Genomic DNA, 227203 nt, shown 5'->3' on the forward strand with positions numbered 1-227203 from the left:
GTCGTGTGGTGATGGCCCCTGGGTTGTTGGTCATCGATGAAATCGGCTACCTGCCGTTTGGTCGTGATGAAGCCAACCTGTTCTTCAATGTTGTCGCCAAGCGCTACGAGCAAGGCAGCCTGATCCTCACGAGTAACTTGCCGTTTACCCAGTGGGCCGGAACCTTTGCGGATGATCAAACACTGACAGCGGCCATGCTGGACAGGCTGTTACATCATGCCCATATCGTGCAGATGACAGGTGAAAGCTATCGACTCAAGGACAAGCGCAAAGCAGGAACCAAATCTTCTCGGGCCGAACCGGCTCGAAAATATGAACCCGAGGGGGGTCAAAACTAAGTTGGCGATTTAGCACGGAAGGGGGTCACTTTTTAGTTGGCGTTGACAGATAGACCGTTTGGTAACTGTTTAATGCCAACCGTGCCGCCGCGTCTTTAGGCAGCATATTGAGGTTTGGCTGCGTTGCAACTGCAACAGGCTCTGCAAACATAGCCCCCATCTCCTGCCTAATGCCGGAGAGACGTTGATAAAATCCCCCCGCCATTGCCCAGCCGTCTTCTGTTACATCATCGACGTACTTAGCCATTATCTTTTGTAGTGTCGTATCGTTCGCCATTTGGGACGTTAGATTTTGAGTGAGCGTATTTTGGGCTTGATTGATAATGAGGTTAAAGCGATCACTCTTAACGGTATCCCATCCGTTCTTGTTTATATCCGTGGGCCAAGTTCTCACCCATGCATCAATATCAGCCATCACCTTGTTCATGGCAATGATTTTGGCGTTAAGCGTGGCAAGCCGTACCGCCTGCATCGCGGCCTTATTGCTAGTAATCGTAGCAGGATCAAAAATTGAACCCGTAGAGGTAGAGGTCGTTATCAGCTCCGCAGGAACACTAAAGCTATAGACCTTGATCGATCCACAAATTGGCGTTCCACCGCCAAGGTTGGTGGCCGTATTGCGATCTTTGATGAGATACGTTGCAGCCTGTCGTCCAATGCCGTCATCTACCTTGGAGTCAGGCGTTGAAAGCGCTTGTACAGCGGTATGCTGGTCAAGCGAGCCGTAAATTGCGTTGAGGGATCTGGCGCACCAGCTCGACGCCAAATAGGCTTGGCCAAACTGGCGAATGTCGTACAACGGATAGTTTGGGTTGGGCTTCGCGCCACTGCCAAATCCAAGCTGGCTACTAACGCTGCTGAGCGATCCGTTAACAATCCCGTTTTCAACACCGGCTTTGAATACGCCGTTGGCAAAACCAATGCCCCAAAGTCCAATTGTCAGTACGATGATCTGGATAATCGAATAGCCGCTTGAAGCGGGCAGTAAGGCTCCACCACCGAACACGATGCGCAGCGGAGTCCAAAGCGAACTCCATGCCTTGCCCATCGCTTCGCCCTCATTAGCCGTGTTAGCGACGCCGATAATGGCGATATACGAAACGAATAAGGACGCCAGTATCAGCAGACCAGAGTTGTACTGTACGAACATTGAGGCCAGCACGTTAGAGGTCGCAGTAACCGTTTCAGGGTCATTGCCTTGTGACAAAGCGTCAATGACCGGCCCAAAGACTGCTCTAAGTACTCCCACACTTGCATCTGAGCAACTGCTTGCGCCGTCCGTTGTGTCACACGGTGAAAAGGGCATTCCTGCCATCTGGATAGTCTCTCGGGGGGAATTCACGAGAAAGTCTATAGGCGTTCGGCATCCTTTAAAAGGTATGTAAAAACTAGGTTATGGACTATAGTCCATCTATTAAGAAAGTTTTGATTTAAACCATTGTTTTTATTATTAAAATATATTTTCATCTTGATGGGGGTGTATGTATACATCGCAACAATGATGTTTATTTAGAATGGTCCGTAACGTAGACTCCGGTCACTCAGCAAATTGCCAGCAGATAAGGTGAAAAGTGAGATTCAAGCTCAAGTATCAAGACAACAAAACTTTAGGTATTCAGTACGTTGGCAACTCTGTGACTTGCGTTCGCATGCTCGATGAGACGACCAAGGGCGGCAATCAAAAGCAAACCTATGTCTGTACGATCAGCCGATGGGATACCGAGCTGCCGCAACATGCAATCCAGTTACTAACAAAGGCTGAAGTAGAGGAGTGGAAGGCGTGGAAGACAGCCCACGATGCTGCGTTTAGACGTAAGCAGCTGGAAGCGTCACTGAATACTTTACCTCTTACGTTGAGTTATGCGGCCACTGCCTTGACCGAACTGGCGTGTACCGTCGGTGAGTCCCGGAAAGCTGCTATCTGGGCAGCTTTGGATGCATTCAATCGCGCCCTGTTGAACGCCGGAGTAGACCGCCCCTCACCAGCTCGCGGTCGGCTACCTTCGATAAAATTGGCGTCCCCAGAAATAGGATTGCCAATAATGCCGAACCTTGAACAGCTCGGCTCTCCGCTTGAATGTGCCTATCGCGGGATAGTGGAACGCTATAAGGCTTTACAGGCTCGCTATGCCGCCACAAAATCAGATACCGATTAGACGGCTCAAAATTTTTTGCCCCAGACAGCAAGCCGTTCTTTCATCAATTGGCCGTCGCGGCGCATTTCTGTACGCAGATCGTCCAGCTCCTCTGGGGTGAGCGAATAATACAGCGACCTCGTGGGTGGTTCTTCAGTTGTGCGCTGCCCATCGACCCCTTCCTGGTCGAACTGCTCTCTATCGAATGTCATACCGTATACCTCTACGTATTCAAAATTCGCATGGCACTCACGCCCCCAAGGATCATGCACCCACAAATCACCAAAACCGTCTCGAATGACGTAATACGCCCCAGGGTCGTTACGCACCATGAGCGGCAAAACATCGTCGAACTCTTGCGTTTCCGGGTTGAACCGCCACACGTACTTCATTGTATCGAGCATGATCCACCCTCACATATCCAAATCCGGCGAGTCCCGGTTCAATGAGTTCTGACGCTCACGCTCTCGTTCTTCCTGATGCTGCTGCAAACGCTGAGCTTCGGTCTGCCGTGCTGCTCGCTGAACGTCCTGATTCGGTACTGCTGGCTCACTATCAACGTGCGTATTCATCAACGTGAGCCTCGCATAATCGCACTTTTTTATCCAAGCATTTACTGATGAATCATGCGTTTTTAACGCCTGATTCCACGCATCATCTCTAAACTTAATAGCGTCGGGATGATGGCTGTTTAAGTGATCGCGCCGAGCCTCGGATGGTCGCTCTACGTTCTTGCCAAAATCATTGTCCCACTGCATGGCCTTGCCCTTCGCCATGTGTTGGCCAATGAAGCCGACTGCCTTCTCCGGGTCTGGCCGCTCACCCCACGACTCCCGGTATGTACAATCTAGCCTGGACCGATACTGAGCCACATCAGCCTCGACAGCATCCATCTCAACATAATCACGGACTGGCCGAACCGGTGCCGGTGCTGATAGCGCCTGCCGGGCCTCATCTCGCGCCATAGCAGCCTGCCGGTGCACTTTCTTGGCCTCGTGCTGACGGATACCATGGAGCTGCTTTTGATCCTCCACGAAGCGCTGACGCTTTTGATCAATGTCGGCCTTGATTGCTTCTTTGCGTTGCTGCTCTAGTTCAGGATCAGCAAACCGCACATCCAGCCGTCGCTCCACCGCCGTCGAAAGCACTCGATCCCTGAATTCCTGCCCACCGTGTACCGCTACAGCGTCGAATTTTTCTTTCGCCAGCAGCAACCCCATCTCGATACTATCTGCATCGTTTCGACTGTCCTTGTTGAAGGTGATGCGCCGTCCTTCATCACGGAACGCCAGCCGGTCATTGACCGTATAGTTCACCGCACCAGTCGAACGATCAACAGCCCACGTAACGCGCTCCGAAAGCCTCGCAGGTCTAGCCGGGTCAAGATCGCTATCCGAAGTAGCCGTGAAGTAGGGTCGCTGTACGTCCGCGACATCCGGCTCTTGCGGATGTTTGCCTTTGCGTTTGTCTGCGTAGGAAAAGCCCCGAAGCTGCGCTATAGCTGCTGGATCGCCGACCTCTGCACAATCTGCAACCCATTCCCGATAAGAAAGATGTTTCTCTTTTCGTAAACTGGCATTTTCAGCTTTAAATATGGCTTTTAGTTCGTCTCGTTTGGCCGCAGCAGTAAACGCTGCGACCGACAGAAGTGCTCTGCGATGGTTGCCGTCTAGCCCACTTCGCCGGATGCCTTCCCGTTCTGCCCTAAGTAGATCGGTGAGGGCTTTACGCCGCAACTTCTGAGTGTGAGCTAGCTCAGCCTTAGCCGGAGCTTTCATAGCCTTCCACTCAACGACAAAACCTTCATATTTGCCGCGCAACTCTGCGCGTTCTTTGGCGCGCTTCTCGCGGTTGTCGGCACGCTTGGTTGGATCGCGCAATGGGCGATGCTTGCTGTAGTTCTGATTCTCTAACGCTTCCCGGTCAAAATACCTGGTTTTAAGTGGCTCGTATGGGCCAAGCTGCTTTATGAGTTTTCCCCCACCCAACCCCATTTCAGATGCCTTGATCGGAGCCTGGGCGGTATCACTTACCGACGCCACGTAGAAAGCGTTGTTTCGGTCATTTGCTGGTCTCAACTCAAGTCCATGAGTGGCAAGTATCGTATGCAGCGCCTGCCACGAAGCTTTCGCGGATTCCATTAGCGCCTTGGCATCATCTTTGGGCGGTCCTTTGGCATAGCTCGCTAACGACTCATTACCACTGTGAACTTCAAACTGCCGGGCCTTCTCCGGCAAATCGGCGCGACTCCCTTCCCGTGCCTTGAGCCGGTGTGCCGCACTCGTATAAGTCCAATCTATAGACTTCTTACCGTCAACCTCTTTGACGGAAAAAGGCCCATTATCGTGTTTCCACCCTTGGTCAATTTCGATCTGCCGCATTGCCTTATCTAATGTGAATTTCGAATACGACATTTTCGGTACTCGGTGTCTATCTGGATGAACCTTATTCACCATGATATGCAAGTGCACATTGTCGGTATCACGGTGTATGGCCGACAGATACTCATGACCGTTAAGCCCAATAGCAGCGAGCGCAAATTTACCCGCATCAAAAGCTTGATCATCGGTTGGGCAGTCTCCTTTTGACCAGCTCAGAACGAGGTGCATTACCGGATCTTTCGTGCGCTTACTTCGAACCGAAGTACCCCACATTTCAATCCACGCGGTGTCCTCAGAAAGGCAGTTAGTTTGCACTGCGACAGCTCCTTCAGTGACCTCACCGGTCTCAGGATCAATACCATGTCGAAAACTATTTATGTACTTGGATAGACTACGGAAACTTGTCTTTCCATCGCTTCGTCGGCCAACGATCTTAGCGATCATCGCTATCCACTTCCTCGACGTCAGGCGCTATACGTTTGAGTGCTCTTGTCTCCTCGTCAACGGCATTCTTAAACGCAATCAATAACTCAGATGTTTGCTGTGAATACGCACCGCGGCTGCTATTAAATAAGTTTTTTTGCAATCCGCCTAAACTACGGAGCTGAGCTGCAAACGTCTTTATGTCTGCACAGATGATGCGATCTGATTGGTTCCTTATGCGGCGACTCAATCCAGCACAACGAATAAACATCGACAACGATATGCCTGCATCCTCAGCTTTAGCTTTCAATGCATCTGCCTCTTCGGGCAAACAGCGAGTGTGAACGACCACAGTTCGTTTCCTTGTATCCGAACCAGAACGACCATTGACCATAACAAACTCCGACTCTAATGGCCGCACGGCGGCAGGGGTCTCGGGGCGCAGCCCTGAGCAGGGCAGGTTAGGGGTGATGACGAGCGAAGCGAGGAAGAGCCCCGGTGAGATACCAGCACGAAGTGCGCGGTAGCTCAAACCACACCCTGTCCTCGATCATCATGATTTCCACGGAGAAGGTAGCTTGGAGTTTTTATATGGTCAAATACGGCTCGGCGCCTAGAGAAAGTACGTACTTACACAATGTTCGCACCATGATGCCACAGAGTTGCCACAGAGTTGCCACAGAGTTGCCGCAATATGTACACAATCTTACCATGCAGTTACCACATTGCTACCACAAAGCTACCACAATGGTTACACGCTATAGCCACAGAATTACCAGTTTGTTAGCACAGTCTTACCATACTAGTACCACTATCTTTGGAACGATATATGGGTCAAAATTTTTCGCTTTTTTCATAAAATGACTTGATGCGTTGAGGCGCTATACAAAAAAGCAAAGGGCTTTTTGAAGGGGAAGGTTGATCAGCCTTCAGAACTGGCCGTGGTTTCCGATGCGCCCCATAGGGGCTTTGCCCCTCTGGACTCCCCACACTCGCCCGCGTGGCGTCGGGAGCCTGGGATAGAAGCGCTCCCAGTCACCCTAGCGAAGGCTATTGGCCTCGAACGCGTCAAGGGGCCGAGTCCTCGCCCCTTCGGTGCTGCGGGCCGCACCAACCCCTTGACTCGACCATTAGACTTCAGACATTTTCAAGATATGATGAGCGACGCGTAATGAAAAAATCAGTATAAAAAATTAAGAGGGGGTTGCGGTGCAGATTTTGACAGTTTCAGATTTTGAAAAAGTGGCCGTTAGGTATTCAACTTTGTTCTATTCAAGATCTCTCAAGGATGGCCCGAAAAATATCGCGTATTGGATATCAGTTTTTTTCTTTGTGCTAACAATGTTTTTTATGTTCTACAGTTTGGTTGAGTTAGCGTTAGGGCGGGATGCGAACACAGGCCTAGCAATGATAGCTGTTCTTTTTGAATTCGTCGGTTTGGCAGTTTGGATTGCTTTTTATGAGCCCGCTTACAGATATGACAAGCTAAAAAGGTCAGGCTTAAATATTTCCGAAGTGCTTTGTAAAAAGCAAGATAGAGAAATTATCAAAAGCATTTGGCTTAAAAAGAATTTATCTGTCCCGCCTGATAAGTATTTTGAGTTGGCCAAGAATTTGTATGAAGTTCAGGGTATGCTCTCCGAGTCTAGAAAGAATAAGCAGCTGGGTGATCGTTTTTTGAGTAGCTTTTTCAGCCTTAAGCCGCTTCAGACCTTGCTTTCAATTCCAGTTATATTGGCTATGATAAATTTCGCATTTAAAATACCTGGCGTGGAATTTACAGTGTCGAATATTGACCTCTCGGTTTTCATGATAACCGCTGCGAAATATTCGCTCACCCTTTTTCTTATTTCATTGACTCTAGTTTTGATTGTTGGGTTGTTGTTGACGATGTCTATAGGTGTTTTCGAGCTGGTTAGTGAAACCTACAGAGGCAAATGCTCAGATTTGACTAAGAGAAGGTTTGTTAGAGCTTTGCTTGAACGAGCCGACTTGGTTGGGTGAGTGTGGCGTGCTGATGTGATCTATGCTCGTACTGTCCGAAAACTTACGATGTATGACTTCGCTCACTTTGGTTGATTTAATTTGGTTAATAACAATTAGTTTGTATTTTAGGTATCTGGATGGTGCATTTTTTATAGGTTTTCTGTGGGGTTTTCGAGAGCGCCTATCTAAGGTAGGACCCAAGGGGAAAACGCTCTCTGAATTATTTGTTAGGTGTTTAACTCTCTCCGAGTAGCCGATTTGTGAGTGAGTGCAAAAGCGGATTTTGGAGAATTAGCGATGGATGTGAACTGTTTGACTATCAGGTCGACTACCATCCGCGCATCATGAATCAGTGTTTTTTGCGCAATGGTCTGGGAGAGCGCGTTGTGGACGTCGATCCGTTTGCTAGGCGGGGTCTTCGACAAATCGAACGGCGTTGCCCCCCTAGTGTCGTGTTTTCTTTTACTAGTTTCTGTTTAGGTTGGTAGTTGGTGTTATCTACAACGCTTCCCGATACGGTATCCATCCCATATTCATCAGGTATCGCAGAGGTATCATCGTCCGAGCGCTGCATAGCCTTGTCTATCCAAGCTTGCTGCTCTCTGTTAGTTAATCGAGATTTCGAATTAGTGACGAAATCCTCTTTCCACTCGGGCGGAACGTTCATGTATAGGAATTTCAAAATGCCTATGGATGAACCATCCTCATGTTCTCTTTTTAAAGACTCTCCGGCTTGCGGCCCCTGCGGGACCGCAGATATCTGATGTACACCGGATTGCACACCCAGAGCGCGACTATTTGCAGCCTGGCTCGGAGTGGGTTGTGGGGAAGCTGAATAGATTTGGCCACGTGTCCCAGGCGCAGCCTTGGCAGACCTGAGAACTCTCACAGTGGCCGGTTGAGATATTTCCCTGAGAATGTGCTTGTAGCTGGCCACCGTTCTCACCGAAACGCCGGCGAGAGCCGCTATCGCAGAACGGACCAGTGCCTTGCCCTGGTCTTGAAGCTGCCTGCAAGCAGCGCGTATTTTGGATTCTGTGGCTTTGTGCCGCAGCTCATTAGTGCGCTGCGCAGCCAGACTCTGCCGCTCTTTGAGCGACAAGCTGCCATCGAGCTGCATTGCGCCTCGATGGCAGCGACGATCACCGGTGTACCGATCCCACGTCCAGCGACCTACGGATTTGACCGTGGAGCGTATCGACGACAGCGGCAGGTTTTCCGAAAAACCCTGTTTGAGAAAGCTGTTGTGGTTGTACGCATACGCATCGAGCGAGCGCATGAACTGTCACCGCCACTGTAAAAATGACCCCCTAACGCCAACCTAGAATTGACCCCCCTGGGTAAAACTGGCGGCTTTGAGCTGCCAATATGTTGACCCAGGAGCAGTCTGTGGAAATTAAAGTGTTGGCCCGTCAGGGCCATGGCATCAAATTCATCGCCCGTGAGCTGGGTATTTCGCGTAACACCGTGCGCAAGTACCTGCGAAAGGCCCGGTCGCTACCCAGTGACAAGGTGAGACCCGCACGTCCGTGCAAAATCGACCCCTTCAAGGACTACCTGCACGAGCGTATTGAGGCGGCGCGCCCACACTGGATTCCGGCGACCGTCCTGCTGCGTGAGATCACGGCATTGGGGTACAGCGGCGGCGTCAGTCGTCTGAAGGCTTATATTCGCCCCTTCAAACGTAAGGCAGAAGAGCCGGTGGTACGTTTCGAGACACTGCCCGGCAAGCAGATACAGGTGGACTTCACCACCATTCGACGAGGCCGTCAGCCGCTTAAGGCGTTCGTGGCGACACTTGGTTTTAGTCGAGCAAGCTTTGTCCGTTTCTCCGAGCGAGAGGACAGCGAAGCCTGGCTGACAGGGCTTCGGGAGGCGTTCGCTTACTTTGGCGGCGTGCCCGAGCAGGCATTGTTTGATAACGCCGGAACCATCATCACCGAGCGAGATGCTTTTGGGGAGGGCCAGCACCGTTGGCATCCCCGATTGGCTGCGCTGGCCGATGAGTTTGGTTTTATTCCCAAGGTCTGCCGCCCTTACCGTGCCCAGACCAAGGGCAAGGTTGAGCGCTTCAACGGGTATCTGAAGGGCAGTTTCATTACCCCGTTGGCCGCTACGCTCAAGAGTGCGGGTCTGACGCTGGATGTGGTGACGGCCAACGCACATATCGGCCAATGGCTCGACGAAGTCGCTCATCAGCGGATTCACGGCACGACGGGTGTTCAACCGGCGGTACGTCTGGCCCAAGAGCAGCAGGTACTATTACCACTGCCAACACAGAGCCTGCGCCCGCAACCCGCCCAAGGCCTACGCCTGGGACGGGTCCTGCCGTACGAGAGCTTGCAGCATCCGCTGTCGGTTTATGAGCAACTGCTGGAGGTGAGAGCATGAACCTTCAACATGCTCGCCTGACAGAACTATGCAAGGGGCTAAAGCTTGAGCGCGTCGGGGTGGACTGGCCGCACCTGGCCCAACAAGCAGCAAGCGGCGAAGACAGCTTTGCCGACTTCCTCGAAAAGCTGCTGGCTGCCGAGACCGATGCCCGAAGTGAACGCTCTCGACAGGCCCTGCTGAAAACTGCCGCGCTGCCCGCTGTGAAAACGCTGGAGCAATACGACTTCGCGTTTGCCACCGGCGTCCCCCGGGCACAGCTCCAGGAGCTGGCAGCACTGAGTTTTGTTGGACGTGCCGAGAACATCGTGTTCCTGGGGCCTAGTGGTGTAGGCAAGAGCCACCTGGCTATCGCCCTGGCCTACCGGGCAGTGATGGCCGGTATCAAAACCCGCTTCGTCACGGCGGCTGACTTGATGCTGCAACTGACCGCTGCGCACCGCCAGGAACGGCTCAAGGAATACTTCAGTCGTGTGGTGATGGCCCCTGGGTTGTTGGTCATCGATGAAATCGGCTACCTGCCGTTTGGTCGTGATGAAGCCAACCTGTTCTTCAATGTTGTCGCCAAGCGCTACGAGCAAGGCAGCCTGATCCTCACGAGTAACTTGCCGTTTACCCAGTGGGCCGGAACCTTTGCGGATGATCAAACACTGACAGCGGCCATGCTGGACAGGCTGTTACATCATGCCCATATCGTGCAGATGACAGGTGAAAGCTATCGACTCAAGGACAAGCGCAAAGCAGGAACCAAATCTTCTCGGGCCGAACCGGCTCGAAAATATGAACCCGAGGGGGGTCAAAACTAAGTTGGCGATTTAGCACGGAAGGGGGTCACTTTTTAGTTGGCGTTGACAATGAACGACTCGAACGACCCCAGCTCACGCTCGCGATTGACGATGCTGTACGCAAAATAGCGCAGTTGCTCGAACAGGATGCAGTGCCGCGAATGGCTGACCTGATCAAGCTTCGGACCTGTGGCCCAGGGTTTGACTGTCAGCTCCACCGCGTTCGCCAGTTCGCCCAGTTCATACACGTGGCTGTGAAATTCGGTCGTCTCCCACCAGGGGTGACCGGGTGTTTTGGCCACCGGGCCACCGTGGTAGTCCATGTCCGCGTCGAGGCGAGCGGCAAACGCGGTATAGATCGCTTTCATGTACTGAATCGGCTTGGCCCGTGCGTTCTCTGTAGTGCACACGGACGGCACGGCATAGAACAACTGGGAATGGCCGCTTTTGCGGTTACGCACCATCAGGTTCGGCGCAGGCAACGCGGCATCGTCCCAGGCCAAGGCGTTGGCATGGTCCAGGTCGAACACCAGCCAGGACACCATGCCGAGGCGATTGACCTGCATATAGGGATAACGCAGCGCGTATTCACGGGGACGAACGCGGGTCGCGGTTTTGTCGTCACTGCACCGCGCCATGTACGGCGCTTCCAGCAATAATCGGTTGAGCGCAGTGCCGTCTTCGAAAAAACGCGCCGGAGGCATGTGGGTGCTAGTGGCCAGCGGATCGACGTTGGCCTTGGGTGAGGTCGCGTGGGCAGGACTGATCGCGTTGTCGTGGATCATGCTTCACCGCCTTGGCCAGCAGGTTGGCCAACGGCGTGAAAGGGTGGGACACAAGGGGTCAACTGGCGGGGCAGGGTGCTGTCATTAAGGACGCACAGCCGCTGAAGAATCTTTTCCATAAGTCCACCGTTCAGCGGTGAACTGAAGACTTCACTTTTAATGGCTTAAAGATTTCCTGCCTTGTCCGTCGGCCCATTTCAGCTTCTCCCTTGTGTGGTTTTGCGGGCTGCTGCACGGGCCTCCAGCCAATGATCAATTTCGTGCTCGAGAAAACCGATCACACGTCCGCCGCCGATGCTGATGGGTTGTGGAAAGTCGTCTTGTTTGCACAGCCTCCACAAAGATGTTCGGCTGATAGCAATTTTTGAGCAGGTATCTTGGATACGAAGAACTCTCATGGCACGCCTCGAAACGTTATGGAATCGAGGGCATGGTCATTTCATCTACCGCCTGGAGCACGGACATCAATTGGTCGTTTTCTGAGGTGTTGGTGTCCGTGCACTAGGTTACGCACTAGCTTAAGGGAGGGGCAGAGAGATGATAGATCTACTGATTTGGTGGCTTGTGGGTAGGCGACGTCCAGCTTCAGAGGCATAGGCAGATGACAACCCATCAGCCCGAGCGCGAAGACTTCACGGCAAAATGGCGTACTGCCTTCGATCACGGTGTCTTGGTCGAACGCAAATGATTGGCCAAGTCGATGCAATTACTCAGTAGTGCTCAAATGGTGGACAGTTTGATGGCGAAGCGCTAGCGTGGCGAGAAAGAACTGCCAAAATGTAGGGATAAAAAATGAATATTGTCGGTGCTCGATGGTGGAAATTTGATTTTCACACACACTCTCCCGCTTCTTTTGATTACAGTCCTACAGATATAAACCTTAAGAATACTATTACACCGAAGCAGTGGCTATTGGACTACATAGAAAAGGGCGTTGAATGTGTTGCAATTACTGATCACAATACTGGTGCATGGGTCGACCAGCTGAAAATAGCCGCAGAAGAGCTTCGGCAGGAAAACAAAATCATCACGCTGTTTCCGGGCGTGGAAATAACTGCTAGTGGTAATGTCCATATATTGGCTATATTTGACCCCTCCAAGAGCAGCAGCGATATTCAAGCTGTCTTGGGTGCGGCAAAATTTCGTGGAACTTGGGGGGATAGCGATTCGGTAACTGAAGAAAGTCCTGAAAATGTGATCGAGGAGATTATAAAATACGGCGGCATTGCCATTCCTGCGCATATTGATATGAAGGCAGGAATGTGTACTCAAATTTCCTCAATGCTGACATTAAAGCAAATATGCAGAAAAGCGTCGGCTGTGGAAGTCATATTTCCAGATGCAGTGGCGGGAGATAAGTCTTTTGAAATATTAAAAGGATACAAGTCTCAGAATTTTGGACTCCCAGAGGTGATAGGTTCGGACTCCCATCACCCAAGTAAAATTGGCAGGGCATTTACTTGGGTTAAAATGTCTACGCCGTCTATCGATGGTGTAAGACTTGCCTTGCTAGATGGTTCCTCATCCATAAAGCGGTTCAACAAAGTTGAGCAGCCTAATGCAACCTCTGACAACTTGCTGATATCTATTTGCATCGGTAACGCCCAGTATTGCGCTCGAGACAAACCGTTAACAATACAATTCAACCCGTGGTTAAACTCGATAATAGGCAGTAGGGGGAGCGGAAAGTCTTCTATTTTGGAATTCATCCGAATTGGGATGGGGCGAGACAAGGATATTTACAAGCTGCCAGAAACAAATGAGATAAGGTCATCTTTTGAACGGTTCGCTCAGATTCCATTAAATCGAGAGGCGGAAGGTGTTCTTCATAAAGATATGACTATTTCATGTGTAGTATTCAAGCAGGGCGCTTATTACAATTTAAGCTGGGGGATGCAGCGTCCAAATATTGTTATATCAAAATGGGAAAATAATCAGTGGCAGGTTGAGGTGGGAGATGCATCTACTCGCTTTCCAATGAAAATATTCAGTCAGAAGCAGATATTTGACCTGGCGAAAAATCCATCTTCCCTTCTTTCTTTAATAGATGCCTCTAGTCAAGTAGATTATAGTTCTTGGGAGATGGAGTGGGCAGACAAAAAAAATCTATATGTTCGACTTAGTACTGAGGTAAGAGAGCTAACCGGTAGGCTTGAGAATAAAGATGTTTTTCTAGGGCAGCTAGCGGATTTAAATCAGAAGATATCTATCATCGAAAGCTCGCAACACTCGGTTGTCCTCTCTAACTTTCAGCAGGCTGGAGCTAAACGATCAGCTTTAGAGCGCTTTCATAAAGATACCGAATCCGCACTGTTGCAGCTAGATATAATGGCAAATCTAAACTTGCCTGATGTGGTCGAACATGTTTTTTCAGGAGAAGTCGAGGATGCAGAAGCTGTTCATGAAAGTCGCAGGTTGATCGCCGATTTAACTGTATATAAAAAACAAATGCATGAAATCTTACAGAAATCGATATCAAGGGTTAGTGAATATCGTCAGTGGATGTTAGGCTCGGCGTTAATGAACAAAGTTGCGGGCGCTGAGTTGCAATATGAGAATTTAGTTTCTCAGATGGCTCGGAGCGGTGTGACCAATCCTTCGGAATATAAAGACCTTACAGTCGCTCGGGATGTGTTAAGTCGAAAAATAGAAGAGCTCAATGCAGTAGAGCTTAAAATAACTGAAACCCGAGGTGAGCTGACTGGCGTATATAACCAGCTCTGGAATCTAAGGAAGGCGCTTACGGCCCGCCGTATTTCATTTATCGATCAAAATGTAAATAACAATCCTGCCTTGCACTTGAGTATTGATCCATTGGCGAATACAAGTGAAATGGAGGGGACCTTTAGAGCTGTAATTGGTAAGCAAGATAGTACTTTTTCGAGCGACATTTACGATTCGGAAAAAGGACAAGGTGTGCTTGTAAAACTTTCAGAAGGGATCGGTTTGATAGCGTTTGATCAGTCAAACATTGATTCCGTCGATCTAAGATTGCAAAAGGTTCACGACTTTAAATTGGATATATTGAATCTGAAAAACTCTGTCCTAGCAGTCTCTGTAGGTAAGAGGTTTTCAGACTACATTTCAGCGATGCCAGCCCAGAATCATGATTTATTAAACTGTTGGTTTCCAGAAGATAGATTGATTGTGCGGTATAATGACGGACATCGCTTCAAGGATATCTCGCAAGGGTCTGCGGGCCAAAAAGCTGCGACTATCTTGTCCTTCCTTCTCTCGTATGGAGATGAGCCATTGATTCTAGATCAGCCTGAGGACGACCTAGATAATGGTTTGATTTCAAGCCTAATTGTTACGCGGCTTCAGCAAAATAAGGCACGCAGGCAAATCATTGTCGTTACTCATAATCCCAATATCGTTGTTAATGGTGACTCTGAATATGTGATTGCTCTTGAGGATAAGGGGCAAATTAAACCCAGCGCTACTGGAGGATTGCAAGAGCTAGAAGTCAGGAGGCAGGTATGTGAAATCATGGAGGGGGGCGAGATAGCGCTTGCTCAACGCTACAAAAGAATGGTGAACATTCACTAGGCTTATTCTTGGTGGCACAGTACGTAGTGATCCTAGGTGCTCTGGGCGTTTCGTGATGGTAAGGGTCATTACACTGTGTAGAAGGATTTAAAAGATCCTGCACAGTGTACTGAGCACCCGGCTTAGTTGACCTAGCTCCTAAAGCTCCGTGTGTATGTGGGTTCCCTAAAACTCCTAAGTACGTTGGTTTTACTGAAATCTCCGCTTTTCAGTTTAGAGCCCAACAAGAAACACTGAACGAGGCTTGCTTAGAATAACGAGCGGTTGTCTGATTTCATATGCTCGACTGGTGAACATATTTCCGCGAAGGGGAGAGCTCAACCAAGGTTAGAAAGTCTCTAAATAGTAAGCTCGCCTTATTGAGCTGGCCTATTAAAATCTCCACTTCATGAGCTGGGTCGTGTGGGCGGATCTTTTCGCGGTGTGCAGCATCCAAATGGTTAAACTGCGACTTGAATACATCCTCTTCTTCTTCTTTAAGTGGGTGTAGATGAAGGCTGTGAATAAGAAGGTTTCGACGCTGGAGAAGAAATTGGAGCCCGTCTTCATTGTTGGAGTTCTGAAAATTCCGCAGTTGCTTCCAACTTATGCTTTTGCCCAAACTACTATTCATAGGGTAAGCGTTCCAATATATGCGGTTCATCACTGCATTGAAGCCGTTATGGTCAAATTTTCTAATATTGAAAAACGCGAAATCTAGAACCTGCCCGATTCGATCCCAGAATGAATAGAGTCTGATATATGCGGCTTCAGCGTGTTCCCAAAAGGCCGCTTGGGCGTTTTTGACCAAAAAGGCGGCAACTTCTGGGCTTTCGGGTTGCTCAATCATTTCCGGCTGTTCTATCAACATCTTGGAGCCTACCATGAATAGGTGGGCACGTATCACAGACTTTCGCGCACGTTTGAATACATCAAATACCTCTGCCATTGAAGTTTCCGGGTACAGGTCGCCAAGAGGTGCGGTCTCACCTGTTCGCAATAGGTAGTGCTCGGGAGGGCCTCCAAGGTGTCTCACGACGAGGTTCATTCGTTTGTCGAACTGCCCATCGTCATTAGGTGGCCAGAGCTGCGGAAATTGGTCTGTTTGGATTCGTTCATAGTTGCCGAGTACTACCGCCTCATTAGCCACGTAAGCTACGGCGTTCCGAATGACAGCCGCAAGGTGTTCTTGGGTGTAGGGTTCTTGTTCGTCAGTAGCCATTTTTGCCGCCTAAATTTATGAGGTGAGCTCTAGGGAGACTATATCGACGGTGGAGCCGTCCGGGTTAGCAGGGCTCAACGTACTGATTAAACAACCAAATCGCTTTTAAAGGCGTTGGTGCTCTTGTTTCACCTCAGGACTTGGTTTCTTCGTATCCGTCCGGGCATCCCACCTTGCGCGACCTCAGAGGATCAGGGGCAGCCGATACCTCACCTCTACCAGTGCTGCGCCTCCCCTTTCGAGATTGCGCTCACTCCCCGTTTCCTCAATACATCCTACGCTGCGATAAAATCGGATAGCTCGCTCATTTCCGGTCAAGACCCAAAGGGTTAAACGCTGATAACCTTGCTCTATCAAGTGCTGCAACCCGGCCTGCCACAAAGCAAAGCCGACTCCAGTTTTCCAGTGTTCAGCAAGAACGTAGAGAGCCATGACCTCAGCTGAATTTTCTGCGGCTATATCCTCATCTCGGCATACCCCGACCGATATCCAGCCGACCACCTCGTTGTTCAGCTCCGCGACGAATACGTTCGATTCGCCCGACTCAATCGAGCGAATCCAATAGGATTCCCGTTGTGGCATCGAAGCGCCCAATGACAGCAAGTATTCCGCAGGCATCAAGTCACAATACGCGTCCTGCCAACTGCTGATATGGACTTGCGCAATGGCTTTTGCGTCAGATGGTAATGCTTTCCGAATCATAGGTGCTCCTTTTCAGATTCTCGACGTTTTGCGTCCCAACATTTTCACACTCCTGTGATTGGCCATTCTGAACGGAGAATGAAAAGCCCCGACCATTCCTGGCGGGACTTTAGTCAATACATTAGTACCTACGGGCGCATCACCTTGTGGCCCGCCCAAGGCGGTCATCAAGGTGCGCATCATGTTCAGTCGGTAGGTAATATTCATTGATTTATAGTCTGGGGATTTATCTCAACTGTCAATGTAGCGCAGCGCCTGTGCAGCCCGCCAGATGCGGAAGCCGTCATGCATCAGAACTTTCATACGAGTGGCCCGGCGTCGCAGGGGCTGGAAATTTAAGGGCTGTAGAGCTTCTGGCTCGAAGGTCTTGCACCTCAGGCCTTTACGATCACATCCAGCAAATCAGTCGGTTGCTCGACTAGCTTGTCGGCACCGCACTTGATCAGCTCTGTGCGGGTGCCGTAGCCCCACAGGACGCCGATGGCAATTAGTCCGTTTTGATGAGCGGCGACAATATCATCACGCTTGTCGCCAATCATGCAGGCGGACCTAGGACAGATCGCCTCTGCCGCCAGCATTGTATCCAGCAGGCGGGATTTGTTGTCCAGTTTACCATCCGGTGAAGTGCCGAAAACGCTTCGGAAATGACCTCTCAGCGCTGTATCGCGCAGAATGCGCTCGGCAAACTCCTGACGCTTAGAGGTAGCGACATACAACGCGTACCCTTGTGAAGTCAGTGACTCAATAACTTGTCTAATTCCCGGATAAGCCACTGATCCAGATATACCGTAACGCCCATAATGAGTTCGGTACAACTCGACGCCTTGGTCGATGCGGTCATCTCCATAAGGCACTAGCAGTTGTGCCATTACCTGAGTCATCGGCGGCCCTAAAAGGTGCGTGATTCCGGCAGAGGGTGTGAAGTCGTGACCGAGAGCCCGAACGGCGTGTGTCAGACTGGCGACGATACCTGGCGCTGAATCAACGAGCGTGCCGTCTAGGTCGAAGATCAAAATTTTCATAGCTTTCCTTTGAAGGTCAGCGGATGGCAAACATGCGCTAGCTAGAATGGCCTAGTTTGCTTATTAATCGTGTAGGACACGCCACAATGTTTCTCGCGTTGTGGCATCCAGCGTAACCCGCTGGCGATCCATGACCTGTTTCAATCCCTCACCTATGTATGCACCCGGCATCGTAAGGAAGCCGTGCTTGCGGAACCAGGGGCCATTCCAAGGAGGCTCACGAAAAGTTGTCAAGCTCACCGCTCGAACCCCAAGGCTTTCAGCATGCTCTATGGCTGCCGAAAGCAGTTTTGCCCCAATCCCCATCCCTGAAGCACTTGGGCGAACCGAAATATCGTCTAAATACAAAAGCCCGTCCAGCGGTCGCATTGCCGCGAAGCCCATTATTTTATGGCTATTGCTATCGAGCGCCACCACGACACGACAGGCCTCAAATCTCAAAGGGGCCAGCGCAGGTGCTTCAGCGATATGGGCTAGAGATGGAAATGTCCTGTAACGCAGACGAGCCTCAGCCGAGATACGGCATAAATCTGGCACATCTTCGGCACAACTCAGCCGAAAATAGTAGTTACGCATGCCTTCCTATCCTTCAGGGTCACTGGATACGTCTTCCAATTTTACCTCGCACTACTCAGTTCAGCATCCACACATGTATCCGTAGCGTAAGCGGATGGCGAACACACCTTCTGAAATCCAGCATTAAGGGCGATGGTGTCCGCGTATTTTTAGCGGACGCGATCACCCTTATCGCCAGGATTTCCATGCGCCAACGAAGCTCTTACCCCAAACCCTTCAAGGCCCAGGTCGTGCAGGAATGCCTGCAACCAGGCGCCACGGTTTCCAGTGTTGCCATCAGCCACGGCATCAACGCCAACGTGATCCGCAAGTGGCTGCCGATTTACCGCGACAAGGCCCCCGCGCCACTGCCCGCGTTCGTGCCGCTACATCCGACGCCCAAGCGGTACGCTGATGAAACTGCGGTTATTGCACTGCCGCTGGGCGAGAAAACTATCACGGTCAAATGGCCCGTCTCCGACCCGGACGGCTGCGCGCGCTTCATCCGCAGCCTCTCGCAATGATCCGTATCGACACCATCTGGCTCGCCACCGAGCCCATGGACATGCGCGCCGGTACCGAAACTGCGTTGGCCCGTGTGGTTGCGGTATTCGGTGCGGCGAAGCCGCACTGTGCTTATCTGTTCGCCAATCGCCGTGCCAACCGGATCAAAGTGCTGGTGCATGATGGCGTGGGCATTTGGCTTGCCGCACGGCGGCTGAACCAGGGGAAGTTTCATTGGCCTGGCACTCATCGCGGCCTGAAAATCGAACTCGACGCTGAACAACTTCAAGCGCTGGTGCTCGGTTTACCATGGCAGCGGGTTGGCGCCAACGGCACAATTACATTGCTCTGAACCTCGCCTTTTAGCTGTGGCAGGAGGGTTGCTTTGGTAAAATCCATGGCATGACTTCCTCGCCCAATCTCGACCAAATGACACCCGATCAACTGCGTGCGCTCGCTGCACAGTTGCTGTCGAAGGTCGACACCATGGGCCGAAAGATCCTTCGTGACGAGACGATCATCGAGCAGCTCTCTCACGAGATTGCCATCCTCAAGCGCCACAAGTTCGCCAAGCGCAGCGAGCAAATCAGCCCGGCACAAGGCAGCTTGCTGGATGACTTGCTCAATACCGACCTCGAAGCCATCGACGCCGAGTTGAAAGCACTTCGTCCCGCCTCGGCGCCAGACGAACCACACCAGCAGCCTAAGCGTGCCCCGTTGCCGCCGCAGTTCCCACGTACCGTAATCCGTCACGAGCCGGAGAGCACTCAGTGCACCTGCGGCTGCCAACTTCAGCGCATCGGTGAGGACATCAGCGAGAAGCTGGATTACACCCCGGGCGTGTTTACCGTTGAGCAACATGTGCGTGGCAAGTGGGCCTGCCGCCAGTGCGAAACACTGATCCAGGCGCCGGTGCCGGCACAGGTCATCGACAAGGGTATCCCCACTGCCGGGCTGCTGGCCCATGTGATGGTGGCCAAGTTCGCTGACCACCTGCCGCTGTACCGGCAGGAAAAGATCTTTGGCCGAGCTGGCTTGGCCATCCCACGCTCGACATTGGCTCAGTGGGTGGGCCAAACCGGCGTGCAACTGCAACCGCTGGTGGATGCACTGCGCGAGGCGGTGCTCGCCCAGCGGGTCGTGCACGCCGATGAAACACCGGTGCAGATGCTGGCACCGGGTGAAAAGAAAACACATCGGGCTTACGTCTGGGCCTACTGCACAACACCGTTCTCGGCACTGAAGGCCGTGGTCTACGACTTCAGCCCAAGCCGTGCTGGCGAACACGCCCGCAACTTCCTGGGCACGTGGAACGGCAAGCTGGTCTGCGATGACTTCGCGGGCTACAAGGCCGGCTTCGAGCAGGGCATCACCGAAATTGGCTGCATGGCTCACGCCCGGCGCAAGTTCTTCGACCTGCATGTGACGAACAAAAGCCAGTTAGCCGAACAGGCGTTGCACTCAATCGGTGGCCTGTACGAGGTCGAACGGCAGGCCAAAGACATGAGCGATGAGGATCGCTGGCGATTACGCCGGGAAATAGCGGTGCCCATAGCAGGAAAGTTGCATGAGTGGATGCTGGCTCAGCGCGACCTTGTGCCCGAAGGCTCGGCCACGGCCAAGGCCCTGGATTACAGCCTGAAACGCTGGGTAGCGCTGACGCGCTACCTGGATGATGGTGCTGTGCCCATCGACAACAATCAAGTCGAGAACACGATTAGGCCGTGGGCACTTGGTCGCTCGAACTGGCTCTTCGCAGGATCGCTGCGCAGCGGTCAACGCGCGGCAGCGATCATGAGCCTGATCCAGTCGGCACGCATGAACGGGCATGATCCGTACGCGTATCTCAACGATGTGCTGAATCGCTTGCCGACGCAGAAGGCTAGTGAGATAGGGCAATTGCTACCGCATCAGTGGGTGCCGGCCTGGCTTACTCAACGAGAGTTTTGAATGGACGACATTTCGAGAATCCAATCGATTATTTCAAGTGATCCCGTTCGTTGGCGTTTACTTGAAATTGTGCACTCGCTCAAATTGCCAGATTGCTGGATCGGAGCAGGTTTCGTTCGAAACGCGGTTTGGGATTATTTGCACGGGCGCGTTTCGTCTCCAGTATCAACAGATGTTGATGTCATCTGGTTCAATGCTGAACGTTGCACTCCCGAGGAAGATGCAGCATTGGAGGCCGTCCTTAGCGGATTAGAACCGACCGTAAAGTGGTCTGTGAAAAATCAAGCACGAATGCATATTCAGAATGGTGACGAACCATACTTGTGTGCGATCGACGCAATGCGCTATTGGCCTGAAACCGCAACGGCGGTGGCTGTCAGGCTACGAGACGAAGGCTCATGCGAGATCGCTGCCCCGCTGGGAGTTGATGACCTTTTGGGGTTGGTCATCCGGCCAGCTGGTAGGTTTGTCACGGAAAAAAATACGATTTATCAAGACCGCTTCAAGTCCAAAAACTGGATGAAGATATGGCCGCAGCTCAGTCTTGCGCCCATAGCGGTACCTCCTACCCCTTCCGAAAAAGCAACTTAGCCGGACGCTGCCCTTTAGGAGAGAACCATCAAAGCCTTATCAATTGTACGGCCCAGCGGCGCTCGAATCGCTTCTGGGGAGAAAACCCTCGAAGTTCGTCGTTGGCATCCAGACTTAGATCCTTCCGAGGATCTCCTGATTGTTGAAAACGGGCGATTTCTCCATATCGATGGTGACGAAGACGATGACGGTATTGCTGTCGCAATCGTGCGCGTGAAAGCTGTGCGCCCATTCGCCCTCGTTGACATGCAAGCAGCCTGTGCAAGTTATTTTCAGGATGGCTGGCTCGCATGGGAGTTGAGTGACTTGAGGCCGGTCACTCACCCAGTGATCACCCGTGCGGCGCGTGGCATCTACGAGGTAGATTTCTTGTTTTCAGATGGAGGATGCTGATGATCATCAAGCGAGAAGTGGAAGTGGTAGGCGTGTAGCTAGATTAAATCTTAGAAATCCTAGAGCATCTTTGTAAATCTGATGCCATGCATCAGAGGGCTCGCTCACCAATGGATGCCAAAAGAATCTGAACTCATGCCCTCCGTCATCTTCAGCATGATGAACCCAGGTATCGGGGAGGTCTTGTGCGACGTGACACTCATGGAATGCCCATGTGTGCCCTGTTATATGGGAGCGCCACGTTCCCAGATGTCGCACTACCCTGCCTTGAATTCCTGCCTCTTCTACCAGTTCTCGCACAGCGGCCACATCAGTAGACTCACCGGGCTCGACACTTCCTTTGACCAATTGCAGACCTGCCAATGGATGCTCAAAAGCCAAGATTTCTAGCGCTTGACGGCTCCGTAGCACCACCGGGCAAGCTTTATCTACCATCATGACGTTTTCTCCTTGGCTGGTAATTTTGCGTGCTGAGCGGGTTGGAAAGCCTAGGTGAAGTCAGCCGGCAAGGGAATCAGATTCACGTGTGGCATCTTCAAGATCTATTAGCATCCGCTTACGACTCAGGCGGGTATGGGATATCTTGCTGACCTCGAAACCGACTTGTATTCATGGAGGAAAAATTGCGGATTTACATTACAGGTGCTTCGTGTGCGGGCGTGACCACTTTGGGTCAAAACCTCGCAACTCTGCGCGGTGTACGACATGTCGATGTCGATGATTTTTTCTGGATGCCCACGAACCCTCCTTTTACGACCAAGCGACCTGCCAGTGAGCGCGTGTCATTGATCCAGCAAGAATTCGGTGACGATGATTGGGTGTTGACCGGTTCTTGTATGGGTTGGGGCGATGCGCTGATTACCCATGTCGATCTTATTGTGTTCGTTGTAACGGCAACACCCGTTCGCCTTGACCGGCTGGCCGCACGTGAGAAGGAACGCTTTGGAAATCGGATTGCACCCGGTGGTGACATGCATGGGATACATGTGGCCTTTCGGGAATGGGCCTCGCAGTATGACAATCCGAACTTTTCAGGGCGCAACCGAGCGTGGCACGAGGCGTGGATATCAGAGCAAACAGCTCCGGTCTTACGGATTGACGGGGTGAACTGTGCTGAAAAGATGTAACCGTCCGGGCAAGTCATCTAGCGTAGCTGGCTCTATTGTTTTACGAGATTGCGCAACGATGAAGCTCAGCCCTCAATGTCGATCAGGGACTGCCGGGCATCATCACCCCAGTCAGACCCGATCAAAGCACTTTCTCGTGCTATCAACAATTGAAACGCTTGAGATTCCTTTCAAGCGTTGCTGGATAACTTAAACTTGCCGACTACGCTGCGAAGTTCATTAGCGAGCAATGAAAGCTCGTCAGCCGTTACGGCGTTGTCCTCTACGCCTTCCATGACGATTAAGCTGCTGTTTCGAATGCCGATGACGTTGCGATTGATATCCTCTGAGACCGAATGTTGCTGCACCGCCGCACTTGCAATCTGAGTGTTCATGCCCACAATTCCGTCTACTGCTTCATTGATCTGGTTCAGGCTGCCAGACGCTTGGCTCGCTGCCTGAATGCATTCCCTAGCTCGGGTTTGCCCAGCTTTCATCTGTTGAACAGCGGCATCAGTAGCGCCTTGCAACTGTTGGATGATCCGTCGAATTTCTTCTGTGGAGTTTTGTGTGCGCGAGGCCAGAGTCCGCACTTCGTCAGCCACGACCGCGAAACCACGGCCTTGCTCGCCAGCTCGCGCCGCCTCGATGGCCGCGTTGAGGGCCAGCAGGTTAGTCTGATCCGCGATGGTACTGATGACCTCGATGACACCACCGATTTCTTTGCTGTGTGTCGCTAACGCTTCGACTTTGCTTGCACTGAGCTCCACTTCGTTGGCCAACGCCTCAATAGCGGCACTTGTTTCAATCATAACTTTCAAGCCGTCGTTAGACGCACTGCTTGCAGATTCAGCGGCACGTGCTGCGCCCTCGGTATTCTGGGCCACGTCGGCAACGCTCGCGGTCATTTCGTTGATGGCAGTAGCAACCTGCTCGGTTTCAGCCTGTTGTGAGTTCATTGAGGCTTTGGCTTGGCCTATGGAGATCTCTAGTCGCTTTGCCGCATCTGAGACTGAATGCGAGCTACGCTCCACCTGGCTCAGTGAGCCAGAGAAGGCCGTTACCATGCGGTTAAGTCCCTCGCCTACATCACCGATTTCATCGTGGCTGTTGATTCGGACGCGCGCGCTCAGATCGCCTTGAGCAATACGTGCCGTCACAGCTAGGAGCTCATCAACCCCAATCCGCAGAGCCTTGTAGATGCCGACGAACGCATAGAGCAGCAGTATCGCAATGGCGATAAATAGCTCAGTGCCGAAAGTACGCTCATTACTCAGTGTATTCAGACGCTCATCAATTCGAATTCGCAGCGATTCCTGCATCTGATCCTGAGCTTTGTAAAACTGAGCAACGACGGCGTTTCCACGCTCGCCCAAGGTGTTGGCATTCACGTTTGAGCGCTTGCTCGGATCAAGGTAGTCCACCAGGTCTTTACGCAGATTTTCCAGGTCGGTAATGGCTGTTGTTACAGACGGCTGAACTACACCAGATAATTTCGGCTCTTCTCGGCGAAGCAGGGAAAGGCTCTGCTGCAACTCTTGACGCATTAGCAGCTCCTGTTTCAACAAAGTCTGGGCAAAAATACGAGTGGTGTCGTCCAGAGGACGGTCAGCGCTAAAACCGCTGGCCAGACCGCGAATCTGTCCGACCAGATTTATTTGCCGAGGCAGACGTATAGAGCTCAGATCGATGAGGTACAACGAACCTGCGTCTTCGTCCAAAATCATGCCGGAAGTGGCCGTAATGTAGTAAACGAAATTCATTAGGTCGGTTAACTGGTCGTTCCACGCGGAAAAGATCACCAAAGGTGCTTCGCCTGCTTTGGCGCGTTCAACCAGCTGCACACTAGCGGTACGCAACGTCTGAACTCGGTCTGTCGTTGCCAGTTGGGTGCTAAATTTTGCGTCCTGCGCAGCAAGAGTCGCATAGGCATCGTTAAGCTTTTCAGCATTGCGTGCTGCATTGGCTACTGCGTTGGTGTCACCGCTGAGCATGCCGTGTGTCAGCGCCCTCTGAATCATGGTTAGACGCAGGATAGGGGTGACGTCCAACAAGTATTGTTGACCCACCTGTTCATGCTTGATGCCCGTGATGCTCGTGTTCAGTGAAAGCATCGCCCGGGTGCCTAGCAGGAGCAGAGGAATCAGGACAATAAATCCCAAAATTGCGAATTTCATGGGGAATCGAACACGGTTGGTAACGAACAGGGCAGGCGCTAATAAATTCATCGGGTTCTCGATCACTCAAGGTCTGTGAGTGCTTTCTTAGGCGTTAAAAAGTGCCCATCTCTCATTTATGGTTATGAGGTAATGAAAGCATTCCAAGAGATCTTCCTCAAAAGCCGCTTACTCTCCTTTGTTACAGGATCGAATTGCCGCGCTTCTCTTGGTACGAAAACTATCGGCTGAACCGGGCGAAGCTGTAGGGAGGAATGCATGGATAACCAGCATAAAGGCTGAGTAGACCGGTAATGGCACCAGTTGGAGGTGCGTCCGGGCATCCCGTCTTGCGCAACTAAACCGGTCGCCACCTATGCGGTAGTAGCTCCGCAATCTCACTTGCCCGCTGCGTCGGCAGGCGCGTGAGGACGTCCTTCAAATAAGCATACGGATCATGGCCGTTGAGTCGCGCCGATTGGATCAAACTCATGATCGCCGCTGCACGTTTACCGCTGCGTAACGATCCCGCGAACAGCCAGTTCGAACGCCCAAGAGCCCACGGCCGGATTTGATTCTCGCACCAGTTATTATCGATGGGCACGGCACCGTCATCGAGATAGCGCGTCAGCGCTATCCAGCGTTTGAGACTGTAATCCAGCGCCTTGGCGATGGCCGAACCCTCAGGCACAAGCTGTCTTTGGGCGATCATCCAGGTATGAAGTGCGTCGGCGATTGGCGCTGCTTTTTCCTGCCGTATTCGCTGCCGATCACCCGGCTCCAGCTCTCGGACTTCTCGTTCAGCTTCGTACAAGGCCGCGATGTAGTTCAGCGCTTTTTCGGCGACCTGGCTCTTGTTGGTCACGTGCAAGTCGAAGAACTTCCGGCGGGCATGGGCCATGCAGCCGATCTCCGTAACGCCCAGTTCAAAGCCTGCCTTGTAGCCGGCAAAGTCATCGCAGACCAGCTTGCCGTTCCAACTGCCCAAGAAGGCTCGGGCATGTTCGCCAGCGCGGCTCGGGCTGAAGTCGTAAACGACCGCCGCCAGGTTGGAGAACTGACTGGTGGCATAGGCCCAGACGTAAGCGCGATGAGTTTTTTTCGCACCAGGCGTCAGCATTTGTACCGGCGTCTCGTCGGCGTGAACGACGTCGTGCGTCAGCACGGCTTCGCGCAGCGCATCAACCAGCGGCTGTAATTGCACGCCGCAGTTGCCCACCCACTGCGCCAAGGTCGAACGGGCGATGGGCAGCCCGGCGCGGCCGAAGATTTTCTCTTGGCGATACAGCGGCAGATGGTCGGCAAACTTGGCCACCATGATGTGGGCCAGCAGGCCTGCGGTCGGGACGCCTTTGTCGATGACGTGCGCCGGTACCGGCGCCTGGATCAGTGTTTCGCACTGTTCGCAGGCCCACTTTCCACGGATGTGGCGTTCGACTGTGAACACGCCGGGCGTGTAGTCGAGCTTTTCGCTGGCGTCTTCGCCGATGCGTTTGAGGGCACAGCCACATTGGCAGTGGCTGTTGTCCGGTTCGTGATGGATCAGTGTGCGAGGAAACTGCGGTGGCAGCGGTGCGCGCTTGGGTTGCTGGCGCACTTTGGCTTCGACAGGTGCCGGTTGCAGCGCCTCAAACTCGGCTTCGATAGCGGCGATATCCGTATCGATCAAGTCGTCGAGCAGGCTGGCTTGATCCGGGCTCAACTGCTCGCTGCGCTTGGCAAACTTGAAGCGTTTGAGCAGCGCGATCTCGTGGGCCAGCTTCTCGTTGACCGATTTGTGATGAGTGATTTGCTTGTCCATCGTCTCGACGCGCTGGATCAACTGCGCCGCCAAGGCACGCAGTTCTTCAGGGTTTAATTGATCGAGATTCGGATGCGAAGTCATGCCGCCGATTTTGCCAGAGAGGGCTAGTGGCGGCGATAGACTGATGGGCCAATTGCGCTGGCAAGCAGGCCATGGCAGGCGAATTAGAGCACCGTGATGGCTGCTCCGGAACCGACGCGTTGCCAAGGCAAGCCGAGCACCAAGGCTTGAAGTTGCTCTGCATCCAACTCGACTTCAGAGCCGTGCCGCACGCCCGGCCAAAAAAAACGTCCTTGATTCAAGCGCCGGGCAGCAAGCCAAATCCCCAAGCCATCATGCACCAGCACTTTCATGCGATTGGCACGACGGTTGGCAAACAGATAAGCACAGTGCGGCTTCGCCGCACCGAACACCGCCACGACCCGCGCCAGCGCAGTTTCAGTGCCTGCGCGCATGTCCATGGGCTCGGTGGCAAGCCAGATGGAGTCGATGCGGATCATCGCAGCAGGTCTCGCAGGAAAGCAGAACACGCCGCTGCATTTTCTGCCGGCCAACTCACCACGACTACGCCTTTTGAATGCGGCACTTCGATTCGGATCGTGGCAGGAAGGGCCTGATGCATCGGCACCGGCGGCGATGTCTTGACCGGGATGAAGGCGGTTTGAAGTGTCAGGTTTTTCTGTGCATGCACCCGAATCCATTTATGGACGAGGTTTGCATTGAGGTTGTGGGTCAAGGCGACATTGGCAATTGAAGTGTCAGGTTGGGCGCACTCAGCAATGACCTGGGCCTTGAAGGACTTGGAATAGGAACGGCGTTCTTGTGGCATGGGCGTCCGCTTAAAAAGGCTAAAAATGGTGTCCACCTATATTTGGGTGGACACCATCGCCTCAAGCGACGGTGTCAGGAAGGTGTGTTGCCCGGACGGTTACGAAAAGATGGCTGCGGATGTGATTCATGCGTTGTCGCAAGCATCGCGGTAGTTCGAAACCGGGACGGCCGACGCACGACTCTCAACGCGCTTTAGTGATGTCCGCTCTGGGCTCAGAGTGTGAAAAAACGCATATGGATTCTCGGTGACGGTTATGCAGCCGGTTCGAAGACACCTGCATCCACGAGCATCTCCACTAACGCCTCTGGCCATACCGTTTCTCCCGTAGATCTCAGCTCGTGAGCGGACCACCAGTGATGATCTGTCATGACCTGAGTCTCGTGTAAGGTCCATTCGGAGCTAGAAAGGGTATTGTTTTCCGCGTGCACAACGAAATACTGCTCAACTGCGAACACCGTCTCGCCGCTGGGCAGGAGCATCGAAAACCTCCGATCTGCCACAGGCCCTACAACTGTGTTGACCTGAATACCGGTCTCCTCACGCAGTTCACGTATTGCAGCGGCGTGGAATGTTTCTCCGTCTTCAAGGCTACCACCAGGGGTGGCCCAATAATTTCTACCAGCTAAAGCCCCGTCTTTATGGCGAAATTTGAAAAGAAGGACATTTAGAGAGAGGCTTATAACTAGTAATCGTGCAGCCTTTCGCTCACGCATTTGACGTATATCTTCCCTGAAATTTTGAAATGTAGAGTGCCGCACCTACAGTCGGATGTCACCCATGGCTCGTAGCGTTACGATAGGGTAATGATACTTCAGTAGGGCTGCCTATGAAGCGCTTCATCCAAGGCGAGCATCGTGGCCAGCTATCGGGCGACTGCTGCCGCATCAGGGGGGCGGCGGTAGAAGCCACGTAAGCCTCCGATGCTTTGGAACTCGCGAGGATGGTGCAATTAACGGAGTAGTCATAACGATGATTTTGGTTGTTGAAGGTATCAGCGCCAGCGGGAAAACCACTTGGTGCGCTAAGCATGGAGGGCAACATGTCATTCCTGAAAACGGCCGTTTTGAAAACGAGCCGGATCGGATAAAGGATCCGGTCGGAGCAGCAACTTTTTGGGCAGAGCGAAACGTGGATCGCTGGCAAGCGGCGCTGACCATGGAAGGCATTTCTTCGTGGGCTTTGTGTGACAGTGACCCTCTCAAGCTCCACTACATTTGGAGCCTTTGGCAGATCGGCGAGGCGAGTGAACACGACTGGCGAATAGAGTTGGACGCCACAAGAGAAACGATCGCACAAGAACGTATTGGCTTTGCTGACTGTTACATTGTTGGCCGCATAGATCCTCTGCTCGCGCGCGAACGAGCCAAAGCAGACACAACCCGCCGACGGAGTAAATTCGAGCTGCACGTGCGCCTCCAACAAGCTCTGCTGACCTGGTACTCAGCTATGGATGAAGTGCTTCCCGGCAGAGTGCGATTCGGGTTTCCCTCAGAAATGCCGACCTTGAAAAGCCTTGATGGAAGATATGCGGTGGCGGCCTTTGATCGAATGATCGCATCGCTCCCACAGCCTACTCATAGCTCTCAGCGAGACGGGTCTTATATAACAGTTGGAAGCGGATCGATGTGAGGGCGAAGTAAAGATGTGTTCGCCATCCGCTTACTCCGTAGCGATGTCTGTGAGCGAACGTGGTAGTGCAGTCGCTCGCGCCATCGTTAGGCAAAGCTCGGAGCAGGCGACGTCAGTACCTCGCCACTTCGGCGAGGCAGCAAGACGTAGTAGCTGTCCCTCCGACGCCTCTACAGTGCGGTTTTGGCAATACGCCGCTTCCAGATAGCGCTGTTCCCGCAGGTACCAGCTAATCTTCCTTTGGGATGAAATTGGGGAGCTCGGCAAGCAGCTTTTGCGAGTCACTCACGCTTGCTTTAAGCGAAATGTCGTAGTGTTCGCACTCTTCATAAGCGTTTTCCCCGGTGCCATAGGTATGGATGACTGCATGCGGAGCTATCTTGCGTAATGATCGAAGTGCAGTGTTCGCATGTGTGATTGAGCGTGCTGAGGGTGTTGCCGAAAACTCAAAAATAGCCGCCAAACAGATCACAGCGTCAGACGGCACCGGGAGCCGTTTATTTTTGCTTTCCGATCCACCATTCGCTACCTGTACGTTGGACCAGCCCTGCGAATGGCACAGGCGGACGAACTCCAATGATGTCCATCGTTCAGCGGTCTGAGGCTGGCGACCACGACCACGACTTCGGGTGCTGGAAGCGTCAACGGTAGCCTTTTGGACGGCTTCCAGCTTTTGGATTTGGAGCCGCTCGAGGAGAGATAACTGCGGTGAAGAGTTTGAAGGAGGCTGCCGAAGCCTGTCCTCATGCTCCATGCTGTAGCGATTAGTGGCATGTATTAACGCCTCAATTCCATCTGGATCCAGCGCTTGTAGTGCAATCTGAAGATCTGAGCATGCGCGTGCAATATTTTTAAGCGCAGGAGCTCTAGCCGCTTTCAGATCCTGGTGTTTTTTTTGTTGGGTGTAATCTGCTGCAAGTTTTAGTATTTCCATACAGAACGGCTGCAGCCGGTTTATAGTGGGTAATCCAGCCTCACGTCGTTTATATGCGATCCCGGCGACTGTATTGATTAACTTCGCTTCTGGCTTACTCAAGCTGCTGACAAAACCATAGGGTAGATATTGTGTCTGTCTCATTCCTCCCTCCAAACGTCAAGGTGGTCTGCCCAATCCTGCATCATCGAGCGTCGCTCGTCGAAGTATGTCGCATGGTTATAGGCTCGGCGGACGTTGTTTTGATCAGCGTGGGCTAGTTGGGCCTCGATGGCATCTGGACGGTATCCAAGCTCGTTTAGCCGAGTGCTGCCAGTTGTCCGTGTGCCATGGGGGCTGTATTTGCCGCTCCACCCTAACACCTTCAATGCCTGACGCATCGATGCCACAGCCATTGGCATTTGCCGATTATCTCGGCCGGGGAATAAATGCGTCCGGTTGCCCGTGATGCCTTGAAGTACGTTGAGCATTTGGATCGCTTGGCGGGGCAGGGGAACAATGTGTTCCTTTCGTGCTTTCATTCTCCGCGAAGGTACTCGCCAAATCGCTGCTTCAAGATCGAATTCCTCCCATTCGGCTTCGGCTACCTCGCTTGGTCGGCCTAGCGTCCACCACATCAGCTGGATGCAGTAATTGAGCTGGAAGCTACAGCGATGGTTGTCGAAATCACGTAATAGCTTGCCGATCTGATCCGTGGTTAGGGCTGTCTTATGCTGCGTTTTGTTGGTGGGCAGTGCTTTACGGACTGGCCAGACTGGATCGCTATCAGCTCGGAGCGTAGCGACGGCATACTCAAACACCGCAGACATGGTGCGACGAGCCTCTGCTGCTACGCTCGGAGCGCCGCGCTTGAATGTTGACTGGAGAATATTGAGTACCTGAGCTGAGGTAACCTCGCGGACAGGAAGTTTTCCTATGTTGGGAAACACCACTCGCTCCAACATATCGAGGCGTCGATTTTTGGTGATGTCCTCCCAGTCTTTGGTCTGCAACCACTCTTTGGCTATGACATCAAACGTATTGGCCGCCTCGTTTGCTTGCCTAACCCGGTCTAGCTGCCTTTGCTGGGCTGGATTCACGCCTTCCTTGACCAGCTTACGTGCCGCTTCGCTTCGTTCTCGTGCTTCTGACAGCTTTACGGCTGGGTAATCGCCTAGTCCGATCATGCTGGACTTGCCATTCAGCGCAAAGCGATACCGCCATGCTTTCACGCCTGTAGGTTTGACCTCAAGGTACAGACCACGTTGGTCATTGAGCCGGTATAGCCTTTCCCTCGGCTTGGCGCTGCGGCAGTGGGCATCTGTTAGCAATCTCAGGTCTCCATGGGCTGAGAACCCACTGTACTCACCACATTAGCGCTTGGCAAATTCATGTACTCAGAAACCTACTCACCTTTTGGATGGAAACAACAGAAACAAAATGGGACGTTCTGAAACAGAAAAACCGCGCAAAGGCGCGGTTTTACTGGGCTTGATTGGTTTCTCAGTGTTTCAAAAAACACCCTGAAACTTAATATGCCGATCAGACGTTAAACCGGAAATGCATCACATCACCGTCTTTAACGATGTATTCCTTGCCTTCCAGACGCCACTTGCCGGCTTCCTTGGCGCCTGACTCACCCTTGAACTGGATGAAGTCGTCATAGGCCACCACTTCGGCGCGGATGAAGCCTTTTTCGAAGTCGGTGTGGATCACGCCTGCGGCTTGTGGTGCGGTGGCGCCGACGCGGACGGTCCAGGCGCGGACTTCTTCGACGCCTGCGGTGAAGTAGGTCTGCAGGTGGAGCATTTCGTAGCCAGCGCGAATCACGCGGTTCAGGCCGGGTTCTTCGAGGCCCAAGGCTTCGAGGAACATGTCCTTCTCTTCGCCGTCATCGAGCTCGGCGATTTCGGCTTCGATCTTGTTGCAGACCGGCACCAGCATTGCGCCTTCTTCTTCGGCTATTGCGCGGACCACGTCCAGCAGCGGGTTGTTCTCGAAACCGTCTTCGGCGACGTTGGCGATGTACATGACCGGCTTGGTGGTCAGCAGGTGGAAGCCACGGATGGTGGCTTTCTCGTCGTTGCTCATGCTCTTCATCAGGCTGCGTGCAGGCTTGCCTTCGCTGAAGTGTGCAATCAACTGCTCCAGCAGGCCTTTCTGGACCACTGCTTCCTTGTCGCCGCCCTTGGCGTTGCGGGTGACCTTTTGCAGTTGCTTCTCGCAGCTGTCGAGGTCGGCGAAGATCAGTTCCAGATCGATGATCTCGATGTCGCGCTTGGGGTCGACGCTGTTGGAAACGTGAATCACGTTCTCGTCTTCAAAGCAGCGCACCACGTGGGCGATGGCGTCGGTCTCGCGGATGTTGGCGAGAAACTTGTTGCCCAGGCCTTCGCCCTTCGAAGCGCCTGCCACGAGGCCGGCGATGTCGACGAACTCCATGGTGGTCGGCAGTATGCGTTTCGGGTTGACGATGGCTGCCAGGGCCGCGAGGCGCGGGTCGGGCATCGGCACGATACCGCTGTTCGGCTCGATGGTGCAGAAGGGGAAGTTCTCGGCCGCGATACCAGATTTGGTCAGGGCGTTGAACAGGGTGGACTTGCCGACGTTAGGCAGGCCGACGATGCCGCAATTGAATCCCATGGTGTTTCCCCTCGAGTGATGTCAGGCCTTCTGGCTGTGCAGGTTTTTCATCGCCCGGTTCCATTCACCGGCGAAGATATCCGGCAGCACGCCGAGGGCAAAGTCGATACTGGCGTCCAGTTTTTCCTGTTCGGCGCGTGGCGCTCGACCCAGGACAAAGCCGGATACCTTGCTGGCATCGCCCGGGTGGCCAATGCCAAGCCGCAAGCGATGGAATGTGTTCTGGTTGCCGAGCTGCGCAATGATGTCGCGCAGACCGTTATGACCGCCATGGCCGCCGCCCACTTTGAGTTTGGCAACGCCCGGAGGCAGGTCAAGTTCGTCATGCGCCACCAGAATCGACTCGACCGGGATGCGATAAAAGCCGGCGAGTGCCGCGACAGCCTGGCCGCTGCGGTTCATGTACGTGGTGGGAATCAGCAGACGAACATCCTGACCCTGGTGCGTGAAGCGCCCGGTCAGGCCAAAGAATTTGCGCTCGGGAACGAGGTTGACTCGTTGCGCCGCAGCAATACGCTCAACAAAAAAAGCCCCTGCGTTATGCCGGGTCTGTTCGTATTCGGCGCCTGGATTTCCCAGGCCCACGATCAGTTGTATGGCGGTCACGACAGGGGCTCTTCCTTTGGAGTTGAGGGTTGAACCGCTGACGACAGCGGCAATGTGGACGAAAACTGCTCATTTACCATGATGTAAACTCAGCGATCTCGCCCGCTTTGCCTGCTATCGCTCGCGATGTTCCCTGAGCAACTCCGACGTTACCAAGTAATGAATTACTCGGCAGCGCCTTCTTCAGCTTCACCTTCTTCTTCGTCTTTGACGATACGCGGTGCGTGGACGTTGGCGATTGCCAGGTCAGTACCGTGTGCCAAAGCGATGAACTCAACGCCTTTAGGGGCTTTCAGTTCGGACAGGTGAACGTTGTCACCTACTTCCAGCGCGCCCAGATCAACTTCGATGAACTCAGGCAGGTCTTTCGGCAGGCAGGTCACTTCCAGTTCAGTGGTAGTGTGCGAGATCTCGCCGCCTTTCTTGACCGGAGCTTCTTCGTTCAGGAAGTGGATCGGCACGATTGCGGTCAGTTTCTGGCCGGCAATAACGCGCACGAAGTCAGCGTGCATCACGTGGCCTTTGGCCGGGTGACGTTGCAGCGCCTTGATGATGACGTTTTGCTTCTTGCCACCAACGTTCAGCTCGATGATGTGGCTGTAGGCCGCATCGTTTTCCAGCAGTTTGGCAACTTCTTTGGCCAGCATGCTGATGGACTCGGGGGCTTTGTCGCCACCGTAGACGACAGCTGGAACCAGGCTAGCGAGACGACGCAGGCGGCGGCTCGCACCTTTCCCCAGGTCGGAACGCTGTTCTGCATTCAGGGTAAATTCGTTCATGTTGTATCTCCAAATTAACCACATCCACCGTTGCGTTTGCGACCAGCGCTCGGATGGTATGGGCAAAAAAGCCCCGCCCTGACCGGATGTCAGGGCGGGGCGCTTTTCGTCTGCGTGATGTCAGTTAACGGAACATCGCGCTGATCGATTCTTCGTTGCTGATGCGGCGAACCGCTTCGGCGACTACCGGGGCAATATCCAGTTGACGGATACGGCCACAGGCTTGAGCAGCGGCGGACAGCGGGATGGTGTTGGTCACCACCAGTTCGTCCAGCACGGAATTTTCAATGTTTTCGATCGCCCGACCCGACAGCACAGGGTGTGTGCAGTAGGCGAAGACCTTGGCAGCACCATGCTCTTTCAGGGCCTTGGCCGCGTGGCACAGCGTGCCGGCGGTATCGACCATGTCATCGACCAGAATGCAGGTACGCCCTTCGACATCACCAATGATATGCATCACTTCGGAGTGATTGGCTTTCTCACGGCGTTTGTCGATGATACCGAGATCGACACCCAGGGATTTGGCGACAGCACGTGCACGCACGACACCGCCGATATCCGGGGAAACGATCATCAGGTTTTCAAAGCGCTGATCTTCGATGTCATCCACCAGAACGGGGGAGCCGTAGATGTTATCTACCGGAATGTCGAAGAAGCCCTGAATCTGGTCAGCATGAAGATCAACCGTGAGCACACGGTCGATTCCCACTACGGTCAGCATGTCAGCGACAACTTTTGCGCTGATGGCAACACGTGCGGAGCGCGGACGGCGATCCTGGCGGGCATAACCAAAGTAGGGAATCACAGCAGTGATTCGGGACGCTGAGGAGCGACGGAAGGCATCAGCCATCACGACGAGTTCCATCAGGTTGTCGTTCGTGGGTGCGCAGGTCGGCTGAATGATAAAGACGTCTTTACCGCGGACGTTTTCATTAATCTCAGTGCTGATTTCGCCGTCGGAGAATTTTCCAACAGAAACATCACCCAGTGGGATATGCAGCTGACGTACTACACGCCGAGCGAGATCGGGGTTGGCATTCCCCGTAAAGACCATCATCTTGGACACGCGCAGTACCTAGAGGCTGAGGGTAACCTGGATGAGTATAGAAAATGGCAGGGGCGGCTGGATTCGAACCAACGCATGGCAGGATCAAAACCTGCTGCCTTACCGCTTGGCGACGCCCCTGTATTGAATCAATCGAGTGCCTGGCACTCAATTCCTGCTACAGAATTTGCAGCTTGCGATGCAACATCGAGATGTTGCTTCCTTTCGCTACGAACCCCGTAAGAGTCTCTGTAAGAAGGGCCGAGACTTTATCAGCTTCAGCTTTGTTTGGGAAGGCCCCAAACACACAACTTCCAGTTCCGGTTAATTTTGCTTCGGTAAATTTACCTAACAAATTCAAAGCGTTACGTACTTCTGGGTAACGCCTCTCTACAACCGCCTTACAGTCATTTCGACTGTTTCCCTTGGGAACGGGGCGCACTTTAATGGGCGGCGTGTCGCGTGTCAACAACGGATCTGAAAAAATTTCTGCTGTACTTACAGATACTTGCGGAACGAGCACTAAATACCACGGTTCTTCCGGGTCAACCGGGGTGAGAATTTCGCCGACGCCCTCAGCAAAAGCGGCATGTCCACGCACGAAAACCGGTACATCGGCGCCCAGCGTCAGCCCCAGTTGCGCCAGACGATCCTCATCCCAGCCGAGCTGCCATAAATGATTCAGGGCGAGCAGGGTGGTCGCTGCGTCCGAGCTGCCGCCGCCGATACCGCCACCCATGGGCAGGCGTTTTTCCAGCCAGATGTCCATGCCCAGCGTGCAACCGGACTGTTGTTGCAAAGCGCGAGCGGCTTTGACGATCAGGTTGCTGTCATGCGGGACACCGGGAACGTCGGTCTGCAGGCGAATCTCGCCATCTTCGCGAACGGTAAAACCCAGTTCGTCGCCGTAATCGAGAAACTGAAACAGGGTCTGCAGTTCGTGATAACCGTCAGGACGACGTCCCAGAATGTGCAGCATGAGGTTTAGTTTTGCCGGGGCAGGCAAAACCAGTTGTGGCGTGCTCATGGTCATTGCCCCAGTTTGCGAGGCTGCCAGTCCTTGATGACCAGCGTGACATCAAGGTCCTGTCCGTGCAGCTTGACGCGCTCCGGCAGCCAATAGCCATTCTGTTCGACGTAGCTGAGGTATTCCACCTGCCAGCCATCCTGTTCAAGGCTGGCCAGCCGGCTGTCGCCATCGAGTGTCAGGTTGCTTTTGCTATCCGGCGCGGGCAGACCACGTACCCACCATACAAGGTGAGATACGGGCAGTTTCCAGCCCAGTTGATCCTGCAGCAGTGATTCTGGCGAGGTGGCTTCGTAACGGCCCTGATTGGCGACTTCCAGCACCACGGCGCCGGGCCTGCCGGTCAGCCGCGCTGCACCACGACCGAGCGGGCCGGACAGGCGGATATCGTAGTAATCCTGGCGCTGCAGCCAGAACAGGGTGCCGCTGCCGGAGTCTTTCGGCGCGCGGATACCGACCTTGCCGTTGATCTGCCAGCCATCGAGGCTGCTCAGTTGTTGTTTGTGCTCGCGCCATTGCGCGGGGTCACCCTTGCCCTGAACGGCTTCGCGGGAGGTGAGGCCGGCGCAGCCGGTGAGCAGGGCGATGAGGCTGAATACTAATACGTGGCGCAAAAACATAACGTCAAAGGGTCTCTGATCCGGTCAGGCGTCGCAGTGTGCTGCGCAGGACGGTGCTGTCGGGTTGTTGTTCCAGGGCCTTGGCCCAGACTTTTTTTGCTTCGCGCTGCTCGCCCTTGGCCCAGAGTACTTCGCCCAGGTGGGCGGCGACTTCGTGGTCGGGGAAGCGCTCGAGTGCCTGACGCAGGTAGCGCTCGGCATCGTCCAGATTGCCCAGGCGGTAGTTCACCCAGCCAAGGCTGTCGAGCACTGCCGGATCGTCAGGGCTGATCTTGTGGGCTTTTTCGATCAGTTCGCGGGCTTCGGTATAACGCGTGGTGCGATCGGAAAGGGTGTAGCCCAGCGCATTCAGCGCCATGGCGTTTTCCGGTTCGCGCTTGATGATGGTCCGCAGGTCTTTTTCCATCTGCGCCAGATCATTGCGTTTCTCAGCCAGCATAGCGCGGGTGTACAGCAGGTTGGCGTCGTCCGGGTATTGCTTGAGCGCCTGATTCAATACCTGCCAGCCACGATCCAGCTGATCATTGCTGGTCAGGGTTTCGGCTTCGATCAGGTACAACTGCACAGCATAATCGGGCTCTTCGGCGCGGGCTTCGGACAGCCGTTTGGCGGCTTCGGCACCGTTACCGTTGCTGACCAGAATATCGGCCTGGCGCAATTGCGCTGCCAGGAAGTCCGGGCCGGGGCCTACCTGAGCGTATTCGTTGAGCGCGCTTTGCGGGTCATCGCGCTCTTCGTGGATGCGGCCCAGATTCAAGTGCGCCGAATCGACATGCGCGCCACGGGCGATCAGTTCCTCCAGATAACCTGCCGCTTCGTCCCAGGCCTTGGCTTCAAGGCACACCAGGGCCAGCGAGAAGCGCAGTTCGTCATCATCCGGATACTGCTGCAAGAGCGCAGAAAACTGCACTTTGGCGTCTTCCATACGGTTCTGCTCGACGAGCATGCGCGCATAGGTCAGGCGCAGGCGTTTGTCGTCGGGGTATTTCTTGATGCTTTTTTCCAGCAGGGGCACCGCTTCCTTGCCTCGGTTCATGCTTTGCAGCAGACGGGCGTGGAGCAGGATCGGCGCGATTTCGCCTTCTTTCGGCGGGTTGTCTTCGAGCAGTTTCAGCGACTGTTCGGAATCGCCGTTCTGCTGCAGCAACAGCGCCTTGCCGAAAATCAGCTGGCCATTGTTCGGGTATTTGCCCAGCAGTCGGTCAAAGCTCTTGAGCAGACCATTGCGCGTGTCCGGATCTGTTTCGGCCGCCGACAGGGCCAGGAAATCGAAGTGCGTGTCGCCCTGGCCTTGCAGGACTCTCTCCATGTACACAAGGGAGTCGTCGTAACGCCCGGCGCGCGCCAGCTGGATGGCGGCGGCTCGTTGCGCTTCAAGATTGCCCGGTGCGTTCCTCGCCCAGATCAGCGCGGTATCCAGCGCCGACTGATCGGCACCCATGTACTCGGCAATCTGATAAGCGCGCTCCGAGACCCCCGGGTCCTGAGTCTTGATCGCCTGGGTCACGTAGTTGTCCAGGGCGATGTCGAAGCGGTTGCGCTGGCCAGCCAGCTCCGCACTCAACAGGCTGACCAGGGTGTCCTGAGTGAACGAGCCATAGACCTGCGGCTTGGCTTCAGGCGCGGGCGGGGCGTCCTTTTGAGCGGGCACAGGCTGTGACGAGGCGGGGGTCATGGACTGACAGCCGCCTAGAAAGGCAAGAGCAAGGAACAACGCGGAGGATCTATTCATATATAAGAAGGGCGGCTTACCTGCGGTGGGAGCATCATGACACAAGGCTGTTGGCAAAACCCACAGCCGTCGGAAAAACTGATGCAATGCGTGTGTTTGCAGTGTCGCGGACCCAAAAGCACGGTCTGCGACGAGCGATTGTAGTGGGACAATAATATGTGGTGGTTGTTCTGAGCTTATCGAAGTAGGACAATTACCGGCTTCACGTCACCACCTGCGACCCTGAATGGCCTTCCTTGCACTCGGTATCAACCATAAGACCGCCTCGGTCGACGTTCGCGAGCGTGTGGCATTTACCCCGGAACAGCTGGTCGAGGCATTGCAGCAGCTCTGCCAACTGACGGAAAGCCGCGAGGCTGCGATCCTTTCTACCTGCAACCGCAGCGAGTTGTACATCGAACACGAGCACCTCGGCGCGGACAGTATTCTTGCCTGGCTCGCCAATTATCATCACCTCAGCCTTGAAGAGCTGCGCGCCAGTGCTTACGTGCACGAAGATGACGCTGCCGTGCGGCACATGATGCGTGTCGCCTCGGGGCTCGATTCGCTGGTGCTCGGCGAGCCGCAGATTCTCGGTCAGATGAAGTCCGCCTACGCGGTTGCCCGCGAAGCCGGCACGGTCGGGCCGTTGCTGGGCCGTCTGTTCCAGGCGACGTTCAGCGCCGCCAAACAGGTGCGTACCGACACCGCCATCGGCGAAAACCCGGTCTCTGTGGCCTTTGCCGCAGTCAGCCTGGCGAAACAGATTTTCAGTGACTTGCAACGCAGCCAGGCCTTGTTGATCGGTGCAGGCGAGACCATTACGCTGGTCGCCCGGCATCTGCATGATCTGGGCGTCAAGCGTATCGTGGTCGCCAACCGCACGCTGGAACGCGCCAGCATGCTTGCCGCCGAGTTCGGTGCGCACGCGGTGCTGTTGTCGGACATCCCGGCGGAACTGGTCAACAGCGATATCGTGATCAGCTCGACGGCCAGCCAGTTGCCGATTCTGGGCAAGGGCGCCGTGGAAAGTGCGCTGAAGCTGCGCAAGCACAAACCGATTTTCATGGTCGATATCGCCGTACCGCGGGATATCGAGCCTGAAGTCGGCGAGCTGGACGATGTTTACCTGTACAGCGTCGATGACCTGCATGAAGTGGTGGCAGAGAATCTCAAGAGCCGTCAGGGCGCGGCGCTGGCCGCCGAGCAGCTGGTCAGCGTGGGTGCCGAGGACTTCATGTCGCGCCTGCGCGAACTGGCTGCAGTCGACGTGCTGCGTGCCTATCGTCAGCAAAGCGAACGGCTGCGTGACGAAGAGCTGAGCAAGGCGCAACGTATGCTGGCCAACGGCAGCAATGCCGAGGACGTACTGATCCAGCTGGCGCGTGGCCTGACCAACAAATTGCTGCATGCACCCAGCGTGCAGCTCAAGAAGCTGTCTGCCGAAGGCCGCGTCGATGCGCTGGCCATGGCCCAGGAACTATTTGCCCTCGGTGAGGGCTCGACGGATAAAACCCCGCAATGAAAGCTTCACTGCTCAATAAGCTGGATGTGCTCAGCGACCGTTTCGAGGAACTGACCGCGCTGCTTGGCGACGCGGAAGTCATCAGCGATCAGACACGCTTTCGCGCCTATTCCCGTGAATACGCCGAAGTGGAGCCGGTCGTTACGCTCTATGCGCAGTTGCTCAGGGTGCAGGGTGATCTGGAGGGCGCACAGGCGCTGCTCAAGGACAGTGATCCGGACATGCGCGAAATGGCCGTCGAGGAAGTTCGCGAAACCAGGCAGCAACTGGTCGAGCTGGAAGCGCAATTGCAGCGCATGCTGCTGCCCAAGGACCCGAATGACGGTCGTAACGTGTTTCTGGAAATCCGCGCGGGCACCGGCGGTGACGAAGCGGCGATCTTCTCCGGCGACCTGTTCCGCATGTATTCGCGTTACGCCGAGCGGCGTGGCTGGCGGGTCGAGATTCTTTCCGAAAACGAAGGCGAGCATGGCGGCTACAAGGAAGTCATTGCGCGCGTCGAGGGTGACAGCGTCTACGGCAAGCTGAAATTCGAGTCCGGCGCGCACCGTGTGCAGCGTGTTCCGGAGACCGAATCCCAGGGCCGCATCCATACCTCTGCCTGTACGGTGGCGGTGTTGCCGGAGCCTGACGAGCAGCAGGCGATCGAGATCAACCCAGCCGACCTGCGGGTCGATACCTATCGCTCTTCGGGCGCCGGTGGTCAGCACGTCAACAAGACCGACTCGGCGATCCGCATCACTCACTTGCCGTCAGGTATTGTCGTCGAGTGCCAGGAAGAGCGTTCGCAGCACAAGAACAGAGCCCGGGCAATGTCCTGGCTATCTGCCAAACTGAATGATCAGCAGACCAGCGCGGCGGCCAATGCCATCGCCAGCGAACGCAAGCTGCTGGTCGGCTCGGGCGACCGGTCCGAGCGCATACGTACGTATAATTTCCCTCAGGGGCGAGTGACGGATCACCGCGTGAACCTGACTTTGTATTCGCTGGATGAAGTTCTGGCGGGCGGGGTCGATGCAGTGATAGAGCCGCTACTCGCTGAATATCAGGCTGATCAACTTGCGGCACTGGGTGAGTAAATGACCATCATCGCAAGTGTACTCAGAAGCGCCGAGCTTCCCGATTCACCGACTGCACGCCTCGATGCCGAGTTGCTGCTCGCGGCAGCGCTGGGCAAACCGCGCAGTTTTCTGCACACCTGGCCCGAGCGCATCGTCAGCACCGAAGCCTCGGTGGCATTCGCTGGTTACATGGAGCGCCGCCGCAAGGGCGAGCCGGTCGCTTACATTCTCGGCCAGCAGGGCTTCTGGAAGCTTGATCTGGAAGTCGCGCCGCACACGTTGATCCCGCGTCCCGAGACCGAAATGCTGGTCGAGGCCGCTCTGGAACTGGTGCCTGCCTTCGCACCCGCTCAGGTGCTGGACCTCGGCACCGGCACCGGCGCGATTGCGCTGGCGCTGGCCAACGAACGCCAGCAATGGAAGGTCACCGCAGTTGACCGTGTGCCAGAGGCCGTCGCCCTGGCCGAACGCAACCGGCAGCGTTTGCAACTGAATAACGCCGAAGTCTTCGAAAGTCAATGGTTCAGTGGCCTGCAAGGTCGACAGTTCGACCTGATCATCAGCAATCCGCCGTACATCTCCGACGCCGATCCGCATCTGTCGGCTGGTGACGTGCGTTTTGAGCCGAGCAGTGCGCTGGTGGCCGGTTCCGACGGGCTGGATGACTTGCGCACGATCATCGAACAGGCGCCTGCACACCTCAATGCGGATGGCTGGCTGCTGCTGGAACACGGCTACGATCAGGGGCCTGCGGTGCGTGAGCTGCTGATTCGCCAGGGCTTCGAGCGTATTCAGACGCGCCGTGATCTGGGCGAGCATGAGCGCATCACGTTCGGATGCAAGCCGTGCTGAGTGACCAGGAGCTGCTGCGCTACAGTCGCCAGATTCTGCTGCAACACGTTGATATCGACGGCCAGCTAAGACTCAAGCAAAGTCGTGCGCTGATCGTGGGCGTCGGCGGGCTTGGCTCGCCGGTGGCCCTGTATCTGGCCGCCGCAGGGGTTGGTGAGCTGCATCTGGCGGATTTCGATCACGTCGACCTGACCAACCTGCAACGCCAGATCATCCACGACACTCAGAGCATCGGGCAGGCCAAGGTGAATTCGGCCATCGCCCGGCTCAGCGCGATCAATCCCGAGATCACCCTTGTCGCTCATCGCGCAGCGCTGGATACCGACTCACTGGACGCGGCGGTGCAGGCTGTCGATCTGGTGCTGGATTGCTCGGATAATTTCGCCACCCGCGAAGCGGTCAATGCCGCCTGTGTCGCTGCCGGCAAGCCGTTGGTCAGCGGAGCGGCGATCCGGCTCGAAGGGCAGTTGTCGGTGTTCGATCCGCGTCGTGCGGACAGCCCTTGTTACCATTGTCTGTACGGGCATGGCAGCGAAGCCGAGCTGACCTGCAGCGAGGCGGGTGTCATCGGGCCGCTGGTCGGTCTGGTTGGCAGCCTGCAGGCGCTGGAAGCATTGAAGCTGCTGGCCGGTTTTGGCGAACCCATGGTTGGTCGACTGTTATTGATCGACGCCTTGAGCACGCGTTTTCGTGAACTGAAGGTCAAGCGAGACCCGGCGTGCAGCGTCTGTGGTCCGGCCAGTGTAAAGGGCGAGCATGCTTGACGTTCATATGAGCCATGGCAGCGATGCGCCGGTCGGAATCTTTGATTCCGGGGTTGGCGGTCTGTCAGTGCTCAATGAAGTCCGTCAGCTGTTGCCCAGCGAGTCGCTGCTGTATCTGGCGGACTGCGGGCACATTCCCTACGGCGAAAAGACTCCCGAATTCATCATCGAGCGGTGCCTGACGATTGCCGGGTTTTTCCGCGAGCAGGGTGCCAAGGCGCTGGTCGTCGCCTGCAACACGGCCACAGCAGCAGGTGTGTCGCACATACGTCAGCGCTACCCGGACTGGCCGATTGTCGGCATGGAGCCAGCGGTCAAACCGGCTGCCGAGGCGACCCGCAGCGGTGTCGTCGGTGTGCTGGCGACCACCGGAACGCTACAAAGCGCCCGCTTTGCGGCCTTGCTGGACCGTTTTGCCAACGATGTGCGGGTCGTGACCCAGCCGTGCCCCGGGCTGGTCGAATTGATCGAAACCGGCGATCTGGTCAGCCCGCAAATCCGTCAGTTGCTGCAGCACTATGTAGAGCCGCTACTGGCAGCGCGCTGTGACACGATCATTCTGGGCTGCACGCACTACCCGTTCCTCAAGCCATTGCTGCGCCAAATGCTCCCCGAATCGGTCACCCTGATCGACACCGGAGCCGCAGTGGCGCGACAGCTGCAGCGTCTTTTGGCACGGTCCGGCCTGCTTGCCAGTGGTGTCGCACGCGACACTGTGTATTGGTCTAGTGACATACCGGACAATTTCAGAAAAATCCTACCTTTTTTGTCGCAAAACGTCGGCGATGTGAGAAGCTTCCGTTTGTAAAAAAACGTGAAAAAAGCCGCTTTTGGGGTGAACTAACGTCGCCTCCGCGGCTTCTATAAAGCGGCTGATGAATTCCAACACTTTTCGTACAATTTAATATATTTAGGACGTTTCTCATGAAGAGACTCTTTTGCCTGGCCGTGATTGCGGCCGCTTTGGCAGGGCAAGCTTCAATCGCGCAGGCTGATGGTGTTGAGTTTTCGGTCGGTCAGACCGGCGAGTCGACCATGACTTATCGTCTGGGCGTGCAGTTCGATTGGGATAAAACCTGGCTGCAAAGCGACATCGGCCGTTTGACCGGCTACTGGGATGGCGCTTACACCTATTGGGATGGTAAGGACTACAAGGATAACCACAGCCTGTCGTTCTCCCCGGTTCTGGTCTACGAATTCGGCAACGGCAACGTCAAGCCATACGTAGAAGCCGGTATCGGCGTCTCGGTGTTCTCCAACACCCAGGTTGAAGACCGCAAGTTCGGTTCTGCCTTCAACTTCGAAGACCGTATCGGTTTTGGTCTGCGCTTCGCGGGCGGGCATGAAGTCGGTATCCGTGCGACCCACTACTCCAACGCCGGCATCAAAGAGCCGAACGACGGTATAGAAAGCTACGCACTGCACTACAAGATGCCGTTCTGATTTGATCGACTCTGGTACGTGCCAACGTTATTGCCATCCAATGCTTTTTCCCACGTGATGGCACTGACGACGCAGAGTGCGACGTCAGTGACGGCTGAGTCCTGTCGCTGATCCGGGGGATGCTGTTCCGTTGAAGAACAGCAGGGAGCGCCCCCCGGATCAGTGACAGGGCGAAGGAACCCGACGAAGTCGGGCCGAAAACGGAGCTGCGGAATTTGCCTACTTTGGCCCCATCAAAGTAGGTCGCCGAGAGGCGAAAAGGTGACCTGAGTCGAACCTCAATCTACCTGACAAAGAAAAACCTCTGTGTGACGCTGAGCGCCACGAACTGCATTCCCACGCGGAGCGTGGGGACGATAATCATCAGAGTGTCAGCCCAGTTTCCGGGCTCTTCAAGGCTTGTGTATAAAGCCGAGTACGGAGCATGGGGACGATAGTCATCAGTCAAGTCAGCAACACTGATCAAAGATAAGCCGTCGCAATCCCTTTGCGTTCATTCAGGCAATCTTCCGCACCCGCTTCGAATTCACGACAGATCAACGGGCGTTTCTCGTAGATCGTGCACATCATGGTGTTGCGATCCAGTGCCGCACACCAGCCGTCATCCAGACGCAACATGACCTCGCCACCCCACTCATCGGTATCGATGTAACGCTCAGGCACGCCCGTATCGGTGATCAGCATCACTTCTAGTTGGCAGCAGCAGGCTGCGCAGGTCGAACACGTGACTGCGGGTTCTTCGCCGTGGATCTCTGCGAGCGGAATGAGTGTAGCGTTCAGAGCGGTTCTCCCGAGTGTCTGGCGGCGCGGGCTGCCAGCCATTGCAGCAGGGGAAATACACCCGCCCAGACCAGGCCCAGCACCAGCATGCCTGGCCACACTCCAAGGGGAAGATGGACCTGTGCCAGTTGCGAGCCGGCATAGTACGACATCGGGCCGCCAATAGCGCCCAGCACGACTGCGCGCCATAGTGGCTTCGCCGTCCAGGCCAGGCAATGATTGAGCGTGGTGCCCAGCACCGCCCACAACAGCGCCAGCCACAGCGGCAAGAGATAGCCGCCCGTGCCGAAATCAAAAACGCCGAGTGTCATCAAGGCACTGTCCAGCACGATACCGATCAAGGTCACGGTCAGAATCAGCCGGCCTTCGGCTGCCCATGAGCTGATCCACATAAAATGCACCGCCAGAACGCCGATGGCGATCAGCAGCCAGAAGCTGTTGCCGCCCAGTACGCAGGCGAACCAGCCGATCTGAAACAACAGCGCATTGGCGATGGATTTAAGCATTGAAGCGCCCAAGCAAGGGTTCGCGCAGCGCTTCGGGCTTGGCGAGCAGCAGTTGCGCGGTGCCAATGGTCCGCTCCAGGAAGCCGCCTTCGCAGTAGCACAGGTAAAACTCCCACAGGCGCAGGAAATGCTCGTCGTAACCCAGCTCAGCGAGTTTGCCGTGAGCGTTTTTGAAGTTGTCGTGCCACAGGCGCAGGGTGCGTGCGTAGTGCAAGCCGAAATCTTCCATGTGCAGCAGGTTCATGTCGGTATCGCTGCCGACGATGTCGAGCATCTTCGCCACCGAGGGCAGGGCGCCACCGGGGAAGATGTAGCGCTGGATGAAGTCCACATTGCGTTTGGCCTGTGCGTAACGCTGCTCGCGGATGGTGATCGCCTGCAACAGCATCATGCCGTTGCTTTTCAGCAGGTTCGCGCATTGCTTGAAGTACGTGGGCAGAAAGCGATGGCCGACCGCTTCGATCATCTCGATGGACACCAGCTTGTCATACTCACCGGTCAGGTCACGGTAGTCGGTCAGCAGCAGCGTCACGCGATCCTGCAGGCCCAGTTCGATCAGCCGTCGCTCGGTGTAGGCGAACTGTTCTTTGGACAGGGTCGTGGTGGTCACCTGGCAGCCGTAGTGCTGCGCAGCGTAAATAGCCATGCTGCCCCAGCCGGTGCCGATTTCCAGCAGGTGATCGGTGGGTTTCAAGGCAAGTTTCTGGCAGATACGCTCAAGCTTGTTCAACTGCGCCTGTTCCAGCGTGTCGTCTTCGCTGAGGAACTGCGCGGCCGAATACATCATCGTCGGGTCGAGAAACTGCTCGAACAGGGTGTTGCCCAGGTCGTAGTGGGCCGCGATGTTTTTCTGCGAGCCTTCGCGCGTGTTGCGGTTGAGCCAGTGCAGCGCATGAATCAGCGGGCGGGTCAGGCGTGCCATTCCGCCCTCCATCGCATCCAGCACATCCAGATTGCTGACAAACACCCGGACCACCGCCGTCAGGTCTGGTGTCGTCCAGTAGCCATGAATGAAGGCCTCACCCGCACCGATGGAACCGTTGCTGGCGACCATGCCCCAGGCTGCCGAATCGAGAATGTGGATTTCAGCCTGAATCAGTGCGCCGTTCTTGCCGAACACATGGCGCTCACCCCGTTCGATTACTACCAACTGGCCGTTACGCAGTCCTGCGAGTTGCCTCAGCACGCCTCGACGCAAGAGGTTGGCAGTCAAACCATTGGTGCCCAGATTGGCAGAAAAACTACTGCTACTGCTTTTCATGGAGTGAGTCCTTGGATTGCGCGGCGGCAGCACGGTACTCGCCGTCAGCGGCCTGATGGGAAAAGATGGGTATGCGTTTGACCAGCAGGCGCATGGCCTGCCAATAAATGGCCAGACAGGTTTTCGCGGTCATCCATGGATAAGCGATCAGATAGCGGTGCAGCGTCTTGCGGTTCAGATTCTGGCGGGTCAGATTGAGCGTGGCGTCGAACATCTTCAGCTCGCCTTGCCAGTCAGCCATGTGTACACCGATCCGTTCGGCGGGCTGGCTGAAGCTCATGCGGTATTCGAGATCACGTGGCAGGAACGGGGAAACATGAAAGGCCTTGGCCACGGCAAAATGCTGATGGCCTTCACCGGTGGCGGGCAGCACGTAGCTGTAGCGCTCGCCCCACGGGGTGTTGGTGACTTCACACAGAATGCCGGCCAGTGTGCCGTCGGCCTCATGGCAGTAGAAAAAACTCACCGGGTTGAACGACAGGCCCCAACTGCGTGCCTGGGTCAGCAGGCAGACGCGACCCGACGGAATGCGGCCCAACGCTTTGCCGACCCGCTCGCGGACCGCCTCGATGAGCGTCAGCCCTTGCCCGGTCAGCTCTGGCAGATAGTCTCGCTCACGAAACGAGAACGGCGCAAAACGCTCCCGACCTGCCAGTGGGGAAAGCCCCAGCACGCTGTCCTGCTCATCCAGATCCAGATAGAGCAGGCCTATCCGATAGGTGAACTCATGGGCGCGCGGTGCAAACCGCCGGTGGCTGATCCAGCCACTGTAGAGGGCGCTGTTCACAGCGTTTCACCAAAGGCCTGGGCGACACGCAGGCCGCTGACCACGCCGTCTTCGTGGAAGCCATTGGCCCAGTAGGCGCCGCAGTACCAGGTGTGATCGACCCCATTGATTTCCTCCCAGCGCGCCTGTGCAGCAATCGCACCGAGGCTGTATTGCGGATGGGCATAGCGGTAGCGGCCAAGGATTTTGGCCGGGTCGATGGCGGCAGTCTGGTTGAGGCTGACGCAGAACGTCGTGTCGCTCTCGATCCCTTGCAGAATGTTCATGTCATAGGTAACGGCGGCCGACTGCTGTTCGCCGCCGCCCAAGCGGTAGTTCCAGCTCGCCCAGGCCAGTTTGCGCTTGGGCAGCAGTCGCGTGTCGGTGTGCAGCACCACATCGTTTTCGGCATAGCGCAGGGCGCCGAGAATCGACTGCTCGGCACTCGATGGCTGCGCCAGCAGGGCCAGGGCCTGATCGCTGTGGCAGGCAAACACCACCTTGTCGAAACGTTCGCTGCCCATGGCGCTGTGCAGCGTCACACCTTCGCTGTCACGCTCGACACGTGTGACCGGGCACGACAGACGAATGCGCTCGCGGAACGAGGCTGTCAGCGGTTCCACATAACTTCTGGAACCGCCCTGAATCACACACCATTGCGGGCGGTGGGTGACCGAGAGCAGGCCGTGATTCTTGAAAAAACGCACGAAGAACTGCAACGGGAAGCCGAGCATGTCGGCCAGCGACATCGACCAGATCGCCGCGCCCATGGGCACGATGTAATGATCGATGAAGCGCTGGCCATAACCGCCGGTCTTCAGGTATTCGCCCAGCGTGGTGTCCGCCGCGATGCGCTGGTTTTCCAGATCATCGACCGATTGGCGATTGAAACGCAGGATATCGCGCAGCATGCCCCAGAACCGTGGCGACAGCAGATTGCTGCGCTGGGCGAACAGGCTGTTGAGGTTGTTGCCGTTATATTCCACACCGGTGCGCGGATCATGCACCGAAAAGCTCATTTCGGCGGGCTTGAAGCCGACACCCAGCTGGCTTAGCAGGCGAATGAAATTGGGGTAGGTCCAGTCGTTGAAGACAATGAAACCGGTGTCAATGGCGTAGGCGCGGCCCTCGACCTGCACGTCCACCGTGTGAGTGTGCCCGCCGATCCAGTCCGAAGACTCGAACACGGTCACCTCGTGCGCGCGGTTGAGCAGGTAGGCACTGGTCAGGCCAGCGATCCCGCTGCCAATGACTGCGATCTTCATTGCGCGTCCTTATTCGACGATTCGTTGCGCGCCATGCGTTTGCCGAGTGCCAGTCGGGCGCGTGCCGGGAGCAGGGCCAGCAAGCTCATGCTGAAGATGAACAACGCCGGAAAGGCGATATCCAAGGGGCGTTTGTTGCGCCCCAGTTTGCTGGCGATATGTTTGGCGGCCTTATCGACCGGCCAGCGCATCGGCATGGGGAAATCGTTTTTCTGCGTCAGCGGCGTGTCGACGAATCCAGGGCTGACCACCGTCACGTCGATGTTTTCGCTGGCCAGATCCAGACGCAGGGCTTCTAGCAGATAACGCAGGCCGGCCTTCGACGCGCCGTAGGCTTCGGCGCGGGGCAGCGCCAGGTAGGTCACCGCACTGGCGACGCCGACCAGATGCGGTTGATGACCTTTGCGCAGCAGCGGCAATGCGTGCTCGATGCAGTAACTGCTGGCCAGCAGGTTGGTGCGCACCACGCGTTCGACCATGGCCGCTTCAAACTGCCGGGCATCGATGTATTCGCAGGTGCCCGCGTTGAAGATGGCGGTGTCCAGGGCTCCCCATTGCTGCGCGATATCGCCGGCAATCGCCTTGACTTGCTCGGGGTCGGTGATGTCACCGGTCACCAGCAGCACCTGCGTGGGATAAACGTTCGCGAGGTTTTGCAATGGCTCAAGCGTGCGGGCGGTCAGCGCGAGCCGATGACCTGCGTTGAGCAGTTCTTTGGCCAGCGCCAGGCCAATGCCGCTGCTTGCCCCGGTCAACCAGATGCGTCGTGCAACAGGAGTGCTCATCCCAACCTCTTCTTCAACCAATGGATGACCCGACCCATGATGGGCAGATGTTCGTAGAGCAATGCACCGGCATCGAAGTAGTCCCGGTGCCGATAAACCTTGTCGCGCCACTTCAGGTGCGAACAGCCTTCTACCTGAATTGTCCGGCCGGCGGCTAGACGCGGATGCGAATAACTCATGGTCCAGACCAGATAGCCCTCGCCGGGGCGCACCTCGTCGAAGGCGTGGAAGTCGAAGTGCAGGTCCTGGACGTTGGCGTACAGTTCGCCGAAATAGCGGTGCATGGCGGCAAGGCCGTGGATATCGTGCATCGGGTCGCTGAACGACACGTCTTCGCTGTACAGCTCGGCAACCTGGTCAAGGTTGTCCTTGTTCAGCGCGGCAAAACCTTCGGCGAAGCGATGCAGGAAATCAGCCATGTTCGACTCCTGCGGCCGGCTGTCGAGCCGGTAGGGCCTTGAACGCTGCCAGGGCGCGGGCGCGGCTTTTGCTCAGGTCGACGATGGGTTTCGGGTAGTCAGCCGCGCCAAACAGGTCACCGATTAACGACGGGTCATGAATCTGCTTTTTATTCAGATCCGCCAGTTCCGGCAGCCAGCGTTTGATGAACACGCCTTCGGGGTCGAAGCGTTCCGACTGCGACAACGGATTGAAAATACGGAAGTAGGGCGCCGAGTCGGTGCCGGTGGACGAGCTCCACTGCCAGCCACCATTGTTCGACGCCAGGTCGCCATCGATCAGGTGGCGCATGAAAAAGCGCTCGCCCTCGCGCCAGTCGATCAGCAGGTTTTTGGTGAGAAACATCGCAACGACCATCCTTAGCCGATTGTGCATCCATCCGGTTTCCAGCAACTGGCGCATCGCTGCGTCAATGATCGGCAGCCCGGTGCGCGCTTCTTGCCAGGCGCGCAGCTCTTCGGGGGCATCGCGCCACTTCAACGCCTCGGTTTCCGGGCGAAAGGCGCGATGACGCGAGACGCGCGGGTAGCCGACCAGCGTGTGTTTATAGAACTCTCGCCATAATAGCTCGTTGATCCAGGTCACGGTGCCCACGTCGCCGGTCTCGAACTCGCCCTGATTGCTGGCCAGGGCCGCGTGCAGGCACTGGCGCGGCGAAATCACCCCGGCCGCCAGATAGGCCGACAGCTGGCTGGTGCCGGGCTTGGCCGGAAAATCCCGTTCGTCCTTGTAATAGCTGATCTGCTCGTCGGCGAACGCGTCCATGCGCCGTCTGGCTTCCGCCTCACCGGCTGGCCACAGGTCACGCAACGCTTTCGCTGGCGTGGCAAAGCCCTTGACCTGATCGGGAATCGGATCGCTTTTTATCGACTGTGCCGGCTGCGCTTTCGGGGTGCGCACCGGGTGTGGCATGGCCTCGTGCAGTCGGGTGTAGCAGACCTTCTTGAACTGGGTGAATACCTGAAAATAGTTGCCGGTCTTGGTCAGGATGCTGCCGGGCTTGAATAACAGCTGATCGAGATAGCTGTTGAAGTGCACACCGGCTTTTTCCATCGCCTTCTGCACTGCCTGGTCGCGACGGGTCTCGTTGATGCCGTATTCCTGATTGAGGTGCAGGCCCTCGACCTTGAACTGTGTGCACAGCTTTGCCAGCACTTCAGGCGCCTGGTCCCAGGTGTCCGCCTCGCGGATCAGCAAGGGAACATTCAACTCGCCCAGCGCTTTCTCGAGCTCGACCAGGTTGCGCAGCCAGAAGTCGACCTTGCAGTCGGCATCGTCATGGCTGCGCCACTGCGCGGGACTGAGCAGGTAAACCGCCAGCGTCGGACCGCGCTCCATGGCGGCGGTCAGGGCAGTGTTGTCTTGAGCGCGCAGGTCGCTGCGCAGCCAGATCAGTTGCATGAGAAGTCCTTAGATAAGTCCGAGCTTGCCCAGCTCGATCTGAGCGCTGAGTACGTCATGGGCAAGGGTCAGTCCAGATATCTCGTTGGCCTGTACGAGCAACTCGGCATTATGGATCTGCACCGTTGGTCCGCCCAGCACGACAGGGCAGGTGATATTGGCCAGCAATCGTGGCAACTGGGTCACGTTCAGCGACTTGCTGGAATACAGCAATATGCCGCGTGGCTTGAGGTATTCGGCTGCCAGCGCCAGCTCGCCGACCGGCAATGGCCAGTCGAACACCTCGACCGGGCAATCGGCGCTGCTCACCAGCCAGGCCGCGAGCCACAGATGCGGCTCCAGCGGCAGATCGGACTGATTGACCAGCAGCAACGGGCTGCCATTGAGCTGACGGTTGTTGTGATAGATGCGCGCGCCGAACTTGCTGCGCAGCCAGGAGTAGAAAAACGTGCGCTCCAGTTGTGCGCCGAACTTGCCTTGCCAGCGCCGTTCCAGTTCGGCCAGCAGCGGCAGCAGCAACTGCTCACACAGTGTGCGCGGCGGGTACAGCGACATCGCTTGATTGAACACGTCATCGACCCGGCGTTCGGCCAGCTCGCCGATCGCGACCAGCAAGGTCTGACGCAATGCGTCCCAGTCGTTGGTCGGCGGCAGAGCGTCCTGGCGATTGTCATCGATCAGGCCCTTGACCTGACTGACCGACACGCCACGGTTGAGCCAGGTCAGAATCTTCATGACGCGCTGCACATGCTCGTCTGAATACAGCCGATGACCTTTGGCGGTACGGTGCGGGACAATCAGTCCGTAACGCCGCTCCCAGGCGCGCAGGGTGACGGCGTTGACGCCTGTCTGTCGTGCGACCTCGCGGATCGGCAGCCAGTCGCCCGGCACCTCTGTGTCTGTTTCATTCATGAGTCAAATCGCATTGCGCAGGCTGAGGTTTTCCGGGTGGGGCTGCATGTACACCTGCAGTGCCACATATGGGTCCGGATGTTGGCGAAAATGATGCTTGAGCAGCGTCAGCGGCACGATCAGTGGCACGATGCCCTGGTGATACTGGGCGATGACCTGCTGGATTTCCTGCTTGTCCTCGCTGGTAATGGTTTGTTTCAAATAACCGCACAGGTGTTGCAGGACGTTGGTGTGCGTACTGCGCGTGGCGCACTTTTTCAAGGCCGCCATCAGCTGGCTGAAGTACAAAGGTGCGATTTCGTTCGGGTCGGTGCGGCCCATGCTGCCGAGCATCTTGCCCAGCGCCTTGTACTGCACCGGATCGTTGGCCATCAGCTGGTATTTATAGCGCGAGTGGAATTCGGTCAGGGCGCGCCGGGTGATGCCTTCTTTCAACAGCTGTTTCCAGGCGGCATAGGCAAACACGCGGGTGACGAAATTTTCGCGCAGCACCGCATCGTTGAGCCGGCCGTCTTCCTCAACGGGCAGATCGGGATGACGTTCGCAAAAGGCCTGCGCATAGATCCCGCGACCACCGCCGTCGACCGGAGCGCCGTTTTCGCGGTAGACCTTTACGCGCTCCAGACCGCAGGAAGGGGATTTCTGCATGAAGATGTAACCGCATATATCGCCCAGCTCATCGGCCATCTGTATGCCGTAATCCGCCAATGCCTCGGTAACGTCCAGGTCACGATTGACCGTGCCGAGCGCCTTTGGATTTTCTGCGTCGCCTACCAGCCTGATCGGCTCGCGGGGGATGCCCATGCCGATAGCGACTTCGGGGCACGCCTGGACGAAATCGAAATACTTGCTCAGCGCCTGCGTACACAGATGAGATTCCTTGTGTCCGCCATTGAAGCGAACCTCGGCACCCATCAGGCAGGCACTGATGCCGAGTTTGGGTTTTTCGATTACGGACGTCGCCATCAGTCACCTCTACAGAAGACTTGTACAGATAGTTCATGCTGTACAACTTGTCTTCATCATAGGGGTGTAACTGTACAAGTCAAATTCTTTGTAGAGGGCGGTAAAAGCTACTTCCAGCCCATTCGCCAGGTATCCGCCTGTTGCAACACCTGCCACGGCAGCCGCTCGCTGCGCTGGGTCAGCACAGCCTGCAGTTCGATTTCCAGCACAGTGCCTTCTTCGTCCTTGAACAGCTCGGTGACCAGGAAGTGCTTTTCCCGGTTGAGCGGGGTGGCGGCTGTCCATTTCGACAGCAGCAGCTTGCGCGGGTTGATCTGATTCATTGCACATGCTCCAGCAGTCGGCGCGCTGCTTCCTGGCCACTCAGCCATGCGCCTTCCACGCGCCCGGACAGGCACCAGTCGCCACAGACATAAATGCCCAGATCGGCGTCCGACAAGGCGCCCCATTCGTGAGAGCCGGCAGGCCGTGCGTACAGCCAGCGGTGGGCGAGGCTGAACACTGGCGGGGGCATGGTGCAATCGATCAATTCCGCGAATGCACCGTGCAACTGTTCGGTGACCTGTTCTCTGGAAGCGTCGAGATTCTGCCTGCTCCACTGGCTGGTGGCGTGCAGCACCCAGGTATCGAGCGTGGCGTCGCGACCAGGTTTGCTGCGGTCGCGGGCCAGCCAGTCCAGCGGGCTGTCCTGCACGAAGCAACCCTGCATGGGCGTCTGCAACGGGGTTTCGAAGGCCAGCGCCACGGCCCAGGTCGGGTCCATCTTCACGCCTGCCACGACGCTGGCCAGTTTCGGCGCAGCAGCCAGCAGGGCAGTGGCCTGAGGGGCCGGGGTGGCGATGATCACATGACTGAAAGGGCCGTGGCTTTCGCCTTCGGCATCCAGCAGGTTCCAGTGTTGTTCGCCACGGAACACTTCAGTGATGCGACACGAGAACGACACCGGCAGATCGCCGCGCATCGCCCGGGTAATGGCGCTCATGCCAGGCGTGCCGACCCAGCGCACCTGCTCGTCCGGAGAGGGGCTGAGCCTGCCGCCATGAAAGTTATAGAGCGAGGGTGTCCACTCGGCGACGTGACCCTGGGTTTGCCACTGCTTGACTGCGGTGGCAAAGCGTCGGTCACGGGCGGTGAAATACTGTGCCCCCATGTCCAGCGAACCTGCGTCGCTGCGCTTGCTGGACATACGACCGCCGCTGCCGCGGCTCTTGTCGAAAAGGTGCACTTGATGCCCGGCGGATGTCAGCGCCTGGGCTGCGGAGAGTCCGGCGATACCGGTACCGATGATTGCGATAGGGACAGTCATAGGGGCCTCGTTACCTTGTCTGTACAGACTACGCCGTAGTTAAAACCTGTACAATCTTCTTGTTTGGTATAACTTGCAGTGGTTTTAGAATTTAGCGGTTGAGTCACATTGCCACTGGCAAGGTCGAACGGTTCAGCGACTCGGGCAAAGGCCTCGAGGCTGCGTTTCATTCTGCTGTGGCCTATGGTTCAGCTGACAGTTTCGTTTTCCGGACCAGCGTCACTGGTAAAAATAAGACTACCCAATTGTCACCTACGCCACGCGAGGTTATCTGCCATGCACATATTGCTGACCGGTGGTACTGGTTTGATAGGACGAGCGCTCTGCCGTTTCTGGTCTGCTCAAGGCCATGAATTGACGGTATGGAGCCGAAAACCCGCCGACGTCGTCGAGCTGTGCGGCCCTTCGGTGCGTGGCATTGCCAGCCTTGATGAGCTGGGTACGCAGCCGGTGGATGCAATTATCAACCTGGCGGGCGCGCCCATTGCGGATCGTCCGTGGACCCGCAAGCGCCGCCTGTTGCTGTGGGACAGTCGCGTCGGCCTGACCGAGCAACTGCTGAAATGGCTGGGCACTCGCGAGCAAAAACCCGCGCTGATGATTTCCGGCTCTGCAGTCGGCTGGTATGGCGACAGTGGCGAGCGCGAAATCGACGAAACCTCGCTGCCTGCCAAGGAAGACTTTGCCAGCCAGCTGTGCAACGCCTGGGAAGAAACCGCACAACGCGCCGAGGCGCTGGGCGTGCGCGTGGTGCTGATACGCACAGGCCTGGTGCTGTCCGATCGTGCCGGCTTTCTGCAGCGTCTGTTACCTCCTTTCAAATTCGGCATGGGCGGGCCGATCGGCAATGGCAGGCAGTGGATGCCGTGGGTTCACATCCAGGATCAAATCGCCGCGATTGATTTTCTGTTGAATCTGAATGAAGCAAAGGGTCCTTATAATGTCTGTGCGCCGTCACCGGTGCGCAATCGTCAGTTTGCCAAGGCCCTGGCCGGCATTCTGCACCGGCCGGCATTTATGCCCATGCCGGCGCTGGCCCTGAAAGTATTGCTGGGCGAGCTTTCGGTATTGCTGCTCGGTGGCCAGCGTGCACGGCCGGAGCGTTTGCAGGAAGCTGGTTTTACATTCAAGTACACCGAACTCGACACCGCCCTGCAGGATTTGCTGGGTCGCCACTGAACGCTGTTGAAATGAATAGGATGTTGCATGACCGATCACGCTTTGTTGCTGGTCAATCTGGGTTCGCCTGCCTCTACTCAAGTGGCAGACGTGCGCAGCTATCTGAACCAGTTCCTGATGGATCCTTATGTGATCGACCTGCCATGGCCAGTGCGCAGGCTGCTGGTCTCGCTGATTCTGATCAAGCGGCCCGAGCAGTCCGCACACGCCTATGCGTCCATCTGGTGGGATGAAGGTTCGCCCCTGGTGGTGCTGAGCAAGCGTCTGCAGCAGGCGATGAAAAAGGAGTGGTCGCACGGGCCGGTCGAACTGGCCATGCGTTATGGCGAGCCGTCCATCGAAACCGTGCTGACGCGGCTGGCAGAGCAGGGCTTCAAGAAAGTCACCCTGGCGCCGCTGTACCCGCAGTTCGCCGACAGCACGGTGACCACGGTCATTGAAGAAGCCAAACGCGTGGTGCGCGCCAAATCGTTGAAGATGCAGTTCTCGGTTCTGCAGCCGTTCTACGATCAGCCCGAGCACCTGAGTGCACTGGTGGAAAGCGTGCGGCCGCATCTGGAGCAACCTTATGACCATTTGCTGCTGAGCTTCCACGGTCTGCCCGAGCGGCACCTGCACAAGCTCGACCCGACCGGCAAGCATTGCCTGAAGGACGACTGCTGCATGACCGCACCCGCCGAAGTGCTCGCCACCTGCTATCGCGCGCAGTGCATACAATCGGCGGCGGCGTTCGCCAAGCGTATGGGCATTCCTGACGGTAAGTGGTCGGTGTCGTTCCAGTCACGTCTGGGGCGCGCCAAGTGGATCGAACCCTACACCGAAGCGCATCTGGATGAACTGGCGGCGAAAGGTGTCAGGAAGCTGCTGGTCATGTGCCCGGCGTTCGTCGCTGATTGCATCGAGACACTGGAAGAGATCGGTGACCGCGGTGCCGAGCAGTTCAAGGAAGCGGGCGGAGACGAACTGATCCTGATCCCTTGCCTGAACGACGACCCCAACTGGGCGAAAGAGCTGAACAGGCTGTGCGAGCGTGCGCCGTTGATGTTGTGATGCGCTGAACCGCGGAGCATGGGCACGATAGTGTTCTTCCACTTATCGTTCCTCACGCTCCAGTGTGGGAATGCCCTGGGTGACGCTCCGCGTCACAAATCTGCGCGGCACCCCATGTTCAGGACAGGACGCAGAGCGTCCAGAACTGCATGCCAACGCGGAGCATTGGCACGATAGTCAAGAAGTGAAGCGTCAAGGCAACTGATCATCCAGTTGCTTGTTCTTCCAGCTGTCATTGCCCGGCAGGATCAGGTTCAGGGCGATGGCGGTCACGGCGCACAGGGCAATGCCTTTCAGGCCGAAATCGTTCGGTCCGTTGCCGGTGCCGATCAATACGCCGCCGATCCCGAACACCAGCGTGACCGAGACAATCACCAGATTGCGCGCTTCGGCCAGGTCGATCTTGTGGCGGATCAGGGTGTTCATGCCCACTGCGGCAATCGAACCGAACAGCAGGCACAGAATGCCGCCCATTACCGGGACTGGAATGCTCTGCAGCAGCGCCCCGAATTTGCCGATGAACGCCAGGATGATGGCAAAGAACGACGCCCAGATCATGATCTGCGGGTTGTAGTTCTTGGTCAGCATCACGGCGCCAGTCACTTCGGCGTAGGTGGTATTGGGCGGGCCGCCGAACAGGCCGGCAGCGGTGGTGGCGATGCCGTCGCCGAACAGCGTGCGGTGCAGGCCCGGCTTTTTCAGGTAGTCGCGTCCGGTCACGCTGCCGACTGCAATCACCCCGCCGATGTGTTCGATGGCCGGTGCCAGGGCGACCGGGACAATGAACAGAATCGCCTGCCAGTTGAATTCCGGTGCGGTGAAGTGCGGCAAGGCCAGCCAGGCGGCGTCAGCGATCTTTTTGGTATCGACCACACCAAAGTAGAACGACAGTGCGAAGCCCACCAGCACGCCGGAGATGATCGGCACCAGACGGAAAATGCCTTTGCCGAACACCGCCACAATCAGTGTGGTCAGCAAGGCCGGCATCGAAATCAGCATGGCGGTCTGATAAGGAATCAACTGCACGCCATCGCCGGACTTGCCCATCGCCATGTTGGCTGCAATCGGCGCCATCGCCAGACCGATCGAGATGATGACCGGCCCGATCACCACAGGAGGCAGCAGGCGGTCGATGAAACCGGTGCCCTTGATCTTCACGGCCAGACCGAGAAAGGTGTACACAAAGCCTGCCGCCATGACACCGCCCATGGTCGCGGCCAGACCGAACTGGCCCTTGGCGAGGATGATCGGGGTGATGAAGGCAAAGCTCGAGGCCAGAAAGACCGGCACCTGACGCCCGGTGACGATCTGGAACAACAGCGTGCCCAGGCCTGCGGTGAACAGTGCCACGTTCGGATCGAGCCCGGTGATCAGCGGCATCAGGACCAGCGCGCCAAAGGCCACGAACAGCATTTGCGCGCCGGATAGAATCGTGCGCCACAGTGGATCGTTGAACTCCTGATGCGTCATCGGGTTACGCGTCCTTCTGCTTGGTGCCGAAAATCTTGTCACCGGCATCGCCCAGGCCCGGAATGATGTAGCCGTGTTCGTTAAGACGCTCGTCGATGGAGGCGGTGTAGATCATCACATCCGGGTGCGCTTGCTCTACGGCAGCGATACCTTCGGGCGCCGCGACCAGAACCATGGCGCGGATTTCCTTGCAGCCAGCCTTCTTCAGCAGGTCAATGGTGGCGACCATCGAGCTGCCGGTGGCCAGCATCGGGTCGATGATCATCGCCAGGCGCTCGTCGATTTCCGGGACCAGTTTTTCCAGGTAAGTGTGTGCCTGCAGGGTTTCTTCGTTGCGGGCCACGCCGACCGCGCTGACCTTGGCACCCGGGATCAGGCTGAGCACGCCGTCCAGCATGCCGATACCGGCGCGCAGAATCGGCACGACGGTGATTTTCTTGCCTGCGATCTTCTCGACTGACACCGTACCGGCCCAGCCTTGAATGTCGTAATTTTCCAGGGTCAGGTCGGCCGTGGCTTCATAGGTCAGCAGCGCGCCGACTTCCTGAGCCAGCTCACGGAAGTTCTTGGTGCTGATGTCGGCGCGGCGCATAAGGCCGAGCTTGTGGCGGATCAGCGGGTGACGGATCTCACGAATGGGCATGGGGAAAGGCTCCAGCGGGGCAAAAATCGGTCTAGGTTAATCTATTCAGCTGTTACTGTCTTAAAGCACGTGCAGTATCGTTACGAAGCTTCGACGTTCGCGGCTTTTGCAAGACACACGCAACGTTAGTCCAGAATCACTTGCTCTGGCTTGAACGGATGCGTACCTTTGCCCGCTTTTCTCAAACTGCCTTACCTGGAGAGCGTCATGTCCGCTGATCTCGAGCATATCCGTCAAGTCATGCGCGAAGCTGACTGCCTGTACACCGAGGCCGAAGTGGATGCGGCCATTGCCCGCGTCGGCGCGCAGATCAATGCCGAGCTGGCCGAGCGCAATCCTGTCGTGTTCTGCGTCATGAATGGCGGCCTGATTTTCTCCGGCAAGCTGCTCACCCACCTGAACTTCCCGCTGGAAGCGTCCTACCTGCACGCAACGCGTTATCGCAACGAAACCACCGGTGGTGATCTGTTCTGGAAAGCCAAGCCGGAAGTCTCGTTCATGGACCGTGACGTGCTGATCATCGACGACATCCTCGATGAAGGTCACACCCTGGGTGCCATCATCGACTTCTGTCGACACGCCGGTGCCCGCGCCGTGCACACCGCCGTGCTGATCGACAAGGACCACGACCGCAAGGCCCGTCCGGACCTGAAAGCCGACTACGTCGGCCTGCCGTGCATCGACCGCTACATCTTCGGTTTCGGTATGGACTACAAAGGCTACTGGCGTAACGCTGCCGGTATCTATGCGGTCAAAGGGATGTAAGGCATTCTGACGGCCGCTTCTGCGAACAGGGGCGGTCGTCGATTCGCAATTATATGGAAACCCTCAATGAAGCTACTGATTCCCGGCGCCGTGGCGTTGGTGCTGTTGTCTGGTCTGGCAGTTGCCGCACCTGCTGCGCCGGTTTCGGCCAGCCCCATGCACGATCAATACCTGCCGCCTGACGACCTGAGCCTGCGCGAAGGTGTGCCCGAGCAGCAACAGTTGATGCGTGTCACCGAATACACCATCGTTGCCGGTAACCAGCGGCAGTCGAGTCAGCAGCCGATTCCGGTCACCTCGCCCTTGTCGCTGCGCCTCAAGGGCAAGTCGCTGAACAAGGGCGCGTCCATCTCTCAGGTGCTCGTGCACTTCGATGGCGGTGATAGCAAAAGCCTTAAAAAGCCGACCTATGATGAGCCGTCGCGCACGTTGACGCTTTATTACCCGCTGTCCCAATACCGTGTGCTGGTGGACTTGCTGCGCAACGAGAAGGTCTATTGCCAGTTCCTCAGTTATGCCAACGGGCACATCTGGGCTGATCTGCACACCACCTCTGCACGTGCGCGTTGAGCGCGGCGCTCGCCGGAGGGTAAACTGCCCGACCGTGAAAGTGTCTGCGACCTGCTGGAGCCTGTAATGCGTAAAGATAAGAAGCAGTTGATTGGCGATGAGATCGGCGATGAGCAGATTAAACTGTTCCTCGATTTCGAGCCGTATGATGCTACCTCGCCGTCGCTGCACAAGCTGATCAAGGCCTACCGTGGGCTGCGCATCAACGATTTCGAACGCTTTCTGGTGTTCTTCAAGGAAGCGGGCCATGACTTCGACGGCAAGGACGAGCACGGTAACGATTTCATTGCCCTGATCAAGGATCAGCGCAACGCCGATGAATACATCGAACTGATCGAAAAAGCCCGCGGTTGACTATCCTGCCAAGGCTCCGCATTGCCAGGGCTGGACGCAGAGCGTCCGGAACTGCATTCCCACGCGGAGCGTGAGGAACGAGAGGCGCACCAGAGAACACCTATCGTGCCAATGCTCCGCGTTGGCATGCATTTCGTGACGCTCTGCGTCACACGGCTACGCTGCACCGCACGCGGAGCGTAAGGACGAAAGCCGCAGTTATTTGCGCGCCTGATACGCCTTGCCGTAATGCCGCTCCAGTCGTGACTGCAACAACTCCAGCCCGATCGACATGATCCAGTACAGCACCGCTGCGGTGGTCAGCATTTCTATGTATCGATAGCTGGAGCGGCCGTAAGACTGGGCCAGAAACATCACTTCCCAGACGCCCATCACTGAAATCAGTGAGGAGTCCTTGAGCATGGAGATGAACTGGTTGGTGGTCGGCGGAATGATCGTGCGCATGGCCTGGGGCAGGGTAACGCGCCAGAAGATCTGCGCCGGGCGCAAGGCCAGGGCCAGCGCGGCTTCACGCTGTCCGGCAGAGACGCCGATGATGCCCGCACGGAAAATCTCGCTCAGGTAAGCCCCGTAGTTGAGCGACAGCGCGATCACCCCCGCCGTGATGGCTCCGGGCACGATGCCGAGTTGTGGCAGGCCGAGATAGATCAGCAGGATCTGGATCAACAGCGGCGTGCCGCGAAAGAACGAGGCGTAAAAGCTGGCGATGCCGAACGCCACCGCGCTGCTGGAAAGCCGCGCGAGTGCCGTGACAAAGCCGAGCGCCACCGAGACCACGATCGAGCACACTGACACGAACAATGTCAGCGCCGCGCCCTGCAGAAAGCCGTTGGGGGCCAGATGCAGCCCGATCAGATTCGGCAGTTTGTCGAGGATGATCGACAGCTTCAGATCGAAGCTCAGGAAGAAACCGGCGAACAGCACAAACATGACCAGCCAGGTCAGGTAAAGCCGTGTGCGGAAGCCGAAAACTCGCTTGAGCAGGCTCTGCTCGGCCTGCTCGGGTGGGCGCTGGGGCTGAAAGGAAGTCATTTGCTGATGTCAGCACCGATCCACTTTTGCGACAGCTTGCTCAGGGTGCCGTCGCTCTTGAGTTCGGCGAAGACTTGGCGAACCTTGGCGTCCCATTCCGGATCGTCTTTTTCGATGGCCACCGAGTTGGGTTCTTCATACAGCGAATCGCCCGCCAGCTTAAAGCGCTTGTCCTGATCCAGGCGCGGTTTTGCGGTCACCAGATTGGTGAGTATCGCGTCCAGCCGCTTTCCAGCACCCAGCCCGAGGTCTTGAAAGGCCACGTTGTCGTTGTCGTACGGGGCGATCTGTACGTCTTCGAAGGGGTACTGCAGTGGCTTGTCTTCGGCGCCATCAATGACCAGATTCTTGTTCAGATAGCTTTCATAGCTGGAGGCGCTGGTCAGACCGACCTTCTTGCCGCTCAGGTCCTTGGCCGAATGAATACGATCATCCGAGGCGTTGACTACGATCACCGCAGGCGAGGCGTAATACTCGACCGGGAAGTTGAACACTTCGGCGCGGGCCTTGCTCGGTGTCATCGAGCAGACGCAGATGTCATAACGGCCACTCCAGTGGCCTGCGGCGATCACGTCCCAGGACGGCGTTTCAAGGCGCAACTTGACGCCCAGTTTCTGCGCCACGGCCTTGGCGACGTCGACATCGAAGCCGTCCAGTTCATTCTTGTCATTCAGGAAAGAGAAGGGCGGGTAACTTTCCATGAGGACGTTGACCAGCTCTTTGTTTTTCTGCACGCGATCCAGCGTGGCGCCGGCCATAGCGTGTGTGGAGGCCGCCAGAGTGACCAGGCCGATGCCCAGCAGAGCGCGATAATTCACAGATTTCCCCTGAAAAAGTGTTTGTAGTTTGATGAAAGGGCCGTATTAAATACGTTATACAAGACTGACTCATAATGAGTTTTTTTCATATACATATAAGCAGATCACATATGACTCAAGGCACAACTGTAATTCTCGATGGCGGCATGGGCCGTGAACTGCAGCGTCGCGGAGCCCCGTTTCGCCAGCCGGAGTGGTCGGCTCTGGCTTTGAGTGAAGCACCCGAAGCTGTGAGTGCGGTACATGCCGCTTATATCGAAAGTGGTGCTCAGGTCATCACCAGTAACAGCTACGCCGTCGTGCCGTTTCATATTGGCGAAGAACGTTTTGCCCGCGAAGGTCAGGCACTGGCTGCGCTGGCCGGGCAACTGGCGCGTGAGTCGGCCGATGCCTCTGGCGGACGCGCCCGTGTGGCGGGCTCCATTCCGCCGCTGTTCGGCTCCTATCGCCCTGACCTGTATCAGCCGGAGCAGGCTGCCGATGTGCTGAAACCACTGGTTGCCGGGCTGTCGCCGTATGTCGACCTGTGGCTGGCCGAAACCCAGAGCTGCATTCTCGAAGCGCAGACCATCCGCGCCGGGCTGCCCAATGACGGAAAACCGTTCTGGCTGTCGTTCACCCTGCAGGATGAGGACACTGACGAAACTCCGCGTCTGCGCTCAGGCGAGCCGGTCGCCGACGCCGCCAGGGCCGCCGCAGCAATGGGGGTCGCCACGCTGCTGTTCAACTGCAGCCAGCCAGAGGTGATCGGCGGCGCAATCGACGCGGCGCGTGAGGTGTTCAAGTCGTTGAACGTCGACATAGCCATTGGTGCGTATGCCAACGCCTTCCCGCCGCAACCCAAGGACGCCACGGCCAACGACGGTCTGGATGAGCTGCGTGAAGACCTTGACCCGCAGGGCTATCAGCAGTGGGCGGCAGACTGGGTCAAGCGCGGCGCCACGCACATTGGCGGCTGCTGCGGAATTGGCCCGGAGCACATTGCCGTACTGTCCGGAAGCCTCTGACGGGCACCTGCAATAAACCCAATAAAAAGCCCCGTGGCTGGTAAAGGCTCACGGGGCTTTTTGTTACAGCACAGCAGCAGCGGTAGGGTCAGGCGAAGCTGTGTTCCTGGCTGCTTTTCTCGACCAGTTCCAGCGCCTCGTCGTTCTGCGCGCTGATGCGCTCGTAGAGCGGCGCATCGGTTTCGAGGATCTTTTCCCTGGCCGGGAAAATCTCTTCGAGCTTGGTCGCCCATTCCGTGCGGGTTTTCTCCGGGAAGCAGCGTTCGAGCAGCTCAAGCATGATCGACACGGTCACCGATGCACCCGGTGACGCACCGAGCAGGGCGGCCAATGAGCCGTCTTTTGCGGAGACCAGCTCGGTGCCGAATTGCAGCACGCCGCCTTTTTTCGCGTCTTTCTTGATGATCTGCACGCGCTGACCGGCGATTTCGAGACGCCAGTCTTCGGCTTTCGCTTCCGGATAGAAGCGGCGCAGCGATTCCAGGCGTTGCTCCATTGATTGCATCACTTCGCTGACCAGGTATTTGGTCAGGTCCATGTTGTCGCGCGCCACCGCCAGCATCGGTTTGATGTTGGCCACGCGGACCGAGAGCGGCAGGTCGAGTAACGAGCCGTGTTTCAGGAACTTGGTGGTGAAGCCGGCATACGGTCCGAACAGCAGGGATTTCTTGCCATCGACCACGCGGGTGTCCAGGTGCGGCACGGACATTGGCGGCGAACCCACGGCGGCCTGGCTGTAGACCTTGGCCTGGTGATGCTTGACCACTTCCTGGTTGTCGCAACGCAGCCACTGACCGCTGACCGGAAAGCCGCCAAAGCCCTTGCTTTCTTCGATGCCCGACAACTGCAACAGCGGCAACGCTGCGCCACCGGCACCGAGGAACACGAATTTGGCATCTATCTCACGCGTGCCGCCGCCATTCACGTCCTTGACGCTGACGGTCCAGCCAGCGCCGTTGCGGGTCAGGTCGGTCACCCGGCTGCGGTACTTGATCTGTGTGCCTGGAGCACTGGTCAGATGGCCGAGCAGTTGATTGGTCAGCGCGCCAAAGTTGACGTCGGTGCCGTTCATCATGCGTGTTGCGGCAATTTTTTCGTCCGCAGGCCGCCCCGGCATCATCAATGGCATCCATTCGGCCAGCTTTGCCTTGTCTTCGGTATATTCCATCGAAGAGAAGGCGTGATGCTTGCTCATGGCTTCAAAACGGGTCTTGAGGAACGAGATGCCTTTTTCGCCCTGCACGAAGCTCAGGTGCGGGACTGGGTTGATGAACGATCTGGCTGAACCAAAGGTGCCCTTGCGTGCCAGATAGGCCCAGAACTGTTTCGAGACTTCGAACTGGGTGTTGATGTGCACCGCTTTCTTGATGTCGATGGAGCCATCAGCCGCAGGCGGCGTGTAGTTCAGCTCGCACAGACCTGCGTGGCCGGTGCCGGCGTTGTTCCACGGGTTGGAACTCTCTGCAGCACCGGAATCCATCAGCTCAACGACTTCCAGCGTGATGCCGGGGTCGAGCTCTTTAAGCAATACCGCCAGAGTGGCACTCATGATGCCCGCTCCGACCAGTACTACATCGACTGCTTCTTTATGCGCCATTAACGCGTCTCCAAAATCTGCAGCACCAAATTGACGGCATACGATCCTGAGGCTGGTTGCCAGGTGTTCGTGGGCTGGATCAAATGTCTACCCTCGTGCGCCTTGCCAGGATCGCCTGACCGATTCTTCGCAATTTTTCGCATCCAAAGCGCAGGTCCCGGTCAGGTCCGGTCATGGTTCATCAATGCTTCATGAACGCATTTCCAGGCCTGCGAGGCCATTCGACCATCGTCAGGGAGCCCCTTGTGCAATTGGCTCCTGCCGATGGCGTCAGGCTCCGGTCATGGAGGCGCAGTCGCGGTCAGTCCTGTTCAAGAGAGTCGGTTCAGACGCTGATGGTGCATTTACAAACGCGTACCTATTCATTTGCTCGCCACACTCTTGTGAAGTAGTGAAACCCGTTTTTCACGTCCTTTTGGGAACGCGAACCAAACCTCGAAATGGCTGCGATGACAGCGCTGGCAGGTCAGGAGCATAAAGAGTGAGGCGCTGACGGGCGGGAAAGGTTCGATTCGATTCGAGCTTTCTTCACCTTTCATCGAGCACACTCGTGCGCAAATGACCTGTGTGGGCGGCTCTCTGTGGGCATTACGAAGGCGCTAATACGGCGATTAGCAGTGCTGCGAGGCCCGATCAGGAGACGTCCTTATAATCGGGGGGAGATTATAGCGATGAAATGGCAGGAATTGATCGCTTTAAATGACTTTTATTCGCTCTCCGGTCAGGCGGTGAGCAACTGGCCGCGCGTTGAGCGTTCGCTACGCTGCGTCACGCGTGCGCTGGCGGGCAGTGGTCGATTCAGCCAGCTGATCCGTTGCTCGGTCACTTCAACCCATTCCACGCCGGTCGGACGTTGCGCGCAGTGTTTGAATGCACGGCAGATACCTGCCTGATCGATACGCGCATAGTGGCGATGCTGGGGGCGTGCAGTGAACAGAGACCGGAACAGATTCATGGCGCAGCTCCTGTGACGTGAATGAGCGTCTGTGCGATGGAGGCGAGTCTGCCGCGTGGATGTGACGCCATGATTACACCGTGCCGGATGAATCTCGTCCTGCGTTGCTGCGTGAAACCCGATGCGTGTCGAATGTCCGAGGCTTAACGGTCAGTGGCCTCTGGTTAGCGGCTGTTACAGGCCGCTATACTGCGGCACATTCAGTGTCTGGCCCATGGAGAAATGAGCATGCTGCGTCGCATTTTGTTCGGTTTGCTTGCTGTAAGCAGTTTGACCCTGGTGGGTTGCGCCCACAGCCCACAACAACTCAGCCCCACGCCCAAGCTCAACGCGCAGCTGGCGCCGGTAGGGCGCGGGCAGCCTGTGGTGGTGCGTGTCGTCGACGGCCGTCCTGGCCCGACACTGGGCACGCGCGGCGGCATGTACCCGGAAACCAGTTCGATCAGCGTCAACGGTGCCGATATCGTTCCCAAGCTCCAGGCCCAGGCTGAAGCCGCCGTGCGCCTGTTGGGCTTTACGCCGACCCAGGGCGGCAGCGCTCCGCAGTTGACCGTGACCCTCGCTGACTTGAAGTACCAGTCGCCCAAGGAAGGTCTGTATGTGACTGAAGCCACCATCAGCTCGACGTTCCGCGCTGACGTGCGCAATAACGGTCGCTCCTACAGTGGTCGTTACGCCGCATCGCTGGATCAGCGTTTCGGTATGGCGCCGAATCAGGAAACCAACACCAAGCTGGTGAGCGACGTGCTGAGCGACGCACTGACCCGCGTGTTCCAGGACCCGACCATCGGTTCGACCCTGTCGCAGTAAGCCTCTAACCATCGCGATAAAAAAAGCCCGGCCCCTGTTGAGGGGGCCGGGCTTTTTGCTGTCCCGGGTTTGGTATCAGGCTGCTTGCTGGTAAAAGTCCAGAAAACTCAACCCCGTGTCCTGATCCAGATCCGGCAGATCATGATGAACATGCCCGCCCAGTGCGCAGTAGACCAACCAGTGGCGGTCCTGAACATTGAAGGCCAGGCCATCGATCAACTCCTGCTGCTCATCGCTTGGGGCAATGAGATAAAGGCGATCCTGATTTTTTGCATGCAGCATGACAAGCTCCAAAGAGAGGGAAGTCCGTTTCTCGAGGAGCCACACAATGCAGGCGAAGTATGACGCTGGGGTGACAGCGGCAGAGAATTGTCATGCAGAATATTTCGGGGGCGCATGATCACGCGGAGCATGGGCATGACACGTGTTCTCCCGCACACCTGTCGTTCCTCACGCTCCAGCATGGAAATGCCTTGGGTGACGCTCTGCATCACGGCGCGCTGAAGCGCTCAAGACCGGACGCAGAGCATCCAGAACGGCGTACCCACGCGGAGCATGGGCGCGATAGACGTTCCGATTCTTAAAGCGCCAGCCCTGCCTTGACGCGGTACTGGTTACGCACCGGTGTCGCGTATTGCTGAATCATGTAAGGGCGGTGCTCGATCGGCGTGCCAGCCAGGCGACTTTCCCACTCCTCCCTGGCGCGTTCGAGTTCATCGGCCGGGAACAGTGCGTCAGCCTTCGGCACTTCCAGCGCCGGATCGGCATCGCTCCACTGCGCGTAAGCCAGATAATGCACCGGGAACAGCCGATAGCCGCCGAGAATCTGCCGGTCCATCTCGATGGCCAGTTGCTTGGTGTCCTCGAAATACTCGGTGATCGGCGGTGCGAAGTTCACGTGCACGCGGCCTTTATAGCCGGTGATGCCGAGGGCAATGCTCACGTCGTCTTCGCCCGGCGTCTTGGTGTAGACGCCGGTTGTCGCACGAATGTACAGCTCGCGGGCCTTGGCGCTGTCGCACGGATCATATTCGTAGCTGATCGACACCGGGATCAGGTTCAGCGAACGAATCACGTCGCCAAACGGCTCATCCTTGCGGCTCATGTGGAACATCTTGAGGATCGCCGACTCGGTACGGTCGTCACCGTCCTTGGCGCGGCCCTCGGCCTGAGCGATCCAGATCGACTGGCAGTCCTTGGTGATCGAGTGATTGATGTACGCCGACAGCAATTGATAAGCCGCCATTTTTTCGCGTCGCCCGATGATCGAGCGATGCACGATGAAGCTCTTGTTCAGGCGCATCAGGTCGCTGACGAATGGCTTTTGCAGCAGGTTGTCGCCAATCGCGATGCGCGGAGTGGGCAGGCCTGCGTGGTACACGGCGTAGTTGACGAACGCCGGGTCCATGACGATATCGCGATGGTTGGCCAGAAACAGGTAGGCGCAACCGGACTTCAGCTGTTCGACGCCGGTGTAGGTGACCCCGTCCGTGGCGCGTTCGATCGTGTGGTCGACGTAATATTCGACCTTGTCCTGCAGCGTGGCGACCGAGTCGATACCGGCAAACTCGCGGCGCAGCTTGCGCGCCAGGGTAGGCTGCAGCAGCCAGCCGAATGCGCCCGCGAGGCGGGGAAAGCGGAATCGGGTCAGAATGGCGAGAAAGGCTTTGTCGCTCAGCAGACGTGCCAAGACGGCGGGGACTTCTGCATCGTTGTAAGGTCGGATGGCATCAAATTCGCCCATCATGCTCTCTTGTTTGAATCGAATAGGGTAAAAAGAAGACGGATTTGTTAAAACTGCCTTCTGAAGAATGGGTCAATTATACGCATAACTGATCCCGGAGACCGTGATGCAGGAATTACAGAGTTACGACTGCCCTTATTGCGGCGAACCTGTCGAAGCCGTACTGGACCTTTCCGGTGGCGATCAACAGTACATTGAAGACTGTCCGGTCTGTTGCCGCCCGATCATTTTCGACCTGCAGACCGACGGCGAAGACTGGAATCTGGACGTTCGCAGCGAGAACGAGTGATGCAGAAGATCTACGAGCCCGAGAACCTGATGGAGGCCGAGTTGCTGCTGGCAATGCTCGCCAGTGAAGGCATCAAGGCGCATCTGGCCGGTCGCGATCTGCTCGGGGCGATGGGCGAGCTGCCGGGGCTGGGGCTGCTGGCACTCAAGGTCGAAGATGCGCAGGTCGCTCGCGCACGAGCGTTGATCACTGCGTACAATAGCGCCTCGCCTCTGTCTGGCGATGAGCCGGACGACTTCCCCGATGTACTGGTGTGCTGAGCACCTTAAAAGAGTCTGATTAGCCCCCATGTGTGGACGCTACGCCCTGTTTCGCTGGACCCCTGCCTTTGCCGCCTTGCCCGGTTTTCCTGCCGATCAGCAGGCGCAATGGAATATTTCGCCAGCCGACTGGGTGTTGATCATGCGCGCCGCCGAAAACGCTGACGGTATCGAGCTGGTGCGCGCGCGCTGGGGCCTGACGCCGGCCTGGCTCACCGACCTGTCGAAAACACCCGCCCATGCCCGCGCCGAAACCTTGGCCGAGCAGCCGATGTTTCGCGATGCCTTCACCCATCGCCGCTGCCTGCTCCCCGCCAACGGCTTTTACGAATGGCGCGGCACGGTGCGCAAGCGTCCGTTCTGGTTGACGCCGGGGGAGGGCGCCGCGCTGTTTTTCGCCGCAATCTGGGAAGCCTATCCGGTGCAGGGGCATACGTACCTGAGCGTCGCGGTGGTCACCCAGGCGGCTGCGACCCAGCGTCGGCCATTGATTCTGGATGCCAAGGGCCAGAAAGACTGGCTGGCCGCCGACACGCCGCTGCCGACGTTGCAAGCGTTACTGGCTGCCCCGCAGACGGCGCTGCGCGAACGGCCTCTGGCCAATCTGGTCAACGATCCCAAGCTGAATGCGCCCGAGTGCCTCACGCCATTAAGCTAGGCGGGGACGGCAAAAAACACCGAATCGGACAAATCCGATATCCGCGTTGAAGTACATCTGATACAAACTGGACACACCTGCGGGAACCATCCACCCCTGTCAAAGACCAAGATGCCAGTTGGCCGGTATCTGGCGCAGAGGTCTGCCCCGGGACTGACCGTTTTACACACAAGGAGATACACCATGCGTCCTTCATTTGCCTTCTGTGCCTTGAGCGCTGCGTTGCTGCTCGGCGGGTGTCAGGCAGTCAATACCACGAGTGGCGACTCGGTCGGTGTGGAGCGCAAACAGTACATGTTCAGCATGCTCTCCACGGATGAAGTCAACAAAATGTACGCCCAGTCCTATCAGCAGACCGTTGGCGAGGCGACCAGCAAAGGGGTGCTGGACACCACCAGCGCCAATGCCAAGCGGGTTCATGCAATCGCCAATCGACTGATTGCCCAGGCGCCCAAATTGCGGCCTGATTCGGCGCAGTGGCAGTGGGAAGTCAACCTGATCAAGAGCGATGAGCTGAACGCCAATTGTGGTCCTGGCGGCAAGATTTTCGTTTACACCGGTCTGATTGATACCCTCAAGCTGACCGACGATGAAATCGCTGCGGTCATGGGCCACGAGATCGCCCATGCCCTGCGCGAGCACGGGCGTGAAGCGATGTCCAAGGCATACGGCGTTTCAATGGCCAAGCAGGGCGCAGGTGCCTTGCTGGGATTGGGACAGGACAGCCTGGCGTTGGCAGATACCGTGGTCAACTACAGCCTGACACTGCCCAACAGCCGCAGTAACGAGAACGAAGCCGATCTGCTCGGTCTGGAACTGGCCGCACGTGCCGGTTACAACCCGAATGCGGCGATCACACTGTGGCAGAAGATGACCCAGAACTCCGGTGGTTCGCAGCCTGAGTTCATGAGCACTCACCCGGCCTCGGAAAGTCGCATCGCTTCGTTGCAGGCTGCGATTCCGAAAGTCATGCCGCTGTATCAGGCTGCCCCCAAATCCTGAGTGAATGAGTCGCCCGTAGCGTTGCGCGTGTCTTTGCAAAGCTACGGGCCAGCATTACACCCAGCCGCTGACTTGCATTGCCTTGTAAACCGCCACCAGCGCCAGCACGAAGAACGCGCAGGCAGCCAGTCGGCGGATCAGGGTCAGCGGCAGTTTCTCGGCGGCGAAATTGCCCGCCAGTACCACCGGCATGTTGGCCAGCAGCATGCCCACCGTGGTGCCCAGAATGACCAGCCACAGATAGGAATACTGCGCCGCCAGCATCACCGTGGCGATCTGCGTCTTGTCACCGATTTCAGCGATGAAGAACGTAATCAGCGTGGTCATGAACGGGCCGAACTTGCGTGCCGTGCTGGCTTCGTCATCGTCCATCTTGTCCGGAACCAGTGTCCACAGCGCCGTGGCGGTAAAGCTGGCGGCGAGTATCCAGTGCAGCACTGCGTCTGACAGATAACTGCTGAACCAGGCACCTACAGCGCCAGCTGCTGCATGGTTGGCCAGCGTTGCGGCAACGATGCCTGCGATGATCGGCCAGGGCTTGCGAAAGCGCGCAGCGAGAATGAGCGCGAGCAACTGCGTCTTGTCACCGATTTCGGCGAGTGCGACCACTGCGGTAGGGATTAAGAATGATTCCAGCATCAGGTTTCCTAAGGGGCGGGCCGACACGGCTATGACACGTACGACCTCCCCGCCCCGGGTAAGGTGTTCGTGTCATAGGTCTTGTCAAACCACCGATCTGTCTGAGCGGATTCCGGGTCGCACGTACCATGGTCTGAGGACCAAGTATGTTGATACGTGCCGGACGAGCATAGCGCTCGTGGGAGACTACTCCCCTAGGACGGAGCGGATTCTGCCTCCGCGAAAACGTTTCGGCAAGTGCTTATTTCAGGGGCGTTTGGCGCTGTAGATTTTGAAACCGTTGCCTTGCGCCCTGACTTCGCACTGCCCGACGTGCTCTTCGATCAACGGCTGATAACGCAGGAAGTTATTCGCCACCAAGCGCAGTTCGCCGCCTGATTTAAGATGTTGGCGGGCTTTTCTCAGCAGGTTTTCCGTTGCCATGTAATCGGTATGAACGCCGACATGGAACGGCGGGTTGCTCAGAATCGTGTTCAAGCCCATCGGTGCTGCGTCGATGCCGTCACCGGTCAGCACCTGGGCTTGCAGGCCATTGGCGGCCAGGGTCAGGCGCGAACTGGCGGTGGCGAAGGCATCGACATCGAGCATGATGACTTCGTTGTGCGGGTAACGACGCTTGATCGCCGCCCCCAGCACTCCGGCGCCACAACCGAAGTCGAGCAGGTTGCCGCTGGGTAGCTTGTCGATGTTTTCCAGCAACAGGGCTGAACCACGGTCGAGGCGGCCATGGCTGAACACGCCGGGCAGGCTGACGACGTTAAGCGGGCCGTCCTGCAATTCGATCTGGTAGGGCTTGGCGAGGCTTTCCAGGCTGACGGCTTGCGGTGCGTGCTCGACCGTCACCTGCCACAGCTGGCAGTGGCGGGCGCTGTCCAGCTTGCGTGCGCGACCGAACGGGCTCAGTTGCTTGGCAGCCGCTTCGATACCGCCACGTTTCTCGCCGACCAGAAACAGCTCGCGCCCGGCCAGTCGCGAGGCCAGCGCATTGAGCAGGTAGTCGGTCAGGTCACGTGCCTTGGGCAGGAACAGCACAGCGGCTTCGAGGTCTGTCTGTGGCGCTTCGACGCCGAAATCCACACGGCCTTCAAAACGCGCATCCAGAGCCACCTGATCGCCGGCGTGCCAGCACCATCCACGGGCATCCGGCAGTTTTCCGAGCAGGTCATCGGCGGGCAGCCCGACCAACAACAGCGAGCCCTGAAACAGCTCGGCCTGACGGAGTAACACTTCACTGCGCGGGTCCATGGAATGGCTCCTGAAAAAGCGCGCAGTCTAACAGGATATGGGCCAGCAGGACGCGGAGCGTCCAGAACGGCATGCGACGCAGAGCGTCGCACGATAGTTGCGATGATCATTCCGCACGCTCCAGCGTCGCACGATAGTTAGAGCAAGCCCTGCGCCGCATCAATACCGGCATCTGTTGCGGATACGCCAGACAGCGTAATCTGCCGGGTCAGACGTCAATCCTCCAGGAGGTCCCACATGTACTGGGCAGAGTTTCTTACCGTTGCGCTGATTCACTTGCTGGCGGTTGCCAGTCCCGGCCCGGATTTCGCGGTGGTGGTGCGTGAAAGCGTGACTCATGGGCGCAAGGCCGGGACCTGGGCGGCGTTGGGCGTCGGCTCGGCGATCTTTCTGCATGTGGGCTATTCGCTGCTGGGGATCGGGATTATCGTTTCCCAGTCCATCGTGCTGTTCAACGCGCTGAAATGGGCAGCCGCTGCCTATCTGCTGTACATCGGCATCAAGGCGTTGCGCGCCAAACCGGCCGCCGCGACGGGCGATGCCGCCATCAAGGCCACGCCCGGCGAGCGCACGGCGCGCGGTGCCTACATCAGCGGTTTCGTCACCAATGGCCTGAACCCCAAGGCGACGCTGTTCTTCCTCTCGCTGTTCACCGTGGTGATCAATCCGCATACGCCATTGCTGGTGCAGGGCGGTTACGGCGTGTATCTCGCGGTGGCGACGGCGGCGTGGTTCTGTCTGGTGGCGCGACTGTTCAGCCAGGCCCGGGTACGCGCAGGATTCGCGCGCATGGGGCACTGGTTCGACCGGGCCATGGGCGGCGTGCTGATCGCGCTGGGCATCAAGCTGGCGCTGACCGAGGTCCGCTGAAACCTGAATTCAGGACGCCTAACACCGAGCATATGCAGCAACCCGGACGCCCCTTGCAGACAGCACGGGGCGTCTCGTCAAATCATCCCTTTTACTGATTTCACTAGCAGCCCGAGGCCCTAGAGTCCATATTTCCAGCCACGCCTGTGGACTTTGAAAAGGGCTTCATATGTTACAGACTCGCGTTCTTCCGCCCGCCGATGGCGCTTATCAGTGCCCTCTGTTGATCAAGCGCCTGCTGCTGTCCGGCAGTCGTTATGAAAAGACGCGCGAAATCATCTACCGTGATTCGGTCCGCTACACCTACGCCACCCTCAACGAACGCATCTGCCGCCTGGCCAACGTACTGACCGCGGCGGGCGTGAAAGCCGGCGACACCGTGGCGGTGATGGACTGGGACAGCCACCGCTACCTGGAGTGCATGTTCGCCATCCCAATGATTGGCGCGGTCATCCACACCGTCAATGTGCGGCTTTCTCCCGAGCAGATCGCCTACACCATCAATCACGCCGATGACCGTCTGGTGCTGGTGAACAGCGAGTTCACCGGGCTGTATCAGGCGATGTCCGAACATCTGAATACGGTCGAAAAGACCCTGCTGCTGACCGATTTGCCAGACAAGACCGCCGAGCTGCCCAACCTCGTGGGCGAGTACGAGACCCTGCTGGCGGCGGCCAGCCCCGAATACGTGTTCGAGGATTTCGACGAAAACTCGGTCGCCACCACGTTTTACACCACCGGCACCACCGGCAACCCCAAGGGGGTGTATTTCACCCACCGCCAACTGGTGCTGCACACCATGGGCGTGGCGACCATCATGGGCTGTATCGACAGCACCCGGCTGCTCGGCACCGATGACGTCTACATGCCGATCACGCCGATGTTTCACGTGCACGCCTGGGGCATTCCCTATGCCGCAACCATGCTTGGTCTGAAGCAGGTGTACCCCGGCCGCTACGATCCCGACTTGCTGGTAGAGCTCTGGCGCAGGGAGAAAGTCACCTTCTCTCATTGCGTGCCGACCATCCTGCAAATGCTCCTGAACGCCAAGTCTGCCCAGGATGTCGATTTCCGCGGCTGGAAGATCATCATTGGCGGCAGCTCCCTGACCCGCAGCCTATATCAGGCCGCCAAATCCAAGGGTATCCAGCTCACTGCCGCGTACGGCATGTCCGAAACCGGACCGCTCATATCCGTAGCGCACATCAACGAGGAGTTGAAAGCGGGCAGTGAAGACGAGCGCATCACCTACCGGATCAAGGCCGGCGTGCCGGGGATGCTGGTGGAGGCCGCCATCATCGATCAACAGGGCAACTTCCTCCCGGCCGACGGCGAAACCCAAGGCGAGCTGGTTTTGCGCGCGCCGTGGCTGACCGGCAGCTACTTTCGCGAGCCCGAAAAAGGCGCCGAGTTGTGGGCGGGCGGCTGGCTGCACACCGGCGATGTGGCGACGCTGGACGGCATGGGGTTCATCGACATTCGCGACCGTATCAAGGACGTGATCAAGACCGGTGGCGAATGGGTTTCCTCGCTGGAACTCGAAGACTTGTGCAGTCGCCACCCGGCAGTGCGCGAAGTGGCAGTGGTCGGCATCGCCGATCCGCAATGGGGAGAGCGGCCGTTTGCCTTGCTGGTGATTCGCGATGGCCACCAGCTCGACGCCAAGGGTTTGAAGGAACACCTCAAGCCGTTTGTCGAGCAAGGTCATATCAATAAGTGGGCCATTCCCAGCCAGATCGCGCTTGTTACCGAAATTCCCAAGACCAGCGTCGGCAAGCTGGACAAGAAACGCATGCGCCTGGACATCGTGGAGTGGCAAAGCAGCAATAGTGCCTTTCTGTCGACCCTCTGACACCTCGGGCGTGCCGTATCCGTCGGCGACGGCACGTGTCTGCGCTGCACGTCCTGCTCTGTGACTTGCCAAATTTGCAAATTACGCCATCCTCCCCGCCACATGTTTTTTGGCGGCCTCCCGGAAACGGGCGGTCCAGAGGCGTTGGTCGTGCAAATCACACTTTAGAGGGATCTAGCGTCAGAGCGTGCTGGCTATAGTCAGCACCGGGAATGGCAAGAGCGGACCTGGCGTGTGTGTTGATTCGATGACTGATTCGTTTCTGGATTTCCCCACCGCCATAACAATAAAACACAAGGAGTAGCGTCGATGACAAGCACATCCCCCTTCTGGCGTCGGGCCAGGCTGCCTCTGGCTGTCAGCCTTGCCTCATCGCTCGCCAGCCCGGCCTTTGCCGTGACCTTCAACGTTGGCGAGATCGAAGGCAGTTTCGACTCCTCGCTGTCGGTGGGCGCGAGCTGGTCGACTGCCAATCCCAACAAGAACCTGATCGGCGCCAACAACGGTGGGCGTGGTCTGTCGCAGACGTCCGATGACGGTCACTTGAACTTCAAGCGTGGGGAGACGTATTCGAAGATCTTCAAGGGCATTCATGATCTGGAATTGAAATACGGCGATACCGGCGTTTTCCTGCGCGGCAAATACTGGTACGACTTCGAACTCAAGGATGAAAACCGCGAGTTCAAGGACATCAGCGACTCGGGCCGCAAGGAGGGCGCCAAGTCGTCCGGGTTCCAGCTGCTCGACGCCTTCGTCTATCACAACTATTCGATTGCCGATCAGCCCGGCGCGGTACGCTTCGGCAAGCAGGTCATCAGTTGGGGTGAAAGTACCTTCATTCAGGGCGGCATCAACAGCGTCAACCCGATCGACGTCTCGGCGTTCCGGCGGCCCGGTTCGGAAATCAAGGAAGGCCTGATTCCGGTCAACATGTTCTACCTGTCCCAGAGCCTGACTGACAACCTGTCTGCCGAAGGTTTCTACCAGCTGGAATGGGATCAGACGGTCGTCGACAACTGCGGCACCTTCTTCTCGCAACCCGATGTGATTGCCGATGGCTGCAACAACAACCTGGCGGTCTTGCGCAGCCGCAGCGGCCTGAACAGCTCGCTGACGGCGGCCGGTTTGCCAGCCGGCGCGCGCGGTGCGGTGTTCAATTCGCTGTCGCAGCAGGGCGTGGTGTTCGGCAACCCGGATGAGGGCGCGGTGGTACGTCGAGGCCCTGACCGCGATGCGCGCGACAGCGGCCAGTTCGGTTTCGCCTTGCGTTACAACTTCGAACCGCTGGACACCGAGTTCGGCGCGTACATGATGAATTACCACAGCCGTGCACCGATTTTCAGCGGGCGCGGCGGCTCGGCCGCTTCGTTCAGTCCGCAAGGGCTGGTCGGTTCGCTGGTTCGCAACGGCATTCCTGCCAGCACGGCCGCCGCGCTGGCCCCCAGCCTGCTGCCGGTGGTGGTGGCGGGCAACTCCAGTTACTACGTTGAGTACCCCGAAGACATTCGCCTGTACGGCCTGAGCTTCTCGACCACGCTGCCCACCGGCACGGCGTGGAGCGGCGAGATCAGCTACCGCCCCAACGCACCGATTCAGGTCAACACCACCGACATCCTATATTCGGGCATTTCGCCGCTCAACCCCAACGTGTCGCTGCTCAGCGGTCAGCCGAATACGGATCAAGCCGGTTATCGCCGCAAAGAAATCACCCAGATGCAGACCACATTTACCCAGTTCTTCGATCAGGTCATGGGCGCAGAGCGTCTGACGGTGGTCGGTGAAGTGGGCTGGACGCACGTGGGCGGGCTCGAAAGCACCTCCAAAATCCGTTACGGACGCGATCCGGTGTATGGCCCTGGGCCGCTGCCTGGCGGTCAATGCGCAACGCTGAACGCCGGCACACTGACCGGTGCCGAGCAGAACAACCTGACCCGCTATTGCGAAGACGACGGCTTTACCACTGCCAACTCCTGGGGCTACCGCGCCCGCGCCATCTGGGATTACAACAGCGTGTTTGCCGGGGTCAACCTCAAGCCGAGCGTGGCCTGGTCGCATGACGTCAAAGGCTATTCACCCGGCCCTGGCGGCAACTTCGAAGAAGGGCGCAAGGCCGTCAGCCTGGGGCTCGATGCCGAGTACCAGAACACCTACACCGCGAACCTTTCCTACACCAACTTCTTTGATGGCAAGTACACCACGGTCGATGACCGGGACTTCGTGGCGCTCAGCTTCGGCATGAACTTCTAAGAACATGGTTTTCAGGATGACGATGAACATGAAAATAACAAAAAGTCTGTTGCAAGCCGGAGTTCTGGGTCTGTCGCTGCTGGCGACAGGGGTGATGGCTGCGGTATCCGAGTCCGAAGCGGCAAAGCTGGGCACCTCGCTGACGCCGATGGGCGCGGAAAAGGCCGGTAATGCGGCCAACACCATCCCGGCCTGGAGCCCGATGCCGAAAAACGCCGGGGCGGTGGACAGCAAGGGTTTCCTTGCCAACCCGTATGCCAGTGAAAAACCGCTGTTCATCATCACTGCGGCCAATGTCGAGCAGTACAAGGACAAGCTGGCGCCGGGCCAATACGCGATGTTCAAGCGTTACCCGGACAGCTACCGGATTCCGGTGTACCCGACCCATCGCGGTGCCACCGTGCCGGATGACGTGTTCGCCGCGATCAAAAAGAATGCCACCACCACCAAACTGGTCGGTGGCGGCAGTGGTCTGGAAAACTTCGACACGGCCATCCCGTTCCCGATCCCGGCCAGTGGCGTCGAGGTCATCTGGAACCACATCACCCGCTACCGGGGCGGCAGCGTCAAGCGTCTGGTCACCCAGGCTACGCCACAGCCCAATGGCTCCTACAGCCTGGTGTATTTCTCCGATCAGTTCGTGTTTCGCGACAAGATGAGGGATTTCGACCCGAAAAATCCGGGCAACGTGCTGTTCTACTTCAAGCAGGAAGTCACCGCCCCGGCGCGTCTGGCCGGTGGCGTGCTGCTGGTGCATGAAACCCTCGATCAGGTGAAGGAGCCGCGTTCGGCCTGGCTGTACAACGCCGGTCAACGCCGCGTCCGGCGTGCGCCGCAGGTGTCCTATGACGGGCCGGGCACCGCGTCCGACGGGCTGCGCACCTCCGACAACCTCGACATGTACAACGGCGCGCCGGATCGCTATGACTGGAAACTGATCGGCAAGCAGGAAATGTACATCGCCTCCAACAGCCACAAGCTGGACGATCCGACGCTCAAGTACGCCGACATCATCAAGGCCGGCCACATCAACCAGGACCTGACCCGCTACGAACTGCGCCGCGTCTGGCACGTGACCGCTACCCTCAAGGAAGGGCAGCGTCATATCTATGCCAAGCGTGACTTCTTCATCGATGAAGACACCTGGCAGGCTGCGGTCATCGACCATTACGACGGGCGTGGTCAGTTGTGGCGCGTGGCCGAGGCACACTCGGAAAACTACTACGACAAGCAAGTGCCGTGGTACGCGGTAGAAACACTGTACGACCTGCAATCGGGTCGCTACGTGGCGCTGGGCATGAAGAACGAAGAGAAGAAAGCCTACGAGTTCGGCTTCACGGCCGGCACCAGCGACTTCACCCCCAACGCGCTGCGTCAGGAAGGGGTTCGTTGATACTTGATCGATACACGCTGTAGCGCAGCGCCTGCCTTGCGCGCCTGAAAAGCCCCTTGACCGGGGCTTTTTCAGTTGTGGAAAGCGGCCTTATAAGCTGTAGGAATTTTGTTACAGTCTTTTCGGTGATGGCCTTTCAAAAGTAGCGATTTACCCGCTAGTCTCCGAACACCGCGATGCCGAAACAACGATTCCTACACGAGCCGGCCATGACTGATCTGTCCCGAATGCAAGGGTTTGCAGACGGCGCGATTCCTGCGTTGGAAGGACGATTTTTCCGTCCACCTCTGCCTGAGGGTTATTTTCCCCGTGCGCGCCTGTGTCAGCGTCTCGATGCAGGGCTTGGCGGCCGACTGCTGCTGATCTGCGCCCCGGCCGGGTTCGGCAAGAGCTCGCTGGCTGTCGAGTTCTGTCAGGGGTTGCCGGACAACTGGCAAAACGTATGGCTGGGTCTGAGCGCGCGGGACAGCGACCCGGGCCGTTTTCTTGAGCGTTTGCTGGCCAGCCTTCAACAGTTCTTCCCGCAACTGGGCATGCAGGCGATGAGCCTGCTGAAGATGCGCCAGCGCCACCAGCCGTTTGCCTTCGAGGAGTGGCTCGACGGCCTGCTCGACGAATTGGCCATGCACCTGATACTGAGCAAGCCGCTGCTGCTGGTGCTCGATGACTATCATCTGGCCCAGGGGCCGGTACTTGATCGCTGCCTGCAGTTCCTTCTCAATCATCTGCCGGCCGGGCTGGTGGTGATGGTGACCAGCCGACAGCGCCCGGACTGGCATCTGGCACGCTTGCGTCTGACGCGGCAGTTGCTGGAAATCAACGAACAGGACCTGCGCCTCACGCACGCCGAATCCATGGCAGTGCTGGAGCGGCACTGCGGGTCGCTCGACAGCGAGGCGTTGCAAAGCCTGATTCAGCGCAGCGAAGGCTGGGTCGCCGGGCTACGCTTCTGGTTGCTGGCGGCATCCGAAGCCGGCGACGAAAGCGCCTTGTCCCAGGCGCTGCGCGGCAGTGAGGTGCTGATTCGCGAGTACCTGCTTGAAGAAGTGATCGACTGCCTGCCTGCCGATGTTCAGGCGTTTCTCTACGATACCGCCTGCCTGGAACGCTTTTGCGCCGAGCTGTGCGACGCCGCGCGGGACAGCCAGGACAGTGTTGAGATGCTGGGTTATCTGCAGGCGCATCAGGTTTTTCTGGTGCCGCTGGACGAGCAGGGCCATTGGTTTCGCTATCACCATCTGTTTTCCGATCTGTTGCGCGCGCGTCAGGCGGCCGGTGCACCACCGACCCGTCTGCACCTCAATGCCTGCCGCTGGTTCAGCGCTCAGGGCCAACTGGACGAAGCGGTCGAGCAGGCGTTACGCGCTGGGCATCTGGATGTGGCGGCCAATCTGGTGCAGAACCTCTCGGAAGAGCAACTGCTGGCCGAACAGAACGTCGCCATGCTGCTGCGCTGGAAGATGGATTTGCCGGATGACCTGCTGACCAGCACGCCACGCCTGATCGTGCTCTACGCCTGGGCGCTGGGGCTGGCCTGCCAGCTGGATGCCGCCGAAGAACTGGCCAATCAACTGAGCCGGTTTCTGCCGGCGCCCTCGGCCACGGCTCAGAAATCCATGCTCGCCCAGTGGCTGGCGCTCAGCAGCATCATCGCCCGTGGCCGTGGAGACAGCGAAAAGACTCAGCGCTATTGCACCGAAGCCCTGCTGAGCCTGCCGGAAAAACGTTATGGGCAGCGGCTGGTGTGCCTGTCGACACTGGCCAACCTCGCGGTTGCCAACGGTGATCTGTGGCGCGCCCGCGTGTTGAATCGTGATGCGCTGGAGCTGGCTCAGCGGGTCGCCAATCCGTTGTTCGAGGCGCTGGCGCATTACGACCGCGCCCGAGTCCTGCAGGCACGGGGCGAGATTCTGCGCGCGCTCGAGGAAGTTCGGCAGGGGCAGCAACGCCTCAAAGGCTTGTCCACCGTTCGGCTGTACGCGGTCCGCGCGCGTCTGACGCTGTATGAAGGCTACTTGCTGACCCTGCGCCTGCAGGTGGACGAGGGGCGGGTGTTATTACTGGCCGGCCTGGCCGAGGCGCGCGCCTGTCGCGACATCAGCGTGCTGATCGGTCATTGCGTGATCGCTACCATGGAAGGCTGCGCCGGCCGCTTTGCCGAAGCCTTCGCCGAGCTTGCCGAGGCCGAACGTCTGATGCACATCTGGGACGTGCCGCCGATCTACTACCTGGCGATGATTACCCTGGTCAAATGCGAGCTGTGGCTGTTGCAGGGGCGCATGGACCTTGCCGAAGCGTGGCTGCTGCGCCTGACGCAAACCTACAACGGCGGTCTCGGCGCTGCGGCCCCCGAATGCCATCCACAATTGCCGCAACACATCGAGTTGCAGCGTGCCGTACTCGAACGACTACAGGGTGACGGCGTTGCCTGCGAGCGGCGCTTGCGGGCGCTTGAGCTGCGCGCTCAGGAGGTGGGGGCGAAACTGCTGGGACTGATCGCCATGACCCAGCAGATCGGCCTGCTGCTGAGCCAGGCGCGACGCGATGAGGCGCGGGAATTGTTGCTGCGCAGCCTGCCCGCAGCGTCCGGCGGCGCACTGATACCGTTCAAGGCGCTGATTGCCGAGCACCCCCAGTGGCTGCATGAGCAACTGCTGCAACTGCCACCCTGTCGGGTTCGAGCTGCGCTGCTGGAAAAACTCCCGGTCTGTTGCACGCCGTTGCACGAGCCGGCACATGGCGGCGATTGCCTCAGCGTGCGTGAACTGGGAGTGCTGCAACTGATTGCACAGGGCTGTTCCAATCAGGAGATCAGCGAGCAGCTGTTCATCTCTCTGCACACCGTCAAGACCCACGCCAGTCATATCAACAGCAAGCTGGGGGTCGAGCGTCGTACTCAAGCGGTGGCGAGGGCCAAGACGCTGGGCTTGCTGGGTTGACGGCGGTGGCGTTCACCGGGCCGCTCAGGCCGGGCTGCCCGCCCACAGCGTATCGACTTCTTCCAGCCCCCAGTCGGTGGGTTTTTCGATTCTGACGATCCCGTCCGGGTCGGAAGGGCAAGTCAGGTCGATGACTTGCGCGGCGAACGTCTTGCCGGTGCGCGCCGACATGAACACCTTCACTTTCGGTTTCAGCAGCGATGCCTGACCTTGTTCGACCACCACGCCGAGGCGCCCGCTCTCCAGGCGTACCAGTGTGCCGATCGGATAAATACCCACGGTCTTGACGAAGCTTTGAAACACCACATCGTCAAAATGCCCTTTCCACGAGGCCATTTCGCGAATCGAATGGGCAACGCCCCAGCCCTTTTTGTAAGGGCGATCGGAAGTAATCGCGTCATACACATCGCAGACCGCGCCCATGCGCGCGAAGATGCTGATCTGGTCGCCTTTCAGGCCATGCGGGTAGCCCGACCCGTCGACCTTTTCGTGGTGATGCAGGCAGACGTCAATCACCGACGCTGCCATGGGCTGCGTCTCCATGAGGATCTTCACACCCAGCTCGGGGTGGGCCTTCATGATCTCGAATTCATCGCGGGTCAGGCGGCCCGGTTTGTTGAGCACCGCCGGGGCGATCATCATTTTGCCGACATCGTGCATCAGCCCGGCCACACCGGCCTCACGGACCTGATCGTCAGGCATGCCCATGCGTTTGGCCAGCGCAACCATCAACGCGCAGACCGCCACCGAGTGCATGTAGGTGTATTCGTCGGATGTCTTCAGGCGTGACAGGCTGATCAGCGCGTGCGGATGGCGCAGGATCGAGTTGGAGATTTCTTCCACCAGCAACTGCACATTGCCGACATCCATGGCCCGGCCCATGCGCGCTTCGGTAAACATGGACATGACCGCATCTCTGGCCCGTCCACAGATCACCCTGGCGCGTAGAACTTCCTTTTCGAGACTGGTCGGAGTCGTGTCGTCGCTGGCCGATGGCGCTGTCGAGGCGGCCGAGGGCCCGGGTGCCAGTACACGGCTTTTGCCGGTTTCGATCCAGACTTCCTTGGTGCCCGATTGCTGGATGCGCCTGAGCACTTCAATGTCATCGAGCATGACTTCGACCAGGCCTATCCAGAATGGATCATTGGTCCAGCGGCGGCAGATTTTGTGGATGTACATGCCCAGGGCAAGCTCAGCCACAGGTATTTTCTTCAGCATGCTCAGCCACCCGCGTGCATAGGCATGCCAGGCGGCGGGTAAGCGCGACGAGCATACGATGGGCTGCTGGCGGGTATCAGCAGGATGCAGGCGCTATGGACCGACATGACTTCACCTCATTGACTGCAAGGATCATCCTGATCTCACAATGCCAGTATACGGAGGTGTCGCAAAAAATCATGTCTATTTGGTGCATTCCGGTGGGTTCATTCTGCAAGTCCGCCAGTCAGCCGGCAAAGCCTTCATGACACTGGCGTTTCGCTCGGCAGGTGATGATAGCGACGGGCGAAGTACACCAATGCGTCTGCGCCGCTCTGATGCCTGATATCCACGACTTCGCAGAACAGGATGTCATGCGTGCCGACGCTGATCGACTGGCTCACCTTGCAGTCGAGCGCCAGTTTCGCACCGTCCAGGATCGGCGCGCCGGTCACTCCGGGTTCCCACTGGCCGCAGGCAAAGCGTTCCTGCTGTGAGCTCTTGCCGCCGAACAGGTTGGACAAGTCCTGCTGACCGTTGCCCAGCGTATTGACGCACAACGTGCCGTTTTCCATGAAGGCGTCATACACCGACGCACTGCGGTTGATGCAGACCAGCAGCGTCGGCGGTTGATCCGTCACGCTGCACACGGCGGTCGCGGTAAAGCCGGCACGTCCGCCAGGGCCATCGGTGGTGATGACGTTGACGGCGGCGGCCAGGCTGGACATCGCCTCGCGAAACGCCAGCTGGCTGACAGCAGCGATAGGCAGAATGGTGGGAGCTGCAGAGGAAGTAGTCATGAGATGAGTCCTTTCAGGGTTGTGTGCCGAGAAAATCGAACAAGGCGCGTTGGAAGGGCTGTGGATCGGTAATGTTCGAGGCATGGCCGCCATAGTCCAGCAGCGCCAGCGTTGCATTCGGCAGAGCGCTGGCCAGGTGCCGGGATTGCTGCCAGGGCACCAACATGTCGTCGCGGTTGGCAATCAACAGGGTCGGGGTGTGGATGCGTGCAAGATTGGCCTCCACGTCGAAGGTTTCAAGGGCATGGATACGCCGCAGCAGGTTGTCGGTGTCGGGAAAATGCGCCAGCGCGTGGGCTTCGTCATCGGCGAGCCGCAGGCCGTTGGCGGCGATCCAGTCCGCCGGGTAGAGGAACAGCGCCTGAGCCTGTACGTAGGCCTCCGGTCCGCTGTTCAACAGCAGTTTCTTGCGCACTGAAAAGCAGCGCGCACTGTGCGGGTTCGGGCTGCTCCAGGCATTGATCAGTACCAGACTTTGCAACAGTTCCGGACGCAGCAGGGCCAGTTCCAGACCCACCAGGCCGCCCAGCGCATGGCCCATGAAATGGCAACGCTGGATACCGAGTGAATCGAGCAGGGGCAGCAACTCGATAGCCATGTGCCGGATCGAATAATCCGCCGGCAGCACCCCAGGGCTGCGTCCGGTTCCGGCATGGTCGTAGACGAGCACGCGGTAATCGCGGGTCAGCAGTGCCAGGTCATCCGCCCAGTAGCGACCGGACCCGCCCAGCCCGGAGCTGAGCACCAGGGTCGGTGCATCGGCATGCTGGCAGGCATGAAACTCATGGAACATGGGTTTTCTCCGGGTGGGCGTCAACTGCCCACAGTCGCGATTCAGCCGACGTGGGCGATGCTGGCGATTTCGATCAGCGCCTCGGGTTTGACCAGGCCGCACTGGATGCAGTAACGGGCCGGTTTCTCGCCCGCGAAATACTCGGCATACACTTCGTTGACTTTGGCGTAGTCGGCCCAGTCACGAATCATGATCATGTTGAACGTGACATCGTCCATCGTCCCGCCCGCGGTCTCGACCACGGTTTTGATGGCTTCCAGCACGTGACGGGTCTGCGCGGTGGCGTCGCCGACGTGTACCACGTTGTTGTCCTTGTCGAACGGCAGCGTGCCCGAGACATAGAGCACGCCGTCGGCCATGGAGCCCGGAACGAACGGCGCGATGGGTTTGCTGGTGCCGGCAGGGATGATCGCTTTTTTGGTCATACTGATGTCCTCACGAAGGTTGCCCGACAGGGCTGAAAGTGGTGCAGAAGTCATCGACGCTGGAAACCCAGCCAAAGAAGGTTTCGATGTTGAACAGCGCGGCTTGCTGAGCGAATTCGGGGCCTGCCTGATGGGTCGCGTCAGCCAGCACCACGCCGAAATACTCCAGATGAAAACCGTCGCGCAGGGTCGACTCGACGCAGACATTGGTGGCGATGCCGGTAAACACCAGATTGCGAATGCCGCGGCTGCGTAGCACGCTGTCGAAGCTGGAATTGAAGAAGCCGCTGTAGCGGATTTTCGGCACCACGATGTCGCCAGGCTGTGGCGTCAGCTCGTCGACCAACTGGTAGTCCCAACCACCCTTGGCCAGCAGTTGCCCTTCGAGTTCAGGGCGCTTGCGCATGGTTTTCAGGGCATTGGACTTGTGCCAGTTAGGTGAGCCGGGGCCACCGGCCTCGACATAGGCTGGGTCCCAGCCATTCTGGAAAAAGATCACCGGAATGCCTGCCGCACGTGCGGCGGCACAGGCCTTGTTGATATTGGCGATGACCGGCCCGGTGCTGCTGACATCGAACCCGGCCAGGTCCAGATACCCGCCGAGCGATGCGTAGGCGTTCTGCATGTCAACTACCACCAGCGCGGTTTCGCCGGGTTTCATGCGCAGCGGTTCGGGACGTGCGGGTAGCTCGCGGGCGGGCTGCACGTCCGGCAGGTCAACGCCTGCGACGGTTGTCGAGGTCGTCATCAGACCACCTCCTTGAGTTGCGCAATGTGCTTGCGACTGGTCATCAGCGGCTGGATTTTCTCGCCGAAGTCTTCGACCCCTTTGACGAAATCATCGAACGTCAGCATCACGCCTTGGGTCCCCGGCACACTGGCGACTTCGTCGAGCATTCTTGCCACTGTGGCCCACGACCCCACCAGCGTGCCCATGTTGATGTTGACCGCTGAGGTCGGGTCGGCCATCTGCCGCAGATTGGAACCGGCACTTTTATCCGCGGAACCTTTCTCGCTCAGCCAGGCGATCGCTTCTTCATCGGCACCGTCCTTGATGTGCTCCCAGCGAGCCCGTGCAGCTTCGTCGGTATCGTCGGCGATGATCATGAACAGCACACAGGAAGTGACGTTGCGGCCGGTCTTTTCATTGGCTTCGATCAGTTTCTGTGCGGTTGGCGCAAAGGCCGTGGGGGTGTTGACGCCTTTGCCGAAGCAGAAGTTATAGTCAGCGTATTGCGCCGAGAACGCCATGCCCGCTTCACTTTGACCGGCGCAGATCAGCTTCATGTCGGCCTGTGGGCGAGGGCTGACGCGGCAGTCCTGCATGCTGAAATGTTCGCCCTTGAAGTCGCTGCTGCCGGTGGCCCACAGGTCGCGCAGAACCTGAGCGTATTCGGCCAGGTATTCATAGCGGGTGTGGAAGAACTCGTCGCCCGGCCACAGGCCCATCTGCTCGTATTCCGGCTTCTGCCAGCCGGTGACGAGGTTGATCCCGAAGCGGCCATTGGAGATCGAATCGATGGTCGAGGCCATGCGTGCGGCAATGGCGGGCGGGATGGTCAGGGTGGCAACCGTGGCGAACAGCTGGATCCGGCTGGTCACTGCGGCCAGGCCGGCCATCAGCGTGAACGACTCCAGGTTGTGTTCCCAGAACTGCGTCTTGCCGCCGAAGCCACGCAATTTGATCATCGACAGCGCAAAGTCGAAGCCGTAGCCCTCGGCCTTCTGCACGATCTGTTTGTTCAGCTCGAAGGTCGGCATGTACTGCGGAGCATTGCTGGAAATCAGCCAGCCGTTATTACCGATGGGGATGAAGATACCAATGTCCATATGAGGCCTCTCTGCGTGGGTCAATGCGTGCCAAGGCGCGACTGGCGGCACTTGAATCGTCTTTCAATCGTCTCTTGATCACCTTCTGCATTAAGCGGGCCAGAAAATTTTGTTGTTTTTATTCAAAGGCTTGAAAGTTTTCATGGTTTATTTCAGACCATTTGGTCCGAATCAGAGCACTTGGTTTGTGCAGGGCGCACGCAGATGGGGCAGGGCTGACGGCGCAGGCAATCCGTATCGACAAAACAGCTGCGCCCGTTAAGATGCCCGCTCATTTCGGCATCACTGGATGGATGTGCGTGAACAAGAAACCTCCCCTGGCGGACCCGGCGAACAAGCGCGTACGCAAGGTCAAGCCGGAGACCGTGGTCAAGACGACCCGCGAACCCAGTGCGACATCCCTGAAGCGGCGCATGCGCCTGATGGAAGGCAAGCGCACGCTGATTCTCGATGCGGCGCTGGAGATATTTTCCCGCTATGGCGTGCACGGCAGCAGCCTGGATCAGGTCGCGAGCCTGGCGGACGTCTCCAAGACCAACCTGCTGTATTACTTCAGCAGCAAGGACGACCTGTACCTGAACGTGCTGCGCCAGTTGCTCGAGGTATGGCTGAGCCCGCTGGTGCACTTCACCGCCGACAAGGAGCCGGTGCAGGCGATCAGCGCCTACATCAAGGCCAAGCTGGAGATGTCCCGCGATCATCCGGCCGAATCACGGCTGTTCTGCATGGAAGTGATGCAGGGCGCACCGCTGATTCAGGGCGAGTTGCAGCACCCGTTGCGTGACACGGTGCAGGCCAAGGTGGCGGTGATTCAGCACTGGATCGACAGCGGCCAGTTGGCCCCCATCAACCCGCATCACCTGATTTTCACTCTGTGGGCGACCACTCAGCATTACGCCGATTTCCGCACTCAGGTCGAGGCCGTGACCGGCAAGACGCTGGATGATCCGGCGTTTTTCGAAGAAGTGCTGGCGAGCCTGCGCAGCATGGTTCTGGACGGGATCCTGCCGCGCAAGGTGTGAACGGGGGGCGCCGGCCCTGACCCGCGCACCCCGCCTGCGCAGTGCGCGGACGTCCTGCACAAACCAAGTGCTCTGATTCAGACCATTTGATCTGTTTTATTCGTCTCGATGGCGTCAGGTCGTTGTTCCGTAGCGTTTTTCCTGTACTGGCATGGATGCTGCTAATGCCTGCGTGTGCGGTCCTCATCGGCCATTACCCTCAGGAAAACGTCTATGTACAAGAAACTGTTGCCCGGGACATTGTGTGCGGCCGTAGCGTTGGGAGCGGTCGGCCTCGCTCAGGCTGAAGGATTGACCCTCGAAGGGAAGCCGAAAATCGCCATGGTGTATATCAGCCCGCGCAATGATGGCGGCTGGACTCAGGCCTTCGACGAAGCACGTGTGAAGCTTGAAAAGGATCTGGACACCAAGATCCAGTACGTCGAGAGCGTGCCCGAGAACGCCGCGGCCATTACGCCGGTGGTCGACCGCCTCATCGCACGCGGTGCCAACATCATCGTCGGCACTGCGTTCGGCTACTCCGACACCTTTCTTGCACTGGCCAAAAAATACCCGAAAGTCGCGTTCCTGAATGGCTCGGGCACCACCAATGCGCCCAACCTCGAATCGTTTTACGGGCGTACCTACGAGAGCCAGTACCTGTGCGGTATGGCCGCTGGTGCGGCCTCGAAGACCGGCAAGCTGGGCTTCGTCGCCGCTAACCCGTTCGGCCAGGTCAACTGGACCATCAATGCCTATGAACTGGGCGCCCGGCAAATCAATCCGAAGGCCACCGTCAACGTGGTCTATACCGGTGCATGGAACGATCCGGTCAAGGAGCGCGCGGCCACCATGGCGCTGATCGACAACGGTGCCGATGTGGTCGGTCAGCACGTCGACAGCCCGACACCGCAGATCGTCGCACAGGAGCGGGGCATTCATGGCACCGGCCACCATCGTGACCTGAGCGAGTTCGCTCCCAAGGCGACGGTCTGCTCTTCGCTGTGGGTCTGGGATCGCTTCCTCGGGCCGGAGCTGAAGAAAATCATTGCCGGCAACTGGACGCCGCCTGCCAATGGCGCGCTGCTGTCGATGCAGCAGGGCGGTACCGATATCAAGCTGACTGCGGACACGATCATTTCCGATGCGGACCGCAAGAAGATCGAGGCCGAGCGCGCCGAGTTGCTGGCCGGCAGGAAAATCATCTACAGCGGTCCGCTGGCCGATCGTGACGGTAAGGAGCGAGTGGCGGCCGGTCAGCAATTGTCTGACCCGGACCTGTGGAAAATGGACTGGTTCGTCGAAGGCGTGAAGACTCAGCAATGAGTCAGGTCAATGCGCTGCAACTCACCGGCATCAGCAAATCGTTCGATGGCTTCAAGGCGCTGATCGATGCCGACTTCACCGCCTGTTGGGGGGAAGTGCATGCGCTGCTGGGCGAAAACGGTGCAGGCAAGTCCTCACTGATGAACATCGCCGCTGGGCTGTACGCACCGGAAACCGGCACCCTGCTGCTGGACGACAACCCGGTTCAGCTTCAGGGACCTAGGGACGCCAGCCGCTACCGGATCGGCATGGTTCACCAGCACTTCAAGCTGGTGAAACCGTTCACGGTGGCGCAGAACATTCTCCTGGCGCTGCCCGAGCAACCTGGCGAAGGCAGCTATCGCAAGCGTCTGCGTGCGCTGGAACAGGAGATTGTCGGCAAGGCCGAGGCGCTGGGTTTTGCGATTGATCCGGCGCGTACCGTCGACAGCCTGTCAGTCGCCGAGCAGCAGCGTGTCGAGATCCTCAAGGTGTTGCTGGCCGGTGCGCGGATTCTGATACTCGATGAACCGACAGCAGTGCTGACCGATCAAGAGGCCGAGCGTCTGCTGCTGACCGTTCAGGCATTCGCCCGACAAGGCGCGGCGGTGGTTCTGGTCACGCACAAGATGGCTGACGTCAAACGCTATGCCGACCGGGTAACCGTGATGCGTGGCGGGCGCACCGTGCAAACCCTTGACCCGCAGAAGGTGAGTGTCGAGCAACTGGTGCAGCTCACGGTAGGTGAATCCGTGCCGGTTGCCGAACATCAACCGTCGACACCCGGCGAGGTGCGTTTGCAGGTCAAGGACTTGCGCAGCGTCGGCAGCAGTACGCTCAACGGTGTCAACCTGAGCCTGCACGCCGGGCAGATTTACGGCATCGCAGGCGTGGGCGGCAATGGTCAGGCTGAACTGGCCAACGCCCTGATGGGGCTTCCGCAAGCCACTGAGGGTGAAATCCACATGGCCGGGTTTGGCGATCTGCGCGGCGCGTCGGCCGATCAGCGTCGGCAGTTGCGCATTGCCTCGATCCCGGCCGACCGCTACGGCGCGGCGCTGGCCGGGTCGCTGTCGGTGGCCGAGAACTTTGCCATCGGCAACCTCCACAGCGGGCAATACGGCTCTTTCTGGCGCCTAGGCTACAAGCGTCTGAAACAGGATGCGCAGCGCGCCGTGGCGGACTTCGACGTACAGGGCGTGCGCTCTCTCGATCAGAAAGCTGCGTTGTTGTCGGGAGGCAACGCCCAGAAACTGGTGATCGCCCGCGAATTCAGCCGCGACCCGCAATTGGTGCTGGTGCACAGCCCGAGCCGGGGCCTGGATGTGCGTGCCACACAGGCGGTGCATGCCCGCTTGCGAGCGGCTCGGGACGCGGGCGCTGCGGTGCTGGTGATCAGCGAGGATCTGGACGAAGTATTGGCCCTGGCTGACCGTGTCGGCGTGATGAACGGCGGGCGCATCGTCGCCGAGTTCGCGCACCCTGCCGACCGGCAAGCCATCGGCAAAGCGATGGTGAGCCATGACTGAATCAGTACATCCGATGAAATCCGCACGGCAACCGTTGCTGGCGCGGCGCTACACCCTGGAACTTCGTCAGCAGACCGGCTGGCTATTGCAGGCGCTGATCATTGCCCTGGCGTTGCTGATCGGGCTGGCGATCTGCACCACCATTCTGATTCTTGCTGGCGTGCCTGCTGACGAGTTGCTCAACGAATTCGTCGTGCAGACGGTGTTCGATGGGCAAAACTTCAAGGCAGTGCTGTTTCAGGCATCGCCAATGATCATGGTCGGGCTCGCCGGTTGCATGGCGTTTCGGGCGCGTTTCTGGAACCTGGGGCTGGAAGGCCAGATGATCTGGGGGGCGATTGGCGCTACGGCGATCTCGCTGTTTCAGGTGGGGCCGGAGGCCTTGCGTTTGCCGCTGATGATGGCGGCAGCCGTCATCTGCGGATTGGTGTGGAGCCTGGGCCCGGTGCTGCTTAAGCTCAAGTGGCAGGTCAACGAGATCATCTCGACGCTGATGCTCAATTACATCGCCGCCAATTTCCTCCTGCACCTGGTGTACGGCAGTTGGAAGGACCCGCGAGACAACTTTCCCTATTCCCCCGCGTTCCAGAGCTTCGAGCGGCTGCCCGACCTGTTTGCCGGGTATAACGCGGCGATCCCTCTGGCGCTGCTGGTCACCGGTCTGACCCTGTGGTTCGTTGGTGTTTCGCGAGCGGGGTTGTACCTGCGCTTCGTCGATGCCAACCCTAAGGTCGCCGGGGCCGTGGGCGTCCCGGTGCGCAAGATGATCATCGGCACCGTGCTGCTGTCGGGCGCGCTGGCGGGGCTCGCAGGTTTTGTCGTGACCTCGGGGCAGGAGGGGCGCCTTACCCAGTCGTTCTATCAGGGCTACGGGTTTTCCGGGATTCTCATCGCTTTTCTGGCCCGCAACAACCCAGTGGCCGCAACCGTGGTCGCGCTGCTGATCGCCATGCTGTTCGTCGCCGGACGCAATCTGCAGGTGTTCTATCAGATTCCGTTTTCGATGGTGCAACTGATCCAGGCCATTCTGGTGATCTGCGTCGCGTCCTCGGACTTTTTCATCCGCCATCGCCTGCGGCGCATTCAGGCAGGAGAACGTTGATGGAGCTTATTTCCCACTGGCTGGGCAGCGCACCGGATTTTGCCGTGCCGTTCGCCCTGGCAGCGCTGGGCCTGATCCTCATCGAGCGCAGCGGCGTACTGGCGCTGGGCGTCGAAGGGCTGATGCTGGTCGGCGCACTGGCGGGCATCGGCATGCAGTTGAGCCTCGGCTCGCCTGGCCTTTCGCTGCTGGCGTCGATGGCGGCGGCAGGTCTGGTGTCGTTGCTGTTCGCGCTGATGGTGCTGGTGCTGCGGATCAATCAGGTGATCGCCGGGCTGGCGCTGGTGTTCTTTTGTCAGGGCTTGACCGGGTTGCTGGGCACGCTGCTGGGCTGGACCAACCGCCCGGTCAGCGGCTTGCAGGCGGTCGAGCTGTGGCCGTTGTCCGAGCTGCCTGTGGTGGGCCGGGTCTTTGTGCAGAACCCGTTGGTGTACCTGACCGTGGTGATTTTCATCGCGGTGGTCTGGCTGCTCGATCGTACGCGCACCGGGCTGCGTCTGCGCGCCGTCGGCGAGAACCCGCAGGCCGCCGATGCCGCAGGTATTTCCGTACTTGGTTACCGCTTGGCAGCGATTGTCGTTGGTTCTGCGTTGATGGGGCTGGCCGGCGGTTTCATTGCCGTGCTCAGCACCAAGATGTGGATCGCCGACATGACTGGCGGGCGCGGCTGGATTGCGGTTTCGCTGGTGATATTTGCACGCTGGTCGCCCTGGCGTGCGCTGGCTGGCGCCTTGCTGTTCGGCGGGATCGAGGCACTGATTCCGCAATTGGCGGCAACCGGCGTGCGCCTGCCTCAGTATTTCGTCCTGATGACGCCCTACGCGGTCACCCTGTTGGTCATGGTCTGGGTGGCGAGCGGCAAGCGGCAATCGAGCAGCCAGCCCGGTGCGCTGGGTGAACCTTACATTCGCGAGGAGCGTCGCTGAGCGATGCGCGCAGAAGCACGCAAGACGGGCGGTTCAGCACGGGTTAAGGAATTTTTGATAGCGGGTATGCTCTAATCCGGTTACCAGCGTTCGTCAAAACCAGGAGCTCCTGAATGTTTACCTCGCGTCGTTTGATCATTGTTGCCACCGCCGTAGCCATGCTTTCCGGCTGTGCAACATCCAATCCCTATGACAATCAAGGCCAGGCGCAAAGCTCCGGTGGTATGAGCAAAACGGCCAAGTACGGCGGGCTCGGCGCATTGGCGGGTGCGGTCGCTGGCGCGGCCATCGATCACAATCATCGCGGCAAGGGTGCCCTGATCGGCGCTGCAGTGGCGGGTGCCGCATCGGCGGGTTACGGCTATTACGCAGACAAGCAGGAAGCTGCGTTGCGCGAGAGCATGGCCAATACTGGTGTCGAGGTACAGCGTCAGGGTGACCAGATCAAACTGATCATGCCGGGTAACATCACCTTCGCGACGGACTCTTCGGCCATTGCCAGCAGCTTCTATTCGCCGCTCAACAACCTGGCCAGTTCGCTCAAGCAGTTCAACCAGAACAACATTGAAATTGTCGGGTACACCGACAGCACCGGCAGCCGCCAGCACAACATGGATCTGTCGCAACAGCGTGCCCAGAGCGTCGCGACTTACCTGACTTCGCAAGGCGTCGATCAATCGCACCTGTCAGTGCGCGGTGCAGGGCCTGACCAACCGATTGCCAGCAACGCCGACGTCAACGGTCGCGCCCAGAACCGCCGTGTCGAGGTAAACCTCAAGCCGATTCCGGGCCAGCAGTACTGATCAATGCCGCTCCGCTCGCAGGCTGGCTGACGGCGGGGCAAAGAAGTGGGAGCTAACCTGCTCGCGAAGGTGATGGCCTCTTCGCGAGCAAGCTCGCTCCCACGAGTCACTATCAATGCTGCGCCGGATACTGCTCATGCAGGCTGTCCAGCAGCCGGTCTTTCTCTTCCCAAAGCGTATTGATCCACTGCTGGAATTCCAGGCGGTATTCGCCGTCCTGGTCGTAATTTTTGCCGAGAAACTGCTGCGGGATTTTGATCTCTTCGAAGTGCGCAACCACTTCCCTCACGTTACCGCACAGCAGGTCCCAGTAGCCGGGTTGTCCGCCAGGGTAATGGATGGTCACGTTGATGATTGACTCCAGCTGTTCGCCCATCGCATCCAGCACGAAAGCAATGCCGCCGGCCTTGGGCTTGAGCAGGTAGCGGAACGGCGAGTTCTGTTGCGCGTGTTTGCCGGCCGTGAAGCGCGTGCCTTCGGCGAAGTTGAAAATCCCCACCGGGTTATGGCGAAACTTCGCGCAGGTGCGGCGGGTGGTTTCCAGGTCCTTGCCTTTCTTTTCCGGGTGTTTGGCAAGGTACGCCTTGGAGTAGCGCTTCATGAATGGAAAGCCCAGCGCCCACCACGCCAGACCGATCACCGGAACCCAGATCAGCTCCTGCTTGAGGAAAAACTTCAATGGGCGAATACGCCGGTTGAGCACGTACTGCAAGACCATGATGTCGACCCAGCTCTGGTGATTGCTGGTGACCAGATACGAGTGCTGGTAATCCAGCCCTTCCAGACCGCTCAGGTGCCAGCGGGTGTGGCACAGCAGTTTGATCCAGGCATTGTTGTTGCCGATCCAGGTTTCATGGATGTGGCTCATCAGCCAGTCGGTGAAACGCTGTGCCGCAGAGAAGGGCAGGCAGATCTTGAGGATCGTGACCGCGAACAGCACCGTGCAGCAGACGATGGTGTTCAGCGCCAGCAACAGCGAGGCAATGACGCCGCGTAATGGGGCAGGCAGGAAATCCATGAAGGAGATGGCTCCGCAAGTTATCGGAAGCCGCAGACTGCTCTGCGGCACTCGTGTCAGGTATCAGGACAGCGTGTCGGCCTGTATGGCTGTCAGCGCGATGGTGTAGACAATGTCGTCGACCTGCGCGCCGCGCGGCAGATCGTTTACCGGTTTGCGCAGGCCTTGCAGCATCGGGCCGAGGCTCACACAGTCGGCACTGCGTTGCACCGCCTTGTACGTGGTATTGCCGGTGTTCAGGTCCGGAAACACGAACACGTTGGCGCGTCCTGCGACCGCGCTGTCCGGAGCCAGCTGTCGGGCGACCTGTTCGTTGGCGGCCGCATCATACTGCAGCGGCCCGTCGATCAATAGATCGCGGCGGGTTTCGCGTGCCAGTTGCGTCGCTTCGCGGACCTTCTCGACCTCTTCGCCGCTGGCCGAGTTGCCGCTGGAATAACTGATCATCGCCACGCGCGGCGAGATGCCGAACGCAGTGGCCGAATCGGCGCTCTGCAAGGCAATCTCGGACAGCTCGCTGGCGCTCGGATGCGGGTTCATGATGCAGTCGCCGTACATCAGCACCTGCTCGGGAAAGAGCATGAAGAACACTGAAGACACCAGCGTGCAGCCTGGCGCAGTCTTGATCAGTTGCAGGGCTGGCCGGATGGTGTTGGCGGTGGAGTGAATGACGCCGGACACCAGCCCGTCTACCTCGTCCAGCGCCAGCATCACCGTACCGATCACCACCGGGTCTTCGAGCTGTTGCTCGGCCATGGGGGCATTCAGGCTTTTGCTTTTGCGCAGTTCCACCATCGGCGCAACATAGCGTTCGCGAATCAGGTCCGGATCAAGAATTTCCAGCCCCTGCGGCAGCTCGATGCCGTGCGCCTGCGCAACGGCGTGCACTTCCTCGGGTCTGGCCAGCAACACGCAACGCGCGATACCGCGCGCCTGGCAGATGGCGGCGGCCTGGATGGTCAGCGGCTCGTTGCCTTCAGGCAGTACGATGCGCTTGTTGGCCGCCTGCGCGCGCTGGATCAACTGATAGCGAAACACCGCGGGCGACAGGCGCAGCTCGCGGGGCGTGCCGCAGCGCTGGTGCAGCCAGTTGGCGTCCAGATGACTGGCAACGAAATCGGTGATGTTTTCCGCGCGCTCGCGGTCATCGATGGGGATTTCCTTGTTCAACTGATTCAGGCGATTGGCCGTGTCATACGAGCCGCTGCTGACCGACAGCACCGGCAGCCCCGCCTGCAGCGCGCCGCGACACAGCTCCATGAGGCGTGGGTCGGGCACGGTATCGCTGGTCAACAGGAGGCCGGCCAGCGGTACGCCGTTTATGGCTGCAAGGCTCACCGCCAGGATGATGTCGTCGCGGTCACCCGGCGTCACGACCAGCACACCCGGCTTGAGCAACGGAACCGTGTTGAGCACGGTACGGGCACAAATGATGATTCTGGTCATGCGGCGCTGATCGTAGTCGCCTGCGTTCAGCACCTGCGCGCCGAGCAGCTCGGCCACATCGCGGGTACGCGGTGCGTTGAGTTCGGCGCGATACGGAATGCAGCCCAGCAGGCGAAAGTCGCCACTGCGCAGCAACGGCGAGTGCTCTTTCAGGCGCGAGGCGAAGACTTCCATGCTCTCTTCGGTGCGCACCTTGTTGAGTATCACCCCCAGCACCTTGGGGTCCTTGGGGCCGCCAAACAGCTGGGCCTGCAATTCGACCCTGCCCGACAGATCGGCGAGCACTTCATTTTCCGGGGCGGAGACCAGAATGACTTCGGCATCCAGGCTCTTGGCCAAATGCAGATTGACCCGCGCGGCATAGCTCGCGCTGCGGGTCGGGACCATGCCTTCGACCACCAGCACATCCTTGCCGACCGCTGCCTGTTGATAAAGATTGATGATCTCTTCGAGCAGTTCATCCAGTTGACCATCACCGAGCATGCGCTCGACATGCGCCAGCCCCAGAGGCTTGGGTGGCTTGAGGCCGTGGGTGCGAGCCATCAGTTCGGTCGAGCGCTCGGGGCCCAGATCGCCGGGGTGTGGCTGGGCGATCGGTTTGAAAAAGCCTACTTTCAAGCCGGCGCGCTCCAGCGTGCGCACCAGTCCCAGGCTGATGGAGGTCAACCCCACGCCAAAGTCAGTGGGGGCGATAAAAAAAGTCTGCATACTGGCTTCTCGATTGAGCAGTGCAAGGGGTCGCAGCACATAGGGAAGCGCTGCCGACCGAAAAAGTCCGGAAACCGTCTAACGCGATTTCTCTGCGGCAAGACTATCGTTATCTGCGGCGTTCGCACACCAGCCGCAACGAAAGGCTTTACCGGTCATCTGTTGACGCTGTGCAGGGTCGAGTACCCAAGGGCGTGACTGCCACGGAGGATCATGACGCAGGTGCTGGGTGTGGCCGCACGACAGCAGCGCGAACCAGTGCCCGTGCTCGTCCTGTCTCAGATCGATAACGATTGAACCTTTCAAAGCGGGCCGTCCGTCAGAGTTGCGTTCGCTTTCGGGCGATTGCTTGGTTAAACTTGCCCGTTCTTCAATCTTAAGCAAAAGGTCTTGTCCCCATGCCGATCGCCGCCAATAAGGCTGTCTCCATTGACTATACCCTGACCAACGACGCTGGTGAGGTCATCGACAGTTCTACCGGTGGTGCGCCGCTGGTTTACCTGCACGGTGCAGGCAACATTATCCCGGGCCTGGAAAAGGCACTGGAAGGCAAGGAAGTAGGCGACCAGCTGAACGTTGCCGTCGAGCCCGAAGACGCCTACGGTGAGTACTCGGCCGAACTGGTCAGCACCCTGAGCAGCAGCATGTTCGAAGGCGTCGACAAGCTCGAAGTCGGCATGCAGTTTCACGCTTCCGGCCCGGATGGCGGCATGCAGATCGTGACTATCCGTGATCTGGAAGGCGACGATGTCACCGTTGACGGCAACCATCCGCTCGCGGGTCAGCGTCTGAACTTCGACGTGAAGGTTGTGGCCATCCGTGATGCCAGTGAAGAAGAAATGGCGCACGGCCATGTTCATGGTGAAGGCGGCCACCAACACTGATTTGTGCTGCTAAGCTCAGGCACTGAAAAGGCGCCCTGGCTGTTCTGCGATGACGACTTTCGTTACGCGTGCGGTCACGGTGCCTTTTTTCGGGTTGTAGCCTGGGGCGACTTGTTTCAAAAGGGGTTCTCATGAGTGCTTTTCACGACATCAAATTGAAAGCGCTGGGTGGCCAGGAACTGCCGCTGGCGAATTTCAGGAACAAAGTGGTTCTGGTGGTCAACGTCGCGTCCAAATGCGGGCTGACACCGCAGTACGCGGCACTTGAAAACCTCTATCAGCAGTACAAGGACCAAGGCCTGGAGATACTGGGTCTGCCGTGCAACCAGTTTGCCGGGCAGGAACCAGGTACCGAGCAAGAGATCGCCGAGTTTTGCCAGCTCAACTATGGCGTGACGTTTACGCTGGGTGAAAAACTCGACGTCAACGGCCCTGATCGTCACTCGCTTTACCGTTTGCTGGCGGGCGAGGGTGCCGAGTTTCCCGGGGATATCACCTGGAACTTCGAAAAGTTTCTGGTCGGCAAGAACGGTGGTGTCAGCGCACGTTTTTCTCCGCGTACCACTCCGGATGATCCTGCCGTGATCCAGGCCATTGAAAAGGCCCTGGCGCAAAGCTGATCGTATAGCCGGGGTAGCATTTCGCATTCGCCCGGCTTTCTTGCGCGCTCGTCGCTTCTGAACTCAAATCAGCCAGATCAATAGTACTGGGCCACCGCTGACGCCCGGCGATATTCTGCGCGCCTGATGGCAATCGACCATTTCACAGGAGTTGCGCATGTCGGCAGAAGCCTTGTTCACGCCTTTCCGTCTGGGCAGCCTGGAGCTGTCATCGCGTGTGGTCATGGCCCCCATGACCCGTTCGTTTTCGCCAGGGCACGTGCCCAACTCGAAGGTCGTCGAGTACTACCGGCGGCGCGCGGCGGCAGGTGTCGGGCTGATTATCACCGAAGGTACGACGGTCGATCACAAGGCATCCAACGGTTATCCGAATGTCCCGCAGTTTTTCGGTGACGCGCCACTGGCCGGCTGGCGCAAGGTGGTCGAGGCAGTACATGCGGAGGGCGGCAGCATCGTTCCGCAACTCTGGCACGTCGGCGCAGTTCGCCGTCCTGGCACCGAGCCGGATGGCAGCGTGCCTGCCTACGGGCCGATGGAGAAGGTCAAGGACGGTCAGGTGCTGGTGCATGGCATGAGCAAGCAGGACATCGACGAAGTCGTGGCGGCCTTCGCCCAGGCTGCCGCCGATGCCAAGGCAATTGGCATGGACGGTGTCGAAATTCATGGGGCTCACGGTTACCTGGTCGATCAGTTCTTCTGGGAAGGCAGCAATCAGCGCAGCGACGAGTACGGCGGCAGCCTCGCCAACCGCTCACGTTTTGCCCTCGAACTGATCAAGGCCGTGCGCGCCGCCGTGGGCCCGGACTACCCGATCATCTTCCGTTTCTCACAATGGAAGCAGCAGGATTACGCCGCGCGTCTGGTACAAACGCCCGAGGCGCTGGGCGAGTTTCTGCAGCCTCTGGCCGACGCTGGTGTGGATATCTTTCATTGCTCTACCCGGCGTTTCTGGGAGCCTGAGTTCGAAGGCTCCGACCTGAACCTGGCGGGCTGGACGCGCAAGCTGACCGGCAAACCGACCATTACTGTCGGCAGCGTCGGACTGGACGGCGAGTTCCTGCAGTTCATGGTCAACACCGACAAGGTCGCTCAGCCGGCCAGCCTGGAAAATCTGCTGAAGCGGCTGGGCAACGACGAGTTCGATCTGGTGGCGGTGGGACGTGCGCTGCTGGTCGATCCGGATTGGGCATTGAAAGTGCGCGAGGGCCGCGAGCAGGACATCCTGCCTTTCAGTCGAGACGCACTGATGACACTGGTCTGATCTTCTTGCTGGCTACCGGCCTGATCTCTTTGGCATTTACAGGTTTTTCGCCGGGGCAGGCCTCACGCAATTGCCGTTCGAACTGATCGATTATCGCCGTCCAGCCTTGGCGACTGGCGTGTTGACGAGCATTGAGGCGCACCCGGCGCAATGTTTCGCTGTCTTCCAGCAACCAGCGCGCCGCGTCGATGAATGCCGCCTCGTCACCCGGCATGGCCAAGGCCCCATTGTGGCCATGACGAATATGCTGCCCGGCAGCGGCTTCATCGTAGGCGACCACGCCGAGGCCTGAGGCCAGCGCTTCAAGGACCACGTTGCCGAACGTTTCGGTCAGGCTGGGGAACAGAAACATATCTGCCGAGGCATAGTGCATGGCCAGCACTTCACCGCGCTGAGTGCCGCAGAAGATCGCATCCGGGATCTGCTCCTCAAGCTGCTGGCGCTGCGGTCCATCGCCGACAACAATCAGTTTGATATTACGTTGCGGGTAACTGTCCTTTAGGGTTTCGAAGCTGGCTTTGAGCAAGCCCAGGTTTTTCTCGGGTGCCAGGCGGCCGACGTGTATGACGCCGATATCACCTGCTTGCAGGCCCCAGCTTTCGCGCAGAGCCTGCGAACGCCTGGACGGGTTGAACATCTGGCTGTCGACACCACGAGACAACAACTCGATCCTTTCAAAGCCGCGCCGCTCCAGTTCCACCTTCTGGCTGATGCTCGGTACCAGCGTCATGCGTGAGCGGTTGTGGAACCAGCGTAGGTAGTGGGTCAGCAGCCGAGTGATAAACCCCATGCCGTATTGCTGCGTGTACTGTGGAAAATTGGTGTGAAAGCCGCTGATCACCGCTATTCCCAAGCGCCGAGCTGCCCGTAGCGCCGACAAACCCAGCGGGCCTTCAGTGGCGATATACAACACATCCGGTCGACGCCGCTGCCAGCGGCGCAACAGCTTGTGCATAGAAGACTGACCCCACTGCAACCCCGGGTAACCCGGTATCGGCCAGCCCCGGCAGAGCAGCAGGTCCTCCGCAGCGCCCGCTCCGATCTCGTCGTTCTGACGTGGCCGCACCAGCTCGACCCGGTGCCCGCGCAACCGCAACCCTTCACAAAGACGCCCCAGGGTATTGGCAACGCCGTTGATCTCGGGAGTGAAGGTTTCAGTAATCAGGGTGACATTAAGAATTTGGCTCATGGGAGCAGTTTCGGCGGGTTACATTTCGGTTATGTGGCGGTTGTGTGAACTTCAAGTGGCTTCACATCAACCGCCCCGATTCATCTCACTCGGCGATTTTTAGGGTCGGCGATTCGCTCCATGGCTGCAGGTTTTGGCAGAAATCCCTTGTCGTCGACCACAGATCTGAGCTGCTCAAGGCTCATGTTTTCCATAAAAAAGGTCGAGCGGGGCTGGATATGTTTGCCCAGAGTGGCAGGTTCGGTCGCTGTAAGGTCTTCGACCCTCTGGCTCAATATCTGAGCAAATCTACCTGATCGCGATTGCGGGAGTGTTTCGAGACCTGCAGGTCGGTTGGTATTGATGGGTTTGACTGTTGCGGTATTTACGATGTTTTCCATTGCTCTATGCTCCTGTTGTCTAGACGCAACAGAGCAAGCGTAATGCCAATATTGATACATTAGTTTGGTCCTACACGCTTGAACCGAGTGGGCAGGGTGTTAATTTTTTTTACCTACAGAGACGGCTTACATGAAATTTTTTGAAACGCTGGTAATGTTTGTTCTTTAGCGGCAACCGCTTGCCGACTGTCAGGTAGACGAGTTTGGTAATGGTTGTAAGGCTTGAGGCTTTTGTTTGTGGGAAGCTTCTTTGTGGCTATATTTTTTTGCAGGGTTTTGATTCGTCTGATAGCATCCGCTCTCTTTTCAAAGGGATATGAAATGTCAGATTTAATGTATGCGCCACCGAAAGCCGGCCTGGAAAAAGATGAAACGGATAGTAGAGGTCCGGAATTTTATGTCGTGTCTCTAAAGAAATTCTTCATTCTGTATCTTTTGACATCGGGCTTTTTCGCGATTTACTGGTTTTATCGAAACTGGTCGCTGAACAAGAAATTTTCAGGCAGTAAGGTGTGGCCCGTTGCGCGTGTGATCTTCGCCGTTATTTACGCCTTTCCACTATTTCGCACTGTGGACAAAAGTTTGCGGCGACAGGGGCGTGGTCACATGGCGTACTGGGCGATTAGCGGCTTGGTGTTGCTGGCGTTGACTATTGCGGGGATGGTGCTTTCGCAAGGTGTTTCCGGGCATATGCAATTCAAACCGGTCGGCGGCTGGCTGGTATGGGCCGTTCTGCTGGCCACTGCGCAAACATTTAATTTAATGCTGGTGCAGTCGAAGATGAATGCTGCGGCGCTTGATCCAGATGGAAGTACCAACTCAAGATTGACATGGGCCAATGGCATATGGATTCTTGCCGGGTGTGCAATCTGGTTGATGAGTATACCGACCTACCTCTCTGCGTCTGCTGCAGGGTAGATGCTATTGATGCCAATGGAAGTGCCGAACAGATCATCCATTATCTATTCGGCACTTTTTCAGGCTTTGTTGTCACTCGGCCATTCAATCAGAGCATTCAGCCCAGGTCACTGACCAGTTGGCCGATCACTTCACCCACCTTGGCCAGGTCCGGAGCAGCCAGGCGATGTTCATCAGCATACGAATACGCCACGCTGAACAGGCCTGCGGTGCGAGTAGAGTAAAACGGAGCGTCTTTCTCGAAAACACGGTTGGCTGCCTCTGCAGTCAGGGAGCTGGAACTGATGACCAAACGTTCTTCCGGGTTATTTACACCGTTGATGTAAACGTTGTCCGGATTGATCGACCATTCGGCCAGTTCACTGACCAGAAAGGCGCGGATCTTTTCCTGAACGGTTGCGTTGTCGGTGGTCAGTGCAGCAGGATTTACTTGAGCATTCATGATTTAACTTCCTTGTTAAGTTCATGTGTCGCTGAGTTTCATGGAAGCTGGCTTCACATGAACGGATTGATTGAGGCCCCATTTAGCCTTGGTTGGCGGGGTGAGTTGCGGTGCATATTTATATGCGTGTGATTTTTCTTCGGGTGTGCCGAACCGCATGGCGCGGCCCGGCAGGTCGGCATTCAGCCCCGTGCGTGGGTCACCGGCAACGCATCCGCGCCGCGCTCGCGCACCCAGAACAGCGTTGCACCGGCCACTGCCGCGGGCATCATCAGCAGGTTGACCACCGGGATCAGCAAGGCGACGTAGACAATGCCGCCGAAGCTCAGGCTTTGCCAGCGCTTGCTTTTCAGCCAGCCGAGCATTTCGTTCCAGCCCAGCTTGTGGTTGTCGGCGGGGTAGTCGATGTACTGGATCGCCATCATCCACACCCCGAACAACAGCCACAGCGGGGCGGCGATGATGTTGGCGACCGGGATGAACGACAGGATGAACAGGCCGAGCATGCGTGGCAACATGTAGCCCAGCTTGCGTGCTTCGCGGGCCAGGGTGCGGGGCACCATGGCAACCAGTTCGGCCCAGCTGAAATCGGGCGATTCGTCTACGCCACGAACCACAGCTTCGACCTTTTCGGACAGAAACCCGTTGAACGGTGCGGCAATGATGTTGGCGACCATGGTGAAAGTGAAAAACACCATCAGCAGCACCAGCGCCACGAACAGTGGCCAGAGGATATAACTGAGAAAGCTCAGCCAGTGGGGCAGGGTCGGCATGAAGGTGTCGACCCACAGCTCGAACTGGTGCACCGCCAGATAGATCAGGCCGCAGAACAACACCACGTTGATGCTCAATGGCAGTAGAACGAACAAGCGCAAGCCAGGGCTGAGGACCAGTTTCAGGCCCTCTTTCAGGTATTGCGGGCCGGTAAGGGCGGGAGCGGGCATGGGAGTCTCCGAGTGCTTGAAAGGCGTGACCTTACCGGCTTTGTGATGGCCATGAAAGAGCGGAGCGCCGACGGTTTTTTGAGCATGTCAGACTTGTGGCGTATCCTTGGCGACGAAGAATATCCGGATGGCGCCGCTTTCAAGCGCCCGCGCTATAGAAGTGACCTATAGGGTGGATTGTGAAACGATATTTCCTTAACCTCTGCGGCCCCGATAGGCTGTTCGGCAATCTAGGACCTGTCCTTCAGGTCAGAATTTTCAGGACCTGCCGAACCAAACGACGCTTCCCCAAGCGTTTCGGTGGTCCTTTTTATCCAGCCGTCCCGACCGCGGCGTAAACGGTCGGTCGATAGGAGTGTGTCATGTCAGACGTACGTCATTCCCGAGTGATCATTCTCGGTTCCGGCCCTGCCGGTTACAGCGCTGCGGTCTACGCCGCTCGCGCCAACCTCAAGCCTCTGCTGATCACCGGCATGCAGGCTGGCGGCCAATTGACCACGACTACAGAAGTTGATAACTGGCCAGGCGACCCGCACGGTCTGACCGGTCCTGCGCTGATGGAACGCATGCGCGAGCATGCCGAGCGTTTCGAGACTGAAATTGTCTTCGACCACATCAATTCCGTTGACCTGGCTGGCAAGCCGTTCAGCCTGCAGGGCGATAGCGCAACCTACACCTGCGATGCTCTGATCATTGCCACCGGCGCCAGCGCCCGCTACATGGGCCTGCCATCGGAAGAAGCGTTCATGGGCAAGGGTGTGTCTGCCTGCGCCACCTGCGATGGCTTCTTCTATCGCAACCGTGAAGTCGCAGTGGTGGGTGGTGGTAACACGGCGGTTGAAGAGGCGCTGTATCTGGCCAACATCGCCAGCAAGGTGACCCTGGTTCACCGTCGCGAAACCTTCCGTGCCGAGAAGATCCTGATCGACAAGCTGCACGCACGTGTCGCCGAGGGCAAGATCGAACTCAAGCTCAACGCCACACTGGACGAAGTTCTGGGTGACAACATGGGTGTGACCGGTGCGCGCCTGAAGAACAACGACGGCAGCAGCAGCGAGCTGAAAGTCGACGGTGTGTTCATCGCGATCGGCCACACACCAAACACCTCGTTGTTCGACGGTCAGCTGGCGTTGAAAGACGGTTACATGGTTGTGCAGGGTGGCCGTGAAGGCAACGCCACGGCGACCAGCGTCGAAGGTGTATTCGCTGCCGGCGACGTGGCTGACCACGTGTATCGCCAGGCCATTACCTCGGCCGGTGCCGGCTGCATGGCGGCACTGGACGTCGAGCGCTACCTGGACGGGCTGGCTGACGTACCGTTCTGATTTGCTCTCGTGCCCAAGCGCTCGTCGCTATACACAAATCATATGGGAGCGATCCGCATTGCTCGCGAAGAGGTCAGCACATCCCCCGGAAACAGGGTGTTTGAACCGATGCCTTCGTGAGCAAGCTCACTCCCACAGTGGGCTGTACTCTGCCTCATGCTGTGTTTAACCCCGTTTTCCGGGCTTACCAGGACGCGTGTATAGCGTGGAGTGCCCAGGTATGGGCACTAGAACGATGTGATTTCAACCCAGCCGATCAAGCCTTGCGCTTGAGCGGCTCGCCTTCAAACTTTACACCCGCCAGACCATTCGCGATCAGCGCACGGATATTGCCGTGGTCGCTGCCTTCAGGTGTGGCTTGTACCGAGCGGTAATGCTCGCCGAACGCCAGCAGTGCCTCCTCGTCAGTCAAGCCTTCCAGTAGCGCCAGGCCCAGCGTCTTGCACGACCCTTCGTTTTGCCCGGCAGCATTGTCGACGTCGCCGTTTCTGAAGGCCTGAGGCTGGTAGTCGTAGCCTTCGGCGATGAACGCCAGGGTGTCGGCAAACGCATGCTCGCCGCTGCGCAGGCGGGTGCGCAGGGAATTCAGATCAGTCATGTTGTTTGGTTTCCTTGACGAACGCCGCCTGTTGTTCGGCGTTCGCTTCTTTCTGATAGCGGGCTTTCCACTCGCTGTATGGCATGCCATAAACCACTTCTCGCGCATCATCGAGGGTGAGGTCGATGTGCTTTTCGTCAGCGGCGGCCTTGTACCACTTGGACAGGCAATTACGGCAAAAGCCGGACAGGTTCATCAGGTCGATGTTCTGGACATCCTTGCGGCTGTCCAGATGCGCGACCAGTCGGCGGAAGGCTGCGGCTTCGAGTTCGAGGCGTTCTTGCTCGGTCATGACGGGCTCTTTTCAGTAGACGGTTGACGTCATGATAAGAGTTTCAGCGTTGACCGGCGAGCGTGATCGATACCGACTCGGCAAAGCGCAGGGCATGCGGCTTGTCGACTTCCACTTCAGCGTAGGTCACCGCCTCGTGGCTCATCACCAGATCCAGCACTTCCTGGGTCAGTCTTTCCAGCAGGGCAAAGCGATTGCCCTCGACGTGCTGGATGATGGCCTTGGTGATGGTGCGATAGTTGAGGGCATGCTCGATGTCGTTATCCCGGACCGCTTCCTGAGCGGCATAGAGAATCGTCAGGTTGATCAGCACGTCCTGTTTGTTGAGGATTTCGTCCTCATTGATGCCGATGAAGGTACGCAGGCGCAGGTCCTTGACCCGGATGCGCGCGGTGCCAGGTTCGAGTCTTGCCATTATTGTCTGCTCCGTCCGATCAATTGCAGAAACTCCATGCGTGTGGTGCTCGAGTCACGGAAGGCCCCCAGCATCACTGACGTGTTCATGGTTGAATTCTGCTTTTCGACGCCGCGCATCATCATGCACATGTGCTGGGCTTCGATGACCACAGCCACACCGGCGGCTCCGGTGACTTTCTGAATCGCATCGGCAATCTGTTTGGTCAGGTTTTCCTGAATCTGCAGACGGCGGGCAAACATGTCGACGATGCGTGCGATCTTCGACAGGCCCAGTACCTTGCCGGTCGGAATGTACGCCACATGCGCCTTGCCTATGAACGGCAGCAGGTGGTGCTCGCAAAGCGAGTACAACTCGATGTTCTGGACGATGACCATTTCATCGTTGTCGGAGGCGAACAGGGCGCCATTGACGATCTCTTCGACGCTCTGGGTGTAGCCATGACACAGACACTGCATGGCTTTGGAGGCGCGTTTCGGCGTATCCAGGAGACCTTCGCGGTCTGGATCTTCACCAAGGCCGAGCAGAATGTCTCGATAGTGCTGGGGCAGGGACGAACTCATCAGAATGATCCTCGGGGCGGCTTACTTGACGTGCCGTCCGCCGTTTACGGTCAGTGTTGTGCCGGTGACATAGGTGCTGTCCAGAAGGTAACGCAGGCTCTGGTAGATCACTTCTGCACCAGGCTCTATGCCCAGGGCCGACTTGGCCAGGGCGTTGGCGCGGTAGGCCGCATCATCCTTGGGTTGAAACATCAACAGCGCCGGTGCTATGCCGTTGACTTTGACAAGTGGGGCGAACCTGGCGGCGAAGGACAGCGTCAGGCTTTCCAGGCCGGCCTTGGTTGCGCAGTAGGCGATATGCTTGCTGCTGCCCTTGCGGGTCACGTCATCGCTGATATGCACGATGTCAGCGACCTCACTGGCGGTCAGCAACGACTCGCAATGCAGATTGATCAGGTAGGGCGCCAGCATGTGCACGTTGAACATGCGTGTGAAGTTGTCGGCTTCATCGCCCGGTGTTTCTGCCAGCCACTCGGAAGCGTTGTGGACAATGGCCCGCAGGCTTGAGGTCTGGGTTTTCAACAGCTCGACAAAAGCCATGATGCCGGCTTCGCAGGAAAAATCCCCGTGGATGGCCACCGCGCCGGCTTGGCGCAGTTCCGTCACACTTTCGTGCTCGGTGCGATAACTGATGATCACCCGTTGCCCGTGTTCCAGCAGACGCAAGGCGCAATGCAGGCCCACGCGCTGGCTGGCGCCGGTGATCAGGATAGGTGCAGAAGACATTGCCATCGACAGCTCACGTATCGGTTATCCGTAGTGGACGGGGATTGTACGGTCGATTGTTTCTTCCGGTTTACAGGCAAAGTTATACCAGAGAATTTTTTTGTACAACCCTGGACATCATGAAACTCGCCGAGGCAGTGCTCGAAGGCGCTGAGCACGGGGAGGCTGAGGGAACGAGCGGGGCTGGGGCGCGACCAAGACCTGTACCGAGGTGTAAAGGTGTACAGGTCTTTATGAGTCTAGCGAGGGGAAGGTGATTGCGTAGGGCGTGCCGGTGCAGGCGTGCTCTGCAGCCAGGGTGCGAGCAGGCGCGTGGACAGCGGGATGAACAGGTAGACCATCAGCGGGGTGAGCACCGCTGTACTGATCATGATGCGCGGTAACAGGTCCAGATGATTGAGCAACGGGCCGAGTAGAAAGTTGAAGATCAGCGACACGGGGAAAAACGCCAGCCAGATCGCGACAGCCTGTTTCCAGCGTGGCGGACGCTGATCGATTGCGCCGAACCAGCCGTCGATGCCGCTGACCCGATGCTCCGAAGGTTGTGCGAAAAGACCGCTGCCGCGCACCAGCCAGGAGCGTCGGGAGGCGGAATGCTCCCAGGCGTGCATGGTGTGCTCATCGGTGAAGCGGAAAATGATCTGAAATTCGTCGTCGCCGGGCGGCGGCGCCAGTACCCCTGAACCCAGATACCCTGGAAAGTCCGTGGCCAACTGTTCGCCTTCGTGCAGCCAGGCCATCATTTCATGGTAGCGACCCTGCGCCACGCGGCGTGCAACCATCAAGGTGACGGGTGAGGTAGACATTGTATATCTCCGGTAGAGGCGTGAAATTCCCGGGTAGGGAGGTCACATGCCGCGATCCGGGATGGTGGGTCGCGACAGCTTCACGTAAACAGCAAGCAAGGATTATTCCTGAAACGCTGATAGACCGGTAGAGCGTTGTCGGGCAGGCAGGTTACTTGTGCAAGGATGGATGCTTGCGACGATGCTCTTGCAGGATGTACTGGCGCAAGCGCTCGGCATCGTCCTTGCCATGCTTGCTGAAATGATAGGCACCGACGTTTTGCCCGATCATTCGCTCCAGCTTGCCGCGCATCGGAATGGGCGCTTGACCCGGCGGGTTGAACCAGGCGGAAAAGTTTCTCGGCAGCTTGCCTTCCTTGCGGTACTCGAGCAACACACCCTTGAACGACAACTCATGAACCCAGAGTGCCGTCAATGCACCCTTTTCTGTTTCGAGAGGGATGGGTTCTTCCAGCACAAGCCGCCATGGGCGGATCTTCGGGCCTTCCTCGAAAATACTCGGCGCGCCGAGCTCCAGATGCAGTGCGTGGAATTCGTCCTCGACCAGATGCAGCGGGAAATTCATCTGCTGATTCTCGAACTGCGCATGGATCGTGACCTGCTCATGAGCGGCCAGTCTGGTCAGCAGATCCTGAATCTGGATGCCACCGTTGACCAGCAGGCTACGCGTACTGTCACGTACGTTCAGCTGAGGGTTGCGGTGCATGCTCTGGATAAAATCCAGCTCAGCCTGGGTGAGTAGTGAATCAGGTTGCATGGGCGGAGGCTCGGTCTAACCGGTTATTGAGAACAAAGACCATTGATTCCGTAATGTGTTCGGACCATTCATCATATTTTTTCATTCAAGTGTTTCAACTCTGCTGTGTTTCTCCGGGCAGACCGAAGACAGAATGGTCCGTAGAAAATTCAGACGGCATTCTAAGGCATAATGTTTCACTTTTTTAAGCTGCTGCAGGAATAACCATGAAAGTCGCCATCGTGTGTGGAACGGTCTACGGATCGGCCGAGGAAGTCGCCAGACACGCCGCTGCCTTGTTGCGTGCCGCCGGCCATGAGACGCTCGTCAATCCCCGGCTCATGTTGCCGGAGCTGCTCGCCTTCGAGCCTCAGGCGATCCTGGCCGTGACATCGACCACCGGCATGGGTGAGTTGCCCGACAACCTCATGCCTCTTTATTCAGCGCTGCGCGACGGTCTGCCAAGCGAACTGCGCGGCTTGCCCGGCGCGGTGATTGCACTGGGCGATGCCAGTTACGGCGACACCTTCTGCGCGGGCGGTGAGCAGATGCGCGAATTGTTCGCTGAAATGGGCGTTACCGAAGTCCAGGATATGTTGCGTCTGGACGGAAGCGAAAGCGTCACCCCAGAAACCGACGCCGAGCCTTGGCTGGAAGCGTTCATCAAGGACCTGGGCTGAAAACATCGCGCGTCTTTATCGGGCATGATTCAGCGCAGCAGTGTTGATTGTGGCTGTGCCGGACGTGGACGACACTCATCGCAAAGTATTCCTGAGGCATGGAGCCAGCGATGAGCGAGTCAGTACGTTTTGACGATAAAGTCGTGGTTGTGACCGGCGCAGGGGGTGGGCTGGGTCGGGCTCATGCGCTGCTGTTTGCGAAACATGGCGCGCGGGTGGTGGTCAATGACCTGGGCGGTTCGGCGCATGGCGAAGGTGCCAGCGCGTCTGCCGCAGATCGCGTCGTCGCCGAGATTCGCGCGGCAGGCGGCACAGCGATAGCCAATCATGATTCGGTGACCGAGGGCGGCCACATCGTGCAGCATGCGCTGGACGCATTCGGGCGCATCGATGTGCTGGTCAACAACGCGGGCATCCTGCGTGACAAGACCTTCGCCAACATGCAGGACGCCGACTGGGATCTGGTCTATCGCGTCCATGTCGAGGGTGCTTACAAAGTCACCCATGCCGCCTGGCCTTACCTTCGCGAGCAGAACTACGGACGGGTGATCTTTACGTCATCGACGTCCGGTATCTACGGCAACTTCGGGCAAGCCAATTACGCGACGGCCAAGCTGGGGCTTTACGGGCTGACCCGCACCCTTGCGCTGGAAGGTCGCAAGAACCGCATCTTCGTCAACGCCATAGCGCCAACGGGCGGCACACGCATGACCGAGGGCCTGATCCCCGCTAATGTCTTCGAGCTGCTCAAGCCCGAACTGGTCAGCCCGCTGGTGGTGTACCTGTGCAGCGAACAATGTCAGAGCAGTGGCGACCTGTTCGAAGTGGGCGGCGGCTGGATCGGCAAGGTCCGTTGGCAGCGCAGTCAGGGGGCCTGCTTCGACCCGCAGACAGGTTTCAGCCCGCAAGACGTTGCGCAGCAGTGGCAGGCGATTGGTGATTTCGCCAACGCAGCGCATCCTGCCGACACTGGCGAAGCGTTGAAAGAGATGATGGTCAACCTGCAGAAGTACGTTAAATAACCCGCCTTTGCTAGCTGACGCAAGACGAGAGTGTTTGTTGAACGCGTGCGCATCTTTAAGCAGGTTGCTTAATTGTATATGGGAAGTTTCACTGTGTTATGTAAGAACTGTCTTTTTGCCCTGTAGGTCGAGTATGGATTTTTGCAGGTCTATTAATTAAGCATCTTCCACTCCGATATGAAGTTCGAACACATTCATATCTGGAGTGACACATGGCCAAATCAATGTGGGGCGAACTTCCACCGGTAAGCGTCGCCGCACCTCCTGAACGAGTCAAGGTCAAGAAGGCTGCGGCACAGGTAACCCAGGTGCTTCAGGAGGTGGGTGAAAATTCGATTGCGCTCAATGCGCTGGCGATGGAAAAGCGCAAGATGAAGCCGCTGTTCAAGGGCTTCAATCCCGAACAGATAACCCCCAAGGATCTCAACAGAGCGGGGATGATTTTATACAAGTTCGGCATGATCGATAATCACACCGCCGAGTTGATGAGTCGCGCAGGCGATGAGTTCGACAAGAAAGGCAAACTGGTCGACCCCAGCAAGGAAATCAACGCACTGGAGTTTTTTGCCAATCGGATCATCGATATGAAAGAGAAGGCGCTGAGCGGCGATCCATATGCCAAGGCGCTATTGCCTGATTACATCAGGACCATCCATATCATGCAGAATCTTCAGGTGTTTGCCGAGTCGGGCGACAGTTACGAGATGCGCAAGATCAAGGACATGGAAAACAAGGGGCTGATCAAAAGAACGCCGGATGCCAAGGGCTGAGGCAGGCTGCACGATATAAACGCGGAGAGTATTAATCTGCGGGCAATAAAAAAGGCCGCTGCACAGAGACCTGCACGGCGGCCAAACAAAACGCAGGATCAAGGGAGCTTGCAAATCCACGTCGATTTAACGCGCGCAGGTTAACCGCCATCACGCGCCCGAAAAATCCCCGCACAGGATATGCAGCATTACCTGGCGGGTAACAATTCGCAGCGAATGAGCAGGTTGCTCAATGAACGCGGTGGTTTAACGGTAAGCGGCTCAGGCGCTCGGCAAGCTGGAGTCTTTGCATCGGGTCTTCACTGAGCAATAGCGCGCGTTCCAGATCGAAACGTTCGGCCTGTGGGCATTCGAGCAACTGATAAAGGCTGGCGCGGGCCAGGTGATCGCTGCTGGTGGCCTGGCCCAGTTCGACGATGCGGTCGGCATCCTTGAGCGCCGCAAGAACATTATCGTTGATCTGGTGCAGATGCCGCAGGTTGCGCGACAACCGTTGCAGCATGCTGGTCGGGGTGGCGCGAGTCATATGCTCGGCGCGCAGTTGCATGGTCGGGCCGAACTGCCTGATCAACAGCTCGCGGCAGTCAGCGGGATAGAGCCTGCGCCCGCTGCAGGGGTCGAGCAGATGATCGGCACCCGGCACGCGCAACAGGAAGTGACCCGGGAAATTCACGCCTTCCAGGGTAATGTCCAGGCGCCGTGCGATCTCCAGCGCAATCATTGCCAGCCCCAGTGGCTGACCTCGACGCTGCAGCACGATCTTGTGCAGAAGGGCCGAATCGGGTTTGGGAGGGTTCCAGTCATTCTGCTGAAAGCCCAGGGCGTTGAGTTGCCGTAACAGCGGTTGGGCAAGTTCAGGCGCAGGCAGGACAGGCAGCGCTGAATTTATCTGGCGCTGCAACTGGGCCATTTCGCTCATTACCTCATGCCACTCGAAATGTGCGTCATGTTCGGTCGACACCCATAACGCAGCTTCAAACACCGAGGGCGGTGTCTGTTGCAGGCAGGCCAGGCAATGCTGACGTGGCGTCATGGACCACTCCGTGCGGCTCGAAATCCAGTGCGAAGACTCTTTGTAGCCCTGTGCGCGAATTTCGTCCAGCGCCACGTGTTTCTACTTGTTCAGGGCTTCTATCAGGTCGGGTGTCACATAGTGAGGACCGTCGAACAGGTACAGCGGATAGCCATCGAAAGCTGCAATCTGCGGTTTCAGTTCGGCCGCCGTTGCCGGGCGGAAGCCGCCGCCTACCTGCGGGCGAAAGGCTTCGACGATGATTCTGACGCGATTCTTGCCCAGCCGTTTGCGCAGGGCGTCGGCGTAGGTGCGGGCAACCGGAGCGGTGCGGGCATAGACGCCCACACCATCCTGAAAGAACACACCGATATCGTCCGGCAGCCAGGTTTTCAGCCAGTCCGCTGTGGCGGCGGGCCCGATATTGGCGCCGTCGTAGACGCTGATCCACAGTGGTCTGGGCAGTTTCGCCAGCAGTGCCGGTAACTCCTTGGCACGACTCCAGCTGGGGTCGACCTCGGCGGGGAAGTACCAGCCGGTGACATTGAGCGGCGTTTTCACCTTGGCCAGTTGCGCCGAAAGCACCGCCAGCTGCTCGATATTGTCCCGCGAGCGGGTTTCGCTGAAGTACCCGGCCAGTCCGAGGATCACTTCCTGGGCCCACGGCTCCTTACCGATCCGTGTCCAGTCCGGCAACACCGGCACACTGGTCATCGGGGTGCCCGGTATGAACGCCTGATCATCGACCGCCGTCCACTGCACGAGCAGTTGCCGTGCGCCGAGCCTGTCCCAGTTGCCGCTTATGCCTACCGTTGCGTTATCCGGTTGCCAGACGATGCCGACAACCCCCGGGCCCTTGGGCTGGATCAGCAGATACAGCTCGCTGGTGCCGAGGGCGATCGCCCCCACCAGCAGGGCGGCCACCGAGGTCTTGATCAATGTTGCCTGTCGCAGCAGTGCGGCCAGAGCCTTCAAACATTACTCCCTGATGGATGACGGGCGTGGATCACCACGAGAACGTCATGCGCGCGAAGACGCCTTCTGCACGGTCATCGCCAAATACCTTCTCGCGATACTGCACGGAGAAATCGACATACGACTGCGGTGCCTTGTATTTGTCTTCACGGAACCAGTAACGCACGCCCGTACCGACACCAAGACCGCCAGCGTTACCGGATGATGTGCTGCTACGGCCGAGGCTGTCGACTTCACTGCGCATCTTTGAATCGTAGTCCACTGCGGCGACTACGTGGGGAAACACCACCAGCCGCGAGCTGATACTGTCCAGACGGAAGCTGCGCCCGACCTGCCATTCACTGTTGAAATAGTTGCGCTTGTCCTGCAGATAGCGCCCGCCTTCAGCGTACAGCTGCGAAGTCCACCAGCTCGGTACATCGACGCGCAGGTCGGTGCCGATGCTCGAGCCGTAGCCCAGGCGCACCAGCCAGTCGCCGTCGGCGTTCGAGTTGCCCAGCGGAAAGGTACGTTCGAAGGCGCCGATCACGTTGACTGCGCTGAACGGTTTGACCCGGATACCGAGCGCGCCCTGCAAGGCGTCCGCGCCTGTGTCGGAGTCGCCTTCCTTGCTCCACAGCGTGTCAGTGACGCGTCCGTAAAGCTCGACGAAGCGCGCGTTACGGTAACCGAAGGGGCGCCAGAACACTTCGGTGCTGTTCTGCACGCTGTCATTGCTGCCGCCGGGCGCGCCGCTCAGGCCGCTGCTGGTGCTGGCACCGCGATAAGTCGTGGTGTTGGTCAGGCCCCATTCACGGGACAGATCAGACACGGCGCGTCGGGTGTCGAACACCTGTTGGGCGGGCATCTGCAGATCGCCGGTCTGCTGATAATCGAGGACGCGTTTGAAATAGGCGATGGCTTGCGCATCATCCGATGTGCGCATCGCGCTGTAGGCGGCATCCTGTACTTCGCGGGGCTTGAGACCGGACTGACGGTCGACACGCTTGAACGTATCCAGTGCACCTTGATCATCGCCCGCCTGACTGAGGAAATAGGCAATCTGCACTTCATCGCCGGGTTGCAGTTCGCCCGCATCGCGAGCTTGCTGCAGACGTTGCAGTGCTTCACTCGGCTGGCCCATGGCGGCATACAACGAGGCCTGCTCACGCAGCGGCAGGTTGCCGACCGCCATTGCCTGAGCGAAGTCCTGACGTGCACCATCCTGATCGCCCAGGCGTTGACGCATTTGTCCGCGCTGGACGAGCAGGGTGGCGTCGTTGCCATTCAGCGCCAGCGCTTCGGTGGCCGCAGAGCGCGCTTCGGCATACTGCCCTTGAGCGATCAATGCGCTGACCAGTAGCTTGCGGTAGGCCATCTGTTTGGGAAAACTGCGCACAGCCTCCCGCGCCTCGCTGACTGCGGTGTCGTTATCGCCGCGTGCCAATGCTTTATAGCCAGTGGCTGCCTTGTCGACCGCCACCTGCTCCTGAATCGCCTGCCGACGACGCGTCAGGACCTGTTGCGGCCCCAGTGCCTGTTCGGCCTCGTTGATCGCTGCCTGCGCTTCGTCCAGACGCTGCTGACGTTGCAGCGCCTCGATAAGCATCATGCGGTAATCGAGATTCTTAGGTGCCTGGGCAATGGCCTTGCGTGCATGACTGGCCGAGCCGTCGTAGTCGCGGTTGGCGTAGGCGCGCAGCGCCTGATTGCCTTCCAGGTAGCCAGGCTTGGGGCGCGCCTTGGGGAAGCGGGCCGGGTGATCGCGGCGGTATTTGTCACGTTCTGCCAGGGCAATCAGATCACGCAACTGATCGGCATCCGCACGCTGACGCAACGCTTCGCGCGCCTTGGCGATGGCCAGGTCGTAGTCCTTGCGGTTGTAGGCCATGTAGGCTTCGTTGGCGATGGCATAGGCGGGTCCGGTCAACGGCAAGGGCAGTGTTTCCGCCTGGCTGAGCGGTGCAACAAGACCCAGGCCGCTCACCAGCAGCGACAGGATGAAGGGGCGCTTCATAGTGGCTGCTCCGTTTGATCGTCAGATCGGTAATGGTTGTGCTGACGTGCCACAGCCTGTTCGATGGTTTCTCTGGACAGCACGCCGATGTCGACCAGGTAATCGCCGATCCGGCCATGCACATGCGGGCGGTAGCCGAGCATGGCTTTCTGGAACACTTCGCGGTCCAGCAGGCCTTGCTCGATCAGCAGATCGCCGAGCAGTGGCGCTCTGGCTGGAAGCGGCTGACCCTCGACCACCTGAAGCTGACGCAATTGCGCGACGATGTCGCTTTCACGGGCAATCAACTGCACCGGCTCGGCACCCAGTTGCTCGGTAATCTGTTGCAGACCGTCAGGCGGCAGCGGGCTGGCCACGGCAATTTCCTGGCGACCCAGCGCATTCATTTGCAACGGCACGACACGCCAGCGCAGGCAGAACTCATCGGCCAGCACATCGTTTGTCGCACGTTTGCCGACAATGTCGAATACCCGTGGCAGGTCGTTCTGAAAAGCGATGGCCTCAGCCAGGGTTTCATCGTCGAGCCAGCCGTGGCTAAGCAAAATCCTCCCCAGCGGCAGCTGACGGGTCTGTTGTTCAGCCAGTGCGGTCTGCAGTTTTTCGTCGTTGATGGCTTGCCAGGACAGCAGCACGCTACCCAGGCGGCGTGGCGCTACGGCAATCAGGTCGGAAGACGGAAAGTCATGCATGGTCTTGTCCCAGACCAGCTTGCGGTTGAGCACCTTGCCCACCAGAAACATCCGCCAGGCGCGCGCTGCAGCCATGAAGTTGACGAAGTTGCCGACCACCATGCGCGGTATCGACAGCAAACCGTGCTGCCAGCCGTAAAGCACGGTAGTGAAGTAGCAGCGGTGCAGGATCCGCCACAGCAACGCGATGCCGTTGGCCACCAGCAGGTACTGAATCAGACCTGTGGTTTCAAACGGGGTCGGAAAGCTGGTGTTCCACAGTCCGCTGGAGCGCAGCACAATCAACGCCAGCAATTGAATGAGGATAAAGTAAGCGAGGATGCTGACGAACGATGTCACCACGCCCTTACGATCCCGAAACAGCAGGTAACGGTTGGCCAACGAGCCAGTCCAGCCCATTTGCTCCCAGCCTTGCAAGCCGATACCCAACGTCCAGCGCGCCTTTTGGCGAAAGGCGGTGCGGAAGGTGTCAGGGAAGAATTCGCGCACGCACAGCGGCATTTCCAGCGTCGACTCATAAGGCTTGCGGAACCAGGACTTGCGCAGCACCCGAAATTGCACCGGGAAACGTACGAAGATCGCCTGCATGCCGTACTTAGCCAATCGCGCGCCGACGTCGTAGTCCTCGGTCAGGCTTTCGGTATTGAACGGCTGGTTCTGGTTTTCATCCGCCAGCACCATCAGTGCACGCCGCGAGAAGCAGGTGCCGACGCCAGCCGAAGGCACGGTGTCAGTCATGCTTTCGCGTACCACCAGATCCTTGCCGTGCCATTCGGCAAACTCGTCCATGTAGGTGCCGGCCACCCATTCGTACCAATTGCGTTCCAGCGACACGACCGGCAACTGGATCATGTCCTTGCGCGGCAGCAGGTAATTGAACAGGCGCAATTCAAGCGGGTGCAGCACGTCTTCGCTGTCGTGCAGGATGGTCCCGGCGAACTGTACGGCGTGAGTCTTTTCGTACAGAAAAATCGCCTGGATCACCCAGTTCAGGCAGTCGGCCTTGCAGGTGGGGCCGGCGTGCGGCACCTCCACGCGGTGCAACTGCTTGTAGCGGCGACGCATCCGCTCCACTTCATCGATGGTGCGCTGGTCGTTGATGTAGGTGCCGACGAACACCACGTAGTTCTGATAGTCGAGCGTCGACACCATGTTTTCGATCATCGGCGCTATGACGTCGTATTCCAGCCAGGCCGGGACCATGATTGCCAGCGGCTGCTCGTCGCGGGCAATCAACTGCTCGGCAGTCAGTGGCCGGTAGCGACGTTCGGCGGTGAACTTGCGGTACAGCCGCCGCGACCAGTACCAGATATCGATGAACAGGTCATCGATACTCGATACCAGAATGATCAGCCCGACAACGATCGTCGCGACTTCCAGCACGCTGTAGTAATGGGCCAGCCAGTAAGGCCAATAGAGCGACGTCATTGCGGCGGCCTGTTACGAGCGATTGCGACGGGCGCTACGGCCAGCCAGCAACAGAATGAGAAAAAGTACGATGCCGGCCGGGATCAGCCATAGCAGCGATGGTTTGCGCCAAGCGTCGATGCCGGTGCTTTCCTCCTCCTCGATCATCTGGCTGCCGGTCGGGTCCTTGGCGTCGAAGGTGGCGATCGGGCCGCTGTCAGCCAGCACCGCGGCGTTGCCACGTTCCAGCAGTAACGGACGTTCGAAAACCGGGGCCTGACCGCCCAACGAGCGATAGACCATGCCGTGCTGGCCGCCGGCTTCGATCACTTGCAGCGAAGCCAGGTGGTTGAGCGACTTGAGGTCGAGCAGCGTCTGTTCTTTGTGGTTGATCAGCAGGTGCCCGTCGTTGCTGGCCTTGACCGACTCGGCCCCGTCCTTGACCGGCAGTTCGAAGGCCAGGAACGCCTTGGCCGGTGTCACGGCGACGCTGGCGTCATCGCTGACGCTGAGCTGTGCACGCAACGGCGAGACGCCGGAAGCGCTGGCGATGCGGATGACTTGCGGCAGGCTGCTGGCCGGGCGCTCAAGGTAGCCCTTGGGCACCATGATCTGCGTGTCGGTGGCGAAGCGTGCCGCCATGCCCGAGAAGTTTTCGTCAGGCGTGACCTTGTCCAGCACGATGTGGCTGGTCGGCAATACCGAGATCGGGAACGCTTGCGGCGTTTCCAGGCACTGGTTGCTGACCGGCTGACGCTGGAAGGACACGCGCAGGACGTTCTGCGCCGCCAGTGCGTACTGCGGAATGCGGGCTTCGATGCGCTCTTTCTTGCCATCGGCAGTCAGTTGCATCGCACCGATCAGGTAATCGTTGAGGAACAGCGTGGCAACCGGTGGTGTACCCGATGCGCCCGGGGCGGCAGCGATGTCGATCATCGCAGTCACCGGTACGCGACCGTCATAGGCAACGCTGCCCAGTGGGAACGAGGCGCTCCAGTCGGTTTTTGCCAGCACATCCACCGTGCCGGGCTTGCCGCCCAGACGGGTCAGCGCGACGCGACCGTCTTCGCTCAGCGGCATGGCGGCTTCTTCGCCAATGGTCAGCTGACGATTGCGCGCCAGTTTGTTCCACGCCGAACTGAACAGGCCAATGGCCTTGTTGGCCGACTCCGGCTTGATCATCAGTAGCGCACGATTGCCCAGCAGGGCCAGGCTTACGTCATCCCCGGTGCTGTTGGCGAGCGGCTTCTTGATGTGACGCTCGCGCCACTGGCCCAGTGCGCTGGCCGCCGAAGCATCCAGACCCTGCACCTGCGCCTGGAGAGCGTCCATGGCGTCGTCGATGGCCTTGAGCAGCTGTGGATCGCTGATCGCCAGGTCGGCCTGCAACGCAGGTGTCTGGCCAAGCATCAACAATGCACCGATTTCCGCCGGGTCGCGCAGGGTGTACTGGCCCTTGCCTTCGAGCCCTGCAAACGCCGGAATCTGCTTGAGCTCCGCTGGAATAGTCAGGCCGCTCAGGTCCACGCTGTCCTGCACCGCAGGAAACGGCAGGATGCGTGCCTGCTTGCCGATGCGCTCCAGCGCTACGCCCAGACGCCAGGCGGCATCGTAGCTGGCGTTCGACAATGTGCCGGGTGCGACCAGCAGGCCGGGTTTGCCGGGCAGTGCATTCCATACCGCGCCGACGTCCTGCAACTGGCTGGCGTCATAGCTGTACGTCAGGCGCGTGTGCGGGTCGATGCGCAACACGTTGCCGATCGCACGTTCGTCTTCGCAAAGCACTTTCGAGATCACCGACGACCAGGCGATCCCCAGTCGTACCGAACCGCTTTCCCGTGCTGCCTTGTCGACACCCAGCGTCGCGCTGGCATTGCCCTGTTCTTCATTGAGGCCCAGCGCGCGTACCGGATATCCGTCCAGCGACAGCAGCAGCGTGTTGCGGCCAGCCTCGCCGTTCAGGTAGCTGGCATCGAAATTCAGCGTGGCCTCGGTCAATGGCACATTGGCCGGCACCGGCAGGTACAGTTCGCGGCGTGCGTCGGTAGCATTGAGGATGATCGGGCGATCGATACCCAGCTCCCTCAGCTCGATCACGCGCTCCTGGCGATTGTCGGCAGTGATTCGGTTGATCGCCTGGGTCAGGGGGCTTTCGGCAGCCAAGGCGAATGCAGGCATCAGCGCCAGCAGGCTCATCCCGCAGGCAAGTACGCCAAACGCGCCCATGTTTACGGCAACGGAAGATTTCATTGTGCAGATCTCGGTAAAGGCTCAAGGCCATTGGGTCTTGATACAGGCTGCCGGTCTGCTACAACGTTTTTCGGGCACTCGGTCTGAACCGGGTGCCCGTATCGTTTGCGGACTGCTTCCTGCGGATTGTTTTAGGGTTTGTTTGCGCTGCCTGCGCGTCCTTTTTGCTAACTGGCCATCGAGCGCAACTCTGCATGTTCGTGCTGAGGCTTGATTCGCGTATCCAGTTGCATGTCCACCGGGTCCTGGCGCTGACGCGGCAGCTCGGCGACAAATTCATCCACCGGACGGCCCACCAGGGCATCGACGATCCGTGAGCTGGCTTTGCCGTCGCCATAAGGATTGGCTGCGCGGGATGCGTTCTGCCACAGGGCGTCGTCGTCAAACAGGGCGTTCACGCCGCGAATGATGGCGTCCGTTTCGGTGCCCACCAGGCGCACGGTCCCCGCTGCGACCGCTTCCGGGCGCTCGGTGACATCGCGCATGACCAACACCGGCTTGCCCAGCGACGGCGCTTCTTCCTGCACGCCACCGGAGTCGGTGAGGATGACATGGGCGCGTTGCATCAGGCGCACGAACGACAGGTAGTCCAGCGGTTTGATCAGGTGCACGTTGGGCAGGTCGCCCAGGTGCTCGGTCACCGGCCCCAATACGTTGGGGTTCAGATGCACCGGGTAGACGATCTGTATGTCGTCACGCTTGGCGAGTTCGCCCAGCGCCTTGCAGATGTTGAGGAAGCCGTCGCCGAAGTTCTCACGGCGATGCCCGGTCACCACCAATACCCTGCGCTCGGGCACCAGAAACGAAAACTGGCGATCCAGGGCATGACGCAACTGGCGATTGCTGTCGATTCGCTGGGCCGTCAGGTGCAGGGCGTCGATCACGGTGTTGCCGGTCACGAACGAGATGCCCTGCAGGCGTTCGCCCAGCACGTTGCGGCGCGACTCGGCGGTAGGCGCGAACAGATGATCGGAAATCAGATCGATGCAGCGACGATTCATCTCTTCAGGCCACGGCTGACGGATATCGCCGGTGCGCAGACCGGCTTCGACGTGGCCGATGGGGATGCGGCGATGAAAGGCCGACATGGCCGCCACCATCGCTGATGTGGTGTCGCCATGAACCAGCACCTTGTCCGGCTTCATCTCGTCCAGAATCGGGTCGATCGCCGCGTAAAGCGCGGCCGTCAGAGAATTCAGCGTCTGATCCGGGCGCATCACATCGAGGCTGTAGTCGGCTTTGAGCTCGAACATGTCCAGCACCTGTTGCAGCATGCTTTGATGCTGCCCGGTAATGCAGATTCTTGAGTCGATACCCGGCTCTGCAGCCAATGCTCTGACCAGGGGAGCCATTTTGATGGCCTCCGGACGAGTACCGAAAATGGAAAGGACCTTCATTCTGGGGTGCAGACCAGCCATTATTTCCTCCCGCGCCTTTAGCGCGCCGCACAGCAGCAAAAACCAGGCTGAGAACAGCTTGGTGAGACTGCGAGTTGATGAGTTTCTCGGGCGGAAAGATCGGAGTTTGTGGCTCGATGTTCACTTCAGTGTGAATGTAGCAATATGCCTTGTTACCCGGAATTGTCGGGATTGTTAGCAGAACAAGATAATAAAGCAAAACGTTTTATTAAGTATTTTTCAAAGTAACAATGGGTAGGAACTTTAGTTTTTCACCACGGTCAGTACAGGGTTGTATTTTTTGAAAAATGGCGCTTCGGCCAATGAATACGGGGTCTTCCGGGGCTTTTGGTAACGCCTTTCCTGCTGTTTTGAGTGCTGGGTTATCCGCTGTAATTCTGGATGATGGCAAAAAGTTCCAACAAAAATATCAGCAGCGAGGTGTGCGTCACTACAGCAGAATCCTGACGCCTGTTTAATGACAGGAAGAGAGAAGGGGTTCACAAAAATGACGCTGATATAATGACGCTTGGGAACTTTGATTATGTATCGAGTTTGACACGCTGAGCGGCAGACGGGATGTTAGGAATTAGCTTAGATGCTGTTCAAGTTTGCGCGGCATATACAGTATTGAGTTGTAGCAGCAATACGGGTGATTGCCCAGCCATTAAATGAGAATGATTGGCGACCCCCTCGCAATGAGGGGAGTCGCAGCCCACAGCGGAATCAGTCTTTCGCCTCGGCCGGTTCCGACAGCTCGCTGAGCGCGGTCGCGTTGTTCTTGAACGCCGCAGCGAACACAGCGCGATTCTTGGCCATGTAAATGCTCGCGTCCTCTGCATGCTTCTCCGAGATTCCCGGCACGTTCTTGATCAGGACGTCGGTGAGAAGCTCGGCCAGCTCGAGCATTTGGTCGTGCGCATCGGCGAGTTTACGGTCCACGAAAGTAGTCTCCAGATCGCGGGTACTGCGGTAAAGGGTTTCAACAGCCATTTTGGCCTCGTCGTCTTATCCAGTGTTGAAAGGGCTAGACCCGGACGTTCAGGGCGTCGTGCTCTGACTAGCGGGTATGCAAAGCATTGATCGTGCATGACCAGCGCGCCGGTCAGGTGTAGCGGGGCACTGCGTGAAGACCTTTAGGGAGGCTGGCCTGCGACGCAACAGCGGAAGCGATTTCTCGATTACTGTTTTTTTATACAGTAAAAGCCATGTGCCAATCAAGCCCCGCCTGAATAGTGGCGTTTACGCATCTTTTTTGCGCTGCAAATGTGCCTTGCGACAACCCGCCGCGCTCTCAACCATAGCCTATGGCCCTGTTCCTGCTTTAAAAAGCAGGCCACAAGGGTGTCACGAGTACCCGGCATCATCCGGTCGGCATAAACGAAGGTTCAGAGGTAACGCGTCATGGGGAATAAATGGGCAGTAAAGATAAGACACCGCGTACATGCGCAGGCCGAGTCACTGGGCAACCTGTGTGTGGAGAGCTTCCACTTTCTCGCCCTGTTCGCGATCGGCGCGATCACTGCCTGGGCGTCAGTGGTCGCATTCCTGGGGATGGTCGAGAAAGGTAACGTCACGGTCGATGACATCCTGCTGCTGTTCATCTACCTCGAACTGGGGGCGATGACCGGGATTTATTTCAAGACCAACCACATGCCCGTGCGCTTCCTGATCTATGTTGCGATCACTGCACTGACCCGGCTGCTGATTTCCGACGTGTCCCATCACAACCCGCCGGACATCGGCATCATCTACCTGTGTGGCGGCATCCTGTTGCTGGCGTTTGCGATTCTGGTGGTGCGCTATGCGTCGTACAAGTACCCGTCAGCGAAGATTCCCGATTCGTCCAGCACCGTCAAAGGTGCAGTGACGGAAGAAAAGGGCGAGATCTGATCGAAGGCAGTGGCGGCACCTGTGCAAGATGCCGCCAGCAATGTTGCTGGACATGAGCCCAATCAGTTCAGCCAGACTCCGGCACGCCAGTGCCAGCCGTCACCGGCGCTTTCCCAGTGCGGATGTACATAGTGATAGCCGGGACGCTCTGCTTCCCAGTGGCCATGCACCGGCACGAAACGCTGGCCGTTCCAGTGCCAGTAACCGCGTGCCCATATATAGCCGGGACGAGGCGCCGGTTCCACCTCGACGACGCGTTCCGGTGGCGGTTGTGGCGCGATCACTTCTTCAACGTATTCGTGATGGACATGCGGCCGTTCATGAACCACGCGCTCCTCGACACAGCCTGACGCTATCGCAAGTGATGCGATCAATACCCCATAACGTAAGTACATGTTGCCTCCTCGGAATCAACCGCAGGTGCAGTGACGCTGAGCTCAGTGCCCAGTCGCTCGAATGTTTCTGCGCAAGGATTGTTGTAGCAGGATGTATCTGTACTTTTGCTGAAGAGGAGGAAGGGGGAATGATAGCGAAAGGCCGGTTTTACTGGGGGGGAAAGCCCGTTCAAGCAGGCTGGAAAGTATCGAGCGGCATCGGGATATTCTTGCTCTGTGCAGTGCCAACAACGGCACTGCACAGCGGGGAAGGGCAGGTGTGCATCAAACCCCGGCATTCACCGTTGCCTGGCTCTGTGGCCACAGACCATTGGCCGGGACAGGTGTCTTTTTCAGCGTCGCACCGTCAGTCATCGCTGCAAGGATCTTGATCGCGCTGTCGCCACGTTCGATGGCGATGCCGAATTGCACGCTTTCTATCAGCTTGCGCAGGCGTTGTGGGTCATTGCGTTGGGCAGCGCTGATCAAGCGCTTGGCAACTACGCCGCATTCGTTGGACAAGGTCAGCATGATGCTGCCGTCCAGCCCTTGAATGCTCAGATTCACCCGATAGTCAGGGTGAAACGTGTCCGTGATCATCTGAAAAGGATTGTCCATATCATTCACCTGCTCAATGGTCTGCATAAGTTGACCGGGTATTAGTCCTTTTGGTTCTCGACGACTGATCAGCGGTTGCGTTACTCCTGCGCTTGCTGCTGACGGTGTTGCTGTCGTCTTTCGCGTTGATGACAGGGTTTCGTTTAGAGAAGCTTTGACGCATTCACGACGTTCAGTTCGCGCCAGAAAGTGGCCGTCCTGATGGCCTGCCTCGTGGCGCGTACTACAGGGCTTTGCATGGTTCGGGCCATATTGCAGGGGCGATGCGCTAGAAGCCGCCGAGCGGGAGCACTCCGCAGCCGCTTCCTGGTTGGCTTTGCCACAGGACGAGCCGTTCAGTTCGGTTGAGAAAAGTGCTCTCCAAGCCAGGCGAAAACAGCTCCCGGACATGGCCTGCTCATCTCGCGAATGCGTTTTGCTTATGACTTTTTCGAGTGATTGTCTGACACTCCGACAACCGAATCTTGACGTCAGAGATTCGTAAAGACGGGGTCGAAACCGTACTCGCCCACTGTCCAGGTTCTGACGTTGAGCGTCGTGCTGCGGAGCTGCGGGATGAGTGTTGAACGCTTGTCGGTATGACTGGCTGACTTGCCTGCTCATTGAAGCGAGCAGCATGTTTTTTTGCTCGCCGATGGTGCTCAGGTACAGCGCTCGGGCTGCACGGCGCTGAATGTTAAATTCGATGGACGGCACCCGGTGATCGAAATGGCGGCGAGGCTAGCGCCGGGTCAAGGCGGCAAAAGCTGTGCAGCGAGCGTTTGTGGTGCGTACTGATTGGGGCGTGAACCCATGGCGAACAAAAAGGGCGAACCGTTGCCGGTTCGCCCTTTTCTTGCAAAACGTGTCAGTGAAGCATCAGGTCAGACGAGCGGCTTCTTTCTCCTGCTCTTTTTCCAGAAATTCTTCTTCGAGCAGCGCGTCCGGACTGACCGGATCTTCATCCTGTTCGGCGATGGTCGGTGCGGCGCCTCGTTTGCCGCGCAGTTTGCCAAACAGATGCTCGAGGGCGTGATCGAGTTTTACAGCAGCGCCATCCACAGCCTGATCTACCGTATCGGCCTTGTGGGAAACAGAAATGGGTTGGTGTCCTTTGGGGCGAGCTTCCATCTGGCACTTGATGTCGTGCGGGCCAGGCTTGTCGCCGTTTTCGTCGCGGATGTGGACTTCCACGCGGGTCAGGTTTTCATCGTAGTGTTCGAGCGTGCTTTCAACGGTGGTACGAACCCACTCCTCCAGTCGGATACTGCTTTCGATGTGATTATCGCTATTGACCTGGATTTGCATAGTTAATCCTTATTAGGGCTTGCTCGTGCGAGGCTGGACTGCACGATTCCTGGCGGAATCGATTTCGTTTGCGCTCATTCAAAGTGTTGGCGGCAATGGCCTGACAATTCAACCCCAATGTGTAAGAAATATTTCGCAGCAAAAAATGGCTGCCCTGGCGCGAGGTTACGAATCGGGAACGGACGCAGAGCGTCCAGAACGGCATTCCCACGCGGAGCGTGAGGAACGAGAGGTGTCCGGGAGAACACTGCTCTCGCGCTCTGGCGTCCGAAACTAGAACGCGACCGACGTCTGTACGTACACCGTGCGCGGTTCGCCGACGTATTTGCCGCGGTTGTTGTCGTCGAACGAGCGGGTGTAGTACTGGCGGTTGAAGATGTTCTTCATCCCGACCGCTACGTTGAGGTCAGACAGTTGCGGGCCGAAATCGTAGTTGGCTCGGGTGCTGAACAGCATGTACCCAGGGATCTTGCCGGTGCTGCCATCGGCGCTTTCAGTCGAGGTATTGGCGTTGTCGGCAAACTGGTCGCTCTGGAAGGAGCTGTCGAAATTGAGCTTCCACGGCCCTTCGGTGTAGCTGACGCCCATCGTTCCCTTGTGCTTTGACGAGAACTGCACGCGATTGCCCTTGTTCGGGCCGTCTTCGCGGATCGTGGCGTCGACGAAGGCGTAGGTCGCGTAGATATCGTAGCCGGCCAGCATCGGGCTCAGGCCTTCCAGTGCATAGTTGACGCTGGTCTCTATGCCCTGATGGCGCGTCTCGCCGCGTGCGATCACCGTGTCGTTGGTCTGGTTGCTGTCGTACTGGTTGTCGAAATTGATCAGGAATGCGCCGATCTCGGCCCGCAGGTTGCCATTGTCGTAGCGTGTGCCCAGTTCCCAGGTGCGGGCTTTTTCCGGTTTGACTTCATCCCCGGTGACGCGGTTAGGCATCTGGCTGTACTGCACGCTGCCGAACGAGCCTTCGGTGTTGGCATACAGGTTCCAGGTGTCGGTCAGGTGATAAAGCACGTTCAACGCCGGCAACGCAGTGCTGTAGTCGCCCTGGTAGCGTGCGTTGGTGAGGTTGTTGTTCTGCGCGGTGTCGATCATCTCGTAGCGAACGCCCGGCGTGATGGTCCACTTGCCGATATCGATACGGTCGTCGATGTAGAACGCATGCGCTTCGGTCGCGCCGCTTGTGTCGCGGTCGTTGCGGCTGGCGGTGGTCGGCAGGTTGCCGGTGACCGGTTCGCGGTAGCGCAGTTCGTGACCGGCTTCGTTGACGTAGCGGTAGCCAACGCCGACTTCATGCCAGGTTTCGCCCAGCGCAAAGCCTTGCGAGAAGCGCGTTTCCAGACCGCGTACCCAGTATTCGCGGGGCGACAGGGAAACGAAGCTGCCCTGATCCAGATAGCCGCTGCGCAGGGTCTTGGTGAAGAACGTGTTGGCGGTGAAGACGCGCGCGTCCTGTTCGTAGCGATAGCCGAAGTTGAACATCGTGCGACGGCCCCAGAACTTGTCCTTCAGGCGCGTCGACTGGTAAGGGTCGGCGTCGTAGTCCTTGACGCTCAGGCCGCCGGGCATCTGCGCTTCGCCATCGTAGTACTGTGCCATGGCGTTGAGGCTGTTGGCTTCGTCGATCTGGTATTTACCCTTGAGGATCAGGTCGTCGATTTCGGTATCGCTGTGTTCACGCCAGTCACCGCCGCGCACGCCGGAATACAGAATCGCACCGCCCAGGCCGTTGTCTGCGGTGCCGCCGGCCAGCAGGTTGCCGGTGGTCTTGAAGCCGTCGTGGCTGGACGACGGGCTGGTCTCGGTTTGTATGCCGCCCTTGAGAGTAGGTGCATCAGGGATCGCGCGGGTCACGAAGTTGACGATGCCGCCCACGTTCTGCGGACCGTAACGGACTGCGCCACCGCCACGCACCACATCGACTGCGTCCATGTTGCCCATGCTGATCGGTGCAAACGACAGTTGCGGCTGGCCATAGGGCGCGAATGGCACCGGGATACCGTCCATCAGCACGGTGGAACGCGACGCCAGGCGTGGATTGAGGCCGCGAATGCCGAAATTCAGCGCCATGTCGTGGCTGCCGGTGCCGTTGTTGTCCGGCGCATTGACGCCCGGAATGCGATTGAGCACTTCACGCGCCGATGTCGCTCCGACCCGCTCGAACTCCTCACGACGAATCACGTCACGTGCACCGGGATGTTCGAAAACGTTGGTTTGCTGCGCCGCGCCCAGCCAGTCGCCTACCACCGTGGAGACACCCAGCTCGATCGGCGCGCCAACAGCATTGACCGGTTGCAGGGTGAAGCCGTTATTGCCATCGGCCATGGCCTGCAGGCCGGTGCCTTCGAGCAAGGCGTTGAGGCCCTGCTCAGGTGTGTACTGACCTTCCAGGCCACGGCTTTTCAGGCCGCTGGTGATCTGCGAACCATACGAAATCAGCACGCCAGACTCACGACCGAACTGGCTCAGCGCCGCTTCAAGCTCGCTCGGCGCAATGTGATACACCTTGGGTGCGACCTCTGCAGCCTGCACCATCGACAGACTGCCGACCGAGAGGCTGGCACCGAAAATGACATGGCGCAATGTGCGCACCAGCGGTGAAAGTTGAGTAGGGCGGGCTGACATGCAGGAGTCCTTTGACCGGAAGGTTGAGAGAGGCTTTCCCTGTCTGTCACGCGAGGATCGAAAAACGGCTCACGCTTTTTGAAAAATTTTAGCCGGCCAGCGCAAATCCAGCTGTCATCCAAAAACCGCTGTGTGACGCAGAGCGTCACGAACGGCATTCCCACGGGGAGCATGGGGACGATAGTCAGCGGAGTTTCAGTCCTGTATTTCGGGCTCTTCAGGATGTGTACGTCACCATGAGCACCCGGCGTGGAAACGAGCAATCACGATCAAACCCGCGCTTGCACGTTCACCCAATACCGCGTGAAGCGTTGCACGCGTACCGGGAGGGCGCGTTCGAGCATGTCGAGGATGCGCTCGCTGTCGGCCAGCGGGTAACTGCCGGAAATAAGCAGCCCTGCAACCTTCGCATCGCAATTGAGACGACCGCGGCGGTAGCGGCCCAACTCTGCAAGAAAATCCACCAGCCTCATGCGCGACGCCACCAGCATCCCGTCCGCCCAGGCGCCACTGCCTGCGTCCAGCGGACGAACCTTGTCCCAGGCATCACGGCTGAACGTCACCTGTTGGCTGGCCAGCAGCATCAAACCGGGGCCGCTCTTGCCGGCAGGGACTATTTCAAGGGCTCCGGCAAATACGGCCAACTGCGTGCGCCCATTCAGTTGACGCAGGTTGAAACGACTGGCGCCTGTCGACGCCCTGACCGAGCCTTCGGCACTCAACAGGTTCAGCGGGCGCGTGTCCGCCGAGGCCGTCATGAGGATTTCGCCCTGCAGCAGTTCGATCAGGCGCTGCTGAGTATCAAAACGCACATCCACCGCGCTGGCAGTATTCAACTGCACCTGACTGCCGTCGCTCAACGCCACTTTGCGCTGTTCACCCACGCCACTGTCGTAGTCGGCCAGCAAAGGTTGCAGGGCGATCTGCTCGCGCAGGCTCCAGCCCGCTGCCGAGCCTGCGCCGAGCAGCAACAGCAGCTTCAACGCATGCCGACGGCTGGCGGACTTCGGCGCATTGAGTGCCGCGTGCGCCAGCGGCGAGGACAGTCCACTCAGGCGCTGATTGACCCGCTGCATGTGCGCCCACGCCCGTTGATGCTCGACGTTGCCATTGAGCCACAGCTGCCAGGCGTGCTGACGGCGGGCATCCAGCGTGCCCTCCTGCATTTCCAGCAGCCAGCCAACGGCCTGCTGTGCCACGGCGGGCGAGATGTCGGATTTGTTCAGGGACTCGCTGTTGGTGTTCATAGGGCGAAATAGCAGCGCAGGGCGGCCTTGTGCAGATGACGCTTGACCGTGGCGATGGAAATACCCAGTTCGGCAGCGATCCGGCCATGGCTCAAACCGTCGACCTGCGACAGCAGAAACGCCTGCTTGACCAGGGTCGGCAGGCCGTCCAGCAGTTGATCGAGTTCCACCAGGGTTTCGAGAATGATCGCCCGCTCTTCTTCCGAAGGCGCCACGCTCTCCGGCAGTGCGGCCAGTGCCTGATAGTAGGCGTGCTCCAGGTCCTGACGCCGGTAGTGATTGCACAGCACGCGCTTGGCAATGGTCGTCAGAAAGGCACGCGGTTCGATAATCTGCGACGTATCGCGTGCGCCCAGGACCTTGATGAAGGTGTCCTGCGCCAGATCTGCCGCGCTGTGCGGGCAGCCGAGCCTGCGCCGCAACCAGGTCGTCAGCCAGACGTTGTGTGCCCTGTACAGGCCTTCGACAGTGTGATTGAGAGCGGAGTGGGCGACGGGCATCACGGGAAACAATCCACGGGGACTCATTGATGGCGTGGATTCTGGCAGACTCTTTTGCGTATGAGAATATTTATCATTAATATTGCGGTTCATTTGTCCTGTCCGGGATGAATGGCGCACACCGCCGGCTTTCGTTGCGACCCCTTCCTGGCCGCTTGTGACCGGCTTCCCTGGTTTCATGAATCAATGCAGAACCTTTGATGGATGTCACCACCGCAAGCCGCCCGTTGCCGGAAAAGCGCACGGCAAAAGCCAGAACCAGGGGCGTGACGGCTGCCTATCGCCTTGCCGTTGTCTCGCGGACACTGGCTGCGGTATTTGCCGGTTACCTGCTGGCGTCGTTGTTCAGTACCTGCATCGCACAATGGCTGCCGATTACCCGCGCCGAAGCGGTGGTGACAGGCATGATGCTGTCGTTCCTCGCTTACCTGGGTGCCGTGCTCTGGTGTCTTGCCTGCCGCACGGCGCTGCAGGCGTGGGTCGGGGTGCTGACGCCCTGCGCACTGCTGGGCGCGGCCTACGCCTGTGGTCGGTGGTTGCTGTGAAGGAGGGTTTTCGCCAGTCGATGGCCTGGTTGCACACCTGGGTCGGTTTACTGTTTGGCTGGTTGCTGTTCGCAATTTTTCTGACCGGCACGCTTTCCTATTTCAAGGACGAGATTACCCACTGGATGCAGCCGGAGATTCCGGTGCGCGCCCTTGATGCAGGCGCCAGCGTGCAACAGGCTCAGCTTTATCTGCAAAGCCATGCCGCCGGGGCTACGCGCTGGTTCATCAGTCTGCCCGATCAGCGCACGCCCGGCCTGATGGTCGGCTGGCTGCCCGAAGGCAAACAGGGCCAGCGCAACAACTTCGTACGCAAGCTGCTCGATCCGCAGACCGGCAGTGAGGTGCAGGCGCGTGACACACGCGGTGGCGATTTCTTCTACCGGTTTCACTATCAACTGCAGATGCCATATCCCTGGGGCCGATGGTTGGCAACCAGCGCCGCGATGGTGATGCTGGTCGCGCTGATCACCGGCATCATCATTCACAAGAAGGTTTTCAAAGAGTTCTTCACCTTTCGTCCGCGCAAGGGCCAGCGTTCCTGGCTGGACGGGCATAACGCGCTGGGCGTGCTGGTGCTGCCGTTTCACCTGATGATCACTTACAGCAGTCTGGTGATCTTCATGTCGATGGTGATGCCCGCGAGCATTCTCAGCCAGTACGACACCGTCCAGGCCTTCTACAGCGAAGCCTATCCGTTTCCGGAAACGGTCAAGCGCGAAGGCACTGCTGCGCCGCTGGTGGCGCTTGCGCCATTGGTCAACGCAGCGAATGCGAAATGGGACAGCGGTCAGGTGGGTCGGGTTATCGTTAATAATCCGGGCGACAGCACCGCTTCGATTCTGCTGACGCGTGACGACAAGGGCAGCATTGTGCCGGACCGGGGCGGGGCGCTGACGTTCAGCGGTGCCAGCGGCGAACTGTTGAACGAAGTGCCCGAGCGCCCGCTGGCGCTGCTGATTTCCAGCGGGATGTATGGCCTGCACGTGGGCCATTTCGCCGAACCGTTGCTGCGCTGGCTGTACTTCATTTTTGGTGTCGCCGGGACTGCAATGATCGGCACCGGGTTGGTGATGTGGCTGGGCAAGCGTCAGCTCAAACACGCCAAGACCGGCGTGCTGCCGCTGGAACTGCGTGTGGTCGAAGTGCTGAACATTGCCAGCATGTCCGGGTTGATGATCGCCGTGGCCAGCTTTTTCTGGGCCAATCGTTTGCTGCCTGGCGGATTCGCCGGGCGTGCTGATTGGGAGGTCAGCGTGTTCTTCACGGTTTGGGCCGTGTCAGTCATGCATGCTGCGCTGCGCAAGGGGCGTAGCGCATGGCGAGAACAACTGTGGCTCGGCGCGCTGCTGTTCGCCGGTCTGCCGGTGCTCGATCTGCTGACCTGCGGTCGCTATCTGCTGGATTCGTTGATGTCAGGAAACCGGGTGTTGGCGGCTTTTGACCTGACGGTGCTGATCACCGGGCTGTTCCTGGGCTGGGCGGCGCTGAAGTTCAAGGCTGCGCCTGCCGGTAAAACCTCCCGCGTCTCGTTGCCGGTCGTACCTCAGGAGGCCCCCTGATGCTGCTGGCGGCCTTGCTCTGTTATGTGGGGTTCACGTGCCTGTGTCTGTCCATGGCCCGACATTACGGTGAACTGCTCAAGGGGCCGTTGACCGAACAGCGGCGACGGCTGCTCAAACTGGCTGGCTGGGGGGCGCTGTTACTGTCGTCGTGGGCTGCGGTTCATGACTGTGGCTGGATGATGGGGACGGTGTACTGGTTCGCTGCGCTGATGGGCAGCGCGGTGTTGCTGGTTGCGTTGCTGTCGTTTCGTCCGCGTTGGGTGCTGGCACTGGCGGGGTGTGGGGCGCTGTTGAGCCCGTTGGCCGCGGTAGGTCAGTTATTGGCCTAACGCCGTTCTGTATTCACCCGGTGTCGCCCCTGTGGCCTGACGAAAGCGGTTGCTGAAATGGCTGGCGCTGGCGAACCCGCAGACCAGCGCGATCTCGCCCAGCGGCTTGCCGGTACCGCGCAGTAACTGGCGCGCCCGCTCGATACGCCGCGCCAGCAGGTACTGGTGCGGCGGCAAACCGAAGCTTTCGCGAAACATGCGTGCGAAGTGGTATTCCGACAGCGCGCACAGGCCGGCCAGTTGGCCAAGGCTCAGCGGGTCGGCGAGATGCATTTCGATGAAGTCCACCAGGTGCCGGCGCAGGTGCGGCGCCAGGCCGCCTTTCAAGCGCAGCCCTTCGCGCAGCCCAGCCTGGCTGAGCAGCGCATGGCTGACCATCTCGTGCGCCAGGCTGCTGGTCAGCAGGCGCTCGCCGGGTTCTGCCCAGTTCAGGCGAATCAGCTGCCGGAAGCGTGCCGCCTGTGCGGGGTCTTCCAGAAAGGTGTTTTCCCGCAGTTGCATCTCGCGCGGCTCACGGTCCAGCAGGGTCACGCAGCCCAGCGCAAACTGCTCCGGGCTGAAATACAGATGCGCCAGACGGATCTCGCCGTTCACTACCCAGGCGGACTCATGGCCGGCAGGCAAGATGCACAGTTTGCCCGGCGCGCCTTTCTGGTCGGGTCTGCCGCGGCGAAAGGTCCCGGTACCGTCCTCGATATAGCACGACAGCGTATGGTGGGTCGGTGCGTGATATTCCTGCGAGTCATGCCGATTGTTCCACAACGCCGCCACCAACCCGTCGCCCAGCGGCGCGCTTTGCTCCAGATGGGCATTGGGCGAACTGTTCAGGGCCTGAAAGACCTGGATGGATTCAATGGTGGGCATGACGATTCCTCTAGGATTTGTATCCTACTCGCTGGCGACGCCGCTGCCAGTAGCGCTTGAAGCAAATGCGCAAGATTGTGCAAGCGCTGGCAGACCGGCACGCAGCAGACTGATGGCTCATCAAGGAGCCTGCACCATGAACCTCTCGCTTTATCTGCTGACCGTGCTGATCTGGGGCACCACCTGGATCGCTCTGAAACTCCAACTCGGCGATGTCGCGATTCCGGTATCGATCGTCTATCGCTTTGCCCTGGCAGCGTTGGTGCTGTTTGCATTCCTGTTGCTGAGCAAGCGTCTGCAGCCGGTCAATCGTCGTGGCCAGTTGATTTGCCTGGCGCAGGGCGTGTGCCTGTTCTGCGTCAACTTCATGTGCTTCTACACGGCCAGCCAGTGGATACCCAGTGGCCTGATCGCGGTGGTGTTCTCGACCTCGACACTGTGGAATGCGCTGAACGCACGGGTGTTCTTTCGCCAGAAAATCGCCAGCAATGTACTGGCCGGTGGCGCCATGGGCCTGATCGGTCTGGCCTGTCTGTTCTGGCCTGAAATGTCCGGGCATGGCGCGAGCCGGCAGACCCTGATCGGCCTGGGACTGGCCTTGCTCGGCACGCTGTGCTTCTCGGCGGGCAACATGCTGTCGAGCCTGCAGCAGAAAGCCGGTCTGCGTCCGCTGACCACCAATGCGTGGGGGATGTTCTACGGGGCAACGATACTGGGCATGTATTGCCTGCTGAGCGGCACGTCGTTCACCTTCGAATGGAACACGCGCTACGTAGGCTCACTGCTGTTTCTGGTGATCCCCGGCTCGGTGATTGCGTTCACTGCCTACCTGACCCTGGTCGGGCGCATGGGGCCGGAGCGTGCGGCTTACTGCACGGTGCTGTTCCCGGTCGTGGCGCTGAATATCTCCGCCTGGGTGGAAGGCTATCAGTGGACCTTGGCTGCCTTGCTGGGGCTGGTGCTGGTGATGGTCGGCAACGTGCTGGTGTTCAGGAAGATCAGACCGGTTGCCGTCGTGGTCGGCGGCAAACTGGCCTGACTTGGTGGCTATCGTGCCTTTCCGGCAGATCGGCAGAGGCGCGGGCTTCAGCCTTTCCACACCTGCGGGTTGACCAGATCCTGTGGTCGTTCACCGAGCAGCGCGCTGCGCAGGTTGCCGTAGGCGCGGTCGGCCATGGCCTGGCGGGTTTCGGTGGTGGCTGAGCCGATGTGCGGCAGGGTCACCGCGTTCTTCAATTGGAACAGCGGCGATTCGCTCAGCGGCTCTTTTTCGTAGACGTCCAGACCGGCACCGCGAAGGGTGCCGTTCTGCAGCGCTTCGATCAGCGCGGGTTCATCGACGATCGGGCCGCGGGCGATGTTGACCAGGATGGCGCCGGGCTTCATCAGGCTCAGCTCGCGGCGGCCGATCAAGTGTTTGGTCTTTTCACTCAGCGGCACGACCAGGCAGACGAAATCCGCTTCGGCCAGCAATTGATCCAGGCTGCGAAATTGTGCGCCCAGCTCCTGTTCGAGCTCGGTCTTGCGGCTGTTGCCGTTGTACAGAATCGGCATGTTGAAACCCAGACGACCGCGGAGGGCAATGGCTGCGCCGATGTTACCCATGCCGACGATCCCCAGCGTCTTGCCATGCACATCGGTGCCGAAGTGCGGCGGTTCGATGCTCCGCGTCCACTGTCCGGCCTTGGTGTAGGCATCCAGTTCGGCGACCCGGCGAGCGCTGCTCATGATCAGCGAGAAGCCCAGGTCGGCGGTGCTTTCGGTCAGTACATCCGGTGTGTTGGTCAGCAGAATGCCGCGCTCGCTCAGGTAGTCGACGTCGTAGTTGTCGTAGCCCACCGAGATGCTGGACACCACCTCCAGCTTCGTGGCGTTCTGCAGTTGTTCGCGACCCAGCTTGCGGCCTGCGCCGATCAGCCCGTGGGATTCAGGCAAGGCTTCTGCAAACTGCGCGTTGATATCACCCTGTTTGGGGTTGGGCACGATCACGTTGAAGTCTTGCGCCAGGCGCTCGGCCATTTCAGGAGAAACACGGCTGAAGGCGAGTACGGTTTTTTTCATTGGGCAGTCACTCTCGAGCGGTTGAATGAGTAGCACGCTAACATTCCTCCCCGCTCTTTGGCAGCCGCTTTTTGCAGTTGTACGATGTCAGTACGATGACTTGAGAGCCTGCACATGCAGATCGGCTTCATCGGCAGCGAGAATTTCCGGCAGGGAACCGCGCAGGTATTCAACCCAGGTTCTGATCTTCGCATCCAGATACTGGCGTGAAGGGTAGATGGCGTACAGGTTCAGCTCTTGCGAGCGGTAATCGTACAATACCCGCACCAGTGTGCCGTTGCGCAGCCCCTCGATCGCCGAGTAGATCGGCAGAATGCCAATCCCCATGCCGCTGGAAATCGCAGTCTTCATCGCATCCGCAGAGTTGACCAGCAGCGGCGAGCTGTTGATGGTGACCATTTCCTGGCCTTCCGGGCCGTCGAACAGCCACTTGTCCAGCGGGAACACCGGGCTCACCAGACGCAGACACGCATGATTCAGCAGGTCGGCAGGCTTGTGGGCCATGCCGAACGTTTTCACGTACTCGGGGGACGCGCACACGATGCTGTAGGTAATGCCCAGGCGCTGAGACACAAAGCCCGAGTCAGCCAGTTCGCTGGCCAGCACGATCGACACGTCATAGCCTTCTTCCAGCAAGTCCGGCACGCGGTGAGTCATGGTCAGATCGAACGCGACGTCCGGGTGGTTACGCCGGTAACGGGCGATGGCGTCGATCACATAATGCTGGCCGACGCCGGGCATCGAATGCACTTTGAGCTGCCCGGCCGGGCGGGCATGAGCGTCGCTGGCTTCGGCCTCGGCTTCTTCTACCGAGGCGAGAATCTGTTCGCAGCGCAACAGATAACGCTTGCCTGCTTCGGTGAGGGCAATGCGTCGGGTGGTGCGATTGAGCAGGCGCGTCTGTAAATGTGCTTCAAGGTTGGAGACCGCGCGCGAGACGTTAGCGGTGGTGGTGTCCAGCACGGCGGCGGCAGCAGTGAAGCTGCCCGCTTGCGCCACGCAGCTGAAGGCACGCATGTTTTGCAGGGTGTCCATGGGTACTTCTCTGAGTAGATGGTAAATTGTGACATGAAGTAACGGATGCATGTATCCAGACCAAAGGATTATCGCCGTTTCAGTAACAAAGATTCACAAATCTCCCCGCTTATCGCCGCGTCGAGCGCCGCCTAGAATCGCCGCCATTCAAGGTGTGTCACCTTCGTTCGGGAACTTGCAGCTGTGCCGCGTCGCATCATCAGAGGGCTCTGGCCCGTCGGTATCCTGGCTTTTACGCTGGTCCTCAACGGCTGTATCGGAACACATGGAATCAAACCGCAGGGCACTGTCCTGCACGCCGACAGCCTGGCCACGGATCAGGCGATTCAGGGCGCTGCCCTCGACGCCCATTGGCCCGCAGCGCAATGGTGGCGTGCCTACGGCGATGCGCAACTGGACCGCTGGGTCGAGATGGCGACGCTGGGCAGCCCGAGTCTGGCACTTGCCGCGGCTCGTGTGCGCCAGGCGAGAGCGATGGCGCAGGTCGCCGAGTCCGCCGAGGCTGTGCAACTGCAAGGCAACGCCAGCCTGATGCGTCATGACTGGCCCGAGGATCAGTTTTATGGCCCCGGCGCGCTGGCCGATACTCGCACCTGGGACAACAATGCGTCACTGGGCCTGAGCTACGCGCTGGATCTGTGGGGACGTGAACGCAACGCCAGCGAGCAGGCCGTTGATCTGGCGCACGTGAGTGCTGCAGAGCAGCGTCAGGCGCAGCTCGAATTGCAGGAAAACGTGGTGCGCGCCTACATCCAGCTGTCCCTCGACTACGCCCGACTGGATATCGCCGAGGCGGCACTGGCCCAGCAGCAACAGATACTCGACCTGGCGCAGCGTCGCCTCAAGGGCGGGATCGGTACGCACTTCGATGTCAGTCAGGCCGAAACCCCGCTGCCTGAGGCGCATCGGCAGATCGACGCGCTGCAAGAGGCCATCGCGTTGGGTCGAAACCAGCTGGCCGCGCTGGCAGGCAAGGGGCCGGGGCAGGGTGCGGCCTTGCAGCGGCCTGCGCTGTCCTTGCACACCTCACTCACATTGCCCTCGACATTGCCTGCCGAACTGCTGGGCCAGCGGCCTGACGTGGTGGCCGCTCGCTGGCAGGTGGCGGCGCAGGCGCGCGGTATCGACGTCGCGCATGCGGGCTTTTATCCCAATGTCGATCTGGTCGGCAGCCTGAGCTACATGGCCACGGGCGGCGGCATGCTGGAGTTTCTGACCGGCAGCAAACTGGGTTACAAGGTCGGGCCGGCCATCAGCTTGCCGATCTTCGACGCTGGACGCTTGCGGGCGGAACTGGGCCAGGCGTCGGCTGCTTACGATCAGGCCGTTGCGCATTACAACCAGACGCTGGTGATGGCGCTGAAAAGTGTCTCCGACCAGTTGATTCGGCGTGCCTCGATGGACAAGCAGCAGGCACTCGCTGCCGAGTCGGTGGCGTCTGCGCAAAAGACCTACGACATCGCGTTGATCGCCTGGCAGCGCGGCCTGACCGATTACCTGAACGTGCTCAATGCGCGCACGCAGCTGTTCCGCCAGCAGCAGATTCAGCAGCAGGTCGAGGCCGCGCGGCTGGAAGCCTACGCCGGGCTGGTGGTGGCGCTGGGCGGTGACGGTGGCGAGAGTGGCAATCCCAATGGTCATTCCGCTGACACTGCTGCCAAGTCCGGGGGCGGGCAATGATCGCCTCGCTACAGCGCATCACCGACCTGCCGTGGCGTCGCGAATTACACAGCTGGGCGCGCAGTGACGGGGTGACCTGGGTTTACATCTTCAAGGTGCTGCTCGCCGCATTCCTCACCTACTGGCTGGCACTGCGCCTGGAACTGCCGCAGCCGCACACGGCGATGATCACGGTGTTCATCGTCATGCAGCCACAGAGCGGACAGGTGTTCGCCAAGAGTTTTTATCGCCTGCTGGGGACGCTGGCCGGGTCGGCGATGATGGTGCTGTTGATGGCCCTGTTTGCGCAGAACCCGCTGCCGTTTCTCGGCAGCCTCGCGCTCTGGGTCGGTCTGTGTTCGGCCGGTGCGGCGCGCTATCGCAACTTTCGCGCTTACGGTTTTGTGCTGGCCGGGTACACCGCCGCCATGGTGGGGCTGCCTGCCCTGGCGCATCCGGAAGGTTCGTTCATGTCGGCGGTGTGGCGTGTACTGGAAATCACTCTGGGTATCCTGTGTTCCACGGCCATCAGCGCAGCGGTGCTGCCGCAGAGCTCCAGCGCAGCGATGCGCAACGCGCTTTATCTGCGCTTCGGCGGGTTCGCGCGCTTCGTGGTCAACGGCCTGCGCGGCGATATTTCACGCACTGAATTTGAAACCGGCAATGTACGTTTTGTGGCCGAGGCCATCGGCCTTGAAGGGCTGCGCAGCGTCACGGTATTCGAAGACCCGCACATGCGTCGCCGCAACGGTCGACTCAACCGTTTGAACAGCGAATTCATGGCGGTCACCACGCGCTTCAATGCCCTGCACCAATTGCTCGAGCGTTTGCGTCTCGAGCAGGCCGAACAGGTGTTGAAGCATATCGATCCCGGCCTTGAAAACCTTGCAGCACTGCTTGACGGGTTCGCCGACCGCGCCTTGACCAACGATGACGCGGCGCTGCTGGTCACGCGTCTGGAGTCGTGCAGGGCGCACTTCCCCGAACGGGTCAGAAGCCTGCGCGCCGAGTTAGAGCACACCCTGGCCAGCGACGCCGAACGACTGGACTTTCACACCTCGTTCGAGCTGCTGTACCGCCTGCTCAGCGAGTTGCTCGACTACGCACGAACCCACGCATCACTGGCCGACCACAGCCATGAGCGTGAACAGTGGAAGGGCTCGTTCGTACCGCGTACCCACTGGATGACCGCGCTGGCAGCCGGCGCCCGGGCGACCTGCGTGGTCGGTCTGATGAGTGTGTATTGGGTGCTGACGGCGTGGCCCAGCGGCGCGAGCATGGTCCTGGCCTCGGCGGCCACCGTTGCTCTGTCGTCGACCACCCACAACCCCAGACGCATGTCGCTGCAAATGGCTGGCGGTACATTGCTCGGCGCGCTGTCGGGATTTATCGAGACCTTTTTTCTGTTCCCGCACATCGACGGTTTTCCGTTGCTGTGCCTGCTACTGGCCCCGGTGTTTGTGCTCGGTGCATACCTGGGCTCACGTCCACAGTGGACGGGATACGGACTGGGGCTGCTGATTTTTTTCAGCCTGGGCTCGGTGCCGGACAACCTGACGGTCTACGACCCCTACACCTTCATCAACGATTACCTCGCGATGGTCGTCGGTATGCTGATCTGTGCCGCTGCCGGAGCAATCATCCTGCCGCCCAACAGCCGCTGGATGTGGCAACGCCTGGAACAGGCCTTGCGCAATCAAGTGGTGTTTGCGATCAGCGCGCCGCTCAAGCGTCTGGGCTCAAGCTTCGAAAGCCAGACCCGCGACCTGATGCATCAGGCGTACGGCCTGGCGATTGGCAAACCGCTGGTTCAGCGCGAGTTGTTGCGCTGGATGTTCGTGGTGCTGGAAATCGGCCACGCCATTATCGAGCTGCGCCATGAACAGGCGCTGCTGCCGATTCACCCTGCCTACGCCGAGTACCAGCCCTGGCGCATCGCGCTGCGAGTCATGGGGCGCGCTTTGGTGCGGCTGTTCATCCAGCCTGATGCGGTCAATCTGCAGCGCTGTCTCTCGGCAGTCGATCAGGCCATCAAGCGGGTGCAGGAGGCCGATGAACCCTTCGCCTCGCATTTCGATACGTCGGTGCTGCGCCGGGTAAAAAGCTACCTGCACTTTATCCGCACGTCACTGCTGGACCCGCAATCGCCGCTGGCCGCTTATGGCGTTGCGCGAACCGCTTCAGGAGTCGCCCATGCCGCGTGAAATAGCCTTCCACGGTCTGTATATGCCGACCCTCACGCTGATCTTTCTGCTGGCCGTGGTTCTGGCATGGGCGCTGGATCGTCTGCTGGCTAGTTTTGACCTGTATCGGCATTTCTGGCACCCGGCCTTGCTGCGTCTGAGCCTGTTTATCTGCATCTTCGGCGCGTTGGCGCTGCCCCTTTATCGTTGACGCCTGAGTCGGGAAAAATCTCTGGATGAAAAAGTTCTTCAGTCTGTTTGCCACGTTGCTGGTGCTGGCAGTCGCGCTCTGGATCGGTCGTACGCTGTGGATCGACTATATGGATAGCCCATGGACCCGCGATGGCCGGGTGCGCGCCGATATCATCAACGTGGCCGCCGATGTGTCCGGCACTGTGGTCGAGGTGCCGGTGCGTGACAACCAGTGGGTAAAGCGTGGCGATCTGCTGATGCAGATTGACCCGGAGCATTACCGGATCGCCGTAAAGCAGGCGCAGGCGTTACTGGCTTCACGCAAGGCAACCTGGGAGATGCGCAAACTGAATGCCAGGCGGCGTGCCGACATGGATGAACTGGTCATCTCGGCGGAAAATCGTGACGACGCGAGTAACGTAGCCACCTCGGCCCTGGCCGATTACCAGTTGGCCCAGGCGCAGCTGGAGGCGGCCGAGCTTAACCTGTCACGCACGCGGGTACTGGCGGCGGTGGACGGTTACGTCACCAACCTCAATGTCCATCGCGGTGACTATGCGCGTATCGGTGAAGCGAAGATGGCCGTGGTCGACATGAACTCGTTCTGGGTCTACGGCTTCTTCGAGGAAACCAAATTGCCGCATCTGAAAGTGGGTGATGCTGCGGACCTGCAACTGATGAGCGGCGAGGTGCTCAAGGGCCATGTCGAAAGCATTGCACGCGGCATCTACGACCGTGACAACCCGCAAAGCCGCGAACTGATCGCCGACGTCAACCCGACTTTCAACTGGGTGCGTCTGGCCCAGCGAGTGCCGGTGCGTATCCATCTGGACGCTATACCTGAAGGCGTACTTCTGGCAGCGGGAATGACCTGCACGGTGATTGTCAGGCCGGTAGACGGCTGATGCTTGAGGACGCAGAGCGTCCAGAACGGCATGCCGACGCGGAGCGTCGCACGATAGGCAGGTGATCGTTCCGCACGCTCCAGCGTGGGAATGCAGTTCGTGACGCTCTGCGTCACAAGTCGGTGTTCAATCCAAAGCGTTTTCTGAGGCCCATATCCAGTAGCCCTTTGGGCAGCAACCACGCCGTCAGCGGCAGCAGGCGTGAGCCGTTGCCAAGACGCAGAAGGCGTGGCGGATGGGTGTGTTGCACGGCCTTGAGCAAGTCTTGAGCGAATGCTGTGGCGGGGGTAGGGTTGTCCAGTGAAGCTCTGGCGCGTGCACGAATGCCTTCGCGAATCGGCCACCACGGCGATTGCTCACTGATCAGCTGCTCGGCTTCGTGGCTGGCATTCTGCGCAAAGCTCGACGCGATCGCGCCTGGCTGAACCTCCATCACCTGTACGCCGAATGGCGCCAACTCCAGACGCAGCGCATCACTGAGCGCATGCACCGCCGCCTTGGATGCGCAATAAGCGCCCGCGAACGGCGTGACCAGCACACCGGATACGCTGCCGATGTTCACCACCAGCCCCTTGCTGCGGCGCAGTGCCGGAAACAGCGCCCGGGTCACCCCGACGACGGAAAACACATTGGTTTCGAACTGTCGCTGCAAGGCATCCACGCCGCCGTCGAGCAGGGGACCCATCGCGCCATAGCCAGCGTTGTTGATCAACACATCCAGGCCGCTGTGCTCCAGACCGGCGGCCAGTTGCTCCAGCGCCAGGCTGTCGTTGACGTCCAGTTGTACGGCGATGAAACCCGCTGCACTGAGTGCCGCGACATCGTCGGTCTTGCGCGCAGTGGCCCAGACTTCATAGCCAGTGGCCTTGAACGCGTCGGCCAGAGCACGGCCGATTCCGCTGGAACAGCCTGTAATCAAAGCGATGGGCATGAGGGAGATCCTTGTGGTCAGTCCGAGAAACTGCCTTGTAGATGTTCTGCGCGAAATTCCAGGGTTTGCGGGCGGTACCCGTTGCGCAGTGCCGGCACCGGCACGCAATCCTGCCACGTGCCTTTGGCCTGAAGTTCACCGGGGCCGCGATAGCGTGCGGATGCGTAGGTGTTGTCGATCAGATTCACTGAATCACCAGGCGCATAGGCCGCTATTCGCCAACGCAGTTCCTGCAGGGTGACCTGATTGGTGTTGGTGATGCTGACCTGCAACGGACGATCTGCCGGGCAGTTTTGCGGATCGTAACTCAGGCGGATATCCAGACGCTCAAGCTGGCGTGTTTCCCGGCTGTCCTGCCAGATGACGATGGCCGCCACCGCCCCAAGCCCGACCGCCGCAGCCAGCGAGACGGGCAAGGCCTTCGCCGGGTAGCTGAGCAGAAGGATGAGCCAGGTCAGGATCAACAGGATGCCGATAAACATGCAGGTCTCCAGCAAAGGTAATGCTGGACATCCTACAGAACCTGGGAGGGGGACGTCGCGCAAATGAAAAGCCCCCGACAACTCTCTGCGTATAAATCTGCGCAAAGAGTTGTCGAGGGCTGTGTTACCTGTAGCGTGCAGCTAAAACCCTATCAACGAGCGATAGTTTGCGTCTTCACACCCGCTTCAAGCGCGTTCGAACGACCATAGATATCTTCGAAACGCTCGATGTCGTCTTCGCCCAAGTAGCTGCCCGATTGCACTTCGATGATTTCCAACGGGATCTTGCCTGGGTTGCGCAGGCGGTGGACCGAGGCGATCGGGATGTAGGTGGACTGGTTTTCGGTGAGCAGGAACACGTTCTCGTCACAGGTCACCTGCGCAGTACCGGATACCACGATCCAGTGTTCGGCGCGGTGGTGGTGCATCTGCAGCGACAGGCAGGCACCCGGCTTGACGGAGATACGCTTGACCTGGAAACGACCGCCCATGTCTACCGAATCGTAGGAGCCCCACGGACGGTACACTTCGAGGTGGTTCTGGGTCTCGGTGCGGCCCTGTTCGTTCAGGGTGGCGACCATTTGCTTGACGCCCTGGACCTTGTCCTTGTGGGCAATCATCATCGCGTCCTTGGTTTCGACGACCACGATGTTGTCCAGACCGATCACCGACACCAGTTTGCCGTTGCCGTGGATCATGCAGTTGCGGCTGTCCTGGATGACGACGTCGCCCTTGGTGACGTTGCCGTTGGCGTCCTTGGCGTTGACTTCCCACAGCGACGACCAGCAGCCGACATCGCTCCAGCCGGCCGACAGCGGTACGACGCAGGCGCGCTGGGTTTTTTCCATGACTGCGTAGTCGATGGAATTGTCCGGGCAGCAGGCGAAGGTCGAGGAGTCGATTTCAAGGGCGTCGCCGTCCTGCACGCTGCGCTCAAGGGTCAGCAGGCAGGTGTCGTAGATGTCCGGATCATGCTTTTTCAGTTCTTCCAGGAAGCGGCTGGCGCGGAACAGGAACATGCCGCTGTTCCAGTAGTAGCCACCGGCTTCGACGAATTCCTTGGCGCGTTTTTCGTCAGGTTTTTCGACGAACTGCGACACGCGGCTGACGCCTTCCGGCAGCAGGGCATCGGCGGTGGATTTGATGTAGCCGTAGCCGGTTTCCGGCTTGTTGGCCGGTACGCCGAACAGCACCATTTCGCCGCGTTCTGCGGCGACGGTTGCCAGAGCCAGTGCGCGTTGCAGGGCTTTCTGGTCTTCGATGACGTGGTCGGCTGGCAGCACCAGCATCAGGCCGTCATTGCCTTCGTTGACCAGCTTCATGGCGGTCAGTGCAACGGCGGGTGCCGTGTTGCGGCCGAACGGTTCCATGAGGATCGCCTGGGTTTCCAGGTTCAGTGCAGCGAGTTGCTCGTTGACGATGAAACGGTGGTCCTTGTTGCAGACCACGATAGGCTCCTGCATGCCCTCGAACACCAGACGCTCCAAGGTTTGCTGGAACAGGGTGTGCTCGCCGGTCAACGCCAGGAACTGTTTAGGGAATTGTTTACGCGAAAGCGGCCAGAGTCGTGAACCACTACCGCCTGACAAGATAACTGGAATCATTTTGTTTCTCCAAAAGCATTCAATTAGGGCCGTACGAGGTGTCTGTCGTTTCTGTCTTGTTCTTGTTCCGCGCGGGTCGGTTCAACGCTGATGCTCTGAACCGACCGGCATAATCCGTTTAGCGGGTAGCGACCGGTGGCTTGACCCACACTGGCGAGAGGCTGCTGCCACTGCCGGTGATGTAGAGCACAGCGGCTTCGCCACGCTCCAGTGCCACAGGTTTCAAATCGGTGACTTTCTTGTCACCGTCGTACAGCGCCAGGCTGACTTTGACCGGGTTGATTTCACGCTCGCCGGTGCCTTTGGCCGCAACGGTGTTGACCACTTCGGTCTTGCCGTCAGCAGTTTTCAGGGTCAGCGACTTGTCGCTCAGGTTCTGCACGCGAACCAGGGATTTCTGCTTGTTCTTGAACGGTGGCTCTTCGACCAGCTGTGGCTTGCCGCTGGCGTTGTTGACGATGGTGTAGTAGTGATCACCCGCCAGTTTCACCGGCAGGCTCTGGCTGCCCAGCTTGGCGGTGTAGTCGCCCTGCGGCATGAAGCTGAACGCAGTGCTGCCCAGTGGCGCCACTTCGTTGAGATTGGTGTTGCCAACGGTGGCGCTGATTTCAGCGTTGCTGGCGTTGTAGACACGCACGAAGGTCGAGCCTTTCGGTGCGGTCGGGCCGTACAGGGCGGAGTCACCGGCGAAAGCCTGCAGGGACATCAGGCCCAGACCTGCGGCCATTGCGCAGGTTTTGAAAATGCGTTTTGCGGCCGAACGGTTGGCAGTAGTGTTGAAAGTCATGAGTCAGTCCTCTCAGTTTTGCGCCCGGTTGGGCGACTCGGATTGTTTGGCGTTGAGCGCCACGTTTTCTTGGGTGTCACGCGATTTCTTCAGCTCGGCGATCCACTTCGGATCGAACTCGCCAAGATCGTTGTGTGCCGGCAGGTAGCGCTCCGGGAACTCCCAGATCACCACTTGCGGCGGGGTGTTCTTAAAGGCGTCGGTCTGCAGGTACTTGAGCACCGGCAGGATCGGGCCATGGCCGTCTTCGGCGTAGTTGACGACATCGCTGCGCAGCGCTTCTTTCAAGGCGCCGACGAAGTTCCAGTTAGGGTTGGCGCTGTAGCTGGTGCCCACCAGACCCACCGGGATGTCGCTGTCTGCGAACAGTGCGTCACCGCCTGCCGCTTCGCCTGCTACCGGATCGGTACTGCGTTTCTGCAACTCGTCCGGCTTGGGCAGCATGTTGCTGAACAACGGATCGAGCGGCAGGAATGTAGTCAGGTCACCTTTGTAGGCTTCGGTTCCCTTGGCTTGTGTGACGAACTGCTCAGGTTCACCTTCCAGTGGTGTTTTCTGGGCAATCGCGGCGCTCAGTTGCTGCGCGGCGACTTCGGCACCCATTGGCGTCCAGTGGGTGTCGGTGCGCAGGAAAACCTGACCCTGTTGCTTGGCAGCTTGCAGCGGCGCCAGCAAGTCCGGGGCAAAGATCCCGGCCTTGGCGACCTGAGCGTGGAACTGCTGATACAGGTCGGTGTGCAGGCTGGCGGGCTTGTTGTCACCGATGTGTTCCGGGTACAGACGGGTTTTCGCCGGAACGATCGCCAGGACCAGTTTGGTGCCCTGTTTTTCCAGCGCGTCACGCACACCCTGAATGATCGCCAGGTTGTCGGCTTCGTTCTGCTCGCCGTTGGCAACCGCATCGAACTCTTCGTCGGTGTACAACCACTGGTCCTTGCCGAGCACGACGCCCGGACGACCTTCGTTGAACAGTTTGAAATCCAGCGCCGCCCAGAGGTTGGTGCCCAGGCGCTTGATCGGGAACTCATCGTCGTAATGAGTTTCCGCCGCCTTGGTCCATTTGCCGTTGAGCACAGTGGTCTCGGCCGACGTCGAGAAGGTGCTGAAGCTGCGCAGCGACCAGACGCCCAGGACCAGCAGAATGGCCAGGAAGATGGCGATGTAGAGGATTCGTAATGAACGCGTCATGTCAGGCTCCTCAGAACTGGAAGTAAAGGAACGGCGAGAAGCTTTGCGCCGAGAGTTTGAGAATCGAAGCCACGAACAGCAGCAGGATCAGTGCACGCATGGCGTAACGTGGCCAGTCGGCAACCCAGTACGCAGGCTGCACCTGAGCTTCGCTGCCCACGGTGTAGCCTGGCAGGTGCAGACTGCCGGGAGCATCGCCGGGAACGGCCTTGATGGTGCCCGGTTGGGCGGTCGCAGGACCGTCAGCCTTGGCGCTCTTGCCGGTGTCTTTTTCGCGGTTCTGGTAGAAGTCGCGCAGACCGAAGAACGCCAGCGTCAGATACGCCACCATCAGTGTTGCCACTTGCAGACCGGTCAGGCTGGCGCGGTTGAGTTCCGACAGCTGCCACTCGCCGAAGCTGAACATGGCGCTGTACATACGACCGGCGACATGCAGGTTTTCAGCGCGGAAGATGACCCAGCCTATGACCACCAGCAGGAAGGTCAGTGCCCAGCGGATCGGGTTGAAACTGTAAGGTTTGGTGTTGATACCGACCGCTTTTTCGATCGCCAGCCACATGCCGTGCCAGGCACCCCAGATGATGTAGGTGACGTTGGCACCGTGCCACAGACCGCCGAGCAGCATGGTCAGGAACAGGTTGCGGTAGGTCGCGAACTTGCCGCCGCGGTTGCCGCCCAGCGTGATGTACAGGTAGTCACGCAGCCAGGTGGACAGGCTGATGTGCCAGCGACGCCAGAACTCGGTGATCGATTGGCTGATATAGGGCTGTTTGAAGTTTTCCATGAAGCGGAAACCCATCATCAGACCCAGACCGATAGCCATATCGCTGTAACCGGAGAAGTCGAAATACAGTTGCGCGGTGTAGGCCAGCGCACCCAGCCAGGCATCGCCGGTGGTCGGGTTTTGCAGGGCGAAGCAGTGGTCGGCGACCACCGCCAGGGTGTCGGCGATGAACACTTTCTTGATGAAGCCCTGCATGAAGCGCGTGGCACCTTCGGAGAACTTGTCCAGCGTGTGTGTACGGTTGTTGAACTGGTCGGCCAGATCGCGGAAACGCAGCACAGGGCCGGCGATCAGGTGCGGGAAGATCGCGACGAATGCAGCGAAGTCGATCAGATTGCGCGTGGCCGGAGTATCGCCGCGGTAAACGTCGATAATGTAGCTGATGGACTCGAAGACATAGAACGAGATACCGATCGGCAACAGCACGTGAGTCAGGATGAACGGTTCCAGACCCATCGAGGTCATGGCTGCGTTGATGCTGTCCACGCCGAAGTTGGCGTATTTGAAGTAGCCCAGAATACACAGGTCCACTATCACGCCAAGCAGCAACCATTTCTGTGCCGGCTTGGTCCGCACACCTGCTGCGCCTACCTTGAGACCGATCCAGTAGTTCCAGACGGTCACGCCGACGAACAGCGCCAGAAAGTCCACTCGCCACCAGGCGTAGAAGATATAGCTGGCAATCAGCAGCAGCAGATTGCGATAGCGTTGCCCGCTCAGGTAGTACAAGCCGAGGAAAATCGGCATGAACAGGAACAGGAACACGTTGGATGAGAAAACCATCCTTATCTCTCCGTTTGTCCAACATTCAAGGGCTAAAGCCCCCCCAAACCCCCCGTTGAAATTGGGGGGTAAAACACGTCGCGTTACGGCTTGTCGGTGAAGCAGCTCAGGCGAGGTCCGGTCTTACGGATTCAGCGCCTAGGCGTGCCTCTTCGCGAGCAAGCTCGCTCCCACAAAGAACTCTGTGAATCACGAACCGTCGTTATCGCCCTTGTCGCCTTTCTCGTGCGTCGGGTCGTAGACCTTGGTCAGGTCACCGCCCAGACGGAATGTCTTGAATGGCTGCTTTTCGTGTTTCTCTTCAAGCACATCCGGGCTGCAGGTGTAGAGCGAGCAGTACGGTTCGAGCCAAGCGAATTTCGGATCTTTCTTCAGGTCCGTCATGTCCTGTTTCTCGCCGTTGTGTTCAGCGAAAATCGAAGGATCCTTGACGCCGGCCAGCACCCGGTCGCCCAGACGCTTCAAGGCGCCATTGTTTTCCGGACGCAGGTCCACGCCATTGGCCTGGGCGAAGCTGGCAATCATCGCGAGCGGCGGCAGTGCATAGTTGTGATACGACAGTGCCCGCTGACGGCGCTTCATCTCGTTGGGCAGGAAACCGTCCTTGTCCACTTGATTGGCAGCGACCTTGTATTCCTTCACGGCCCAGTCGAACAGGTCCTGACGATTGGTGGCGACAGCGGTTGCCATCACCGACCAGGCAGCCCAGTACGAGTGGTTGTTGATTTTTTCCAGCGGCAGATTGCTCCAGTCGCTGACCACCTGATCGGCCAGCTTGCTGAACCAGGTCTCGATGATCTTCGCGTCTTGCTGACGATTGGCCAGCGGGTGCGACTCGGAGAACTTCAGACGCAGGTAGGCGGAGGACATGCTGCCCAGTGCCCATTTGCGCATGGATTTGCCGGTGTGGTTGAACTCGCGCGACTCCAGCGCATCGGCCTTGGCCCAGGTGGTCATCATGTTCAGCGCACAATCGAGTTGTTCCGGACGACCGTCGCGCATGTACTGCATCACGACTTTGCTGACGCCACGCTCAAGGGTGGTGATGTCCTTGGTCGCATCGCGGAACGCTTCTTCGGATACCGCATTGAGCGTTGCGCGTGCCTTGTCCGAACCCTCGTACTTGCTGCGGAAGACCAGCTTGTCGGTGTAGGGCTTTGGAATGGCTTCACAGCTGAAGTTGTGATCGCCCGTCTTCATTTTTTCGATCGGGGCGTCATAGCCCTTGGGTGGAACCAGTGCGGCGGACGCGCCCGTGGCCCAGGCCATCGATGACAGAATTGCCATCGACAGCAGGGTAGGGCGTATCAGTTTAGGAGTCTGCATAAGTCACCTCATAGTCCGGCTTGAGCGGTGTGTGTCGCAGCGCTCGGGAACACGTTGCGTTTGCATACTTTGGCTTCGACTTTTTGTGGTGCCGTGCCTGCTTCCGGTCCCTGGACTTCCAGCGCCAGCAGTTGCTGGTTGGCCCAATCCTCATCCTCGCGCAATTCAAAGGCGAAGCGTCCATCGGTGTCTGACGTTTCCGGTTTCTCGATTTTCAGATCCTCATGGCGACCGTTCATGTACCAGAGTCTGGCCTGAAGGACTTTCACCGAGGTGTCGTCAAACTTGATGTCGATCTGATTGCTGCCGTTGCGAATGTCCTTGATGCCATTCTTGCCATTGACCAGCAATTCGTTGGTACCCGGCTTAAGCGTGGTGCTGGCGCTCATGACGGCAGGCTTGCCTTCACAGCCGTTGTCCAGCAGCGACATCATCTGGCGAAAGATGGTCTCCTGATCCAGGCGATACAGCGGCGAGAATTCCCAGATGAGAATCTTCGGCGGACGCTTCTGGAAGTCTTCACTGCCCAGGTACTGCAGCATCGAACCTTCCAGGCCACCACCAGGGAACGCCACGTTCAACACGTCAGCGCCCATGTATTCCTGCAGGAAGCCCGCGAAGTTGTAGTTCTTGCCGCTGTGGCTGGTACCGACCAGGGTGATTTCCGGGTTACCGGAATCGCCGAACAGGTCGCCGTCGCCCGCCTCACCCTTGGGCTCGGTGGTGAACTGGTCCATGTACTGGATCGCGTAGCTGGTACCGCACAATTGACCTGCCATATTGTGCAAAGTGCCCGTCTTGCCCATGCGTCCGGAAATATGGCTTTCGAACTCACGCTTGGGGATATCGCCGTAGGCCGGAATCTTTTTCACGGTTTCGGCGACGATCTTCGCCGTACGCTGTGCGCCATACGGCGTCCAGTGCTGGTCACCGCGGAAGTAGAAGTCATGCGCCTGCTGCTCGTTGGTCAACGGCGACAGGTCAGGGACCCAGTAGCCCATCTTGCTGAAGCGGCCAAGCATGGCCTGATAGTTTTTCAGCGCCTTGTCGTAGTCGAACTTGTCGCGTTCGGCCGGGAACAATTTGTTGCGATCCACCAGGCCACGGGTCGGCTGATACACCACGACCAGTTCGACGCCTTTGCTCTTGAACGCATCGTGCAGTTGTTTCATGCGGCGATAGCCGGCAGGCGTGGTGTCGAACTCGGTGCGCAGGTCTTCCTGAGTCCGGAACAGCCAGTCACCCTGAGCCTGGACCAGCGTGGTGAAGTTCTGCTGATAGCGCGTGGTGTAGTTTTTTGCATCATGCGCGGCCGGGCACAGCGAGCAGCAAGGCTCGGCCTTGAACGTCGGCGCTTGCGAGTCGTCTGCCCGAGCGACACCAGCGGCGGCCATCAAGGCGGCGGTGAGGCTGGACAGGCTCAACAGCTTGATCAGATGTGCGTGCATAACAATACCCTTCCTCATTCCCGCAGCTCGGTCTGGCTTTCGACGGGGTCGATCAATACGGCTTTCTTCTGGCGTACCAGCAGGTCGAGGATTTCGTCCTGGCGCTCACCGAGGACGCCGTTGAGGCTGATGCCGACTTCTTTGGTAGGCATCAGCATCGAGACGCGATACAGCTCGACACTCAGTGGCGAGTCGATGGACAGCGGGCCGGAACCATTGCTGGACAGTTCGCCGCCAACCATGATCAGCGAGACCTGAGCGTCGAACGGATCGAGCTCAATGTCGCGGTCGGTGTCGCTCAAGTCCTTGATGTGGCCGTAAACGCCCATCAGGCCGTTGCCCATGGCGACGTTCTCGTACAGCTTGATATTCACGCTGTTACGCACGCGGATACCGTGGCGGCGGTTGGCGATCACGCGATTGCCCCACAGCAGGTTGTTGCCGCTTTCGTACAGGGTGATGCCGTCAGTGTGGTTCTGGTAAATCTCGTTGTAGGCGACGATGTTGCCGACGCTGTTACGGTCCAGAACCACGCCGGACAATTTGTTGTTGTGGCTCTTGTTGCGGAAGATGAAGCTGTTGTCGACTTCCCGGGAAATGATGATCCCGTGCTTCTTCTTGGTCCCGTAAACGTCGTTTTCGGCGATGATCAGACCGTGCGAACGGTCGTGCGGGTCAATGCCGTAAATGATGTTGTCGCGGTAGGTGTTGCCTTTGACCACGAAGTCGCGGGTTTCATAGCAGTAGAAGCCGTACCACATGTCCGAGAACTCTGAATCGATGATCCAGCCCGTCGGTTCGGCACGCTTGAGAATCTTCGCGGTGTTGGGTGTGTACTGGGAAATACTGATGCCATAGGACTTGCTCTGGTCGTAGCCCATGCTCGCCATTTTGGTATTGGCGATCCAGGTTTCCGAGCCACCCCAGGTCAGCAGGAAAGGGCGAAACTCGTCAGGCTTGCGATAGGTCGCCAGGCTGTTGCGGGTTTCACTCCAGGCGTTGACCTGAGAGTGAGTGATCAGCATCTTGCCTTCACTGACGATGAACGAGCCCTTTTCCTGAGACAGACGCAATTCCTTGGTCTTGCTGTCGATCTCGAAGATCCCGGTTTCCTTGATCAGGATTGGCAGGCGCGCCACATAGACACCTGGCGAGACCTCGTTGAGGAACTGCTTGGGCACCTTCTTGGCCAGGTCCTGCAGGCTCACGTAGCCGTCGGAAATCATGATGGCCTGGGGGATGCCGCGCTGACGGTTGACCCATTCGGCCATCTTGTTATCGCCGCCGATGAATTCCTTCAGGCCGGTTTCTTCCATCATCCGTGAAACAGTGACCTTGCCCGGTTTGTTGCGCACGATCTTTTTCAGGGCGGCTTCGGCGGTGTAGCCCTTGAGGTCGGGCAACACCGGCTTGGCCATTTCCAACGGCTCGGTCGGCGGGCTGGTGATGGTGTAGGTCTTGGCCTGGTGCAACTCCTTGACCACCGCCTTCTGTGTGTCGGGTACGACAGGCGCGTTGGCCAGCGCCACACCGCTGGCCAGCAGCAGGGCGCTGGTCAGCAGTGCGCTTTCGAGCAGGGTGTGCGGCCAGTGTCGGCTACGCCCGTTGCTTGTATGACTGTTCATCTCTGGCACTCCTTTGGCGGTTCGCATCAGAAGCGCCAGATGACGTCGACAACAGCGCGGTGCATGTAGCTGTCCACGTTGTTCTGATACGCGTCGCCTGGCTTGAAGACACCTGCGCGCAGGCGCACCAGTGCCGAAGGTTCATCGAACGACTGGCTCAGCGAAGCCGGCAGCAGGCCTTGCTTGAAGTACTTGGTCACGACCAGGTCCATTTCCTGACCCAGGTCCTTGCTGCCGTCTTCCAGCGGCAGCGAGCTGAACGTACCGTTCTGGTTGTCGTTCACCGCGTTGATGCCCGAGCCACCGATACCGGTGTTGCCGTCCACGCGACGGAACTTGTGGTAGATCAGCGACGCGTCGTATTCCTCGTTCATCTGCCAGGAGGCGAACAGCGAGCCGGTTTCCACGTTGGCCATTTCGCCCTGGAAGGCTTCACCGAAACGGTGGATGCGCGAACGCGTACCGGTCCAGTTGGAGCGGTTACTTTCCAGACCGTTCTGGACGTAGTCCTTGCTGGCGCGCGAGTAGGCGGCGCCGACTTGCCATTGCGGGTCCAGACGCAGGCGCAGGCCCAGGTCGGTGGCCCAGCCATTCATGTCACGGCTGTTCTTTTCGCCGGCGATGAACTGGTCGTTGGGAGCGGAGGTCACGCCGATCTCGTCGCGCGTTCCGTTCAGCCAAGTCAGGCTGCCCCAGTAGTTGAGCTGATTGGTGTTGCTGCGATAGTTGTAGGCATCGCTGTCAGCCTGCAGGCCGACCCAGGTCAGATCGCCATTGGAGGTCTTGTCCAGATCATCCAGCACCTGGCCCTGCGACTTGAGCTTGCCGTCGTCGGCACTGTGGTGAGCACGGATACCGGCCCAATGGCCTGGTGTCCACTGGTAGCTCACCGAGCCGAACAGGTGCTTGCGATCTTCGTCGTCAGGTGCCAGTTCGGTCAGGTCGGTGCGGTATTCGCTGAAACGCTGGGCAGCACCCAGTTCAGCGCGCAGCAGCGTGGTATCGAACGACCAGTTGATGGCCTCGATATTGGTGTCGTGCCATTGACCGTCGTCGTTACGCAGACGCTGACGACCGACTTTCAGGATCTCGCCAGGGTAGGGCGTGAAACCGCTGTAGCCGATCCAGAACTCACGCAGTGCGGCGTAGGTCTTGTCGGCTTCGCGCTCGCTGGCCGTGCCACGCGAAGTCTGGGTGCCGCTGCCGTCGCTGTTGCTCTGCTCCAGCGGGTCGGTCTGAATGATGTCGGTGGCGGTGACCACCTGGCCCATCGCGTAACCGCTCCAGTCGCCGCGCTCGCCATAGACCCAGGGACGCAGGTCCAGGCCCACACCGTTGACGTCGCCGCCCGAACGGGTGCCCAGATCGCGATCATCCTCGGCCTGCGCCGTGGCTTTGATTTCGATACCGAAATTTTGCGGTTGTTCGGTCAGCGCTGCCAGTGTCGGGCAGGCCCACAACAGGGTGAAGCCAAGGCCCATGCCGGCGGCCATCAGGGGATTCAACTTCATAATGCTTCCTCACCGTCTTTTTCTTCTTGCAGGGCCTGCAATGCCATCGCGTTCTGAGTGGCGTTAGCGCCCCGGACTTTTTGCTCGCGTGCCAACAGGTCTTTGGCGGTGGCGAGCTTTTCAGGCGGCAGTTGTGTATTGAGGGCCTCGGCAAGCTCGGTCGCTTGCGGGGTCTGACTGGCCAGCGCCAGTTGCGCGAACACCCAGGCGTTGACCGGGTCGGGCATAGTGCCCTTGCCCTGCGAGAACAGTTGCGCAAGGGCGAAGTCGGCGCTGTTCTGGCCACCACGGGCGGCGGTCAGCAGCTCGTCCACGGCTTTTTGCGAGTAGACCTGGCCCAGGTAGCCGCGACGGTAGATCTGACCCAGGTAGTAATGGGCAGAGATTTCCGTGGCGGTGGCTTTCTTCAGGTGCTCCTCGGCCTTGAAGGCATCGGGCGTGACCCATTTACCTTCGTAGTACAGGCGTCCAAGCAGCAGCTCGGCGCGAGGCTGGTCTGCCGCGCGGCCGTTGTTCAGGTATTCCATCATCTTGTTGACGTCACCCAGTTCGGGGAAGTCGTAAAGCAGTTTGGCCAGCGTGACCCACGAGATCGGGTAGCCCGGCGCAACGTTTTCCAGCAATTGCTGAGCGGTCTTTTCGTCCGGTGTACCGATGGTGGAGTCACCCAGTACACGCGCGACGCTGTCCACACGTTGAGCATTGACGCGGCCAGCGGCGTAGTCGCTCTTGAGCTTTTCGATCAAGGCCGTGCGCTGCTCGGCCTGGCCACGTGTCTGGTAGACAGTGGCCAGTTCGACGTAGCAGATATCCGTGGCCGACAGCGCCTGTTTGCAGATGCTCTCGACCTCATCGAGGTGTTGAGCATATGTGCCTTGAGTGCGATACAGCAGCACCTGGGCCAGACCTGCCTCCGGATAACCGGCAGCGCGCCACTCACTGATCTTCTGCTGCGCATTCACTTCAGGGAAGGTGTGCGGGTATTGCAGATACAGCATCGCCAGCGGGATCAGCGTGCCGGATTCGCCATTGGCGAAGGCCTTTTTCAGCAGGCCTTCGGCTTCGCGATGTTCGGCTTCGGTAGCGTCGGGCTTGGCAGCCAGCAGACGGCCCAGACGCGACTGCGCCCGGGGGGAGGTCTGCGCGGCAGCGCGGTAGGTAGCCTCGGCCTGCTTGAGCTGAGCAGGGTCGCGAGTCGCGACCTGAATATCAGCCAGGCCGACTTGCGCGTCGCTGTAGCCCAGGTCCGCCAGCTGCCGATAGTTCTGCTCCGCCAATGCAGTGTCGCCGTTTTTCAGGGCTTCATTGGCAAGGCGTTGATCAGGCAGGCCGGCACAGCCGCTCAGGCCGAGCGCGACGGCGAGGCTCAGTAGCGTGGGGGTCGACAGGCGTCGTAGTGGGCTGTTCATGGTTACAGACCCGCAGCCATTGCTTTATCGATCAGCCAGTTCACGGACGGGCCGCGATCGCTGACCACTTCGACAGGGCGACCGGCAAGCGAGCTGCTCAGGCTTTCGTCAGGCTTGATCTGCACACGGATGTCGGTGGACAGGTCGGCGTCGCTCAGGTTGGTGCTGCTGATGATCTGACCCGTGCGCAGTTTGTCTTCGCCAGCGATCTGGAAGCTGACACGTGTGCCTGGCTTGACGTCGTTGAACTGGCGATAGGTGAAGCGAGCTTCAACCGTGGCCGGCGCGTTGCGTGGCACCAGTTGGAAGATCACCTGACCCTTGGACGCGAACTGATCGTCGGCAACCAGCTGGCGAGCCACGACGCAATCGCACGGGCTGGTCATGGTGCCGCTCATCTGCTTGCCATACAGCTCTTCGATCTTGGCTGGCTGCAGGTCTTCACCGGTCAGGCTGCCCTTGAGCATTTCCAGCATGCTGGTGTTGAAGGACGCCAGTGGCGCGCCTTTGGCGGCTTCGCCATTCTGGGCGACCAGGCTTTGTACGGTACCTTCACGCGGCATGGTCACGTCCATGCTTGGAATGGTGACCAGACCAGCCGATGCATGGCTGACGAAGTACAGGCCGTAGATCGTCTTGAAGATGAAGCCGAAAGCGGCCAGACCGACAATGAACACGCCCAGGCTGAAGGTCACGGCGCGCAGGCGACCCATGGCGCTCATGCCGCTGTCCTTGCCCTTTACCTTGCGTGCCTTGGTGAAGTTATCGCGCTGCAGCGTGGCCAGCACTTCGCCCAGGGTGACGACTTCGCCGGACAGGTGCGAGGTGATCAGGTGGCGCAGGGTAGCGATGTCCTGAGGTTCCAGATTCTGGAACTGGCAACCGATGCGGTTGCTGGCGTTGTCGATCGAGCGCACCTGCAGATCGACGTCCATGGCCAGGCCAAGGTTGTCGATGATGAATTGCAGGCGTCCCTTGACGATCTGCCCTTCGCTGAATTTCTGCCCGGACGGAGCAACGAAGCTCAGGCCACCGGCCGACAGGTCTTCGACACGTACCAGTGGCGCGTTGGGCTGATTATTCAGCAGGCGCAGCTTGGCAGGGATCTTGATCCGCGCGTGTTGGCGCTGGGCTTCGGATTCATGTACGACGTTCGCATTCACGGCTGTATTCATGGCTATTTTTCCTACTTAAGCGATTAATCCGTTGGCCCGGTCAAACCATCGTCAACAGCACAGCGACGAAGATGGTGCCAGCCGAGAAAGTCATGGTTCGGGACGACCACGTGTTGAACCAGCCCTGAAAGCTGGCCATGTCGCGGCTTAGTTTGGTGTCCTGGCGAGTCCAGGACTGGCGGTCCAGGCGGAAGAAGACATAGATCTTCATCAGCGCGCCGACGATCTGGTTGTAATAGAGAATGATCGGGTAGGCAGGCCCGATCCTGTGTCCCGAGAGGGACAGCAGCAGGGTGAGGATCAGACGGGTCATGCCGATCCACAGCAGATACATCAACAGGAACGCGCCGCCATACTTGAAGCTGGCGATCAGGGCGACGGTCAGACCGAGGATGGAGGTCCACATCGACACACGCTGGTCGAACAGTACGATGCTGGTGAAAATCCCCAGGCGACGTACGCCCAGACCCAGTGCACGCGAGTTCTGACGCAGGTTGTTGCCGTACCAGCGATACATCAGCTTGCGGCTGGCTTTCAGGAAGCTCTTCTCGGGCGGGTGTTCCACGGTGTTGATCGCTGCGTCCGGCACGTAGAACGTGTCGTAACCCAGGCGCATCAGGCTGAACCAGCTGGACTTGTCGTCGCCGGTCAGGAAGCGGAAGGTGCCCAGACGCCAGTGATTGAGCGAGTCGCTTTCCACGTCGGCAATGAACTCGGGGTCGGTTACCACGGTTGCGCGGAACACCGACATGCGACCGGTCATGGTCAACACGCGTTTGGACAGGGCCATCGAGCACATGTTGATGTGACGCTGAGCGAAACGCAGCTTGTGCCACTCGCTCATGATGTAGCCACCACGTACTTCACAGAACTCGTTGGTGGTCAGGCCGCCGACGTTGTCGAACAGCTGGAACCACGGCACGGTCTTGGCGACCACACCTTCGTTGAGCACGGTGTCGCCGTCGATCACTGCAACCACGGCACGGCTGTCAGGCAAGTGACGCGAGATAGCGCGGAAGCCATAGGCCAGACCGTCGCGCTTGCCGGTGCCCGGAATGCGTACGAAGTCCAGCTTGACGCGCTCCGGCGGGTTGAACTTCGCCCACATGCTCTTGACCAGCAGCTCATCGGACATTTCCACCAGCGAGCAGACGATAGTCGTCGGCAGGCCGCAGTCGATGGCTTCGCGGATAACCGAGTTGTAGACCTGTGCGGTGGTCAACGCGTCGATGCGGAAGCTGGTGACCATCAGAAACACATGGGACGGGTCTGCTGCACTGCCCAGCTTGCGAACCTTGCGGCGCAAGTGCGGGTAGACGATGTACAGGAAAATCATCCCGCGCACGAAGTGCGTGATCCCCATCGAGTAGCGCCAGATACCAACGGCGCCAATCAGGAATATAAAGTTCTTCGACTGTGAGTCGAAGATACTGGTAGGCAATGCCGCGGCAAGGCCCATGAGTAAACTTAAATAGAACAGCCAACCTGCGGCCTGTAACAGGCCGTGCTTGAGCCTCTGCATAATCGTATCCCTAAGTCAGTTGCGAGCCTCAAGCCCCAGGCTGCAAGCACATTGCTTGAGCCTGTGGCCTGGAGCCTGGCGCTTGTGGCTTGCGGCTGATTTACCAGCAGATACCTTCGGCACGACCGTCTTCGCTGGTGGCGTTGGCCATGAAGCCCACCAGATCGATGACGCGCTTGCCTTCAGGGGTCTTGTTGGCGAGGGCGCGGAAACGCTCATCGCGGTTGCCGAGGATGATGACGTCGGAGTCATTGATGACTTGGTCGAAGTCCGAGTTCAGCAGCGAGGAAACGTGCGGAATCTTGGATTCGATGTAGTCCTTGTTGGCACCGTGAACGCGTGCATATTCAACGTTGCTGTCGAAGATGCTCAGGTCGAAGCCCTTGCCGATCAGCATTTCGGCCAGCTCTACCAGCGGGCTTTCACGCAGATCGTCAGTACCGGCCTTGAAGCTCAGGCCCAGCAGTGCAACCTTGCGGGTGTCGTAGCTGGCAACCATGTCGAAAGCGTTCTGTACTTGCGACGTGTTACTGCGCATCAGCGAGTTGAGCAGGGGAGCTTCAACGTCCAGGCTGCCGGCGCGGTAGGTCAGGGCACGAACGTCTTTCGGCAGGCAGGAGCCGCCGAATGCGAAGCCAGGGCGCATGTAGTACTGGGACAGGTTCAGCGCCTTGTCCTGGCAGACAACGTCCATCACTTCACGGCCATCGACGCCGACGGCCTTGGCAATGTTGCCGATTTCGTTGGCGAAAGTAACCTTGGTGGCGTGCCACACGTTGCAGGTATACTTGATCATCTCGGCAACAGCGATGTCCTTGCGGATGATCGGTGCATCGAGTTCTTCGTACAGCGATTGCAGAACGTCGCCCGACGCTTTGTCGAACTCGCCGATCACGGTCATTGGCGGCAGGTCGTAGTCCTTGATCGCAGTACTTTCGCGCAGGAACTCAGGGTTGACGGCAACGCCGAAGTCAACACCGGCTTTCTTGCCGGAGCAGTCTTCCAGAATCGGGATAACGACGTTGGCAACAGTGCCCGGCAGTACGGTACTGCGAACCACGATAGTGTGGCGAGTGGCTTTGTCACGCAGGACATAACCGATTTCGCGGCACACCGATTCAATGTAATCCAGTTCCAGATCGCCGTTCTTCTTGCTCGGCGTACCGACGCAGATCATCGACAGGTCGGTGGCGCGAATGGCTTCGGCGAAGTCTGTAGTGCCGCGCAGTTTTCCGGTACTGATACCTTTCTGCAACAGCTCTTCCAGACCCGGTTCAACGATAGGTGATTTGCCGTTGTTGATCAGGTCGATCTTGGTGCTGGAAATATCCACACCAACTACTTCGTGACCGCGGGCAGACAGGCAACCGGCACAGACTGCACCGACGTAACCCAAACCAAATATGCTGATACGCATCGTATTCTCCTCGATTTTTCACGCCACAAATTGGCTGGATATTAATTTTGGCCAGCAGATGTCACGCGCCATCCCTCACGGCTAACAACGCCGTGGAACTAACGCAGGCATATTTAATGAGTGAGTGCCCAAAACAAGTAAGGCGAACTCAAATGACACTAAGTGCAAGCGGCAAGTAACCTGTCCGTTCGGTCAGGGCCTTGCTCTCCTTGGATGCAGTAAACCACTCCTTGTTCGACGATTGACGGCGGACCTCGGTAAGCATGCCTCTGGCGCAAGCCAGGGCCGTCCTGTTCGAATCCTGCGCATCACACCGGTTCGGCGCTTCGCCTGTCTACAACATCAACTAGTGATGTGAGTTTAGTTCTGGTACCTGACGCCAGGATCACGTGGGCCTGGCTTCCTTGTCGGTAACTTCCCGTTTTTCGAGGCGACCTGTAAGTGATCTCTTACACGTCAGCCCAGAATTGTTACGGGATGTAGGAGCGTATGAATTCGTATTTAGTTCCTGGCCACTCGTCCTGATTTGCAGATTTTGCGGTATCCGATTTGTCACAGGGAGGGTATCGAGATGATGGCTTTTTTCGTAAAAGCCTCGATTCACGAGGGGTGTAGAGGGGTGAATATGAAAGTGCCACTACTGTAAAAAGCTGAAACGCCACTAGTTAAAAAAAATGGATTTTTTTTTAAGAAAAAATCGCACGTGAGTGGCGAGTCGAAAAGTTGACGTTTGTCTGGCGTCATGAAGTTGGCATTTGGTGTTGGATCGTAGGACAGGCCGTGTAACAGCGCTCTGTTACACGACGGTTACATCATCTAGTGTTCTGCGATGTTGCGCAAAAACACCAACTTGTCAGGGGTCGACTGTTCGCGGTTGTAACGATAGCCCTGTGCATCGAACGCTTGTAATGCTTCGGGATCATTGATGCGCTCTTCTATAACGAAGCGGCTCATCATGCCGCGTGCTTTTTTCGCATAGAAGCTGATGATCCTGTACTGGCCGTTCTTGAAGTCCTTGAACTCGGTGTCGATGATCCTTGCCTTGAGCGACGAACGTTTGACGGCAGAGAAGTATTCAGTCGAGGCCAGGTTGAGCAGCAGGTCGTCGCCCTGGTCTGCCAGCGCTTCATTCAGCCATTCGCTGATCCGCGTGCCCCAGAAGGCGTAGAGGTCCTTGCCGCGAGCGTTGGCCAGCCGGGTGCCCATTTCCAGCCGGTAGGGCTGCATCAGGTCCAGTGGACGCAACAGGCCGTACAGACCTGACAGCATGCGCAAGTGGCCCTGCGCGTAGTCGAGCTGCGTTTCGCTCAGCGTTTCCGCTTCCAGGCCCGTATAGACGTCACCCTTGAAGGCCAGCAGTGCCTGCTTGGCGTTGTCGAGGGTGAAGTCCGGGTTCCAGCTGCCAAAGCGTGCCGCGTTCAATCCGGCCAGCTTGTCGGACAGGTGCATCAGTTCGCTGATCTGCGCCGGCGTCAGTTCACGCAGCTGTTCGATCAACACCCGGGAATGGTCCAGGTACTGCGGCTGAGTGAAGCGGCCGGTCGTGGGCGGTGTCTCGAAATCGAGGGTTTTTGCCGGGGAAATCACCATCAGCATGAAATCGTCTCCTTTTATCGTCCGTGGATTCTAGGGGCTGACAGCCTGCGACTCCAGCTATGGTGGCGATAGAGACCGCTCCGCGGGTGATGCCAGCATGACCTGCTGCTTTGTATGCGCGCCGACATAAGAAGCCCGGTGCATATCAGCTATAGTGGCGCGCTGGTCATGACGTTAATGGTTGATCGAGAGGACATCGGGTTTGCGTATCGTTTTAGCAGTGTGTGCAGGTCTGTTCTGGCTTCAGGCGCAGGCGGCAGCGCCGGTCATCGCCACCATTGACCGCAGCGTCTGGCCTGAACGGCTCGAGACGCCGGGGTTGTTCGACGTCGCGTCGCGTGCGGAGATCCTCGCCTTTGCCCACGAGTTGTACCTGAGCGAAAAGCTCGACGAGGAGGGCCTCAAGCAGCGCCTTGGCCTGCGCTTCGTCAACGTGCCGTCGTTGAATGTGGTTCGTCATCGGCTGTGGCTGCGGTTGCTGGAGGACTACCAGAACGCGCAGAAGAGCTGTGAGCAGGACGCCAATTTCTGTGTGCTGGTCGAGGACATGGATCAGTTGCGGCAGCGCGCCGAGGAATACCAGGTATCCAACGATTCGTTCTACGCCAACTGGGCCAGACCCAGCGCCGCATTCCACCAGCGTTACCTGAACGAGCTGCTGTTCATGGCAGCCCTGTTTCCGCAGACCAGCAGCGAGATCGAACGCTACAACTCCGATGAGATGAGCGGCGACGAGATGCCGGATCGCACCTTCATGCTCAACTTCGAAAGTGGCCCGAGCCCGGCCGACGGTGGTACCGACTGGCTGGCTGACTTTATGCGCCAGCAGAAAATGACCGCCACCTTCTTCGTGCTGGGCAAGAGTCTTCAGGAGCGTCTCGACAGCACGTCGGTTGCAGGTTTGCAGGCGCTGTATCGCCAGCAGTGTGTGGGCATCCAGGGCTGGGAGTACCGTTCGCACAGTCAGTGGCTGGACTGGCAGAATTCAGTGCAACGCAGCGCGGCACTGGTTCAGCAGGTGTTGCCGGACAACTTCGTGCCGCTGTTTCGCCCTCCTTATGGCCATCGACGTGCCGACAGCGGCAACTTCTTCCGCACCGAGCATTTGCGCGTGTCATTGTGGAATATCGACGCCGAAGACGACACCGGAAGGCTTTCTGCAGAGCAGGTGGGCGACCGTGTACTGACCCTCATGCTGCTCTGGCGCAAAGGGACGGTGGTATTCCACGATGTGGCCAACAAGGCGCAGTCGGCGCTGCCATTGCTGCTGGCCAATACCGCGCAAAGCGAGTTGATCTGGGACGATTGCCGAAATATCTCTGAAGCGCCCGAAGAACAAGGGCTGCAGAGCAGTGAAGAGGCTGCGCCGGAAGGGGAATGAAGGCAGATTCGGCGTGGGCGGACTTCCGACTTTAAACGTGCGGGGTACGTCCGCCAAGTCCTATTCGTCAGGCTGTGAAATAAACTTCAAAAAACTGTCAAAGAGCTTTTTTCTGTCATCCCTTTTGCTGTATTACGAATACAGACCGCCGAAACCTGCAACACAGGTGGCGTCTTCCAAGACCCACCTTGAGCGACATTTCTGCCCTGCCTGAAGGGGAGAATCCGGCGGCCTTTTCGTGGCGCAGTACTGTCGTGGTTCTGCGTCGCCCGGCTTCTACAAAGGTGAGCGAGTATGGATGACCACGGACGCACCCCTTCCACCAACCAGCCAATCCTTTACGTGCTCGATACCAACGTATTGATTCATGATCCAAACGCACTGCTGAACTTCGAAGAACACCACGTCGCCATCCCCATGACGGTTCTGGAGGAACTGGACAAACTCAAGGCCGGTAAACATTCGGTTGCTGCCGAATGCCGTCAGGCCATCCGTCTGATCGACAAGACTCTGGGCGAAGCTTCGCCGGAGGAAGTCGAGAAGGGCGTGCCCATCGATCGTGGTACAGGCGTGCTCAAGGGCTACCTGTCGATTTTGATGAGCAAACGCGAGGAACCCAACAGCCTGCTGCCCGAGCACCTGAACGACAACATCATTATCAACCAATTGATTGACCTGCATGCGCGCAACAAGGACTTGAGCGTCGTGCTGGTAACCAAAGACATCAACATGCGCCTCAAGGCGCGCGCCTGTGGCATTGCTGCCGAGGATTACAGTACAGACCAACTGGTCGACGACATTTCACTGTTGTCGCGTGGCTACCATGACATGACCGGTTCGTTCTGGGACCGCGTCAGCAAGGTCGATACGCGTCAGGAGCGTGGTCGTACCTGGCACCGCGTGCAGCTCACTGAAATGCTGCCGGCGGTTCATATCAACGAGTTCATTGTCGATGAGCAGGGTTTTGTCGGCTGGATCAAAGGCGTCAAGAACGACGAACTGCTGATTCTCGACATGCACCAGGAGCCTTTGCTGCATCAGGAGGCCTGGGGGCTGAAGCCGCGCGATATCTATCAGGGGCTGGCGCTGTTTGCGTTGCTCGACCCGGATATTCATCTGGTCAACCTGTCAGGCGCTGCGGGCTCGGGTAAAACCATTCTGGCCCTGGCCGCTGCCATCGAGCAGACCATGGTCACCAAGCGCTATCGGCGCATCATCGCCACCCGCAGCGTTCAGGGGCTGGATCAGGAAATCGGTTTCCTGCCCGGCACCGAGGCGGAGAAGATGGAGCCGTGGCTCGGCGCTATCACCGATAACCTCGAAGCGCTGCACATGGATGACGAAAACACCCATGGCAGTGTCGATTACATCCTCAGCAAGGTGCCGTTGCAGTTCAAATCCCTCAACTACATTCGAGGTCGCAGCTTCCAGCAAAGTCTGATTCTGATCGATGAATGCCAGAACCTGACCCCGCACCAGATGAAAACCATCATCACGCGTGCCGGTGCCGGTTCCAAAGTGGTCTGCCTGGGCAACCTGGCGCAGATCGACACCCCTTACCTGTCGGCCACCAGTTCCGGGCTGACCTACCTGACGGAGCGCTTCAAAGACTTCCCGAACGGCGTGCACATCACCCTGCAGGGCGTGCCACGCTCGATACTGGCCGAATACGCGGAGAGTCATTTGTAAATCAGATGCATGCGGGGAGCCCATGTGTGAATGGGTTCCTTGCTTGCAGCTCACGGCTTGTAGCGTGTAACTGCCACTCCCTCTACACTTCTTGCTTCTGCCAAGGAGTAACGTTGTGCTCACTCATCTCGATTCCCAGGGTCGCGCCAGTATGGTTGATGTCACGGATAAAGCCGTGACGTCCCGTGAGGCGGTGGCCGAAGCCTTTGTGCGCATGCTGCCGACGACGCTGCAAATGATCGTCAGCGGTGGTCATCCCAAGGGTGACGTGTTTGCCGTCGCACGTATCGCCGGTATTCAGGCGGCGAAGAAAACCAGCGATCTGATCCCGCTTTGCCATCCATTGATGCTCACCAGCATCAAGGTCCACCTCGCCGCTGAGGGTGATGATGCCGTGCGCATCACCGCGAGCTGCAAGCTGGCCGGGCAGACCGGTGTGGAAATGGAAGCCCTGACGGCCGCCAGCGTTACCGCGCTGACCATTTACGACATGTGCAAGGCCGTAGACCGGGGCATGGTCATCGAGTCGGTCCGGCTGCTGGAGAAGCTGGGCGGCAAGAGCGGTCACTTCATTGCCGATCAGGCACAGGTATCGTCATGAAGGTTCAGGTCCAGTATTTTGCCCGTTACCGTGAAGTCCTGGGCGTGGACAACGAGTCCGTCGAAGGCGAGTTCGCTACGCTGGATGCGTTGCGCCAGACGCTGCTGCAGCGTGGCGAGGCCTGGCAGGTGCTTGCCGAACAGAACCTGATGTGTGCTCGCAATCAGGAACTGTGCAAGCCGACCGAGCCGTTGGCCGATGGCGATGAAGTCGCGTTCTTTCCGCCCGTGACCGGAGGTTGATGATGAGCGTTCGCGTCCAGGCGGCAGCCTTCGACCCAGGCACTGAAGTCAACGCGCTGCATGCTGCCAACCTCGGCATCGGCGCGGTGGTCAGTTTTGTCGGCTATGTTCGGGATTTCAATGAAGGGCGCGAAGTGTCCGGCATGTTTCTGGAGCACTATCCGGGGATGACCGAAAAGGCACTGGCAAAAATCGTTACCGAGGCCGAACAGCGCTGGCCGTTGCTGCGCGTCGATGTGTTGCACAGGGTAGGGGCGCTGGAGCCTGGCGAGCCGATCGTGTTCGTCGGCGTTGCCAGCGCGCACCGTCAGGCGGCGTTCGAAGCCTGTGATTTCGTCATGGACTACCTCAAGACCCGCGCGCCGTTCTGGAAGCGTGAAAACACGTCAGAAGGCACGCGCTGGGTGGAAGGTCGTCACAGCGATCACCAAGCGGCTGATCGCTGGAAGTAAGCATCAGGCGTTGCTGCGTACCACAGCCCTGAGCAAATGAGTCGGCGGTGTCTCGCAACTGATCTTGCGGCCCAGTTTTTCCTCGATGGCGGGCAACTGGTAAGAGTCATCCTCACCGGCAAAACTGATCGACACGCCATCGGCGCCGGCGCGACCGGTACGGCCGATGCGGTGTACGTAATCGTCCGGCACTTCGGGCAGGGTGAAGTTGATCACGTGGCTGATGCCGTCGATGTGAATGCCGCGACCGGCCACATCGGTGGCGACCAGCACGCGGATCTTGCCTTCGCGGAAGCCTTCAAGGGTCTTGATGCGCTTGTGCTGAGGCACATCGCCTGACAGCTGCGCCGCGTTAACGCCATCGCGCACCAGACGCTCTTCGATGCGCCGGACTTCGTCCTTGCGGTTGGCGAAGACCATCACCCGTTCCCAACCATTGTCGGTCACCAGGTTGTAGAGCAGCTTGTACTTGTCGGCACCGGCGACGGCATAGATATGCTGTTCGACGTTGTCACTGGCAACGTTCAACGATTCGATCTCGACGATGGAAGGGTCTGTCGTCCACTGCTTGGCGAGGTTCATCACGTCTTCGGTGAAGGTCGCGGAGAACAGTAGGGTCTGGCGCTCACCCTTGTGCGGCGTCTGACGAATGATCTGACGTACCTGCGGGATGAAGCCCATGTCCAGCATGCGGTCGGCTTCGTCGAGGACCATCACTTCGACCATGTCCAGGTGCACTTCGCCGCGCTGGTTGAAGTCCAGCAGGCGGCCAGGCGTGGCGACCAGGATGTCGCAGTGCCGTGCTTCGAGTTGTTTGAGCTGCTTGTCGAAGTCCATGCCACCGACGAACGTCATGACGTTCAGGTTGGTGTACTTGGTCAGGTCGGCGGCGTCCTTGGCGATCTGCACCACCAGCTCGCGGGTCGGTGCGATGATCAGCGCGCGCGGCTCACCCATGTAGCGTTCTGCAGGCGGCGGCGTCTGGGTCAGCTGTTCGATGATCGAGATCAGAAACGCAGCGGTCTTGCCGGTGCCGGTCTGGGCGCGTCCGATCGCATCCTTGCCCTTGAGGGTGAAGCCCAGTACGCCCGCCTGGATCGGTGTGCAGTACGGGAAACCCAAGTCCTGAATCGCATGCATCAGTTCAGGCGCGAGGTTGAAGTCGTGGAAGCGGGTCTTGCCTTCCTGGGGTTCGACGACGAAATCTTCGAGTTTCCAGGCCGGCGCGGGCGGTTTTGTCACGCGCTCGCGACGCGGGCGCTCGGCCCTCGGCTTGTCGGTGCGCTGCGCTCGGGCTTTGGAGGGCTCGCTGGTCGTGTCCAGAGCCTGAGTCTGGACAGCATGATCCGGTGTGTCGCCTGTGGCAGCGGGAGAGGCGGGAATAGAGGTTATCGGAGTAGGCGCAGGCTGCTCAGCCTCGCTCTTACCGAACATCTTTTTAAGTGCTTTGAGCACGGTCATCTCATCAATTGGTTAAGGAATGTACGCCGAGCAGTGTAAAGCAAGAACCGTGCTCGGCGTAGTGCCATCCATGGCGAGCTACAAAAGCGGTCCGCCGCAACGGGCTCAGAGCGCTTCAGCGAAGCCGTTCAGCCAGCCAGACGCCTATGTCGCGAATTTCCTCCGGTAACACTTGATGCTCCATTGGGTATTCCTGACATTGAACGGTTACACCCTGGGCGGTGAGGTGGTCGTAGACGGCGCGACCCATTGGATAATGCACAACCGCGTCGTGCTTGCCGTGCAGGCAGTAGGCCGGGATGCGTTGCTGACTCGCCGACAGGGTCATCTCGTTGCTGAATGTAGGGGCATAAGTGGACAGCGCGAGTACGCCGCCCAATGGGCCCTGCCAGCGACGGTAGCCAGCGTGCAAGACCACCGCGCCCCCCTGGGAAAAACCGGCCAGGAAGATTCGCGCCGGGTCGATGCCGCTGTCGCGCTGCTGCTCGATCAGGTCCAGCACCTTCTGCGCCGAGGCTTCCATCTGATCATGATCAATGGCCCGGGCCTCTGAACTCATGGACTTGATGTCATACCAGCTGGGCATTTCATAACCGCCATTGACGGTCACGGCGCGCGTCGGTGCCTGAGGCAGTACGAAGCGGGTGGTGCGCAACGACTCCTGCAGCGCCTCGGCGACCGGCAGAAAATCATAGCGGTCGGCACCCAATCCATGCAGCCAGATAACGCAGGCGTCGGCGGGGCTGGAAGGTTCAATGATCAAAGAATCGCTCATGACTGCTCCATTTGTGTGCGCGGGCTCTTTTTGAGCGCATTAATAAGGTGCGCGGGTAGATTAAAAATGAAAGAAGATGTCGCAAGGTTACAAGTTTTTGTCTTGACCTGTCGCTAATTCGACTTAGCCAGCATGCTGGTACGGGCTTTGCTACAGCAGGACTGGAGTCGAGTCGCTCACATCGTTCGGTAACACTATAAGGCTATTACTTATAGCGATCGAAAAGCAGCTCGGGAGTCCATGCGTCAGGATTCGCGGCACGATTCAACCTGTACCGCTCCGGTCCGGGAAAATCATGGGGTTTCAGTCCACGGGGCCGATTCTGAATGATGAAGACGAATGACGGGATGATCCTGCAGGCAGTTCATGATTCAGGCCCAGCGTTGCATGACCCAAAAATAAGCCAGCACGGGTCATTAGCGCCTCACAAAGGTGCGACGCGACTGAGACACCTACACAACAAAGAGCAAACTGGAGGTTTTTGAATGAAGATGTTGAAATCTACCCTGGCTGTCGTCACCGCCTTGGCCGCATTCGGTGTGACCGGGGCTGCCAACGCCGGTGCCACGCTTGACGCTATTCAGAAGAAGGGTTTCATCCAGTGCGGCGTCAGCGATGGCCTGCCAGGGTTTTCCGTTCCGGACTCCACCGGCAAGATCACCGGTATCGACGCTGACGTCTGCCGCGCCGTTGCAGCCGCTGTGTTCGGCGACGCTACCAAGGTCAAGTTCAGCCAGTTGAACGCCAAGGAGCGCTTCACCGCGTTGCAATCCGGCGAGATCGATATCCTTTCGCGTAACACCACCTGGACCAGTTCCCGTGATGCGGGCATGGGCCTGGTGTTCACCGGCGTTACCTACTACGACGGTATCGGCTTCCTGGTAAACAACAAGCTGGGCGTGAAAAGCGCCAAGGAACTGGACGGTGCAACCATCTGCATCCAGGCCGGTACCACCACCGAGCTGAACGTCTCCGACTACTTCCGTTCGAACGGCCTGAAATACACCCCGATCACCTTCGACACCTCTGACGAAAGCGCCAAGTCGCTGGAAGGCGGCCGTTGCGACGTGTTGACTTCCGACCAGTCGCAGCTCTACGCACAGCGCAGCAAGCTGGCCAAGCCGGACGATTACATTGTTCTGCCTGAAGTGATCTCCAAGGAGCCTCTGGGCCCTGTCGTGCGTAAAGGCGACGAAGACTGGTTCTCGATCGTTCGCTGGACCCTGTTCGCCATGCTCAACGCCGAGGAAGCCAAAATCACTTCCAAGAACGTTGAAGCTGAAGCCAAGTCGACCAAGAACCCCGACGTAGCCCGTATGCTGGGCGCCGACGGTACTTACGGCAAGGACCTCAAGCTGCCGAAAGACTGGGTCGTGCAGATCGTCAAGCAGGTCGGTAACTACGGCGAAGTGTTTGAACGCAACCTGGGCGAAGGCACCCCGCTGAAAATCAAGCGTGGTCAGAATGCCCTGTGGAATGCCGGTGGCATCCAGTACGCTCCACCTATTCGTTGATTGACCCGGCGCCCGACAGGCTTCCCAGCCTGTCGGGCGTTGTTCTGTTGGATTTTTCCTGGGGCATTTCATGGAAAAGCAAATCGTCGCACCCAAGCAAAAGCTCTCTCTGAGCGATCCGAAAGTGCGCGCGTGGTTATTTCAGATCATCACTGTCGTGGCGGTGATCGCGTTGGGCTGGTTCATCTTCGACAACACCCGGACCAACCTGCAACACCGTGGTATTACCTCGGGCTTCGGTTTTCTTGAAAACAGTGCCGGTTTCGGTATTGCTCAGCACCTGATCGACTACAGCGAAGCGGACAGTTATGCCCGTGTGTTCGTCATCGGTTTGCTGAATACCTTGCTGGTGTCGGTTATCGGTATTGTCCTGGCGACCTTGCTGGGCTTTGTCATTGGTGTCGCTCGTCTGTCTCCGAACTGGATGATCAGCAAGCTGGCCACCGTGTATGTCGAAGTCTTCCGCAACATTCCGCCACTGCTGCAAATCCTGTTCTGGTACACCGCCGTATTCCTCACGCTGCCCGGTCCGCGTCAGGCGCATGGTTATCTGGACATGTTCTTCGTCAGCAGCCGCGGGCTTAACATGCCCAGAGCGTTGCCTGCCGAAGGCGCCTGGGCATTCCTGGTCAGTCTGGTTGTTGCTGTGATCGCCATCGTCATGATGGTGCGCTGGGCCAACAAACGCTTCGAAGCCACTGGCCAGCCGTTTCACAAGTTCTGGGTCGGCCTGGCATTGTTGCTGGTCATCCCCGGTCTGAGCATGCTGATCTTCGGCAGCCCGGTGCATTGGGAACTGCCACAACTGAAGGGCTTCAACTTCACGGGCGGCTGGGTGCTGATCCCTGAACTGATCTCCCTGACTCTGGCACTGACCATCTACACCGCGGCGTTCATCGCTGAAATCGTGCGTTCCGGCATCAAGTCGGTCAGCCACGGCCAGACCGAAGCTGCCCGCTCACTGGGCCTGCGCCCTGGGCCGACGCTGCGCAAGGTGATCATTCCGCAGGCGCTGCGCGTGATCATTCCGCCGCTGACCAGTCAGTTCCTGAACCTGGCGAAAAACTCTTCTCTGGCAGCAGCCATCGGGTATCCGGAAATGGTTTCCCTGTTTGCCGGTACGGTGCTCAACCAGACCGGGCAGGCGATTGAAGTCATTGCCATCACCATGAGTGTGTACCTGGCGATCAGTATCAGCATTTCCCTGCTGATGAACTGGTACAACAAGCGCATTGCGCTGATCGAGCGGTGAGGAAAAGCGCATGACAACTCATACTTTCAAACCTGATATGCCACCACCGGGCAAAGTGTTCGGCCCTATGGCGTGGATGCGGCAGAACCTGTTCTCCAGCTGGATCAACACCCTGCTGACCCTGTTCTCCCTGTATCTGATCTATCTGGTCGTGCCGCCTATCATCAGTTGGGCCCTGCTGGACGCCAACTGGGTCGGCACGACCAAGGCAGACTGCACCAAGGCGGGCGCCTGCTGGGTGTTCATCGAGCAGCGCTTCGGTCAGTTCATGTACGGCTACTTTCCCAATGAGCTGCGCTGGAGGGTCGACCTGACCGCTATCCTGGCGATCGTCGGCGCTGCGCCGCTGTTCATTTCGAAGTTTCCGCGCAAGGCTGTCTACGGTATCGCCTTCCTGGTGATCTATCCGGTTGTTGCGTTCTACCTGCTGCATGGCGGCGCGTTCGGTCTGACCAACGTACCGACCAGCCAGTGGGGCGGTCTGATGCTGACCCTGGTGATCGCTACCGTGGGTATCGTCGGTGCCTTGCCGCTGGGTATAGTTCTGGCGCTCGGTCGTCGCTCAAACATGCCCGCTTTGCGCGTGGTGTGCGTGACGTTCATCGAGTTCTGGCGCGGCGTGCCGCTGATCACCGTGCTGTTCATGTCGTCGGTCATGCTGCCGCTGTTCATGCCAGAGGGCATGAACTTCGACAAGCTGCTGCGTGCGCTGATCGGCGTCATCCTGTTCCAGTCCGCGTACATTGCCGAAGTGGTGCGTGGCGGCATGCAGGCCATTCCCAAGGGCCAGTACGAAGCAGCCTCGGCGATGGGCCTGGGTTACTGGCGCAGCATGGGGCTGGTGATCCTGCCGCAGGCGCTGAAGATGGTTATTCCCGGCATCGTCAACACCTTCATTGCCTTGTTCAAAGACACCAGTCTGGTGATCATTATCGGCCTGTTCGACCTGCTCAACAGCGTCAAGCAGGCTACCGCCGACCCGGCATGGCTGGGTATGGCCACTGAAGGCTACGTCTTCGCGGCCCTGGTGTTCTGGATCTTCTGTTTCGGTATGTCCCGCTATTCCATGCATTTGGAACGTAAGCTGGACACAGGCCACAAGCGTTAGGAGTTTTGTGATGAGTGAAGTTATCAATAAGCCTCTGGGCGCTGAAGGCATGATCCGCATGGAGGGCGTACACAAGTGGTACGGCCAGTTCCATGTACTCAAGGACATCAACCTGAATGTGCGTCAGGGTGAACGTATCGTGCTGTGCGGCCCGTCGGGTTCGGGCAAGTCGACCACCATTCGCTGCCTCAACCGTCTGGAAGAGCATCAGCAGGGTCGTATCATCGTCGACGGCACCGAGCTGACCTCGGACCTGAAGCAGATCGAAACCATTCGCCGTGAAGTGGGCATGGTGTTTCAGCACTTCAACCTGTTTCCGCACCTGACCATCCTGCAGAACTGCACGCTGGCGCCAATGTGGGTGCGTAACATGCCGAAAAAGAAGGCTGAAGAAATCGCCATGCACTATCTGGAGCGTGTGCGTATTCCGGAGCAGGCCCACAAGTTTCCGGGTCAGCTTTCCGGTGGTCAGCAGCAGCGTGTGGCGATTGCCCGTGCCTTGTGCATGAAGCCGAAAATCATGCTGTTCGATGAGCCGACTTCGGCGCTTGACCCGGAAATGGTCAAGGAAGTGCTCGACACCATGGTCGGTCTGGCTGAAGAAGGCATGACCATGTTGTGCGTAACCCACGAGATGGGCTTTGCCCGTACCGTGGCGAACCGGGTGATCTTCATGGACAAGGGCGAAATCGTCGAACAGGCTGCGCCGAACGACTTCTTCGATAACCCGCAGAGCGACCGTACCAAGCTGTTCCTCAGCCAGATCATTCACTGAGTGGACATCTGCTGAACAAGGAAACCGGGCCATGTGCCCGGTTTTTTTATGCCTGTCGTCGCTGTGCGGGTTGTATGCAATTACGCTGAACCTTGTATTCGCGATGATTCTCCAACAGGATACCGACCCCCTGAAAAGGGTCGACATACCTGATGACCGAGAAACTGATGACTGCCAAGGCTCAACCCAGCCCCCAACCGACTACCGATCAACCCCATTCTGCTTTGAAGCGCCCCTGGCTGCTGTTGCTGGGCCTGGTGCTGGTTGCCCTCAACCTGCGCCCAGCGTTGTCCAGCATTGCGCCACTGCTCAATACAGTTTCAGACAGCCTCGGCATGTCCGCCGCCGAAGCCGGACTGCTGACCACCTTGCCGGTCCTGTGTCTGGGCTTGTTCGCGCCGCTGGCACCGATTCTTGCCCGCCGGTTTGGCAGTGAGCGCGTGGTTCTGGTGGTGCTTCTGACGCTGGCAGCAGGTCTGGCAGTGCGCAGTCTGTTTGGCCAGATCGGGCTGTTTTCCGGCAGTCTGCTGGCGGGCGCGAGCATCGGAATCATCGGCGTGCTGCTGCCGGGTATCGTCAAACGTGATTTCCCGCGCAAGGCCGGAGCCATGACCGGTGTCTACACCATGGCCTTGTGCCTGGGCGCAGCAATTGCAGCGGGTTCGACGGTGCCGCTGAGTCAGTACGTTGGTGGCAGTTGGCAGATTGGCCTGGGTTTCTGGCTGGTTCCTGCGCTGATTGCCGCAGCGCTGTGGCTTCCGCAGGCGCGTGAGGTGCATGGCACGCATCGCGATGTCTACCGGGTCCGCGGTTTGTTGCGTGATCCACTGGCCTGGCAGGTCACGCTGTACATGGGCCTGCAATCGTCGCTGTCGTACATCGTTTTCGGCTGGTTGCCGTCGATCCTCATCGGTCGCGGCCTGACGCCGACCCAGGCCGGTCTGCTGCTGTCCGGCTCGATCATCGCGCAAGTCATCAGCGCGCTGGCGGTGCCCTATCTGGCCACACGCGGCAAGGATCAGCGTCTGGCGATCATGCTGGTCATGTCGCTGACCCTGATTGGCCTGTTCGGCTGCCTGTACGCGCCACTCGGCGGTCTGTGGGGCTGGGCGATCCTGCTGGGGATCGGGCAGGGCGGCACGTTCAGTCTGGCGCTGGCCTTGATCGTCCTGCGCTCGCGTGACTCACATATCGCTGCCAATCTGTCGAGCATGGCGCAAGGCTTCGGCTACACCATCGCCTCGACCGGCCCGTTTGCCGTGGGCGTGGTGCATGACATGACCGGCAGCTGGAGCGCGATTGGCTGGATCTTCGCGGTACTCGGGCTGGGCGCCATCATCGCGGGCATGGGTGCCGGTCGGGCGCTGCAGGTGCAGGTCAGTAGCGAGAAGGTTTGATTTTCGATGATTGTTGATCGTTCTGAGCGGGCTTGAGCTGCTTCAGGTCTGAGCCAGATTGGCCAGGGCCCATTGTTCGGCACTGGTGACGCTCAGCCCTGATTTCGCGTTGTAGGTACGGGCGACGTCCCATGCCACGCCTCGGCCCATGGCAAAGACTGCCCGGTATTTGTGCAGATTGTCATCCGGCATTTCCGTCAGATCGGCCTGCAACTGCGCAACACTCCATACGTGCCGCTCGATGTCGCGCCCCGTGACACGCTCCACAAGATCGGCCAGCCCGGCGTACGTCAATGTGTCGCCAGCGGTGTACACCACCTGATTCACTATGCGCGGCTCGTGCATCACGATGGCAGCAGTCAGCCTGCCAATGTCCTCTGCGGTGGTGACTGTCACGGCCGTATCGAGGCTGCCCAGCGCATTGATACGACCGCCTTGCAGATCGACGACACCGAACGCGGGTTCGAACAGGAAGCTTGTAAACATACCGGTCGAAACGATTACCCACTCGGTTTGCTGCTGGGCGCGCAGCTTTTCTCGTACATCGAGTTGCTCATCGAACAGATCCTGAGGGCTGCCCCGGCCGATAAGGTCGTAGTCAACGCCGAACTGCCAGGGCAGGTAGCGTTTTATGCCGGCCTTGAGCGCCGCATCGGTCAGTTTGCGTTGAGTGCCCCGGCCAGCGGCAAAACCTGCACAACTGATTACCGTGTCATAGCGCTTCATGACAGTAGCTAGTTCGTCCACGGTGGCATCGGCCAGATCGGCGGTTTCGATGGCAATGTTCAGCGCGCGGATTTCTTCGATTTCCACACGCTTGGCAGGCGCTTGAGTGCTCAAGCTGCTCTGGCGTAGCAGCACGGCAATGCTCAAGTCATATGCTCCGGCTTTCTCGACCAGCCCTCGCAGCACGGCGAGCCCAAGCTCTCCTGCGCCTATTACCAGAATGCGTTGTTTGACGTTTGCGTTATCGGCTTGCATGGTGACCCCTTTGGACAGTCTTTCAATTCAGGCGGGAGAGATGCTGGCATGCCTGTCGACATACAAAAAGTAGGCACATCGGTGATTCCGGGCGGGCTGGACGCGCAGGAAGTGGTCAGACGCTCCGAAGCGGCCTGTGCTGCGCTCAGCGATGATGAGGATGGTCTCAAGCGCGATATTCTCGGCCACGCCGGAAACCGCTGGTCATTGGGTGTGGTACATGCCCTCGGCGTCAGCAGCCCTTTGCGCCATGCCGAATTGCGCCGAAAGCTGCACGGTGTCACCCAGCGCATGCTCACTCATACCTTGCGCCAGCTTGAACAGGACGGGTTGATCACCCGCCATGACTACTGCGAGAAGCCGCTCAGGGTGGAATATTCGTTGACCGACCTGGGCATGGGGCTGCTGGTACAAATGATTCCGCTGTGGACTTGGGTGATTGAAAATTCAGAGGCGTTCAGTGCAGCGCGAAATCGTTATGCGGACAGGTAAAAGTGATGGCTGATGCGCCATCAACCCTCGCCATTTTCAGCGGCGCCGCTTATCGTGCACGGATAATTCGCCGAGGGATGTGCACGCATGAACTACGAGGAACAAAGTCAGGCCAACAGCGCACTGATCACCCGCTTTTATGAGGCGTTTGCGCAGCTGGATGCCGAGGCGATGAGTGCCTGTTATACCGATGACGTGCTGTTCAGCGACCCGGCCTTTGGTGAATTGCGTGGCGCTCAGGTCGGCGACATGTGGCGCATGCTGACTTCCCGGGCGAAGAATTTCTCGGTGGTCTTCGATCAGGTGCGAGCCGATGACCAGACTGGCAGTGCGCACTGGGTGGCGACGTACCTGTTCAGCCAGACCGGGCGCACGGTGGTGAACGATATTCAGGCCCGGTTCGTGTTCCGCGATGGCAAGATCTGCGAGCATCACGATCATTTCGACATATGGCGCTGGTCGCGTCAGGCCTTGGGTTTGAAGGGCCTGTTGCTTGGCTGGACGCCTTTGGTACGCAATGCCGTGAGGGCTCAGGCGCTCAAGGGTCTGAAGACCTTTTCAGAGAGTCGCCGTGCCTGAGGTTGCCAGCACCGCGAGTGCGCCGACTGCCGAACAGGCGGTCGGCAAACCCTGGTTTGTCTATCTGGTGCGCGCTGCCAACGGCTCGCTGTACTGTGGCATCAGTGATGATCCGCAGCGCCGATTCGCTATGCACCAGAGCGGCAAGGGCGCGCGCTTTTTCTCTTCGAGTCCGGCGATGGCACTGGTCTACGTTGAACAATGGCCCAGCAAGGGCGAGGCGTTGCGCCATGAGCGGCTGATCAAGAAGCTCAAAAAAAGCGCCAAAGAGGCGTTGGCTGCCAGCTACGCAACGTCATCGATCCATGAGCGTGATGCCGTCCCGTCAGTTTGAGGCTGTGTGCGGGCAGGGTGCTGCGGGTTAAGCTGTGTTTTTCCCATGTGCACAGAGGCTGAACATGTCCGAGTTGATCCTTCACCACTACCCCACGTCGCTGTTCGCCGAAAAAGCCCGCCTGATGCTGGGCTTCAAAGGCCTCACATGGCGTTCGGTGACTATCCCTTCGATCATGCCCAAGCCTGACCTGACTGCATTGACGGGCGGTTATCGCAGAACCCCGGTGTTGCAGGCGGGTGCGGACATCTACTGTGACACTGCGCTGATGGCGCGGCGTCTGGAGCAGGAAAAAGCGTCGCCGGCGTTTTATCCGAAGGGGCAGGAGTTCACGGTTGCCGGCCTGGCTGCCTGGGCCGATTCGGTGTTGTTCATGCATGCCGTTAGCCTGGTGTTTCAGCCTGAATCAATGGCTGTGCGCTTTGCCAAGGTGCCGCCAGACGCCGCCAAGGCGTTCGTCGCCGACCGTTCGACGCTGTTCAACGGCGGCACTGCGTCGCGCCCGCCTGTGGAGCAGGTCAAACACCAATGGCCTACGCTGATGTCGCGTCTGGAACTGCAACTCTCGCACGGCGGTGACTTCCTGTTCGGCGTACCGTCGATTGCCGATTTCTCGGTCGCCCATACATTGTGGTTTCTCAAGCAGACGCCGGTCACTGCACCCTTTGTCGATGATTATCCGAGTGTCAGGGCCTGGCTCGATCGTGTGCTGGGTTTTGGCCATGGCACGTTCAGCGACCTGAGCTCGGCAGATGCCATCGACATCGCCAGAAACGCCACGCCTGCGTCGTTGCCGGATGAAACCTTCGTCGATCCAAATGGCTTCAAGGCAGGCGACAACGTCGCGGTTTCTGCAGTCGACTATGGCGTCGAAGCGGTTGAGGGCGAGCTGGTATTTACCGGCCGCGAAGAACTGATCCTGCGCCGCGAGGACGAACGTGCAGGTGTCGTGCACGTACACTTCCCGAGAATGGGCTATCGGATCGAGAAGCGCTGAGGTTCTACGATGCTCTGCGTCGCAAGGAGGACGCAGAGCATTGGCACAATAGTCAGGTAGGCTACTTCAGCGCCGCCAGTATCTGATCCGGGTCAAACCCCCTGATCAGCGTGCCGTTGACGTCGATCAGCGGGATGCCTCTGCCGCCCAGCGCTTCATAGGCCTTGCGGCCTTCTTCCGACTTCTCGATGTCGAACTCCTGATACGCAATCCCCTTGCTGTCCAGAAAACGCCGGGTCTGCTTGCAGTAGCCGCACCAGTCGGTGGCGTACATCACCACTTTTGCCTGGCTGTAGCGCTGCGCGACGTCTGCCGGGGGAGGGTTGACGAAATTCTCGATCCTGCCCCAATTCTGGTAAATCACCACCACCAGCATGATCAGGGCGAACTTCTTCAGGGTGCGCAGCAGCATGTTGATTACCGCCGCTTCAACTGGTCGGTCAGTTGCGTCGGCAGCCCCTTGATGATCAGGGTGCCGGCGGTTTCGTCGTATTCGATCTTGTCGCCCAACAGGTGGGCCTCAAAACTGATCGACAGCCCCTCGGCGCGGCCGGTGAAGCGGCGGAACTGGTTGAGGGTGCGCTTATCCGCCGGTATTTCCGGGGACAGGCCGTAATCCTTGTTGCGGATGTGATCATAGAACGCGCGCGGACGATCTTCGTCGATCAGCTCGGACAGCTCTTCCAGGCCCATCGGTTCGCCCATCTTGCTCTGACTGCTGGCGTAGTCGACCAGGGTCTTGGTCTTCTCGCGAGCCGATTCTTCCGGCAGGTCTTCGCTTTCAACGAAATCACTGAACGCCTTGAGCAGGGTGCGGGTTTCGCCGGGGCCATCCACGCCTTCCTGGCAACCGATGAAGTCGCGGAAGTACTCGGAAACCTTCTTGCCGTTCTTGCCCTTGATGAACGAGATGTATTGCTTGGACTGTTTGTTGTTCTGCCACTCGGAAATATTGATCCGGGCGGCGAGGTGCAATTGGCCAAGGTCCAGGTGTCGTGACGGGGTCACGTCCAGTTCGGCATTCACTGCCACGCCTTCGCTGTGGTGCAGCAGGGCGATGGCCAGGTAGTCGGTCATGCCTTGCTGATAATGGGCAAACAGCACGTGGCCACCCACTGACAGATTGGATTCTTCCATGAGCTTTTGCAGGTGCTCGACCGACACCCGCGAGAACGCCGTGAAGTCGCTGCCACCGTCGATGTATTCCTTCAGCCAGCCACTGAATGGATGTGCGCCGGACTCGGGATGGAACAGGCCCCATGCCTTGCCCTGTTTGGCGTTATAGCTTTCGTTGAGGTCGGCCAGCATGTTCTCGATGGCCTGGGACTCAGCGAGTTCGGAGTCGCGTGCATGGAGAACAGCGGGCGTACCGTCGGGTTTCTTCTCGATCAGGTGGACGATGCAGTGACGGATCGGCATGGGCTTCTCGGCTGAAAAAGGTGAAGAGCGTGCGGCTCGTTGCAAGGTGCCCAGTGTAACGCACGCATGCGGCTGATGGCCCGGGGCAGGCTGGTTTTCGCCTGCAGCGAGTGTTTGCTGGGTGTTTTTTGTGCAATTAGCATTAAAACCTGACCAAAAGGATAGGTAGAGGCGGATATTTGCCCGGCTCTGTGCTAGTTTTGCGCGGTCTTGCGCACTTAGCGCGTCAAGCATGCAGTTAGCGCACACGTAGGTCGAACCATTACCCGGTTTCAGTATCTACACTTTCGCGATTAATCGTGGCTGCTAGCGGGTGGCCAGGTTCGTTGCCTGGCCACGGGCCGACGTTGCGCTCTGCAATCCAAATGAATTTGATAGGGAAGGAACACCACCATGGCTCTTACTAAAGACCAATTGATCGCCGATATCGCTGAAGCTATCGACGCGCCAAAAACCACCGCGCGTAATGCTCTTGAGCAATTGGGCCAAATTGTTGCCGACCAATTGGAAAACGGCGTGGAAATCACTTTGCCAGGTATCGGCAAACTGAAAGTTGCAGAGCGTCCGGCTCGCACTGGCCGCAACCCTTCGACTGGCGCTGCCATCGAAATCGCTGCCAAGAAAGTTATCAAGTTCGTTCCAGCCAAAGTGCTGACCGACTCGATCAACAAGTAAGCAACCGCTTGCTGTGAAAAAGCCGTGCACCGGTTAACCGGGCACGGCTTTTTTGTGGGCGTCTGATCACAGATCTGTGCTGCACGGCACACTCAAGAGAGGACGCAGAGCGTCCAGAACGGCATGCGACGCGGAGCGTCGCACGATAGTCGAGGTTAAGGCATGTCGGCGGAGTGTCGTACGGTAGTTGAGATTATCGTTCCTCACGCTCCAGCGTGGGAATGCCTTGCGTGACGCTCCGCGTCACAGATCTGTGCTGCACTGCATACTCAAGAGAGGACGCAGAGCGTCCAGAACGGCATGCGACGCGGAGCGTCGCACGATAGTCGTGGCTAAGGCATGTCGGCGGAGCGTCGTACGGTAGTTGAGATTATCGTTCCTCACGCTCCAGCGTGGGAATGCCTTGCGTGACGCTCCGCGTCACAGATCTGTGCTGCACTGCATACTCAAGAGAGGACGCAGAGCGTCCAGAACGGCATGCGACGCGGAGCGTCGCACGATAATCGAGATTAAGGCCTGCCGACGCGGCGTCGCACGATAGTCGAGATTAAGGCCTGCCGACGTGGCGTCGCACGATCGTCGATGCGGCACGATAGCCTTATCAGTGGGGTGTGCGTTGTGCCTTGTCAAGGAAGGTCCAGGCCACGAAGCGGCTTTGTTTCTGGCCCTGGCCCATCTCGACTACCTTCACTTCAAGCGCGCCGGCTTTTTTCAGGGCGCTCTGGATCGGCGGCAGGTTGGATGCCTTGGACACCAGGGTGCTGAACCACACCACCTGGCCCGGCAATGTGGCGCTTTCCTGGATCAATTGGGTCACGAAGCCAATCTCGCCGCCTTCGCACCACAACTCCTGAGATTGCCCGCCGAAGTTGAGAACCGGCAGCTTGCGCTTGGGATCCGCCTTGCCCAGTGCGCGCCATTTTCGTTGGCTGCCACGCTGCGCTTCTTCCAGCGAAGCATGGAAGGGCGGGTTGCAGAGGCTCACGTGGAAGCGTTCGCTGCTGTCGAGCAACCCGAGCAGGATTTGCTTGCGATTGCCCTGCTGGCGCACGCTGATGGCCTTGCTGAGGCCATTGGCTTTGATGATAGTGGTAGCCGCCGCGATGGCCGTGCTGTCGATGTCCGAACCCACGAAATGCCAGCCATAGTCGCTGTGCCCCAGCAGCGGGTAGATGCAATTGGCTCCGGTGCCGATATCCAGCGCCTTGATGGATGCGCCGCGTGGGATCACGCCTTCATTGTCCTCTCCAAGCAAGTCGGCGAGGAAGTGCAGGTAGTCCGCGCGCCCCGGAATCGGCGGGCACAGGTAATCGGCCGGAATGTCCCAATGGGCAATGCCATAGAACGCTTTGAGCAGCGCGCGGTTGAACACCCGTACCGCCTGCGGATTGGCGAAGTCGATGCTTTCCTTGCCGTAAGGATTGAGGATCACGAAGGCTGCCAGTTCGGGGCTGGATTTAATCAGCTTCGCAAAGTCGTACTGGCCCTGATGCCGATTGCGCGGGTGCAAGGTGGCCTTTTCACGCGGCGCAGCAGGTTTGGCTGGCCGCTGAGGCTTCTTGCGCGGTGGTTTGCGGGTATCGGTCATGGATTCGATTGTCAGCCGTGAGGTTGAGTTGCCTGGCTTATTCGCGAGCAAGCGACGTGTCGCCTTCGGCGTGACAGGCCTTGCTCGCGAATAAGTCAGTACAGAAGTTCAGATAACAAAAAGCCAGCCCATAATCGGGCTGGCTTTTCTGGCCACCTTACAGGCTGGCGATGCGTGCGTGTTGCTCGGCCAGCTTGCCCAGTGCCTGTTCGGCTTCGGTCAGCTTGGCGCGTTCCTTGGCGATGACTTCAGGCGGTGCCTTGTCGACGAAGGCGGCGTTGGACAGCTTGCCGCCGACGCGTTGCACTTCGCCTTGCAGACGCTGGATTTCCTTGTCCAGGCGCGCCAGTTCGGCCCCTTTATCGATCAGCCCGGCCATCGGCACCAGTACTTCCATGTCACCGACCAGCGCGGTGGCGGACAGCGGTGCTTCTGCGCCTTCGGTCAGCACGGTCATGGATTCGAGCTTGGCGAGCTTCTTGAGCAGGTAATCGTTTTCGCTCAAACGACGCTGATCTTCGGCGCTGACGTTCTTGAGGAACAGTTGCAGCGGCTTGCCCGGACCGATGTTCATCTCGCCACGGATGTTACGCACGGCGAGCATCAGGCCCTTGAGCCATTCGATGTCGTCTTCGGCCGCCTGATCGATGCGTGCTTCGTTGGCCACCGGCCAGGGTTGCAGCATGATGGTCTTGCCTTGCGCACCGGCCAGCGGCGCGAGGCGCTGCCAGATTTCTTCGGTGATGAACGGCATGAACGGGTGCGCAAGACGCAGCGCGACTTCCAGAACGCGGACCAGCGTACGGCGTGTGCCGCGCTGACGCTCGACGGGCGCTGTTTCGTCCCACAGCACGGGCTTGGACAGCTCCAGATACCAGTCGCAATACTGATTCCAGATGAACTCGTACAATGCCTGGGCAGCGAGGTCGAAGCGGAACTGATCCAGTTGGCGGGTCACTTCGGCTTCGGTGCGTTGCAACTGCGAGATGATCCAGCGATCAGCCAGCGACAGTTCGACCGCTTCGCCGTTCTGGCCGCAGTCTTCGCCCTTGTCCAGTACGTAGCGCGCCGCGTTCCAGATCTTGTTGCAGAAGTTGCGGTAGCCTTCGACGCGGCCCATGTCGAACTTGATGTCGCGACCGGTGGACGCCAGTGAGCAGAAGGTAAAACGCAGGGCATCGGTGCCATAGCTGGCGATGCCTTCGGCGAATTCCTGACGGGTCTGCTTCTCGATCTTTTTCGCCAGTTGCGGCTGCATCAAACCACTGGTGCGTTTCTCTACCAGCGTTTCGAGGTCGATACCGTCGACGATGTCCAGCGGGTCAAGCACGTTGCCCTTGGACTTGGACATCTTCTGGCCCTGACCGTCGCGCACCAGACCATGCACATAGACGGTCTTGAACGGGACTTGCGGCGTACCGTCCTCGTTCTTCACCAGGTGCATGGTGAGCATGATCATCCGGGCGACCCAGAAGAAAATGATGTCGAAGCCGGTGACCAGCACGTCGGTGGAGTGGAAGGTTTCCAGTGCCTTGGTCTTTTCCGGCCAGCCGAGCGTGGAGAAGGTCCACAGGCCCGAGCTGAACCAGGTGTCCAGCACGTCGTTGTCCTGCTGCAGCGCGATTTCCGGCCCAAGGTCGTTCTTGGCACGGACTTCGGCTTCGTCGCGGCCGACATAAACCTTGCCGGACTCGTCGTACCACGCCGGAATGCGGTGGCCCCACCAGAGCTGACGGCTGATGCACCAGTCCTGGATGTCGCGCATCCACGAGAAGTACATGTTTTCATACTGCTTGGGCACGAACGCGATGCGGCCGTCTTCGACAGCAGCAATCGCAGGCTCGGCCAATGGCTTGGTGGAGACGTACCACTGATCGGTCAGCCACGGCTCGATGATGGTGCCGGAACGGTCGCCTTTCGGCACCTTAAGGGCGTGATCGTCGACGCTGACCAGCAGGCCGGCGGCGTCGAACGCAGCAACGATTTGCTTGCGCGCTTCAAAACGGTCCAGGCCGGAGTAGGCGGCAGGCAGGCTGCCATCGACGCTTTCGTTCAGCGTGCCATCGAGGTTGAACACCTGAGCGGCGGGCAATACGTTGGCATTCTTGTCGAAAATGTTCAGCAGCGGCAGGTTGTGGCGTTTGCCGACTTCATAGTCGTTGAAATCGTGGGCCGGGGTGATTTTTACGCAGCCGGTGCCGAATTCGGGATCGCAGTAATCATCCGCGATGATCGGGATGCGGCGGCCTACCAGAGGCAATTCGACGAACTTGCCGATCAGCGCCTTGTAGCGCTCGTCCTGCGGGTTCACGGCGACGGCGGCATCACCGAGCATGGTTTCCGGGCGAGTGGTGGCCACGATCAGGTAATCCAGACCTTCGGCGGTCTTTGCGCCGTCAGCCAGCGGATAACGCAGGTTCCACAGATGACCTTTCTCGTCATGGTTCTCCACTTCGAGGTCGGAAATGGCGGTGTGCAGCTTGGTGTCCCAGTTGACGAGGCGCTTGCCACGGTAGATCAGGCCGTCTTCATGCAGGCGCACGAAGGCTTCCTTCACCGCTTCGGACAGGCCGTCGTCCATGGTGAAGCGCTCGCGGCTCCAGTCGACGGACGAGCCCAGGCGGCGGATCTGACGGCTGATGTTGCCGCCCGATTCGGCTTTCCATTCCCAGATCTTGTCCAGAAACTTCTCGCGGCCCAGTTCATGACGGCTTACGCCTTGCGCTTCGAGACGACGCTCGACCAGCATCTGCGTGGCGATGCCGGCGTGGTCGGTGCCCGGTTGCCACAGCGTATTGCGGCCCTGCATGCGACGGAAACGGATCAGTGCATCCATGATCGCGTTATTGAAACCGTGGCCCATGTGCAGGCTGCCGGTGACGTTCGGCGGCGGGATCATGATGGTGTACGAGTCACCCACGCCTTGCGGAGCGAAGTAGTTCTCGGACTCCCAGGTCTGGTACCAGGAAGTTTCGATGGCGTGCGGCTGGTAAGTCTTGTCCATGCGCGGCGGGAACCTGTGGCATTGATTCGGAAACCGGTAAGTATAGACCTGACGGCCAGCGACAAGCCATAAGTGCCGGGCCACAACTGGCAGATCTGTCAGTAGGCGGCGAGTGGTCCGAGGGTCGGCTGGCGGCTCTGATACGCTCGCAGCCAGTTACCCGAGGTGCAGGTCCCGAGCCAGAAACTTCACTTCTGCTGCTGCGCCAATAGCCGCTCCAGCCTTGCCTCCAGCCGACGCTTGATTTCGTTTTCGATATGCGGGGCGAAGTCGTCGATCACGTCCTGCATGATCAATTGCGCGGCTGCGCGCAACTCGCTGTCCAGATGTAACAGTGCATCAGGGTTGGGCTGCGCTTGCGGCTGGGCTGTCTGCTGCACCTGCGGGGCGGGCGCTGTATGGGCGTCAGGTGTCAGTGTCGGGATGTCGTCTTCGTCGAAGTCCTGTTGATACGCCGCGTCGGGGCGAGCGCCGACGACATCGAACAACAGGGGAATCTGGCCTTCGGGACGAGCCGTGTCGTTCGACACGGGGGAGTGTGCGGGGTCATCGCCGAGCAGTTGGCGGATCGACTCGAGGTCGTTCAGCAAGTGCGCGGATTCAGCTTTTTTTGAAGTATCCATCGTGTCCTCAAAGGCGCTGCAGTCGGTGATCTTGCGGAGGATAGCCCTGTTCGCGATAGGAACGGAAACTCTCGCGTGCGGCAAGACGTATGGCGGGGTCTTCGACAACGACTTCGGCCACGCGGGCGAAACGTTTGAAGAAGGCCGGAATGCTCAGGTCGAGGTTGACCAGCAGGTCACTGTGTTCGCCCGAGTCGTCGCCCAGGCCCAGTACCACGGCAGCATCGTGATCGCTCTCGGCGTCGCCATGGGGTAGAAACACTTCACCTCTGAAACGCCAGAGCCGGGCATCGAGGTCCTCACGCTGCGCAGCATCGCTGCAATGCAGATAGACCTTGTGACCCAGGCGCCAGGCCTTTTCCGTCAGCTTGCAGGCAAAGTCCAGGCGGGCCGCAGGATCGGCGCTGGGCAGGATGTAGAAGTCGACTTGAGTCATGTGGGTTCCAGAACCGGAGGCGTATCGACTGTGCAGTCGATACGCCAGGGTCTCTTTTTATACGCCGGCGCGGTCGAGCAGGTATTGGGTCAGCAGCGGAACCGGACGCCCGGTGGCGCCTTTTTCCTTGCCGCCGCTCAGCCATGCCGTGCCGGCGATGTCCAGGTGAGCCCAGTGGTAGGCCTTGGTGAAGCGCGACAGGAAGCAGGCCGCGGTGATGGTGCCGCCTTTCGGGCCGCCGATGTTGGCGATGTCGGCGAACGGGCTGTCGAGTTGCTCTTGGTACTCATCGAACAACGGCAACTGCCAGGCACGGTCATCGGCCTGTTTGCCCGCGTCGAGCAACTGATTGATCAGTGCGTCGTTATTGCCCAGCAGGCCGGAGGTGTGGCCGCCCAGTGCAACGACGCAGGCGCCGGTCAGGGTTGCGATATCGATGACCGCCTGCGGCTTGAAACGCTCGGCGTAGGTCAGTGCATCGCACAGCACCAGACGGCCTTCGGCGTCGGTGTTGAGGATTTCGACGGTCTGGCCGCTCATGGTCGTGACGATGTCGCCCGGACGTGTCGCGGTGCCGCTCGGCATGTTTTCGGCACAGGCCAGAATGCACACCAGATTGATCGGCAGCTTCAATTCGAGCACCGCACGCAGGGTGCCGAACACGCTGGCAGCGCCGCACATGTCGAACTTCATCTCGTCCATGCCCGAGGCAGGCTTGATGCTGATGCCGCCGGTATCGAAGGTGATGCCTTTACCGACCAGCACGAACGGCTGGTCGCCTTTTTTGGCACCCTGGTAGTTCATGACGATGAGGCGCGGCGGCTGGGCGCTGCCCTGTGCTACCGCGAGGAAAGAACCCATGCCCAGGTCGGCCAGTTTCTTCTCGTCGTGGACTTCCACTTTCAGGTTCTTGTGTGCCTTGCCCAGCGCCTTGGCTTCTTCGCCCAGGTAGGTCGGATGGCAGATGTTCGGCGGCAGATTGCCGAGGTCGCGGGTCAGTGCCATGCCGGTGGCGATTGCCTGAGCGTGAGTCGACGCGCGTTCGACATCGGCCGCCTTGACCTTGTCGGTCAGCAGGGTGATTTTCTTCAGGGCGCGAACTTCGGCCTTCTGGCTCTTGAAGCGGTCGAAGACGTATTCACCGTCGGCCAGGGCTTCGACCAGCAGACGAGCCATGCCATAGGTGTCGCGGTTTTTCACCGCCAGGTCATCGAGCGCGATCGCTGCATCGGTACCGCCCAGGCCCTTGAGGCAGGTGAGCGCTGCGCCGACGAGTTTTTTCAACTGACGGTCCGAGAGCTCGTCTTCCTTGCCAGTACCCACCAGCAGCACGCGTTCGGCCTTGATGTTGGGCAGATTGTGCAACAGCAGGCTCTGGCCGACCTTGCCGGCCAGATCGCCGCGCTTGAGGATCAGCGAAATGGCTCCGCCGCTGAGGATATCCACCGTTCTGGCCGCACCGGCCAGTACACGGCTTTCACCGACGGTGACCACCAGCGTTGCGGTTTTCAAGGTTTCTGGGCTTACGCTTTTAACAACCAATTCCATGTGGGGTCCCCGAATAGACGATGAGAGTCGCAATATAAATGTCGTACGCGGCATGGCCTGAGTGTTTTCAGGGGCGATGCCTGCGCTAAGCCTTGCAGTTTGACCCCGCTGCACGACTGCTGACAACCCCGCAGAGCTGCCTGTCTGGCGTCTATGTGCGAACTATCCCCGGTGCGCAGTGACAGAAACACACAATCACAGGATAATGCCGCATATTTTTTGAGGCCCACGCCTTTTTTCGGCGTGAAGCTCTGGTTGCCGTGGCTCACAAATTTTCCCTGTTTGGCTGCCTGAGCCTGACAACTCTGGAGTGTCTGGTTTGATTGTCTTCCGTTATCTGTCCCGAGAAGTGCTGCTTACCTTGAGTGCGGTCAGCGCCGTACTGCTGGTCTTCATCATGAGCGGACGCTTCATCAAGTACCTGGCGCAGGCCGCATCCGGTGCACTCGATCCGGGCGTACTGTTCCTGATCATGGGTTTTCGCCTGCCGGGCTTTCTGCAGGTCATTCTGCCCCTTGGCCTGTTCCTCGGCATCCTCATGGCGTACGGACGCCTGTACCTGGAAAGCGAGATGACCGTGCTGGCCGCCACCGGCATGAGTCAGCAGCGTCTGCTGGCCATCACCATGGGGCCGGCCACGCTGGTCGGTCTGCTGGTTGCCTGGCTGAGCTTCAGCCTGGCTCCGCAGGGCGCTACGCAGTTTTCGCTGCTGATCAATCAGCAGGACGCCATGACCGAGTTCGACACGCTGGTGCCGGGCCGTTTTCAAGCGCTGCGCGACGGTACGCGTATCACCTACACCAAGGAACTGTCGGAGGACCGCTCGCAACTGGCCGGTGTGTTCATCTCTGAAAAGCGCATGTCCAGCGACAAGAGCAAGGACAACGGCATCACCGTGCTGGTCGCGGAGAAGGGCCACCAGGAGGTACGGCCCAACGGCAGTCGCTTCCTGATCCTCGAGAACGGCTATCGCTATGACGGCAATCCCGGGGCGGCCGACTATCGCGTGATCAAGTACGACACCTACGGGGCGATGCTGCCCAAGCCGGAAATCAGTGAAGAAATCACCGACCGTGAAGCCATCCCGACCAGCGAGCTGATCGGCAACCCGGCACCGCGTTCCGTGGCCGAGTTGCAGTGGCGTATTTCGCTGCCGCTGTCGGTGTTCATCGTGACACTGATGGCCATTCCGCTGTCACGGGTCAATCCGCGTCAGGGCCGTTACCTGAAACTGCTGCCGGCGATCCTGCTGTATATGTCGTACCTGGCCATTCTGATTTCGGTGCGCAGTTCGCTGGAGAAAGGCAAGCTGCCACTCAGTCTGGGGATGTGGTGGGTGCATGCCATCTACCTGTCCATCGGCCTGTTGCTGTTCTATTGGGAGCCTCTGCGTCTGAAGATGGCGAGTCGTCGCAGCGTCACGGAGGTGACTCGTGGTCAAGCTTGATCGATACATTGGCAAAAGCGTCCTGCTGGCGATTCTCGCGGTTCTGGGCATCATTCTGGGTCTGGTCTCGCTGTTCGCGTTCATCGACGAGATGGGCGATATCAGCGACACCTACACACTGGCGGATGCCCTCAGCTACGTCATGCTGACGGCGCCACGTCGTGTCTACGACACCTTGCCGATGGCCGCCCTGATCGGTTGCCTGATCGGTCTGGGTACGCTGGCCAGCAGCAGCGAGCTGACCATCATGCGTGCGGCGGGTGTGTCCATCGGGCGCATCGTCTGGGCGGTCATGAAGCCTATGCTGCTGCTGATGATCGCGGGCGTGCTGGTCGGCGAATACGTCGCTCCCTATGCCGAGAACCAGGCTCAGGCCGCGCGCTCGCTGGCGCAGGGCTCAGGTGATGCGCAGAGCGCCCGTCATGGTCTGTGGCACCGCCAGGGCGATGAGTTCATCCACATCAACACGGTACAGCCCAATGGCCTGATGCTCGGTGTGACACGTTATCGTTTCGACGATCAGCGCCACATGCTGACCTCCAGCTTTGCTAAAGAGGCCAACTTCAAAACCGATTACTGGGAATTGAAGGACGTCACCACCACGCACTTCAATGACGGCAGCACCAAGGTCATCAACACCCCGGTCGAGCGTTGGGACGTGGCGCTGAGCCCACAACTGCTGAGCACGGTGATCATGCCGCCCGAGTCGCTGTCCATCAGCGGCCTCTGGAGCTACGCGCATTACCTGGCTGATCAGGGCTTGAGCAATGGCCGCTACTGGCTGGCATTCTGGACCAAGGTCCTGCAACCGGCGGTGACCGTCGCATTGGTGCTGATGGCGATCTCGTTCATCTTCGGCCCGCTGCGTTCGGTTACGCTGGGGCAGCGCGTGTTCACCGGTGTGGTGGTCGGCTTTACCTTCCGTATCATTCAGGACCTGCTCGGTCCATCGAGCTTGCTGTTCGGCTTCCCGCCTTTGCTGGCAGTGCTGCTACCTGCCGCCGCCTGTGCGCTGGCCGGGGTACTTCTGTTACGCCGCGCCGGGTAATACATCCGCCTTACTGAAAAAAGCCGACCCTCGGGTCGGCTTTTTTCATGGGCGCTTGCGGAGCCCTGCAAATCCCGCATGCAAAAAAGCCCCTGGCATCGCTGCCAGAGGCTTTCTTGTATCTGCGTGGGTGCGTCGTTATCAGCCTTCGGCTTGAACTTCGTCAGCCTGCATGCCTTTCTGGCCCTGCACCGCAACGAAGGTAACTTTCTGACCTTCTTTCAGGCTCTTGAACCCGTTACCCTGAATGGCGCGGAAGTGTACGAACAGATCCGGCCCGCTCTCAGGAGTGATAAAACCAAAACCTTTTTCGTCGTTGAACCACTTGACGGTACCGCTCTGACGTTCAGCCATTTTCTTATTTCCTTGACGCTTGACTTGAATTGGTTACAGCCTCTTTCGTATGAAAGAGCACTGGGGCTGGTTGCAGGAAGTAAGAAACGTAGAACGGGTTGTAGCAAACCTAGAGCTACTGCCCAGGTCCAGATTCGGCGACCCATGCAAACACAGTTCGGAAACTCTACGCCAAGTCCCGTTACAAATACAACCCCCTTGCTTGGCACCCTGTTTCCGGGGCTTTGGCCTTGTATGCGCAGTGTTTGCGCCGCGTGCACGGTGATTGATCCGTCATAACATTTTGCACTTTATAGGTGCATTTTTTGCATATATGACAGGCTGTTCACGTGTTCGAAATACTGACGAAACACTGCTGGGGAACAGCGCTTCAGCAACACCGAAGTGTTGCTGTTTTTTTGACGCCGCTATTTAACTGCGGAAGTAACATTGCGCAACAAAAGGCATTTTTGCGACGAGCATGGGGACTCTCTTGCCGCGCACCATTGCCCAGACAGGTGTATTCAGCGCCGTGTAATCGTTATGCAGATAACCCATGGCCAGCGGCCCGGTCAGCGACGGCCCAAAACCGCCGCTGCATACGGTACCGATAACAGCGCCCTGTTCATCGACGATCTCGGTACCTTCACGCACGGGTGTGCGCTCCTGGGGGAGCAGGCCGACTCGCTTCTTGCTGACGCCGTTCTGTTGCTGGGCAAAGATTCGCTCGGCGCCCGGAAAGCCGCCTGCACGCGCACCGTCGGCGCGACGCACTTTGGAAATGGCCCACAACAGACTGGCCTCGATCGGCGAGGTGTGTGTGTCCATATCATGGCCGTACAGGCACAGACCGGCTTCCAGTCGCAGCGAATCACGTGCGCCCAGACCGATCGGTGCCACTTCCGGCTCATTCAGGAGGCGGCGTGCCAAGGCTTCAGCCTGTTCGGCAGGCACTGAAATTTCATAGCCGTCTTCACCGGTATAGCCCGAGCGACTGACATAGCATTTGACGCCGAGCAGCGTGACGCTAGCGAACTGCATGAAGGTCATTTTGGCAACTTCCGGAGCGAGGCGTGCCAGTACGGTCACCGCGGCCGGCCCTTGCAGCGCGAGCAGGGCGCGTTCTTCGAACAGTGGTTCGATCTTGCAATGCCCGGCCAGGTGCTTGCACAGGTGCGCCAGATCCTGATCCTTGCAGGCCGCGTTGACCACCAGCATCAACTGGTCGTTGCCAAGATTGGCCACCATCAGGTCATCGAGAATGCCGCCGTTCTCGTCGGTGAACATCGCGTAACGCTGCATGCCGACCGGCAGGTCAATGATGTCCACCGGCACCAGGGCTTCGAGTGCCTTGGCCGCGTCCGTACCGGTGAGGCGAATCTGGCCCATGTGCGAGACATCGAACAGACCGGCCTGTGCGCGGGTGTGCAGGTGCTCTTTCATTACGCCAGCCGGGTATTGAACAGGCATGTCGTAACCGGCGAAGGGCACCATCTTCGCGCCGAGTTCGCGGTGCAGGGCGTGCAGGGGAGTGGTCAGCAGTGATTCTGTGGACATGTTCGATTCCTTGTTGAGCGGGCCGTGCCAATGGCACGGCCTGTGCGCGCAGCGCGATCAGGCAATGCCGGGCGGGGGCTGTCACGCTTCCTGATAGTTCTCGATGGACGGGCAGGCGCAGACCAGGTTGCGGTCGCCGAAGACGTTGTCGACACGACCGACCGGAGGCCAGTACTTGTTCTCAATCAACGAATCGACCGGGTACACCGCCTGTTCGCGGCTGTAAGGATGGCTCCACTGGCCGACGATTTCCACAGCGGTATGCGGCGCGTTTTTCAGCGGGTTGTCATCCTTGTCCAGAGTGCCGTTTTCAACTGCGCGGATTTCTTCGCGGATCTTGATCATGGCATCGCAGAAGCGGTCCAGTTCTTCTCTGGATTCACTCTCGGTCGGCTCGATCATCAGCGTCCCGGCAACCGGGAACGACATGGTCGGGGCATGGAAGCCGAAATCGATCAGACGCTTGGCCACGTCATCAACGCTGATGCCGCTGCTGTCCTTGATCGGGCGCAGGTCGAGAATGCACTCGTGGGCGACCAGACCATTGCTGCCGGTGTAGAGCACTGGGTAATGCTCCTCCAGGCGGCGCGAGATGTAGTTGGCGTTGAGAATCGCCAGTTGCGAAGCGCGTTTGAGGCCGTCACCGCCCATCATGCGGATGTACATCCAGGTAATGGGCAGAATGCTGGCGCTGCCGAACGGTGCTGCGCAGACCGCGCCTTCCTTGCGCTCCATGCGTGCATGGCCGGGCATGAACGGGGCGAGATGGGATTTGACGCCGATCGGGCCAACGCCCGGGCCGCCACCGCCGTGGGGGATGCAGAATGTCTTGTGCAGGTTGAGGTGCGATACATCGCCGCCGAATTTGCCCGGAGCGCACAGGCCGACCATGGCGTTCATGTTTGCGCCATCGATGTAGACCTGGCCACCGTTGTCATGAACGATGCCACAGATTTCGCGAATGCCTTCTTCGAACACGCCGTGGGTCGACGGGTAAGTGATCATGATTGCCGCAAGCTGGTCACGATGCTGAATGGCCTTGGCGCGCAGGTCCTCGATGTCGACGTTGCCGCGCGCATCACAAGCAGTCACTACGACGCGCATACCCGCCATGTTGGCAGTCGCCGGGTTGGTACCGTGCGCCGAGGACGGGATCAGGCAGATGTCGCGATGTTCATCGCCACGGCTCTGGTGATAGGCGCGGATCGCCAGCAGTCCGGCGTATTCACCCTGTGAACCAGCGTTCGGCTGCAGCGAGATCGCGTCATAACCGGTGGCCGCACAGAGCATGGCCTCCAGTTCGTCGGTCAGTTGCTGGTAACCGGCGCTTTGCTCGGCCGGAGCAAACGGGTGCAGGTTGCCGAACTCGGCCCAGGTCACCGGGATCATTTCGCTGGCAGCGTTGAGCTTCATGGTGCACGAGCCCAGCGGAATCATGGTGCGATCCAGCGCCAGGTCCTTGTCGGCCAGTTTGCGCAGGTAGCGCATCAGCTCGGTTTCCGAGTGATAGCGGTTGAACACCGGGTGGCTGAGGATCGCTGACTGACGCAACAGCCCGGCCGGCAGACGCGATTGCACGCTGTCTGCCAATGCGGCGAAGTCCGGCAGGCTCTGGCCTTCGCTGGCGAAGATTGCCCACAGGGTTTCAACGGCCGACTGCGAGGTGGTTTCGTCCAGCGACAGACCCAGACGCTGGTCATCGATTTCGCGCAGGTTGATGTGCCTGGCGCGTGCGGCGGCATGCAGTGCAGCGGTTCTGCCGCCGGTGTGCAGGGTCAGGCTGTCGAAGAAAAATGCCTGCTCGGCCTTCAGGCCCAGGCTGCTCAGGCCTTCAGCCAGAATTGCGGTCAGGTGGTGAACGCGATTGGCGATCTGTGTCAGGCCGCGCGGACCATGATAGACCGCGTACATGCTGGCGATGTTGGCCAGCAGCACCTGCGCGGTGCAGATGTTGCTGGTGGCCTTCTCGCGACGAATATGCTGTTCGCGGGTCTGCATGGCCAGACGCAGGGCCTGCTTGCCGTGACGATCTACCGACACGCCGACCAGACGGCCGGGCATGTCACGTTTGAAGGCATCGCGGGTCGAGAAGTAGGCCGCATGCGGGCCTCCGAAGCCCAGCGGCACGCCGAAGCGTTGCGCGCTCCCGATTGCCACGTCAGCGCCGAATTCGCCTGGCGGGGTCAGCAGGGTGAGGGCCAGCAGGTCGGCAGCCACGGCGACCAGTGCATTGGCCGCGTGGAAGCGCTCGACCAGCTCGCGGTAATCGAATACGTCACCATTGCTGGCCGGGTATTGCAGCAGCGCGCCGAAGTAATCGCTGACATCGCCCAGCTCGTGCTCGTCGGCTACGACCACGGTGATGCCCAGCGGCTCGGCGCGGGTACGCAGCACGTCGAGGGTCTGCGGGTGGCAGTGGCTGGACGCGAAAAACTGTTGGCTAGCCTTGTTTTTGCTCAAGCGTTTGCAAAAGGTCATTGCCTCGGCGGCCGCGGTGGCTTCGTCGAGCAGAGAGGCGTTGGCAATCGGCAGGCCGGTGAGGTCGCTGATCAGTGTCTGGAAATTGAGCAGTGACTCCAGGCGGCCTTGGGAAATTTCTGGCTGATAGGGCGTGTAGGCGGTGTACCAGGCCGGGTTTTCCAGCAGGTTGCGCAGGATCGGTGCTGGCGTGTGGGTGTTGTAGTAACCCTGGCCGATGTAGGTCTTGAACAGCTGATTCTTGCTGGCGATGGCCTTGATGGAGGCCAGCGCATCAGCTTCGCTCTGCCCGGCAGGCAGGTTCAAAACGCTGGTGCCCTTGATGCTTTCCGGAATGACGCTTTCGCTCAGCGCATCAATTGAATCGAAACCCAGTGTTTGCAGCATGGCCTGCTCGTCGGCCGCCCGGGGGCCAATGTGACGGGCGATGAATTCGTTGGCAGTGGTCAGTTCAATACGGTCAGTCATGGCGTGCTCCTCAGGCTTCGGCGTTGGCTTTGATCAGGCGGTCGTAGGCGTCCTGATCCAGCAGGCCGTGAATGGCGTTGGCATCTTGTGGAACGAAGCGGAAGAACCAGCCCGCACCGAGGGCATCTTCATTGACCAGCTCCGGTGTGGCGTCGAGGGCGGAATTGACCTCGACGACTTCACCGTCCAGCGGCATGTTGATGCTGCTGGCCGCTTTCACCGATTCCACCACTGACACTTCAGCGTGTTGAGTGTAGGCCTGTAATTCGGGGAGCTGCACGAAGACCACATCGCCCAGCGATTCCTGCGCGTAGGGCGTAATGCCGACCGTTACGCTGCCGTCGGTTTCGGCACGCAGCCATTCATGGTCAACGGTGAATCGCAAATCGCTCATACAAACTCCTAGGAGAACAGGGCTCGCGCAGGACGCAAGCAATATGAGCTATGACTTAGCAATTTAGCGGCCATGTTTTGTTTTTTTAATTAAATCAAAGGGTTGTATTTTTTTTAACTGAGCCTGTAGATCTTGGGTGTAGCGAAAACGCTACAGTCGTCAGGTATTTGAAAATACCTGATTGATCAAGGCCTTGATACGCACGGAATGAAGTGTTTTGGAGTGAAATCGTTACAGTGGATCGTTTTCGTTACGAGTGGGTTGCAGTGAGTGCATCCATCCCGCAGTGGTCATCGTTCTCAAGCAGGCCGGACGCATCAGTCGCGCGTCACCCTTTACCTGACGCGGCTTTCTTTTCCGGTGAGCACAAAAACGTTTCGAGCTCTTCAAGCGGCAGCGGCTTGCTGATCAGATAACCCTGGATTTGATCGCAGTGGTTTTCCCTCAGGAACGCCAGTTGCTCCGGGGTTTCCACACCCTCGGCGATCACCTGCAGGTCGAGGCTGTGAGCCAGCTCGATGATGGCTCTGGCAATGGCGGCGTCCTGTGGATTGCTGGTCACTTCACGAATGAATGCGATGTCGATTTTAAGCTTGTCTATAGGAAAGCGGCGCAGGTACGCCAGGCTTGAATAGCCGGTGCCGAAGTCATCGATGGAAATACTCACGCGATTGGCCCGCAGCGCTCCCAGGGTGGCGATGGTGTGCGTGGTATTTTCCATCAGCGAACTTTCTGTCAGTTCGACCTCAAGCCACTGCGGCGCAACATTGTGTTTTTCGAGGGCCTGACGAATGTCGGCAACCAGGCTGCTGCTGGAAATCTGTTGCCCCGAAATGTTGACCGCTACCTGAAACAATCCCAGCCCGGAGCGTTGCCAGCGCGCGATCTGCGCGCAGACGCTGTCGACCACCCAGTTGCCGACTTCACCGATCAGGCCGAGGCTTTCCAGCACAGGAACGAATACAGCGGGCGAAACGCCTGGATGGCCTGGGCGTGGCCAGCGCAACAGCGCCTCAAGCCCGCATATGCGGTCGTTGTTCAGGTCCAGCTTGGGTTGGTAGACGATTTCGAAGGACTGATTACGCACGGCTTCGCGCAGGGCAGCCTCAAGGTCCAGGCGTGCCGAAACATCGGCGTTCATCTGCGGCGTATAGAACCGGTAGTTGTCCGGGCCGATTTTTCGGGCGCTGTTCATGGCGGTGTAGGCGTGTCTGATCAGCTCGCGTGAGTCTTCGCCGTCCTCCGGGTACAGCGCAATACCGATGCTGGCGGTCATGACCAGGCTCTGGCCTTCTATGTGGAAGGGCGCTCGCAATGCGTTGCGGATGCGCTCGAGCGTTTGCCGGGTATCCGCCTGGCCGGGACGAAGCATCAGAATCAGGGCGAACTGATCGCCGTCCACGCGGCCAAGGGTGTCGCTGGCATTCAGGCAGTTCGACAGTCGGCGGCTGACTTCCAGCAGCACCTCATCGCCCAGCACATGCCCCCAGGTTTCGTTGATGTTCTTGAAACCGTCGATATTGACCGTCAGGGCCGCCAGCTTCCAGCGACTGATGGCCGCCTGGGTCATGCCCATTTGCAGGCTGGTAAAAAACAGGTCCCGGTTGGGCAGGCCGGTCAGCGTGTCGTAGTGGGCCATGGTCAGCAGGCGTTGGTCGCTTTCCTTGCGCCGGGTGATGTCGCGCACGATGCCGACGATGACCCAGTCCTCGCCGGTGCGGTACGCCTGGCGATGGATTTCGACTTCGACATCCCGGCCACTCTTGTCGCGAATCTGGGTTTCCAGTGGCTCGCTGGGGCCTTTGCCGGCAATGATCTGGTCGTACACGACCTCAAGCTGCTCCATGGACGTTTCGCCCAGTTCGGCAGGCGTCTTGTGTGACAGTTCCTCAGCGGTGTAGCCGAGCAACTGGCAGGCGCGGCGGTTGAATTCGATCAGGCTCATGGTGTTGCGGTTGATCAGGAAAATCGCGTCTTCGGAAGCGTCCATCACCGTGCGAAAGCGCTCGAGATCGATGGTGCGCTGCTGCAATTGGTCTTCGAGGATCAGGCTGTGGCTTTTCAGGTAGTCGCCAAAGGACTTGAGGCGCAGCAGATTACGCACACGCAGCCACAGTTCGGCGCTGTCCACAGGCTTGTTGAGGTATTCCTCGGCCCCGGCCTCCAGTCCCGAGAGGCGGGCACTCTGCTCGTCGAGAGCCGAGAGCATGATGATCGGTATATTGGCGGTGCCCTTTTCGGCCTTGAGCTGGGTGGCGACTTCATAGCCGTCCATGCCCGGCATCATGATATCGAGCAGGATCAGGTCGGGTGCCTGTTGTTTGACCATGGCCAGCGCCAGCTCGCCTGATTCCGCCGTCAGTGTCCGATAACCCTGGTTCTGCAAGAGCACCTCCAGCAGGTCCCGGACATGGACGTCGTCATCGATAATCAGGATGGTCGCGGCGCTCTGGGTCATATCGAATGCTCAGGTAATGGACTGTTGAGGCAGATTTTTTTCCAGCAGGGTGTCGATGACCCGGTACAACTCCTTGTAGCGCAACGGCTTGATAACATAAGCGTTGCAGCCCGCCAGGCGGATCTTCTCCTTGTCTTCCTTCATGGCCATCGCGGTCAGTGCGATCACCGGGATCGCGGCTGTGCCGGCGTCTTTCTTCAATAGCGACGTGGCGGTCAGGCCGTCCATTTCCGGCAGATGGATGTCCATCAGGATCAGGTCGGGCTGGCGCTCGCGAGCCAGTTTCAGGCCGCTTTCGGCATCGACGGCCGACAGCACAGCGTGCCCGGCGCTGGTCAGCAACAGCTCTGCCAGACGCATATTCGCCGCGTTGTCTTCAATGATCAGGATCTGGGCCATCGTGCCTCCGCTGATTCAGGTGAGCGGATGGGCAGCCACACAACGAAGCGTGCGCCGAGGTCTTTCACGCTGGCCACTGCGACGCAGCCGCCGTGAAGTTCGGCGAGCTGCTTGACCATCGCCAGGCCCAGTCCGGTGCCTTCGAATTTGCGTGCCAGGCCGCTGTCGATCTGGCTGAACGCCTTGAACAGCTTGCTCATGTCACTTTGGGCGATGCCGATTCCGGTGTCGCTGACACTCAGTTCCAGAAACTGCTCACAGTCGCTGGAGGGAAGCGCAAATCCGTAGGTCGGCCAGTCACCGTCGATAAGGCCTGCCTGAGCAAGCGGCACCAGACGCACCGCCAGTGTCACCCAGCCACCGGGCTCGCTGAATTTCACGGCGTTGGCCAGCAGGTTGTAGACGATCTGTTTGGTCTTGCGCCGGTCGAGCTCAAGCACGCCGAAGTCGGCCTCTGTTTCCAGCTTCAGCTGGATATGTTGCAGTGCGGCTTGCTCGCGAACGATCAGCAGGCTGTTGCCGAGCAGTTCGTCCAGATCCACCGATTCGAGCTCCAGCGTCATCATGCCGGCCTCGACCTTGGACAGGTCGAGGATGTCATTGATCAGTGACAACAGATGCTGGCCGCTATTGAAGATATCGCCTATGTAGCGTCGCTGGGCATCGGTCATGTCGCCGACCATGCCGTCCCTGAGTGCCTCGGAAAAACCGATCACGGCGTTCAGCGGCGTGCGCAGTTCGTGCGACATGGTGGCAAGAAACTCGGACTTCATGTGGCTGGCGTGTTCCAGCTCGATATTCTTTTCTTCCAGTGTTCGCTCGAAACGCTTGCGCTCGGTCACGTCGCGGGCTGCGGCGAAGACACCCTTGAGCTTGCGGTCACGGTCGTGAAAGGTGGCAGCGTTGTAGGACACCACGGTTTCAGTGCCGTCATAGGCCCGCACGGTAAGTTCGTAGTCACTGACCTTGTGCTCGCTGAGCACGCGCTTGATCGCGGCATCGGCACTCGCCGGGTCGGTGAAGAAGTTTTTGCAGGGCGCACCGATCAATTCGTCGCGAGTGCGTCCGGTCAGCGCCATCATCTGCTTGTTGACGTCGGAAATGATGCCTTGCGGGTCGGTCATCATCAGCGCATCGATGTTCGATTCGATCAGCGAGCGGGTATAGAACTGTTGGTCCCGCAAGCGCTGATCCAGTAATGCCTGAGCTTCTTCTTCCTGTTTGCGCGCAGTGTTGTCGGTGCCGATCAGCAGATAACCGATGATGGTTTCGGCGCTGTCGCGCAGCGATGTGACCGAGACCATGGCCGACAGGCGGCTGCCATCCTTGCGGATGTAGGTGAGTTCGTAGATGTCTTCGATGCCACGCGAAGCCTTGAATACCAGAGCCTCGAAGCCCGGTGTGATGGGCGTGTTGAGTTCATGGCTGAGGGCTGCTGCGCGGATGATGAGCTCGGCGGGGTCGGAGATGTCGGCAGGTGTGATTTTGTCGACAACGTCCTCGGAGTGATAACCGAGCATGCGTTCGGCGCCGACATTGAATATCTGGATAACGCCGTGTTCGTCTGTTGCGATGCTGGAGAAATAGGCGCTGTTGAAAATGGCATCCTGCAGTGCACCAGTCTTGAGGAGGATTTTCTGGCGGCGGGATTCGACGATTTTTTCAGCGCGAGACTGAGCATCGACGAGCGGGCGGTCCACTGGCGAGGTTGGCATATGACTTCCCGGTACTACCTGACCTTTATGCCATTACGGCCGTAATCACACTACGGACATCCATTCAAATGGATGATAAGAGGTTCATGGACAATACCAGATCGTTATCGGCAGATTAGTTATTAAATGAAACTTCTCGGAATATATTTTCGATAAATGACGCTAATCGACTAACGCTTGTCGGGAATTCCATATTTTCGCAGGCGATGAGCGATTGCGGTGTGCGAGGTATGCAGGCGATTGGCCAGTTGGCGGGTGGAAGGGTAGTCCGCATAAAGCTTTTCCAGCAGATTCCGCTCAAAGGTTTCGACGGCATGTTCGAGACTGTCGATCGAGCTGTCGTTCTGACGCGCCACGGCGGTGCCGGCGATATCCAGGTCGCCTATATCCACTTGAGTGTGTTCGCAAATGGCGGCCGCGCGAAAAATCACGTTTTGCAATTGCCGCACGTTGCCTGGCCAGCGGTTGCCGAGCAGGGCAGGGTAGGTGCCGGGTGCAAGCCTGCAGACCGGACGCTGAATCTGTGCGCACGCCTGTTCCATGAAGTATCGGGCCAGTAACAGAATGTCCTGACCGCGCTCGCGCAACGGCGGAACCTCCAGATTGAGGACGTTGAGGCGGTAGAACAGGTCTTCACGGAAGGTGCCTTCGCTGACCATTTTTTCCAGATCGCGGTGGGTGGCGCTGAGAATGCGCACATTGACCCTTACTTCCCGATCGCCACCGACGCGGCGGAAGCTGCCATCGTTGAGAAAACGCAGCAATTTGGCTTGCAGATAGGGTGACATTTCGCCGATTTCATCGAGGAATACGGTGCCTTGGTTGGCCAGTTCCATCAGCCCCGGTTTACCGCCACGCTGGGCCCCGGTAAAGGCACCCGGGGCATAGCCGAACAGTTCGCTTTCAGCGAGGTTTTCCGGCAGCGCTGCGCAGTTCAGAGCCAGGAACGGCTCGCCGTGGCGGGCGCTGCTGGCGTGACAGGCGCGGGCAACCAACTCTTTGCCGGTGCCGGTTTCACCCTGAATCAGCAGCGGTGCATCCAGCGCCGCCACCCGTTGCGCCCTTGCCTTGAGGGTGCGAATGGCGGCTGAGTCGCCAAGCAAGGCGTCGAAACCTTCGGCGTGATCATGGTGCAATGCCGACAGGCGTTCGCCGATTCGGCTGGGCAGGTACAGGGTAATCAGCGCGCCGGCTTCGGTAATCGGCGTGGCGTCCAGCAGCAGGGCTTCACCATTCAGGTTGATCTCGCGCAGCGGTAGACGAAAGCCGTTTTCCAGCAGGGCGACATGCAGACTGGGGTCGCTGAACAGCTCACCGATGGATTCACCCGCGGGCTCCCGGCCAATCAGCGCGATGAGTGCCGGGTTGGCCAGCAGCACGTGCCCGGCGCTGTCCAGAGCCAGCACCGGGTCAGTCATGGCGGCGAGCAACGCGTCCAGTTGCAGGTGGCGACGCTGCCCCGGGAGGATATCGACCACAGTGATCGCTTCCACACCTCGGACCCGAAACAGCGCGTCCTTGAGCTCTTCGAGCATCTGATGGCTGAGCGTCGGCGCATCGATGTACACATTGGGCGGCACCATCTCCACTGCGTCCAGATTCAGATTGCGTCCACCCAGAATCGCCAGCACTTCCTGGGTGATACCGACGCGGTCGATGAAGCTGACATGGATGCGCATGGGGCGATGACGGTTCGCGAATGAGAAGGCGGCAAGTATGCCTTGTGGCGGCAGGTTTGGTGAAATCCGCTTGTGGACTTGCACACACCTATCGCTGCTCACGCTCAAGCGTGGGCACGATGGTGTTCTCCGGTGCCTCATTCTTCCCGCTATTGCCCGCTGGCGTTCTACGGGCCTCGACAGCGCTGGCTTACTCCAGATGCTCCGGCTTCACCGGGTCACCTGACTTGGCGTGGAGTTTGTCGCGAATGTCCGCGAACATTCGGTCGTAGTCCTTGTGCTGGGCGATGGGCAGTGCGGCCGAGTTGGGCAAGCCGTGTCTTATTGCGATGCGACTCGCGTCGTGGGCGAAGTTGAAGGCGAGGTCACGGGGCAGCTGGAATTGCTCTTCGAACGACTTGCCGTTGATTGCGCCCTGCATGGTGAAGTGCATGGACGTGCCTTGCTTGGGATCTTCCTCCACGTTGTAGCGCAAGTGGATGTCATAGCTGATATCCGACGGTTGAAGCGCCACGTGGGTGAGGTGCAGATGGCCTGGCTCGTACATGAAGTGACTCCATCAAGTGGTGGGTGTGCTCAGTCAGACACCCCTCGCGAGCGGACGGTTCAGCCTTGCGCAGAGTACCGCTCGCTTCATGCCTGCGCTTAACGATCGATCTTGTCCGGCTCCGGCCTCGACCAGATCCATAGATTGCCCAGCGCCATCCCCGTGAGTGCCAGGTACAGCCACCAGGCATGGCCGATCAGGCTCAGCATCACCACGGCACAGACGAGCATGCTGATGGTGGCGCTGATCTTGGCCTTGCGCGCGACCAGTCGGCCATTACGCCAGTTGTACAGTATCGGCCCAAACACGCGGTGGTTTTCCAGCCAGGCGTTCAGCCGCGGCGAACTGCGTGTTGCCGCCCAGGCGGCCAGCAGAATGAACTCGGTGGTTGGCAGGCCGGGAACGAAGATCGCAACGATGCCTATGCCCAACGCGGTATAGGCGAGGATGCCGTATAAAAGGCGTGAAAGTCTTGAGCCGGGTGGTTTGTACGTCATGGTCTCTACAGGCAGGTTCGGGGAGCCCGGTCAGCTTAACAGCACCGGGCGCTTTTTCATGCCTGCACAGTTTCACCACCCGCAGTGCATCGATCTGCCATGCGCTGAGCATGGTCGCGAGCGTCCATGACCCGGACACCTCTCGCTGCACATGCTTCAGCGCGGCTGCGCCGTTACTGCGCGTTATGCAGTGCCAGGCAGTTGTCGAGCATGCGATTGGAGAACGCCCATTCGTTGTCGTACCACGACAGTACCTTGAGCAGCTTGCCGCTGACCTTGGTGTGGTTGGCATCGAAGATCGACGACAGCGGGTTGTGGTTGAAGTCGTGGGAGACCAGCGGCAGGGCGTTGTAACCGAGCACTTTGGAATGCTGACTGGCTTCTTTCAGCAGCGCGTTGACTTCATCGACCGTGGTTTCACGCTTCAGGGTCACGGTCAGGTCGACCAGCGAAACGTTGATGACCGGTACGCGTACCGCCATGCCGGTGAGTTTGCCTGCCAGCTCCGGCAGTACCAGGCCCACTGCTTCGGCAGCGCCGGTCTTGCTCGGGATCATCGACTGCGTCGCCGAGCGGGCGCGGTACGGATCGGTGTGATAGACATCGATCAGGTTCTGGTCGTTGGTGTAGGCATGAATGGTGGTCATCAGGCCGTTTTCGATACCCAGCTCGCGATGCAGCACTTGAGCGACCGGGGCCAGGCAGTTGGTTGTGCACGAGGCGCTGGAGATGATCTGGTGCGACTGGCGCAGCGTGTCGTGGTTGACACCATAGACGATGGTGGCATCGGCACCGCTGGCTGGCGCGGAGATAATCACCTTGCGTGCACCGGCGGTGAGGTGCGCGGCAGCCTTGTCGCGGCTGGTGAACAGACCGGTGCATTCGAACACCACGTCGATGTCCTGCGCTTTCCACGGCAGCTCGGCCGGATTGCGGATGGCACTGACCGAAATACGGTCACCATTGACGGTCAGGCTGTCCTTGTCACACTCGACTGTGCCGCTGAAAGGGCCGTGTACGGTGTCGAAGCGCAGCAGGTGCGCGTTCATTTCGCTGTCGCCAAGATCGTTGATGGCGACGACCTGCAGGTCCTGACGGTAGCCTTGGGTATACAGTGCGCGTAGGACGTTGCGGCCGATTCGGCCAAAACCGTTGATTGCAATACGAAGAGTCATACAGCCGTCCTTCTGAATTTGTTGTTGGAATTACAAGATTATTCTCATAGAAATAGAAAACAAGCCTTTTTAGTGGCAATATTTTGTTTTATCTACAACTACAAGCCTGAAAGGCACTCCCAGTTGATCGAGATCAGGGTTTTGCTCCCTGACAGTCACTGCTCGAAAACCGGAGCCGTCTTTACGGGTGACCTTAGACGTTAGCCTGGAGTTCATCACATGCATCCCCGCGTCCTTGAAGTAACCGAGCGTCTCATCGCCCGCAGTCGCGATACCCGTCAGCGCTACCTTCAATTGATTCGCGGCGCAGCGAGCGATGGCCCGATGCGCGGCAAGCTCCAATGCGCCAACTTTGCCCACGGCGTCGCCGCCTGCGGACCGGAAGACAAGCAAAGCCTGCGTCTGATGAACGCCGCCAACGTGGCAATCGTCTCTTCCTACAACGAGATGCTCTCGGCGCATCAGCCCTACGAACACTTTCCAGCCCAGATCAAACAGGCATTACGTGACATTGGTTCGGTCGGTCAGTTTGCCGGCGGTGTACCGGCCATGTGCGATGGGGTCACCCAAGGCGAGCCGGGCATGGAACTGGCGATTGCCAGTCGTGAAGTGATTGCCATGTCCACGGCGATTGCCTTGTCACACAACATGTTCGACGCCGCCATGATGCTGGGCATCTGCGACAAGATCGTGCCGGGTCTGATGATGGGCGCGTTGCGATTCGGTCATCTGCCGACCATTTTCGTGCCCGGCGGACCGATGGTCTCAGGCATCTCCAACAAGGAAAAAGCCGACGTACGGCAGCGTTATGCGGAAGGCAAGGCCACCCGCGAAGAGCTGCTCGACTCGGAAATGAAGTCGTATCACGGTCCGGGAACCTGCACCTTCTACGGCACCGCCAATACCAACCAGTTGCTGATGGAAGTCATGGGCATGCACCTTCCTGGTGCTTCGTTCGTCAATCCCTACACGCCATTGCGTGATGCGCTGACCGCAGAGGCGGCCCGCCAGGTGACGCGTCTGACCAAGCAGAGTGGCAGCTTCATGCCGATCGGCGAAATCGTCGACGAGCGCTCGCTGGTCAATTCCATCGTTGCGCTGCACGCGACAGGTGGCTCGACCAACCATACGCTGCACATGCCGGCCATTGCTCAGGCTGCTGGCATTCAACTGACCTGGCAGGACATGGCCGATCTGTCGGAAGTGGTGCCAACCCTGAGTCACGTCTACCCCAACGGCAAAGCCGATATCAACCACTTCCAGGCGGCAGGCGGCATGTCGTTCCTGATCCGCGAGCTGCTGGCTGCCGGTCTGCTGCACGAAAACGTCAATACCGTGGCCGGTTATGGACTCAGCCGTTACACCAAGGAGCCGTTCCTGGAGGACGGCAAACTGGTCTGGCGTGAAGGGCCGCTCGAAAGCCTCGATGAAAATATCCTGCGCCCGGTGGCCCGTCCGTTCTCGCCGGAAGGTGGGCTGCGGGTCATGGAAGGCAACCTGGGGCGCGGCGTGATGAAAGTGTCCGCGGTGGCTCCGGAGCATCAGATCGTCGAAGCACCGGCCAAGGTGTTCCAGGATCAGAAAGAGCTGGCCGACGCTTTCAAGGCCGGCGAGCTGGAGTGCGATTTCGTCGCCGTGATGCGCTTCCAGGGCCCGCGTTGCAACGGCATGCCCGAGCTGCACAAGATGACGCCGTTTCTGGGTGTCCTTCAGGATCGCGGGTTCAAGGTTGCGCTGGTCACCGATGGACGCATGTCGGGCGCTTCGGGCAAGATCCCGGCGGCGATTCATGTCTGCCCGGAGGCGTTCGATGGTGGCCCATTGGCGCTGGTACGCAATGGCGATGTGATTCGCGTGGATGGTGTAAAAGGCACGTTACAAGTGCTGGTCGAAGCGTCAGAATTGGCCGCCAGAGAACCGGCCATCAACCAGATCGACAACAGTGTCGGCTGCGGTCGCGAGCTTTTTGGATTCATGCGCATGGCCTTCAGCTCCGCAGAGCAAGGCGCCAGCGCATTTACCTCTAGTCTGGAGACGCTTAAGTGAAGTTGGCCCTGGTCGGTGATATAGGCGGTACCAATGCACGTTTTGCCATTTGGGAAGACGACACGCTGCATTCTGTCCGGGTATTCCCGACCATTGACTACGCGGGCCCGGAGAAGGCCATCGAAGTCTATCTGCAGGACCTGGAGCTGCAGCGCGGCGATATCGGTCATGTGTGCCTGGCGGTGGCCGGGCCTGTCGATGGCGATTTTTTCCAGTTCACCAACAGCCACTGGCAATTGAGCCGCAAGGCGTTCTGCGCCGACCTGCAGGTCGATGAACTGCTGCTGATCAACGATTTCACCGCCATGGCGCTGGGCATGACCCGGCTCAAGGATGATGAATACCTGACGGTCTGCCACGGTGTCGGCAAGCCTGATCGGCCGCGCGTGGTGGTGGGGCCGGGGACCGGGCTGGGCGTCGGTACGCTGATCAAACTCGAAGGCAGTCGCTGGATGGCGTTGCCGGGCGAGGGCGGTCATGCCGACCTGCCCATCGGCACCGCGCGTGAGGCGCTGCTGTGGACGCGGCTGATGGCCGAGCATGAACATGTCAGCGCCGAAGTCGTGCTCAGCGGTGCGGGCTTGCTGTTGCTGTATCAGGTCAGCTGCGCGCTGGACGACATCGAACCGGTGCTTAAATCGCCTGCGGCGATCACTACCGCTGCGCTCTCGGGCGACCCGGTAGCTGCGGCAGTGTTGGAACAATTCTGCGTGTTTCTCGGCAGAGTGGTCGGCAACCATGTGTTGGCCTTGGGCAGCCTCGGCGGGGTTTATATCGGCGGCGGCGTGGTGCCGCGCTTCACTGAGTTCTTCATCAACAGCGGGTTCAAGCGCGCCATGGCCGAGAAGGGCGTCATGAGCGACTATTTCAATGGCCTGCCGGTGTGGCTGGTCACGGCCGAATACCCGGGCCTCATGGGTTCAGGCGTGGCCCTGCAGCAGGCGTTTGGTGCGCAGATCTGAGCGATATGGCATAACAACAAAAATTAACAGCCAGACAAGGACGCTTCAACTTGAGCTCAGTCAGTAAATCGATCCTGTTGGTGGATGACGATCAGGAAATTCGCGAGTTGCTGGACACCTACCTGAGCCGCGCCGGTTTTCAGGTGCGCACAGTGGGCGATGGCGCGGATTTCCGTCGAGCGTTCAACGACGAACCAAGCGATCTGCTGATCCTCGACGTCATGCTGCCCGATGAAGACGGTTTCAGTCTGTGTCGCTGGATCCGCCAGCACCCGCGTCAGCCGCATGTGCCGATCATCATGTTGACCGCCAGTTCGGACGAAGCCGACCGGGTCATCGGTCTGGAACTGGGGGCCGATGATTACCTTGGCAAGCCGTTCAGCCCGCGCGAGCTTCAGGCCCGCATCAAGGCGCTGTTGCGACGTGCCCAGTTCGGTCAGGAGCGTCCGGGTGGCGACGTGATCCTGTTTGATGAGTGGCGACTCGATATGGTCAGCCACAGGCTGTTTCACAACGACGGCGAAGAGGTGATTCTGTCCGGCGCCGACTTCGCACTGCTCAAACTGTTTCTCGACAACCCCCAGCAGATTCTCGACCGCGACACCATCGGCAATGCCACACGTGGGCGTGAGTTGATGCCGCTGGAGCGCATCGTCGACATGGCGGTCAGTCGCCTGCGTCAGCGTCTGCGCGACACCGGCAAGTCGCCGCGTCTGATCCGCACTATTCGCGGCAGTGGTTACCTGCTGGCCGCAAACGTCAACTCGCAAGCGGGCAACGGCTATTAAACCGACAGGGGCAGGCACGAAGAGAACCGGCCTGCCGCTGCCGCGCTCGTTGCTGGGGCGCATGTTGCTGCTGACCTTGCTGGCAGTTCTTTTGGCGCAGGCGCTGTCCAGCGTGATCTGGCTGTCACAGTTGCGTGCCACGCAGATGGAAGGCCTGGTGACCAGTGCGCGCAGTCTGGCGTACTCGATGGCGGCCAGTGTCAGCTACTTTCGCTCATTGCCGCTGGCTTACCGGCCCATGGTGCTCGACCAGTTACGCAGTATGGGTGGCACACGGTTCGTGGTGTCACTCAACGATCACCCGCTGGACATGCAGATCATGCAGCCCACCCCTCGCAAGCAGGCGGTGCTGGACGTGGTGGGCGAGGTGCTGCGCCAGCGACTGGGCAATGGTCCGGACATCACCGTATGGTTCGCGCGGCCCGAAGAACTGCGGATCTTCAACAGCGACCTGAAGCTCGACGAGCTGCCGCGTTCGTGGGCGCATTACGCGCTGACACTCGAGCCGGTGAACCCGCCGGTGCTGGTTACGCAAATCGAAATGGCGCCGGGCGAGTGGTTCTACATTGCCTCGCTGCTGCCCGAACCCTACACCTCGCTGGAGGAGCAGGAGCTGCCTCTTCAGCAGGTCTCGTTCATTGTCCTGACCAGCGCATTTCTGCTGTTGTTCATCGGCTTGCTGGTGCACTGGCAGAGCCGCCCGCTCAAGCGTCTGGCGCGGGCCGCACGGGACATGTCGCTGGGCGCGGACGTCGAACCTGTGGTCGAGGGCGGCGGCAGCGAAGTCATCGAGGTCAGCCGGGCGTTCAATGCCATGCGCACACGGATCAGTCGCTACCTGACCGAGCGGGGGCAGTTGTTCAGTGCCATTTCCCATGATTTGCGTACGCCCATCACCCGTTTGCGCTTGCGGGTCGAGCTGCTCGAGGACGAGCAACTGCAACGCAAATTCAGTCGCGACCTGGATGAACTGGAGCTGCTGGTCAAAGGCGCGCTGCAGTGCGTCAAGGACACTGATATTCATGAAAACATCGAGCCGGTAGACCTCAACGCGCTGCTTGAATGTCTGGTCGAACCCTGGCTGCTTGCTGACGGCAATGGGCGGGTCACGCAGCAGGGTGAGGCTCAGGCTGCCTATTCAGGCAAACCGCTGGCGCTCAAGCGCTGCATCGGCAACCTGATCGATAACGCGCTCAAATACGGTGATCGCGCGCATCTGAAAGTCGAGGACGATGCCCAGGCGTTCGTACTGCATGTCGATGACGAAGGTCCTGGCGTTCCCGAGCAGCGTCTCGAACACGTTTTCGAACCGCATTTCCGTCTGGCAGGCAATCAGCAGCAGGGCTACGGTCTCGGCCTGGGCATCGCTCGCAACATTGCCCACAGTCATGGCGGCGAAGTCAGCCTGCAGAACCTGCGTGACGGAGGGTTGCGGGTAACGTTGTACCTGCCGAGAACTGTGGAATGACGCGCTGCACAGTGGCTTTTGGCTAGCGATTGCACCGGGATTTCAATTGTCACCATCCTGTGACAATCACGCGTCCCTTCGTTACTGTCGGCGCGTCAGGCTTGGTTAGACTCCCACGAAGCGCAAGCACCAGACTTGCTCATGCATAACAACAAGAAAGGTCAATTCGATGAATTCCATGTCACGTCTCGCTGTTGTCATCTCTCTCGCTTCGTTGTTCCCTCTGAGCGCTAACGCCGCTGAATCCAAAGGCACCGTAGAAGTCGTGCACTGGTGGACGTCGGGTGGCGAAAAGGCTGCAGTCGATGTTCTGAAAGCTCAGGTTGAAAAGGACGGCTTTACCTGGAAGGACGGCGCCGTTGCAGGCGGCGGCGGCTCCACGGCCATGACCGTGCTCAAGAGCCGTGCGGTTGCCGGAAATCCTCCCGGTGTAGCCCAGATCAAAGGCCCGGATATTCAGGAATGGGCCTCTACCGGCCTGCTCGATACCGATGCGCTGAAAGAGGTCGCCAAGTCCGAGAAGTGGGACTCCCTGCTGGACAAGAAAGTCTCCGACACCGTGAAGTACGACGGTGATTACGTAGCAGTACCGGTGAACATTCACCGCGTCAACTGGCTGTGGATCAACCCTGAAGTCTTCAAGAAAGCCGGTATCGACAAGGCGCCTGCAACGCTCGAAGAGTTTTACGCGGCAGGCGACAAGCTGAAAAAAGCCGGCTTCATCCCGCTCGCCCACGGTGGCCAGCCTTGGCAGGACAGCACCGTCTTTGAAGCTGTCGTGCTCTCGGTAATGGGGGCTGACGGCTACAAGAAAGCTCTGGTCGATCTGGACAACGGCGCGTTGACCGGCCCAGAAATGGTCAAGTCGCTCGCCGAACTCAAGAAAGTCGCGACCTACATGGATGCCGATGGCAAGGGCCAGGACTGGAACCTGGAAGCTGGCAAGGTCATCAATGGCAAGGCCGGCATGCAGATCATGGGCGACTGGGCCAAGAGTGAATGGACCGCAGCCAAAAAGGTCGCTGGCAAGGATTACCAGTGCGTAGCCTTCCCGGGCACCGAAAAAGCCTTTACCTACAACATCGACTCGCTGGCCGTCTTCAAGCAGAAAGACAAGGGCACGACTGCCGCACAGCAGGATCTGGCCAAGGTCGCCATGGGCGAGGACTTCCAGAAGGTCTTCAGCATCAACAAGGGTTCGATCCCGGTTCGTGAAGACATGCTGTCCGACATGAGCAAATACGGTTTCGACTCGTGTGCGCAAACCGCTGCGAAGGACTTCCTGGCTGATTCGAAAACCGGTGGTCTGCAGCCAAGCATGGCGCACAACATGGCAACTACGCTGGCAGTGCAGGGCGCGTTCTTCGATGTGGTGACCAACTACATCAATGACCCGAAAGCTGATCCGGCCGAAACAGCCAAAAAGCTGGGCGCTGCGATCAAGTCTGCCAAGTAATTCGTTCTGAACCGCCTTTAACCGTCGTCCGCAGTGTTGAAATCCCTGGTTGATTTCACCTGCGGCTGCGGCCTGGATTCGATACACCGCATGGGATACTCCCGATGAGCTCTGTCGCTGCGAACAGCAAAGCCTCGCCAATGGATGCGCTGCAACGCTGGCTACCAAAACTGGTGCTGGCCCCCAGCATGTTCATCGTGCTGGTGGGTTTCTATGGCTATATCCTCTGGACATTCGCACTGTCGTTCACCAACTCGACGTTCCTGCCTTCTTATAAATGGGTCGGTCTGGCGCAATACGCGCGTCTCATGGACAACGATCGCTGGTGGGTGGCAAGCAAGAACCTTGCTGTCTTTGGCGGGATGTTCATTGCAATCAGCCTGGTGATCGGGGTCCTGCTGGCCGTCCTGCTGGACCAGCGGATTCGTCGCGAGGGCATGATTCGTACTATCTACCTGTACCCGATGGCGCTGTCGATGATCGTCACCGGTACTGCCTGGAAGTGGTTGCTCAACCCAGGCCTGGGCCTGGACAAGATGTTGCGCGACTGGGGCTGGGAAGGTTTCCGTTTCGACTGGCTGATTGACCAGGACCGCGTGGTGTACTGCCTGGTCATCGCAGCGGTATGGCAGTCCTCCGGCTTCGTCATGGCGTTGTTTCTGGCAGGTCTGCGTGGCGTCGATCAGTCGATCATTCGCGCGGCCCAGATGGATGGCGCGAGTTTGCCGATGATCTACTGGCGCGTCGTGCTGCCAAGCCTGCGTCCGGTGTTCTTCAGTGCCGTGATGATTCTCGCGCACATTGCGATCAAGAGTTTCGACCTGGTAGCCGCGATGACCGCCGGTGGCCCCGGTTACTCATCCGACCTGCCGGCGATGTTCATGTATTCGTTCACCTTTAGCCGCGGCCAGATGGGCATGGGTTCTGCCAGTGCGATTCTGATGCTCGGCGCGATCCTGGCGATTCTGGTGCCGTATCTGTATTCCGAGCTGAGGACCAAACGCCATGACTAGTCATGTTGGCAAACCGGGCATCAGCTTCAGTCGTGTTCTGATTTACGCCGTGCTGATGCTGGCCTGTCTGATTTATCTGGTGCCGTTGGTGGTGATGCTGTTCACCAGCTTCAAGACACCCGAAGACATCGGCACCGGCAACCTGTTGAGCTGGCCGAGCGTAGTGACTGCAATCGGCTGGATAAAAGCCTGGGACCTGGTCGATGGTTATTTCTGGAACTCGATAAAAATCACTGTTCCGGCCGTGATCATCTCCACCGCAATCGGCGCGCTCAATGGCTATGTGCTGTCGATGTGGCGCTTCAAGGGCTCGCAGCTGTTCTTCGGTCTGTTGCTGTTCGGTTGCTTTCTGCCGTTTCAGACCGTCTTGCTGCCGGCATCCTTCACACTGGGCAAGATGGGGCTGGCCAATACGACCACCGGGCTGGTGTTTGTTCACGTGGTCTACGGACTGGCATTTACCACGCTATTCTTCCGTAACTACTACGTCAGCATTCCCGATGCGCTGGTCAAGGCTGCACGGTTGGACGGTGCCGGTTTCTTCACCATCTTCGGGCGCATCATTCTACCGATGTCCACGCCTATCGTGATGGTTTGCCTGATCTGGCAGTTCACCCAGATCTGGAACGATTTCCTGTTCGGCGTTGTGTTCTCCAGCGGCGATTCTCAGCCGATCACTGTGGCTCTGAACAATCTGGTCAACACCAGCACAGGTGCCAAGGAATACAACGTTGACATGGCGGCGGCGATGATTGCCGGCCTGCCGACACTGCTGGTCTACGTACTGGCTGGCAAGTATTTCCTGCGTGGGCTTACGGCCGGCGCGGTCAAGGGGTAATCATGGCGACTCTCGAATTACGCAACGTCAACAAGACCTACGGCAGCAATCTGCCGGACACACTCAAGAACATCGACCTGTCGATCAAGGATGGCGAGTTCCTGATTCTGGTCGGTCCATCGGGCTGTGGTAAATCCACGCTGATGAACTGCATTGCCGGTCTGGAAAGCATCAGTGGCGGTGAGATCCTGATCGACGGCCAGGACGTCAGCGGCACCAGCCCCAAGGACCGCGACATTGCCATGGTCTTTCAGTCCTACGCCCTGTATCCGACCATGAGCGTGCGTGAAAACATCGCGTTCGGGCTGAAGATCCGCAAGATGCCGCAAGCCGACATCGACGCTGAAGTGGCGCGCGTTGCCAAACTGTTGCAGATCGAGCACTTGCTCAATCGCAAGCCGGGCCAGATGTCCGGTGGTCAGCAGCAGCGTGTCGCGATGGGCCGTGCCTTGGCGCGTCGACCGAAGATCTACCTGTTCGACGAGCCACTCTCCAACCTCGACGCCAAGTTGCGCGTCGAGATGCGCACCGAAATGAAGTTGATGCATCAACGCCTCAAAACCACCACCGTTTATGTGACCCACGATCAGATCGAGGCCATGACGCTGGGTGACAAGGTGGCGGTGATGAAGGACGGTATCGTCCAGCAGTTCGGCACGCCCAAGCAGATCTACACCGATCCGGCCAACCTGTTCGTCGCCAGTTTCATCGGTTCGCCGCCGATGAACTTTATCCCGCTGCGCCTGCAACGCAAGGATGGCCAGTTGATCGCTGCGCTCGACAGTGGTCAGGCCCGTTGCGAGCTGCCGGTGGGCGTGTCCGATGCAGGCCTTGAAGATAGAGAAATCATTCTTGGTATTCGCCCCGAACAGATTATGCTGGCCGGCGCTGAATCGACCGGGCTGCCGACCATTCGTGCCGAGGTCCAGGTGACCGAGCCGACCGGTCCGGATACGCTGGTGTTCGTCACGCTCAATCAGAGCAAGGTTTGCTGTCGCCTCGCCCCGGATGTCGCACCGCAGGTTGGCGAGAGCCTTACCCTGCAATTCGATCCTGCCAGGGTGCTGATTTTCGATGCCCAGAGCGGCGAGCGTCTCGGGGTGCTGGGAGCGCGACTGGCGGCTGAACGGGAAAACAATGTGTCACCGGTCGAGCCGCAAGTGATAAATTGATTCAGCAACGAGCATCGCTGGCTGGCCGTCTGCTGCCAAAACGCACGGCCGACCAGCGAACACAGGGCAGTGAATGAAGTAACACGTCTACCAAAGCTAATAACAATAAAACGAGGATTGATGGGATGAAGAAGATCAACAAAGGTAAATCGCTTTCCCGGCTCCAGTTGGTATGCAAGCTGTCGGCGTTGGGTGCGATGGGTCTGGCAGGCAGCGTTCACGCCGCCGAGCCGTTTGCCGCAGATTCACCCTGGATGACGGGTGACTGGGGTGGCAAGCGCACCGAGTTGCTGGACAAGGGTTATGACTTCTCGCTGGAATACGTTTCCGAGATGGCCAGCAACCTGAAGGGCGGCTACAACGACGACACCACCGGTCGTTACAGCGACCAGTTCGCGCTGGGCATGAAAGTCGATTTGCAGAAAGTTCTCGGCTGGCAGGACGCAGAGTTCAAGCTGGCAATCACCGAACGTAGCGGTCGCAACATCTCCAATGACCGTATCGGCGATCCTCGCGCCGGTACACTCAGCTCCTCCCAGGAAGTCTGGGGCCGTGGTCAGACCTGGCGTCTGACGCAGATGTGGATCAAGCAGAAGTACTTCGACGGCGCGCTGGACGTCAAGGCCGGCCGTTTCGGTCCGGGCGAAGACTTCAACAGCTTCCCGTGCGACTTCCAGAACCTGTCATTCTGCGGCTCGCAGGTCGGTAACTACGTAAGCACCTGGTACAACTGGCCAATCAGCCAGTGGGCGTTGCGCATCAAGTACAACATCACGCCTGAAGTCTATGCCCAGGTGGGTGTGTACGAGCAGAACCCGTCCAACCTGGAAACAGGCAACGGCTTCAAGCTCAGTGGCAGTGGCACCGAAGGCATGATTCTGCCGGTCGAACTGGTCTGGACTCCATCCTTCAATTCGTTGCCCGGTGAGTACCGTGTCGGTTACTACAAGAGCACGCCAAACGCCAACGACGTCTATGAAGACGTGAATGGTCAGCCGCAAGCGCTGACTGGCGCAGCGTTCAAGTCGCACAGCAGCAAGCATGGCTGGTGGGTCGTGGCTCAGCAACAACTGACCACGCATGACGGCGATGCTTCGCGCGGCCTCAGCATTTTTGCCAACGCCACCGTGCATGACAAGGCGACCAACTTCGTCGACAACTACCAGCAGATCGGTTTCACGTACAAAGGTCCGTTCAACTCGCGTCCGAAAGATGACATCGGTATCGGTATTGCCCGTATCCACGTCAACGACGATGTGCAGGATCGCGTGCGTCTGGCCAACCAGATCAGCGGTATCAATGACTATGACAACCCTGGCTACCTGCCGGTCCAGAGCACTGAGTACAACTCTGAAATCTACTACGGCTTCCATGTCACCAACTGGCTGACCGTGCGTCCCAACCTGCAGTACATCAAGCATCCTGGTGGCGTAGATCAGGTTGATGATGCGCTGGTAGCGGGCATCAAGATCCAGTCGAAGTTCTGATTATTGACTGACGCGTAACGCGATCAAGGGTCGTGTGTGCTTTGCGGGCAGCCTGGCTGCCCGTTTTTTTTGGCTTGATCCTTTTATTTTTCAGGGACGCGATTGGCGATGACCACTCACGACGCGCAACTGCCTGAACATCCATTGCAGCGCTTCTTCCGATCCCGACGTGCCAGACCGACTTTCGAGTGGGAGCGCCATCAACTGCGCGATGTGCTGGTCATCGACCACCCGCAATGTCAGGCCGTGTTCAGTCGTCAGGGCGCGCAACTGCTGCATTTTCAGCCGCAGGGCCAGAAACCCTGGCTCTGGTGTGCCGCTCAGTGGCCACAGGTGGGCGCCATTCGTGGAGGCGTGCCAGTCTGCTGGCCTTGGTATGGCCGGCATCCCGGCGAGAGCGGCTGGCCGGCGCACGGCTGGGGGCGTTTGCTGGACTGGAAGCTGATCGACAGCAGTGAGTGCGAAGAAGGCGTGAGCCTGCACTGGCGCTTGCAACTGTGGGACTGGCAGGTCGATCTGCATGCTGAACTGGGGCAGGGCATGGAACTGCGTCTGAGCACGCGTCACGAGGACAGCGAGCCGTGTCACTTCAGCCATGCGCTGCACGCGTACTGGCGGATCGGTGATGTGGCTGAAGTCGCGCTGGAGGGGCTCGACGGTGCACAGGGTTATGACGAACTCAGCCGACAGGCGTGTCAGCAACACGGCGAACTGCGCGTGGCAGGCGCCTGCCAGCGCGTATTCGAACACGCCGGCGCCCTACAGCTCCAGGACCCGATCTGGCAGCGCAGGCTTAACATCGACACCGGCGACAGCACCAACACCGTCGTCTGGCACCCCGGCAGCAGACCGCTTCTCGGCGTATGCGGCAGCGAAACCACAGGCTTCGTCCGTGTCGAAGCCGTCTCAGGCTCCGGCGACACCTTCAGCCTGCGGCCCGGAGAGCAGGTGCAGCTCAAACTGCAAGCCAGCCTGGCAGGGTGAGTTGCGTCGTCTTCACTCGCGCTCAGCAAGGATCCACCTGAGGATCACAGAACCGCTGTGTGACGCAGAGCGTCACGAAAGGCATTCCTACGCGGAGCGTTGGAGCGATAGTCAACGACACCCAGTCAGCCCTGATCCTCGATCGGATAACGGCTGTCATTCAGGCTTTCCTTGATCTTGCGCAAATGCGGCTGAAAGTCGACACCGCGACGCAACGTCATACCCGTGGCCAACACATCGAGCACAGTCAACTGAATGATCCGCGACGTCATCGGCATATAAATATCCGTGTCTTCCGGCAGAGGAATATTCAGACTCACCGTACTGGCCTGAGCCAGCGGCGAGCCGGCTGCCGTCAGCCCCAGCACCGACGCGCCATTGGCGCGCGCGATACGCGCCACTTCCACCAACTCACGAGTACGGCCCGTATACGAAATGATCACGAACAACTCGCCGGTATGCGCCACTGACGCAATCATCCGCTGCATCAGCACATCGGCATGCGCCGTCACCGCCAGATTGAAGCGGAAGAATTTATGCTGCGCATCCAGAGCCACCGGCGCCGAAGCACCCAGCCCGAAAAAATGGATCTGCCGCGCCTGGATGAGCATGTCCACAGACTTGCTGATCAAGGCCGGGTCCAACTGCTGGCAGGCGCTGTCCAGTGACGCGATGGCACTGCCGAAAATCTTCTGGGTATAGGCCTCCGGATTATCATCCGCTTCCACCGCACGGCTGACATAAGCCGCGCCGCTGGCCAGGCTCTGGGCCAGTTGCAGCTTCAATTCCGGATAGCCGCTGACACTGAACGAACGGCAGAAGCGATTGACCGTCGGCTCGCTGACCTTGGCGGCCTGGGCAAGCGCTGCAATGCTCAGCCGCGTTGCCATCTGCGGATTGAGCAGGATGACCTCGGCCACTTTGCGTTCGGCCTTGTTCAGCTCGTCGAGTCGGCCCTGGATTTGCTCCAGGAGGTTTCTTACGCGGTCCATTCAAAGTCCTTGTCGGGGCTGATTTACCAACGGTTTTGCCTTGGGCTTTTATTAGCCCTTTAGCCTGTAGCAAAGGTGGCCTATCGTACTGAGGGCCTGTGTTGATCACCACTGGAATATGCTTTCAGGCAGAATGTTGTGGTTATTACTACATATGGCCTTGAGTAACGCCTTTAAAAAAGGTATTTGTAGCCTAACTTGATAAAAGAACCAACATTATGCCCTTGATTACGGTTGAACCGTGCACATTTGCCCTGTTTGGTGCCTTGGGGGACCTGGCGGTACGCAAGCTGTTCCCGGCTCTTTATCAGCTTGATCGCGCTGGACTGCTGCATGAAGACACAAAAATTCTTGCCCTGGCGCGTGAACCGGGTGACGAAGAGTCGCATCTGGCGTACATCGAAAAATCCATGCGTCGCTTCATTCCCGAGACGGAACTGGAGCCGGACAACCTGGGCCGCTTTCTGGCGCGCCTCAGCTACCTGCATGTCGACTTCCTCAAGGCCGAGGATTACGTCGCACTCGCCGAGCGCGTCGGCAATGCCGAAACCCTGATCGCCTATTTCGCCACACCCGCCTCGGTCTACGGTGCCATCTGCGAGAACCTTGCGTCGGTCAACCTCGCTGAGCGCACGCGTGCCGTACTGGAAAAACCCATCGGTCACGACCTGGCCTCTTCGCGCCGGGTCAATGACGCTGTTGCGCAGTTTTTCCCGGAAAACCGCGTTTATCGTATCGACCACTATCTGGGCAAGGACACGGTACAGAACCTCATCGCTCTGCGCTTCGCCAACAGCCTGTTCGAAACCCAGTGGAACCAGAACCATATTTCGCACGTGGAGATCACGGTGGCCGAGAAGGTCGGCATCGAGGGCCGTTGGGGCTACTTCGATCAGGCCGGCCAGCTGCGTGACATGATCCAGAACCACCTGCTGCAGTTGCTCTGCCTGATTGCCATGGACCCGCCAAGCGACCTGTCCGCCGACAGTATCCGGGACGAGAAGGTCAAGGTCCTCAAGGCACTGGCCCCGTTTACCCCTGAGCGTCTGGCCACCCAGGTGGTGCGCGGCCAGTACACCTCCGGCTACAGCGAAGGCAAGGCGGTGCCTGGCTATCTGGAGGAAGAAAACTCCAATACCCAGAGCGATACCGAAACCTTCGTCGCGTTGCGTGCCGATATCCGCAACTGGCGCTGGTCGGGTACGCCGTTCTATCTGCGCACCGGCAAACGCATGCCGCAGAAGCTGTCGCAGATCGTGATCCATTTCAAAGAACCGCCGCACTACATCTTCGCGCCTGAACAGCGTTTGCAGATCAGCAACCGCCTGATCATCCGCCTGCAGCCTGACGAAGGCATTTCCTTGCAGGTGATGACCAAGGATCAGGGCCTGGACAAGGGCATGCAGCTGCGCAGCGGTCCCTTGCAACTGAATTTTTCCGACACCTACCGCAGCGCTCGTGTCCCCGACGCTTATGAGCGGTTGTTGCTGGAAGTCATGCGTGGCAATCAGAACCTGTTTGTCCGCAAAGATGAGATCGAGTACGCCTGGCAATGGTGTGATCAGTTGATCGCTGGCTGGAAGAAGGCGGGCGATGCGCCCAAGCCTTACCCGGCCGGAACCTGGGGGCCGATGAGCTCCATTGCCCTGATTACTCGCGACGGGAGATCCTGGTATGGCGACATGTGACCTCAAGCTGCCAGCAGGGCTGGTAGCACACGATTTCGACACAGCGCAGCAACTGGCCGATGCACTGGCTGAAACTGTCGCCGAACGCCTCAAGCAGGCGATCAGCGAGAACGGTCTGGCGACGCTGGTGGTGTCCGGTGGACGCAGCCCGGTCGCCTTCTTCCAGCGTCTGGCGGCACAGCCGCTGGAGTGGTCGAAGGTCGTCATCAGTCTGGCGGACGAGCGCTTTGTGCCGACCGAACATGCCGACAGCAATGCCGGCCTGTTGCACCGCCACTTGTTGCAGGGGCCTGTGGCGAAGGCGAAGTTTCTCGGCCTGTACAGCGTTGCGAGCAGTGTCGAGGAAGCCGCTCAGGCTGCCGATCAGGCACTGGCCGAGCTGCCACCCATTGATGTACTGATTCTGGGCATGGGCGACGATGGGCATACCGCGTCGCTGTTCCCCAACAGCCCGAATCTGAGCGAAGCCCTTGACCTGCAAGGTGAGCGCCGCTGCCTGCCCATGCTCGCACCGAGCGTGCCGCACCAGCGCCTGACCCTGACCCGCCGCCTGCTGGCGTCGGCGCGTTCACCGATTCTGTCGGTGTCCGGTCAGGCCAAACTCGACACTCTGCGCACCGCGCTGGCAGGCGACGACCTCGCCGAGATGCCGGTGCGTGCCTTTCTCAACCCGTCTCTCGAGATTTACTGGTGCCCATAAGCCCCGATAAGCCCCACAAACAAAGGAACCGTCGCCATGACACAGAATGAAAATAATCAGCCGCTGACCAGCATGGCGAACAAGATTGCCCAGATCGACGAACTCTGCGCCAAGGCGAAGATTCTGCCGGTGATTACCATCGCCCGTGACCAGGACGTACTGCCGCTGGCCGATGCACTGGCCGCTGGCGGCATGACTGCACTGGAGGTGACCCTGCGCTCGGCGTTCGGTCTGAGCGCCATTCGTATCCTGCGTGAACAGCGCCCCGAGCTGTGTGTGGGCGCCGGGACCATCCTGGACCGCAAGATGCTGGCTGACGCTGAAGCGGCCGGTTCACAGTTCATCGTCACTCCCGGCAGCACGCAAGACCTGCTGCAAGCCGCGGTCGACAGCCCTTTGCCGCTGTTGCCGGGTGTCAGCAGCGCCTCGGAAATCATGATCGGCTATGCCATGGGCTATCGCCGCTTCAAGCTGTTCCCGGCTGAGATCAGTGGTGGCGTGGCAGCGATCAAGGCCTTGGGCGGGCCGTTCAACGAGGTGCGTTTCTGCCCCACAGGCGGTGTCAACGAGCATAACCTCAAGAGCTACATGGCCCTGCCCAACGTCATGTGCGTAGGCGGCACCTGGATGATCGATAACGCATGGGTCAAGAATGGCGACTGGGGGCGTATCCAGGAAGCGACTGCGCAGGCAATGGCACTGTTTGACTGATTTTCAGGATTTCGGAGTCAGCCCTTGCTGCTGATTCCGACAAGGAAGGTGTTGTTGGTTGTATGGCTTTTCGGTGCTCCCTGGTCCGGAGCACCGTTTTTTTCTCCCCGGACCGTCTCTTTGTTTATCCCTTGTCCTTGAACGACTGGCGTGGACGTGTGCGCAACGGGTCCAATAGCGCGCCAAGGCCGTTGTGATCGATTTCCTGCATCGGCGCCAACAGACCTCCCAACTCTCCTTTGGGAAAGCCTTCCCGGGCGAACCAGTTCAGATAATGCCCCGGTAAATCAGCGATCAACCGACCTTTGTATTTGCCGAACGGCATTTCCTGTGTCACCAGCAGCTTGAGTTTTTCCGGATTCATCCGCGATACGCCTGTATTTCTCTTTCAGCCAGTACGATACGTGCATTCTGCATGCAGGCCAAACGACAGATCATGCAGAAGTCACGAACGGCCAATTGTGAAAATTTCGTAAGTCATTGATTTTAAATAGTTATTTTCGTATCAGAAACTGGCACGGTGTCTGCAATTACCTATACATCGAACACTTTCGTATCAACCTGCCATTAGGAAATTATCAAATGACTGATATCAACAAAGAAACGATCTCTATCCTGAATGACCTGATCGAAACCAGCAAAGACGGTGAAGAAGGTTTCCGTACCAGCGCAGAACACGCAAAAAGCGCCCAGGTGAAATCTTTCCTCGCAAACCGCTCTACCGAAGTCGCTGCAGCCGTTCGTGAACTGCAAGCTGAAGTGACCGCACTGGGTGGCAAGCCTGAAGATTCTTCCAGCGTATCTGGCGCACTGCACCGCGCATGGGTCAACCTGAAGTCGATGGTTACTTCCGACGACGACAAGGCCGTACTGGAAGAGGTTGAAAAAGGCGAAGACGTTGCCAAGAAGGCTTACCGCGAAGCGCTGGAAAAAGCCCGTGCCAAGAACGTTTCGCCTAACGTTATCGCGCTGATTGAAAAGCAGCAGGCTGGCGTTCTGGCCAACCACGACAAAGTAAAAGCACTGCGTGACGCAGCACGTGCAGCCCACGCCGCATCGTAATCCGATGCGTCAGCGGTAACCGAAAAAACGCCAGCCAGTCTGGCGTTTTTTTATGCCCGAACGCAGCTGGTCAGACCGGGTCTGTCACCTTTCTGGCAACCGAACTGCGGTACTCGACCCGGTTGCGCCCATTGTCCTTGGCCTGATACAGCGCCTTGTCGGCCACCCCGAAAAATGCTTCCAGCTTGTCTCCCTGACGGACGACCTCCGAAGCGACCCCGATACTGACCGTGATGGGATACTCGGCATTCATGAACAGCGGAAGTGCCTCCGCAGCCTTGCGGATTTTTTCCGCGATCAGCATGGCACCCGGCAAGTCTGTTTCCGGCAACACAACCACGAACTCTTCGCCGCCATAGCGTGCCACGCGGTCGCCCGGACGACGGATGCAGTATGAGATGGTCTGCGCAATCAGACGCAGCGCCTCGTCCCCGCCCTGATGGCCATGACGCTCATTGAATGCCTTGAAATGGTCTACATCGATCATCAGCAATGACAGCTGCTTGCCGGAGCGTTGCGCTCGCGCCCATTCGACTTCCATGGCTTCGTCAAGCTGGCGGCGATTGTCAAGCCCGGTCAGACCATCTGTCGCGGCCAGGCTGGCCAGTGCATCTTCGGCACGGTGGCGCCTTCTCAGCTCGCGACACAGCAGCCAGGTCAGCCACAAAATGCCCAGACACAATATGCTGGTCGCGGAGCCGACCAGCCAGGCATTGCGCCGCCAGACGGCATACACCTCATCTTCGGATTGCCCGATCACCACGATCAGCGGCAAGTTGCCGACTCGGGAGAAGGTATACAGCCGACGAGCATTCAACTGCGTCGACATCGCGGCAAAGCTGCCATCGCCTTCCTGAAGGATGCGCTGAAAGTTGGGGCTGTGGCTGTAATCCTTGCCGATCAACTCCTGGCCTTCCATTTCCGGGTAGCGAACGATCAGAATGCCTGAGGTATTGATCAGGTTGATGCTGCTCTCACTGCCCAGATTCTGGCTCATGAACAGGTGTTTGAAATACACCAGGCGCATCGCCGCGCTCACGACCCCCATGAACTCGCCGTTGGGTCCTGATAGGCGACGGCTGAAACTGATGCACCAGTCCTTGTAGCCCCAGCGAGTCTTGTACGGCGCGCTGACATGTAGTGTCAAAGAGCGGTCTGTTGCATGGTCCTTGAAATAGGCGCGGTCAGCGAAGTTGTCATGTCGAGGAGTGACAGACAACGAATCAGCCAATATTTCGCCGCGGTTATCGAGCAATACCAGATCGCCCTTGTAAGAGGCGGCGGTGGCGCGATCAAACAGAACAAGTTGGCGCAGTTCAGGTGACAATTGCTGAAGGTCCGGACGCTGCCAGGCGCTGATCATGCCCTGTAGGGAAGAGTCGTAAAGTTCTGCGTTACGCATGACGTCGGCATCGATCAAGCGCACGATATTGGACGCTGCACGTGCCGCTGTCTGTGCCGCGTCGTCGCGCTCCCGGGCCAGTAAAGACGCGACAATCGCCAGAATGGCGAGCATTGAAACCGAGCTGCCGAAAATCAATATCAGCTCCGGACGGGTCCATTTGAGCCGGGCTTGCCGAGAAAACGCAAACACCATCATCGGTTGTTCTACCTGTAGACGAATGATTCTTGATAATCGGTTAATAAAATTATCAGTTAGGTGGGGAACTTATTGACGCGTGTATAACACGCTCCTTATAGCCCCATATGAAGGGAATGTGAATAAAGCAACTGTATTTAAAACGCTGCGAACAGACGCACACTGAGGACCGTGAAAACGGTCAATGTAGTCAGTATTTTCAGGTGTCAGCGAGGCAACTGGATGCCGAAGGTATTGGCGCCCTTCTCGCTGTTCACGAACACGGTGCCGCCATGCATCAAGGCAATCGCCTTGACGATGGCCAGCCCCAGGCCGTGATTGGCGCCGCTGTTACTGCGTGAGGCATCCACCCGATAAAAGCGCTCGAACAGTCTGGGTAAATGTTCCTGAGCGATTTGTACGCCCGGATTGGTCACGCTGACAGTGACATGGGCATCGCGGGATTCGATGTTGACTTCAATCACTTCACCAGCGCCAGTGTGCTGAACGGCGTTATGCAACAGATTGATCAGCGCGCGGCGCAAGTGGTGTTTTTCAATGGGTGCGCTGGCGTCGCCGTGGACACGGACTTGCACGTGCGCGTCTTCCAGAATGAAGTCCAGATAATCCAGCGTCGTCGCGACTTCTTCAGCCAGTGAGGTGCAGATCTGTGCCTTGACCTTGGTGCCCTGATCGGCGCTGGCCAGAAACAGCATGTCGTTGATGATCGAGCGCAGGCGCTCCAGCTCTTCGAGGTTCGACTGCAACACCTCGAAATAATGCTCGGCAGAGCGGCCACGGGTCAGCGCCACCTGGGTCTGACCGATCAGGTTGGTCAGCGGTGAACGAAGCTCGTGTGCCACATCGGCATTGAACGACTCAAGCCTCGAGTAGGCTTGCTCGACGCGTTCCAGCGTGGAGTTGAACGAGGCGACAAATTGCTCGAGTTCCGGTGGCAGCGGCGACAACTGCAAGCGTCCGGACAGCCTTGGCGGGGCGAGCTTCTGGACTTCCTGCGAAAGGCTGGTCAGCTGTCGCAGGCCAATCCGCGCGACCCAGTAGCCCAGCGCCGACGCGAGCAGAATGCCCAGCGTGGCCAGGCTGATCAAGGCGACCAGCAGCGAGTGCTGCGTGTGCCAGAACGTCTCGGTGTCGATGGCAGTCAGAAAGCGCAGGGCCGGACGCTGTTCCTTGGCGGGAAACTCGCTGACCAGCACTTTGAACGAAAACGGGTGGTCCGCCAGCTTCAGGTCGTGCATGCCCAGCGGCCCCTGTGCAAAACGACGAATGTCCGAACTCATAGAGCGGATTGTCACTCACCACCCAGAAGCGCAGGCGTTTGTCCTCTTCACTGAGCAAGGTGAGCTTGGCCTTGATCTTGCGCCAGTGTTCCGGGTTGCCGAAACGATTGACCGCCGATTCCAGCACGCTGTAGCGCGCATCCACCTCTGCACGGGGCAGCAAATCGAGGCTTTTGTCGACCTGCAGGTACAAGGCCCAGCCGATCAGCAGGAACACCACCAGTGGCACCAGCGCGAACAGCCCGCTCAGGCGCAGGGCAATCGAATCAACCCGCACTGCGGTTCTCCAGCACATAGCCCATGCCGCGAATGGTGTGCAGCAGCTTGTGCTCGTGAGGGCCATCGAGCTTGGCCCGCAAGCGCTTGATCGCGACTTCGACCACATTGGTATCGCTGTCGAAGTTGATGTCCCAGACCATCTCGGCGATGGATGTCTTGGAAAGGATGTCACCCTGACGTCGGGCCAGCACACTGAGCAGCGAAAACTCCTTGGCGGTCAGGTCCAGGCGCAGGCCGGCGCGGGTCGCCTTGCGGCTGATCAGGTCTATCCACAGGTCGGCGATGGTGATCTGCACCGGCTCGTGGCCACCGCTGCGCCGCGTCAGGGCCTGCAGGCGGGCGACCAGTTCCAGAAAGGAAAACGGCTTGCCCAGGTAATCATCCGCGCCTTCGCGCAGGCCGCGAATGCGGTCGTCGACCTGCTCGCGCGCGGTCAGCATGATCACGGGCGTCTGTTTGCGCGCACGCAGCGCACGCAACACCCCAAAACCATCCAGGCCCGGCAGCATCACGTCGAGAATGACGATCGCATGGTCATTCTCCAGCGCCAGGTGCAGGCCTTCGATCCCGTCGCGCGCCACGTCCACGGCATAGCCCTGTTCGGTCAGACCGCGACGCAGGTAGTCGGCGGTTTTCTCTTCGTCTTCGATAATCAGCACGCGCATCGGGCAACTCTCACTTTTGCAGGGCCAGCGTCGGTGCGGCGGGCGCCGGTTGGCGTCGATGAAACAGCCGCTCCAGTTGCAGATAAATGACCGGCGTGGTGAACAACGTGAGCATCTGGCTCACCAGCAGGCCGCCAACCACGGCTATACCCAGCGGCTGCCGCAACTCGGCACCGACGCCGAAACCGAGCATCAGCGGCAGTGCGCCGAGCAGGGCGGCGAGGGTGGTCATGATAATCGGTCGGAAGCGGGTGATGCAGGCCTCATAAATGGCCTCGTGCGGCGTGAGGCCCTGCTCGCGCTGGGCCTGCAGGGCAAAGTCCACCAGCAGAATACCGTTCTTTTTGACGATACCAATCAGCAACACCACGCCGATCAGGGCCATGATCGAGAAGTCCTGCCCCATCATCCACAGCAGCAACAGTGCGCCGATGCCTGCCGAGGGCAGGGTGGAGATGATGGTCAGCGGATGCACGAAGCTTTCATAGAGCACGCCCAGAATGATGTACACCGCCACCAGCGCCGCAAGGATCAGCCAGGGCTGGTTGGCCAGCGAACTCTGGAACGCCTGGGCCGCGCCCTGGAAGCTGCCGATGATCGAGGCGGGCATGCCGATTTCGTTCTTGGCCTGATCGAGCATGCTCACGGCATCGCCCAGGGCGACCCCGGGTGCCAGGTTGAACGACAGGTTCGCCGCGGGGAACATCCCGTCATGGCTGATCGATAACGGTCCCATGCGCGGCGCACTGACTTTGGCCAGAGCCGACAGCGGCACCATTTCGCTGGTCAGCGGCGAGCGCAGATAGAAGTACGCCAGGCTTTCGGCCTTGCCGCGTTGTTGGGCGTCCAGTTCAAGGATCACCTTGTACTGGTTGACTTCAGTCTGATACTCGCTGATCTGCCGCTGGCCGAATGCGTCGTACAGCGCCTGGTCGACATCGGCCGTGGTCAGGCCGAATCGCGCGGCAGCACTGCGGTCGATGTCGATGTGCGTGACGCTGCCGCCCAGTTGCAAGTCGTTGGACATGTCGCGAAATGCAGGGTTGCTGCGCAGTTTTTCAGTCAGCCGTTGCGTCCAGGTGTTGAGCAATTCGCCGTCGTTGCTCTTGAGCACGTACTGGTACTGACTGCGGCTCGGGCCGGAGCTGAGGTTGATGTCCTGCCCGGCGCGCAGATACAGAACGATGCCCGGGACCTTGGCCAGTTTGGGGCGCAGGCGGTCGATGAATTCACTGACCGACACATCGCGTTCGGAGCGTGGCTTGAGCGAGATCCAGAAGCGGCCGTTGGCGATGGTCTGGTTGCTGCCTGAAACACCGACCGAATGCGAGAACGCCAGCACCGCAGGGTCCGCGCCGACGATCTTTGCTAGCTCCAGGTGTTTTTCCACCATGTCCGGGTAGGAGATGTCAGCAGCTGCCTCGGTGGTCCCGAGTGCAAACGCGGTGTCCTGGACCGGAAAGAAGCCTTTGGGTATGAGGATGTAACCGACTACCGCCAGCGCCAGGGTCATGCCGAATATGCCAAGCATCAGCCGTTGATGGGCCAGGGCCTTGCGCAGGCCGCGCTCGTAGGAGGCGAGCAGGCGTTCACCAAACCCCGGTTTCTGATGCGGGTGATGGGTGGGCGCGCGCATGAACAGAGCGGCCAGGGTCGGCGCGAGGGTCAGGGAGACGACCACCGAAATAAGAATGGTCGCGGTTGCGGTCAGTGCGAATTCCTTGAACAGTCGCCCGACCACGCCGCCCATGAACAATAGCGGAATGAACGCCGCCACCAGCGAGAAACTGATCGACACCACGGTAAAGCCGATTTCTCCGGAGCCCTTTATCGCCGCCTCGCGCATGCCTTGGCCGGCTTCGAGGTGACGGTGGATGTTCTCGACCACCACGATGGCGTCGTCCACCACGAAACCGACCGCGACCACGATGGCCACCAGTGTCAGGTTGTTCAGGCTGAAGCCGAACAGGTACATCATCGCAAAGCTGGCAATCAGCGAGACCCCGAGTACCGCACTGACGATCAGGGTGGCTGACAGTTGGCGCAGGAACAGCGCCATGACCGCGACCACCAGCAGCACCGCGATCAGCAGGGTCAGTTCCACTTCATGCAGCGAGGCACGGATGGTGCGGGTCCGGTCGTTGAGTACCGATACATCGACGCTGGCCGGGAGCATTTCCTGCAAGCGTGGCAATTCACGCTGGATACGGTCCACGGTGTCGACAATGTTGGCGCCCGGCTGGCGGAAGATGGCGATGTTGACGCCTTGCTGATCGCCGGACCACGCCTTGACGTAGGCGTTTTCCGAGCCCGCGACGACCCGAGCCACATCCTTGAGCTGGACGGGCGCGCCGTTTTTGTAGGAAACAATCAGTTGCGCGTAGTCCTGCGGCTTGAACAACTGGTCGTTGGAAGACAGGGTCGAAATACTGTCCTTGCCGTACAGGGCACCCTTGGCCAGGTTCAGGCTGGTCTGTTGCACCGCTTGGCGAATGTCCGCCAGGGTCAGCCCCAGCGCGGCGAGTTTCTCGGGGGCGGCCTGGACACGAATCGCCGGACGCTGCTGACCGGTGATGTATACCTGGCCCACCCCTTCGATCTGGCTGAGCTGGCGCGCCAGAATGGTTTCGGTGACGTCGCTCAATTCGGTGCCGGGGATCAGACTGGAACTCACGCTGAGGATCAGCACCGGGCTGTCGGCCGGGTTGACCTTGCGCTAGGTTGGCAGACTGGGCAGATCGGCCGGCAGGCGTCCGGCGGCGGTATTGATGGCGGCCTGGACTTCCTGGGCCGCAGTGTCGATGCTTTTGTTGAGGGTGAACTGCAGCGTAAGGTTGGTGGAGCCCAGTGCGCTGCTGGAGGTCATCTGGGTCATGCCCGGTATCGCACTGAACTGCACTTCCAGTGGCGTGGCAACCGAAGACGCCATGGTCTCGGGGCTGGCGCCGGGCAGTTGCGCGGTGACCTGGATGGTCGGGAATTCCGCTTCCGGCAACGGCGCGATCGGCAGACGCGGAAAGGCAATGACCCCCAGCAGTACCAATGCGAAGGTCAACAACAAGGTGGCCACCGGATGGTCGATGCACCACGCCGATACCGAACCACGGCCGTTCATCGTGCGGGCTCCACTTGCGCGCTGGCGACATCCGCAGCAGGCGCGGTGATCACTTCGACCGTTGCTCCCGGGCGTAGCCGCGACTGGCCGTCGCTGACCAGTACATCGCCAGCACGCGGCCCGCTGATCAGCGTCTGCTCGCTGTCCTGATAGAGCACTTTGACGGGTACGACTTCCACCTTGTTATCGGCAGTGAGCCGATAGACAAAGTGCAGGTCAACGCCGCGCTGCACCACTTGTGGTGGCACTTTCAGCGAGTTGAGTTCGATACCGGTCTGGATCTTCACGGTCACCAGTTGCCCTGGCCAGAGTTGCTCGCCGGGGTTTTTGAATTGAGCCTTGGCGCGGATCGTACCGGTGCTGGCCGACACCTGATTGTCGATCAATGAAAGCGTGCCTTCACCCAGCAGCAGGCCGTTGGCCGCGCCGTCGCCCTGATACGCCTTGACGGTCGCAGCGTTGCGCTCGGCAATCAGCCCCTGCAGGGTCGGCAACATCTGCTGTGGCAGGGAAAACTCCACGGCAATCGGGTCGATCTGGGTCACTGAAAACAGTCCGGCAGCATCACTGACGCGCAGGAAGTTGCCTTCATCGACATTGCGAATGCCGACCCGTCCCGTTACCGGCGAGCGAATCTGAGTGTAGGACAGTTGCACCTGTGAGGCGTTGATGCTCGCTTCGTTGCCTTTTGCCGTGGCTTCGAGCTGCCTGACCAGTGCCTGTTGCTGAT

The 227203-nt window shown here is 58.7% G+C and carries 212 protein-coding genes, 1 tRNA gene, 5 pseudogenes and 1 riboswitch (2 of these 219 only partly in view); of the genes and pseudogenes, 89 read left to right on the forward strand and 129 right to left on the reverse strand.

From position 1 onward, the window contains the following. Positions 1–338, forward strand: the 3' portion of a protein-coding gene (gene istB / locus PCPL58_RS06875) for an IS21-like element ISPsy4 family helper ATPase IstB (protein ID WP_005741073.1). The gene continues 472 nt to the left of window position 1, outside the view; the window shows 338 of its 810 coding nt (coding positions 473–810); the start codon falls outside the window, past its left edge; it ends in the stop codon at positions 336–338. 25 nt (positions 339–363) lie between these two features. On the opposite strand, the gene PCPL58_RS06880 is transcribed toward istB (PCPL58_RS06875), so the two are convergent. Further along, positions 364–1653, reverse strand: a complete 1290-nt coding sequence (locus PCPL58_RS06880) for a DotA/TraY family protein (RefSeq protein ID WP_232002900.1) — start codon at positions 1651–1653, stop codon at positions 364–366. Positions 1654–1909: 256 nt separating this feature from the next. Between PCPL58_RS06880 and PCPL58_RS06885 the strand changes: the two genes are divergently transcribed. Beyond that, the gene (locus PCPL58_RS06885) at positions 1910–2494 is read left to right on the forward strand and encodes a hypothetical protein (protein WP_005733568.1); all 585 of its coding nucleotides are present in this window, start codon (positions 1910–1912) and stop codon (positions 2492–2494) included. Between the two features lie 5 nt (positions 2495–2499). On the opposite strand, the gene PCPL58_RS06890 is transcribed toward PCPL58_RS06885, so the two are convergent. From PCPL58_RS06890 to mobA, 3 genes are read right to left on the reverse strand one after another with little or no spacing between them, the layout of a single operon-like run. Beyond that, positions 2500–2877: a hypothetical protein gene (locus PCPL58_RS06890; protein ID WP_057433100.1), complete on the reverse strand. Its 378-nt coding sequence runs from the start codon at positions 2875–2877 to the stop codon at positions 2500–2502. 9 nt (positions 2878–2886) lie between these two features. Next, positions 2887–5298, reverse strand: coding sequence for a TraI/MobA(P) family conjugative relaxase (traI, locus tag PCPL58_RS06895; protein ID WP_057433098.1), 2412 nt, complete (start codon positions 5296–5298; stop codon positions 2887–2889). Beyond that, positions 5288–5809, reverse strand: a complete 522-nt coding sequence (gene mobA, locus PCPL58_RS06900; RefSeq protein ID WP_232002903.1) for a plasmid mobilization protein MobA — start codon at positions 5807–5809, stop codon at positions 5288–5290. Before mobA ends, traI begins: the two co-directional genes overlap by 11 nt. Before the next feature lie 677 nt (positions 5810–6486). Here mobA and PCPL58_RS06905 point away from each other — a divergent pair. Continuing rightward, complete coding sequence (locus PCPL58_RS06905; RefSeq protein ID WP_065349103.1) at positions 6487–7281, forward strand: hypothetical protein; 795 nt, start codon at positions 6487–6489, stop codon at positions 7279–7281. Positions 7282–7957: 676 nt separating this feature from the next. Here the strand turns inward: PCPL58_RS06905 and PCPL58_RS29195 are convergent. After that, positions 7958–8545 (reverse strand): annotated as a pseudogene (locus PCPL58_RS29195) (primase C-terminal domain-containing protein); the annotation flags it as partial. An 86-nt stretch (positions 8546–8631) separates the two neighbouring features. Between PCPL58_RS29195 and istA the strand changes: the two are divergent. Both istA and istB (PCPL58_RS06915) read left to right on the forward strand, forming a co-directional pair. Continuing rightward, positions 8632–9654, forward strand: coding sequence for an IS21-like element ISPsy4 family transposase (gene istA / locus PCPL58_RS06910; RefSeq protein ID WP_002551322.1), 1023 nt, complete (start codon positions 8632–8634; stop codon positions 9652–9654). Further along, a complete protein-coding gene (gene istB, locus PCPL58_RS06915; protein ID WP_005741073.1) occupies positions 9651–10460 on the forward strand; it encodes an IS21-like element ISPsy4 family helper ATPase IstB in 810 nt (269 codons plus the stop codon). Before istA ends, istB (PCPL58_RS06915) begins: the two co-directional genes overlap by 4 nt. A 47-nt stretch (positions 10461–10507) precedes the next feature. Here istB (PCPL58_RS06915) and PCPL58_RS06920 read toward each other — a convergent pair. Continuing rightward, positions 10508–11224 (reverse strand): annotated as a pseudogene (locus PCPL58_RS06920) (replication initiation protein); the annotation flags it as partial. Positions 11225–11421: 197 nt separating this feature from the next. Continuing rightward, a complete protein-coding gene (locus tag PCPL58_RS29200; RefSeq protein ID WP_080544384.1) occupies positions 11422–11622 on the reverse strand; it encodes a helix-turn-helix transcriptional regulator in 201 nt (66 codons plus the stop codon). A gap of 394 nt (positions 11623–12016) precedes the next feature. On the opposite strand from PCPL58_RS29200, the gene PCPL58_RS06925 reads away from it, so the two are divergent. After that, complete coding sequence (locus PCPL58_RS06925) at positions 12017–14773, forward strand: TrlF family AAA-like ATPase (protein ID WP_083188335.1); 2757 nt, start codon at positions 12017–12019, stop codon at positions 14771–14773. A gap of 274 nt (positions 14774–15047) precedes the next feature. Here PCPL58_RS06925 and PCPL58_RS06930 read toward each other — a convergent pair whose 3' ends face one another. The 4 genes from PCPL58_RS06930 to PCPL58_RS06945 all read right to left on the reverse strand — a co-directional run bounded on the left by PCPL58_RS06930 (position 15048) and on the right by PCPL58_RS06945 (position 18274). After that, a complete protein-coding gene (locus PCPL58_RS06930) occupies positions 15048–15974 on the reverse strand; it encodes a hypothetical protein (RefSeq protein ID WP_057432782.1) in 927 nt (308 codons plus the stop codon). A gap of 183 nt (positions 15975–16157) precedes the next feature. After that, positions 16158–16676 (reverse strand): GNAT family N-acetyltransferase, encoded by a 519-nt coding sequence (locus tag PCPL58_RS06935; protein ID WP_057432780.1) that lies wholly within the window; start codon positions 16674–16676, stop codon positions 16158–16160. A gap of 374 nt (positions 16677–17050) precedes the next feature. Next, the gene (locus PCPL58_RS06940) at positions 17051–17698 is read right to left on the reverse strand and encodes an HAD hydrolase-like protein (protein ID WP_057432778.1); all 648 of its coding nucleotides are present in this window, start codon (positions 17696–17698) and stop codon (positions 17051–17053) included. Positions 17699–17761: 63 nt separating this feature from the next. Further along, positions 17762–18274 carry a GNAT family N-acetyltransferase gene (locus tag PCPL58_RS06945; protein WP_065349105.1) on the reverse strand — a complete coding sequence of 171 codons (513 nt, stop codon included), beginning with the start codon at positions 18272–18274 and terminating at the stop codon, positions 17762–17764. Positions 18275–18459: 185 nt separating this feature from the next. On the opposite strand from PCPL58_RS06945, the gene tnpA (PCPL58_RS30730) reads away from it, so the two are divergent. Genes tnpA (PCPL58_RS30730) through PCPL58_RS29210 form a run of 5 tightly spaced genes read left to right on the forward strand, consistent with a single transcriptional unit; the run spans position 18460 to position 21691 of the window. Beyond that, positions 18460–18777: an IS66-like element accessory protein TnpA gene (gene tnpA / locus PCPL58_RS30730; RefSeq protein WP_003307811.1), complete on the forward strand. Its 318-nt coding sequence runs from the start codon at positions 18460–18462 to the stop codon at positions 18775–18777. Continuing rightward, positions 18774–19109: an IS66 family insertion sequence element accessory protein TnpB gene (gene tnpB, locus PCPL58_RS32025; RefSeq protein ID WP_065348875.1), complete on the forward strand. Its 336-nt coding sequence runs from the start codon at positions 18774–18776 to the stop codon at positions 19107–19109. The genes tnpA (PCPL58_RS30730) and tnpB (PCPL58_RS32025) overlap by 4 nt, the downstream gene beginning before the upstream one ends. Before the next feature lie 50 nt (positions 19110–19159). Further along, positions 19160–20707, forward strand: a complete 1548-nt coding sequence (tnpC, locus tag PCPL58_RS06960) for an IS66 family transposase (RefSeq protein ID WP_065348874.1) — start codon at positions 19160–19162, stop codon at positions 20705–20707. Then, the gene (locus PCPL58_RS06965; protein WP_065348873.1) at positions 20708–21298 is read left to right on the forward strand and encodes a nucleotidyltransferase family protein; all 591 of its coding nucleotides are present in this window, start codon (positions 20708–20710) and stop codon (positions 21296–21298) included. It begins immediately after the preceding gene. Positions 21299–21340: 42 nt separating this feature from the next. Beyond that, a complete protein-coding gene (locus tag PCPL58_RS29210) occupies positions 21341–21691 on the forward strand; it encodes an ASCH domain-containing protein (protein ID WP_269454001.1) in 351 nt (116 codons plus the stop codon). Positions 21692–21697: 6 nt separating this feature from the next. On the opposite strand, the gene PCPL58_RS29215 is transcribed toward PCPL58_RS29210, so the two are convergent. Then, entirely contained in the window at positions 21698–22129 is a 432-nt protein-coding gene (locus tag PCPL58_RS29215) for an NUDIX hydrolase (protein WP_083188316.1), read from the reverse strand. A 185-nt stretch (positions 22130–22314) separates the two neighbouring features. On the opposite strand from PCPL58_RS29215, the gene PCPL58_RS06975 reads away from it, so the two are divergent. Next, entirely contained in the window at positions 22315–22818 is a 504-nt protein-coding gene (locus PCPL58_RS06975; RefSeq protein WP_065348871.1) for an ATP-binding protein, read from the forward strand. Between the two features lie 170 nt (positions 22819–22988). On the opposite strand, the gene PCPL58_RS32600 is transcribed toward PCPL58_RS06975, so the two are convergent. From PCPL58_RS32600 to PCPL58_RS07000, 6 genes and pseudogenes are all read right to left on the reverse strand, one after another. Continuing rightward, positions 22989–23864: a methyl-accepting chemotaxis protein gene (locus PCPL58_RS32600; RefSeq protein WP_370661146.1), complete on the reverse strand. Its 876-nt coding sequence runs from the start codon at positions 23862–23864 to the stop codon at positions 22989–22991. Next, positions 23865–25025: pseudogene (locus PCPL58_RS32605) on the reverse strand (HAMP domain-containing protein); the annotation flags it as partial. It abuts the gene before it with no gap. A 286-nt stretch (positions 25026–25311) separates the two neighbouring features. Then, entirely contained in the window at positions 25312–26838 is a 1527-nt protein-coding gene (locus PCPL58_RS06985; protein WP_003317542.1) for an IS66-like element ISPsy43 family transposase, read from the reverse strand. Between the two features lie 83 nt (positions 26839–26921). Beyond that, positions 26922–27257, reverse strand: coding sequence for an IS66 family insertion sequence element accessory protein TnpB (gene tnpB / locus PCPL58_RS32030; RefSeq protein ID WP_004409766.1), 336 nt, complete (start codon positions 27255–27257; stop codon positions 26922–26924). Beyond that, complete coding sequence (tnpA, locus tag PCPL58_RS06995; protein ID WP_003317539.1) at positions 27254–27586, reverse strand: IS66-like element accessory protein TnpA; 333 nt, start codon at positions 27584–27586, stop codon at positions 27254–27256. Before tnpA (PCPL58_RS06995) ends, tnpB (PCPL58_RS32030) begins: the two co-directional genes overlap by 4 nt. A gap of 254 nt (positions 27587–27840) precedes the next feature. Beyond that, complete coding sequence (locus PCPL58_RS07000) at positions 27841–28302, reverse strand: NUDIX hydrolase (protein ID WP_065349106.1); 462 nt, start codon at positions 28300–28302, stop codon at positions 27841–27843. 256 nt (positions 28303–28558) lie between these two features. Between PCPL58_RS07000 and PCPL58_RS07005 the strand changes: the two genes are divergently transcribed. Continuing rightward, positions 28559–29218, forward strand: a complete 660-nt coding sequence (locus PCPL58_RS07005; RefSeq protein ID WP_003315653.1) for a hypothetical protein — start codon at positions 28559–28561, stop codon at positions 29216–29218. 229 nt (positions 29219–29447) lie between these two features. On the opposite strand, the gene PCPL58_RS07010 is transcribed toward PCPL58_RS07005, so the two are convergent. The 10 genes from PCPL58_RS07010 to PCPL58_RS07055 all read right to left on the reverse strand — a co-directional run bounded on the left by PCPL58_RS07010 (position 29448) and on the right by PCPL58_RS07055 (position 38583). Further along, positions 29448–30296, reverse strand: coding sequence for a hypothetical protein (locus PCPL58_RS07010; protein WP_057432774.1), 849 nt, complete (start codon positions 30294–30296; stop codon positions 29448–29450). Beyond that, positions 30293–31462 (reverse strand): tyrosine-type recombinase/integrase, encoded by a 1170-nt coding sequence (locus tag PCPL58_RS07015; RefSeq protein ID WP_057432766.1) that lies wholly within the window; start codon positions 31460–31462, stop codon positions 30293–30295. The genes PCPL58_RS07010 and PCPL58_RS07015 overlap by 4 nt, the downstream gene beginning before the upstream one ends. 211 nt (positions 31463–31673) lie before the next feature. Then, the gene (ychF, locus tag PCPL58_RS07020) at positions 31674–32774 is read right to left on the reverse strand and encodes a redox-regulated ATPase YchF (RefSeq protein WP_003421685.1); all 1101 of its coding nucleotides are present in this window, start codon (positions 32772–32774) and stop codon (positions 31674–31676) included. Between the two features lie 21 nt (positions 32775–32795). Then, entirely contained in the window at positions 32796–33380 is a 585-nt protein-coding gene (pth, locus tag PCPL58_RS07025) for an aminoacyl-tRNA hydrolase (protein ID WP_003317127.1), read from the reverse strand. Between the two features lie 164 nt (positions 33381–33544). Beyond that, positions 33545–34159 carry a 50S ribosomal protein L25/general stress protein Ctc gene (locus tag PCPL58_RS07030; RefSeq protein WP_065349107.1) on the reverse strand — a complete coding sequence of 205 codons (615 nt, stop codon included), beginning with the start codon at positions 34157–34159 and terminating at the stop codon, positions 33545–33547. Positions 34160–34283: 124 nt separating this feature from the next. After that, positions 34284–35225 (reverse strand): ribose-phosphate pyrophosphokinase, encoded by a 942-nt coding sequence (locus PCPL58_RS07035; RefSeq protein ID WP_003317125.1) that lies wholly within the window; start codon positions 35223–35225, stop codon positions 34284–34286. Between the two features lie 45 nt (positions 35226–35270). Beyond that, positions 35271–35345: transfer RNA gene (locus tag PCPL58_RS07040), tRNA-Gln, on the reverse strand. Between the two features lie 37 nt (positions 35346–35382). Next, positions 35383–36231, reverse strand: a complete 849-nt coding sequence (ispE, locus tag PCPL58_RS07045) for a 4-(cytidine 5'-diphospho)-2-C-methyl-D-erythritol kinase (protein WP_004402654.1) — start codon at positions 36229–36231, stop codon at positions 35383–35385. 2 nt (positions 36232–36233) lie between these two features. Beyond that, positions 36234–36851: a lipoprotein insertase outer membrane protein LolB gene (gene lolB, locus PCPL58_RS07050; RefSeq protein ID WP_003345270.1), complete on the reverse strand. Its 618-nt coding sequence runs from the start codon at positions 36849–36851 to the stop codon at positions 36234–36236. A gap of 4 nt (positions 36852–36855) precedes the next feature. Beyond that, on the reverse strand, positions 36856–38583 hold the full coding sequence (locus PCPL58_RS07055; protein ID WP_074907579.1) for a tetratricopeptide repeat protein: 1728 nt from the start codon (positions 38581–38583) through the stop codon (positions 36856–36858). A 226-nt stretch (positions 38584–38809) separates the two neighbouring features. Here PCPL58_RS07055 and hemA point away from each other — a divergent pair, with 226 nt between their 5' ends. The 6 genes from hemA (at position 38810) to PCPL58_RS07085 (ending at position 44207) form a co-directional block, all read left to right on the forward strand. Then, on the forward strand, positions 38810–40087 hold the full coding sequence (gene hemA, locus PCPL58_RS07060; protein WP_003317121.1) for a glutamyl-tRNA reductase: 1278 nt from the start codon (positions 38810–38812) through the stop codon (positions 40085–40087). After that, positions 40084–41166 carry a peptide chain release factor 1 gene (gene prfA / locus PCPL58_RS07065; protein ID WP_003408642.1) on the forward strand — a complete coding sequence of 361 codons (1083 nt, stop codon included), beginning with the start codon at positions 40084–40086 and terminating at the stop codon, positions 41164–41166. Before hemA ends, prfA begins: the two co-directional genes overlap by 4 nt. Then, a complete protein-coding gene (prmC, locus tag PCPL58_RS07070) occupies positions 41167–42000 on the forward strand; it encodes a peptide chain release factor N(5)-glutamine methyltransferase (RefSeq protein WP_065349108.1) in 834 nt (277 codons plus the stop codon). Beyond that, positions 41994–42764, forward strand: coding sequence for a molybdopterin-synthase adenylyltransferase MoeB (locus PCPL58_RS07075; protein ID WP_162273809.1), 771 nt, complete (start codon positions 41994–41996; stop codon positions 42762–42764). Before prmC ends, PCPL58_RS07075 begins: the two co-directional genes overlap by 7 nt. Further along, positions 42757–43572 carry a glutamate racemase gene (gene murI / locus PCPL58_RS07080; protein WP_065349110.1) on the forward strand — a complete coding sequence of 272 codons (816 nt, stop codon included), beginning with the start codon at positions 42757–42759 and terminating at the stop codon, positions 43570–43572. The genes PCPL58_RS07075 and murI overlap by 8 nt, the downstream gene beginning before the upstream one ends. 116 nt (positions 43573–43688) lie before the next feature. Further along, on the forward strand, positions 43689–44207 hold the full coding sequence (locus tag PCPL58_RS07085) for an acyloxyacyl hydrolase (protein WP_002552154.1): 519 nt from the start codon (positions 43689–43691) through the stop codon (positions 44205–44207). Positions 44208–44669: 462 nt separating this feature from the next. Here PCPL58_RS07085 and PCPL58_RS07095 read toward each other — a convergent pair whose 3' ends face one another. The 12 genes from PCPL58_RS07095 to PCPL58_RS07150 all read right to left on the reverse strand — a co-directional run bounded on the left by PCPL58_RS07095 (position 44670) and on the right by PCPL58_RS07150 (position 54614). After that, positions 44670–45029, reverse strand: a complete 360-nt coding sequence (locus PCPL58_RS07095) for a YkgJ family cysteine cluster protein (protein ID WP_044309893.1) — start codon at positions 45027–45029, stop codon at positions 44670–44672. Next, positions 44984–45493 (reverse strand): DUF2878 domain-containing protein, encoded by a 510-nt coding sequence (locus tag PCPL58_RS07100; RefSeq protein ID WP_003365611.1) that lies wholly within the window; start codon positions 45491–45493, stop codon positions 44984–44986. The genes PCPL58_RS07095 and PCPL58_RS07100 overlap by 46 nt, the downstream gene beginning before the upstream one ends. Then, a complete protein-coding gene (locus PCPL58_RS07105) occupies positions 45486–46754 on the reverse strand; it encodes an SAM-dependent methyltransferase (RefSeq protein ID WP_003433715.1) in 1269 nt (422 codons plus the stop codon). Before PCPL58_RS07105 ends, PCPL58_RS07100 begins: the two co-directional genes overlap by 8 nt. Then, positions 46741–47541, reverse strand: coding sequence for a DUF1365 domain-containing protein (locus tag PCPL58_RS07110; protein WP_065349112.1), 801 nt, complete (start codon positions 47539–47541; stop codon positions 46741–46743). Before PCPL58_RS07110 ends, PCPL58_RS07105 begins: the two co-directional genes overlap by 14 nt. Then, the gene (locus PCPL58_RS07115) at positions 47538–48785 is read right to left on the reverse strand and encodes an NAD(P)/FAD-dependent oxidoreductase (protein WP_044309896.1); all 1248 of its coding nucleotides are present in this window, start codon (positions 48783–48785) and stop codon (positions 47538–47540) included. Before PCPL58_RS07115 ends, PCPL58_RS07110 begins: the two co-directional genes overlap by 4 nt. Further along, positions 48782–49570: an SDR family NAD(P)-dependent oxidoreductase gene (locus PCPL58_RS07120; protein WP_065349113.1), complete on the reverse strand. Its 789-nt coding sequence runs from the start codon at positions 49568–49570 to the stop codon at positions 48782–48784. Before PCPL58_RS07120 ends, PCPL58_RS07115 begins: the two co-directional genes overlap by 4 nt. After that, entirely contained in the window at positions 49567–49989 is a 423-nt protein-coding gene (locus PCPL58_RS07125) for a nuclear transport factor 2 family protein (RefSeq protein ID WP_065349114.1), read from the reverse strand. Before PCPL58_RS07125 ends, PCPL58_RS07120 begins: the two co-directional genes overlap by 4 nt. After that, a complete protein-coding gene (gene phrB / locus PCPL58_RS07130; protein WP_065349115.1) occupies positions 49982–51430 on the reverse strand; it encodes a deoxyribodipyrimidine photo-lyase in 1449 nt (482 codons plus the stop codon). Before phrB ends, PCPL58_RS07125 begins: the two co-directional genes overlap by 8 nt. Before the next feature lie 9 nt (positions 51431–51439). After that, positions 51440–52342, reverse strand: coding sequence for a MerR family transcriptional regulator (locus tag PCPL58_RS07135; RefSeq protein WP_058397492.1), 903 nt, complete (start codon positions 52340–52342; stop codon positions 51440–51442). A gap of 3 nt (positions 52343–52345) precedes the next feature. Beyond that, the gene (locus tag PCPL58_RS07140) at positions 52346–53308 is read right to left on the reverse strand and encodes a YbgA family protein (protein WP_058416367.1); all 963 of its coding nucleotides are present in this window, start codon (positions 53306–53308) and stop codon (positions 52346–52348) included. A gap of 107 nt (positions 53309–53415) precedes the next feature. Beyond that, complete coding sequence (locus PCPL58_RS07145) at positions 53416–53631, reverse strand: TIGR02450 family Trp-rich protein (protein WP_002552164.1); 216 nt, start codon at positions 53629–53631, stop codon at positions 53416–53418. Further along, complete coding sequence (locus tag PCPL58_RS07150) at positions 53628–54614, reverse strand: NAD(P)/FAD-dependent oxidoreductase (protein ID WP_003365592.1); 987 nt, start codon at positions 54612–54614, stop codon at positions 53628–53630. The genes PCPL58_RS07145 and PCPL58_RS07150 overlap by 4 nt, the downstream gene beginning before the upstream one ends. A gap of 276 nt (positions 54615–54890) precedes the next feature. Here PCPL58_RS07150 and PCPL58_RS07155 point away from each other — a divergent pair, with 276 nt between their 5' ends. After that, on the forward strand, positions 54891–55793 hold the full coding sequence (locus PCPL58_RS07155; protein WP_065349116.1) for a TIGR01777 family oxidoreductase: 903 nt from the start codon (positions 54891–54893) through the stop codon (positions 55791–55793). 27 nt (positions 55794–55820) lie between these two features. After that, a complete protein-coding gene (gene hemH / locus PCPL58_RS07160) occupies positions 55821–56843 on the forward strand; it encodes a ferrochelatase (RefSeq protein ID WP_065349117.1) in 1023 nt (340 codons plus the stop codon). 192 nt (positions 56844–57035) lie between these two features. On the opposite strand, the gene PCPL58_RS07165 is transcribed toward hemH, so the two are convergent. After that, positions 57036–58313, reverse strand: coding sequence for a uracil-xanthine permease family protein (locus tag PCPL58_RS07165; protein ID WP_065349118.1), 1278 nt, complete (start codon positions 58311–58313; stop codon positions 57036–57038). 4 nt (positions 58314–58317) lie between these two features. Beyond that, positions 58318–58956, reverse strand: a complete 639-nt coding sequence (gene upp, locus PCPL58_RS07170; RefSeq protein WP_003365583.1) for a uracil phosphoribosyltransferase — start codon at positions 58954–58956, stop codon at positions 58318–58320. Positions 58957–59163: 207 nt separating this feature from the next. On the opposite strand from upp, the gene PCPL58_RS07175 reads away from it, so the two are divergent. The 3 genes from PCPL58_RS07175 (at position 59164) to PCPL58_RS07185 (ending at position 60645) form a co-directional block, all read left to right on the forward strand. Further along, positions 59164–59721: a hypoxanthine-guanine phosphoribosyltransferase gene (locus PCPL58_RS07175; RefSeq protein WP_003433705.1), complete on the forward strand. Its 558-nt coding sequence runs from the start codon at positions 59164–59166 to the stop codon at positions 59719–59721. Between the two features lie 66 nt (positions 59722–59787). Continuing rightward, positions 59788–60291: a hypothetical protein gene (locus PCPL58_RS07180; RefSeq protein WP_003365577.1), complete on the forward strand. Its 504-nt coding sequence runs from the start codon at positions 59788–59790 to the stop codon at positions 60289–60291. Positions 60292–60357: 66 nt separating this feature from the next. Beyond that, a complete protein-coding gene (locus tag PCPL58_RS07185; protein WP_003365576.1) occupies positions 60358–60645 on the forward strand; it encodes a PA4642 family protein in 288 nt (95 codons plus the stop codon). A gap of 198 nt (positions 60646–60843) precedes the next feature. On the opposite strand, the gene PCPL58_RS07190 is transcribed toward PCPL58_RS07185, so the two are convergent. Both PCPL58_RS07190 and PCPL58_RS07195 read right to left on the reverse strand, forming a co-directional pair. Continuing rightward, positions 60844–61677 carry an amino acid ABC transporter permease gene (locus PCPL58_RS07190; protein WP_003318211.1) on the reverse strand — a complete coding sequence of 278 codons (834 nt, stop codon included), beginning with the start codon at positions 61675–61677 and terminating at the stop codon, positions 60844–60846. Continuing rightward, positions 61674–62495, reverse strand: a complete 822-nt coding sequence (locus PCPL58_RS07195; RefSeq protein ID WP_065349119.1) for an ABC transporter substrate-binding protein — start codon at positions 62493–62495, stop codon at positions 61674–61676. The genes PCPL58_RS07190 and PCPL58_RS07195 overlap by 4 nt, the downstream gene beginning before the upstream one ends. 110 nt (positions 62496–62605) lie before the next feature. Here PCPL58_RS07195 and PCPL58_RS07200 point away from each other — a divergent pair, with 110 nt between their 5' ends. Continuing rightward, entirely contained in the window at positions 62606–63502 is an 897-nt protein-coding gene (locus PCPL58_RS07200; protein ID WP_044309903.1) for a homocysteine S-methyltransferase family protein, read from the forward strand. A gap of 88 nt (positions 63503–63590) precedes the next feature. Here PCPL58_RS07200 and mqo read toward each other — a convergent pair whose 3' ends face one another. Beyond that, the gene (gene mqo / locus PCPL58_RS07205; RefSeq protein WP_065349120.1) at positions 63591–65099 is read right to left on the reverse strand and encodes a malate dehydrogenase (quinone); all 1509 of its coding nucleotides are present in this window, start codon (positions 65097–65099) and stop codon (positions 63591–63593) included. A 721-nt stretch (positions 65100–65820) separates the two neighbouring features. Then, a complete protein-coding gene (locus PCPL58_RS07210) occupies positions 65821–66054 on the reverse strand; it encodes a hypothetical protein (RefSeq protein WP_003365562.1) in 234 nt (77 codons plus the stop codon). A 228-nt stretch (positions 66055–66282) separates the two neighbouring features. Here PCPL58_RS07210 and PCPL58_RS07215 point away from each other — a divergent pair, with 228 nt between their 5' ends. After that, a complete protein-coding gene (locus tag PCPL58_RS07215; protein ID WP_065349121.1) occupies positions 66283–66864 on the forward strand; it encodes a YajG family lipoprotein in 582 nt (193 codons plus the stop codon). Between the two features lie 75 nt (positions 66865–66939). Here PCPL58_RS07215 and PCPL58_RS07220 read toward each other — a convergent pair whose 3' ends face one another. Both PCPL58_RS07220 and PCPL58_RS07225 read right to left on the reverse strand, forming a co-directional pair. Continuing rightward, positions 66940–67146 (reverse strand): hypothetical protein, encoded by a 207-nt coding sequence (locus PCPL58_RS07220; RefSeq protein ID WP_003346138.1) that lies wholly within the window; start codon positions 67144–67146, stop codon positions 66940–66942. A 298-nt stretch (positions 67147–67444) separates the two neighbouring features. Next, positions 67445–68608 carry a 1-acyl-sn-glycerol-3-phosphate acyltransferase gene (locus tag PCPL58_RS07225; protein ID WP_032609513.1) on the reverse strand — a complete coding sequence of 388 codons (1164 nt, stop codon included), beginning with the start codon at positions 68606–68608 and terminating at the stop codon, positions 67445–67447. A gap of 106 nt (positions 68609–68714) precedes the next feature. Between PCPL58_RS07225 and PCPL58_RS07230 the strand changes: the two genes are divergently transcribed. The 4 genes from PCPL58_RS07230 (at position 68715) to PCPL58_RS07245 (ending at position 70817) form a co-directional block, all read left to right on the forward strand. Then, complete coding sequence (locus PCPL58_RS07230; RefSeq protein WP_002552181.1) at positions 68715–68897, forward strand: CPXCG motif-containing cysteine-rich protein; 183 nt, start codon at positions 68715–68717, stop codon at positions 68895–68897. Beyond that, a complete protein-coding gene (locus PCPL58_RS07235) occupies positions 68897–69157 on the forward strand; it encodes a putative signal transducing protein (protein WP_003365554.1) in 261 nt (86 codons plus the stop codon). The genes PCPL58_RS07230 and PCPL58_RS07235 overlap by 1 nt, the downstream gene beginning before the upstream one ends. 28 nt (positions 69158–69185) lie before the next feature. Further along, entirely contained in the window at positions 69186–69815 is a 630-nt protein-coding gene (locus PCPL58_RS07240; RefSeq protein ID WP_065349122.1) for an SOS response-associated peptidase, read from the forward strand. Positions 69816–69998: 183 nt separating this feature from the next. Beyond that, positions 69999–70817, forward strand: a complete 819-nt coding sequence (locus PCPL58_RS07245; protein WP_003365550.1) for a M48 family metallopeptidase — start codon at positions 69999–70001, stop codon at positions 70815–70817. A gap of 54 nt (positions 70818–70871) precedes the next feature. Here PCPL58_RS07245 and PCPL58_RS07250 read toward each other — a convergent pair whose 3' ends face one another. Together PCPL58_RS07250 and PCPL58_RS07255 are read right to left on the reverse strand one after the other, a co-directional pair. Further along, positions 70872–71456, reverse strand: coding sequence for a TMEM165/GDT1 family protein (locus PCPL58_RS07250; RefSeq protein ID WP_065349123.1), 585 nt, complete (start codon positions 71454–71456; stop codon positions 70872–70874). A 13-nt stretch (positions 71457–71469) separates the two neighbouring features. Next, positions 71470–71664: riboswitch (yybP-ykoY riboswitch) on the reverse strand. 38 nt (positions 71665–71702) lie between these two features. Next, entirely contained in the window at positions 71703–72701 is a 999-nt protein-coding gene (locus tag PCPL58_RS07255) for a methyltransferase (RefSeq protein WP_065349124.1), read from the reverse strand. Between the two features lie 237 nt (positions 72702–72938). On the opposite strand from PCPL58_RS07255, the gene PCPL58_RS07260 reads away from it, so the two are divergent. From PCPL58_RS07260 to PCPL58_RS07280, 5 genes are all read left to right on the forward strand, one after another. Beyond that, on the forward strand, positions 72939–73571 hold the full coding sequence (locus PCPL58_RS07260; RefSeq protein WP_003433697.1) for a LysE family translocator: 633 nt from the start codon (positions 72939–72941) through the stop codon (positions 73569–73571). A 169-nt stretch (positions 73572–73740) separates the two neighbouring features. After that, positions 73741–75423 (forward strand): fatty acid--CoA ligase, encoded by a 1683-nt coding sequence (locus PCPL58_RS07265; protein ID WP_065349125.1) that lies wholly within the window; start codon positions 73741–73743, stop codon positions 75421–75423. Positions 75424–75732: 309 nt separating this feature from the next. Beyond that, positions 75733–77670, forward strand: a complete 1938-nt coding sequence (locus tag PCPL58_RS07270) for a DUF1302 domain-containing protein (protein ID WP_065349126.1) — start codon at positions 75733–75735, stop codon at positions 77668–77670. Positions 77671–77698: 28 nt separating this feature from the next. Continuing rightward, positions 77699–79063: a DUF1329 domain-containing protein gene (locus PCPL58_RS07275; RefSeq protein ID WP_065351012.1), complete on the forward strand. Its 1365-nt coding sequence runs from the start codon at positions 77699–77701 to the stop codon at positions 79061–79063. A 209-nt stretch (positions 79064–79272) separates the two neighbouring features. Further along, complete coding sequence (locus tag PCPL58_RS07280; RefSeq protein ID WP_065349127.1) at positions 79273–82002, forward strand: LuxR C-terminal-related transcriptional regulator; 2730 nt, start codon at positions 79273–79275, stop codon at positions 82000–82002. Between the two features lie 24 nt (positions 82003–82026). Here PCPL58_RS07280 and PCPL58_RS07285 read toward each other — a convergent pair whose 3' ends face one another. The 6 genes from PCPL58_RS07285 to rutA form a co-directional block, all read right to left on the reverse strand. Then, entirely contained in the window at positions 82027–83220 is a 1194-nt protein-coding gene (locus tag PCPL58_RS07285) for an HD-GYP domain-containing protein (RefSeq protein WP_065349128.1), read from the reverse strand. A 242-nt stretch (positions 83221–83462) separates the two neighbouring features. Then, positions 83463–83999, reverse strand: a complete 537-nt coding sequence (gene rutF, locus PCPL58_RS07290; protein WP_058397484.1) for an NADH-dependent FMN reductase RutF — start codon at positions 83997–83999, stop codon at positions 83463–83465. 13 nt (positions 84000–84012) lie between these two features. Then, positions 84013–84792: a pyrimidine utilization protein D gene (gene rutD / locus PCPL58_RS07295; protein ID WP_065349129.1), complete on the reverse strand. Its 780-nt coding sequence runs from the start codon at positions 84790–84792 to the stop codon at positions 84013–84015. A gap of 41 nt (positions 84793–84833) precedes the next feature. Further along, entirely contained in the window at positions 84834–85217 is a 384-nt protein-coding gene (rutC, locus tag PCPL58_RS07300; protein ID WP_065349130.1) for a pyrimidine utilization protein C, read from the reverse strand. 10 nt (positions 85218–85227) lie between these two features. Next, the gene (gene rutB / locus PCPL58_RS07305; RefSeq protein WP_054080654.1) at positions 85228–85965 is read right to left on the reverse strand and encodes a pyrimidine utilization protein B; all 738 of its coding nucleotides are present in this window, start codon (positions 85963–85965) and stop codon (positions 85228–85230) included. Then, positions 85965–87047 carry a pyrimidine utilization protein A gene (gene rutA, locus PCPL58_RS07310; RefSeq protein WP_003433682.1) on the reverse strand — a complete coding sequence of 361 codons (1083 nt, stop codon included), beginning with the start codon at positions 87045–87047 and terminating at the stop codon, positions 85965–85967. Before rutA ends, rutB begins: the two co-directional genes overlap by 1 nt. A 293-nt stretch (positions 87048–87340) precedes the next feature. Here rutA and rutR point away from each other — a divergent pair, with 293 nt between their 5' ends. From rutR to PCPL58_RS07340, 6 genes are all read left to right on the forward strand, one after another. Next, positions 87341–88069 (forward strand): pyrimidine utilization regulatory protein R, encoded by a 729-nt coding sequence (rutR, locus tag PCPL58_RS07315; RefSeq protein WP_065349131.1) that lies wholly within the window; start codon positions 87341–87343, stop codon positions 88067–88069. 213 nt (positions 88070–88282) lie between these two features. Further along, the gene (locus tag PCPL58_RS07320) at positions 88283–89374 is read left to right on the forward strand and encodes a BMP family ABC transporter substrate-binding protein (protein ID WP_003365515.1); all 1092 of its coding nucleotides are present in this window, start codon (positions 88283–88285) and stop codon (positions 89372–89374) included. Continuing rightward, the gene (locus PCPL58_RS07325; RefSeq protein ID WP_065349132.1) at positions 89371–90882 is read left to right on the forward strand and encodes an ABC transporter ATP-binding protein; all 1512 of its coding nucleotides are present in this window, start codon (positions 89371–89373) and stop codon (positions 90880–90882) included. The genes PCPL58_RS07320 and PCPL58_RS07325 overlap by 4 nt, the downstream gene beginning before the upstream one ends. Beyond that, positions 90875–91984 (forward strand): ABC transporter permease, encoded by a 1110-nt coding sequence (locus tag PCPL58_RS07330; RefSeq protein WP_065349133.1) that lies wholly within the window; start codon positions 90875–90877, stop codon positions 91982–91984. Before PCPL58_RS07325 ends, PCPL58_RS07330 begins: the two co-directional genes overlap by 8 nt. Continuing rightward, complete coding sequence (locus PCPL58_RS07335; protein WP_054080658.1) at positions 91984–92910, forward strand: ABC transporter permease; 927 nt, start codon at positions 91984–91986, stop codon at positions 92908–92910. The genes PCPL58_RS07330 and PCPL58_RS07335 overlap by 1 nt, the downstream gene beginning before the upstream one ends. 113 nt (positions 92911–93023) lie before the next feature. Next, positions 93024–93713, forward strand: a complete 690-nt coding sequence (locus PCPL58_RS07340) for an OmpA family protein (RefSeq protein WP_003433676.1) — start codon at positions 93024–93026, stop codon at positions 93711–93713. 112 nt (positions 93714–93825) lie between these two features. Here PCPL58_RS07340 and PCPL58_RS07345 read toward each other — a convergent pair whose 3' ends face one another. The 3 genes from PCPL58_RS07345 to PCPL58_RS29235 form a co-directional block, all read right to left on the reverse strand. After that, complete coding sequence (locus PCPL58_RS07345) at positions 93826–94731, reverse strand: acyltransferase (protein WP_065349134.1); 906 nt, start codon at positions 94729–94731, stop codon at positions 93826–93828. Positions 94732–94794: 63 nt separating this feature from the next. Beyond that, complete coding sequence (pta, locus tag PCPL58_RS07350; protein WP_065349135.1) at positions 94795–96885, reverse strand: phosphate acetyltransferase; 2091 nt, start codon at positions 96883–96885, stop codon at positions 94795–94797. Positions 96886–96963: 78 nt separating this feature from the next. Next, positions 96964–97269: a DUF3565 domain-containing protein gene (locus tag PCPL58_RS29235; protein WP_003365499.1), complete on the reverse strand. Its 306-nt coding sequence runs from the start codon at positions 97267–97269 to the stop codon at positions 96964–96966. Positions 97270–97283: 14 nt separating this feature from the next. On the opposite strand from PCPL58_RS29235, the gene PCPL58_RS07355 reads away from it, so the two are divergent. The 3 genes from PCPL58_RS07355 (at position 97284) to PCPL58_RS07365 (ending at position 99650) form a co-directional block, all read left to right on the forward strand. Further along, positions 97284–97769 (forward strand): FKBP-type peptidyl-prolyl cis-trans isomerase, encoded by a 486-nt coding sequence (locus PCPL58_RS07355; protein ID WP_003365497.1) that lies wholly within the window; start codon positions 97284–97286, stop codon positions 97767–97769. A 131-nt stretch (positions 97770–97900) separates the two neighbouring features. After that, positions 97901–98389, forward strand: coding sequence for a glutathione peroxidase (locus PCPL58_RS07360; RefSeq protein WP_065349136.1), 489 nt, complete (start codon positions 97901–97903; stop codon positions 98387–98389). A gap of 157 nt (positions 98390–98546) precedes the next feature. Beyond that, positions 98547–99650 (forward strand): NADH:flavin oxidoreductase, encoded by a 1104-nt coding sequence (locus tag PCPL58_RS07365; RefSeq protein ID WP_044309923.1) that lies wholly within the window; start codon positions 98547–98549, stop codon positions 99648–99650. On the opposite strand, the gene PCPL58_RS07370 is transcribed toward PCPL58_RS07365, so the two are convergent. Both PCPL58_RS07370 and PCPL58_RS07375 read right to left on the reverse strand, forming a co-directional pair. After that, a complete protein-coding gene (locus PCPL58_RS07370) occupies positions 99619–100839 on the reverse strand; it encodes a glycosyltransferase family 4 protein (RefSeq protein WP_003365490.1) in 1221 nt (406 codons plus the stop codon). The two genes, PCPL58_RS07365 and PCPL58_RS07370, sit on opposite strands and share 32 nt — an antisense overlap. An 80-nt stretch (positions 100840–100919) precedes the next feature. Then, the gene (locus PCPL58_RS07375) at positions 100920–101219 is read right to left on the reverse strand and encodes a hypothetical protein (protein WP_065349137.1); all 300 of its coding nucleotides are present in this window, start codon (positions 101217–101219) and stop codon (positions 100920–100922) included. Positions 101220–101540: 321 nt separating this feature from the next. Between PCPL58_RS07375 and PCPL58_RS07380 the strand changes: the two genes are divergently transcribed. After that, positions 101541–102137 (forward strand): hypothetical protein, encoded by a 597-nt coding sequence (locus PCPL58_RS07380; protein WP_065351013.1) that lies wholly within the window; start codon positions 101541–101543, stop codon positions 102135–102137. A gap of 97 nt (positions 102138–102234) precedes the next feature. Here PCPL58_RS07380 and PCPL58_RS07385 read toward each other — a convergent pair whose 3' ends face one another. Beyond that, complete coding sequence (locus PCPL58_RS07385; protein WP_065349138.1) at positions 102235–102579, reverse strand: hypothetical protein; 345 nt, start codon at positions 102577–102579, stop codon at positions 102235–102237. 182 nt (positions 102580–102761) lie between these two features. Next, the gene (gene cysZ, locus PCPL58_RS07390) at positions 102762–103523 is read right to left on the reverse strand and encodes a sulfate transporter CysZ (RefSeq protein ID WP_065349139.1); all 762 of its coding nucleotides are present in this window, start codon (positions 103521–103523) and stop codon (positions 102762–102764) included. A 362-nt stretch (positions 103524–103885) separates the two neighbouring features. Between cysZ and trxB the strand changes: the two genes are divergently transcribed. Continuing rightward, a complete protein-coding gene (gene trxB, locus PCPL58_RS07395; RefSeq protein ID WP_065349140.1) occupies positions 103886–104848 on the forward strand; it encodes a thioredoxin-disulfide reductase in 963 nt (320 codons plus the stop codon). Positions 104849–105104: 256 nt separating this feature from the next. On the opposite strand, the gene PCPL58_RS07400 is transcribed toward trxB, so the two are convergent. From PCPL58_RS07400 to PCPL58_RS07430, 7 genes are all read right to left on the reverse strand, one after another. Then, positions 105105–105446 (reverse strand): HopJ type III effector protein, encoded by a 342-nt coding sequence (locus tag PCPL58_RS07400; protein ID WP_003365480.1) that lies wholly within the window; start codon positions 105444–105446, stop codon positions 105105–105107. Next, a complete protein-coding gene (locus PCPL58_RS07405; RefSeq protein WP_065349141.1) occupies positions 105439–105738 on the reverse strand; it encodes a DUF1244 domain-containing protein in 300 nt (99 codons plus the stop codon). The genes PCPL58_RS07400 and PCPL58_RS07405 overlap by 8 nt, the downstream gene beginning before the upstream one ends. A gap of 43 nt (positions 105739–105781) precedes the next feature. Further along, a complete protein-coding gene (gene folX / locus PCPL58_RS07410; protein WP_003316983.1) occupies positions 105782–106153 on the reverse strand; it encodes a dihydroneopterin triphosphate 2'-epimerase in 372 nt (123 codons plus the stop codon). Then, positions 106153–106716, reverse strand: a complete 564-nt coding sequence (folE, locus tag PCPL58_RS07415) for a GTP cyclohydrolase I FolE (RefSeq protein ID WP_065349142.1) — start codon at positions 106714–106716, stop codon at positions 106153–106155. The genes folX and folE overlap by 1 nt, the downstream gene beginning before the upstream one ends. A 21-nt stretch (positions 106717–106737) precedes the next feature. Next, entirely contained in the window at positions 106738–107448 is a 711-nt protein-coding gene (folM, locus tag PCPL58_RS07420; protein WP_003433655.1) for a dihydromonapterin reductase, read from the reverse strand. 233 nt (positions 107449–107681) lie between these two features. Further along, the gene (locus PCPL58_RS07425; RefSeq protein ID WP_003346204.1) at positions 107682–108248 is read right to left on the reverse strand and encodes an antibiotic biosynthesis monooxygenase; all 567 of its coding nucleotides are present in this window, start codon (positions 108246–108248) and stop codon (positions 107682–107684) included. A 151-nt stretch (positions 108249–108399) separates the two neighbouring features. After that, a complete protein-coding gene (locus PCPL58_RS07430; RefSeq protein ID WP_003365472.1) occupies positions 108400–109005 on the reverse strand; it encodes a hypothetical protein in 606 nt (201 codons plus the stop codon). A gap of 206 nt (positions 109006–109211) precedes the next feature. Between PCPL58_RS07430 and PCPL58_RS07435 the strand changes: the two genes are divergently transcribed. From PCPL58_RS07435 to PCPL58_RS07445, 3 genes are all read left to right on the forward strand, one after another. Continuing rightward, entirely contained in the window at positions 109212–109664 is a 453-nt protein-coding gene (locus tag PCPL58_RS07435; protein WP_065349143.1) for a flavodoxin, read from the forward strand. 110 nt (positions 109665–109774) lie between these two features. Then, on the forward strand, positions 109775–110686 hold the full coding sequence (locus PCPL58_RS07440; RefSeq protein WP_003433651.1) for an SDR family oxidoreductase: 912 nt from the start codon (positions 109775–109777) through the stop codon (positions 110684–110686). A gap of 212 nt (positions 110687–110898) precedes the next feature. Continuing rightward, positions 110899–111456 carry a hypothetical protein gene (locus tag PCPL58_RS07445; protein WP_083188339.1) on the forward strand — a complete coding sequence of 186 codons (558 nt, stop codon included), beginning with the start codon at positions 110899–110901 and terminating at the stop codon, positions 111454–111456. 229 nt (positions 111457–111685) lie between these two features. On the opposite strand, the gene PCPL58_RS07450 is transcribed toward PCPL58_RS07445, so the two are convergent. From PCPL58_RS07450 to PCPL58_RS07480, 7 genes are all read right to left on the reverse strand, one after another. Beyond that, positions 111686–112489 (reverse strand): SirB1 family protein, encoded by an 804-nt coding sequence (locus tag PCPL58_RS07450; protein WP_003365462.1) that lies wholly within the window; start codon positions 112487–112489, stop codon positions 111686–111688. An 81-nt stretch (positions 112490–112570) separates the two neighbouring features. Further along, positions 112571–113443, reverse strand: coding sequence for an alpha-amylase family protein (locus PCPL58_RS07455; protein WP_024661857.1), 873 nt, complete (start codon positions 113441–113443; stop codon positions 112571–112573). 31 nt (positions 113444–113474) lie between these two features. Then, on the reverse strand, positions 113475–115439 hold the full coding sequence (locus PCPL58_RS07460) for an NfrA family protein (RefSeq protein ID WP_065349144.1): 1965 nt from the start codon (positions 115437–115439) through the stop codon (positions 113475–113477). Next, on the reverse strand, positions 115436–117556 hold the full coding sequence (locus PCPL58_RS07465; RefSeq protein ID WP_065349145.1) for a glycosyl transferase family protein: 2121 nt from the start codon (positions 117554–117556) through the stop codon (positions 115436–115438). The genes PCPL58_RS07460 and PCPL58_RS07465 overlap by 4 nt, the downstream gene beginning before the upstream one ends. Positions 117557–117568: 12 nt before the next feature. Then, on the reverse strand, positions 117569–119785 hold the full coding sequence (locus PCPL58_RS07470) for a cellulose biosynthesis cyclic di-GMP-binding regulatory protein BcsB (RefSeq protein WP_032609504.1): 2217 nt from the start codon (positions 119783–119785) through the stop codon (positions 117569–117571). Positions 119786–119952: 167 nt separating this feature from the next. Further along, on the reverse strand, positions 119953–121203 hold the full coding sequence (wecB, locus tag PCPL58_RS07475) for a non-hydrolyzing UDP-N-acetylglucosamine 2-epimerase (RefSeq protein ID WP_065349146.1): 1251 nt from the start codon (positions 121201–121203) through the stop codon (positions 119953–119955). Between the two features lie 705 nt (positions 121204–121908). Then, on the reverse strand, positions 121909–122175 hold the full coding sequence (locus PCPL58_RS07480) for a YebG family protein (RefSeq protein WP_003365454.1): 267 nt from the start codon (positions 122173–122175) through the stop codon (positions 121909–121911). A gap of 411 nt (positions 122176–122586) precedes the next feature. On the opposite strand from PCPL58_RS07480, the gene PCPL58_RS07485 reads away from it, so the two are divergent. After that, positions 122587–123075: a phosphate-starvation-inducible protein PsiE gene (locus PCPL58_RS07485; RefSeq protein ID WP_003316964.1), complete on the forward strand. Its 489-nt coding sequence runs from the start codon at positions 122587–122589 to the stop codon at positions 123073–123075. A gap of 62 nt (positions 123076–123137) precedes the next feature. Here the strand turns inward: PCPL58_RS07485 and PCPL58_RS07490 are convergent, their stop codons facing one another. The 6 genes from PCPL58_RS07490 to PCPL58_RS07515 form a co-directional block, all read right to left on the reverse strand. Next, on the reverse strand, positions 123138–123470 hold the full coding sequence (locus tag PCPL58_RS07490; RefSeq protein WP_003365453.1) for a YXWGXW repeat-containing protein: 333 nt from the start codon (positions 123468–123470) through the stop codon (positions 123138–123140). A 264-nt stretch (positions 123471–123734) separates the two neighbouring features. Next, positions 123735–124067: a DUF3509 domain-containing protein gene (locus PCPL58_RS07495; protein WP_032609541.1), complete on the reverse strand. Its 333-nt coding sequence runs from the start codon at positions 124065–124067 to the stop codon at positions 123735–123737. Positions 124068–124925: 858 nt separating this feature from the next. Further along, positions 124926–125354 (reverse strand): HPF/RaiA family ribosome-associated protein, encoded by a 429-nt coding sequence (locus PCPL58_RS07500; RefSeq protein WP_003365451.1) that lies wholly within the window; start codon positions 125352–125354, stop codon positions 124926–124928. Positions 125355–125627: 273 nt separating this feature from the next. Further along, positions 125628–127976 carry a TonB-dependent Fe(3+) dicitrate receptor FecA gene (gene fecA, locus PCPL58_RS07505; RefSeq protein ID WP_065349147.1) on the reverse strand — a complete coding sequence of 783 codons (2349 nt, stop codon included), beginning with the start codon at positions 127974–127976 and terminating at the stop codon, positions 125628–125630. A gap of 269 nt (positions 127977–128245) precedes the next feature. Next, positions 128246–129223 carry a FecR domain-containing protein gene (locus PCPL58_RS07510; protein WP_065349148.1) on the reverse strand — a complete coding sequence of 326 codons (978 nt, stop codon included), beginning with the start codon at positions 129221–129223 and terminating at the stop codon, positions 128246–128248. Further along, positions 129220–129723 (reverse strand): sigma-70 family RNA polymerase sigma factor, encoded by a 504-nt coding sequence (locus PCPL58_RS07515; RefSeq protein WP_024663435.1) that lies wholly within the window; start codon positions 129721–129723, stop codon positions 129220–129222. Before PCPL58_RS07515 ends, PCPL58_RS07510 begins: the two co-directional genes overlap by 4 nt. A 200-nt stretch (positions 129724–129923) precedes the next feature. On the opposite strand from PCPL58_RS07515, the gene PCPL58_RS07520 reads away from it, so the two are divergent. Genes PCPL58_RS07520 through PCPL58_RS07530 form a run of 3 tightly spaced genes read left to right on the forward strand, consistent with a single transcriptional unit; the run spans position 129924 to position 132162 of the window. Next, positions 129924–130268 (forward strand): DUF3649 domain-containing protein, encoded by a 345-nt coding sequence (locus tag PCPL58_RS07520; protein WP_065349149.1) that lies wholly within the window; start codon positions 129924–129926, stop codon positions 130266–130268. A gap of 20 nt (positions 130269–130288) precedes the next feature. Beyond that, positions 130289–131830, forward strand: coding sequence for a PepSY-associated TM helix domain-containing protein (locus PCPL58_RS07525; protein WP_065349150.1), 1542 nt, complete (start codon positions 130289–130291; stop codon positions 131828–131830). Continuing rightward, positions 131830–132162 (forward strand): DUF3325 domain-containing protein, encoded by a 333-nt coding sequence (locus PCPL58_RS07530; protein WP_003433638.1) that lies wholly within the window; start codon positions 131830–131832, stop codon positions 132160–132162. Before PCPL58_RS07525 ends, PCPL58_RS07530 begins: the two co-directional genes overlap by 1 nt. Here the strand turns inward: PCPL58_RS07530 and PCPL58_RS07535 are convergent. Further along, positions 132151–133026: an AraC family transcriptional regulator gene (locus PCPL58_RS07535; RefSeq protein ID WP_065349151.1), complete on the reverse strand. Its 876-nt coding sequence runs from the start codon at positions 133024–133026 to the stop codon at positions 132151–132153. The genes PCPL58_RS07530 and PCPL58_RS07535 overlap by 12 nt on opposite strands. Before the next feature lie 136 nt (positions 133027–133162). Here PCPL58_RS07535 and PCPL58_RS07540 point away from each other — a divergent pair, with 136 nt between their 5' ends. Further along, positions 133163–134065: a DMT family transporter gene (locus PCPL58_RS07540; protein WP_003365436.1), complete on the forward strand. Its 903-nt coding sequence runs from the start codon at positions 133163–133165 to the stop codon at positions 134063–134065. Between the two features lie 47 nt (positions 134066–134112). Here PCPL58_RS07540 and PCPL58_RS07545 read toward each other — a convergent pair whose 3' ends face one another. Together PCPL58_RS07545 and PCPL58_RS07550 are read right to left on the reverse strand one after the other, a co-directional pair. After that, on the reverse strand, positions 134113–135087 hold the full coding sequence (locus tag PCPL58_RS07545; protein WP_065349152.1) for a 2-hydroxyacid dehydrogenase: 975 nt from the start codon (positions 135085–135087) through the stop codon (positions 134113–134115). A gap of 87 nt (positions 135088–135174) precedes the next feature. Continuing rightward, positions 135175–136122 (reverse strand): LysR family transcriptional regulator, encoded by a 948-nt coding sequence (locus tag PCPL58_RS07550; protein ID WP_065349153.1) that lies wholly within the window; start codon positions 136120–136122, stop codon positions 135175–135177. Positions 136123–136305: 183 nt separating this feature from the next. On the opposite strand from PCPL58_RS07550, the gene PCPL58_RS07555 reads away from it, so the two are divergent. The 4 genes from PCPL58_RS07555 to PCPL58_RS07570 are packed head-to-tail and all read left to right on the forward strand — an operon-like array spanning position 136306 to position 141061. Next, positions 136306–137802 carry an efflux transporter outer membrane subunit gene (locus tag PCPL58_RS07555; RefSeq protein WP_054080670.1) on the forward strand — a complete coding sequence of 499 codons (1497 nt, stop codon included), beginning with the start codon at positions 136306–136308 and terminating at the stop codon, positions 137800–137802. After that, positions 137799–139985 carry an FUSC family protein gene (locus PCPL58_RS07560; RefSeq protein ID WP_065349154.1) on the forward strand — a complete coding sequence of 729 codons (2187 nt, stop codon included), beginning with the start codon at positions 137799–137801 and terminating at the stop codon, positions 139983–139985. Before PCPL58_RS07555 ends, PCPL58_RS07560 begins: the two co-directional genes overlap by 4 nt. Then, positions 139975–140175 carry a DUF1656 domain-containing protein gene (locus tag PCPL58_RS07565; protein WP_044309206.1) on the forward strand — a complete coding sequence of 67 codons (201 nt, stop codon included), beginning with the start codon at positions 139975–139977 and terminating at the stop codon, positions 140173–140175. The genes PCPL58_RS07560 and PCPL58_RS07565 overlap by 11 nt, the downstream gene beginning before the upstream one ends. A gap of 25 nt (positions 140176–140200) precedes the next feature. Then, on the forward strand, positions 140201–141061 hold the full coding sequence (locus tag PCPL58_RS07570; RefSeq protein WP_044309205.1) for an efflux RND transporter periplasmic adaptor subunit: 861 nt from the start codon (positions 140201–140203) through the stop codon (positions 141059–141061). 112 nt (positions 141062–141173) lie between these two features. On the opposite strand, the gene PCPL58_RS07575 is transcribed toward PCPL58_RS07570, so the two are convergent. The 15 genes from PCPL58_RS07575 to yaaA form a co-directional block, all read right to left on the reverse strand. Beyond that, entirely contained in the window at positions 141174–141992 is an 819-nt protein-coding gene (locus PCPL58_RS07575; protein ID WP_065349155.1) for an SDR family oxidoreductase, read from the reverse strand. A gap of 17 nt (positions 141993–142009) precedes the next feature. Next, positions 142010–142474 carry a multidrug transporter gene (locus tag PCPL58_RS07580; RefSeq protein WP_065349156.1) on the reverse strand — a complete coding sequence of 155 codons (465 nt, stop codon included), beginning with the start codon at positions 142472–142474 and terminating at the stop codon, positions 142010–142012. 152 nt (positions 142475–142626) lie between these two features. After that, a complete protein-coding gene (locus PCPL58_RS07585; protein WP_003415201.1) occupies positions 142627–144078 on the reverse strand; it encodes a mannose-1-phosphate guanylyltransferase/mannose-6-phosphate isomerase in 1452 nt (483 codons plus the stop codon). A gap of 118 nt (positions 144079–144196) precedes the next feature. Beyond that, positions 144197–144865: an alginate O-acetyltransferase AlgF gene (locus tag PCPL58_RS07590; RefSeq protein WP_054080674.1), complete on the reverse strand. Its 669-nt coding sequence runs from the start codon at positions 144863–144865 to the stop codon at positions 144197–144199. A gap of 12 nt (positions 144866–144877) precedes the next feature. Beyond that, the gene (locus PCPL58_RS07595) at positions 144878–146053 is read right to left on the reverse strand and encodes an alginate O-acetyltransferase (protein ID WP_065349157.1); all 1176 of its coding nucleotides are present in this window, start codon (positions 146051–146053) and stop codon (positions 144878–144880) included. A gap of 10 nt (positions 146054–146063) precedes the next feature. Further along, positions 146064–147620, reverse strand: coding sequence for an MBOAT family O-acyltransferase (locus PCPL58_RS07600; RefSeq protein ID WP_065349158.1), 1557 nt, complete (start codon positions 147618–147620; stop codon positions 146064–146066). 189 nt (positions 147621–147809) lie between these two features. Next, the gene (locus PCPL58_RS07605) at positions 147810–148946 is read right to left on the reverse strand and encodes a mannuronate-specific alginate lyase (protein ID WP_003365409.1); all 1137 of its coding nucleotides are present in this window, start codon (positions 148944–148946) and stop codon (positions 147810–147812) included. 8 nt (positions 148947–148954) lie between these two features. Continuing rightward, positions 148955–150394, reverse strand: coding sequence for an alginate O-acetyltransferase AlgX-related protein (locus PCPL58_RS07610; protein WP_065349159.1), 1440 nt, complete (start codon positions 150392–150394; stop codon positions 148955–148957). Positions 150395–150408: 14 nt separating this feature from the next. Beyond that, positions 150409–152019, reverse strand: coding sequence for a mannuronan 5-epimerase AlgG (gene algG / locus PCPL58_RS07615; RefSeq protein WP_065349160.1), 1611 nt, complete (start codon positions 152017–152019; stop codon positions 150409–150411). Positions 152020–152045: 26 nt separating this feature from the next. Then, entirely contained in the window at positions 152046–153530 is a 1485-nt protein-coding gene (locus tag PCPL58_RS07620) for an alginate export family protein (protein ID WP_003433626.1), read from the reverse strand. Further along, on the reverse strand, positions 153527–154939 hold the full coding sequence (gene algK / locus PCPL58_RS07625; RefSeq protein ID WP_003433625.1) for an alginate biosynthesis TPR repeat lipoprotein AlgK: 1413 nt from the start codon (positions 154937–154939) through the stop codon (positions 153527–153529). Before algK ends, PCPL58_RS07620 begins: the two co-directional genes overlap by 4 nt. 2 nt (positions 154940–154941) lie before the next feature. Beyond that, on the reverse strand, positions 154942–156114 hold the full coding sequence (locus PCPL58_RS07630; protein WP_065349161.1) for a PilZ domain-containing protein: 1173 nt from the start codon (positions 156112–156114) through the stop codon (positions 154942–154944). A gap of 40 nt (positions 156115–156154) precedes the next feature. Beyond that, positions 156155–157636, reverse strand: a complete 1482-nt coding sequence (gene alg8, locus PCPL58_RS07635) for a mannuronan synthase (RefSeq protein ID WP_002552255.1) — start codon at positions 157634–157636, stop codon at positions 156155–156157. A 100-nt stretch (positions 157637–157736) separates the two neighbouring features. Further along, complete coding sequence (locus PCPL58_RS07640; RefSeq protein WP_003365389.1) at positions 157737–159053, reverse strand: nucleotide sugar dehydrogenase; 1317 nt, start codon at positions 159051–159053, stop codon at positions 157737–157739. An 816-nt stretch (positions 159054–159869) separates the two neighbouring features. Continuing rightward, positions 159870–160649: a peroxide stress protein YaaA gene (yaaA, locus tag PCPL58_RS07645; RefSeq protein WP_065349162.1), complete on the reverse strand. Its 780-nt coding sequence runs from the start codon at positions 160647–160649 to the stop codon at positions 159870–159872. 202 nt (positions 160650–160851) lie between these two features. Between yaaA and PCPL58_RS07650 the strand changes: the two genes are divergently transcribed. The 5 genes from PCPL58_RS07650 (at position 160852) to moaE (ending at position 165014) form a co-directional block, all read left to right on the forward strand. Continuing rightward, a complete protein-coding gene (locus PCPL58_RS07650; RefSeq protein WP_065349163.1) occupies positions 160852–162030 on the forward strand; it encodes a polysaccharide deacetylase family protein in 1179 nt (392 codons plus the stop codon). Positions 162031–162324: 294 nt separating this feature from the next. Continuing rightward, positions 162325–163719, forward strand: coding sequence for a PhoH family protein (locus PCPL58_RS07655; protein ID WP_065349164.1), 1395 nt, complete (start codon positions 162325–162327; stop codon positions 163717–163719). A gap of 115 nt (positions 163720–163834) precedes the next feature. Next, on the forward strand, positions 163835–164320 hold the full coding sequence (gene moaC / locus PCPL58_RS07660) for a cyclic pyranopterin monophosphate synthase MoaC (protein WP_065349165.1): 486 nt from the start codon (positions 163835–163837) through the stop codon (positions 164318–164320). Beyond that, positions 164317–164562, forward strand: a complete 246-nt coding sequence (gene moaD / locus PCPL58_RS07665; protein ID WP_003365381.1) for a molybdopterin converting factor subunit 1 — start codon at positions 164317–164319, stop codon at positions 164560–164562. Before moaC ends, moaD begins: the two co-directional genes overlap by 4 nt. A 2-nt stretch (positions 164563–164564) precedes the next feature. Further along, a complete protein-coding gene (gene moaE / locus PCPL58_RS07670; RefSeq protein ID WP_003365379.1) occupies positions 164565–165014 on the forward strand; it encodes a molybdopterin synthase catalytic subunit MoaE in 450 nt (149 codons plus the stop codon). Positions 165015–165017: 3 nt separating this feature from the next. Here moaE and rhlB read toward each other — a convergent pair whose 3' ends face one another. Further along, positions 165018–166475: an ATP-dependent RNA helicase RhlB gene (rhlB, locus tag PCPL58_RS07675; RefSeq protein ID WP_162273811.1), complete on the reverse strand. Its 1458-nt coding sequence runs from the start codon at positions 166473–166475 to the stop codon at positions 165018–165020. A gap of 115 nt (positions 166476–166590) precedes the next feature. Continuing rightward, positions 166591–167250: an alpha/beta hydrolase gene (locus tag PCPL58_RS07680; protein ID WP_065349166.1), complete on the reverse strand. Its 660-nt coding sequence runs from the start codon at positions 167248–167250 to the stop codon at positions 166591–166593. 485 nt (positions 167251–167735) lie between these two features. Here PCPL58_RS07680 and PCPL58_RS07685 point away from each other — a divergent pair, with 485 nt between their 5' ends. From PCPL58_RS07685 to PCPL58_RS07705, 5 genes are all read left to right on the forward strand, one after another. Then, entirely contained in the window at positions 167736–168764 is a 1029-nt protein-coding gene (locus tag PCPL58_RS07685) for an amino acid ABC transporter substrate-binding protein (protein WP_003365373.1), read from the forward strand. Between the two features lie 70 nt (positions 168765–168834). Then, a complete protein-coding gene (locus tag PCPL58_RS07690) occupies positions 168835–170016 on the forward strand; it encodes an amino acid ABC transporter permease (RefSeq protein WP_065349167.1) in 1182 nt (393 codons plus the stop codon). Between the two features lie 10 nt (positions 170017–170026). Next, the gene (locus PCPL58_RS07695) at positions 170027–171124 is read left to right on the forward strand and encodes an amino acid ABC transporter permease (RefSeq protein WP_065349168.1); all 1098 of its coding nucleotides are present in this window, start codon (positions 170027–170029) and stop codon (positions 171122–171124) included. A gap of 10 nt (positions 171125–171134) precedes the next feature. Then, the gene (locus tag PCPL58_RS07700; RefSeq protein WP_003365366.1) at positions 171135–171899 is read left to right on the forward strand and encodes an amino acid ABC transporter ATP-binding protein; all 765 of its coding nucleotides are present in this window, start codon (positions 171135–171137) and stop codon (positions 171897–171899) included. Positions 171900–172066: 167 nt separating this feature from the next. Further along, positions 172067–173296 carry a CynX/NimT family MFS transporter gene (locus PCPL58_RS07705; protein ID WP_065351016.1) on the forward strand — a complete coding sequence of 410 codons (1230 nt, stop codon included), beginning with the start codon at positions 172067–172069 and terminating at the stop codon, positions 173294–173296. Between the two features lie 42 nt (positions 173297–173338). Here the strand turns inward: PCPL58_RS07705 and PCPL58_RS07710 are convergent, their stop codons facing one another. Beyond that, positions 173339–174277 carry an aromatic alcohol reductase gene (locus PCPL58_RS07710; protein ID WP_065349169.1) on the reverse strand — a complete coding sequence of 313 codons (939 nt, stop codon included), beginning with the start codon at positions 174275–174277 and terminating at the stop codon, positions 173339–173341. 48 nt (positions 174278–174325) lie between these two features. On the opposite strand from PCPL58_RS07710, the gene PCPL58_RS07715 reads away from it, so the two are divergent. From PCPL58_RS07715 to PCPL58_RS07730, 4 genes are all read left to right on the forward strand, one after another. Continuing rightward, entirely contained in the window at positions 174326–174769 is a 444-nt protein-coding gene (locus PCPL58_RS07715) for a winged helix-turn-helix transcriptional regulator (RefSeq protein ID WP_003433613.1), read from the forward strand. A gap of 87 nt (positions 174770–174856) precedes the next feature. After that, the gene (locus tag PCPL58_RS07720) at positions 174857–175348 is read left to right on the forward strand and encodes a nuclear transport factor 2 family protein (protein WP_065349170.1); all 492 of its coding nucleotides are present in this window, start codon (positions 174857–174859) and stop codon (positions 175346–175348) included. Then, positions 175341–175682, forward strand: coding sequence for a GIY-YIG nuclease family protein (locus PCPL58_RS07725; RefSeq protein WP_003365356.1), 342 nt, complete (start codon positions 175341–175343; stop codon positions 175680–175682). Before PCPL58_RS07720 ends, PCPL58_RS07725 begins: the two co-directional genes overlap by 8 nt. Before the next feature lie 64 nt (positions 175683–175746). Then, the gene (locus tag PCPL58_RS07730) at positions 175747–176679 is read left to right on the forward strand and encodes a glutathione S-transferase family protein (protein ID WP_003365354.1); all 933 of its coding nucleotides are present in this window, start codon (positions 175747–175749) and stop codon (positions 176677–176679) included. Between the two features lie 61 nt (positions 176680–176740). On the opposite strand, the gene PCPL58_RS07735 is transcribed toward PCPL58_RS07730, so the two are convergent. Beyond that, positions 176741–177091, reverse strand: a complete 351-nt coding sequence (locus PCPL58_RS07735; protein WP_054984368.1) for a glutaredoxin family protein — start codon at positions 177089–177091, stop codon at positions 176741–176743. 5 nt (positions 177092–177096) lie between these two features. Continuing rightward, positions 177097–178098 carry a nucleoid-associated protein YejK gene (gene yejK, locus PCPL58_RS07740; RefSeq protein ID WP_003365349.1) on the reverse strand — a complete coding sequence of 334 codons (1002 nt, stop codon included), beginning with the start codon at positions 178096–178098 and terminating at the stop codon, positions 177097–177099. Between the two features lie 393 nt (positions 178099–178491). Here yejK and PCPL58_RS07745 point away from each other — a divergent pair, with 393 nt between their 5' ends. Then, positions 178492–178773, forward strand: coding sequence for an HU family DNA-binding protein (locus PCPL58_RS07745; protein WP_002552279.1), 282 nt, complete (start codon positions 178492–178494; stop codon positions 178771–178773). Between the two features lie 601 nt (positions 178774–179374). On the opposite strand, the gene rlmF is transcribed toward PCPL58_RS07745, so the two are convergent. From rlmF to PCPL58_RS07770, 5 genes are all read right to left on the reverse strand, one after another. Further along, the gene (rlmF, locus tag PCPL58_RS07750; RefSeq protein WP_065349171.1) at positions 179375–180361 is read right to left on the reverse strand and encodes a 23S rRNA (adenine(1618)-N(6))-methyltransferase RlmF; all 987 of its coding nucleotides are present in this window, start codon (positions 180359–180361) and stop codon (positions 179375–179377) included. 157 nt (positions 180362–180518) lie between these two features. Then, on the reverse strand, positions 180519–183365 hold the full coding sequence (locus tag PCPL58_RS07755; protein WP_065349172.1) for a valine--tRNA ligase: 2847 nt from the start codon (positions 183363–183365) through the stop codon (positions 180519–180521). 188 nt (positions 183366–183553) lie between these two features. Further along, positions 183554–183988: a hypothetical protein gene (locus tag PCPL58_RS07760; protein WP_003433605.1), complete on the reverse strand. Its 435-nt coding sequence runs from the start codon at positions 183986–183988 to the stop codon at positions 183554–183556. Positions 183989–183995: 7 nt separating this feature from the next. Next, positions 183996–184424 carry a DNA polymerase III subunit chi gene (locus PCPL58_RS07765; RefSeq protein ID WP_002552284.1) on the reverse strand — a complete coding sequence of 143 codons (429 nt, stop codon included), beginning with the start codon at positions 184422–184424 and terminating at the stop codon, positions 183996–183998. Positions 184425–184481: 57 nt separating this feature from the next. Next, the gene (locus PCPL58_RS07770; protein WP_003365340.1) at positions 184482–185972 is read right to left on the reverse strand and encodes a leucyl aminopeptidase; all 1491 of its coding nucleotides are present in this window, start codon (positions 185970–185972) and stop codon (positions 184482–184484) included. Positions 185973–186291: 319 nt separating this feature from the next. Here PCPL58_RS07770 and lptF point away from each other — a divergent pair, with 319 nt between their 5' ends. Beyond that, positions 186292–187419, forward strand: a complete 1128-nt coding sequence (gene lptF / locus PCPL58_RS07775) for an LPS export ABC transporter permease LptF (protein ID WP_003316899.1) — start codon at positions 186292–186294, stop codon at positions 187417–187419. Beyond that, a complete protein-coding gene (lptG, locus tag PCPL58_RS07780) occupies positions 187406–188467 on the forward strand; it encodes an LPS export ABC transporter permease LptG (protein ID WP_003433604.1) in 1062 nt (353 codons plus the stop codon). Before lptF ends, lptG begins: the two co-directional genes overlap by 14 nt. Positions 188468–188608: 141 nt before the next feature. Here lptG and PCPL58_RS07785 read toward each other — a convergent pair whose 3' ends face one another. From PCPL58_RS07785 to gap, 11 genes are all read right to left on the reverse strand, one after another. Continuing rightward, the gene (locus tag PCPL58_RS07785) at positions 188609–188821 is read right to left on the reverse strand and encodes a cold-shock protein (RefSeq protein ID WP_003365337.1); all 213 of its coding nucleotides are present in this window, start codon (positions 188819–188821) and stop codon (positions 188609–188611) included. Positions 188822–189232: 411 nt separating this feature from the next. Next, positions 189233–190357 carry a glycine cleavage system aminomethyltransferase GcvT gene (gene gcvT / locus PCPL58_RS07790; RefSeq protein ID WP_065349173.1) on the reverse strand — a complete coding sequence of 375 codons (1125 nt, stop codon included), beginning with the start codon at positions 190355–190357 and terminating at the stop codon, positions 189233–189235. 81 nt (positions 190358–190438) lie between these two features. Next, positions 190439–193303, reverse strand: coding sequence for an aminomethyl-transferring glycine dehydrogenase (gene gcvP / locus PCPL58_RS07795; protein WP_065349174.1), 2865 nt, complete (start codon positions 193301–193303; stop codon positions 190439–190441). 10 nt (positions 193304–193313) lie between these two features. After that, complete coding sequence (gene gcvH, locus PCPL58_RS07800) at positions 193314–193697, reverse strand: glycine cleavage system protein GcvH (protein ID WP_044309187.1); 384 nt, start codon at positions 193695–193697, stop codon at positions 193314–193316. 328 nt (positions 193698–194025) lie between these two features. Continuing rightward, entirely contained in the window at positions 194026–196155 is a 2130-nt protein-coding gene (locus PCPL58_RS07805) for a putative bifunctional diguanylate cyclase/phosphodiesterase (RefSeq protein WP_003433601.1), read from the reverse strand. A 9-nt stretch (positions 196156–196164) separates the two neighbouring features. Further along, entirely contained in the window at positions 196165–196554 is a 390-nt protein-coding gene (locus tag PCPL58_RS07810) for a response regulator (RefSeq protein WP_003365327.1), read from the reverse strand. Next, complete coding sequence (locus tag PCPL58_RS07815) at positions 196539–198269, reverse strand: PAS domain-containing sensor histidine kinase (protein ID WP_058397460.1); 1731 nt, start codon at positions 198267–198269, stop codon at positions 196539–196541. Before PCPL58_RS07815 ends, PCPL58_RS07810 begins: the two co-directional genes overlap by 16 nt. A 170-nt stretch (positions 198270–198439) precedes the next feature. After that, complete coding sequence (locus PCPL58_RS07820) at positions 198440–199948, reverse strand: sigma-54-dependent transcriptional regulator (protein ID WP_060708966.1); 1509 nt, start codon at positions 199946–199948, stop codon at positions 198440–198442. A 190-nt stretch (positions 199949–200138) separates the two neighbouring features. Beyond that, complete coding sequence (locus PCPL58_RS07825; RefSeq protein WP_003433598.1) at positions 200139–200495, reverse strand: DUF5064 family protein; 357 nt, start codon at positions 200493–200495, stop codon at positions 200139–200141. A gap of 98 nt (positions 200496–200593) precedes the next feature. Further along, on the reverse strand, positions 200594–200992 hold the full coding sequence (locus PCPL58_RS07830) for a YbaN family protein (RefSeq protein ID WP_044309185.1): 399 nt from the start codon (positions 200990–200992) through the stop codon (positions 200594–200596). A 173-nt stretch (positions 200993–201165) separates the two neighbouring features. Continuing rightward, the gene (gene gap / locus PCPL58_RS07835) at positions 201166–202167 is read right to left on the reverse strand and encodes a type I glyceraldehyde-3-phosphate dehydrogenase (protein WP_003433596.1); all 1002 of its coding nucleotides are present in this window, start codon (positions 202165–202167) and stop codon (positions 201166–201168) included. Positions 202168–202386: 219 nt separating this feature from the next. On the opposite strand from gap, the gene edd reads away from it, so the two are divergent. From edd to PCPL58_RS07885, 10 genes are all read left to right on the forward strand, one after another. Further along, entirely contained in the window at positions 202387–204213 is a 1827-nt protein-coding gene (gene edd, locus PCPL58_RS07840) for a phosphogluconate dehydratase (protein ID WP_003365314.1), read from the forward strand. Further along, positions 204210–205175 carry a glucokinase gene (locus PCPL58_RS07845; protein ID WP_065349175.1) on the forward strand — a complete coding sequence of 322 codons (966 nt, stop codon included), beginning with the start codon at positions 204210–204212 and terminating at the stop codon, positions 205173–205175. The genes edd and PCPL58_RS07845 overlap by 4 nt, the downstream gene beginning before the upstream one ends. 50 nt (positions 205176–205225) lie before the next feature. Next, entirely contained in the window at positions 205226–205963 is a 738-nt protein-coding gene (locus PCPL58_RS07850; protein ID WP_003365308.1) for a response regulator, read from the forward strand. Between the two features lie 61 nt (positions 205964–206024). Then, positions 206025–207431 (forward strand): ATP-binding protein, encoded by a 1407-nt coding sequence (locus PCPL58_RS07855; RefSeq protein ID WP_065351017.1) that lies wholly within the window; start codon positions 206025–206027, stop codon positions 207429–207431. Positions 207432–207600: 169 nt separating this feature from the next. Further along, positions 207601–208887, forward strand: coding sequence for an ABC transporter substrate-binding protein (locus PCPL58_RS07860; protein WP_065349176.1), 1287 nt, complete (start codon positions 207601–207603; stop codon positions 208885–208887). A gap of 104 nt (positions 208888–208991) precedes the next feature. After that, the gene (locus PCPL58_RS07865; protein ID WP_003314048.1) at positions 208992–209900 is read left to right on the forward strand and encodes a carbohydrate ABC transporter permease; all 909 of its coding nucleotides are present in this window, start codon (positions 208992–208994) and stop codon (positions 209898–209900) included. Then, positions 209893–210738 carry a carbohydrate ABC transporter permease gene (locus PCPL58_RS07870; protein ID WP_003433593.1) on the forward strand — a complete coding sequence of 282 codons (846 nt, stop codon included), beginning with the start codon at positions 209893–209895 and terminating at the stop codon, positions 210736–210738. Before PCPL58_RS07865 ends, PCPL58_RS07870 begins: the two co-directional genes overlap by 8 nt. 2 nt (positions 210739–210740) lie before the next feature. Then, positions 210741–211910, forward strand: a complete 1170-nt coding sequence (locus PCPL58_RS07875; RefSeq protein WP_058397458.1) for an ABC transporter ATP-binding protein — start codon at positions 210741–210743, stop codon at positions 211908–211910. 125 nt (positions 211911–212035) lie between these two features. Next, positions 212036–213397, forward strand: a complete 1362-nt coding sequence (locus PCPL58_RS07880) for a carbohydrate porin (protein WP_003408960.1) — start codon at positions 212036–212038, stop codon at positions 213395–213397. Between the two features lie 108 nt (positions 213398–213505). Then, entirely contained in the window at positions 213506–214381 is an 876-nt protein-coding gene (locus PCPL58_RS07885) for a D-hexose-6-phosphate mutarotase (protein WP_065349177.1), read from the forward strand. Between the two features lie 125 nt (positions 214382–214506). Here PCPL58_RS07885 and PCPL58_RS07890 read toward each other — a convergent pair whose 3' ends face one another. Further along, the gene (locus PCPL58_RS07890) at positions 214507–215373 is read right to left on the reverse strand and encodes a MurR/RpiR family transcriptional regulator (protein WP_002552324.1); all 867 of its coding nucleotides are present in this window, start codon (positions 215371–215373) and stop codon (positions 214507–214509) included. A gap of 218 nt (positions 215374–215591) precedes the next feature. Between PCPL58_RS07890 and zwf the strand changes: the two genes are divergently transcribed. From zwf to PCPL58_RS07905, 3 genes are read left to right on the forward strand one after another with little or no spacing between them, the layout of a single operon-like run. Then, a complete protein-coding gene (gene zwf / locus PCPL58_RS07895; RefSeq protein WP_003408964.1) occupies positions 215592–217061 on the forward strand; it encodes a glucose-6-phosphate dehydrogenase in 1470 nt (489 codons plus the stop codon). After that, complete coding sequence (pgl, locus tag PCPL58_RS07900) at positions 217048–217761, forward strand: 6-phosphogluconolactonase (RefSeq protein ID WP_003365295.1); 714 nt, start codon at positions 217048–217050, stop codon at positions 217759–217761. Before zwf ends, pgl begins: the two co-directional genes overlap by 14 nt. Before the next feature lie 36 nt (positions 217762–217797). Beyond that, entirely contained in the window at positions 217798–218472 is a 675-nt protein-coding gene (locus PCPL58_RS07905; RefSeq protein ID WP_003365294.1) for a bifunctional 4-hydroxy-2-oxoglutarate aldolase/2-dehydro-3-deoxy-phosphogluconate aldolase, read from the forward strand. 124 nt (positions 218473–218596) lie between these two features. On the opposite strand, the gene PCPL58_RS07910 is transcribed toward PCPL58_RS07905, so the two are convergent. Beyond that, positions 218597–218836, reverse strand: coding sequence for a DUF3820 family protein (locus PCPL58_RS07910; RefSeq protein ID WP_083188342.1), 240 nt, complete (start codon positions 218834–218836; stop codon positions 218597–218599). 218 nt (positions 218837–219054) lie between these two features. Between PCPL58_RS07910 and PCPL58_RS07915 the strand changes: the two genes are divergently transcribed. After that, positions 219055–219534, forward strand: coding sequence for a PA2169 family four-helix-bundle protein (locus PCPL58_RS07915; protein ID WP_002552329.1), 480 nt, complete (start codon positions 219055–219057; stop codon positions 219532–219534). 70 nt (positions 219535–219604) lie between these two features. Here PCPL58_RS07915 and PCPL58_RS07920 read toward each other — a convergent pair whose 3' ends face one another. The 5 genes and pseudogenes from PCPL58_RS07920 to PCPL58_RS07940 form a co-directional block, all read right to left on the reverse strand. Beyond that, positions 219605–221134 carry a sensor domain-containing diguanylate cyclase gene (locus PCPL58_RS07920; protein ID WP_065349178.1) on the reverse strand — a complete coding sequence of 510 codons (1530 nt, stop codon included), beginning with the start codon at positions 221132–221134 and terminating at the stop codon, positions 219605–219607. A gap of 206 nt (positions 221135–221340) precedes the next feature. Beyond that, positions 221341–222691 (reverse strand): annotated as a pseudogene (locus tag PCPL58_RS07925) (heavy metal sensor histidine kinase). Next, a complete protein-coding gene (locus tag PCPL58_RS07930) occupies positions 222681–223358 on the reverse strand; it encodes a heavy metal response regulator transcription factor (RefSeq protein WP_003314062.1) in 678 nt (225 codons plus the stop codon). Before PCPL58_RS07930 ends, PCPL58_RS07925 begins: the two are co-directional and overlap by 11 nt. A 10-nt stretch (positions 223359–223368) precedes the next feature. Then, positions 223369–226473, reverse strand: a pseudogene (locus PCPL58_RS07935) (multidrug efflux RND transporter permease subunit). Beyond that, a protein-coding gene (locus tag PCPL58_RS07940; RefSeq protein ID WP_065349179.1) for an efflux RND transporter periplasmic adaptor subunit crosses the window boundary here: on the reverse strand, positions 226470–227203 show its 3' portion. The gene runs 433 nt beyond the window's last position; 734 of the gene's 1167 nt are visible here — the last part of the coding sequence; its start codon lies beyond the right edge, outside the window — the gene reads right to left on this strand; its stop codon occupies positions 226470–226472. The pseudogene PCPL58_RS07935 and the gene PCPL58_RS07940 overlap by 4 nt, the downstream one beginning before the upstream one ends.

The organism is Pseudomonas cerasi, assembly GCF_900074915.1.
GTDB lineage: Bacteria > Pseudomonadota > Gammaproteobacteria > Pseudomonadales > Pseudomonadaceae > Aquipseudomonas > Aquipseudomonas cerasi.

Excerpts from the sequence above, each read along its gene's own strand:
- PCPL58_RS06880 (WP_232002900.1), bottom strand. The coding sequence starts at position 1,653 with ATGGCAGGAATGCCCTTTTCACCGTGTGACACAACGGACGGCGCAAGC.
- PCPL58_RS06890 (WP_057433100.1), bottom strand. The coding sequence starts at position 2,877 with ATGCTCGATACAATGAAGTACGTGTGGCGGTTCAACCCGGAAACGCAA.
- traI (WP_057433098.1), bottom strand. The coding sequence starts at position 5,298 with ATGATCGCTAAGATCGTTGGCCGACGAAGCGATGGAAAGACAAGTTTC.
- istA (WP_002551322.1), top strand. The coding sequence starts at position 8,632 with ATGTTGACCCAGGAGCAGTCTGTGGAAATTAAAGTGTTGGCCCGTCAG.
- istB (WP_005741073.1), top strand. The coding sequence starts at position 9,651 with ATGAACCTTCAACATGCTCGCCTGACAGAACTATGCAAGGGGCTAAAG.
- PCPL58_RS29200 (WP_080544384.1), bottom strand. The coding sequence starts at position 11,622 with ATGAGAGTTCTTCGTATCCAAGATACCTGCTCAAAAATTGCTATCAGC.
- PCPL58_RS06925 (WP_083188335.1), top strand. The coding sequence starts at position 12,017 with ATGAATATTGTCGGTGCTCGATGGTGGAAATTTGATTTTCACACACAC.
- PCPL58_RS06930 (WP_057432782.1), bottom strand. The coding sequence starts at position 15,974 with ATGGCTACTGACGAACAAGAACCCTACACCCAAGAACACCTTGCGGCT.
- PCPL58_RS06935 (WP_057432780.1), bottom strand. The coding sequence starts at position 16,676 with ATGATTCGGAAAGCATTACCATCTGACGCAAAAGCCATTGCGCAAGTC.
- PCPL58_RS06940 (WP_057432778.1), bottom strand. The coding sequence starts at position 17,698 with ATGAAAATTTTGATCTTCGACCTAGACGGCACGCTCGTTGATTCAGCG.
- PCPL58_RS06945 (WP_065349105.1), bottom strand. The coding sequence starts at position 18,274 with ATGCGTAACTACTATTTTCGGCTGAGTTGTGCCGAAGATGTGCCAGAT.
- tnpA (WP_003307811.1), top strand. The coding sequence starts at position 18,460 with ATGCGCCAACGAAGCTCTTACCCCAAACCCTTCAAGGCCCAGGTCGTG.
- tnpB (WP_065348875.1), top strand. The coding sequence starts at position 18,774 with ATGATCCGTATCGACACCATCTGGCTCGCCACCGAGCCCATGGACATG.
- tnpC (WP_065348874.1), top strand. The coding sequence starts at position 19,160 with ATGACTTCCTCGCCCAATCTCGACCAAATGACACCCGATCAACTGCGT.
- PCPL58_RS06965 (WP_065348873.1), top strand. The coding sequence starts at position 20,708 with ATGGACGACATTTCGAGAATCCAATCGATTATTTCAAGTGATCCCGTT.
- PCPL58_RS29215 (WP_083188316.1), bottom strand. The coding sequence starts at position 22,129 with ATGATGGTAGATAAAGCTTGCCCGGTGGTGCTACGGAGCCGTCAAGCG.
- PCPL58_RS32600 (WP_370661146.1), bottom strand. The coding sequence starts at position 23,864 with ATGGTAACGGCCTTCTCTGGCTCACTGAGCCAGGTGGAGCGTAGCTCG.
- PCPL58_RS06985 (WP_003317542.1), bottom strand. The coding sequence starts at position 26,838 with ATGACTTCGCATCCGAATCTCGATCAATTAAACCCTGAAGAACTGCGT.
- tnpB (WP_004409766.1), bottom strand. The coding sequence starts at position 27,257 with ATGATCCGCATCGACTCCATCTGGCTTGCCACCGAGCCCATGGACATG.
- tnpA (WP_003317539.1), bottom strand. The coding sequence starts at position 27,586 with ATGCCACAAGAACGCCGTTCCTATTCCAAGTCCTTCAAGGCCCAGGTC.
- PCPL58_RS07000 (WP_065349106.1), bottom strand. The coding sequence starts at position 28,302 with ATGCGTGAGCGAAAGGCTGCACGATTACTAGTTATAAGCCTCTCTCTA.
- PCPL58_RS07005 (WP_003315653.1), top strand. The coding sequence starts at position 28,559 with ATGATTTTGGTTGTTGAAGGTATCAGCGCCAGCGGGAAAACCACTTGG.
- PCPL58_RS07010 (WP_057432774.1), bottom strand. The coding sequence starts at position 30,296 with ATGAGACAGACACAATATCTACCCTATGGTTTTGTCAGCAGCTTGAGT.
- ychF (WP_003421685.1), bottom strand. The coding sequence starts at position 32,774 with ATGGGATTCAATTGCGGCATCGTCGGCCTGCCTAACGTCGGCAAGTCC.
- PCPL58_RS07030 (WP_065349107.1), bottom strand. The coding sequence starts at position 34,159 with ATGAACGAATTTACCCTGAATGCAGAACAGCGTTCCGACCTGGGGAAA.
- ispE (WP_004402654.1), bottom strand. The coding sequence starts at position 36,231 with ATGAGCACGCCACAACTGGTTTTGCCTGCCCCGGCAAAACTAAACCTC.
- lolB (WP_003345270.1), bottom strand. The coding sequence starts at position 36,851 with ATGTTTTTGCGCCACGTATTAGTATTCAGCCTCATCGCCCTGCTCACC.
- PCPL58_RS07055 (WP_074907579.1), bottom strand. The coding sequence starts at position 38,583 with ATGAATAGATCCTCCGCGTTGTTCCTTGCTCTTGCCTTTCTAGGCGGC.
- hemA (WP_003317121.1), top strand. The coding sequence starts at position 38,810 with ATGGCCTTCCTTGCACTCGGTATCAACCATAAGACCGCCTCGGTCGAC.
- prfA (WP_003408642.1), top strand. The coding sequence starts at position 40,084 with ATGAAAGCTTCACTGCTCAATAAGCTGGATGTGCTCAGCGACCGTTTC.
- prmC (WP_065349108.1), top strand. The coding sequence starts at position 41,167 with ATGACCATCATCGCAAGTGTACTCAGAAGCGCCGAGCTTCCCGATTCA.
- murI (WP_065349110.1), top strand. The coding sequence starts at position 42,757 with ATGCTTGACGTTCATATGAGCCATGGCAGCGATGCGCCGGTCGGAATC.
- PCPL58_RS07085 (WP_002552154.1), top strand. The coding sequence starts at position 43,689 with ATGAAGAGACTCTTTTGCCTGGCCGTGATTGCGGCCGCTTTGGCAGGG.
- PCPL58_RS07095 (WP_044309893.1), bottom strand. The coding sequence starts at position 45,029 with ATGGCTGGCAGCCCGCGCCGCCAGACACTCGGGAGAACCGCTCTGAAC.
- PCPL58_RS07100 (WP_003365611.1), bottom strand. The coding sequence starts at position 45,493 with ATGCTTAAATCCATCGCCAATGCGCTGTTGTTTCAGATCGGCTGGTTC.
- PCPL58_RS07105 (WP_003433715.1), bottom strand. The coding sequence starts at position 46,754 with ATGAAAAGCAGTAGCAGTAGTTTTTCTGCCAATCTGGGCACCAATGGT.
- PCPL58_RS07115 (WP_044309896.1), bottom strand. The coding sequence starts at position 48,785 with ATGAAGATCGCAGTCATTGGCAGCGGGATCGCTGGCCTGACCAGTGCC.
- PCPL58_RS07120 (WP_065349113.1), bottom strand. The coding sequence starts at position 49,570 with ATGAGCACTCCTGTTGCACGACGCATCTGGTTGACCGGGGCAAGCAGC.
- PCPL58_RS07125 (WP_065349114.1), bottom strand. The coding sequence starts at position 49,989 with ATGGCTGATTTCCTGCATCGCTTCGCCGAAGGTTTTGCCGCGCTGAAC.
- phrB (WP_065349115.1), bottom strand. The coding sequence starts at position 51,430 with ATGCAACTGATCTGGCTGCGCAGCGACCTGCGCGCTCAAGACAACACT.
- PCPL58_RS07135 (WP_058397492.1), bottom strand. The coding sequence starts at position 52,342 with ATGAATGAAACAGACACAGAGGTGCCGGGCGACTGGCTGCCGATCCGC.
- PCPL58_RS07140 (WP_058416367.1), bottom strand. The coding sequence starts at position 53,308 with ATGGCGACGTCCGTAATCGAAAAACCCAAACTCGGCATCAGTGCCTGC.
- PCPL58_RS07145 (WP_002552164.1), bottom strand. The coding sequence starts at position 53,631 with ATGAATCAGATCAACCCGCGCAAGCTGCTGCTGTCGAAATGGACAGCC.
- PCPL58_RS07150 (WP_003365592.1), bottom strand. The coding sequence starts at position 54,614 with ATGACTGTCCCTATCGCAATCATCGGTACCGGTATCGCCGGACTCTCC.
- PCPL58_RS07155 (WP_065349116.1), top strand. The coding sequence starts at position 54,891 with ATGCACATATTGCTGACCGGTGGTACTGGTTTGATAGGACGAGCGCTC.
- hemH (WP_065349117.1), top strand. The coding sequence starts at position 55,821 with ATGACCGATCACGCTTTGTTGCTGGTCAATCTGGGTTCGCCTGCCTCT.
- PCPL58_RS07165 (WP_065349118.1), bottom strand. The coding sequence starts at position 58,313 with ATGACGCATCAGGAGTTCAACGATCCACTGTGGCGCACGATTCTATCC.
- upp (WP_003365583.1), bottom strand. The coding sequence starts at position 58,956 with ATGCCCATTCGTGAGATCCGTCACCCGCTGATCCGCCACAAGCTCGGC.
- PCPL58_RS07175 (WP_003433705.1), top strand. The coding sequence starts at position 59,164 with ATGTCCGCTGATCTCGAGCATATCCGTCAAGTCATGCGCGAAGCTGAC.
- PCPL58_RS07180 (WP_003365577.1), top strand. The coding sequence starts at position 59,788 with ATGAAGCTACTGATTCCCGGCGCCGTGGCGTTGGTGCTGTTGTCTGGT.
- PCPL58_RS07185 (WP_003365576.1), top strand. The coding sequence starts at position 60,358 with ATGCGTAAAGATAAGAAGCAGTTGATTGGCGATGAGATCGGCGATGAG.
- PCPL58_RS07190 (WP_003318211.1), bottom strand. The coding sequence starts at position 61,677 with ATGACTTCCTTTCAGCCCCAGCGCCCACCCGAGCAGGCCGAGCAGAGC.
- PCPL58_RS07200 (WP_044309903.1), top strand. The coding sequence starts at position 62,606 with ATGACTCAAGGCACAACTGTAATTCTCGATGGCGGCATGGGCCGTGAA.
- mqo (WP_065349120.1), bottom strand. The coding sequence starts at position 65,099 with ATGGCGCATAAAGAAGCAGTCGATGTAGTACTGGTCGGAGCGGGCATC.
- PCPL58_RS07210 (WP_003365562.1), bottom strand. The coding sequence starts at position 66,054 with ATGAATCTGTTCCGGTCTCTGTTCACTGCACGCCCCCAGCATCGCCAC.
- PCPL58_RS07215 (WP_065349121.1), top strand. The coding sequence starts at position 66,283 with ATGCTGCGTCGCATTTTGTTCGGTTTGCTTGCTGTAAGCAGTTTGACC.
- PCPL58_RS07220 (WP_003346138.1), bottom strand. The coding sequence starts at position 67,146 with ATGCTGCATGCAAAAAATCAGGATCGCCTTTATCTCATTGCCCCAAGC.
- PCPL58_RS07225 (WP_032609513.1), bottom strand. The coding sequence starts at position 68,608 with ATGGGCGAATTTGATGCCATCCGACCTTACAACGATGCAGAAGTCCCC.
- PCPL58_RS07230 (WP_002552181.1), top strand. The coding sequence starts at position 68,715 with ATGCAGGAATTACAGAGTTACGACTGCCCTTATTGCGGCGAACCTGTC.
- PCPL58_RS07235 (WP_003365554.1), top strand. The coding sequence starts at position 68,897 with ATGCAGAAGATCTACGAGCCCGAGAACCTGATGGAGGCCGAGTTGCTG.
- PCPL58_RS07240 (WP_065349122.1), top strand. The coding sequence starts at position 69,186 with ATGTGTGGACGCTACGCCCTGTTTCGCTGGACCCCTGCCTTTGCCGCC.
- PCPL58_RS07245 (WP_003365550.1), top strand. The coding sequence starts at position 69,999 with ATGCGTCCTTCATTTGCCTTCTGTGCCTTGAGCGCTGCGTTGCTGCTC.
- PCPL58_RS07250 (WP_065349123.1), bottom strand. The coding sequence starts at position 71,456 with ATGCTGGAATCATTCTTAATCCCTACCGCAGTGGTCGCACTCGCCGAA.
- PCPL58_RS07255 (WP_065349124.1), bottom strand. The coding sequence starts at position 72,701 with ATGGACCCGCGCAGTGAAGTGTTACTCCGTCAGGCCGAGCTGTTTCAG.
- PCPL58_RS07260 (WP_003433697.1), top strand. The coding sequence starts at position 72,939 with ATGTACTGGGCAGAGTTTCTTACCGTTGCGCTGATTCACTTGCTGGCG.
- PCPL58_RS07265 (WP_065349125.1), top strand. The coding sequence starts at position 73,741 with ATGTTACAGACTCGCGTTCTTCCGCCCGCCGATGGCGCTTATCAGTGC.
- PCPL58_RS07270 (WP_065349126.1), top strand. The coding sequence starts at position 75,733 with ATGACAAGCACATCCCCCTTCTGGCGTCGGGCCAGGCTGCCTCTGGCT.
- PCPL58_RS07275 (WP_065351012.1), top strand. The coding sequence starts at position 77,699 with ATGAAAATAACAAAAAGTCTGTTGCAAGCCGGAGTTCTGGGTCTGTCG.
- PCPL58_RS07280 (WP_065349127.1), top strand. The coding sequence starts at position 79,273 with ATGACTGATCTGTCCCGAATGCAAGGGTTTGCAGACGGCGCGATTCCT.
- PCPL58_RS07285 (WP_065349128.1), bottom strand. The coding sequence starts at position 83,220 with ATGCTGAAGAAAATACCTGTGGCTGAGCTTGCCCTGGGCATGTACATC.
- rutF (WP_058397484.1), bottom strand. The coding sequence starts at position 83,999 with ATGACTACTTCCTCTGCAGCTCCCACCATTCTGCCTATCGCTGCTGTC.
- rutD (WP_065349129.1), bottom strand. The coding sequence starts at position 84,792 with ATGTTCCATGAGTTTCATGCCTGCCAGCATGCCGATGCACCGACCCTG.
- rutC (WP_065349130.1), bottom strand. The coding sequence starts at position 85,217 with ATGACCAAAAAAGCGATCATCCCTGCCGGCACCAGCAAACCCATCGCG.
- rutB (WP_054080654.1), bottom strand. The coding sequence starts at position 85,965 with ATGACGACCTCGACAACCGTCGCAGGCGTTGACCTGCCGGACGTGCAG.
- rutA (WP_003433682.1), bottom strand. The coding sequence starts at position 87,047 with ATGGACATTGGTATCTTCATCCCCATCGGTAATAACGGCTGGCTGATT.
- rutR (WP_065349131.1), top strand. The coding sequence starts at position 87,341 with ATGTGCGTGAACAAGAAACCTCCCCTGGCGGACCCGGCGAACAAGCGC.
- PCPL58_RS07320 (WP_003365515.1), top strand. The coding sequence starts at position 88,283 with ATGTACAAGAAACTGTTGCCCGGGACATTGTGTGCGGCCGTAGCGTTG.
- PCPL58_RS07325 (WP_065349132.1), top strand. The coding sequence starts at position 89,371 with ATGAGTCAGGTCAATGCGCTGCAACTCACCGGCATCAGCAAATCGTTC.
- PCPL58_RS07330 (WP_065349133.1), top strand. The coding sequence starts at position 90,875 with ATGACTGAATCAGTACATCCGATGAAATCCGCACGGCAACCGTTGCTG.
- PCPL58_RS07335 (WP_054080658.1), top strand. The coding sequence starts at position 91,984 with ATGGAGCTTATTTCCCACTGGCTGGGCAGCGCACCGGATTTTGCCGTG.
- PCPL58_RS07340 (WP_003433676.1), top strand. The coding sequence starts at position 93,024 with ATGTTTACCTCGCGTCGTTTGATCATTGTTGCCACCGCCGTAGCCATG.
- PCPL58_RS07345 (WP_065349134.1), bottom strand. The coding sequence starts at position 94,731 with ATGGATTTCCTGCCTGCCCCATTACGCGGCGTCATTGCCTCGCTGTTG.
- pta (WP_065349135.1), bottom strand. The coding sequence starts at position 96,885 with ATGCAGACTTTTTTTATCGCCCCCACTGACTTTGGCGTGGGGTTGACC.
- PCPL58_RS07355 (WP_003365497.1), top strand. The coding sequence starts at position 97,284 with ATGCCGATCGCCGCCAATAAGGCTGTCTCCATTGACTATACCCTGACC.
- PCPL58_RS07360 (WP_065349136.1), top strand. The coding sequence starts at position 97,901 with ATGAGTGCTTTTCACGACATCAAATTGAAAGCGCTGGGTGGCCAGGAA.
- PCPL58_RS07365 (WP_044309923.1), top strand. The coding sequence starts at position 98,547 with ATGTCGGCAGAAGCCTTGTTCACGCCTTTCCGTCTGGGCAGCCTGGAG.
- PCPL58_RS07370 (WP_003365490.1), bottom strand. The coding sequence starts at position 100,839 with ATGAGCCAAATTCTTAATGTCACCCTGATTACTGAAACCTTCACTCCC.
- PCPL58_RS07375 (WP_065349137.1), bottom strand. The coding sequence starts at position 101,219 with ATGGAAAACATCGTAAATACCGCAACAGTCAAACCCATCAATACCAAC.
- PCPL58_RS07380 (WP_065351013.1), top strand. The coding sequence starts at position 101,541 with ATGTCAGATTTAATGTATGCGCCACCGAAAGCCGGCCTGGAAAAAGAT.
- PCPL58_RS07385 (WP_065349138.1), bottom strand. The coding sequence starts at position 102,579 with ATGAATGCTCAAGTAAATCCTGCTGCACTGACCACCGACAACGCAACC.
- cysZ (WP_065349139.1), bottom strand. The coding sequence starts at position 103,523 with ATGCCCGCTCCCGCCCTTACCGGCCCGCAATACCTGAAAGAGGGCCTG.
- trxB (WP_065349140.1), top strand. The coding sequence starts at position 103,886 with ATGTCAGACGTACGTCATTCCCGAGTGATCATTCTCGGTTCCGGCCCT.
- PCPL58_RS07400 (WP_003365480.1), bottom strand. The coding sequence starts at position 105,446 with ATGACTGATCTGAATTCCCTGCGCACCCGCCTGCGCAGCGGCGAGCAT.
- PCPL58_RS07405 (WP_065349141.1), bottom strand. The coding sequence starts at position 105,738 with ATGACCGAGCAAGAACGCCTCGAACTCGAAGCCGCAGCCTTCCGCCGA.
- folX (WP_003316983.1), bottom strand. The coding sequence starts at position 106,153 with ATGGCAAGACTCGAACCTGGCACCGCGCGCATCCGGGTCAAGGACCTG.
- folE (WP_065349142.1), bottom strand. The coding sequence starts at position 106,716 with ATGAGTTCGTCCCTGCCCCAGCACTATCGAGACATTCTGCTCGGCCTT.
- folM (WP_003433655.1), bottom strand. The coding sequence starts at position 107,448 with ATGGCAATGTCTTCTGCACCTATCCTGATCACCGGCGCCAGCCAGCGC.
- PCPL58_RS07425 (WP_003346204.1), bottom strand. The coding sequence starts at position 108,248 with ATGTCTACCTCACCCGTCACCTTGATGGTTGCACGCCGCGTGGCGCAG.
- PCPL58_RS07430 (WP_003365472.1), bottom strand. The coding sequence starts at position 109,005 with ATGCAACCTGATTCACTACTCACCCAGGCTGAGCTGGATTTTATCCAG.
- PCPL58_RS07435 (WP_065349143.1), top strand. The coding sequence starts at position 109,212 with ATGAAAGTCGCCATCGTGTGTGGAACGGTCTACGGATCGGCCGAGGAA.
- PCPL58_RS07440 (WP_003433651.1), top strand. The coding sequence starts at position 109,775 with ATGAGCGAGTCAGTACGTTTTGACGATAAAGTCGTGGTTGTGACCGGC.
- PCPL58_RS07445 (WP_083188339.1), top strand. The coding sequence starts at position 110,899 with ATGGCCAAATCAATGTGGGGCGAACTTCCACCGGTAAGCGTCGCCGCA.
- PCPL58_RS07450 (WP_003365462.1), bottom strand. The coding sequence starts at position 112,489 with ATGACGCCACGTCAGCATTGCCTGGCCTGCCTGCAACAGACACCGCCC.
- PCPL58_RS07460 (WP_065349144.1), bottom strand. The coding sequence starts at position 115,439 with ATGAAGCGCCCCTTCATCCTGTCGCTGCTGGTGAGCGGCCTGGGTCTT.
- PCPL58_RS07465 (WP_065349145.1), bottom strand. The coding sequence starts at position 117,556 with ATGACGTCGCTCTATTGGCCTTACTGGCTGGCCCATTACTACAGCGTG.
- PCPL58_RS07470 (WP_032609504.1), bottom strand. The coding sequence starts at position 119,785 with ATGAAATCTTCCGTTGCCGTAAACATGGGCGCGTTTGGCGTACTTGCC.
- wecB (WP_065349146.1), bottom strand. The coding sequence starts at position 121,203 with ATGGCTGGTCTGCACCCCAGAATGAAGGTCCTTTCCATTTTCGGTACT.
- PCPL58_RS07480 (WP_003365454.1), bottom strand. The coding sequence starts at position 122,175 with ATGGCTGTTGAAACCCTTTACCGCAGTACCCGCGATCTGGAGACTACT.
- PCPL58_RS07485 (WP_003316964.1), top strand. The coding sequence starts at position 122,587 with ATGGGGAATAAATGGGCAGTAAAGATAAGACACCGCGTACATGCGCAG.
- PCPL58_RS07490 (WP_003365453.1), bottom strand. The coding sequence starts at position 123,470 with ATGTACTTACGTTATGGGGTATTGATCGCATCACTTGCGATAGCGTCA.
- PCPL58_RS07495 (WP_032609541.1), bottom strand. The coding sequence starts at position 124,067 with ATGGACAATCCTTTTCAGATGATCACGGACACGTTTCACCCTGACTAT.
- PCPL58_RS07500 (WP_003365451.1), bottom strand. The coding sequence starts at position 125,354 with ATGCAAATCCAGGTCAATAGCGATAATCACATCGAAAGCAGTATCCGA.
- fecA (WP_065349147.1), bottom strand. The coding sequence starts at position 127,976 with ATGTCAGCCCGCCCTACTCAACTTTCACCGCTGGTGCGCACATTGCGC.
- PCPL58_RS07510 (WP_065349148.1), bottom strand. The coding sequence starts at position 129,223 with ATGAACACCAACAGCGAGTCCCTGAACAAATCCGACATCTCGCCCGCC.
- PCPL58_RS07515 (WP_024663435.1), bottom strand. The coding sequence starts at position 129,723 with ATGCCCGTCGCCCACTCCGCTCTCAATCACACTGTCGAAGGCCTGTAC.
- PCPL58_RS07520 (WP_065349149.1), top strand. The coding sequence starts at position 129,924 with ATGGATGTCACCACCGCAAGCCGCCCGTTGCCGGAAAAGCGCACGGCA.
- PCPL58_RS07525 (WP_065349150.1), top strand. The coding sequence starts at position 130,289 with ATGGCCTGGTTGCACACCTGGGTCGGTTTACTGTTTGGCTGGTTGCTG.
- PCPL58_RS07530 (WP_003433638.1), top strand. The coding sequence starts at position 131,830 with ATGCTGCTGGCGGCCTTGCTCTGTTATGTGGGGTTCACGTGCCTGTGT.
- PCPL58_RS07535 (WP_065349151.1), bottom strand. The coding sequence starts at position 133,026 with ATGCCCACCATTGAATCCATCCAGGTCTTTCAGGCCCTGAACAGTTCG.
- PCPL58_RS07540 (WP_003365436.1), top strand. The coding sequence starts at position 133,163 with ATGAACCTCTCGCTTTATCTGCTGACCGTGCTGATCTGGGGCACCACC.
- PCPL58_RS07545 (WP_065349152.1), bottom strand. The coding sequence starts at position 135,087 with ATGAAAAAAACCGTACTCGCCTTCAGCCGTGTTTCTCCTGAAATGGCC.
- PCPL58_RS07550 (WP_065349153.1), bottom strand. The coding sequence starts at position 136,122 with ATGGACACCCTGCAAAACATGCGTGCCTTCAGCTGCGTGGCGCAAGCG.
- PCPL58_RS07560 (WP_065349154.1), top strand. The coding sequence starts at position 137,799 with ATGATCGCCTCGCTACAGCGCATCACCGACCTGCCGTGGCGTCGCGAA.
- PCPL58_RS07565 (WP_044309206.1), top strand. The coding sequence starts at position 139,975 with ATGCCGCGTGAAATAGCCTTCCACGGTCTGTATATGCCGACCCTCACG.
- PCPL58_RS07570 (WP_044309205.1), top strand. The coding sequence starts at position 140,201 with ATGAAAAAGTTCTTCAGTCTGTTTGCCACGTTGCTGGTGCTGGCAGTC.
- PCPL58_RS07575 (WP_065349155.1), bottom strand. The coding sequence starts at position 141,992 with ATGCCCATCGCTTTGATTACAGGCTGTTCCAGCGGAATCGGCCGTGCT.
- PCPL58_RS07580 (WP_065349156.1), bottom strand. The coding sequence starts at position 142,474 with ATGTTTATCGGCATCCTGTTGATCCTGACCTGGCTCATCCTTCTGCTC.
- PCPL58_RS07585 (WP_003415201.1), bottom strand. The coding sequence starts at position 144,078 with ATGATTCCAGTTATCTTGTCAGGCGGTAGTGGTTCACGACTCTGGCCG.
- PCPL58_RS07590 (WP_054080674.1), bottom strand. The coding sequence starts at position 144,865 with ATGACTTTCAACACTACTGCCAACCGTTCGGCCGCAAAACGCATTTTC.
- PCPL58_RS07595 (WP_065349157.1), bottom strand. The coding sequence starts at position 146,053 with ATGACGCGTTCATTACGAATCCTCTACATCGCCATCTTCCTGGCCATT.
- PCPL58_RS07600 (WP_065349158.1), bottom strand. The coding sequence starts at position 147,620 with ATGGTTTTCTCATCCAACGTGTTCCTGTTCCTGTTCATGCCGATTTTC.
- PCPL58_RS07605 (WP_003365409.1), bottom strand. The coding sequence starts at position 148,946 with ATGCAGACTCCTAAACTGATACGCCCTACCCTGCTGTCGATGGCAATT.
- PCPL58_RS07610 (WP_065349159.1), bottom strand. The coding sequence starts at position 150,394 with ATGCACGCACATCTGATCAAGCTGTTGAGCCTGTCCAGCCTCACCGCC.
- algG (WP_065349160.1), bottom strand. The coding sequence starts at position 152,019 with ATGAACAGTCATACAAGCAACGGGCGTAGCCGACACTGGCCGCACACC.
- PCPL58_RS07620 (WP_003433626.1), bottom strand. The coding sequence starts at position 153,530 with ATGAAGTTGAATCCCCTGATGGCCGCCGGCATGGGCCTTGGCTTCACC.
- algK (WP_003433625.1), bottom strand. The coding sequence starts at position 154,939 with ATGAACAGCCCACTACGACGCCTGTCGACCCCCACGCTACTGAGCCTC.
- PCPL58_RS07630 (WP_065349161.1), bottom strand. The coding sequence starts at position 156,114 with ATGAATACAGCCGTGAATGCGAACGTCGTACATGAATCCGAAGCCCAG.
- alg8 (WP_002552255.1), bottom strand. The coding sequence starts at position 157,636 with ATGCAGAGGCTCAAGCACGGCCTGTTACAGGCCGCAGGTTGGCTGTTC.
- PCPL58_RS07640 (WP_003365389.1), bottom strand. The coding sequence starts at position 159,053 with ATGCGTATCAGCATATTTGGTTTGGGTTACGTCGGTGCAGTCTGTGCC.
- yaaA (WP_065349162.1), bottom strand. The coding sequence starts at position 160,649 with ATGCTGATGGTGATTTCCCCGGCAAAAACCCTCGATTTCGAGACACCG.
- PCPL58_RS07655 (WP_065349164.1), top strand. The coding sequence starts at position 162,325 with ATGGATGACCACGGACGCACCCCTTCCACCAACCAGCCAATCCTTTAC.
- moaD (WP_003365381.1), top strand. The coding sequence starts at position 164,317 with ATGAAGGTTCAGGTCCAGTATTTTGCCCGTTACCGTGAAGTCCTGGGC.
- moaE (WP_003365379.1), top strand. The coding sequence starts at position 164,565 with ATGAGCGTTCGCGTCCAGGCGGCAGCCTTCGACCCAGGCACTGAAGTC.
- rhlB (WP_162273811.1), bottom strand. The coding sequence starts at position 166,475 with ATGACCGTGCTCAAAGCACTTAAAAAGATGTTCGGTAAGAGCGAGGCT.
- PCPL58_RS07680 (WP_065349166.1), bottom strand. The coding sequence starts at position 167,250 with ATGAGCGATTCTTTGATCATTGAACCTTCCAGCCCCGCCGACGCCTGC.
- PCPL58_RS07685 (WP_003365373.1), top strand. The coding sequence starts at position 167,736 with ATGAAGATGTTGAAATCTACCCTGGCTGTCGTCACCGCCTTGGCCGCA.
- PCPL58_RS07690 (WP_065349167.1), top strand. The coding sequence starts at position 168,835 with ATGGAAAAGCAAATCGTCGCACCCAAGCAAAAGCTCTCTCTGAGCGAT.
- PCPL58_RS07695 (WP_065349168.1), top strand. The coding sequence starts at position 170,027 with ATGACAACTCATACTTTCAAACCTGATATGCCACCACCGGGCAAAGTG.
- PCPL58_RS07700 (WP_003365366.1), top strand. The coding sequence starts at position 171,135 with ATGAGTGAAGTTATCAATAAGCCTCTGGGCGCTGAAGGCATGATCCGC.
- PCPL58_RS07705 (WP_065351016.1), top strand. The coding sequence starts at position 172,067 with ATGACTGCCAAGGCTCAACCCAGCCCCCAACCGACTACCGATCAACCC.
- PCPL58_RS07710 (WP_065349169.1), bottom strand. The coding sequence starts at position 174,277 with ATGCAAGCCGATAACGCAAACGTCAAACAACGCATTCTGGTAATAGGC.
- PCPL58_RS07715 (WP_003433613.1), top strand. The coding sequence starts at position 174,326 with ATGCCTGTCGACATACAAAAAGTAGGCACATCGGTGATTCCGGGCGGG.
- PCPL58_RS07720 (WP_065349170.1), top strand. The coding sequence starts at position 174,857 with ATGAACTACGAGGAACAAAGTCAGGCCAACAGCGCACTGATCACCCGC.
- PCPL58_RS07730 (WP_003365354.1), top strand. The coding sequence starts at position 175,747 with ATGTCCGAGTTGATCCTTCACCACTACCCCACGTCGCTGTTCGCCGAA.
- PCPL58_RS07735 (WP_054984368.1), bottom strand. The coding sequence starts at position 177,091 with ATGCTGCTGCGCACCCTGAAGAAGTTCGCCCTGATCATGCTGGTGGTG.
- yejK (WP_003365349.1), bottom strand. The coding sequence starts at position 178,098 with ATGCCGATCCGTCACTGCATCGTCCACCTGATCGAGAAGAAACCCGAC.
- PCPL58_RS07745 (WP_002552279.1), top strand. The coding sequence starts at position 178,492 with ATGGCTCTTACTAAAGACCAATTGATCGCCGATATCGCTGAAGCTATC.
- rlmF (WP_065349171.1), bottom strand. The coding sequence starts at position 180,361 with ATGACCGATACCCGCAAACCACCGCGCAAGAAGCCTCAGCGGCCAGCC.
- PCPL58_RS07755 (WP_065349172.1), bottom strand. The coding sequence starts at position 183,365 with ATGGACAAGACTTACCAGCCGCACGCCATCGAAACTTCCTGGTACCAG.
- PCPL58_RS07760 (WP_003433605.1), bottom strand. The coding sequence starts at position 183,988 with ATGGATACTTCAAAAAAAGCTGAATCCGCGCACTTGCTGAACGACCTC.
- PCPL58_RS07765 (WP_002552284.1), bottom strand. The coding sequence starts at position 184,424 with ATGACTCAAGTCGACTTCTACATCCTGCCCAGCGCCGATCCTGCGGCC.
- PCPL58_RS07770 (WP_003365340.1), bottom strand. The coding sequence starts at position 185,972 with ATGGAATTGGTTGTTAAAAGCGTAAGCCCAGAAACCTTGAAAACCGCA.
- PCPL58_RS07785 (WP_003365337.1), bottom strand. The coding sequence starts at position 188,821 with ATGGCTGAACGTCAGAGCGGTACCGTCAAGTGGTTCAACGACGAAAAA.
- gcvT (WP_065349173.1), bottom strand. The coding sequence starts at position 190,357 with ATGTCCACAGAATCACTGCTGACCACTCCCCTGCACGCCCTGCACCGC.
- gcvP (WP_065349174.1), bottom strand. The coding sequence starts at position 193,303 with ATGACTGACCGTATTGAACTGACCACTGCCAACGAATTCATCGCCCGT.
- gcvH (WP_044309187.1), bottom strand. The coding sequence starts at position 193,697 with ATGAGCGATTTGCGATTCACCGTTGACCATGAATGGCTGCGTGCCGAA.
- PCPL58_RS07805 (WP_003433601.1), bottom strand. The coding sequence starts at position 196,155 with ATGACCCAGAGCGCCGCGACCATCCTGATTATCGATGACGACGTCCAT.
- PCPL58_RS07810 (WP_003365327.1), bottom strand. The coding sequence starts at position 196,554 with ATGGCCCAGATCCTGATCATTGAAGACAACGCGGCGAATATGCGTCTG.
- PCPL58_RS07815 (WP_058397460.1), bottom strand. The coding sequence starts at position 198,269 with ATGCCAACCTCGCCAGTGGACCGCCCGCTCGTCGATGCTCAGTCTCGC.
- PCPL58_RS07820 (WP_060708966.1), bottom strand. The coding sequence starts at position 199,948 with ATGCGCATCCATGTCAGCTTCATCGACCGCGTCGGTATCACCCAGGAA.
- PCPL58_RS07825 (WP_003433598.1), bottom strand. The coding sequence starts at position 200,495 with ATGTACGAGCCAGGCCATCTGCACCTCACCCACGTGGCGCTTCAACCG.
- PCPL58_RS07830 (WP_044309185.1), bottom strand. The coding sequence starts at position 200,992 with ATGACGTACAAACCACCCGGCTCAAGACTTTCACGCCTTTTATACGGC.
- gap (WP_003433596.1), bottom strand. The coding sequence starts at position 202,167 with ATGACTCTTCGTATTGCAATCAACGGTTTTGGCCGAATCGGCCGCAAC.
- edd (WP_003365314.1), top strand. The coding sequence starts at position 202,387 with ATGCATCCCCGCGTCCTTGAAGTAACCGAGCGTCTCATCGCCCGCAGT.
- PCPL58_RS07855 (WP_065351017.1), top strand. The coding sequence starts at position 206,025 with ATGTTGCTGCTGACCTTGCTGGCAGTTCTTTTGGCGCAGGCGCTGTCC.
- PCPL58_RS07860 (WP_065349176.1), top strand. The coding sequence starts at position 207,601 with ATGAATTCCATGTCACGTCTCGCTGTTGTCATCTCTCTCGCTTCGTTG.
- PCPL58_RS07865 (WP_003314048.1), top strand. The coding sequence starts at position 208,992 with ATGAGCTCTGTCGCTGCGAACAGCAAAGCCTCGCCAATGGATGCGCTG.
- PCPL58_RS07870 (WP_003433593.1), top strand. The coding sequence starts at position 209,893 with ATGACTAGTCATGTTGGCAAACCGGGCATCAGCTTCAGTCGTGTTCTG.
- PCPL58_RS07875 (WP_058397458.1), top strand. The coding sequence starts at position 210,741 with ATGGCGACTCTCGAATTACGCAACGTCAACAAGACCTACGGCAGCAAT.
- PCPL58_RS07880 (WP_003408960.1), top strand. The coding sequence starts at position 212,036 with ATGAAGAAGATCAACAAAGGTAAATCGCTTTCCCGGCTCCAGTTGGTA.
- PCPL58_RS07885 (WP_065349177.1), top strand. The coding sequence starts at position 213,506 with ATGACCACTCACGACGCGCAACTGCCTGAACATCCATTGCAGCGCTTC.
- PCPL58_RS07890 (WP_002552324.1), bottom strand. The coding sequence starts at position 215,373 with ATGGACCGCGTAAGAAACCTCCTGGAGCAAATCCAGGGCCGACTCGAC.
- zwf (WP_003408964.1), top strand. The coding sequence starts at position 215,592 with ATGCCCTTGATTACGGTTGAACCGTGCACATTTGCCCTGTTTGGTGCC.
- pgl (WP_003365295.1), top strand. The coding sequence starts at position 217,048 with ATGGCGACATGTGACCTCAAGCTGCCAGCAGGGCTGGTAGCACACGAT.
- PCPL58_RS07905 (WP_003365294.1), top strand. The coding sequence starts at position 217,798 with ATGACACAGAATGAAAATAATCAGCCGCTGACCAGCATGGCGAACAAG.
- PCPL58_RS07910 (WP_083188342.1), bottom strand. The coding sequence starts at position 218,836 with ATGAATCCGGAAAAACTCAAGCTGCTGGTGACACAGGAAATGCCGTTC.
- PCPL58_RS07915 (WP_002552329.1), top strand. The coding sequence starts at position 219,055 with ATGACTGATATCAACAAAGAAACGATCTCTATCCTGAATGACCTGATC.
- PCPL58_RS07920 (WP_065349178.1), bottom strand. The coding sequence starts at position 221,134 with ATGATGGTGTTTGCGTTTTCTCGGCAAGCCCGGCTCAAATGGACCCGT.
- PCPL58_RS07930 (WP_003314062.1), bottom strand. The coding sequence starts at position 223,358 with ATGCGCGTGCTGATTATCGAAGACGAAGAGAAAACCGCCGACTACCTG.